At 62.5% G+C, this 230,686-nt stretch carries 191 protein-coding genes and 8 pseudogenes (2 of these 199 cut by a window edge); 106 read left to right on the top strand and 93 right to left on the bottom strand.

Annotated elements, in window-relative coordinates:
* Positions 1-93 carry the 3' portion of an IS66 family transposase gene (locus tag J3B00_RS13995; protein WP_209868072.1) on the top strand. The gene continues 1,443 nt to the left of window position 1, outside the view, so only the last 93 of its 1,536 coding nucleotides appear in the window; its start codon lies beyond the left edge, outside the window; it ends in the stop codon at positions 91-93.
* Positions 94-120: 27 nt separating this feature from the next.
* On the opposite strand, the gene J3B00_RS13990 is transcribed toward J3B00_RS13995, so the two are convergent.
* The 3 genes and pseudogenes from J3B00_RS13990 to J3B00_RS26885 form a co-directional block, all read right to left on the bottom strand.
* The gene (locus tag J3B00_RS13990; RefSeq protein ID WP_209868071.1) at positions 121-306 is read right to left on the bottom strand and encodes a DUF2188 domain-containing protein; all 186 of its coding nucleotides are present in this window, start codon (positions 304-306) and stop codon (positions 121-123) included.
* 16 nt (positions 307-322) lie between these two features.
* Positions 323-481, bottom strand: coding sequence for a hypothetical protein (locus J3B00_RS13985; RefSeq protein WP_209868070.1), 159 nt, complete (start codon positions 479-481; stop codon positions 323-325).
* A 36-nt stretch (positions 482-517) separates the two neighbouring features.
* Positions 518-691: pseudogene (locus tag J3B00_RS26885) on the bottom strand (DUF6555 family protein); the annotation flags it as partial.
* Positions 692-851: 160 nt separating this feature from the next.
* Here J3B00_RS26885 and J3B00_RS13980 point away from each other — a divergent pair.
* From J3B00_RS13980 to J3B00_RS13965, 5 genes and pseudogenes are all read left to right on the top strand, one after another.
* Positions 852-1,169 carry a type II toxin-antitoxin system PrlF family antitoxin gene (locus J3B00_RS13980; protein WP_209868069.1) on the top strand — a complete coding sequence of 106 codons (318 nt, stop codon included), beginning with the start codon at positions 852-854 and terminating at the stop codon, positions 1,167-1,169.
* Positions 1,169-1,630, top strand: coding sequence for a type II toxin-antitoxin system YhaV family toxin (locus tag J3B00_RS13975; protein ID WP_209868068.1), 462 nt, complete (start codon positions 1,169-1,171; stop codon positions 1,628-1,630). Before J3B00_RS13980 ends, J3B00_RS13975 begins: the two co-directional genes overlap by 1 nt.
* A 192-nt stretch (positions 1,631-1,822) precedes the next feature.
* Positions 1,823-2,019, top strand: a pseudogene (locus J3B00_RS26605) (integrase); the annotation flags it as partial.
* A gap of 329 nt (positions 2,020-2,348) precedes the next feature.
* Complete coding sequence (locus J3B00_RS13970; RefSeq protein WP_209868067.1) at positions 2,349-3,698, top strand: aromatic acid/H+ symport family MFS transporter; 1,350 nt, start codon at positions 2,349-2,351, stop codon at positions 3,696-3,698.
* A gap of 21 nt (positions 3,699-3,719) precedes the next feature.
* The gene (locus J3B00_RS13965) at positions 3,720-4,982 is read left to right on the top strand and encodes a gallate dioxygenase (RefSeq protein WP_209868066.1); all 1,263 of its coding nucleotides are present in this window, start codon (positions 3,720-3,722) and stop codon (positions 4,980-4,982) included.
* A gap of 42 nt (positions 4,983-5,024) precedes the next feature.
* Here the strand turns inward: J3B00_RS13965 and J3B00_RS13960 are convergent, their stop codons facing one another.
* Positions 5,025-6,218 carry a LysR family transcriptional regulator gene (locus J3B00_RS13960; protein WP_209868065.1) on the bottom strand — a complete coding sequence of 398 codons (1,194 nt, stop codon included), beginning with the start codon at positions 6,216-6,218 and terminating at the stop codon, positions 5,025-5,027.
* A gap of 119 nt (positions 6,219-6,337) precedes the next feature.
* Here J3B00_RS13960 and galB point away from each other — a divergent pair, with 119 nt between their 5' ends.
* The 3 genes from galB to J3B00_RS13945 are packed head-to-tail and all read left to right on the top strand — an operon-like array spanning position 6,338 to position 8,912.
* Positions 6,338-7,114, top strand: a complete 777-nt coding sequence (galB, locus tag J3B00_RS13955) for a 4-oxalmesaconate hydratase (protein WP_209868064.1) — start codon at positions 6,338-6,340, stop codon at positions 7,112-7,114.
* Complete coding sequence (locus tag J3B00_RS13950) at positions 7,111-7,827, top strand: 4-carboxy-4-hydroxy-2-oxoadipate aldolase/oxaloacetate decarboxylase (RefSeq protein ID WP_209868063.1); 717 nt, start codon at positions 7,111-7,113, stop codon at positions 7,825-7,827. The genes galB and J3B00_RS13950 overlap by 4 nt, the downstream gene beginning before the upstream one ends.
* A gap of 2 nt (positions 7,828-7,829) precedes the next feature.
* Complete coding sequence (locus J3B00_RS13945) at positions 7,830-8,912, top strand: 4-oxalomesaconate tautomerase (RefSeq protein ID WP_209868062.1); 1,083 nt, start codon at positions 7,830-7,832, stop codon at positions 8,910-8,912.
* 225 nt (positions 8,913-9,137) lie between these two features.
* Here J3B00_RS13945 and J3B00_RS13940 read toward each other — a convergent pair whose 3' ends face one another.
* Positions 9,138-10,388, bottom strand: a complete 1,251-nt coding sequence (locus J3B00_RS13940) for an MFS transporter (protein ID WP_209868061.1) — start codon at positions 10,386-10,388, stop codon at positions 9,138-9,140.
* Between the two features lie 102 nt (positions 10,389-10,490).
* Here J3B00_RS13940 and J3B00_RS13935 point away from each other — a divergent pair, with 102 nt between their 5' ends.
* Complete coding sequence (locus tag J3B00_RS13935) at positions 10,491-11,459, top strand: AraC family transcriptional regulator (protein ID WP_209868060.1); 969 nt, start codon at positions 10,491-10,493, stop codon at positions 11,457-11,459.
* A 191-nt stretch (positions 11,460-11,650) separates the two neighbouring features.
* Here the strand turns inward: J3B00_RS13935 and J3B00_RS13930 are convergent, their stop codons facing one another.
* From J3B00_RS13930 to J3B00_RS13920, 3 genes are all read right to left on the bottom strand, one after another.
* Positions 11,651-16,438, bottom strand: coding sequence for an ATP-dependent helicase (locus tag J3B00_RS13930; RefSeq protein ID WP_209868059.1), 4,788 nt, complete (start codon positions 16,436-16,438; stop codon positions 11,651-11,653).
* Positions 16,439-16,606: 168 nt separating this feature from the next.
* Positions 16,607-17,677 (bottom strand): aldo/keto reductase, encoded by a 1,071-nt coding sequence (locus tag J3B00_RS13925; RefSeq protein ID WP_209868058.1) that lies wholly within the window; start codon positions 17,675-17,677, stop codon positions 16,607-16,609.
* A 239-nt stretch (positions 17,678-17,916) separates the two neighbouring features.
* Positions 17,917-18,633 (bottom strand): hypothetical protein, encoded by a 717-nt coding sequence (locus J3B00_RS13920; RefSeq protein ID WP_209868057.1) that lies wholly within the window; start codon positions 18,631-18,633, stop codon positions 17,917-17,919.
* A 313-nt stretch (positions 18,634-18,946) separates the two neighbouring features.
* Here J3B00_RS13920 and J3B00_RS13915 point away from each other — a divergent pair, with 313 nt between their 5' ends.
* On the top strand, positions 18,947-20,461 hold the full coding sequence (locus tag J3B00_RS13915) for a Fic family protein (protein WP_209874866.1): 1,515 nt from the start codon (positions 18,947-18,949) through the stop codon (positions 20,459-20,461).
* Here J3B00_RS13915 and J3B00_RS13910 read toward each other — a convergent pair.
* The 5 genes from J3B00_RS13910 to J3B00_RS13890 all read right to left on the bottom strand — a co-directional run bounded on the left by J3B00_RS13910 (position 20,454) and on the right by J3B00_RS13890 (position 26,574).
* A complete protein-coding gene (locus J3B00_RS13910) occupies positions 20,454-21,464 on the bottom strand; it encodes an XdhC family protein (RefSeq protein ID WP_209868056.1) in 1,011 nt (336 codons plus the stop codon). The genes J3B00_RS13915 and J3B00_RS13910 overlap by 8 nt on opposite strands.
* 11 nt (positions 21,465-21,475) lie before the next feature.
* Entirely contained in the window at positions 21,476-22,828 is a 1,353-nt protein-coding gene (locus tag J3B00_RS13905) for a cytochrome c (RefSeq protein WP_209868055.1), read from the bottom strand.
* 17 nt (positions 22,829-22,845) lie between these two features.
* A complete protein-coding gene (locus J3B00_RS13900; RefSeq protein ID WP_209868054.1) occupies positions 22,846-25,095 on the bottom strand; it encodes a molybdopterin cofactor-binding domain-containing protein in 2,250 nt (749 codons plus the stop codon).
* A complete protein-coding gene (locus J3B00_RS13895) occupies positions 25,095-25,553 on the bottom strand; it encodes a (2Fe-2S)-binding protein (RefSeq protein WP_209868053.1) in 459 nt (152 codons plus the stop codon). Before J3B00_RS13895 ends, J3B00_RS13900 begins: the two co-directional genes overlap by 1 nt.
* 88 nt (positions 25,554-25,641) lie before the next feature.
* On the bottom strand, positions 25,642-26,574 hold the full coding sequence (locus tag J3B00_RS13890) for an AraC family transcriptional regulator (RefSeq protein ID WP_209868052.1): 933 nt from the start codon (positions 26,572-26,574) through the stop codon (positions 25,642-25,644).
* A 159-nt stretch (positions 26,575-26,733) separates the two neighbouring features.
* Between J3B00_RS13890 and J3B00_RS13885 the strand changes: the two genes are divergently transcribed.
* Complete coding sequence (locus tag J3B00_RS13885) at positions 26,734-27,783, top strand: NAD(P)-dependent alcohol dehydrogenase (protein ID WP_209868051.1); 1,050 nt, start codon at positions 26,734-26,736, stop codon at positions 27,781-27,783.
* Positions 27,784-27,914: 131 nt separating this feature from the next.
* A complete protein-coding gene (locus tag J3B00_RS13880; RefSeq protein WP_209868050.1) occupies positions 27,915-29,111 on the top strand; it encodes an MFS transporter in 1,197 nt (398 codons plus the stop codon).
* A gap of 540 nt (positions 29,112-29,651) precedes the next feature.
* Here the strand turns inward: J3B00_RS13880 and J3B00_RS13875 are convergent.
* Genes J3B00_RS13875 through J3B00_RS13865 form a run of 3 tightly spaced genes read right to left on the bottom strand, consistent with a single transcriptional unit; the run spans position 29,652 to position 33,011 of the window.
* A complete protein-coding gene (locus J3B00_RS13875) occupies positions 29,652-30,584 on the bottom strand; it encodes a DMT family transporter (protein ID WP_348635949.1) in 933 nt (310 codons plus the stop codon).
* A 48-nt stretch (positions 30,585-30,632) separates the two neighbouring features.
* Positions 30,633-31,610: a dipeptidase gene (locus J3B00_RS13870; protein ID WP_209868049.1), complete on the bottom strand. Its 978-nt coding sequence runs from the start codon at positions 31,608-31,610 to the stop codon at positions 30,633-30,635.
* Positions 31,611-31,667: 57 nt separating this feature from the next.
* Positions 31,668-33,011, bottom strand: coding sequence for an MFS transporter (locus J3B00_RS13865; protein WP_209868048.1), 1,344 nt, complete (start codon positions 33,009-33,011; stop codon positions 31,668-31,670).
* 238 nt (positions 33,012-33,249) lie between these two features.
* On the opposite strand from J3B00_RS13865, the gene J3B00_RS13860 reads away from it, so the two are divergent.
* Positions 33,250-33,813: a helix-turn-helix transcriptional regulator gene (locus J3B00_RS13860; protein WP_209868047.1), complete on the top strand. Its 564-nt coding sequence runs from the start codon at positions 33,250-33,252 to the stop codon at positions 33,811-33,813.
* 67 nt (positions 33,814-33,880) lie between these two features.
* Here the strand turns inward: J3B00_RS13860 and J3B00_RS13855 are convergent, their stop codons facing one another.
* Positions 33,881-34,819: a LysR substrate-binding domain-containing protein gene (locus tag J3B00_RS13855; RefSeq protein ID WP_209868046.1), complete on the bottom strand. Its 939-nt coding sequence runs from the start codon at positions 34,817-34,819 to the stop codon at positions 33,881-33,883.
* Between the two features lie 248 nt (positions 34,820-35,067).
* Here J3B00_RS13855 and J3B00_RS13850 point away from each other — a divergent pair, with 248 nt between their 5' ends.
* The 11 genes from J3B00_RS13850 to ltrA all read left to right on the top strand — a co-directional run bounded on the left by J3B00_RS13850 (position 35,068) and on the right by ltrA (position 49,198).
* Complete coding sequence (locus tag J3B00_RS13850; RefSeq protein WP_209874859.1) at positions 35,068-36,033, top strand: LysR family transcriptional regulator; 966 nt, start codon at positions 35,068-35,070, stop codon at positions 36,031-36,033.
* Between the two features lie 242 nt (positions 36,034-36,275).
* Complete coding sequence (locus J3B00_RS13845) at positions 36,276-37,511, top strand: aromatic ring-hydroxylating dioxygenase subunit alpha (protein WP_209868045.1); 1,236 nt, start codon at positions 36,276-36,278, stop codon at positions 37,509-37,511.
* A gap of 157 nt (positions 37,512-37,668) precedes the next feature.
* Positions 37,669-39,012 carry a dimethylsulfonioproprionate lyase DddP gene (gene dddP, locus J3B00_RS13840; protein WP_209868044.1) on the top strand — a complete coding sequence of 448 codons (1,344 nt, stop codon included), beginning with the start codon at positions 37,669-37,671 and terminating at the stop codon, positions 39,010-39,012.
* A gap of 224 nt (positions 39,013-39,236) precedes the next feature.
* Positions 39,237-40,250, top strand: a complete 1,014-nt coding sequence (locus tag J3B00_RS13835) for a GlxA family transcriptional regulator (protein ID WP_209868043.1) — start codon at positions 39,237-39,239, stop codon at positions 40,248-40,250.
* A gap of 190 nt (positions 40,251-40,440) precedes the next feature.
* Complete coding sequence (locus J3B00_RS13830) at positions 40,441-41,760, top strand: FAD-binding oxidoreductase (protein ID WP_209868042.1); 1,320 nt, start codon at positions 40,441-40,443, stop codon at positions 41,758-41,760.
* Between the two features lie 153 nt (positions 41,761-41,913).
* Positions 41,914-43,242: an MFS transporter gene (locus J3B00_RS13825; RefSeq protein ID WP_209868041.1), complete on the top strand. Its 1,329-nt coding sequence runs from the start codon at positions 41,914-41,916 to the stop codon at positions 43,240-43,242.
* A 71-nt stretch (positions 43,243-43,313) separates the two neighbouring features.
* Positions 43,314-44,216: a dihydrodipicolinate synthase family protein gene (locus tag J3B00_RS13820; RefSeq protein ID WP_209868040.1), complete on the top strand. Its 903-nt coding sequence runs from the start codon at positions 43,314-43,316 to the stop codon at positions 44,214-44,216.
* A 1-nt stretch (position 44,217) separates the two neighbouring features.
* Entirely contained in the window at positions 44,218-45,708 is a 1,491-nt protein-coding gene (locus J3B00_RS13815) for an aldehyde dehydrogenase (RefSeq protein WP_209868039.1), read from the top strand.
* Positions 45,709-45,985: 277 nt separating this feature from the next.
* On the top strand, positions 45,986-46,681 hold the full coding sequence (locus J3B00_RS13810) for a 3-oxoacid CoA-transferase subunit A (protein WP_209868038.1): 696 nt from the start codon (positions 45,986-45,988) through the stop codon (positions 46,679-46,681).
* Between the two features lie 8 nt (positions 46,682-46,689).
* Entirely contained in the window at positions 46,690-47,331 is a 642-nt protein-coding gene (locus J3B00_RS13805; RefSeq protein ID WP_209868037.1) for a 3-oxoacid CoA-transferase subunit B, read from the top strand.
* Between the two features lie 499 nt (positions 47,332-47,830).
* Positions 47,831-49,198 carry a group II intron reverse transcriptase/maturase gene (gene ltrA / locus J3B00_RS13800; RefSeq protein WP_209864306.1) on the top strand — a complete coding sequence of 456 codons (1,368 nt, stop codon included), beginning with the start codon at positions 47,831-47,833 and terminating at the stop codon, positions 49,196-49,198.
* A gap of 507 nt (positions 49,199-49,705) precedes the next feature.
* Here ltrA and J3B00_RS13795 read toward each other — a convergent pair.
* Positions 49,706-50,911, bottom strand: coding sequence for a GAF domain-containing sensor histidine kinase (locus J3B00_RS13795; protein WP_245362548.1), 1,206 nt, complete (start codon positions 50,909-50,911; stop codon positions 49,706-49,708).
* Positions 50,912-51,024: 113 nt separating this feature from the next.
* Positions 51,025-51,912 carry a MerR family transcriptional regulator gene (locus J3B00_RS13790; RefSeq protein WP_209868036.1) on the bottom strand — a complete coding sequence of 296 codons (888 nt, stop codon included), beginning with the start codon at positions 51,910-51,912 and terminating at the stop codon, positions 51,025-51,027.
* A 156-nt stretch (positions 51,913-52,068) separates the two neighbouring features.
* On the opposite strand from J3B00_RS13790, the gene J3B00_RS13785 reads away from it, so the two are divergent.
* Entirely contained in the window at positions 52,069-52,524 is a 456-nt protein-coding gene (locus tag J3B00_RS13785) for a PAS domain-containing protein (RefSeq protein WP_209868035.1), read from the top strand.
* Between the two features lie 126 nt (positions 52,525-52,650).
* Here the strand turns inward: J3B00_RS13785 and J3B00_RS13780 are convergent, their stop codons facing one another.
* Positions 52,651-53,760 carry an NADH:flavin oxidoreductase gene (locus J3B00_RS13780; protein WP_209868034.1) on the bottom strand — a complete coding sequence of 370 codons (1,110 nt, stop codon included), beginning with the start codon at positions 53,758-53,760 and terminating at the stop codon, positions 52,651-52,653.
* A gap of 122 nt (positions 53,761-53,882) precedes the next feature.
* Between J3B00_RS13780 and J3B00_RS13775 the strand changes: the two genes are divergently transcribed.
* From J3B00_RS13775 to J3B00_RS13745, 7 genes are all read left to right on the top strand, one after another.
* Positions 53,883-54,764, top strand: a complete 882-nt coding sequence (locus J3B00_RS13775; RefSeq protein WP_209868033.1) for a LysR family transcriptional regulator — start codon at positions 53,883-53,885, stop codon at positions 54,762-54,764.
* Positions 54,765-55,044: 280 nt separating this feature from the next.
* The gene (locus tag J3B00_RS13770) at positions 55,045-55,467 is read left to right on the top strand and encodes a nuclear transport factor 2 family protein (protein ID WP_209868032.1); all 423 of its coding nucleotides are present in this window, start codon (positions 55,045-55,047) and stop codon (positions 55,465-55,467) included.
* Positions 55,464-56,216 (top strand): SDR family NAD(P)-dependent oxidoreductase, encoded by a 753-nt coding sequence (locus J3B00_RS13765; protein ID WP_209868031.1) that lies wholly within the window; start codon positions 55,464-55,466, stop codon positions 56,214-56,216. Before J3B00_RS13770 ends, J3B00_RS13765 begins: the two co-directional genes overlap by 4 nt.
* 5 nt (positions 56,217-56,221) lie before the next feature.
* Positions 56,222-57,469 carry an FAD-dependent oxidoreductase gene (locus J3B00_RS13760; protein ID WP_209868030.1) on the top strand — a complete coding sequence of 416 codons (1,248 nt, stop codon included), beginning with the start codon at positions 56,222-56,224 and terminating at the stop codon, positions 57,467-57,469.
* Positions 57,466-58,275 carry a DUF1365 domain-containing protein gene (locus J3B00_RS13755; RefSeq protein ID WP_209868029.1) on the top strand — a complete coding sequence of 270 codons (810 nt, stop codon included), beginning with the start codon at positions 57,466-57,468 and terminating at the stop codon, positions 58,273-58,275. Before J3B00_RS13760 ends, J3B00_RS13755 begins: the two co-directional genes overlap by 4 nt.
* Positions 58,250-59,509 (top strand): cyclopropane-fatty-acyl-phospholipid synthase family protein, encoded by a 1,260-nt coding sequence (locus J3B00_RS13750; RefSeq protein ID WP_209868028.1) that lies wholly within the window; start codon positions 58,250-58,252, stop codon positions 59,507-59,509. Before J3B00_RS13755 ends, J3B00_RS13750 begins: the two co-directional genes overlap by 26 nt.
* 6 nt (positions 59,510-59,515) lie before the next feature.
* Entirely contained in the window at positions 59,516-60,004 is a 489-nt protein-coding gene (locus J3B00_RS13745; protein WP_209868027.1) for a DUF2878 domain-containing protein, read from the top strand.
* A gap of 13 nt (positions 60,005-60,017) precedes the next feature.
* Here the strand turns inward: J3B00_RS13745 and J3B00_RS13740 are convergent, their stop codons facing one another.
* From J3B00_RS13740 to J3B00_RS13730, 3 genes are read right to left on the bottom strand one after another with little or no spacing between them, the layout of a single operon-like run.
* The gene (locus J3B00_RS13740) at positions 60,018-60,323 is read right to left on the bottom strand and encodes a DUF6482 family protein (protein ID WP_209868026.1); all 306 of its coding nucleotides are present in this window, start codon (positions 60,321-60,323) and stop codon (positions 60,018-60,020) included.
* A complete protein-coding gene (locus J3B00_RS13735) occupies positions 60,320-60,856 on the bottom strand; it encodes a DUF3833 domain-containing protein (RefSeq protein WP_209868025.1) in 537 nt (178 codons plus the stop codon). The genes J3B00_RS13740 and J3B00_RS13735 overlap by 4 nt, the downstream gene beginning before the upstream one ends.
* Positions 60,857-60,867: 11 nt before the next feature.
* Positions 60,868-61,398, bottom strand: a complete 531-nt coding sequence (locus tag J3B00_RS13730) for a chalcone isomerase family protein (protein WP_209874852.1) — start codon at positions 61,396-61,398, stop codon at positions 60,868-60,870.
* A gap of 435 nt (positions 61,399-61,833) precedes the next feature.
* On the opposite strand from J3B00_RS13730, the gene J3B00_RS13725 reads away from it, so the two are divergent.
* From J3B00_RS13725 to J3B00_RS13710, 4 genes are all read left to right on the top strand, one after another.
* Positions 61,834-63,243, top strand: a complete 1,410-nt coding sequence (locus J3B00_RS13725) for a circularly permuted type 2 ATP-grasp protein (RefSeq protein ID WP_209868024.1) — start codon at positions 61,834-61,836, stop codon at positions 63,241-63,243.
* Positions 63,244-63,245: 2 nt separating this feature from the next.
* Complete coding sequence (locus tag J3B00_RS13720) at positions 63,246-64,196, top strand: alpha-E domain-containing protein (RefSeq protein ID WP_209868023.1); 951 nt, start codon at positions 63,246-63,248, stop codon at positions 64,194-64,196.
* Entirely contained in the window at positions 64,193-64,972 is a 780-nt protein-coding gene (locus J3B00_RS13715) for a transglutaminase family protein (protein WP_209868022.1), read from the top strand. Before J3B00_RS13720 ends, J3B00_RS13715 begins: the two co-directional genes overlap by 4 nt.
* Positions 64,973-65,050: 78 nt before the next feature.
* The gene (locus J3B00_RS13710; protein ID WP_209868021.1) at positions 65,051-65,785 is read left to right on the top strand and encodes a peptidase; all 735 of its coding nucleotides are present in this window, start codon (positions 65,051-65,053) and stop codon (positions 65,783-65,785) included.
* Positions 65,786-65,796: 11 nt separating this feature from the next.
* Here J3B00_RS13710 and J3B00_RS13705 read toward each other — a convergent pair whose 3' ends face one another.
* Entirely contained in the window at positions 65,797-66,567 is a 771-nt protein-coding gene (locus J3B00_RS13705; protein WP_209868020.1) for an SDR family oxidoreductase, read from the bottom strand.
* A gap of 72 nt (positions 66,568-66,639) precedes the next feature.
* Positions 66,640-67,473: a transporter substrate-binding domain-containing protein gene (locus J3B00_RS13700; protein WP_209868019.1), complete on the bottom strand. Its 834-nt coding sequence runs from the start codon at positions 67,471-67,473 to the stop codon at positions 66,640-66,642.
* A gap of 319 nt (positions 67,474-67,792) precedes the next feature.
* Between J3B00_RS13700 and J3B00_RS13695 the strand changes: the two genes are divergently transcribed.
* From J3B00_RS13695 to J3B00_RS13650, 10 genes are all read left to right on the top strand, one after another.
* Complete coding sequence (locus J3B00_RS13695) at positions 67,793-68,140, top strand: hypothetical protein (RefSeq protein WP_209868018.1); 348 nt, start codon at positions 67,793-67,795, stop codon at positions 68,138-68,140.
* A 53-nt stretch (positions 68,141-68,193) separates the two neighbouring features.
* Positions 68,194-69,015: an amino acid ABC transporter ATP-binding protein gene (locus J3B00_RS13690; RefSeq protein WP_209868017.1), complete on the top strand. Its 822-nt coding sequence runs from the start codon at positions 68,194-68,196 to the stop codon at positions 69,013-69,015.
* Between the two features lie 10 nt (positions 69,016-69,025).
* Positions 69,026-69,697 (top strand): amino acid ABC transporter permease, encoded by a 672-nt coding sequence (locus J3B00_RS13685; RefSeq protein WP_209868016.1) that lies wholly within the window; start codon positions 69,026-69,028, stop codon positions 69,695-69,697.
* Positions 69,698-69,707: 10 nt separating this feature from the next.
* A complete protein-coding gene (locus J3B00_RS13680) occupies positions 69,708-70,373 on the top strand; it encodes an amino acid ABC transporter permease (protein WP_209868015.1) in 666 nt (221 codons plus the stop codon).
* Positions 70,374-70,400: 27 nt separating this feature from the next.
* The gene (locus J3B00_RS13675) at positions 70,401-71,276 is read left to right on the top strand and encodes a dihydrodipicolinate synthase family protein (protein WP_209868014.1); all 876 of its coding nucleotides are present in this window, start codon (positions 70,401-70,403) and stop codon (positions 71,274-71,276) included.
* A 97-nt stretch (positions 71,277-71,373) separates the two neighbouring features.
* Entirely contained in the window at positions 71,374-72,654 is a 1,281-nt protein-coding gene (locus J3B00_RS13670; RefSeq protein WP_209868013.1) for an FAD-dependent oxidoreductase, read from the top strand.
* Positions 72,651-74,132, top strand: a complete 1,482-nt coding sequence (locus J3B00_RS13665; RefSeq protein ID WP_209868012.1) for an aldehyde dehydrogenase family protein — start codon at positions 72,651-72,653, stop codon at positions 74,130-74,132. Before J3B00_RS13670 ends, J3B00_RS13665 begins: the two co-directional genes overlap by 4 nt.
* 9 nt (positions 74,133-74,141) lie before the next feature.
* Positions 74,142-75,167, top strand: a complete 1,026-nt coding sequence (locus tag J3B00_RS13660; protein ID WP_209868011.1) for a proline racemase family protein — start codon at positions 74,142-74,144, stop codon at positions 75,165-75,167.
* Between the two features lie 75 nt (positions 75,168-75,242).
* Positions 75,243-75,950 (top strand): GntR family transcriptional regulator, encoded by a 708-nt coding sequence (locus J3B00_RS13655; protein WP_209868010.1) that lies wholly within the window; start codon positions 75,243-75,245, stop codon positions 75,948-75,950.
* Positions 75,951-76,107: 157 nt separating this feature from the next.
* A complete protein-coding gene (locus J3B00_RS13650) occupies positions 76,108-76,863 on the top strand; it encodes an SDR family NAD(P)-dependent oxidoreductase (RefSeq protein WP_209868009.1) in 756 nt (251 codons plus the stop codon).
* A gap of 100 nt (positions 76,864-76,963) precedes the next feature.
* Here J3B00_RS13650 and J3B00_RS13645 read toward each other — a convergent pair whose 3' ends face one another.
* The gene (locus J3B00_RS13645) at positions 76,964-77,350 is read right to left on the bottom strand and encodes an NUDIX domain-containing protein (protein ID WP_209868008.1); all 387 of its coding nucleotides are present in this window, start codon (positions 77,348-77,350) and stop codon (positions 76,964-76,966) included.
* Complete coding sequence (locus J3B00_RS13640; protein ID WP_209874849.1) at positions 77,343-77,615, bottom strand: hypothetical protein; 273 nt, start codon at positions 77,613-77,615, stop codon at positions 77,343-77,345. The genes J3B00_RS13645 and J3B00_RS13640 overlap by 8 nt, the downstream gene beginning before the upstream one ends.
* Before the next feature lie 99 nt (positions 77,616-77,714).
* Between J3B00_RS13640 and J3B00_RS13635 the strand changes: the two are divergent.
* The 5 genes and pseudogenes from J3B00_RS13635 to J3B00_RS13615 all read left to right on the top strand — a co-directional run.
* Positions 77,715-77,999 (top strand): annotated as a pseudogene (locus tag J3B00_RS13635) (peptidoglycan-binding protein); the annotation flags it as partial.
* 187 nt (positions 78,000-78,186) lie between these two features.
* A complete protein-coding gene (locus J3B00_RS13630; RefSeq protein WP_209868006.1) occupies positions 78,187-78,651 on the top strand; it encodes a helix-turn-helix domain-containing protein in 465 nt (154 codons plus the stop codon).
* Positions 78,651-79,226 (top strand): PIN domain-containing protein, encoded by a 576-nt coding sequence (locus J3B00_RS13625; protein ID WP_209868005.1) that lies wholly within the window; start codon positions 78,651-78,653, stop codon positions 79,224-79,226. The genes J3B00_RS13630 and J3B00_RS13625 overlap by 1 nt, the downstream gene beginning before the upstream one ends.
* A 377-nt stretch (positions 79,227-79,603) precedes the next feature.
* Positions 79,604-79,846 carry a hypothetical protein gene (locus J3B00_RS13620; protein WP_209868004.1) on the top strand — a complete coding sequence of 81 codons (243 nt, stop codon included), beginning with the start codon at positions 79,604-79,606 and terminating at the stop codon, positions 79,844-79,846.
* A 129-nt stretch (positions 79,847-79,975) separates the two neighbouring features.
* A complete protein-coding gene (locus J3B00_RS13615) occupies positions 79,976-80,245 on the top strand; it encodes a DUF3077 domain-containing protein (RefSeq protein WP_209868003.1) in 270 nt (89 codons plus the stop codon).
* Between the two features lie 155 nt (positions 80,246-80,400).
* On the opposite strand, the gene J3B00_RS13610 is transcribed toward J3B00_RS13615, so the two are convergent.
* The 8 genes from J3B00_RS13610 to J3B00_RS13575 form a co-directional block, all read right to left on the bottom strand.
* Positions 80,401-81,384 carry a D-glycerate dehydrogenase gene (locus J3B00_RS13610; RefSeq protein WP_209868002.1) on the bottom strand — a complete coding sequence of 328 codons (984 nt, stop codon included), beginning with the start codon at positions 81,382-81,384 and terminating at the stop codon, positions 80,401-80,403.
* Between the two features lie 11 nt (positions 81,385-81,395).
* Positions 81,396-82,688, bottom strand: a complete 1,293-nt coding sequence (locus J3B00_RS13605; protein ID WP_209868001.1) for an MFS transporter — start codon at positions 82,686-82,688, stop codon at positions 81,396-81,398.
* Between the two features lie 63 nt (positions 82,689-82,751).
* Positions 82,752-83,702, bottom strand: coding sequence for a sugar kinase (locus J3B00_RS13600; protein WP_209868000.1), 951 nt, complete (start codon positions 83,700-83,702; stop codon positions 82,752-82,754).
* On the bottom strand, positions 83,689-84,474 hold the full coding sequence (locus tag J3B00_RS13595; RefSeq protein WP_209867999.1) for an AP endonuclease: 786 nt from the start codon (positions 84,472-84,474) through the stop codon (positions 83,689-83,691). The genes J3B00_RS13600 and J3B00_RS13595 overlap by 14 nt, the downstream gene beginning before the upstream one ends.
* Positions 84,475-84,541: 67 nt before the next feature.
* Positions 84,542-85,564, bottom strand: coding sequence for a LacI family DNA-binding transcriptional regulator (locus tag J3B00_RS13590; protein ID WP_209867998.1), 1,023 nt, complete (start codon positions 85,562-85,564; stop codon positions 84,542-84,544).
* 140 nt (positions 85,565-85,704) lie between these two features.
* Positions 85,705-86,952: a cytochrome c gene (locus J3B00_RS13585; protein WP_209867997.1), complete on the bottom strand. Its 1,248-nt coding sequence runs from the start codon at positions 86,950-86,952 to the stop codon at positions 85,705-85,707.
* Positions 86,953-86,964: 12 nt separating this feature from the next.
* Complete coding sequence (locus tag J3B00_RS13580; RefSeq protein ID WP_209867996.1) at positions 86,965-88,749, bottom strand: GMC family oxidoreductase; 1,785 nt, start codon at positions 88,747-88,749, stop codon at positions 86,965-86,967.
* Between the two features lie 3 nt (positions 88,750-88,752).
* Positions 88,753-89,493, bottom strand: a complete 741-nt coding sequence (locus J3B00_RS13575; protein WP_209867995.1) for a gluconate 2-dehydrogenase subunit 3 family protein — start codon at positions 89,491-89,493, stop codon at positions 88,753-88,755.
* A 278-nt stretch (positions 89,494-89,771) separates the two neighbouring features.
* On the opposite strand from J3B00_RS13575, the gene J3B00_RS13570 reads away from it, so the two are divergent.
* The 4 genes and pseudogenes from J3B00_RS13570 to J3B00_RS13555 all read left to right on the top strand — a co-directional run.
* On the top strand, positions 89,772-90,263 hold the full coding sequence (locus tag J3B00_RS13570; protein ID WP_209867994.1) for a DUF1543 domain-containing protein: 492 nt from the start codon (positions 89,772-89,774) through the stop codon (positions 90,261-90,263).
* Between the two features lie 115 nt (positions 90,264-90,378).
* Positions 90,379-91,194: an alpha/beta hydrolase gene (locus J3B00_RS13565; protein ID WP_209867993.1), complete on the top strand. Its 816-nt coding sequence runs from the start codon at positions 90,379-90,381 to the stop codon at positions 91,192-91,194.
* Positions 91,184-92,365, top strand: coding sequence for a PAS domain-containing sensor histidine kinase (locus J3B00_RS13560; protein ID WP_209867992.1), 1,182 nt, complete (start codon positions 91,184-91,186; stop codon positions 92,363-92,365). The genes J3B00_RS13565 and J3B00_RS13560 overlap by 11 nt, the downstream gene beginning before the upstream one ends.
* A gap of 405 nt (positions 92,366-92,770) precedes the next feature.
* Positions 92,771-94,870 (top strand): annotated as a pseudogene (locus J3B00_RS13555) (HAD-IA family hydrolase); the annotation flags it as partial.
* A 195-nt stretch (positions 94,871-95,065) separates the two neighbouring features.
* Here the strand turns inward: J3B00_RS13555 and J3B00_RS13550 are convergent.
* From J3B00_RS13550 to J3B00_RS13535, 4 genes are all read right to left on the bottom strand, one after another.
* The gene (locus J3B00_RS13550) at positions 95,066-95,290 is read right to left on the bottom strand and encodes a hypothetical protein (RefSeq protein WP_209867990.1); all 225 of its coding nucleotides are present in this window, start codon (positions 95,288-95,290) and stop codon (positions 95,066-95,068) included.
* Between the two features lie 70 nt (positions 95,291-95,360).
* Positions 95,361-96,077, bottom strand: a complete 717-nt coding sequence (locus J3B00_RS13545) for a DUF72 domain-containing protein (protein WP_209867989.1) — start codon at positions 96,075-96,077, stop codon at positions 95,361-95,363.
* 16 nt (positions 96,078-96,093) lie between these two features.
* Positions 96,094-96,678 (bottom strand): hypothetical protein, encoded by a 585-nt coding sequence (locus J3B00_RS13540; protein WP_209867988.1) that lies wholly within the window; start codon positions 96,676-96,678, stop codon positions 96,094-96,096.
* Positions 96,679-96,792: 114 nt separating this feature from the next.
* Positions 96,793-96,960 (bottom strand): hypothetical protein, encoded by a 168-nt coding sequence (locus J3B00_RS13535; RefSeq protein ID WP_209875181.1) that lies wholly within the window; start codon positions 96,958-96,960, stop codon positions 96,793-96,795.
* On the opposite strand from J3B00_RS13535, the pseudogene J3B00_RS13530 reads away from it, so the two are divergent.
* Positions 96,915-97,226, top strand: a pseudogene (locus tag J3B00_RS13530) (LysR substrate-binding domain-containing protein); the annotation flags it as partial. The gene J3B00_RS13535 and the pseudogene J3B00_RS13530 overlap by 46 nt on opposite strands.
* A 39-nt stretch (positions 97,227-97,265) precedes the next feature.
* Here the strand turns inward: J3B00_RS13530 and J3B00_RS13525 are convergent.
* From J3B00_RS13525 to J3B00_RS13515, 3 genes are read right to left on the bottom strand one after another with little or no spacing between them, the layout of a single operon-like run.
* A complete protein-coding gene (locus tag J3B00_RS13525) occupies positions 97,266-98,072 on the bottom strand; it encodes a DUF3618 domain-containing protein (RefSeq protein ID WP_209867987.1) in 807 nt (268 codons plus the stop codon).
* Positions 98,069-98,497 (bottom strand): phage holin family protein, encoded by a 429-nt coding sequence (locus J3B00_RS13520; RefSeq protein ID WP_209867986.1) that lies wholly within the window; start codon positions 98,495-98,497, stop codon positions 98,069-98,071. Before J3B00_RS13520 ends, J3B00_RS13525 begins: the two co-directional genes overlap by 4 nt.
* Positions 98,497-99,102, bottom strand: a complete 606-nt coding sequence (locus J3B00_RS13515) for a hypothetical protein (RefSeq protein WP_209867985.1) — start codon at positions 99,100-99,102, stop codon at positions 98,497-98,499. Before J3B00_RS13515 ends, J3B00_RS13520 begins: the two co-directional genes overlap by 1 nt.
* 1,774 nt (positions 99,103-100,876) lie before the next feature.
* Between J3B00_RS13515 and J3B00_RS13510 the strand changes: the two genes are divergently transcribed.
* Together J3B00_RS13510 and J3B00_RS13505 are read left to right on the top strand one after the other, a co-directional pair.
* Positions 100,877-101,380: a CinA family protein gene (locus tag J3B00_RS13510; protein ID WP_209867984.1), complete on the top strand. Its 504-nt coding sequence runs from the start codon at positions 100,877-100,879 to the stop codon at positions 101,378-101,380.
* A gap of 181 nt (positions 101,381-101,561) precedes the next feature.
* Positions 101,562-103,349: a thiamine pyrophosphate-requiring protein gene (locus tag J3B00_RS13505; protein WP_209867983.1), complete on the top strand. Its 1,788-nt coding sequence runs from the start codon at positions 101,562-101,564 to the stop codon at positions 103,347-103,349.
* Positions 103,350-103,360: 11 nt separating this feature from the next.
* Here the strand turns inward: J3B00_RS13505 and J3B00_RS13500 are convergent, their stop codons facing one another.
* The 9 genes from J3B00_RS13500 to J3B00_RS13460 form a co-directional block, all read right to left on the bottom strand.
* Positions 103,361-104,212: a metal ABC transporter permease gene (locus tag J3B00_RS13500; RefSeq protein WP_209867982.1), complete on the bottom strand. Its 852-nt coding sequence runs from the start codon at positions 104,210-104,212 to the stop codon at positions 103,361-103,363.
* Positions 104,209-105,069 carry a metal ABC transporter permease gene (locus tag J3B00_RS13495; RefSeq protein WP_209867981.1) on the bottom strand — a complete coding sequence of 287 codons (861 nt, stop codon included), beginning with the start codon at positions 105,067-105,069 and terminating at the stop codon, positions 104,209-104,211. Before J3B00_RS13495 ends, J3B00_RS13500 begins: the two co-directional genes overlap by 4 nt.
* A complete protein-coding gene (locus tag J3B00_RS13490; RefSeq protein WP_209867980.1) occupies positions 105,069-105,974 on the bottom strand; it encodes a manganese/iron ABC transporter ATP-binding protein in 906 nt (301 codons plus the stop codon). The genes J3B00_RS13495 and J3B00_RS13490 overlap by 1 nt, the downstream gene beginning before the upstream one ends.
* Entirely contained in the window at positions 105,971-106,894 is a 924-nt protein-coding gene (locus J3B00_RS13485) for a metal ABC transporter substrate-binding protein (RefSeq protein WP_209867979.1), read from the bottom strand. Before J3B00_RS13485 ends, J3B00_RS13490 begins: the two co-directional genes overlap by 4 nt.
* 179 nt (positions 106,895-107,073) lie before the next feature.
* Positions 107,074-108,453 carry an APC family permease gene (locus tag J3B00_RS13480; protein WP_209867978.1) on the bottom strand — a complete coding sequence of 460 codons (1,380 nt, stop codon included), beginning with the start codon at positions 108,451-108,453 and terminating at the stop codon, positions 107,074-107,076.
* Between the two features lie 120 nt (positions 108,454-108,573).
* Complete coding sequence (locus J3B00_RS13475; protein WP_209867977.1) at positions 108,574-109,956, bottom strand: aspartate aminotransferase family protein; 1,383 nt, start codon at positions 109,954-109,956, stop codon at positions 108,574-108,576.
* A gap of 348 nt (positions 109,957-110,304) precedes the next feature.
* A complete protein-coding gene (locus tag J3B00_RS13470; RefSeq protein WP_209867976.1) occupies positions 110,305-111,795 on the bottom strand; it encodes an aldehyde dehydrogenase in 1,491 nt (496 codons plus the stop codon).
* 141 nt (positions 111,796-111,936) lie between these two features.
* Positions 111,937-112,275, bottom strand: a complete 339-nt coding sequence (locus J3B00_RS13465; protein ID WP_245362546.1) for a hypothetical protein — start codon at positions 112,273-112,275, stop codon at positions 111,937-111,939.
* Positions 112,276-112,344: 69 nt separating this feature from the next.
* Complete coding sequence (locus tag J3B00_RS13460) at positions 112,345-113,928, bottom strand: methyl-accepting chemotaxis protein (protein ID WP_209867975.1); 1,584 nt, start codon at positions 113,926-113,928, stop codon at positions 112,345-112,347.
* A gap of 527 nt (positions 113,929-114,455) precedes the next feature.
* Between J3B00_RS13460 and mrdA the strand changes: the two genes are divergently transcribed.
* From mrdA to sfnR, 3 genes are all read left to right on the top strand, one after another.
* The gene (gene mrdA / locus J3B00_RS13455; RefSeq protein WP_209867974.1) at positions 114,456-116,342 is read left to right on the top strand and encodes a penicillin-binding protein 2; all 1,887 of its coding nucleotides are present in this window, start codon (positions 114,456-114,458) and stop codon (positions 116,340-116,342) included.
* Positions 116,343-116,708: 366 nt separating this feature from the next.
* Positions 116,709-117,896 (top strand): acyl-CoA dehydrogenase family protein, encoded by a 1,188-nt coding sequence (locus J3B00_RS13450; RefSeq protein ID WP_209867973.1) that lies wholly within the window; start codon positions 116,709-116,711, stop codon positions 117,894-117,896.
* Positions 117,897-117,907: 11 nt separating this feature from the next.
* Complete coding sequence (sfnR, locus tag J3B00_RS13445; protein ID WP_209867972.1) at positions 117,908-119,011, top strand: sigma54-dependent transcriptional activator SfnR; 1,104 nt, start codon at positions 117,908-117,910, stop codon at positions 119,009-119,011.
* Positions 119,012-119,066: 55 nt separating this feature from the next.
* Here the strand turns inward: sfnR and J3B00_RS13440 are convergent, their stop codons facing one another.
* The 7 genes and pseudogenes from J3B00_RS13440 to J3B00_RS13410 all read right to left on the bottom strand — a co-directional run bounded on the left by J3B00_RS13440 (position 119,067) and on the right by J3B00_RS13410 (position 129,316).
* On the bottom strand, positions 119,067-120,449 hold the full coding sequence (locus J3B00_RS13440) for an MFS transporter (RefSeq protein ID WP_209867971.1): 1,383 nt from the start codon (positions 120,447-120,449) through the stop codon (positions 119,067-119,069).
* A complete protein-coding gene (locus tag J3B00_RS13435) occupies positions 120,446-121,657 on the bottom strand; it encodes an acyl-CoA dehydrogenase family protein (RefSeq protein WP_209867970.1) in 1,212 nt (403 codons plus the stop codon). The genes J3B00_RS13440 and J3B00_RS13435 overlap by 4 nt, the downstream gene beginning before the upstream one ends.
* Before the next feature lie 9 nt (positions 121,658-121,666).
* Positions 121,667-123,379 (bottom strand): annotated as a pseudogene (locus J3B00_RS13430) (ABC transporter ATP-binding protein).
* Positions 123,376-124,239 (bottom strand): ABC transporter permease, encoded by an 864-nt coding sequence (locus J3B00_RS13425; RefSeq protein ID WP_209867969.1) that lies wholly within the window; start codon positions 124,237-124,239, stop codon positions 123,376-123,378. The pseudogene J3B00_RS13430 and the gene J3B00_RS13425 overlap by 4 nt, the downstream one beginning before the upstream one ends.
* Positions 124,236-125,225 carry an ABC transporter permease gene (locus J3B00_RS13420; RefSeq protein WP_209867968.1) on the bottom strand — a complete coding sequence of 330 codons (990 nt, stop codon included), beginning with the start codon at positions 125,223-125,225 and terminating at the stop codon, positions 124,236-124,238. Before J3B00_RS13420 ends, J3B00_RS13425 begins: the two co-directional genes overlap by 4 nt.
* Positions 125,222-126,814: an ABC transporter substrate-binding protein gene (locus J3B00_RS13415; protein WP_245362805.1), complete on the bottom strand. Its 1,593-nt coding sequence runs from the start codon at positions 126,812-126,814 to the stop codon at positions 125,222-125,224. The genes J3B00_RS13420 and J3B00_RS13415 overlap by 4 nt, the downstream gene beginning before the upstream one ends.
* A 336-nt stretch (positions 126,815-127,150) precedes the next feature.
* On the bottom strand, positions 127,151-129,316 hold the full coding sequence (locus J3B00_RS13410; RefSeq protein ID WP_209867966.1) for a TonB-dependent siderophore receptor: 2,166 nt from the start codon (positions 129,314-129,316) through the stop codon (positions 127,151-127,153).
* A gap of 260 nt (positions 129,317-129,576) precedes the next feature.
* Here J3B00_RS13410 and J3B00_RS13405 point away from each other — a divergent pair, with 260 nt between their 5' ends.
* The gene (locus tag J3B00_RS13405; RefSeq protein WP_209867965.1) at positions 129,577-130,431 is read left to right on the top strand and encodes a CAP domain-containing protein; all 855 of its coding nucleotides are present in this window, start codon (positions 129,577-129,579) and stop codon (positions 130,429-130,431) included.
* A gap of 30 nt (positions 130,432-130,461) precedes the next feature.
* Here J3B00_RS13405 and J3B00_RS13400 read toward each other — a convergent pair whose 3' ends face one another.
* The 9 genes from J3B00_RS13400 to J3B00_RS13360 all read right to left on the bottom strand — a co-directional run bounded on the left by J3B00_RS13400 (position 130,462) and on the right by J3B00_RS13360 (position 141,763).
* Positions 130,462-131,661: an MFS transporter gene (locus J3B00_RS13400; RefSeq protein WP_209867964.1), complete on the bottom strand. Its 1,200-nt coding sequence runs from the start codon at positions 131,659-131,661 to the stop codon at positions 130,462-130,464.
* Between the two features lie 112 nt (positions 131,662-131,773).
* Positions 131,774-132,673 carry a LysR family transcriptional regulator gene (locus J3B00_RS13395; protein ID WP_209867963.1) on the bottom strand — a complete coding sequence of 300 codons (900 nt, stop codon included), beginning with the start codon at positions 132,671-132,673 and terminating at the stop codon, positions 131,774-131,776.
* 90 nt (positions 132,674-132,763) lie between these two features.
* Positions 132,764-134,416 carry an ABC transporter ATP-binding protein gene (locus J3B00_RS13390; protein ID WP_209867962.1) on the bottom strand — a complete coding sequence of 551 codons (1,653 nt, stop codon included), beginning with the start codon at positions 134,414-134,416 and terminating at the stop codon, positions 132,764-132,766.
* The gene (locus tag J3B00_RS13385; protein WP_209867961.1) at positions 134,413-135,270 is read right to left on the bottom strand and encodes an ABC transporter permease; all 858 of its coding nucleotides are present in this window, start codon (positions 135,268-135,270) and stop codon (positions 134,413-134,415) included. Before J3B00_RS13385 ends, J3B00_RS13390 begins: the two co-directional genes overlap by 4 nt.
* Positions 135,271-135,377: 107 nt before the next feature.
* On the bottom strand, positions 135,378-136,433 hold the full coding sequence (locus J3B00_RS13380; RefSeq protein ID WP_209867960.1) for an NADP(H)-dependent aldo-keto reductase: 1,056 nt from the start codon (positions 136,431-136,433) through the stop codon (positions 135,378-135,380).
* A 172-nt stretch (positions 136,434-136,605) separates the two neighbouring features.
* Positions 136,606-137,958, bottom strand: coding sequence for an LLM class flavin-dependent oxidoreductase (locus J3B00_RS13375; protein WP_209867959.1), 1,353 nt, complete (start codon positions 137,956-137,958; stop codon positions 136,606-136,608).
* Positions 137,959-137,972: 14 nt separating this feature from the next.
* Positions 137,973-139,229, bottom strand: a complete 1,257-nt coding sequence (locus J3B00_RS13370) for an acyl-CoA dehydrogenase (protein ID WP_209867958.1) — start codon at positions 139,227-139,229, stop codon at positions 137,973-137,975.
* A 21-nt stretch (positions 139,230-139,250) separates the two neighbouring features.
* The gene (locus J3B00_RS13365; RefSeq protein ID WP_209867957.1) at positions 139,251-140,183 is read right to left on the bottom strand and encodes an ABC transporter permease; all 933 of its coding nucleotides are present in this window, start codon (positions 140,181-140,183) and stop codon (positions 139,251-139,253) included.
* Positions 140,180-141,763, bottom strand: a complete 1,584-nt coding sequence (locus tag J3B00_RS13360; protein ID WP_245362804.1) for an ABC transporter substrate-binding protein — start codon at positions 141,761-141,763, stop codon at positions 140,180-140,182. Before J3B00_RS13360 ends, J3B00_RS13365 begins: the two co-directional genes overlap by 4 nt.
* A gap of 626 nt (positions 141,764-142,389) precedes the next feature.
* Between J3B00_RS13360 and J3B00_RS13355 the strand changes: the two genes are divergently transcribed.
* Positions 142,390-144,504 carry a TonB-dependent receptor gene (locus J3B00_RS13355; protein WP_209867956.1) on the top strand — a complete coding sequence of 705 codons (2,115 nt, stop codon included), beginning with the start codon at positions 142,390-142,392 and terminating at the stop codon, positions 144,502-144,504.
* A gap of 50 nt (positions 144,505-144,554) precedes the next feature.
* Here the strand turns inward: J3B00_RS13355 and J3B00_RS13350 are convergent, their stop codons facing one another.
* A complete protein-coding gene (locus J3B00_RS13350) occupies positions 144,555-145,193 on the bottom strand; it encodes a glutathione S-transferase (RefSeq protein WP_209867955.1) in 639 nt (212 codons plus the stop codon).
* Positions 145,194-145,320: 127 nt separating this feature from the next.
* Between J3B00_RS13350 and J3B00_RS13345 the strand changes: the two genes are divergently transcribed.
* The 4 genes from J3B00_RS13345 (at position 145,321) to J3B00_RS13330 (ending at position 149,024) form a co-directional block, all read left to right on the top strand.
* Positions 145,321-145,854 (top strand): GNAT family N-acetyltransferase, encoded by a 534-nt coding sequence (locus J3B00_RS13345; RefSeq protein ID WP_209867954.1) that lies wholly within the window; start codon positions 145,321-145,323, stop codon positions 145,852-145,854.
* Between the two features lie 180 nt (positions 145,855-146,034).
* A complete protein-coding gene (locus J3B00_RS13340) occupies positions 146,035-147,420 on the top strand; it encodes an MFS transporter (protein ID WP_209867953.1) in 1,386 nt (461 codons plus the stop codon).
* A 113-nt stretch (positions 147,421-147,533) separates the two neighbouring features.
* Entirely contained in the window at positions 147,534-147,851 is a 318-nt protein-coding gene (locus J3B00_RS13335) for a DUF2388 domain-containing protein (protein WP_209867952.1), read from the top strand.
* Between the two features lie 162 nt (positions 147,852-148,013).
* Positions 148,014-149,024: a zinc-binding alcohol dehydrogenase family protein gene (locus tag J3B00_RS13330; RefSeq protein WP_209867951.1), complete on the top strand. Its 1,011-nt coding sequence runs from the start codon at positions 148,014-148,016 to the stop codon at positions 149,022-149,024.
* A gap of 255 nt (positions 149,025-149,279) precedes the next feature.
* On the opposite strand, the gene J3B00_RS13325 is transcribed toward J3B00_RS13330, so the two are convergent.
* The gene (locus J3B00_RS13325) at positions 149,280-150,182 is read right to left on the bottom strand and encodes a LysR family transcriptional regulator (RefSeq protein ID WP_245362803.1); all 903 of its coding nucleotides are present in this window, start codon (positions 150,180-150,182) and stop codon (positions 149,280-149,282) included.
* A gap of 172 nt (positions 150,183-150,354) precedes the next feature.
* Here J3B00_RS13325 and J3B00_RS13320 point away from each other — a divergent pair, with 172 nt between their 5' ends.
* The 4 genes from J3B00_RS13320 to J3B00_RS13305 all read left to right on the top strand — a co-directional run bounded on the left by J3B00_RS13320 (position 150,355) and on the right by J3B00_RS13305 (position 153,647).
* Positions 150,355-151,587 (top strand): M20/M25/M40 family metallo-hydrolase, encoded by a 1,233-nt coding sequence (locus J3B00_RS13320; protein ID WP_209867949.1) that lies wholly within the window; start codon positions 150,355-150,357, stop codon positions 151,585-151,587.
* A 138-nt stretch (positions 151,588-151,725) separates the two neighbouring features.
* Positions 151,726-152,268, top strand: a complete 543-nt coding sequence (locus J3B00_RS13315; RefSeq protein WP_209867948.1) for a DUF3455 domain-containing protein — start codon at positions 151,726-151,728, stop codon at positions 152,266-152,268.
* 108 nt (positions 152,269-152,376) lie between these two features.
* The gene (locus J3B00_RS13310) at positions 152,377-152,937 is read left to right on the top strand and encodes a sigma-70 family RNA polymerase sigma factor (protein ID WP_209867947.1); all 561 of its coding nucleotides are present in this window, start codon (positions 152,377-152,379) and stop codon (positions 152,935-152,937) included.
* Positions 152,934-153,647, top strand: a complete 714-nt coding sequence (locus tag J3B00_RS13305) for an anti-sigma factor (RefSeq protein ID WP_209867946.1) — start codon at positions 152,934-152,936, stop codon at positions 153,645-153,647. The genes J3B00_RS13310 and J3B00_RS13305 overlap by 4 nt, the downstream gene beginning before the upstream one ends.
* A gap of 34 nt (positions 153,648-153,681) precedes the next feature.
* On the opposite strand, the gene J3B00_RS13300 is transcribed toward J3B00_RS13305, so the two are convergent.
* Entirely contained in the window at positions 153,682-154,584 is a 903-nt protein-coding gene (locus tag J3B00_RS13300) for a LysR substrate-binding domain-containing protein (RefSeq protein ID WP_209867945.1), read from the bottom strand.
* Between the two features lie 129 nt (positions 154,585-154,713).
* On the opposite strand from J3B00_RS13300, the gene J3B00_RS13295 reads away from it, so the two are divergent.
* On the top strand, positions 154,714-155,784 hold the full coding sequence (locus J3B00_RS13295) for an AbrB family transcriptional regulator (RefSeq protein WP_209867944.1): 1,071 nt from the start codon (positions 154,714-154,716) through the stop codon (positions 155,782-155,784).
* 4 nt (positions 155,785-155,788) lie between these two features.
* On the opposite strand, the pseudogene J3B00_RS13290 reads toward J3B00_RS13295, so the two are convergent.
* The 3 genes and pseudogenes from J3B00_RS13290 to J3B00_RS13280 form a co-directional block, all read right to left on the bottom strand.
* Positions 155,789-157,035 (bottom strand): annotated as a pseudogene (locus J3B00_RS13290) (OprD family porin).
* A 68-nt stretch (positions 157,036-157,103) separates the two neighbouring features.
* Positions 157,104-158,408, bottom strand: a complete 1,305-nt coding sequence (locus J3B00_RS13285; RefSeq protein WP_209867943.1) for a citrate:proton symporter — start codon at positions 158,406-158,408, stop codon at positions 157,104-157,106.
* A 128-nt stretch (positions 158,409-158,536) separates the two neighbouring features.
* Positions 158,537-159,616, bottom strand: coding sequence for a 4-oxalomesaconate tautomerase (locus J3B00_RS13280; protein ID WP_209867942.1), 1,080 nt, complete (start codon positions 159,614-159,616; stop codon positions 158,537-158,539).
* A 147-nt stretch (positions 159,617-159,763) separates the two neighbouring features.
* On the opposite strand from J3B00_RS13280, the gene J3B00_RS13275 reads away from it, so the two are divergent.
* The 3 genes and pseudogenes from J3B00_RS13275 (at position 159,764) to J3B00_RS13265 (ending at position 162,329) form a co-directional block, all read left to right on the top strand.
* Positions 159,764-160,657 (top strand): LysR family transcriptional regulator, encoded by an 894-nt coding sequence (locus J3B00_RS13275; RefSeq protein ID WP_209867941.1) that lies wholly within the window; start codon positions 159,764-159,766, stop codon positions 160,655-160,657.
* 76 nt (positions 160,658-160,733) lie between these two features.
* Entirely contained in the window at positions 160,734-161,288 is a 555-nt protein-coding gene (locus tag J3B00_RS13270; protein WP_209867940.1) for a lipocalin family protein, read from the top strand.
* Positions 161,289-161,358: 70 nt separating this feature from the next.
* Positions 161,359-162,329: pseudogene (locus tag J3B00_RS13265) on the top strand (MBL fold metallo-hydrolase).
* 113 nt (positions 162,330-162,442) lie between these two features.
* On the opposite strand, the gene J3B00_RS13260 reads toward J3B00_RS13265, so the two are convergent.
* From J3B00_RS13260 to J3B00_RS13250, 3 genes are read right to left on the bottom strand one after another with little or no spacing between them, the layout of a single operon-like run.
* A complete protein-coding gene (locus tag J3B00_RS13260; protein ID WP_209867939.1) occupies positions 162,443-163,507 on the bottom strand; it encodes a lipocalin-like domain-containing protein in 1,065 nt (354 codons plus the stop codon).
* Positions 163,497-165,959, bottom strand: a complete 2,463-nt coding sequence (locus J3B00_RS13255) for an ABC transporter permease (RefSeq protein ID WP_209867938.1) — start codon at positions 165,957-165,959, stop codon at positions 163,497-163,499. The genes J3B00_RS13260 and J3B00_RS13255 overlap by 11 nt, the downstream gene beginning before the upstream one ends.
* The gene (locus tag J3B00_RS13250; RefSeq protein ID WP_209867937.1) at positions 165,959-166,624 is read right to left on the bottom strand and encodes an ABC transporter ATP-binding protein; all 666 of its coding nucleotides are present in this window, start codon (positions 166,622-166,624) and stop codon (positions 165,959-165,961) included. Before J3B00_RS13250 ends, J3B00_RS13255 begins: the two co-directional genes overlap by 1 nt.
* A 167-nt stretch (positions 166,625-166,791) precedes the next feature.
* On the opposite strand from J3B00_RS13250, the gene J3B00_RS13245 reads away from it, so the two are divergent.
* The 4 genes from J3B00_RS13245 (at position 166,792) to J3B00_RS13230 (ending at position 178,641) form a co-directional block, all read left to right on the top strand.
* Positions 166,792-167,073 carry a hypothetical protein gene (locus tag J3B00_RS13245; RefSeq protein WP_209867936.1) on the top strand — a complete coding sequence of 94 codons (282 nt, stop codon included), beginning with the start codon at positions 166,792-166,794 and terminating at the stop codon, positions 167,071-167,073.
* Positions 167,074-167,191: 118 nt separating this feature from the next.
* Positions 167,192-175,822: a glycoside hydrolase family 94 protein gene (locus J3B00_RS13240; RefSeq protein WP_209867935.1), complete on the top strand. Its 8,631-nt coding sequence runs from the start codon at positions 167,192-167,194 to the stop codon at positions 175,820-175,822.
* Between the two features lie 147 nt (positions 175,823-175,969).
* Positions 175,970-177,097, top strand: coding sequence for a DDE-type integrase/transposase/recombinase (locus J3B00_RS13235; protein ID WP_245362473.1), 1,128 nt, complete (start codon positions 175,970-175,972; stop codon positions 177,095-177,097).
* A gap of 806 nt (positions 177,098-177,903) precedes the next feature.
* On the top strand, positions 177,904-178,641 hold the full coding sequence (locus J3B00_RS13230) for a Crp/Fnr family transcriptional regulator (protein WP_209867934.1): 738 nt from the start codon (positions 177,904-177,906) through the stop codon (positions 178,639-178,641).
* Between the two features lie 182 nt (positions 178,642-178,823).
* Here J3B00_RS13230 and J3B00_RS13225 read toward each other — a convergent pair whose 3' ends face one another.
* From J3B00_RS13225 to J3B00_RS13205, 5 genes are all read right to left on the bottom strand, one after another.
* A complete protein-coding gene (locus tag J3B00_RS13225) occupies positions 178,824-179,183 on the bottom strand; it encodes a glucose starvation-inducible protein B (RefSeq protein WP_209867933.1) in 360 nt (119 codons plus the stop codon).
* A gap of 168 nt (positions 179,184-179,351) precedes the next feature.
* Positions 179,352-180,245: a PA4780 family RIO1-like protein kinase gene (locus J3B00_RS13220; RefSeq protein ID WP_209867932.1), complete on the bottom strand. Its 894-nt coding sequence runs from the start codon at positions 180,243-180,245 to the stop codon at positions 179,352-179,354.
* 86 nt (positions 180,246-180,331) lie between these two features.
* On the bottom strand, positions 180,332-181,834 hold the full coding sequence (proP, locus tag J3B00_RS13215; RefSeq protein WP_209867931.1) for a glycine betaine/L-proline transporter ProP: 1,503 nt from the start codon (positions 181,832-181,834) through the stop codon (positions 180,332-180,334).
* Between the two features lie 179 nt (positions 181,835-182,013).
* The gene (locus tag J3B00_RS13210) at positions 182,014-183,306 is read right to left on the bottom strand and encodes a sorbosone dehydrogenase family protein (RefSeq protein WP_209867930.1); all 1,293 of its coding nucleotides are present in this window, start codon (positions 183,304-183,306) and stop codon (positions 182,014-182,016) included.
* Positions 183,303-183,731, bottom strand: a complete 429-nt coding sequence (locus J3B00_RS13205) for a DUF2231 domain-containing protein (protein ID WP_209867929.1) — start codon at positions 183,729-183,731, stop codon at positions 183,303-183,305. Before J3B00_RS13205 ends, J3B00_RS13210 begins: the two co-directional genes overlap by 4 nt.
* A 374-nt stretch (positions 183,732-184,105) precedes the next feature.
* On the opposite strand from J3B00_RS13205, the gene J3B00_RS13200 reads away from it, so the two are divergent.
* The 5 genes from J3B00_RS13200 to J3B00_RS13180 all read left to right on the top strand — a co-directional run bounded on the left by J3B00_RS13200 (position 184,106) and on the right by J3B00_RS13180 (position 189,231).
* Positions 184,106-184,621 (top strand): sigma-70 family RNA polymerase sigma factor, encoded by a 516-nt coding sequence (locus tag J3B00_RS13200; RefSeq protein ID WP_209874836.1) that lies wholly within the window; start codon positions 184,106-184,108, stop codon positions 184,619-184,621.
* Positions 184,618-185,559, top strand: coding sequence for a FecR domain-containing protein (locus J3B00_RS13195; RefSeq protein ID WP_348635948.1), 942 nt, complete (start codon positions 184,618-184,620; stop codon positions 185,557-185,559). Before J3B00_RS13200 ends, J3B00_RS13195 begins: the two co-directional genes overlap by 4 nt.
* A gap of 101 nt (positions 185,560-185,660) precedes the next feature.
* Positions 185,661-188,027, top strand: coding sequence for a TonB-dependent siderophore receptor (locus J3B00_RS13190; protein WP_209867928.1), 2,367 nt, complete (start codon positions 185,661-185,663; stop codon positions 188,025-188,027).
* Between the two features lie 246 nt (positions 188,028-188,273).
* Positions 188,274-188,996, top strand: coding sequence for a TorF family putative porin (locus J3B00_RS13185; protein ID WP_209867927.1), 723 nt, complete (start codon positions 188,274-188,276; stop codon positions 188,994-188,996).
* A 55-nt stretch (positions 188,997-189,051) separates the two neighbouring features.
* Entirely contained in the window at positions 189,052-189,231 is a 180-nt protein-coding gene (locus tag J3B00_RS13180; protein ID WP_209867926.1) for a DUF1289 domain-containing protein, read from the top strand.
* A gap of 235 nt (positions 189,232-189,466) precedes the next feature.
* Here J3B00_RS13180 and J3B00_RS13175 read toward each other — a convergent pair whose 3' ends face one another.
* Positions 189,467-191,662 (bottom strand): OsmC domain/YcaO domain-containing protein, encoded by a 2,196-nt coding sequence (locus tag J3B00_RS13175; protein WP_209867925.1) that lies wholly within the window; start codon positions 191,660-191,662, stop codon positions 189,467-189,469.
* A 204-nt stretch (positions 191,663-191,866) separates the two neighbouring features.
* Between J3B00_RS13175 and J3B00_RS13170 the strand changes: the two genes are divergently transcribed.
* The 3 genes from J3B00_RS13170 to J3B00_RS13160 all read left to right on the top strand — a co-directional run bounded on the left by J3B00_RS13170 (position 191,867) and on the right by J3B00_RS13160 (position 195,942).
* Complete coding sequence (locus J3B00_RS13170) at positions 191,867-192,397, top strand: sigma-70 family RNA polymerase sigma factor (RefSeq protein WP_209867924.1); 531 nt, start codon at positions 191,867-191,869, stop codon at positions 192,395-192,397.
* A complete protein-coding gene (locus J3B00_RS13165) occupies positions 192,394-193,353 on the top strand; it encodes a FecR domain-containing protein (protein ID WP_209867923.1) in 960 nt (319 codons plus the stop codon). The genes J3B00_RS13170 and J3B00_RS13165 overlap by 4 nt, the downstream gene beginning before the upstream one ends.
* Before the next feature lie 246 nt (positions 193,354-193,599).
* Positions 193,600-195,942 (top strand): TonB-dependent siderophore receptor, encoded by a 2,343-nt coding sequence (locus J3B00_RS13160; RefSeq protein ID WP_245362800.1) that lies wholly within the window; start codon positions 193,600-193,602, stop codon positions 195,940-195,942.
* A 260-nt stretch (positions 195,943-196,202) separates the two neighbouring features.
* On the opposite strand, the gene J3B00_RS13155 is transcribed toward J3B00_RS13160, so the two are convergent.
* Both J3B00_RS13155 and J3B00_RS13150 read right to left on the bottom strand, forming a co-directional pair.
* Entirely contained in the window at positions 196,203-197,918 is a 1,716-nt protein-coding gene (locus J3B00_RS13155; protein WP_209867921.1) for an FAD-dependent oxidoreductase, read from the bottom strand.
* Complete coding sequence (locus J3B00_RS13150) at positions 197,915-198,769, bottom strand: IclR family transcriptional regulator (RefSeq protein ID WP_209867920.1); 855 nt, start codon at positions 198,767-198,769, stop codon at positions 197,915-197,917. The genes J3B00_RS13155 and J3B00_RS13150 overlap by 4 nt, the downstream gene beginning before the upstream one ends.
* A 316-nt stretch (positions 198,770-199,085) precedes the next feature.
* On the opposite strand from J3B00_RS13150, the gene J3B00_RS13145 reads away from it, so the two are divergent.
* A complete protein-coding gene (locus J3B00_RS13145) occupies positions 199,086-199,910 on the top strand; it encodes a sugar phosphate isomerase/epimerase (RefSeq protein ID WP_209867919.1) in 825 nt (274 codons plus the stop codon).
* Between the two features lie 56 nt (positions 199,911-199,966).
* Positions 199,967-201,013, top strand: coding sequence for a Gfo/Idh/MocA family oxidoreductase (locus tag J3B00_RS13140; RefSeq protein ID WP_209867918.1), 1,047 nt, complete (start codon positions 199,967-199,969; stop codon positions 201,011-201,013).
* A 33-nt stretch (positions 201,014-201,046) separates the two neighbouring features.
* Here the strand turns inward: J3B00_RS13140 and J3B00_RS13135 are convergent, their stop codons facing one another.
* Positions 201,047-203,854, bottom strand: a complete 2,808-nt coding sequence (locus tag J3B00_RS13135) for an amino acid adenylation domain-containing protein (protein WP_209867917.1) — start codon at positions 203,852-203,854, stop codon at positions 201,047-201,049.
* 319 nt (positions 203,855-204,173) lie between these two features.
* On the opposite strand from J3B00_RS13135, the gene J3B00_RS13130 reads away from it, so the two are divergent.
* On the top strand, positions 204,174-205,097 hold the full coding sequence (locus tag J3B00_RS13130; protein WP_209867916.1) for a sensor domain-containing diguanylate cyclase: 924 nt from the start codon (positions 204,174-204,176) through the stop codon (positions 205,095-205,097).
* Between the two features lie 22 nt (positions 205,098-205,119).
* Here the strand turns inward: J3B00_RS13130 and J3B00_RS13125 are convergent, their stop codons facing one another.
* Complete coding sequence (locus J3B00_RS13125) at positions 205,120-205,761, bottom strand: DUF1109 domain-containing protein (RefSeq protein WP_209867915.1); 642 nt, start codon at positions 205,759-205,761, stop codon at positions 205,120-205,122.
* The gene (locus J3B00_RS13120; protein WP_209867914.1) at positions 205,748-206,335 is read right to left on the bottom strand and encodes a sigma-70 family RNA polymerase sigma factor; all 588 of its coding nucleotides are present in this window, start codon (positions 206,333-206,335) and stop codon (positions 205,748-205,750) included. The genes J3B00_RS13125 and J3B00_RS13120 overlap by 14 nt, the downstream gene beginning before the upstream one ends.
* Before the next feature lie 192 nt (positions 206,336-206,527).
* On the opposite strand from J3B00_RS13120, the gene J3B00_RS13115 reads away from it, so the two are divergent.
* From J3B00_RS13115 to J3B00_RS13085, 7 genes are all read left to right on the top strand, one after another.
* Positions 206,528-206,815: a DUF2282 domain-containing protein gene (locus J3B00_RS13115; RefSeq protein WP_209867913.1), complete on the top strand. Its 288-nt coding sequence runs from the start codon at positions 206,528-206,530 to the stop codon at positions 206,813-206,815.
* A gap of 34 nt (positions 206,816-206,849) precedes the next feature.
* Positions 206,850-207,665, top strand: coding sequence for a DUF692 domain-containing protein (locus J3B00_RS13110; RefSeq protein ID WP_209874833.1), 816 nt, complete (start codon positions 206,850-206,852; stop codon positions 207,663-207,665).
* Positions 207,662-208,420: a DNA-binding domain-containing protein gene (locus J3B00_RS13105; RefSeq protein ID WP_209867912.1), complete on the top strand. Its 759-nt coding sequence runs from the start codon at positions 207,662-207,664 to the stop codon at positions 208,418-208,420. The genes J3B00_RS13110 and J3B00_RS13105 overlap by 4 nt, the downstream gene beginning before the upstream one ends.
* Positions 208,421-208,428: 8 nt before the next feature.
* Positions 208,429-208,896: a DoxX family protein gene (locus J3B00_RS13100; protein WP_209867911.1), complete on the top strand. Its 468-nt coding sequence runs from the start codon at positions 208,429-208,431 to the stop codon at positions 208,894-208,896.
* A gap of 95 nt (positions 208,897-208,991) precedes the next feature.
* Positions 208,992-209,510 carry a sigma-70 family RNA polymerase sigma factor gene (locus J3B00_RS13095; protein ID WP_209867910.1) on the top strand — a complete coding sequence of 173 codons (519 nt, stop codon included), beginning with the start codon at positions 208,992-208,994 and terminating at the stop codon, positions 209,508-209,510.
* Positions 209,507-210,460, top strand: coding sequence for a FecR domain-containing protein (locus tag J3B00_RS13090; protein ID WP_348635947.1), 954 nt, complete (start codon positions 209,507-209,509; stop codon positions 210,458-210,460). The genes J3B00_RS13095 and J3B00_RS13090 overlap by 4 nt, the downstream gene beginning before the upstream one ends.
* Positions 210,461-210,568: 108 nt before the next feature.
* A complete protein-coding gene (locus tag J3B00_RS13085; RefSeq protein ID WP_209867908.1) occupies positions 210,569-213,019 on the top strand; it encodes a TonB-dependent receptor in 2,451 nt (816 codons plus the stop codon).
* A 378-nt stretch (positions 213,020-213,397) separates the two neighbouring features.
* On the opposite strand, the gene J3B00_RS13080 is transcribed toward J3B00_RS13085, so the two are convergent.
* The gene (locus tag J3B00_RS13080) at positions 213,398-214,192 is read right to left on the bottom strand and encodes a transporter substrate-binding domain-containing protein (protein ID WP_245362797.1); all 795 of its coding nucleotides are present in this window, start codon (positions 214,190-214,192) and stop codon (positions 213,398-213,400) included.
* A gap of 209 nt (positions 214,193-214,401) precedes the next feature.
* On the opposite strand from J3B00_RS13080, the gene J3B00_RS13075 reads away from it, so the two are divergent.
* Complete coding sequence (locus tag J3B00_RS13075; RefSeq protein ID WP_209867907.1) at positions 214,402-215,721, top strand: FAD-binding oxidoreductase; 1,320 nt, start codon at positions 214,402-214,404, stop codon at positions 215,719-215,721.
* A gap of 9 nt (positions 215,722-215,730) precedes the next feature.
* On the top strand, positions 215,731-216,504 hold the full coding sequence (locus J3B00_RS13070) for an NAD(P)-binding domain-containing protein (RefSeq protein ID WP_209867906.1): 774 nt from the start codon (positions 215,731-215,733) through the stop codon (positions 216,502-216,504).
* A 1,945-nt stretch (positions 216,505-218,449) separates the two neighbouring features.
* Here J3B00_RS13070 and J3B00_RS13065 read toward each other — a convergent pair.
* Entirely contained in the window at positions 218,450-219,475 is a 1,026-nt protein-coding gene (locus J3B00_RS13065) for a helix-turn-helix domain-containing protein (protein ID WP_245362545.1), read from the bottom strand.
* A 219-nt stretch (positions 219,476-219,694) separates the two neighbouring features.
* Here J3B00_RS13065 and J3B00_RS13060 point away from each other — a divergent pair, with 219 nt between their 5' ends.
* The 5 genes from J3B00_RS13060 (at position 219,695) to J3B00_RS13040 (ending at position 226,368) form a co-directional block, all read left to right on the top strand.
* On the top strand, positions 219,695-221,146 hold the full coding sequence (locus J3B00_RS13060) for an aldehyde dehydrogenase family protein (protein WP_209867905.1): 1,452 nt from the start codon (positions 219,695-219,697) through the stop codon (positions 221,144-221,146).
* Between the two features lie 75 nt (positions 221,147-221,221).
* On the top strand, positions 221,222-222,166 hold the full coding sequence (locus tag J3B00_RS13055; RefSeq protein ID WP_209867904.1) for a LysR substrate-binding domain-containing protein: 945 nt from the start codon (positions 221,222-221,224) through the stop codon (positions 222,164-222,166).
* A gap of 125 nt (positions 222,167-222,291) precedes the next feature.
* Positions 222,292-223,548 (top strand): aromatic ring-hydroxylating dioxygenase subunit alpha, encoded by a 1,257-nt coding sequence (locus tag J3B00_RS13050; RefSeq protein WP_209867903.1) that lies wholly within the window; start codon positions 222,292-222,294, stop codon positions 223,546-223,548.
* 5 nt (positions 223,549-223,553) lie between these two features.
* Positions 223,554-224,681: a hybrid-cluster NAD(P)-dependent oxidoreductase gene (locus tag J3B00_RS13045; protein WP_209867902.1), complete on the top strand. Its 1,128-nt coding sequence runs from the start codon at positions 223,554-223,556 to the stop codon at positions 224,679-224,681.
* A 67-nt stretch (positions 224,682-224,748) separates the two neighbouring features.
* Positions 224,749-226,368, top strand: coding sequence for a BCCT family transporter (locus tag J3B00_RS13040; protein ID WP_209867901.1), 1,620 nt, complete (start codon positions 224,749-224,751; stop codon positions 226,366-226,368).
* A gap of 160 nt (positions 226,369-226,528) precedes the next feature.
* Here the strand turns inward: J3B00_RS13040 and J3B00_RS13035 are convergent, their stop codons facing one another.
* From J3B00_RS13035 to J3B00_RS13020, 4 genes are all read right to left on the bottom strand, one after another.
* On the bottom strand, positions 226,529-227,059 hold the full coding sequence (locus J3B00_RS13035; protein WP_209867900.1) for a glyoxalase superfamily protein: 531 nt from the start codon (positions 227,057-227,059) through the stop codon (positions 226,529-226,531).
* A 257-nt stretch (positions 227,060-227,316) separates the two neighbouring features.
* Positions 227,317-228,345 (bottom strand): glycine betaine/L-proline ABC transporter substrate-binding protein ProX, encoded by a 1,029-nt coding sequence (proX, locus tag J3B00_RS13030; protein WP_209867899.1) that lies wholly within the window; start codon positions 228,343-228,345, stop codon positions 227,317-227,319.
* A 56-nt stretch (positions 228,346-228,401) separates the two neighbouring features.
* Positions 228,402-229,355: a glycine betaine/L-proline ABC transporter permease ProW gene (gene proW / locus J3B00_RS13025; protein WP_209867898.1), complete on the bottom strand. Its 954-nt coding sequence runs from the start codon at positions 229,353-229,355 to the stop codon at positions 228,402-228,404.
* Between the two features lie 28 nt (positions 229,356-229,383).
* The gene (locus J3B00_RS13020) at positions 229,384-230,301 is read right to left on the bottom strand and encodes a glycine betaine/L-proline ABC transporter ATP-binding protein (protein WP_209867897.1); all 918 of its coding nucleotides are present in this window, start codon (positions 230,299-230,301) and stop codon (positions 229,384-229,386) included.
* 221 nt (positions 230,302-230,522) lie between these two features.
* Here J3B00_RS13020 and J3B00_RS13015 point away from each other — a divergent pair, with 221 nt between their 5' ends.
* Positions 230,523-230,686, top strand: the 5' end (the start) of a protein-coding gene (locus J3B00_RS13015) for a cupin domain-containing protein (protein WP_209867896.1). Its footprint extends 187 nt past the window's final position; the window shows 164 of its 351 coding nt (coding positions 1-164); it begins with the start codon at positions 230,523-230,525; its stop codon lies beyond the right edge, outside the window.

Genomic DNA, 230,686 nt, shown 5'->3' with positions numbered 1-230,686 from the left:
TATGCCTATCTCAAAGATGTACTGACGCGGTTGCCGACGCAACGGGCCAGTGAGATCGGGCAACTGTTACCGCATCAGTGGGTGTCTGCCTAACTTACGCAAGGTGAGTTGGGCGGACGCTTACCGTTCCTCTTCGATAGTGCCATCCGCTTTGTGGATCTTCACCGACGCTGTCTTGCCATCAAAGAAATCCGCAAGGGCGTTGACCAGCTCATGCTTCGTCGCCGCTCGTTTGGAAGCGCGTTCAGCACCGGCTTTCTTCAATTCCCATCCTTCTGATGTCGGGCTGAGGTGGTAATTGTCCATCGTGTGTTCCTCTTGGCTAACTGGATTCGCCGTCATCCTGAATGTCTTCCTCTGCCTCGGCTGCCTCCGTGGCATCAGCGTCATTCAAAGGTGGCGACGTAGGCTTTTCCGGATCGTTGATGAAAGGCACGTTACTAGGCCCCTTTTCTTCGGAGCCTTCAGTTTTCGGCTGCATAGCCACACCTCCAGGCAAGTGGAACGAATAGGGGCTTCAGCCACCTGTTTCGGCGCTCGCGAACTTCCCAGCATCGAAAGCTTGCGGAACGAACTCGGGGCCATCGCCAGCGAGACGCCACTTCACCATAGCGATGCCGTAGCGTTCGGCCATCGGTCGACTGACCAGCTTGATTTTCTGCTGACTAAATCTTGGAATATGCCCTCGTCCTACCCGACCTTCTGCATACCCATGTCCCTGGAAGTGGTGTCACACATCCCTGCGGCGCTATTGAGCATCCTCCCCGCCTATGCTTGATCAGCAGAAAACTAAGATTGACCATGTAAGGATTATTCCTTACCATTCAATATGTACATCCGGGAGAAAGCTCATGCCTGCCATCCACGAAATCGCGACGCTAACCTCGAAGGGGCAGGTCACACTGCCCAAATCCGTTCGCCAGCTTTTGGGCATAGACACTGGTGGCAAGATCGCATTCGACGTACGCGGGGGCGAAATCGTGGTCAGCCGCGTAGAAACCACCCACGAAGACCCTGCCATCGGTGCGTTCCTGGGTTTGCTGGAGGCTGATATCCGAAGCGGACGCAACTTCACCACCCTACCGGAAGACTTGGCGCAAACCATGCTCGCCAACGCAAACCACTCCGTAAACCTGGACGAAGATATCGATGGTGAGGTCGCGATCTGATGCTGCGACATGGCTGGACACTGTTGTTCCATGAAGGTGTGACTTTACAGCTACGCAAATTGCAAGAAGCCGCCGCCCGGGCCGAGCAGAACGATCCGCAAGGTTTTGAGAGCAACGCCAACGTCAAGCTGTTTCGGGCACTGAGCCATCTGATCATGGAGGCTGTGCCTGCCGATCCGGGCCGTGATGAGTTCCGCCAAGGCAATACGCTGGGCACCGCCTACCGACATTGGCGCCGTGCAAAAATCGGCAGGCGCTTTCGGCTGTTCTTTCGCTATGACTCAAGGTCCAGGGTCATCGTCTATGCATGGGTCAACGACGAAAACACTCTACGCTCCGCAGGCAGCAAATCCGATCCCTACGCCGTATTCGAGAAGATGCTGGGCCGCGGCAACCCTCCTGATGACTGGGATGCGCTGACGGCTGCGACGCGTAGCGATTGGGACGAGCCCAGAGCATAAATTGCGCAAGTGGGTGAGGGATTGCACGTTTGAAACCGATCCCTCCTCGTTGCGTCCACTGGAATCCACTCGTAACTGCTGTTGAAAGGGGTACATCTGCGGGTACAAATCCAATTTCTCATTCATAACCATTTGATTTATATGAATGTCCAAATGTTCTTTGGGGATCCTGACAGCCTGTAATGAGCCTCTGGTTTCGCTGAGGGTCCTGGTTGGGTGGAACGCAACGTGGCGCTGAGCAACACCGATAAGCTCAAGTTTCGCCATGTGATCACCAGTAGCCCGGCGATCAAGCGGCCGGCCGATTTGGGTGAGTTTCTGCTACGCCTGAGCAGAGCCCCAGCAGCATAAGCATCGCGATGCGCCTGTTAGTGATACTGCCGGGGCGGCAGGCGCTCAACCATTGTCTTCTCCTGAACCGCCATCAACTCACAAGAAACTCCCAGCTAACCCGTGCCGGCAGCACCTGACGCCCTCCGCAAGGCAACAGCTTGCTGCCTAGCGGCACAGCGTGAGACGACCTCGACACCAAGAGGTGCTCGATAAAAAAAATAGATATCTCATTAAAGAAATCCCGCAGGCGCTGCCTGGACCATGGGATTAGAGTCGCCATCACGCCGTAGTCCGGCGGGGTGATTTCTGCTGGGCGGTAGCGCTTTCGAAGCCTCACTGAAACCAGACGGATGTCACACCAATACAAGAACAAAGGTGACCACGCATGCTCAAGCCTCATGTCGATGCCCCTATCGATGTAAAAGACTGGATCGATAACCGCCCCATTACTGCCTACCAGTGGCTGATCCTGTCGCTGTGTTTCCTGATCGTGCTATTCGACGGCTTCGATGTCGCCGTCATGGGCTTTATCGCCCCTTCGCTGATGCAGGACTGGGGGCTGTCGCGCGCCGCCTTTGGCCCTGTGATGAGTGCCGGCATGGTCGGCCTGGCCATCGGTGCATTGACCGCCGGCCCGTACGCCGACCGGATGGGCCGCAAGAAAGTGCTGCTGATCGCGGTCAGCGGCTTTAGCCTGCTGAGCCTGGCCTGCGCCTTCGCCCGCAACCCCTATGAGCTGGCCGTATTACGGCTGCTGACCGGCATTGCCCTGGGTGCGGCTATGCCCAACTGCACCACCCTGCTCGCCGAATACCTGCCCACACGCAACCGCTCGCTGATGATCACCATCATGTTTACCGGTTTCAACATGGGCTCGGGGCTGGGCGGCTTTCTGTCCGCCTGGTTGATCCCTCATCACGGCTGGAAATCGGTACTGCTGGCCGGCGGCCTGCTGCCACTGGCCTTGCTGCCCTTGCTGTGGTGGCTGCTGCCAGAGTCCGCTCGCTTCCTTGCCGCACGCCAGGCGCCGGCCAGCCAGATTGCGTCAGCCTTGGCCAAGCTTGGCGGCCGCTTCGCTGCCGGCACCCGTTTTACCGTCAGTGAGCCGACCACACAGCACAAGGCACCGGCCCGGCAGCTGTTCAGCGAGCGCTACCGGTTTGGCACCCTGGCCCTGTGGCTGACGTATTTCATGGGCCTGCTGGTGATCTACCTGACCATGGGCTGGTTGCCGACCCTGCTGCGCGATGGCGGGCTGTCCATCGAGCGCGCCGCCACCATCACCGGGCTGTTCCAGATCGGCGGCGCAGTAGGCGCAATCGTGGTCGGCTGGATCATGGACCGGCGCAACCCCAACCGGGTCATCGCCATCGCCTACGCCCTGGGCGGCCTGTGCATCGTCTCGCTGGGCGCCCTGGGCCTGGAGTCGAGCCTGCTGGTGATGGGCGTGGCTGCGGCCGGGTTCTGCATGAGCGGCGCGCAGACCGGCCTCAACGCCTTCGCCCCTGGCTACTACCCGACAGAGTTCCGCGCCACCGGCGTAAGCTGGATGCTCGGTATCGGGCGCTTCGGAGCCATTTTCGGCTCCCTTATCGGTGGTGCCGTGCTCAGCCTGGGGCTGGGCCTGCCGCTGCTGTTCACCCTCCTCGGCCTGCCGGCATTCGCCGCTGCCCTGGCGATCCTGGCCAACGGCCACGCCCGGCTGCGCACGACCCCCGCAGTAACCGCGCCGTAACCTGTAACAGAGGACTTTCGCATGGCTCGTATCATTGGTGGCCTGGCCGTCTCCCACACCCCTACCATCGGCTTCGCAGTCGACCACGACAAACAGGAAGAAGCGGCCTGGGCGCCGATCTTCGAAAGCTTCGAGCCGATCCGCACGTGGCTGCAGCAGCGCCAGCCGGACGTACTGTTCTACATCTTCAACGACCATGTCACCTCGTTCTTCTTTGATCATTACAGTGCGTTCACCCTGGGCGTGGACGAGCAATACGGCGTGGCCGATGAAGGCGGTAACCCACGGGACCTGCCGCCAGTAGGCGGCCACGCGGCGCTGTCGCGACACATCGGCCAGAGCCTGATGGCCGATGAGTTCGACATGAGCTTTTTCCGCGACAAACCGCTGGACCACGGCTTCTTCTCGCCCATGTCGGCCCTGCTGCCCTGCGATGAAAGCTGGCCAGTACAGATCGTGCCGCTGCAGGTCGGCGTGCTGCAACTGCCGATCCCCACGGCGCGACGCTGCTACAAGCTGGGCCAGGCGTTGCGCCGCGCCATCGAAAGCTACCCCGAGGACCTCAAGGTGGCGATCGTCGCCACCGGCGGGGTGTCACACCAGGTGCATGGCGAGCGTTGCGGCTTCAACAACCCTGAGTGGGACGCGCAGTTCCTCGAGCTGCTGGTGAACGACCCGCAGCGCCTTACCGAGATGACGCTGGCCGAGTACGCCACGCTCGGCGGCATGGAAGGCGCCGAGGTGATCACCTGGCTGATCATGCGTGGCGCGTTGTCTGCCAATGTCGAGCGCAAGCACCAGAGCTATTACCTGCCGTCGATGACCGGCATCGCCACCCTGCTGCTGGAGAACCGCGACCAGGCGCTACCGGCGCCGGTCAACGAACGTCACCGTCAGCATATGCAGCATCAGCTGGCGGGAGCGGAACAGCTCGAAGGCACCTACCCCTACACCCTGGAACGCAGTGCCAAAGGCTACCGCCTGAACAAGTTCCTGCATCGCATGATCGAGCCGCAGTGGCGCCAGCGCTTCCTGAGCGAGCCCGAAGCGCTGTACCGCGAGGGGGGCCTGAGCGAAGAGGAAAGCGACCTGCTGCGCCGCCGCGACTGGCGCGGGCTGATCCATTACGGGGTGATCTTCTTCGTGCTGGAGAAGCTGGGCGCCGTGCTGGGTGTGTCCAACCTGGACATCTACGCCGCCATGCGTGGGCAGAGCATCGAAGACTTCATGAAGACCCGTAATCAGCAGGTTCGCTACTCGGTGGCTGGCAAAGCGTCCAGCTGACCGACACAGCCCGTTGAGCCCTCTCTAAGGCCCCAGTCCGGCTCAGGCATGCTCGATGATCACCTGACGGATACAGGCCATCAGCGCGGCCGCCGCCGGTGACTGCAGGCAGCCACTGCGCTGTATGAGGCCGATGGCGCGGGCAGTACCGGGCAGTGCCAGCGGCAGGCGTTGCAGCTCGCCGCTGGCAATCTCGTAAGCCAACTGGTGCGCGGACACCGCCGCCAGCATGTCTGAACGCACCAGCAGGCCCCGGATAACCGCCAGATCGGCGCTTTCCACCACCGGCCACGGCGCTGCCAGGCCCGCGGCGGCGAAGCAGTTATCAAGCAGCCCGCGCGCCGGCGAGCCGGCCCGCGGCAACACCCAGCGCGCCTGGTGCACACCCTTGAGCGTCAGGTGTGTGTGCAACAGCGGGTGCCCCCGGCGGGCCAGCAGCACCATTTCCTCGTTGATGAGCGGCTCGCCCACCAGGTCGCTGGCATAGTCGTGTGGCCGCAAGGCGCCCAGCACAAAATCCACATCGCCTACCCGCAGCTCGGTTGCCAGCAGGTCGAACGGGCTTTCGTTGGTCACCACCCGGACCAGTGGATGCTGGGCGGTAAAATGCAAAATGGCCTCCGGCAGAATGCGCGAGCGGCCCAAGGGCAACGCGCCGACATGCACCACCCCGCGCAAGGTGCCTTGCATCGCGCTCAGGTCACTGTCCATGTGGCGCAACTCGTTCAGCGCCCGGCGGATGGGGAAGAGGATGTCCCGGCTGGCCACAGTGGGCTGCAGGCCGCGCGACGTGCGCACGAACAAGGGCTGCCCGCACCCGCCTTCGAGCACCTTCAAAGCAGCACTGACGGCCGGCTGGCTAAGGCCGAAGTGCCGCGCCACGGTTTGCATGTGCCGTGTTTCACAGAGCTTCACGTACACCTGCAGGCGCCGCGCCTGAAACAGGTAGAGGGGCTCGCCTTGCGCGGTGCCCAGCACCCCCGGCACGCCGTCCAGTTCCGCCAGCACGCGCTGTGCACGCGGCAGCAGGCACTCGCCATAGTCGGTCAGGCGCATGCCATTGGCATGGCGCTCGAACAGCGGGACAGCGAACCGCGCCTCCAGCTCGGCGATGGCGCGGGTGACCACGGATTGAGCACGGAACAACACCTCCGTCGCCCGCGAAACGCTGCCCAACTCGGCTACCCGGATGAACGCGCGTACTTGCATCAGGTTAGGCAATTCGACGTCGTTCATAAGGCTTCCCCCGGCGCTCGGCATGTGACTGCGGCGACTATGCCTCTACCCCGCTTGCCAGGCAATAAATAAAACGCATAGCCGCTGCAAGTGAACGCATTAGTGCCTCGCCCAGGCCGATGACATCCTGCGTTAACCCCCACTGCAGGAGCCTACCAATAATGAATACCCCACAAAAAGCCGCCCTGGTGGTCAGCGCACATTCCGCCGACTTTGTCTGGCGTGCCGGTGGCGCCATTGCGCTACACGCTGAGCAAGGCTATGCCATGCACGTGGTTTGCCTGTCGTTCGGTGAGCGTGGCGAGTCTGCCAAGCTATGGCGCAAGGGTGAAATGACCGAAGCCAAGGTCAAGGATGCACGCCGTGAGGAAGCCATGGCGGCGGCCGAAATCCTCGGTGCCAGCGTGGAATTCTTCGACATAGGCGACTACCCGATGCGCGCCGACAAGGACACCCTGTTCCGCTTGGCCGATGTGTATCGCCGGGTACAACCGGAGTTCGTGCTCAGCCATTCGTTGAAAGACCCGTACAACTACGACCACCCACTGGCCATGCACCTGGCCCAGGAAGCCCGCATCATCGCCCAGGCCGAAGGCTACAAGCCTGGCGAGAAGATCGTTGGCGCACCACCGGTGTACGCCTTTGAACCGCACCAGCCCGAGCAGTGCGAATGGCGCCCGGATACCTTCCTGGACATCACCCCGGTGTGGGACAAAAAGTATGCCGCCATCCAGTGCATGGCCGGCCAGGAACACCTCTGGGAGTACTACACCCGCGTCGCCCTGCAGCGCGGCGTGCAGGCCAAGCGTAACGTGGGCATCACCAGCGCACGCAACATCGTCTACGCCGAAGGCCTGCAGAGCGTGTTCCCACGTGTGACGGAGAACCTGGCATGAGCGGGCTGATCGGCAAGACCGGCATCGTGGTGCGTAATATCCCGCGTGTTGAGCAGGAACTGATCGATGCCTTGGGCCGGCTGGGCGTGGCCACGGTGCATGAGGCCCAAGGTCGCAAGGGGCTGCTCAATACCGCCGTGCGCCCCATCCAGCAAAGCGTGGCAGTGGCTGGCAGCGCGGTAACCGTGCTGGTGGCCCCTGGCGACAACTGGATGTTCCATGTTGCCGTGGAGCAGTGCCGCCCGGGCGACGTACTGGTGGTGGCGCCCAGCTCACCCTGCAGCGATGGCTATTTCGGCGACCTGCTGGCGACCTCGCTACAGGCCCGCGGCGTGCGCGGCCTGGTGATCGACGCGGGCGTGCGCGACAGCCAGACACTGCGCGACATGGGCTTTGCCGTGTGGTCGCGCGCCATCAACGCTCAAGGCACGGTGAAGGAAGTGCTGGGTTCGGTGAACCTGCCGCTGCTGTGTGCCGGTCAGCTGATCAATGCCGGTGACATCGTGGTTGCCGATGACGACGGCGTCGTGGTGGTGCGCCATTGCGAAGCCCAGGCGGTACTCGAAGCCGCCACCCAGCGCGCCGACCTGGAAGAACGCAAACGCCTGCGCCTGGCCGCCGGCGAGCTTGGCCTGGACATTTACGAGATGCGTCCGCGCCTGTCGGCGAAGGGCCTGCGTTATGTCGAGCACCTCACTGACCTGGAAGGCTGAACATGGGCCAGACCCGCATACCCTGTCTGCTGATGCGTGGCGGCACCTCAAAGGGTGCCTATTTTCTGCATGACGACCTGCCCGCCCCTGGCCCGCTGCGTGACCGCGTGCTGCTGGCGGTGATGGGTTCGCCCGATGCCCGGCAGATTGATGGCATCGGCGGCGCCGACTCGCTCACCAGCAAAGTCGCCATCATCCGCGCCTCGCAGCGCGAGGACGCCGACGTCGACTACCTGTTCGCGCAGGTGGTGGTGGACGAAGCGCGGGTGGACTATGGGCAGAACTGCGGCAACATTCTGGCCGGCGTAGGGCCGTTCGCCATCGAGCGCGGCCTGGTGGCCGCCAGCCTCTCGAGCACACCGGTGCGCATCTTCATGGAAAACACCGGGCAGCTCGCCGTGGCCCAGGTGCCGACCATCGATGGCCAGGTGGAGTATGCCGGCGATACCCGTATTGATGGCGTGCCGGGCCGTGCGGCGGCGCTGGTGGTGACGTTTGCCGACGTGGCCGGCGCCAGCTGCGGAGCCCTGCTGCCCACCGGCAACAGCCGCGACCGGGTCGATGGGGTGGAAGTGACCTGCATCGACAACGGCATGCCGGTGGTGCTGCTGCGCGCCGAAGACCTTGGCGTGACCGGCTACGAGCCGTGCGAAACGCTGGAGGCCGACAGTGCCCTGAAAACGCGCCTGGAAGCCATCCGCCTGCAACTGGGCCCACGCATGAAACTGGGTGATGTCAGCCAGCGCAATGTGCCAAAGATGTGCCTGCTGTCGGCACCGCGCAACGGCGGCACGGTCAATACACGCTCGTTCATCCCGCACCGCTGCCATGCGTCGATTGGGGTGTTTGGCGCGGTGAGTGTCGCCACGGCCTGTTTGATTGAAGGGTCGCTCGCACAGGCCATTGCCAGCACGTCCGGCGGCGATCGTCAGCGTTTGGCGGTGGAGCACCCGAGTGGTGAATTTACGGTGGAAATCAACTTGAAACGCGGCGTGATCAAGGGGTGCGGGTTGGTGAGGACGGCGCGTTTGCTGTTTGATGGTTTCGTGTGCATTGAGCGCAATATCTGGTGTGGACGGGGCTGATTACCTCGCCCTGGCAGCAGCGTTCAGCGCCAGGCAATCTTGACAACAGCGTGAAAAATACCTGTCTGACCGGCTACTCTGTTCTCTGCACCTCAGCGGCAATACCTCAGGGAGCCGGCATTCTGTTCAAGCGTAGAACCTACATGATGGACATTACCGGCCAAATTCCTGTCAGGGCCTCAGGGGAGTAGTCGATATTTACCGTCACGCTGATCAACGCGCTAGTCAAACATGTAACGCAGGTTTTGGCTGGCGAATGCCATGGGCAGAAGGCACGCGGACACGCAGCGCTATCAGCAACGCGGCCAGCAGCATCAGCACGGCCGCTGCGGCGAATACGCCTGCGCTGCCACCGAGGCTGAACATCGCACCGCCAGCGGCGGCGCCTGTTGCGATGGCGGATTGCACAGATGCCACCACCATGCCGCCGGCGCTTTCCGCCTGGTCAGGTACCGCACTGGCAACCCAGTTCGACCACGCCACCGGCACACCGCCAAAGGCCAAGCCCCAGATCGCCAGGAGTACCGCCTGCCCCGGCAACGAGGCTGGCAACAGCACCAACGCCAGTGATGCAACACCGACCAGTGCGGGCATCAACACCAGGGTGGCCAGCGGGTGGCGCTCCAGCAGCTTCCCGGCCAACAGCGTGCCGGCGAAGTTCGCCACACCGAACCCCAGCAACATCAGTGACAGCCCTTGCGAGCCAATGCCGGTAGTCCCCTCAAGGAATGGCCGAACATAGGTGAACATCGCGAAGTGCCCGCTGTGCACCAGCACACAACCGAACATCCCCACGGCGATGCCTGGGCGCTGCAACACCTCCAAAACAGTGCGCAGCCTTGCCGGCCGGCGCGGCGCGAGGGGCGGCAGAGTGAACAACTGAAAAGCCAGGGTCACCATGCCTACCGCCGCTGCTGCGAAGAACGCGCTGCGCCAGCCATACAGCCCGCCCAGATAGCTGCCCAGCGGCACTGCAACGACCGTCCCGATGGCAATGCCGCTGAAAATGATCGATAGCGCCCGGGGCAATAGCGCACTCGGCACCAAGCGCATCGCTACCGCCGCCGCCATGCTCCAGAACCCGCCAAGGGCAATACCCAGCAAGATACGCATCAACAAAAGCACTGCGAAGCTGGAGGAAACGGCGACCAACAGATTGGAAGCGACCATCAACGTGGAAAACCCCAGCAATACCCAACGTCGGTCGATGCCACGGGTCAGGCCCGGCACCAACAATCCGGCGAACAGCGCTACCACTGCTGTCACCGTTACCGCCTGGCCGGCCAGCGCTTCGGACACTCCCAGGTCAGTAGCCATCAGCGTCAACAAACTGGCCGGAAGGTATTCAGCGGTCAGTAAGCCGAACACCCCCATTGCCAACGAGAAAACGGCCATCCACGCGGGGGTCGCAGGCTCAACATCCGAGCCGACGCCGGGATGGCGGTCGGGTACGGTCTTACATACACAGTCGGTCATTGCACAGATCTCCCAATCTTCATTGCGAGCCGAAGTCTAGGCGGCGAAACCCGGATGATCTATGATCGGAAATCTCCACTTTTTGACCAAAACACCTGAACTATGTCTGCTGACCCGTTTGCTCTCTCCTCCGACCTCATCAACGAGTTGTTGCGCGGCATGCGCCTACGTGGCGTCAACTACCGGCGTATCCAGGCCGGCCCGACCTTTGGTTTGGGTTTCGCGGAAAAACCTGGGCACGCCTGGTTCCACTTCATGGCCGTCGGCACTGCGGTGCTGCAAATGCAGGACGGCACCACCTACGCACTGTCTGCCGGCAACGCCGTGTTCATCTCCCATGGCGCGGCCCATCAACTGTTTTCCCACCCTGGCGTGCCTGTTCAGGACATCGACCGTCTGGACGGCGCCCCCCTCGGTGATACCGTCAGCGCGGTGGATACCGGAACCGATGCCGGCCCCACGCCGAGCACCATTTTGTTCAGTGGTTGTATGGAATTTGAACTGGGCAGTATCCATGGCCTTGGCCAACTGATGCCGGGCCTGATGCTGATTGATGCGGGCGGCCAGCGTTACCCAGGGCTGATGCCGATCCTGACGACCATGGAGCGCGAGGTAAGCGCCGCACGGGTCGGTTTCGCCGGTATCCTCGCGCGTTTGGCCGACGTGGTGGCTGCCATGGTCGTTCGCGGCTGGGTGGAGTGCGCCTGCGGGAATGCTTCTGGCTTGGTCGCCGCCTTGCGCGATCCACGCTTGGCCGGTGCACTGCTTGCACTCCATCAGCAACCGGGCCGCGACTGGACCGTTGCGCAGTTGGCAGAGCACTGCAATACCTCGCGCTCGGTCTTCGCGGACCGCTTCCAGATGACGATTGGCATGGCCCCGCTGCGCTATGTCACCGAACTGCGAATGCGGCTTGCAAGCCAGTGGCTGACACTCGAAAGGCTACCGATTGAAGAGGTAGCGCAGCGTTTGGGCTATACATCACAGGCCGCTTTCAGTCGTGCATTCAAGCGCATTACGGGTAGGACGCCTGGATTGAGTCGCAAGGTGAGGCAGACCGCTGTTACTTGAAACCGAGCGCAAGTAGTCGTCATCTACCCCCCATTTCGCCAGTCGACTCAAGCTTTGGACCGCAGCCGGCCCATTACCAAAAAACACCGTCGATCACACTCGAGCACAGTTCCAAGAGTCGTTATCACCTTCCAACTGTACGCCTCCTCAACCTAGCAACCATGAGCAAACTGTTGCCACCGCGTATCCTCTCAGGCATACCAGGTAAGCCCCTTGGGCGCGCTGGAAAAGCCGACCGCCCTTAGCGCGCTGCCAAGAGGGCTCCTGGAAGCGCTCTGTTCGTCCACCAGTTCCAACACGAACGATGCATGCCTTTCACGCTTCAGTGCCACGGCAAGCGCCGTCAAGCCTGCAGCAATCGGCTGGGCCATCCCCTCGGTATCTGGATCGCCATAGCAAAGCAGCCGACGGCCGCCTTGCACGAGGTAGAACATCAGACGCCCGTCAACCAGCACGACGATTGACCCGGCCCGGCGCGATGGACGCAGGCTTGATGGATGGGCTGGCCAGGCCAGGAAGGTGCCGAAGGGATTGGCGGGGTCTGCAGCCGATAGCGCCACCGCCATCGGCTCCACCGCCGACAGACTGGCAAGTTGCCGAAGCCGATCAATGCTCGCACGCTCGCCAAACTGCGCCGCCCCCAGTCCTTCAATGAAACGGCCGCGCAGCACCTTGCCAGCGTCCTCCATGCTACGAAACACCACGCTCAAGGCGGGGAAGCCGCCCGGTATGTTCTCGGTGACAGCCGCGCTGCGGGTTACCACGCCATACCGATCGACCAGCGCTTCGACCAGAGCAAACGCGCGCGCGGTGTCATTCAGGGGCTCGTGGTGCAGCATCGACCAGCGGCCAGCGAGCGTCGGATCGTTCAATGTCGAGACAGCTCCCAGCGCAGCCACAGCCAAGGACATGGACTCATCAGATCGCAAGCCGCTAAACCCCCTACGTCGCCGAGAGACCGCAACGGACCGGGGCCGGCGCGCCGGGCGTCCGCCGCAGTAGGCGCGCAGTGGCGACCACGTGTCGGTGGTGACATAACCCTGCCAGACGAGATCCCACAGCGCGGCATGGATATCCGCGGGTGCGTGCGCCTGTGCTGCACCTTGCTGCCCAGATGCTGTCAGCGCAGCGAACTGCCGCGCGAAGTAGGCCCCGCCACCGACCAGGCTGTCGAGGATTGCCTGTTGCAGCGGGGACAGCTTTGCCAGCGCCTCGGTGCCTGGCGACGGCAACAGTGTCTCGCCAGCGAACTCCTGCAGGTGCAGTGCCACCAGCCCGTCATCCTCGCCGAGCCGGCCATGCCCGGACCAGACTACCGTGCCCGAAGCAATCAGTTCATCGAGCATGCCCGGCGTGTAGTCCTGGACGCGTGCAGCAAGGATCTGGCTTTCCCACAGGGATGCCGGCAGTGGCAGGCCCGCCAGTTGCTCGATGACGCGAGTCACGCCGTCGATCCCTTTCAAACTGCCTCCGGCCGTTTGCGGGCAAGCAGCGGCTTTCCCGGTGGCCTCGGGCACCAGGTATTGGCGCTCCAGCAGCAAGCGCACATAGGCTTGCTGCGGGACCGCCAGGGTCGCCTCGCGCGCCGCCTCGAGCGAGCGTAGCCGCAGGCGTTTGAACACGTCCTCGCTGACCCACTCGTGTCGCGTCAACGCAGCGTCGACGGCGTTGAGCGGCTGCACTTCGATGCGGCGGTCTCCACCAAAGTTGCCCTTGAGCAGTTTGCCCTGCTCGCGCATGCGTTCTAACGCGTCAGCCGCAACGGCAACGCCAAGGCCAAATCGGCTTGCCACTTGTTCAGCGCTGAAAGGGACATGGCTACGCGCATACCGCGCGATCAAATCGCTCAGGGGTGTTGCCGTTCTCTCGAGAAAGACTCTGGGCAGATCGGCCGGCAGCGTGACGCCGAGTGCATCGCGCAGCCGGGCTGCATCTTCGACGGCGGCCCACTGCTCGCTTGCGGCGATCGTCACCCTGATCGCCCGCCCTTCCCGCTCCAGACCGGCGAGGTATGCCGCGGCCTGCTCGCCGTCGCCGAGACGCCTGGCGACGCCCTCTGCCGTCAGTGGCCCGAGCTGGCGCAGGAGGTCCGCCGCCCCCTCCAGGCCCTTGGCCTGATGGCTAGGTGTGAGCCGTTGCAGTTCACGCCCGACGCGATCGACGATGGCCGGATCGAGCAGTTCGCCCATATCGACCTGGCCGATCAAATCGCCAAGCAGTCCACTGTCCAGGGATAGAACCGATGTGCGCCGTTCGGCCAGCGGCGCATCCATTTCGTACATGAACTCCGCCACGTACCCAAACAGCAGGCTTGCTGCGAACGGCGACGGCACCTCTGTTGTGACCTGCGCGATCTGCACGTTGCCGTCTTGCAATCGCTGCATCAGCGCATCCAGTGCCGGGAGGTCATAGACATCTTGCAGGCATTCCCGCGCCGTTTCGATAAGGATGGGAAAGTCCGGGTGGCCTTGGGCGATCTGCAGCAGCTGGCCTGCGCGCAAGCGTTGCTGCCACAGCGGGGAGCGGCGTCCTGGCATCCGTCGCGGCAGCAACAGCGCACGTGCAGCGCACTCGCGAAATCTTGCAGCGAACAGCGCCGAACCGGCCACGGCATCGGTGACGATCTTGCGCAAGGCCTGCGGCTCGAAGATGAACAGTTCTACGCCCGGTACCCGCCCGGAAATATCGGGAATGCGGGCGATGATGCCGTCGTCGCTGGCGACAACCGAAGGATCGACCTTCCAGCGCTGGCGGATCCGTTCGGCAATGGCCAGCGCCCAGGGATCATGGACCCGCCGCCCATAAGGCGAATGCAGGATAACGCGCCAGTCCCCCGTTTCATCTCGGCAGCACTCGACGACCAAGGTGCGGTCCGTGGGCAGCACACCGGTCGCCTCACGTTGTTCGCCGACCAGGCTGAGCAGGTTGTTGATTGCGTTGCGGTCGAGGCCGGCCGCGTCAAGCCGCGACGCCAGCTCAGTGCCGAGGTGCTGGCCGTCATCGCCCTCGATGCTGCGCTCGAGCAAGGACAAAAACGCACCGATGGCGTGTCCCAGTTCGGCCGGGCGCCCCAGTCCATCGCCGCGCCAGAATGGAAGCCGGGCCGAACGCCCCGGGGCCGGTGTTACCACCACCTGATCGTTGGTGATCTGCAGGATGCGCCAGGCAGATGTGCCCAAGGTGATGACGTCGTTCACCCGTGATTCATAGACCATCTCCTCGTCGAGCTCGCCGACCCGCCGTGAGCCGGCACTTTCCTCGCCCTCCGGCAGGATGACGCTGAACATGCCCCGGTCCGCGATGGTGCCGCCACTGGTGACAGCCAGTTGCTTGGAGCCCGGGCGCGCGGTCAAAAGCCCTGTCTCGCGGTTCCATACCAGCCGCGGGCGGAACTCGGCGAAATCGTCGGAGGGATAGCGCCCGGCGAGCATGTCGACCACCGCGTCGAATGCGCCTCTGGGCAAGCTATGAAAGGGTGCCGCTCTGCGCACGGTGGCATACCAGTCATCAACCTGGACAGCCTCCATGGCCACCGCAGCCACCGTCTGTTGCGCTAGTACATCAAGTGGATTGCGTGGCGGCTCAATGGCTTCGATACGCCCGGCCAGCATGCTGTCGATTGTGACGGCGGCGTCGACCAAGTCGCGGCGGGTGCGCGGGTAGATCAACCCGGCGGAGGTCCCCCCAACTTGGTGCCCTGCACGGCCGACGCGCTGCAAGGCACTGGCCACCGAAGGCGGCGCGGCGACTTGGATTACCAGATCGACCAGGCCCATATCGATGCCCAGTTCCAGGCTGGAGGTTGCGACCACGCAACGCAGGTCGCCGGCCTTCAACGCCTGTTCGATCTCGCCGCGCTGTTCTTTGGAGACGGAGCCATGGTGAGATCGGGCGATGTAGGCCGCAGCCCCTGCAGAGCGTCCATCGGTGCCGCCAGCGGATGACGCATAGCTAGTAGTAGCTGAATTATCCGACGTTGCCCCCAGGATGGCGTCGTCAGCTAAACCCACGCGTTCTGCATATAACTCATTGAGACGCGCGGTCAGCTTCTCGGCGAGGCCTCGCGAATTGGTGAAAACGATGGTCGAACGCCGGCGCAGCACCTGTTCGAGGATGCTGGCTTCAACGTGGGGCCAGATGGATCCCTCCCGGTCTTGGCGATCACCACCCGCTGCAGCACCATTGCGAGCCGAGATATCGGTCATGTCCTCGACTGGCACGACGATTTGCAGGTCGAACTGACGGCTGCTCGATGGATTCACCACAGTGACCGGCTGCGACCCCGCCAAGAACTGTGCGACCCCTTGCACCGGACGCACAGTCGCCGACAGGCCGACACGCTGCGCCGGGGCCGGCAGCAATGCATCGAGACGCTCCAGACTCAGCGCCAGATGGGAGCCTCGCTTGCCCCCCGCGACCGCATGCACCTCGTCCACGATGACCGTGCGAACGCCACGCAGCGTCTCCCGCGCCTTGGATGTGAGCATCAGGTAGAGCGACTCGGGCGTCGTGATGAGAATGTCGGGCGGACGGCGCAGCAGGCTCGCGCGCTCTTTGGCCGGTGTGTCACCGGTGCGCATGCCGACGGTGAGTTCAACGAGCGGATCGTCACGCCGTTTGCGCTGGGCAGAGATGCCCTCGAGTGGGAGGCGCAGGTTGCGCTGCACGTCTGCGCCCAGTGCCTTGATTGGCGATATGTAGAGGATACGCGTCGCGTGTTTGGGCGATGCTGCCGCGCTTTCAATTGGCGTTTCGCGTTCCCGGATGAGCTGATCGATGGCTTGCATGAACGCGGCCAGCGTCTTGCCCGAACCGGTCGGGGCAATCACCAGTGCATGCTCACCAGCGCCGATAGCTGCCCAGGCAGCCGCCTGCACCGCCGTGGGCGCGGGGAACGTCTCGCTGAACCAGGCGCGCGTTGCTGGCGCAAAATGTTCAAGTGAATCGGCCTTGGCCGCTTCGGGTAGCACCACCGCCATCGATCAATTCCTTGCGTTGTTGAGCGCATGTTCCTCGTCTTCGCTCAGGTAACGCAAGGCATGCGAAACTGCGCCATAACCGTTGCCCCTGAGGCGAGCTGGCCTAGATAGCTTGGACCACCCTTGCTCATTGAGTACGCCTAGCAGCCAGCGGCCCACCCTACGAGGCTATTTCTGCTGTTTCATCGTTGCACGATGCATCTCGATAAACGGCGCCTCAGCCGAGTCGATCCGGTCCATACCCGCCGCAATCCGGTGCCAGTAGGGATACTGCGGTGCGATCCGGGTTACCTGTTCAATCTGTTCATGGTCTTGCGCCGTCAACCTCAGCTCCACAGCCTGCAAGTTGTCGTGCAACTGCTCGGCCGTGCGCCCCGCCGTGATGACACTGGTGATTCCAGGCCGGTCCTTGAGCCAAGCCAGGCACACCCGCGCCGGTGAACAGCCATGCCGCCGCCCTACTTCGATCAACGCCTCGATGATGTCGTACGCCCGCTCCCTGTCGTGCACATAGGGTTCGGGCCAGTCATTGCCTTGGCGCGTGCCGGCAGGCGTCTGCTGCCCCCGGCGCACCTTGCCGGTCAATAACCCCTCCCCCAGCGGCCCCCACACCAGCGTGGCGATGCCCTGATCAAGCGCCATCGGCAGCAGCTCATACTCCGCTTCACGGGCCTCAGGGGTGTAATAGATCTGCTGGGAAACTGGCTGTTGCCAGCCGTTGAGCTGGGCGCTGCCGAGGGTTTTCATCATCTGCCAGGCGGTGTAGTTGGAAGTGCCGAAATAACGCACCTTGCCGCTTTGCACCAGGTGCTCCAGCGCCGACAGCGTCTCCTCCACGGGCGTGATGCCGTCCCAGTTGTGAATCTGGTAAAGGTCGATATGGTCGGTGCCCAAGCGCTTGAGGCTGGCCTCGCAGGCGCGAATCAGGTGATAGCGTGAGGCGCCGCTGTCGTTGGGGTTATCGCCCATCGGGCTGCGCGCCTTGGTGGCGAGGATGATCGACTGGCGCCGCTCCCCCAGCGCTTGGCCGACGATTTCTTCGGCCAGGCCGTGCGAGTAGAGGTCGGCCGTGTCGACCAGGTTCACCCCGGCATCGAAGGCCATATCGAACATGCGCCGGGCCAGCGCCACATCCACGCTGCCGGTTTTCTCGAATGCGCCACGCCCGCCGAACGGGACCGTGCCGACCACCAGTTCCGAAACCAGCAGGCCAGTGTTGCCGAGTGCGCGGTACTTCATGGGTAGTGCCTCCAAATGCGAACGACTTGGAAATACCGACGGCAAGGGTTGCTGAAACGTTCAATCGGATTGGGTTTTACGCCCAGCCCTTTCCGAACGGTCCGGCAAGGCCGCCCCCTAAGCCTTGCACAAGACCCGTGAGAGCAACTGTCTAGCCCTAAACCTCAAGCCGGCGCGGTCCGCGCATGCCTAGAGACTTGCGCTGTGTTGGGAGCGGCCTTGCCGGCGCGCTGGGTAGTTCACGGCCGCATCAAAGGCTCGATACCGATCCATTTCTTCACTGGCTGATAGCAGAGCTTGATAGGTGGAATGGGCAGTTTCTGGCCCTGGACCTCCAGCGCGCCGAGGTGGATGGTCCACTTGGCATTTGCGTTGAACCTGTCCGTCTGGAAAATCACATAGGCGGAGCCGTAGCGCTTGTTGTTGGTGATCTTGGGGATGTTGCGGTGCACTTCATCGCTGTTGATGTCGTAAGGCGACGGCCGCGCTGAGGATGGGTACACGAGCGGAAAATCGTAGCTTTTGTCGATGCCCAGATACACCGCGGGGCGCGCCTGCAAGCGTGAGCCGTCCTCGAAGGTGATGTAGGCCTGGCGGCTGTCGAAGACGATCGGGATTGCTGGCTCGCCACCCTTGGCGCTGGTCGAGGGCAGTTGACGGTTTTTGTTGTAGGCGATGAGCTGTACATAGAACTCATGCTGCGCGTGTCCCTCGCCGGGGTAGTCAACGTACAGGCTTTGGGCGAATGGCCGGTCGCTCCACTGCGCGGCATGGTCGTAGAGGTATGCTTCCAGGTAGACGGTTTTCTCGCCTTGCGGACCGGGGACTTGGAACTGGAACTCGGATTGGCACAGGTCCGCATAAGCCGGGCGTTCCCGTTTCCAGGGCACGCAAGCAGCCAGTGTGGCTGCTGCTAGCAATAGCGTGAACGATCTGGCGCACTTCAAATTCGACATGACCTTCCTTGGTTGAGCTATCTGGACGTGAGGACTCAGGATCAGCGGCGCGAAGTTACGGCACTTCATATCTCAAGAAAAAAAATGCTTTGGTTGAAAATCTGAAGATTTTCGCATCCTCGTCGAGGAAATTTCGCAATAGTGAGGGGAACTGAAGAAAATATCCCAAGCATAAACGTAGCAAGTTGAGAGTCTGACCCCCTGTGCCGATATGGAAAATGAAGAAAAAATCGGCATAATCGCTGAATCTGAAGATTTTGTGAGCTCACTCAAAGAAAACACAACGCTCGCGACCAAACTGAAGGAAAGGTACATGCGGGAAGCGGGATATGCGCTATTACTCAATAGGCTTCAAATAGCTGCGGTTACACTCAACCGCCCTGCGATCGTACAACCGGTCACACGGATTGAGAAAATCGGCAACACGCTTGCCGTGCCCCAGCGGATGGCGCCCTCAGAGGATGACCTTCTTGGGAATGTGCTTTTTGCGCTGAAGCATGAGGGTATCAACCTCTCAATTCTCGCCCAGGCTCTGCCACAGATCCCCGCAGATCATTTTTCTCAAGCGCTGAAAGCATTGCCCAATGGCGTCTATATCCGTAAGGCGTGCTACCTCAGGGAAGCCTTCACTGGTGAAGAAATCGATCAGCCTTCACCTGTACGCGGCGCCTTCGTCCAGCTGTTCGATCCTGAGCAGTATATTACTCGCCCGGGTGACCGGAACTCGAAGTGGCGGCTGGAATTCAACGGGCTCGGAGATCTGACTTACTGCGCGACTGTGGAGCGCACCCCGGAGCTTACAGCGCTTCTTGAGCATGACATTCTCGGCAAGGCCAAGCATTTCATCGATTCGCTCCCACCGTTGATGATGGACCGAGCTATCAACTGGGCGTACTTGCACGAGACCCAGGACTCATTTGCAATAGAGAAAGAAGCCCCAACCGAAGACAAATCCCGCCGTTTCATCAAACTTCTGCGCCAAGCCCATGAGCGATACCCGCTGACCGAGGATTACTTGGTTACCTTGCAAAACGCCACTGTGGCAAACCCTCTGGATCTTGCAGTGGCATTTCGACATGAGCAGAACCACCTAAGCAATGGCATGCAGGGAGCAGCTGGGGTGACCTACGTCCCCCCGCCCCCGGACCTGTGCCGTGAATTGATGGAAAGTCTGATGCGCTTCGCCAATGAAGGCCCTACTCAAATCGACCCGCTTGTAGCCGCAAGCATCATTTCATTTGGGTTCGTGTTCCTCCACCCGTTCATGGACGGAAATGGACGCTTGTCACGCTTCTTGATCCACCAGGCTCTCTGCCATTCAGGCGCGCTTGAAAACGGCCTCCTGCTTCCTGTTTCAGTTGCCATGAAGCAGGAGGAGCGCCTGTACCTGGAGACGCTCCAGGGATTCTCCAGACCAGTACGAGAGTCCTGGCGAGTGCACTGGATCGATCACGAGCAGTTTACCTTCGAGTTCACGGGAGCGGACGCGATCTACCGATTCTGGGATGCGACGGCCTGCGTAGTATTCACCTGCTTGATGGCAAAGCGGGCGCTAGAAGTCGAATTACGCGATGAGACTGCCTTTCTGGAGAACTATGACGCCGTGTACAGGGCCGTGGATGAGCGATTCGATGTACGCGGCAGCGATCTCGCAAACTTGGTCATGATGTGCCTGAGCAATGGTGGAACCGTGTCCAACAATCGGCGTAAGCAATATCTGTACAGGGTACCCGAGGTGGTGTTCGACTTCATCGAGCTGACGGCGCAGCAGGTGCTTACCGCCCAGCGAGCAGCCCAGCGCACCCAAGCCGGCCCCGATTTCAAATGATCTCTTCTTGCGCCTTGGAACTGGCAATGGAGTATTCACTCGGCAGCCTGGCCCCATTCTTCGCGGCAAGGATCTCGGCCATGACGCTGACGGCGATCTCCGCCGGCGTCTTGCTGCCGATGTAGATGCCGATCGGCCCGTGCAAACGTTCGAGCGATGCTTGGGTTTCACCAAAATGCTCGATCAGGCGCTCGCGGCGCAGCTGGCTATTGCGCCGCGAGCCGATGGCGCCGATGTAAAACGCCGGGCTATGCAGGGCTTCGAGCAGGGCCAGATCGTCGAGCTTGGGATCATGGCTCAAGGCGACGACGCAGGTGCGCAGATCGACCGCGAAGGCTCGGACCACATCATCGGGCATACCCACGATGCGCTCCACGCCGTCTACCGCCCACGTCTCGATGTACTCCGGACGTGGATCGCAAACCGCAACCTTGAAGCCATTGAACAACGCCATGGTGGCCAGATACTCGGCCAGCGCGCCGGCACCGATCATCAGCATTCGGTACCCAGGCCCAAGGGTATTGAGCATTTGCTCGCCGTCGAAGCTGAATTGCTCCGGTGTCGCGGTGGGTTCGAGTGAGACCTGATTGGCGTGCAGAACCAGACGACGACGCACCAACTGGCCTGTGTCCAGCTGCGCCAGCAGTTCATCGAGCGACTGCCAAGAAGGACTGAACTCCAGAATCAGCTCAAGCGTACCGCCACATGGCAAGCCGAAGCGGTGGGCTTCGTCGGCGCTGACACCATAACGCACCACTTGCGGAGCGCTGTCTTTCAGCCCGCTGCCGCCATGGGCGGTGGTGTAGCGATGGATCAGGTCATCTTCGATGCAGCCTCCGGACACGCTGCCCACCACCCGACCGTCGTTACGCAAGGCCATCATCGACCCCACCGGACGCGGTGAAGAACCCCAGGTGCGCGCCACGGTGGCGAGCAGCACACGCTCTCCGGCGGCGAGCCAGTCCCGCGCGGTGCGCAGGACCAGCAAGTCGATACTCTCCATCAGCCTCTCCTCTAACGCATGTGCAGGATGATCGGGCTGCTGCTGGCCGGATCAGTGTGCTCACGCAGCTTGCTGACCGCCTGCGCCTGGACGGCACTGCCGTGATTACCCCAAGAGTCGCGCACGAATGTCAGCACCTCGGCGATCTGCTGATCGGACAACTGCTCACGGAAGGCGGGCATCCGGTAGGCGTCCGGCACACCGGCGGCGACGATCCGCTGCGAGCCGTTGAGGGTGATATTGATTGCCGAGGCGCTCTCGCTGGCCAATGCGGAAGTGGCACCTGCCAGCGGCGGCATCCAGTCGGGTTGGCCCTTGCCGTCCAGGCCGTGGCACGAGGCGCAGTGGGCCACGTAGGTGTGCGCCCCCGGCGTGTCCAGGCGGGTCGCAGCCGAAGCCTGTTGATACTGCCATGGCTCGCCATCGCGCTGGCGGTCGCCAGGCAACGACTTGAGATAACGGGCAATCGCTGCCAGATCATCATCGCTCATGAACTGCGTGGAGTTGTTGAATGCCTCGGTCATCGAGCCGTAGACCACTGCGTGGCTGTTACGGCCAGTCTTGAGGAACTGCACGATCTGCGGCTCGCTCCATCGGCCCAGCCCGGTGTTGTGATCATCACGCAGGCTCGGCGCGTACCAGCCATCGAGCAAGGCGCCGGCGAGAAACGGCTTGGCGGATTCATCCAGGGCCTTCTCGTTGAAGGCCAGGCCGCGCGGCGTGTGGCAACTGCCACAGTGACCGGGGCCCTGAACAAGATAAGCGCCGCGGTTCCACAGCTGGTCCTGGCTGGCCTTGGCCGCATAGGGACCTGCGTCGACAAATACGCCATTCCACAGTGCAATCGGCCAGCGCAGGTTCAGTGGCCAGGGAATTGAACTTTGGATATTGGCCTGTTTGACCGGCGCTACGCCTTTCATGAAGAACGCATACAGCGCGCGCACGTCGTCATCACTGAGCTTGGTGTACGAGGGATAGGGCATGGCCGGGTAGAGACGGCGACTGTCGGGTGCCACACCGTGGCGCACCGCGCGGTCGAAATCCGCCAGGCTGTAACGGCCAATACCGGTTTCAGGGTCAGGCGTGATGTTGGTGGCATGAATCGCCCCCAGCGGCGTGGCCATTTCCAGGCCGCCAGCAAACGGCGCACCGCCCGGCACGCTGTGACAGGCTACGCAGTCGCTGAGCCTGGCGACATATTCGCCACGGCCAACCAGCGCCGGGTCAATGTCGGCCACGCTGACCTGATCGTTTTCAAGACGCGAGACAGGCTCGCGAGTGACATACCAGGCCAGCAGGCCCGCCGCGACCAGGCACGGCACGGCCAGCCAGCCAGCGGCTCTTGCGAATCGGCTGTTGTTCATTGGCGCTCCGGTGCTGATCAATTGAAGGTATGTCGGCTCATGGGCAGGCTGCGAACCCGCTGACCGGTCAACGCTGCCACCGCATTGGCTACCGCAGGCGCAACCGCAGGCAGCGGCGGTTCGCCGATGCCACCCATTTTTTCCCCACTCTCAATGACCCGCACATGTACCCGCGCCATCCGCGCCGGCGGCAGAATCGGGTACAAGTCGTAGTTGCGCGCGCGCGGTTTACCCTCCAGCCACACCGCCTCCTCCACCAGGGTCTGCGACAGCCCCAGCGCCACTGCGCCGTTGACCTGAGCGTCGACGATCGCCGGGTTGACGATGCTGCCGGGATCGATTGCCTGCCAGATGTCGTGGACCTTGACCTGCCCGTTCTCGATCGATACCTCGGCGATCACGGCTGTTTCGGTCCCGAACGGCGAAGCCATCGCAACCCCACGCGCACGTTTTGTACCGTCTTCAGCGGTAAATGGTCCGCGTTTCCAGCCTCCCGACAAGTCACCCACCGCCTGCAGCAATGTGGTCAGGCGCTTGTTGTCACGCAGCATATGCAGGCGCAGCTCGAACGGATCCTTGCCGCCCTTGTCGGCCAGCTCATCCAGGAACGATTCGTAGAAGAAATCGTTGAGCGAATTGCCCACCGACCGCCAGTAACCCAGCATGGCCGGGCCTTTGACGTAGATCTGAGCGATCCGTTTGTGAGGGATGGCGTAGGACTTGCCGGTTAACCCTTCAAGCGCTGTGGGGTCGAGCTTTTCACCCTGCTTGCCGGCAATGGCCTCAGTAGGGCCTTCGGTGGCACTGATCGCCTCGATTGCCAGCGGCCAGCCGTCATTATCCAGCGCGCCGCGGAAATTGACCGCAGCGACAGGGCGCAGCACATCACGCAAAAACTCCTCTTCGCGACTCCAGATCAACTTGACCGGGCGTCCGACCGCCTTGGCCAAGGCGATCGCCTGCGGGTAGGGACTGGCCGAGTCGTAGAGGAAATGCCGCCCGAAGAACCCACCGAGCAGCGGCGAGTGCAGCATGATTTGCGAAAGCTCAAGCCCAGTACGTTTGGCAATATCGGCGCGAAACATGTCCGGTGCCTGATTGGGCAGCCAGACCTCAAGCGAGCCGTCCGGGTTGAAGCGCGCCAGCGCTGACGGCGGCTCAAGTTGAGCGTGGTTCAGGTACTGGTTGTGGTAGGTGGCGTCGACCCGGGTCTTGGCGTTGGCCAGGCTGGCGGCAACGTCGCCCTCATGTTCATCGTCACGGGCGGGGCCTTTTTCGGCTGCCAGTCGGGTGAAGTGCGCATCGCTGGAGAAGTCTGCGGGCATTGGCCGCACTTCGCTGTCGAGCGCAGGCTCGCGCCAGTCGACCTGAATCGCCTCTACCGCACGTTTCGCGTGCCACCAGCGCTCCGCGACCACTGCCACGGCGCCCGGCAGACGATGCACCGAGTGCACCCCTTTCATGGCCTTGACCTGGTCTTCGTTGCGCAGGTTACCTACCGTCATACCCAAGCGAGGGGCATGCTGAACGGCCGCGTGGAGCATGCCGTCGACCTTCAGATCAATGCAGTAGAGCGCCTTGCCGGTGGACTTGTCATAGGCATCGACGCGCTTTACCGGCTTGCCGATCCAGCGGAACTGGCTCGGATCACGCAGTTGCACGGTGGCCGGATCGGGCACCGGCAGGTCCAGCGCAAGTTCAGCCAGTTCACCGTAGGCCAATGAGCGGCCCGAGGCAGCATGCACCACCTTGCCAGGTTCGGTGGTCAATTCGCTCACCGCCACCCCCAGCCTCTCTGCGCCCGCCTGCAGCAGCATGGCACGGGCCAGTGCACCGAGGCGGCGCATGACCGGGTAGCTCATGCGCACCGACATGCTGCCACCGGTGATGCGCATGCCGTTGTCCATGACCACATAGGCCTCGCCAGGCGGCGCGGCTTCGACCACGAAGGTCGCCGGGTCGGCGTCCAGTTCTTCACCGACGATCTGCGCCATCGCGGTAAACGTGCCCTGCCCGCCTTCCATGAACGGGCACAACAGCCGGACGCTGTTGTCTGGACGGATTTCCAGAAACGCCGGAACCTGCGTGCCGCGTTCGGCAGTCGTTGCCGCCGCGGCCTGCACACGGGTCGCCCCCAGCGGCAGACCGAAACCGAGCACCAGTGCACCGACGGCGGTACCGGTGAGAAAACGGCGACGAGACAGGTTCACCGGGTCAGTCAACGCAAGCGATAAGGGCTGCAAGGCTGGATCGATACGTACGTTCATCAAGCTTCCCCTTTGCCGGCAGCAAGCTCATGCACGGCAGCGTGAATGGCGTTGTAAGTGCCGCAGCGACACAGGTTGACCATCGCGGCCTCGATCTGCGCATCACTCGGTTTGGGGTTGTGTTTGAGCAGCGCCGTGGCGGCCATGACCTGACCAGACTGGCAGTAGCCGCACTGGGCAACCTGCAGATCGACCCAGGCTGCGACCACCCGTTTGCCCACATCATCAGTCTCGATGGCTTCGATGGTGGTGATTTCCCTGCCGACCACACCGGCGACCGGGGTGACGCATGCGCGCACCACATTGCCGTCTACCAGCACCGAGCAGGCACCGCACTGCGCCAGTCCACAGCCGTACTTGGTGCCGGTCATGCCCAGATCATCGCGGATCACCCACAGCAAGGGCGTATCGGCATCGGCATCGACCTGATAGGTCTTCTGGTTGATTCGTAGTTCCATGGCTCACCCGCTAGATCATCGGTTGATGTGCATTGTTATGAACAGTGATACGCAGCGAGGGGCATCACCGGTAAAGCGTGTGTTCTGCTCAATTCAGAGCGTTGGCCAAGCCTTCGGCCTCGACTGGCTGGCCCCGCAGCAGGGCAATGTCCCGACGCGGCGCGGTACCGAACAGGCGGCCGTACTCGCGGCTGAACTGCGAGGGGCTTTCATAGCCGACCGCAAACGCTGCTCGCGAGACATCCAGGCGCTCGATCAACATTAGCCGACGGGCCTCGTTCAATCGAAGCCACTTCTGGTATTGCAGCGGGCTCATGCCGGTGAGCTGGCGAAAATGATGGTGAAAAGTCGGCGCGCTCATCTGCACCCGTGCCGCCAGTTCGTCGATACGCAGCGCAACCGTGTAGTTGACCTTGAGCCAGTCAATGGCTTTGGCGATCCGATAACCCTGGCCGTCTACCGCAGTGATCTGCCGCAGCCGGGCGCCTTGATCGGTATGGAGCAGCCGATAATGGACTTCGCGCAGCATCAGCGGTGCCAGCACCGGGATCGCCTCAGGTTCATCGAGCAATGCCAGCAGGCGATCGACCGCGCTTTCCAGGGCGGACGACAGCGTGCCAATACCAACACCGGTACCGGCCGCTTGATGACGCTTGGCAGGCAAGCCACTCTGGTTGATGAGCTCGGCGAGCATGCTCACATCCAGCTTCAGCACCAGCCCGACACAGGGCTGTTCGGGGCTGGCGAGCATTACTTCGGAGTTGGCTGGCAGATCCAGCGAGGTGAGCAGAAACCGCGACGGGTCATAGCTGTAGCCCTCGCCCCCCACCCACAAGCGTTTTTCACCACGCCCAACCAGAATCAGGCTCGGCTCGATCATGCATACGGCAGGGGGCGCCGGCTGGTCGCGACGGAACAACGACAGGCCGGGGATGGCGGTCGCGAAGTCCCCCGTCACGTGCACGCGCGGGTCGATGTTCAACGCCAAAGGCGAGTCATGGCGCAAGGGGGCATGGATCATGTCGGGTCGCTCCTGTTGACCGAACTCTAATCCGCTGGTGAAGCATTTCCTATCCACCCTCCTCCAACTTCATAGGATTAGGCAAGTATTCAAGCGGAATGCACTAGGGCTACGGCGAACTGACCGGGAGAATGTGTCGAACTGTTACAGGAGAGTGCTATGCAAATCTACGCTTATGGCGCCCATGCGGGCGATAAACCGTTAGAACCCCTGCGCATTTCTCGTCGTGATCCCGGCCAGGAAGATGTGCTGATCGACATTGCCTATTGCGGGATCTGCCACTCGGATCTGCACCAGGTGCGCGGCGAATGGGAGGGTACGCAATTTCCGTGTGTGCCCGGCCACGAGATTGTCGGCCGTGTCGCCGCTGTAGGCGCGAAGGTCACCGGCTTCGCGCCGGGTGACCTGGTCGGCGTGGGCTGCATCGTCGACAGCTGCAAGCACTGCGAAGAATGTGCTGAAGGCCTTGAGAACTACTGCGATGGCATGATCGGCACCTACAACTTCCCGACGCCGGATGCCCCCGGCTGGACCCTCGGTGGCTACTCGCAAGCAATCGTTGTGCATCAACGCTACGCCCTGCGTATTCGCCACCCTGAGGCACAGTTGGCTGCCGTTGCGCCCCTGCTGTGCGCGGGCATCACTACCTGGTCGCCGCTGCGTCACTGGAACGCGGGCCCTGGCAAGAAAGTCGGCGTGGTGGGCATCGGTGGCCTGGGTCACATGGGCATCAAACTGGCCCATGCGCTGGGCGCACATGTGGTGGCGTTCACCACTTCCGAATCCAAGCGTGAGGCCGCCAAAAGCCTTGGTGCTGATGAGGTAGTGGTCTCAACCGATCCGCAGCAAATGGCTGCGCACCTGAAAAGCTTCGACTTGATCCTCAACACTGTCGCCGCTCCCCATGATCTGGATGCCTTGTTGGTTCTGCTCAAGCGCGATGGCGCGATGACGCTGGTGGGCGCACCGGCCTCGCCGCATCCCTCGCCCAACGTGTTCAATCTGATCATGAAGCGACGCACCCTGGCCGGTTCGATGATCGGCGGCATCCCGCAGACCCAGGAGATGCTCGACTTCTGTGCCGAGCACGGCATCGTTTCGGACATCGAACTGATCCGTGCGGAACACATCAACCAAGCCTACGAGCGGATGCTCAAAGGTGACGTCAAGTACCGTTTCGTAATCGACAACGCCACGTTGGCAGAGTGAACCATGACACGTCCGGGCAAGCGCCCGGACGTGCACCGATGTCGGCGCCTCGCAGAAACCGAAACGATCGGCGCATGCCAGGTTTGTCGGCACGCAGCACCCCTACGCTTCTCGCCCCACAGGTAGTTCCAATGACTTCTCGCTCTACAGAAAAAAGCGGCTGGAGCGCCGTGCTGGCCATGTCGTTGGCCGCATTCGCTCTGGTCGCTTCAGAATTCATGCCCGTCAGTCTGCTGACCCCCATTGCGGCAGAACTGCACATCACTGAAGGCCAGGCAGGCCAGGGCATTTCCGTGTCCGGTGCATTCGCACTGCTCACCAGCCTGGTCATTGCGGCGATTGCATCCCGCGTTGAGCGCAAGAAACTGCTGCTGTGCCTGACCTTGCTGATGATCGTCTCGGGTACCGTTGTCGCCCTCGCGCCGGGTTACCCCTCGTTCATGATTGGACGTGCCTTGATTGGTATCGCTATTGGCGGTTTCTGGTCATTGTCGGCGGCAACCGCAATGCGTCTGGTGGCGCATGATCAGGTTCCGCGGGCGCTGGCCATCGTCAATGGCGGTAACGCGCTGGCGACGGTCATCGCCGCGCCAGCCGGCAGCTTCCTGGGCTCGCTGATAGGCTGGCGCGGCGCATTTTTCTGTGTCGTTCCTGTTGCAGCGATCGCGGCTGTGTGGCTGCTGATAAGCCTTCCGTCGTTCAAGGGCGAGCGCCAGGCAGGAAACGCTAGCCCCCTGCGGCTGATGAAGCAGTGGCCGGTAGCCTTGGGCATGGTAGCCGTCAGCGTATTTTTCATGGGGCAGTTCATGCTGTTCACCTACCTGCGGCCATTTCTTGAGGGCGTCACCGGCGTCAGCGTTTCAACATTGTCCTTGATGCTCCTGGGCCTGGGGCTTGCCGGTTTTCTCGGGACCTTTCTGATCGAGAAATTCATTGGCCAGGGCCTCTACCGCACGCTGACGGTCATCCCGCTGATCATGGCGGTCATTGCGCTGGCGCTAGTGAGCTTCGGCGCCTCGCCGTTGTTGACCGCAGTGCTGCTCGGTCTGTGGGGGCTTGTTGCTACTGCTGCTCCCGTTGGCTGGTGGACCTGGATGGCGCGAACGCTTCCCGATGATGCTGAAGCCGGTGGAGGCTTGCTCGTGGCCATCGTGCAACTGGCGATCGCCAGTGGGGCCATCATTGGCGGCCTGGCATTTGATCTGAGCGGTTACAAAGCCACATTCGAGTTAAGCGCAACGGTATTGGTCGCGGCGTCTGTACTCGCGTGGCTGGCCGGCCGCAGTGCGACTGAAGTTCACCTGCCCGAGTCGAACGCGACCGCCTGACCAGATCAACGAGCGCGGCCCCCTGTAGGAGCGGGCTTGCCCCGCGAACACCGGCAAAGCCGGTGCCCTACACCGCGGTGGCTGAGCCGGCCTCTTCGCGGGGCAAGCCCGCTCCTACAGGATTGGAGGCGTGCTCGTAGCCATCGTGCCACTGACAATCATTGGCGGCCTGGCATTTGATCTGAGCGGTTACAAAGCCACCTTCGAGCCTGACCAGATCAACAAGCGCGGCCCCCTGTAGGAGCGGGCTTGCCCCGCGAACACCGGCAAAGCCGGTGCCCTACACCACGGTGGCTGAGCCGGCCTCTTCGCGGGGTTCAAGCCCGCTCCTACAGGTTTGGAGGCCTGCTCGTGGCCATCGTGCCACTGACAATCATTGGCGGCCTGGCATTTGATCTGAGCGGTTACAAAGCCACCTTCGAGCCTGACCAGATCAACAAGCGCAGCCCCCTGTAGGAGCGGGTTTGCCCCGCGAACACCGGCAAAGCCGGTGCCCTACACCACGGTGGCTGAGCCGGCCTCTTCGCGGGGCAAGCCCGCTCATACAGGGGTGGTGGTGTGCTCGTGGTCATCGTGCAACTGGCGACCGCTGCTCCTGAACGAAAGCATCCCCCCGACCACCACCAATGCCGCACCCGCCACCAGTCCGACACTCAACGTTTCACCAAACACCATGACGCCGATAGCCGCAGCAAATACCAGCAAGGTGTAGTTGAAAGGCTGCAGCGTGACCGCAGGCGCAAATTTCAGCGCTTGGAGAAACAGAAGCTGGGCGCTGATCCCGGTAACACACAACACTGCGATCATTCCCCACTGGGCAGGCGAAGGCGTAATCCATTGCGACACGCCAATTACCGTTGAAGCAATCGCCCCCCACAAGCCCATAAACAGTGTGTTGGTCGCAAACGAGTCTTCCTGGCTGATCTTGCGAGTGATAATGCTGAACAAAGCGAACATCAACGCGCAGCCTAGCGGTATCAGCCCTGCAAGGCTGAAAACCCCTGCCCCTGGTCGCAAGATCAATAATGTTCCGATGAACCCTACCAGTGCCGCTAACGACTGTCTCAAGGTCAGGCGTTCTCGCAAGAACAGCCACGCCAGGCCAAGCGTCAGCAGTGGGAATATGGCGTAGATCGCATGGGTCTCCGCAAGCCCCAGGTATTTCAGCGCGTACCCGAACAACACGATCTCCAGCACAGCAAGCACTGAACGCCAACCTTGCAGCCAGGGATGGGCGCAGCGCAATGTGTTACGCAAGCCTCCGTTGCACGCGCAGTAGCACAAGGCGAAGAGCAGAAAGAACCAATAACGGATCATCACCAATTGCCCGACAGGTATGTCTTTCACTAACGTCTTCGTAATGCCGTCCTGAGCGGCAAAGATGAACATGGACAGTAGGCACAGGCCTATGCCGACCTGAACAGTATTGCGCGAACAACGATTGACGCGAAGATTTTGCTCCACACTACTCACAAGGTATCTCCACAGACACTGTAGGCTGGGGTGAGCCGCACTGGGCGCTCACTCACCCCAGACCTCTTTGAACACCCGCACCCAGTTTTCACCCATGACCTTGCGCACCACCCGCTCCGGGTGCCCGCGCTTGAGCAGCGTCTCGGTGAGGTTGGGGAACTCGCCTACCGTCCGAATACCCAGCGGGTTGATGATCTTGCCAAAGCGTGTGAGGCGTCGTGCATAGCCCTTGTCATGGGTCAGATACTCGAAAAAGCTCTGGTCATGACCTTGAGTGAAATCAGTACCGATGCCTATGGCATCTTCACCGACGATGTTCATGATGTATTCGATAGCTTCGGCAAAATCGTCGATGGTTGCGTCTATCCCCTTGGCCAAGAAGGGCGTAAACATGGTGACACCGACAAAACCGCCATGGTCAGCGATGAACTTCAGCTCCTGATCGGTCTTGTTGCGTGGATGCTCCTTTAGACCCATCGGCAGGCAATGCGAGTAAGTAACGGGCTTGCTTGATGTCAGGATCACCTCTTCACTGGTGCGCGACCCCACATGAGACAGATCGCACATCATGCCAACCCGGTTCATCTCGGCGACGACCTCGCGGCCGAACCCTGATAATCCGCCATCACGCTCATAGCTGCCGGTTCCGACCAGGTTCTGCGTGTTGTAGCAGAGCTGAACGATACCTACGCCCAGTTGCTTGAACAGCTCCACGTAGCCGATCTGGTCCTCGAAGGCGTGAGCGTTCTGGAAGCCAAGCAAGATACCGGTTTTGCCCAACGCCTTGGCCTTGTGAATATCCGCCGTGGTACGTACCTGCATGACCAGGTCACTGTTGTCGCGGATCAGCTTCTGGCTCGCGGCGATGGTGTCCATGGTCTTTTGAAAGCCTTCCCACACCGAGACCGTGCAATTGGCTGTGGTCAGGCCACCCTTGCGCATATCTTCGAACAGTTCACGGTTCCATTTGGCGATAATCAAGCCGTCGATAACGATACTGTCGTCGTGTACTTCACGCGCATTCATCTAGCAGCTCCTATCTGGAAAACGTGCGTGGAACCTTCCACGCACAGTTTGCTTACGTCAGACCGACTGCCTGACCCGTTTCAGACCTTGCGCAGGCTCAACTTCTGGTTCGCCATGCAGCGAAATCCGTGAGGTTTCCGGCAGCGCCAAGCCGCCCGCCAGGGCCAGCAGAGCAATGACGACCAAGTAGAAGGCAGGTGCCAGGCTGCTGCCGCTCTGGTTGATCAGCCAGGTGGCGACCAAAGGCGCGGTACCGCCGAACAAGGTGTAGGCAACGTTGTAGGTAATCGCCGAGGCGGTGTAACGGTTGCGTGTGGGGAACACCTCAGAGAGCAGCGCCGCCGTCACGACCCCGGACAGGACCGCGCCTACAGCGAGCAGGACAACACCCAGAATCGCCGCCGGCATTTGCCCGGAACTCGCCAGCCAGTATGCGGGGAATACCGTCAGAATCACCCAGAGGCAGGTCGTTGCGACAGTCTTGCGCCGACCAAATCGATCCGAGAAAGCCCCTGCGGCCGGGCAGGCCCCCGCCGCGAACAGCAACGCTATCGTCGACACTATCAACGACTGAGACCGGCTCAGGTGCCCGACCACCTGAAGGTATGTCGCAAAGTAGGTGGAGAACATGTAGAAGGACAGCGCGGTGAGCGAGATGAACGCGCCGAGCCGCAGGATCATGCCTTTCTGCTGCTGCAGGGTTTCGCGCAGGGGTGAGTGAGCATGCTGTTTGTCTTCGGCCATGGCCTGACGAAAGGCTGGAGTCTCCTCCATCTTCCAGCGCAGATACAAACCTACCAAGCCCAATGGCGCTGCGGCGAGAAAGGGTACCCGCCAGCCCCAGCTAGCCATGGCTTCGGCCGACAGGCTGGCCTCAAGCAGGTAGGCCATGACCGCAGCGCAGGCAAAGGCCGAAAAGGTCGATACCGGAATGAAACTGCCATACCAGGCACGCTTGTGATTCGGAGCGTGCTCCATCAGATAGGCGCATGCACCCGCATATTCTCCCCCCGCAGAAAAGCCCTGAACACAGCGGGTGAGTGTCAACAGCACCGGCGCCATCAGGCCAATGCTTGCGTAAGTAGGAAGCAAGCCGATCACCGTTGTGGCGCCCGCCATCATCAGTACGGTTGCCGAGAGAACACGTTTACGTCCAAGGCGATCGCCGAGCGCGCCGAAAAAAATGCCGCCCAGCGGCCGCAGGGCGAACGCCACCGCGAACACTGCGAAGGTTTGTAACAAGGCCGCGTTAGGGTCGGCGCTCGAGAAGAATTGCTTGGCAATGACCGTAGCGAGAAATCCATATACCGCAAAATCGAACCATTCAACAAAGTTACCTACTGCCGCAGCAGCGATAACCTTACGCAGTGTAGCCGGAGATACATTTATTGTTTCGCTCATCGTGTGTGCTCTCCTCGGTTATTGTAATTAAACAGGATGGGCAGCATAAATTTTGGACAAGTAATTATTTGAATTCGCTTATTGGAGCACGGCTGGACCAAGCCCTTCCGGCCTCTTCATTGGGCACTTGCGGTGGAAATCGGCTTGGTGTCATGATAGGTACACCGCGCCGCAGGCACCAGACTTCCTGATTACCTAGGTAATTGACGCCAGGCACTCATCAAGTAGCGGAGCATGCATGTTTGAACAAGACCGTTTGAATCCGGACTCTCTATTCAGCCACCTACCTGTCGCAGTGATCATCGCGCGCCATCGGGTAATTCTTAATTGCAATATTCGCGCGCTGAAGATGTTCCGCGCAGACGAAGCGCAGATAATCGGCGCCTCATTTGCAGTGCTGTACCCCGAGCAGAAAGACTTTGAAACCGCGGCGGAGCATTTCGGCCCCCTGCTCTCCAGGCATGCCGACTTCGAAGATGACCGCCTCATGCGCCGCCTTGACGGGACGCATTTCTGGGTCACGGTGCGCGGCTACGGATTCATTGAAGATAACCCATACGAGCTGGCGGCTTGGGTATTCACAGAGGCTGCCAACAAAGAGCAGGCGGTGTTCAGGGACAGGGTCAGCCTCACTGCCCGTGAACGAGACGTGGCCGCCCTGCTGGTTGATGGCCTGACGAGCAAGGAAGCTGCGAGAAACCTAGGTATCAGCCCCAGGACGGTCGACATTCACCGCGCAAGCCTGCTACGCAAATATTCAGTCAGTTCCACCCAGGAACTTATTCGGCGCATCGTCAACTAGGCATCCCCGGCGCAACCCGCTCTACCCGGAGGGGCCAGCCCCCGGGTGAGACGAACATCAGACGCACTCAGCGTGGATCATCCCGCCTGAGGTACTCAGTCTGTGCCAACAGCCACTCGCGCATGCACAGCATCTGCGGCTCCATTGCCGGGTCGCGGTTGTACACGAAGTAGTGCTTTCTATCGTGCGCGAGCAAACGGTCGGGAAGCGGCCGTACCAAAGCCCCGGTGTCGAGCTGGTGCTGTACCAGGTGGCGCCAGGCCAAGCCGACGCCTTGGCCTTGAAGGACCGCGTCGAGAAGCACTGAAAAATGACTGAAGCTCATCGACTGACGATTGACAGAGGCGACTACCCCCAACTGCTTGAACCAATAGCCCCAGTCCATAGGCGCCCATAAACGGGCGCCCCAGTGCTGTGCGTTGAGGTCAAGCAGAGGAACTTCGCTCAGCTCGCCAAGGCCATTTATGCCTGGATGCCGAGCGAGGAAGTCTGGCGTGCATACCGGGAAAATCTCTTCGGAGAACAGATAAGTCGCCGCATATTGGGGGTGTTCTTCCAACCCAAGCGTGATGGCAGCCTGGAAGCGCTCCCGGTAATCAGGGTTGGTCTCACTGCTGATCATATTCAGTTTCAGCTCAGGACAAGCCTGGCGCAGCGAGCTCAAACGCGGCATCAACCACAGCTGGGCAAATCCTCCGGTGGTGGACAACGACAGGTAATCCGTAGCGGTATTGTTGAGCAGTGCATAGGACGCCGTGCTGAGGCTCAAGAACGCAGACGATGCCGCGTCGTACAGCGCGCGGCCTTCAGGGGTCAATGCCACCTGGCGGTTCAGGCGTGCAAACAGCTTCAGTCCGTAGAACTCTTCAAGCACCTGGATCTGCCGGCTCACCGCCGCCTGGGTCACGAACAGCTCCTCAGCCGCTCGCTTGAAACTGTGGTGGCGCGCAGCGGCTTCGAACGTTTTCAATGCGTTCAGCGGTGGCAGATGCCTGGCGAAGTTCATGATGACTCACGGCGGGTGATGATCAGCTAGCTTACGCGCAGGCCATAGCCCGTCCTAGACCCAGCATGGCGAAAAAGCGAGAATCCATAACTATAAGTTAAGTGAATGAGGTGCAAATCTCGTTTGTCAGCCCAGCACCGCGCCCTGAGAATCACACACACGCTGCAAAGACGGGTGCGCCATGGAAAAGCAGTCCCCTGAAGCGATCTCGGTCGCATCAAGGCATGTTTGCAAGGGAGTTAATCATGTTGAACCGTCACGTTGACCCTGACACCCTGCTGCTGCGAATGCCGTCTTTGCGGGCGGTGAAGGCGTTTGTCGGGGCGGCCAAATACGGGAGTTTCACGCGTGCAGCCGAGGCCCTGTGTGTTACCCAGGCAGCGATCAGTCGGCAGATTCGTGAATTGGAGGAGTGCCTCGGGGCGCAACTGTTCGTGCGCAGTGGACGGACTGTCGAGCTGACGCCTGCGGGCGCGGTGTTTTTTGAAGCCGCTCAGCTGTCGTTCGTCAACATCGCCCAAGCGGCAGACCGGGTGCGCAATGCGCCAATGCAAAAGCATATTCTCACCATATGCTGCTCGCCGGCCTTCTCGGCCTTCTGGCTTTCGCAGCACCTGCCGGAGTTTCGCGTCAACCATCCTGATATCGAGCTCAACCTCATCACCACCCAGAACTTTGTCAACATGGAACCTGGGGTGGAACCGGACATCATCATTTCGAAACTTTCGTCACCCGGTGTCGGCTACAAAAGTTACCCGCTGTGCCATGACGTCATCTACCCGATCTGTTCGCCTGCTTATCTGCAACAGCACCCGGAAGTGGCAACGCTTGAAGGGTTGCGCAATGCTGATCTGCTCGACTTGAGCCCCTTTGGAAGATCGGGGGTAGCCGAACATGTTGATTGGGGCGTGTGGCTGGCGCTGCATAACGTAGATATTGACGAGCGACCTGCTGACAGTCCGCCGCTGTTTCATGCCAATGACTACAACCTGATCATCAACATGGTGCTCACCCATCAAGGCGTCGCGTTAGGCTGGAATCAACTGGTCAGTGCCATGGTAGATAAAGGCATGCTGGTGCGCCCAGTGGCCGAACAGACAACGCTGCGCAATAGCCTGCATTACCTCGCCTGCCGCGAAAGCACTGCCAGCGACGACGCGTGCGTAAGGGTGCGCGACTGGGTTTTGTCCAAGTTTGCGCGCTGGTGCATTTGACTGCGCTCACCGACTGTCAGTGCCAAGGGTTACCGTTTGATTCATAACGCCAAATCATCGAAGAGCGTTTAAAAAAGTCGTTTGCTGCACTGCCGGAGCTGGCGTAACTTTTAAATCACATAAGGTTATGCCATTTAACATACCCCGCGCGACCGGCATTGTGTACTTCGCCGGCCTAGCCCAAGAATACTAGCACCGCATATTCGTCGTGGGTCTAACAGACGGATGATGGGAGGATAATAATGAATAGCAAAGAATCCGTGATTGGCCTCATTCAAAAAAGAAAAGCGCGGCATTCGCTCCCGCGCGAACTCTATATAAATCCTGAAGTATATCGCCATGATCTGGAGCAGATCTGGCACAAGGATTGGGTATTCGCCGGGCACACCTTTGAGATCGAGAAACCTGGGCAGTACTTCACCTTGCAAATTGGTGACTACCCGGTTGCGGTGGTGATGGGCAAGGATGGTCAGGTTCGGGCTTTCCACAACGCCTGTCGACACCGTGGCGCCAAGGTGTGTGAGCATGCAAAGGGCAAGGTCGCCAAAATGGTCTGCCCTTACCATAAGTGGACCTTCGAGCTGGATGGCAACCTGCTGTTCGCCGGTAACATGGGCGCTGATTTTGACAAGTCGCAGTACAGCCTGAAGACGGTGCACTGTGAAATCGTCCATACCTATATTTATGTGTGCGTCGCAGAGGTTGCACCCGACTTCGAGGCTTTCCGTGCATCGGTCAGCCCCTTCATTGCCCCGCATTTCCTTGAAAACTGCAAAGTTGCGTTCGAGTCGAACCTTGTCGAGAAAGGCAACTGGAAGCTTGTTTTCGAAAACAACCGTGAGTGTTTCCACTGCGACGGTACCCACCCGGAATTGATGAACTCCTTCGTCGAAAACCTCTCCGTGGCCGGGGTGGGAGGCGACGATGATCCAGAGCTGACCGCCCACTGGAGCCGCTGCGAAAGCGCCGGCATGCCAAGCCGCCTGCTGATGGACCCCAATGGCCGCTTCCGCATGACGCGTATTCCGCTGTCGGCAGGTGCTGTCAGCTACACCATGGATGGCAAGCCTGCCGTGGCAGGACGACTCGACCAAAGCGGTGAAGAAGACATTGGCGCGTTGTTGTATTTCAATTACCCGTCAACCTGGAATCACTTTCTCGGCGACCACGCCTTGAGTTTCCGCGTGCTGCCAATCGGGCCAGGCGAAACCTTGGTAACCACCAAGTGGCTGGTGCCAAAGACAGCGGAGGAAGGCGTCGATTACGACCTCGACCGCCTCACCAAGGTATGGCTGGCCACCAATGATCAGGATCGCCAATTGGTGGAGGGAACGCACGCTGGCGTCAGCTCGCCATCCTATGAGCCCGGCCCCTTCTCTGAAAATGCCGAAAACGGCGTCTGCCAGTTTGACGACTGGTACTGCGAGACACTGCTGAACCGGCTGCAAGGGCCGATCCCTCTGCGCTCAGTTGGCTGAGGCAAGCAGGTCTTTCAAATCTAGTCTCGCTTGACTACACCGGGGCTGCTCTGCAGCCCTGACGCGCTCGCATTCACGCCCCTCGTAGCGCGTGCTGCATCAAAGGCGTGACGCGCGATCGCTGATCAGAACAATAACAAGATCACCGGAGCCGCTAATGACCTCACCGTTTTCCATCGCACCTGACAATCGCCGCATCGACCCGGCCAGGCGTTTCGCCGCCGCCCTGAAAGCCGATGGTTCACCTGATGACAATGACCGCGCGGAGATTGGCCCGACCCCGCTCGCATTCGCGGAATGGGCGGCGCTGGCGCTGCCACCACCCCATTTGCCGACCCTGCGTGAATATCGCCTGAAACGGATCCAGCAACAGCTGGTGGCGCGCGACCTGGCCGGCATTCTGCTATTCGATCCGTTGAACATTCGCTACGCCACCGACACCACCAACATGCAGCTGTGGACCACCCACAACCCCGCCCGTGCCTGCTTCGTCGCAGCCAGCGGACATGTCGTGCTGTGGGACTTTCATGGCTGCGACCACCTCAGTGCGCACCTGCCACTGGTGACTGAACTGCGCAGTGGCGCATCCTTTTTCTATTTCGAGACCGGTGACCGCACTGATGAACATGCGCGTCGCTTCGCGCTGCAGGTGGACGAGCTGCTGCGCCAGCATGGCGGCACAAACCGTCGATTGGCGGTGGACCGTATCGAGTTGTCAGGCGTGCGCGCGCTCGATGCACTTGGCGTGCAACTGCACAATGGCCAGGAAGTAACCGAGTTCGCGCGGGCGATCAAAGGCCCCGACGAAATCAAGGCCATGCGCTGCGCCGTTGCTTCCTGCGAGGCAGCGATAGGCGAAATGCATCAGGCAATGCGCGCAGGCGTGACGGAAAATGATGTCTGGGCTGCACTGCACGCAGGCAACATCCGCCGAGGCGGTGAGTGGATCGAAACACGCATCCTCAGCTCTGGCCCGCGCACCAACCCCTGGTTCCAGGAGTCTGGACCGCGGGTGCTGAGCGATGGTGATCTGCTGTCCTTCGACACCGACCTGATTGGTGTCTATGGCATGTGTGTCGACATGTCGCGCAGCTGGATCTGTGGCGGGCTTGAACCGACGGCCGAGCAGAAACGGCTGTACCGAATTGCCCACGAGCACATCAGCCATAACATAGCGTTGGTCAAACCCGGCGTAAGCTTCAGCGAGTTGACCGCCCTCGCCCACCGCCTTCCCGAGTCGTGCCGCGCTCAACGCTATGGCGTGCTGTTCCATGGCGTCGGGTTGTGCGATGAGTATCCGTGCATACGTTATCCGGAAGATCTTGAATCCTATGGATATGAAGGCGTGCTGGAGCCTGGCATGGCCCTCTGCGTCGAGGCCTACATCGGGGAAGTCGGCGGCCGCGATGGCATCAAGCTGGAGAACCAGCTACTGGTGACCGAGACCGGTTACGAGCTGCTGACCCATTACCCGTTTGATGAGAGTTTCTTGCGCGACTGAGCGCTTGCGGCTGCCGACAGCGCGTTGTCTTGGCCGGCGACGCGGCTGCTTGAATAACCATGGGTTATCAATCGTGCCGTGGAAATGTTGTTGGACGCTGCCGGCCATCAATAATAGATTTGACATCAAGCTTTTGAAACATCCCGTGCAGCACAACAATAATTATTGGGCAAAGATTCTGTATCAGGATCTTCAGCCGAGCCTTTTACGGCAGCGTGACGACTATGAAAAGTTTAGTGAAGGATTTCAGCCTCAAATTTGCTGACAGAAATTTGCGGTATACCACCTCGAACAATACGACCCGCAAGCCTTCAAAAATCGGCTTTCTACTGCTCGAGAATTTTTCACTTCCTTGCTTTACCCAGTCGTTGGATGTTCTGGTTACGGCTAATGTTATCCAGCCCGGTTCGGTCAGGGTGCATACCTTCAGCCAGAACAACGCTGAAGTCATGAGTGACCTGGCCATCCCGATCAGGCCCGATACCCCTTTGACAGATGTACGTCTGGCCGACCTTGACCTGATGATCATCTGCGGCGGGCTGCGTACCCCGCGCGCCGTGCCGCCTTGGCTGGTGACCTTGCTGCAGAAACTGGCGAGCCTGCCCATGACCCTCGGGGGTCTTTGGAATGGTGCCTGGTATCTGGGCAAAGCCGGCCTGCTGGATGGTTACCGCTGCGCGATACATCCCGAGCAACGCACCGCGCTTGCCGAGCGCTCACCCCATGCAAATGTTTCGTTGGACACGCTGGTGTTCGATCGCGATCGGTTGACGGCGGCGACACCGGCCGGTGCTTTTCAGATGATGCTCACATGGCTGACCAAGTGCGCCGGGAGCAACCTGGCCGATGCAGTGCTCGACATGCTCGACTATGACCAGTCACGTTATCGCAGCAGCGCCAATTCAAGCCGACAGCGCCTGACCTCGCCCCTGCGCGAGATCATCACGCTGATGGAATCGAACCTGGAAGAGCCGATTGAGCCGGAGCAACTTTCACAGTATGTAGGGCTGTCCCAGCGGCAGATTCAACGGCTGTTTCGTGACCAACTGGCAACAACGCCGCAAAAGTATTACCTGCAGTTCAGGATTACCGAGGCCCGTCGTTTGATACAGAACTCGAGCGCCTCGATCGTCGATGTCGGCCTTGCCTGCGGTTTTGTTTCCAGCAGCCATTTCAGCAAATGCTACAGCGCTTTATTTGGCTATCCGCCCTCTCGCGAGGCGCGTTACGAGCTGTAGTGCTGACGCGCTGTCAGCACGTCTGATCAACCGCTGATTATTGAGTATTCAGAACCAGGCTCTGTGCGAGCCGGCTGGGCTTGCTCGCCCGCCGACAGGCGAACTGATCGCTGCGGGTAAACAGATATTTCCCGAACTCTTCGCTACAGGCCTCATCAGGGCTGGACCGACTGCCACAGGACCTTGAGACATGACAAAAATATCCTCACTGCCTGCCGACGATACAACCTGTGGGTGGTATCACCTCAGCAAAGGTCGGCCAGTCAGCCCAGCGCATCGGGGTAATACCAGCGCCCGCTGGGTAATCGTCGGTGCCGGTTTCACCGGCTTGGCGACTGCGCGGCAGTTGGCTGAGCACTTCCCTGACGAGCAGATCGTGCTGATCGAAGCGCAGGAAGTGGGTTTCGGTACTTCCGGGCGTAACGCAGGTTTTGTTATCGACCTGCCGCATGACATCGGTGCGCCGGACTATATAGGCGATATCAATATCGCGAAAACCACGATGAAGCTGAACCTGACCGGTAAAAACTACTTGAAGGCGCTGGTCGAGCAGTTTGATATCGATTGCCAGCTGAAACACTGTGGCAAGTATCAGGCTGCCGTCGAGAACCGCGGTATCGCCGTCCTCGATGCCTACCGCAGCGGCCTCGACAAGCTCGACCAGCCCTACCAGATGATCGAAGGCAGTGAACTACCGGATCATATCGGTACGCACTTTTACCGTAAGGCGCTGTTCACCCCCGGGACGTCCCTTGTCCAGCCCTCGGCGTTGGTCAAGGGCTTGGCTGACACCCTGCCTAAGAATGTGACGCTGTATGAAAATACGCCCATTACCGAGGTGGAATACGGCCAAAAGACGCTGCTCAAGCATGCCCACGGTTCAATCATTGCCGACAAGCTGATCCTGGCCAACAACGCCTTCGGCATGAGCTTTGGTTTCCTCAAGGGGCGCATGCTGCCTGTCTTCACCTACGCCAGCCTGACCCACCCCATGAGCCAGGATGAACAGGCTCGTTTGGGCGGCAAAGCGTATTGGGGGGTCATCCCAGCGGACCCGTTCGGCACAACGGTGCGCCGCACACCGGATAACCGCTTGCTGATTCGCAACAGTTTCAGCTTCAACCCTGATGGACGAAGCAATCCCAAATACCTGGAGCGGTTCGTCAAACGCCACCGTGCCTCGTTCGAACGTCGTTTCCCGATGTTGCCGGGCCTGCAGTTCGCTTACACCTGGGGCGGCGCGCTGGCATTGTCGCGCAATCACGAAGGCTATTTTGGCGAGTTGCGCGCAAACGTCTATGGCGCCCTGGGCTGCAACGGGCTGGGGGTTACCCGCGGTACGGCCACCGGCAAGCTGATGGCCGATTGGCTGGCCGGCGAGCGCTCGGAGCTGATCGATTTTGTTCTGGGCGCCGCCGGCCCCTGCGCAAACCCACCGGCGCCGCTGGTCAACGTCGGCGTCAACCTCAACCTCAAATGGGGACAGTTCAGAGCCGGACAGGAAGGTTGAGTGTGCTCGCACGCTCGCCCGTAACACCCACATAACAATAACGACCACCGCCATCGCTCACTGAGTTTTTGAGTCGGCCTCTCGACCCCGGACGCTTGCACGTCATGTGGATTCGCTCTGCCCAAACCCAAAAAGGCAATATCAGGTACAAGAATGACAAGCCCTTATATTTCAGTTGAAGATGAACCGCTCAATCCGTTCCACAAGCTATTGACCCTGCGCTCCGGCGGGGGCTCTTTCGTCGATGGGTATGTACTGAGCATTATCGGCGTTGCCCTGGCGCACATTTCCGCCTCGCTGGCGCTCACCAGCTTCTGGGAGGGCCTGATCGCCTCATCGGCGTTGATCGGGATCTTTTTTGGCGGCTTTCTCGGCGGTTGGCTGACCGACCGCCTCGGCCGCAGGCGTCTGTTCTTTGTCGGCCCGGTGCTGTTTGTGGTCGCCTCTGTGGCTCAATTCTGGGCTGAAAGTGCGATTGCAATCTTTGTATTGCGGTTGATCATCGGGGTTGCCGTGGGTATCGAATACCCGGTTGCGACCTCGCTGCTGGTCGAGTTCATGCCCAAGAAGTATCGCGGACCTCGCCTGGCCATGCTGACGATTCTCTGGTTCGCCGGCGCAGCGAGCGCCTACATAGCGGGCGAAGTGATCCTGCGGGTTGGCGGCGACGAAGCCTGGCGTTGGGTGCTGGCCAGTTCGGCCATTATTGGCGCCGCGCTGCTGGTGATCCGTCTGGGCACGCCGGAGTCGCCTCGGTGGCTGCTGAGCAAGGGCCGAGCGGCCGAAGCCGAGGCCGTCATCAAGCAAGTCTACGGGCCGGAATTTTCGCTGAAAAACCTGCCAGAGCAGGACACCAAGTTCAAGGTCACCATCTGGAATCTGCTGTATTCGGGATACGGCAAGCGGATGCTGTTCGTCATTGTGTTCTGGACGTGCTGCATTATTCCCCTGTTCGCCGTCTATGCCTTCGCCCCGAAGGTATTGGCCGCACTGAACGTCAAGGGCGACAGCGCGTCGATCGGCTCAGTGCTGATCACGCTGTTCTTCGTTGTCGGCTGCATCATCGCCACGCGCATCATCAATCGCATCGGCCGGCGCAGCATGTTGATCTACAGCTTCCTGTTCTCGGGGCTGGCGTTGATGTGCCTGGGTGCGTTCCATGCCAGCGCCGGCATCTTCATTCTGCTCTTCTTCGCCGTTTACGCCTTGTTCATTGGCGGTGCGCAAGTGCTCACCCTGGTCTATCCGAATGAACTGTTCCCCACCGAAATCAGGGCGTTTGCAGTTGGGGTCGGCACCTCTTTCTCGCGTATCGGCGCTGCCATCGGCACTTACCTGGTCCCTATTTCGCTCGATGTGCTGGGCATTGCGCAAACCATGTATGCAGCGGCCGGGATCACATTGGTCGGGCTGGTGTTGTCGTGGGCTCTGGCTCCCGAAACACGCTCTCTCAATCTCCAGCAAGCAGCGTCCTTAGGCTGATATCACCTCAATGCGCCAAGCCAGGCTCGGCGCGGTTTCACTGGTAGTGACACTCATCAGGAGCGGTAAACATGAAATTCGAAGGCATTTATACCCCGGCAATCACCCCGCTGGCCGCAGACGGCTCCATCGACAAGGCGGCGTTCGCCGAGGTTCTGGAATACCTGGTTGAAGCGAAGATCCATGGCGTGATCATCGGCGGCTCCACCGGTGAATACTATGCCCACACCGCCCAGGAGCGCTTCGAGCTGGCCGCGCAGGCCAAAGACGTGCTCAACGGCCGCCTGCCGCTGATCGTCGGCACCGGTGGCATCCGCACTGAAGATGCAGTGGCGTTCGCCAAGCACGCCAAGGAAATCAAGGCTGAAGCGTTGCTGGTCGGCACCCCGCCCTACGCGCTGCCGACTCAGCAGGAAATCGCCATCCACGTCAAAGCCGTGGACCAGGCCGCCGGCCTGCCGATCATGCTCTATAACTACCCAGGCCGGATGAGCGTGAGCATGGGCGAGGAATTCTTCGACGCGGTCGCTGACGTCAAGAACATCGTCGCCATCAAGGAAAGCTCCGGTGACATGGCCCAGCTGCACCGTCTGGCCATTCACCGGCCAAACATCGCCGTGTCGTGCGGTTGGGACGACCAGGCCCTGGAATTCTTCGCCTGGGGCGCGCAAAGCTGGGTCTGTGCCGGCTCCAACTTCATCCCGCGTGAGCACGTAGCACTGTACGAGGCCTGTGTGATCGAAAAGGACTTTGCCAAAGGCCGGCGCATCATGGCTGAGCTGATGCCGCTGATGGACTTCCTCGAAGGGGGCAAGTTCGTCCAATCGATCAAGTACGGCAGCGAGCTGCAAGGCCTGCGCAGCGGCGGCGTACGCGCCCCGTTGCAAGGCTTGGACGACAGCGAGAAAGCAGCACTGAAAGACGTTGTCACCACCCTCAAGCGCAACATCGCCCAGATCACCGGAGGTGCCTGAAATGGCCGAATTGCTGAGCAAAGAACAGTACGCAGAGATCGCGGCCAAGCTGGAGCTGCGCACCCAGGCGTTCATCGATGGTGAGTTCCGCGATGCCCTCTCGGGCCGCACCTTCGTCACCACCAACCCGGCCACCGGCAAGCAACTGGCAGAGGTCGCTGCATGTGACGTGCAAGACGTCGACGTGGCCGTGGCCGCGGCCAAGCGCGTATTCGAAGACGGCGCCTGGTCCAAGCTGCAACCGGGCGAGCGCAAGCACATCCTGCTGAAGTTCGCCCAGTTGCTCGAAGACCATTCGCACGAGCTGGCCGTGCTGGAAGCGCTGGACAGCGGCAAGCCGGTCAGCGAGTGCCAGAACGTCGATGTACCGGAAACCATCCATACCATTCGCTGGCATGCCGAGCTGATCGACAAGATCTACGACAACACCGCCCCCACCGGCAATGCAGCGGTGACCATGGTCGTGCGCGAAGCGATCGGCGTGGTTGGCCTGGTGCTGCCGTGGAACTTCCCGCTGCTGATGCTGGCCTGGAAGATTGCGCCATCGCTGGCCGCTGGTTGCTCGATCGTGGTCAAGCCGGCCAAGGAAACCACCCTGAGCGCCCTGCGTGTAGTCGAACTGGCGCATCAGGCCGGGGTTCCAGCCGGGGTGTTCAACCTGGTACCTGGCGGTGGCCGTGAAGTGGGCGAGGCCATTGGCCGGCACATGGACATCCCGATGGTCAGCTTCACCGGTTCGACCGATACCGGCCGGCTGTTCCTCAAGTACGCCGCCGAGTCCAACCTCAAGCGCATCGTGCTCGAGCTGGGTGGCAAGAACCCGGCCGTGGTCATGAACGACTGCGAAGACCTCGACGAAGTGGCCCAGTTCGTTACCGCAGGTGCGTTCTGGAACATGGGCGAAAACTGCTCGGCGTCCTCCCGCCTGATCGTTCACAAGGACGTCAAGGACGAGCTGCTGAGCCTGATCGCCAAGCACCTCAAGGACTGGAAACTGGGTGACCCGCTCGACCCGGACAACCGCCTGGGTGCGCTGGTCAGCAAGTCGCATTTCGAGAAGGTCCGTGAGTACCTGGAGTATGCCGCTGAGCAAAAGCTCAACGTGGTGCAGGGCGGCGAGACCGAACAGGGCGCGTACGTGCAGCCGACCATTGTCGATGGGGTTAAGCCAGGCAGCCGTCTGTTTGTCGAAGAGATCTTCGGCCCAGTGCTGGCCGTGACCAGCTTCTCGACCATCGATGAAGCGATCGAATTGGCCAATGACACGGTCTATGGCCTGGCGGCCTCGGCCTATACCGGCAGCCTGCGCAATGCGCTGCGCCTGTCGCGTGAGATTCGTGCAGGGGTGGTGACGGTCAACTGCTTCGGCGAGGGTGATGCGTCGACGCCGTTTGGTGGTTACAAGGAGTCTGGCTTTGGTGGGCGTGACAAGTCGATCTGGGCCCATGACCAGTACACGGAGATCAAGACCATCTGGATCAACGCTTCGTGAGCTGAACGAGCAAGACCTGCGCTGTTCTGACGGAGTTCAGCGCAACCCGGCCCCCACCTCCACGCAGGTGGGGGCTTTTTTGCGTCTGGTACCGCTACGCATCGCACATAAGTTCGATAATCGCACAACATCCGCTTAGCTCTCTCTACTTGTGCCCGATATTGCGGCACGCTATTGCCCAGTCAGTAAACATTTCCCAGGCGCTGACTGGCCCTATCGCTTCGAAGCGCGCCGGCCAGGTCGACCATCCATACTCCAGGAAAACCAGGAGCTCGCTTTGATCAATAAAACGTTTGAGTCCATCGCCAGCGCGGTGGAAGGAATCACCGACGGTTCGACCATCATGGTCGGTGGCTTCGGTACTGCCGGCATGCCGTCCGAGCTGATCGATGCGCTGATCGCGACCGGTACCCGCGACCTGACCATCATCAGCAACAACGCCGGTAACGGTGACCTCGGTCTGGCCGCTCTGCTCAAGGCTGGCAGCGTGCGCAAGGTGGTCTGCTCCTTCCCGCGCCAGTCCGACTCCTACGTCTTTGACGAACTGTACCGGGCCGGCAAGATCGAGCTGGAAGTGGTACCGCAAGGCAACCTGGCCGAGCGTATCCGCGCTGCGGGTTCGGGCATTGGTGCCTTCTTCTCGCCGACCGGCTACGGCACCCTGCTGGCCGAAGGCAAGGAAACCCGTGTGATCGACGGCCGCCATTACGTTCTGGAAATGCCGCTGCACGCCGACTTCGCGCTGATCAAGGCCTACAAGGGTGACCGTTGGGGCAACCTGATCTACCGCAAGGCCGCGCGCAACTTCGGCCCGATCATGGCCATGGCCGCCAAGACCGCCATCGCCCAGGTTGATCAGATCGTCGAACTCGGTGAACTGGACCCGGAACACATCATCACCCCGGGTATCTTCGTGCAGCGCGTAGTCGCCGTTACCGGTGCTGCTGCTTCTTCGAACGCCAACGCTGTCTGAGGCCTGCCATGACTATCACCAAAAAGCTCTCCCGCACCGAAATGGCCCAGCGCGTCGCCGCAGATATCCAGGAAGGCGCATACGTAAACCTGGGCATCGGCGCACCGACCCTGGTGGCCAACTACCTGGGCGACAAGGAAGTATTCCTGCACAGCGAGAACGGCCTGCTGGGCATGGGCCCAAGCCCGGCTCCGGGTGAGGAAGACGACGACCTGATCAACGCGGGCAAGCAGCACGTGACCCTGCTCACCGGTGGTGCCTTCTTCCACCATGCCGACTCCTTCTCGATGATGCGTGGCGGCCACCTGGACATCGCTGTACTGGGCGCCTTCCAAGTGTCGGTCAAGGGCGACCTGGCCAACTGGCACACCGGCGCCGAAGGTTCGATCCCAGCCGTCGGCGGCGCGATGGACCTCGCCACGGGCGCCCGCCAGGTGTTCGTGATGATGGACCACCTGACCAAGACCGGCGAAAGCAAGATCGTGCCCGAGTGCACATACCCGCTGACCGGCATCGGTTGCGTCAGCCGCATCTACACCGACTTGGCCGTGCTGGAAGTGACCTCTGATGGGCTGAAGGTGCTGGAGATCTGCGCTGATATCGACTTCGACGAGCTGCAGAAGCTCAGTGGCGTGCCGCTGTTCCAGTAATCGGCTTTCTTCACGGATTGTCGGGGATTAGGCTGGTTCAGATTCTGGGGCTTGGGGTTGGGGGCTTATCCATTTGGTGGGGTGGAGCTGCTGGCCCCTTCCGCCCTTACGGCGGGTCACTTGTGCGCCCGGCATGGGCGCCATCCTGGAGGTGCAAGTCCTCCCGCGAGCTGGCCACAGCGAGCGAAGCGAAGCGCAACTGCAGAAGGGCGACCGACTGTGGGGAGGAAGCGTGGAGCATAAACCTTGAGCCGAGGTACACGAATCGCATCTGAGGCGTATTCGGTCAGGGCGAGCAGCCAAGTGCCTGCGAAGCTCTTGTGGCCTAAAGGCCGGATACGTAAATGCGGCGGTTGTGAGGTGAAGGATGGCGTTCTTACCCGGGGAGATCTCGCCTTGTGTCCGAAAGGACGACGGTGTGAGCCGGAGCGAGAAGTCAGCAGAGGTCGTAGTAGCTGTTTAACAGCGAAGGGCCGAACGAGAAGGAAAGTGGTTTGACATGAAGATACAGCCGGCCGTGCAACAGATGCCTGGTAACTCGGGGCGGGAGTCGACGAAGAGGGGTGAATCCCTGGCGCGCGGCTCCAGCGTTGAAGCTGGCTGTCCGCGACATGATCCAAACCCCACAGATGGAGGGCTGCTGCAAGCAGCCCTGACCAGAGAAAATCTATTGCTTGCACTCAAGCGGGTGCGTTCGAACAAAGGTGTTGCAGGTGTAGACGGTCTCACGATCGACGAAACCGTAGAGCACCTGAAAACGGCGTGGCCGCTGATCCGTCGGCAACTGCTGGCGGGTGAATACCGGCCAGCGCCGGTGCGTAGGGTATTGATCCCAAAGCCGGGCGGTGGCGAGCGTAAGCTCGGTATACCGACGGTCACGGACAGGGTCATCCAGCAGGCGCTGCTGCAGGTCCTCCAGCCTTTGCTGGATCCTGGTTTCAGTGAGCACAGCTATGGTTTTCGCCCCGGTCGCAACGCGCACCAAGCTGTTTTGGCCGCGCAGCAACACATCCATTCGGGGTGTGGAATCGTGGTGGACGTGGACCTTGAGCAGTTTTTCGACTGCGTCCAGCATGACTTGCTGATCGCCCGGCTGAGCAGGACGGTGACTGATCGTGGCGTACTGCGCCTGATCCGTGCCTACCTGAACTGCGGGACGCTGATCGGCCAGGACATAGTGGTGGACCGACAGGGGACGCCGCAAGGCGGTCCGCTTTCACCCCTGTTGGCGAACGTGGTGCTGGATGAGGTGGACAAGGAGCTGGAGCGACGGGGTCATCGCTTCGTCAGGTATGCGGATGATGCCAACGTTTACGTTCGAAGCCCCAAAGCCGGCTTGCGGGTGATGGCACTGCTCCGACGCCTTTACGGTCGTCTTGGGCTGCGGGTGAACGAAGGCAAAAGCGCGGTTGGCAGTGCGTTTGGTCGAAAGTTTCTGGGGTACGGCTTCTGGCTGTCAGCGCAAGGCAAGATCAGACGCTGGGCAACAACCAAGGCGTTACAGACCTTCAAACAACGGATCCGGGGGTTGACCAAACGTAATGGTGGTCGAAGTCTGGAGCAGGTGATTGAGGGGTTGAGACCTTACCTACTGGGCTGGAAAGCGTACTTCGGCTTGTCGCAAACCACCGCGATGTGGAGGCGTTTGGACGGGTGGATACGACGAAGGCTCAGGGCGATCCAGCTCAAGCAATGGAGAACCGGCAGAACGATCTATCGTGAAGTGCGCAAGATGGGCGCCAGCCCCAAGTTGGCTGCACAGACTGCGGCGCAGAGCCATAGGGTATGGCATAACAGTGCCGGCCTGATTCATGGCGTACTGACGGTTGCCTGGTTTGACCGGATGGGGTTACCCCGCCTGATCTGATCTGGAGTTCTCGAACCGCCCGGTGCGGACCCGCATGCCGGGTGGTGTGGCAGGGGCGCGGCTAGAGGGCTGCCCCCTATGCCGATTTTTTCTTGGAAAAAAGTAACCAAAAACCGCTTGCTCCTGCATCCGGCCCCTCCGCTGCGCTGCGGGGTCCCCTCGCTCCGGTCTCCTGAAGTCGCTGGTAGATCAAGAGCCAGATCAAGATCAACAGCCAGGGCAACGGCTGGCGAATCGCTGCGCTCTCGCTATGTCTATTTACCAGCGGATTTGTGGGGTGGCTGGCAGGGCTGCGCCCTGCGATTTGCATTGGCAGTACCGGCCTCTTCGCGGGGCAAGCCCGCTCCTACAGGATGGGCGCAGATTTTGGATTCGGCACTGTACCTGTAGGAGCGGGCTTGTCCCGCGAAGAGGCCCGAATATCCACCACCTATGCCACTGTCGAAGACAACGCCAGCCCAGACGCCGCCCGTAAGCCCACCTCCACACAGGCGAGGGCTCTTGCGCTTAGTTACCTTGCGTCCACTCGAGAATCCCCGGAAACCGCGCAACAAAGCAGGTACCTGCCTCAGACGTGGAGGTCACGGAGAGCGTCCCGTTGTGTCCCCCGACGATCTGGGACGCGATGTATAAGCCAAGCCCCAACCCCTCCCCTCGCCCGCGTTGCGACGAACGCGTGAACGGCTGGAAAAGCAGCGGCAACAGCGCGTCAGGGATGATTGGGCCCTGATTCACCACTGACAGCACAATTTGGCTGTCCTGCATGCTCGCGATCACTTCTATCGGGTGTTCACGCGAGCCATGGGTCACGGCATTGCCTAGAAGATTGGACAGCAACTGTTCCATTCGCCCGGCATCACAAAAAACCCCAGGTGCTATGACGACTTCATGATTGATTGTGACCTGGGGATGGCTCGCGGTGACTTCATTGATGACGGCAATGAAGATCTCACCCAGGTCGTCCAGCAAGGCGCGTTTGACTGGAATACCTCCGCCTAGCTTTGCGCGAGAAAAATCCAGCACATCCTCAATCAGGTTGCTCATTCGCTGCGAACTTTTTCGGATCGCGATGGCAAGCTTCTGTTCTTGACCAACGGGAAGCTTGGCCTCCAGCAGGTCGGCGCTCATGCGGATCGCGCTCAGTGGCGAACGCAGGTCATGGCCCAGAACAGCGATAAACTGATCCCGCAGGCTGCCCGCTTCTGTGGCACTCACCAGCGCGACGGCCTTGCTTTCCAGGTCTTCCTGGATGTCCAGCTGAGCTGCAATTAGCTGAGCAAACAAGGTCAAGGTTTTTGAAACCGCCTCTTCATCAAACTGTGCGGGTGCCGGGTCAATAGCACACAGCGTTCCGAAAAAGTCGCCGTTCGACCTGAGGATAGGAATGGAGACGTAGCTTTCCAGCCCATAGAGAGCAGGCGTGTGGTGAGCCGCGTATAGCGGATGCGCACTGGCATGCTTGAAGATGACCGGCTGACGGTGCTGGCGGATTTCGTGGCAAATGGTCGTTTCCAGCACCAGCTCACCACCGGCTACGAGACCGAAATCAATGGCGTCATCGACAGCGCAGGCCACCCATTTGGTGTCGGTGACGCGCGCCACGGCCGCAAAACGCATGCCGGTGACATGCTTCACCATATTGAGAATGAGTGGCACGGCATCAATTTTGGCGACCGTGCTGATGTCGTGGGAAAAGTCAGACGGGTAAGCCATCAAGATCGCCGATTGGAAGGTGGTAAAGGGTAATTAGAGCTCAAACCCATACTTGTTACCAATAAAAACGGATGTTCCGCTCGACAGCGTCTTTGCGTTGGCAGCTGCGCACGTTAAAAGTCCAAAGCGCCTCTGAGCAAGGCGTTGAGCATCTGCGCAACGTCAGCGCCCTGCGAATCCAGCAGACACAGCGCACTGCCCTGCAACGCTGTCTGTAAGTCGGCGAGGCCCTCACCGATCAGGGCCAGCGGACACGCAATGTCCATCTGCAATGATCGCAAGCGCTTGACCAGCGCGGTGCTGACGGGCGCCTGCACTGCAATCACCAACGCCGCAGGTTGGGTGGCGGCGCACAGCAGGGCGAGCTCTTCCAGTGGCTGGCCACAGCCGAGCACCTCGATGCGCTGCTGCTCACTGGTCAACAGCAGGCCGGTGCATAGCAGTTGCAATTCTGCGTGCCCCTCGGTGCCGGCCAGCAGCACGCGCGGCGCCTCAGCCTGGTTCATCTGCAGGCGCAGCAGCAGGCGGGTGCGCAGGAAAGTATCGAGAAATAGCCATTGGCTGCGCTCACCGAATGCACTGCCCACAGCCAGCTCGCGCCAAACGGGCATCAGCGCTTCACGCATGACCGTCGCTTTGGGAAAGAGTGTGAACAGCTGGCCATGAATGCCTTCCAACGCCTGCCCATCAAACGCCTTGGTGGCACGCAACACCGCCGCTCGCCAATCGTGAAAGGCATCGTCCTGCGCCGCGGGCACTTCGCGCTGGCCTGCGAGCATTTCTCCGACCTTGCTGATTGGCAAGCCATTGCCGGTCCAGCGCAGGATGTCGCGTATCCGCTGAACATCCTCGGTGGTGTACAGGCGATGACCACCGTCGGTGCGCTGCGGGCGGATCAGGCCATGGCGACGCTCCCAGGCACGCAAGGTCACCGGGTTTATGCCGGTCAGGCTGACCACATCACGCATGGGCAGGAGGTCGGGTGATGGGGCTTCGATCATTGCAGGGTTTCGTTGAGAGGGAATGATGCATTCTAAACCGATACACATCTTTTGCGGCGAGCATCCGTAGGTCATCATGTAGCGAACCGCGTCGGCGCTTGCTCCACAGCGTCTGCGCTACGCACACGGCATACGAGATTTCTGCGGGTGAGCTACATGATCAATGCAAAACTTCTGCAACTGATGGTCGAAAACTCCAACGATGGCATCGTCGTCGCCGAGCAGGAAGACACCGACAGCATCCTCATCTATGCCAACCCCGCGTTCGAGCGCCTGACCGGCTACAGCGCAGACGACATACTCTATCAGGACTGCCGCTTTCTCCAGGGGCAGGACCATGACCAACCGGGCGTTGCAGCCATCCGCGAGGCGATCCGCGAAGGCCGCCCCTGCTGCCAGGTACTGCGCAACTATCGCAAGGATGGCAGCCTGTTCTGGAACGAATTGTCCATCACGCCTGTGCGCAACGAAGCTGACCAGCTCACGTATTACATCGGCATCCAGCGCGACGTCACGGCACAAGTGTCCGCCGAGGAGAAGGTTCGCGAGCTGGAGGCGGAAATCGCCGAGTTGCGCCGCCAACTGGCAGCAGTCAACGCCTCTGGTTCTTGAGACTTGAACTGCCGCAGCCAGAAACGAAGGGGCTTTGACGCACACTCAAGCGTACCGGCAGCTAATGAGCCGCCGGATCGTACAATCATTGAGGTAGGGTGAAGAGGCAAATCCGACTGAGCGCGTTCAGTAGCCGAGAGCAAGCTCGCAGTCTTTGATGTTGGCAATCGGATTCAGGATGGACCCATCGAAGTCTGCCAGGGGTGTTTGGCTTTTCAGGCGGTTGGGCAGATCTGGATTGGCGAGGGCAGACTTGCCGATGGAAATGATATCCGCGCCACTGCGAACCACCTCAGCAGCATGCTCGGAAACATGCAGACCACCATTGGCAATGATCGTCGCGTTGGGAGCATATCGGTTAGCCAGTTCGACGAGCGTTTCACTGCATCCTTCGAACGCCGGCTTCCACGCTTCGTATTCAGTGACATGAATGAAGTCTATTCCGGCTTGATCGAGGCTGCCGAAAATAACTTCAGCAGCACCCTCACGCTCTGGCCACTTGTGCTCGAAGTCATTCACCTTGCCTTGGGAGATTCGCACACCAACAGGTGCTTTGCCTCCCACCGCAGCCTTGACGGCCTTGATCACCTCTAGCGTTAACCCTATTCGCGCACTTACATCTCCGCCCCATTTGTCCGTACGCTGATTTGAGTAGTCGGTCAGGAACTGGTCCAGCAAGTAGCCGTTGGCACCATGGATTTCCAGGCCATCGAACCCTGCCACGTTCAGCGCAAGCTCAGAAGCGCTAACGAAGCCGTTGATCGCATCAGCAATGCTTTCGTCAGACATCACTTGTGGGACCCGATACGGGCCGTGCCCGTAGTAGAACTTCATTTGACTACCTTTAGGACGAACATCCGAGGGTGCCAGTGCGGTGTCTACGAAGCGGTTGCCTTGACTAAGCGCTCCGGCATGCATGACCTGCGCAAAGATGACGCTGCGCTGTGCATGAATGCGCTCGATCACTGGACGCCAAGCTCCAGCCTGACGGACCTCACTAATGCCAGGTTGGAAGGGGTAACCCTGTGAATGTTTTTGGTCGGTATACAAACCCTCGGAGAAGATCAGGCCGAAGCCTCCCTTGGCGAAGCGCTCGTAGTACTGGGCCATCTCCGATGTAGCAAGGCCATCCACCGTTGCACTGACGCGCGTCATCGGGGCCACCGCGAGGCGGTTTTTGAGTTTCAGGTGTTTAATATCATAAGGAGTTAAAATCTGGTCTTGGTAGCTGGGCATTCCGTGAGTCCTCATCCAACACATTTTGCCGTTATGGCTTATTTGATTGACGATAGGTACTACGGCGCGCTTTTGGAACCCAGCTGGAATGATAAGGCTGCTTAACGAATGTGGTTACACTGATGTACATACCGGACGTCGAAGTATTCATCGCGATCGCTGAGGGGGGTAGCCTATCTGCGGTGGCGCGGCGCCTTGGGTTAACCCCTATGGCAGTCTCGAGACGCCTCGCATCCTTGGAGCGAGAGCTGGATGTGCGCTTGGTCCATCGAACAACACGCTCCGTTGCATTGACGCCTGAGGGTGAGGCATTTTTGCCCTATGCCTCCACACTGCTAGAGGCGAGCGAGTCGGCCAGAGTTACGCTGAAAAGCCGTGCAGGAACTGCCAGCGGGGTTCTCAAGGTCACTGCACCGACCGTGTTCGGTCAATCCGTGATCATGCCTTTGGTTCCCAGTCTGCTTGATGAGCATCCGGCCCTGAAGGTCGATATAACCCTCTCTGACAGTATCGTGGACATCGCGGGGCTCGGCATCGATGTCGCAATTCGCATTGCCACCCTGCGTGACTCTGCTCTTGTAGCAAGGTCGCTAGCGCCCAATCCGCGAGTACTGTGTGCAAGCTCTATTTATCTGCAAGAGAACGGACTGCCAGAGACGCTGAACGATCTTTCCAGACATCGCTGCATTGCCTTGCACAGCATGCCCTACTGGCCCTTTCTGCGGGGAGGTGAGCCTATTACCGTCCGCGCTGAAGGTAGCTTCTCCGCCAACAGTGTTGAGGCAGTGCGCTCGGCGAGTAAACAGGGCTTGGGGTTGTCAATGCTCACTTACTGGGACGTGCGCGATGACCTGGCTTCGGGTGATCTTCAATTGATAGAACTCAAAGACGCCTGCCCCGAGGAGCTTTACATCACTGCGCTGCTGCCCAGCAGACAGCATGTTCCTCATCGGGTGCGAATCTTCCTTGATCGCCTGGAAGCCTTCCTCAAACTTCATGCATAGCCACGATTGTTTCGTGCGTGATGATGGGGCTTTGCCAGGTTGCGGAGGTTTCGTGACGTATGAGCACAACGTTCTGGTGCATGCGACTCACGCCGAGTTGATCTCCACCTGTACAGCGTGGATCTGTGGGCCGCAGTTGAGCGTGACGCTGGAGACATCCTCGAGACCACCCTGCTCAAATAAATCTGTACAAGATCGTTGACTTGTACAGATATAGCCGTAGGCTTCAGCTATACCTATACAACAAATCACTGTTGTACAGGGTTGCCTGGAGCCGCGCATGTCAGCCTACCTGCAGCAATTCGCCGAGCGCTTTGCCAGCCTCGATGCAGCCAGTCTCGATACATTGGAAAAGCTGTACAGCGAAGATGTGAGCTTTCGCGATCCACTGCATCAGATTCAAGGGCTGCCTGCCCTGCAGGCCTACTTTGCCCAGTTGTACGCCAACGCCCACGATATTCAGTATGCCTTCACCGGTGCCGACGAGGTGCGCCCAGGCGAGGGCTACCTGCGCTGGACCCTGCATTTTCGCCATCCGCGCATGGCCCGCGGCCAACCGATCACTGTGCAAGGATGCAGCCACTTGCAGTGGCGCGAACGGGTCTATTTTCACCAGGACTATTTCGACGCGGGCGCGCTGCTGTATGAGCACATGCCGATCATGGGCAGCGCGATTCGCTGGCTCAAAGGCAGACTGGCATGAGCCGCTACTGGCTGACTGGCGCCAGTAGCGGTATCGGCGCGGCGCTCGCCCAATGTCTGCTGGAACAAGGCCATCAGGTCGCCTTGGGCGGTCGCCAAAGCGAGCGCCTTGTCCCCTTGGCCGAGCGGTTTCCAGAGCAGACGTTACTGGTGATTGGCAATGTCGATAACCCGGAGCAGGTCGCCAGGATGGCAGCGCAGATCCAGCTCGCCTGGGGTGCGCTCGACACGGTGATCCTTAACGCAGGCACCTGCGAGTACCTTGAGCCAGGGCAGTTCGATCCAGCCTTGGTCGAGCGTGTGTTGCGCACCAATGTGCTAGGGGTCAGCTATTGCCTGGCCGCAGCCTTACCGCTGCTTCGAGAGGGCCAGCGACCGCACTTGGTGGTTGTGGGCAGCTCGGTGAGCTGGTTGGCCTTGCCGCGTGCAGGTGCCTATGGCGCGTCCAAGGCCGCCGTGCGTTACCTGGTCGAATCGCAACGAATCGACCTGGTCAAGGAAGGCATTGATGTCACCTTGGTCAGCCCTGGTTTCGTCGATACGCCCTTGACCCGTCGCAACGACTTCCCCATGCCACAGCTGTGGACCGCGCAGCGCGCAGCCATGCATATCGCCAGCCGCCTGCCCCGCCGCCCCCTGGAAATCAACTTCCCCGGCCCGTTCATCCTGGTATTGCGACTGCTCGGGCTATTGCCAGCACGCGTGCGCCTGGCACTGGGTCGGCGACTGCAACGCAAAGAAAAGGAATGAGCTTCATGCGCATAGCGATCATCGGCAGTGGTATCGCAGGCTTGACCTGCGCCCACTTGCTGTCACGCAAACACGAGATCACGGTGTTCGAGGCCGCGGATTGGATCGGCGGCCACACGCATACCGTCGATATCGACTGGCGCGGCGAACGCCATGCGATAGACACCGGGTTCATCGTTTTCAACGACTGGACCTACCCGCACTTCATCCGTTTGCTTGACCAGCTCAAGGTTGCCTCACGGCCGACGCAGATGAGCTTCTCGGTGCATGACCCGCTCAGTGGCCTGGAATACAACGGGCACACCCTGAACACCCTGTTTGCGCAACGCAGCAACCTATTGTCAGCGGGGTTCTGGAACATGCTGCGGGAGATCCTGCGTTTCAACCGCCAGGCGCCTGCCGACCTGGACAACCAGCGTATCGATGCAGCCACCACCCTCGGCGCCTACCTGCAAGCGCAGGGTTATGGGCAGCGCTTCATCGAGCACTACATCGTCCCGATGGGCTCGGCGATCTGGTCGATGTCCCGCGCCGACATGCTCGGTTTTCCCCTGCAGTTCTTTGTGCGTTTTTGCCGCAACCACGGGTTGCTGTCGGTAAACCACCGTCCGCAATGGCGGGTCATCCAAGGTGGCTCGCGCAGCTATATAGAGCCGCTGTGCCGGCCGTTTGCCGAACGCATCCGGCTGAACTGCAAGGTGCACCGGGTCAGCCGCGACGAGGGCGGCGTATCGCTGGTCAGCACTGCCGGCAGCGAACGCTTCGACACGGTGGTGTTTGCCTGCCATAGCGACCAGGCCTTGGCCCTGCTGGAAGCCCCCAGCGTGCAGGAACGGTCCGTGTTAAGCGCCATTACCTACGCCAACAATGACGTGGTGCTGCACACCGACAGCCGCTTGCTGCCACGCCGCCGAAAGGCCTGGGCCAGCTGGAACTACCGCCTCGGTGGCGCCGAACAGGCCCCGGCGGCGCTGACCTACAACATGAACATCCTGCAAGGTATCGAGTCGTCGGCGACCTTCTGTGTCAGCCTCAACCAGACCCCGCTGGTGGACCCGGCGCAGATCCTCGCCCGCTTCCAGTACGCCCATCCGCAATACAGCCTTGCTGCAACCGCTGCCCAGGCGCGTCAGGCTGAGCTGCAGGGGCAACAGCACAGTTACTTCTGTGGCGCCTATTGGGGCAATGGTTTTCACGAAGATGGGGTGGTCAGTGCGCTGCAGGTGGCGCAGCACTTTGGCGAGCAACTGTGAACAGCAGCCTGTGCCTGGGCTGGATCAGCCACCGGCGCCTGACGCCGCGGCTGCATGCTTTCCGTTACCGGATCGGCATGTTCTACCTGGATCTGGACGAACAACCTTGGCTACTGCGTCTGTCGCGCTGGCTGCGGCGCGCGCGCCTGGCACCGCTGAGCTGGCGCGAAACCGACTACCTGCCGGCGCTGACCGGCAACGGCGAGACGCTGGCCCAAGCCGCGCGCTTGCTGGTTGGCCAGGCCACGGGGCACGTGCCCGAGGGCCCAGTGCACCTGCTCACGCAACTGCGCTGCTGGGGGCTGTCGTTCAACCCGGTGAGTTTCTATTTCTGCCATGACCGCGACGGCGAGCTGACGGCGATTCTGCTCGAGGTCCGCAACACGCCATGGCGTGAGCGTTTTCACTATGTACTGCCGGTGCAGGGCAGCCTGGCAGCACCGTTCGCCGTGGCCAAGGCCTTCCATGTGTCGCCGTTCATGCCACTGGACATGGAGTACCGCTTGCGATTCTGCCTGGACGCAAAGCAGATACACATCCACATGCAGAACTGGCAAGGCACGCACAAGGTATTTGAGGCCGACCTCGCGCTGCACCGCCAGCCGCTGGATAGAGCCGCGCTGCATCGCTACATCCTGGCCTTCCCCTGGATGAGCCTGCGAACGGTCTCGGCCATCTATTGGCAAGCCCTGCGCCTGCTGTTCAAGCGCACCCCCATCCATAACCACACTGTCAGCCAGGGCGACCTGGCGCTCGGCCAACCCAGCAAGGATCCTGATCATGTCCAATCCCACCCTGAGCGTTAGCAAATCGGCAGGCCTGGCGCCTCTGCTCGGCGGGTTGGCACGCAGCGCCGTGCTTGCCCAACTGGGCAAGCTGCGCCACGGCCATCTGCGGCTGCTGAGCAAGGGCCAGCAGTGGAGTTTCGGCGATAGCAGCAGCCCGTTGCAGGCCGAAGTGGCCATCCTCGATGACGCAACCTGGGGCCTGATCGCCGGCAGCGGCTCGATCGGCGCGGGTGAAGCGTATATCCATGGCTACTGGCACAGCCCGGATCTGGCCGCAGTGACTCGCCTGTTCGTCGCCAACCTCGATGTACTCGATGCCCTTGAGGGCGGCCTGGCGCGTCTGGCCCGCCCAGCATTGAAGCTGCTGCACCGGTTTAACCAGAACAGCAAAGACGGCGCTCGACGCAATATCCTCGCCCACTATGACCTGGGCAATGCGCTGTTCGAGCGGCTGCTCGACCCGACCATGATGTATTCGGCCGCGCAGTTCGAACACGCCGAGCAAACCCTGGAGCAGGCCCAGTTGAACAAGCTGGAGCGCATTTGCCAGAAGCTCGAACTGAGCCCTGCTGATCACCTGCTGGAGATTGGCTGCGGCTGGGGCAGCCTGGCCATCCACGCCGCCACGCGCCATGGTTGCCGGGTGACCACCACCACGCTGTCCGAAGCACAGTACACCCATACCCTGCAGCGCGTGCGCAGCTTGGGGCTGGAGCAGCGCGTGACAGTACTGCGCGAGGACTACCGCGACCTCAAGGGCACATTCGACAAGCTGGTGTCGATCGAGATGATCGAGGCGGTCGGCCACCGCTACCTGCCGGTGTACTTCCGCCAGTGTGCCTCACTGCTCAAACCCGATGGGCTCATGCTGATACAGGCGATTACCATCCGCGACCAGCGCTACAGCTACGCGCGGCGCTCGGTAGACTTCATCCAGCGTTACATCTTCCCAGGCGGCGCCCTGCCCTCGTTGAGCGTGCTGCTCGACACCGCCAGCCGCCAGACCCCGCTCAACCTCGTGCACCTGGAAGACTTCGGCCAGGACTACGCTCGCACCCTGCGCCATTGGCGCGACAATCTGCGCCAGGCACGCAGCGCACTGACGACGCTGGGCTACGACGATACCTTCCAACGCTTATGGGAGTTCTACCTGTGCTATTGCCAGGGCGGCTTCGAGGAACGGGCTATCGGCGTAGCACAACTGCTATTGGCAGCGCCCCAGGCACGGCGTGCGCCGTTGCCCGGGCAGTGAACCAACATGGGTCGCCGCTGGCTGATCGCCAATGCCCTCTGGTTACAGGCTGGCTGGTGGGTGTGCGTGCTAGGGGCACAAACACCCTGGCTGTTACTGTTGGTGCCGCCAGGCCTGGCGCTGCACCTGCGGCTATGCCCGGATGCCAGGAATGAAGCCATGGCGCTGCTGCGCGCTGCGCTGGCCGGTTGCGTGCTGGATAGCCTGCTGGGGATGCTCGGCGTGTTCAATTTCGCCACGTGGCCGCTGCCGCTGTGGCTGGCATTGCTGTGGCTGGTACTGGCCAGCGGTCTGCGTCACAGCCTGGCCTGGACCGGCAGCCCCATGTGGCGCGGCGCGTTGCTAGGGCCAATTGGCGGCCCATTGGCTTACCTGGGCGGTGCCAGGCTGGCAGATGTCAGCTTGCCTCTAGGGGACATGCAAACAGCGCTGCTATTGATGCCAGTCTGGGCGTTAGCCTTGCCCCTGCTCGTACGTCTGGCGGCGTGGCGCTAACCGCCTGCCCCAGCTACCACTGGACGGCCAGCGTCAGCGGTACCCGCAGTGGCGCAACAGGGCCGTCGCGCTGGCCGCACATCTCATCATGTACCACTTGCTGCACCAGCATGCACGGCAAAGGTGGCATATCAGCCAGCAGATCACGCAGCTCGGTTGTAGAGCGCAAACGAACGGCCTGGTTGTGATCATCGCTGAGGGTGACCGGCCCGGCAGCGGTGAGTGCCCGCAGGACGTAAAAGCCACCCTCAAGCGACAGCAGTTCAAGCTCTTTGACTTCGCCGGCCGCAGCCAGTTTGGTGAGGTTGTGCAGGTTCATGGTGTGACCTCCGGCAGGCGGCGAAAGAACAGGGTGATCTGACCGATCTCCACGCCCAGTTTGCGCATGCTCGTGCGGTTGATGAGAGTGTCTTCATCCATCAGGTACATCCAGTCGTCCATCTCCACCTGCCAATGGCGACCATCCACCGGCAGATCAAGCGTGTAACGCCAGTGCAAGGCGTTACCCGCCACTTGCCCCTGCGCTTCACCGATCACGTCCCCGGCGGTCCCTCGCCAGCGGCCAGGGCCGGCCGGGACGAGGGTCCAGGTACGTTGCTGAAGGGTGCCGTCGCTGTAGACAAAATGCTCGTTGAGAATCAGCCGCTCACCGTCTCGATGGCTGTCGATGCGAACATGGAAGCGCTTGACCACCTCACCTGAACGCTTCTGAAACATGCCCCAGGCCTCGACTGGCCGCGAAAAGAACGCCGCCAGGTCAAGATTTGGCTTTTCGCCGGCGTAGTGCTCGACGCCGACATTGCCACAACTGCCGAGTAACAGGCAGCAAACCAGCAATAGCGCTTTGTACATGTTCCAGCTCCTCAGTCATTGCCCGCCAGGCCGAGCAGGCGCTGGCGCAGTTGCGGGTCCCTGGCGTGCGGATCGAGCCAGATCGCGAAGAACATCCGGGCGAAGTCCGGGTCAGCAATTTCTCGCCTGAGTGTGCCGTCGACATAGAAACGGCTGCCCTGACCTGGCAGGTACAGCGCAGCGATGCGCGTCCCGGGGCGAACATCAACGAAGGCCTCGGCCATCGCCTCAGTCCATTCAGCAAGGCGCTGCGCGCTTACCGTGCCTGCGCTCAGACGACGCATCTCCTCGAGACTGGCCTGCACCAGGGTGTCCCGAGACAATTTTCGATGGTAGAGAAGCTCCAGGGCGAATGGCTGGTTCCAGTCCTGAGCCGGACCGGCAGTCCACAGCCTCGCGGTGTACAGGCGCATGCCGAGCCAGGTGAAGTCACCATCCCCTAGACGCTGTGCAGTGGGTAACGCCGCACGCCAATCGGCAGCGACTGCAGGCAGTACTGTCAGTAGTAGCAAGAGGCAAGTCCAACGAGCACAGTGCGCCATGACAAACCCAGGCAATGAACAAATCTTATACAAGATTAGTTTCTTGTACAGATAAATTCAAATAATGTATAGGTTTTAGTCTCATCAGAAGATTAGAAGACTTGTACGCCCAGTTTGAGCCTTGTGTCGCGAAAGGGGCTGCAGAACAGTACACGCCCACCATCGCCCCGCCCTTATTTGGTTCAACATCGATCGCCCCTGCGATCATGCACCGGTTTGAAGCACCGTGGCGCCTGGCCAGGAGGAGCCCGCCGCGCCTGACTTGAACGAATCAGTATCGAATCGCTTTAAATCACCCGCTTTTTGCTGCCAAAGCGCTTTTTAATTGCCATTTTTCATTGTCCCTGGCCTGCCCTGCCCGTTCCGGCATTGTCATTGCAACACGCCCTTCACGTGTGCAACAGAACTGCCGTCGAGTCGTGGCAAGGAGTGGGTATGTCCCGGGCTTTTTTCAATGAAATGTATGAGGCAAACGGAAGTTGCCGCCCCCACTATCAGGAATTCGCCCGCTGGCTGGCGAACACTCCACTGGAACTGTTGGAGCAACGTCGGCACGAAGCCGACCTGCTGTTTCACCGTGCCGGCATTACCTTCACCTTGTACGGTGACCAGCAAGACACCGAGCGGCTGATCCCCTTCGACATCATCCCGCGCAGTATCCGCGCCAGTGAATGGCGTATGGTCGAGCGCGGTTGTATCCAGCGCGTCCAGGCATTGAACCTGTTCCTGCAGGACATCTACCACGACCAGCGCATTCTCAAGGCCGGCATCATTCCGCCAGAACAGGTGCTGGCCAACGAGGGTTACCAGGTCGCGATGCAGGGCCTGCACCTGCACCGGGGGCTGTATGCCCACATCGCCGGGGTCGACCTGGTGCGTGACAGCGACGGCACCTACTACGTGCTGGAAGATAATTTGCGCACGCCCAGTGGCGTCAGCTACATGCTTGAAGACCGCAAGATGATGATGCGGTTGTTCCCCGAGCTGTTCGCCGCCCAACGCATCGCACCTATCGACCACTACCCCAACCTGCTGCTGGACACGCTCAAGAGCGCCAGCCCAATGGACAACCCCACCGCCGTGGTCCTTACCCCGGGCCGGTTCAACAGCGCCTACTTCGAGCATGCCTTCCTGGCGCGGGAGATGGGCATCGAACTGGTCGAAGGCGCAGACCTGTTCGTGCGTGATGACCACCTGTACATGCGCACCACCGCCGGCCCGCAGCAGGTCGATGTGATCTACCGCCGCCTGGACGACGAGTACCTCGACCCGCTGTCGTTCAGCCCTGACTCGATGCTGGGCGTGCCGGGGCTGATCTCCGTGTACCGCGCCGGCAACGTGGTCCTGGCCAATGCGGTGGGCACCGGCGTTGCCGACGACAAGTCGATCTACCCCTACGTTGACGAGATGATCCGTTTCTACCTGAGCGAGGAGCCAATCCTGAAGAACGTGCCCACCTGGCAATGCCGCAAGCCGCAGGACCTGTCTCACGTCCTGGCGCACCTGCCCGAGCTGGTGGTCAAGGAAACTCAGGGCTCCGGTGGCTATGGCATGCTGGTCGGGCCTGCCGCCACAGCCGCGCAAATCGAGGATTTTCGCGCCCGCATCAAGGCCCGTCCACACGCCTACATCGCCCAGCCCACGCTGTGCCTGTCCACTTGCCCGACCTTTGTCGACAGCGGCATCGCCCCGCGTCACATCGACCTGCGGCCATTCGTGTTGTCAGGCAGTGAAACCCGCCTGGTGCCCGGTGGCCTGACTCGCGTTGCGCTGCAGGAAGGCTCATTGGTGGTCAACTCGTCGCAAGGCGGCGGTACCAAGGACACCTGGGTGGTGGAGGACTGAACATGCTTTCGAGAACCGCTTCCGATCTGTACTGGATGTCGCGCTACCTGGAGCGTGCCGAAAACCTCGCACGCATGCTCGAGGTCAGCTACTCGCTGTCGCTGATGCCCCAGGCCGGGCGCTCGGATGGGCACGCCGAGCTGGCAATGTCGCTGCTGGCATCCGGGACGCTGGACAGCTACATCGACCGCCACACCGAGTTGGATACCGAGCGCATGCTGCACTTCTTCGCCCTCGATGCGACCAACCCGAGCAGTATCTACTGTTGCCTGCAGGCGGCCCGCACCAACGCCCACGCAGTGCGCGGACGGATCACCGCCGACATGTGGGAAAACATCAACGCCACCTGGATCGAGATGCGCAAAATCGCCAGTAACGGCCTTGGCCGCTATGGCATCAGCCAGTTCTGCGACTGGGTCAAGGAACGCTCGCACCTGTTCCGCGGCGCGACCTCCGGCACCATCATGCGCAACGACGCCTACAGTTTCATTCGCCTGGGAACCTTTCTCGAGCGGGCGGACAACACCCTGCGTCTGCTCGATGCCCGCTATGAAATGTTCGGCGAAACCTCCGAGGAGGTCAGCGACGATTCTGCCCGCGGCTATTACCAGTGGAGCGCCCTGTTGCGCGCGCTGACCTCTTACGAAGCGTTCAACGAGATCTACCGCAACGCCCCCAGCGCGCGCCCGGTGTCCGAGCTGTTGTTGCTGCGGGTCGACGTGCCGCGCTCGTTGCATGCCTGCATTGACGAGCTCGACCAGATCCTTGCCGGCCTGCCCGGCACTACCGGGCGCGCCGCGCAACGGATGGCCGCCGAGCTCAACGCGCGACTGCGCTACACCGCCATCGACGAGATTCTCGAAGCCGGGCTGCACCTGTGGCTGACCGACTTCATCGGCCGTATCCACCAACTGGGCCAGACCGTCCATAACTCCTATCTGGAGGTCGTATGAAACTGTCCATCCGCCACGACACCACCTACAGCTATGCCAGTGATGTCTGCAACAGCATCCAGTTACTGCGATTGACACCGCGCAGCAGCGAGCGCCAACGCATCCTCGAATGGCAACTGGACCTGCCCTGCCGAGTGAAGAGCCAGATCGACCCGTACGGCAACATCCTCCATGTCCTGACCCTGGACAAACCCCATGGCCACCTGGCCCTTACCGCCAGTGGCCAGGTGGAGATCGACCCGGATTGCGAACACGAAGCCGGCAGCAAGTCACCCCTGCCGTTTCTGCGCAGCAGCCATCTCACCCAGGCCAGCGACGCGCTCAAGGCCTTTGCCCTCCAGCACTGTGGCGAACACCGCGACCGCGACGCGCTCACCGCATTGATGCAAGGCCTAGCCGACCATATGCCGTACAGCCCTGGGGCGACCTCGGTGGGCACAACCGCCATCGAGGCGTTTGTCGGCGCTGCCGGTGTCTGTCAGGACCATACTCACGCGTTCCTGGCCTGCGCGCGCAGCCTGGGGATCCCCGCGCGCTACGTCTCCGGCTACCTGTGCACCGAAGACGAAAATCACCTGGCCAGTCACGCCTGGGCCGAAGCATGGATCGATGATGCCTGGTACAGCTTCGACGTCACCAACCGCCTCACCCGGCCCGAGCGGCACTTGAAACTGGCGGTCGGCCTGGACTACCTCGATGCCTGCCCGGTCAGGGGCGTACGCCGCGGGGGTGGGGTCGAATCCATGCAGGCAAGCGTCCACGTGCAGCGTCAGTAATTCACCGGGGCACCCGCCAAGCGGGCTTGCCGTGTCGTGCGCGGCGGGTCCATCCATTCAGAAAACAAGGTAGGCAGCATGACGTACTGCGTCGCTATGCATTTGGCGGACGGGCTGGTGTTCATCAGTGACTCACGCACCAATGCAGGCATCGACCAGATCTCCATCTTTCGCAAGATGTTCGTTTTCCGCGTGCCGGGCGATCGGCTGATCGTTCTGCAGACTGCCGGCAACCTCGCCACCTCGCAATCGGTGGTCAACCTGCTCGAGCAACGTACGCGGGGCCCTGGTACTCATCTGCTGAACGTCGGCACGCTGTACGATGCAACGGCACTGGTGGCTGAAACCCTGCGCGAAGTCATCACCCGCGACCGCAGCAGGCTGACCGCCCAGATCGACCTGAGCTGCTCGTTGATGGTGGGCGGGCAGATCGCGGGCGGGCCCATGGGTATCTACAACGTCTACGCACAGGGCAACTTCTTTCAGGCCACGCCAGACACGCCCTTTCTGCAACTGGGCGAAAGCAAGTACGGCAGGCCGATACTCGACCGTAATCTCACCTACCATACTGCCTTGGACGAGGCCCTGCGCTGCGGGCTGATCTCGTTCGACTCGACCATTCGCAGCAATCTTTCGGTGGGCATGCCGTTGGATCTGCTGGTGTATGGCAAAGACCGCTTGAACGCCAGGGCGCCGGTTCGTATTCATCATGACGACCCCTATTACAGCGAGATTCGCAGGCAGTGGGGTGATGGTTTGAAGAACCTCCTGAGTGAACTGACCCCGCCACCCAAGGACTTCATGGCGGGTTGAGTGCTCAACAACTACCGGATATAGCTACCGCCATTCACGTCCAGCGTCGCCCCGTTAAGCGAAGCTTGCGACGGCCGCAGCGTGAACGCCACCAACTCGGCGATCTCTGCCGCGCTTGCCATCCGCCCTAACGGAATGTCGGACACCGCCGCTGCCTCGCCGTGCTCGGCGATGAATTGCTCGGCCATATCGGTACGCACCCAACCCGGGGCAATGGCCACGGCAACAACACCCTCGCCCGCCACGCTACGTGCAAGCGATTTGGTCAGGTTGATCAAGGCGGCCTTGCTCGCCCCATAAGGCAAGGCATCAACCGCGTAGCCCCGTTGCGCCGCGCGGCTGGCCATGTTGATGATCCGCCCGCCACCGTAGGAGCGAAAATGCGCGACAGCTTCCCGGCACAGATCCGCCGCAGCGAAAAAATTAACCTGGAACTCTCTGCGCCATGCTGCACGCCATTCGGCAGACGGCACGTCCAGCGGGATCTCGCTACGGATGCCGGCATTGTTGATCAAGCCATGGATACGACCGCCGCTCAGTTCCAGTGCCGCTCGCCACAGCTGTTCGGGTCCGCTGTCCTCACACAGGTCGGCCTGCACGATCCAGCCGTTACCGCCGATGCGCTGCAGCACCTGCTGCGCTCCCTGCGCATCGCGACTGTAGTGAATCAGCGGACGGGCGCCTTCGGCCGCCAGCTGCTGCACGATCGCGGCGCCGATTCCACCAGAGCCGCCCGTTACCAGAACAGTCTGCCCATCCAGAGGGCGTTTCGAGTCATTCATCTGCGATCACCTTGGTTTCACATGGAGGGGATGCCGCCTGCCGACCCGCGGCGTGCGGCGGAGTTGCACGGGTTACTTGGCGGTGTTGGCCGCAAGCGACGCCTTGTCGACCAGTTGCTGGATCTCACCGGTGTCGCGACGCTGGCGCAGGTAGATATTCAGCACTTCCAGATCGGCTGCAGAAATGTCCCGGCGCACACCGAACGCCACGCCCTGTTTGGCCAAGGCCGGCTTGGGCAGGATCTCGCGGGTCCAGTCTGGGTTGGCCAAGGCGAACAGGTGATTGGTATCGCTGGCATCGACAAGGACATCAGCGCGCTTGGACATCACCGCCAGACGCGCCTCATCCATGCCTGGCAGGCGCATGATCTTGCCCTTGCGCACCACCGACGAAATAGCCTTGTCCTGGGCCGTGCCAGACATGACGGCGAAGGTCACCTCGGGCTTGTCGAGGGCGGCAATGTCGTCACTCACGTCGGCCATTTTCGGGTTGTTTCTGTTAACCAACAGCGACACCTGATAGTCGGTCGCAGGGACCGTGAATGCCACCGCCAATGCACGCTCCGGCGTCTGGTTGAGGGCCATGGCCAGGTCCCACTTGCTGCTCTGCAAGCCGGCCACCAGGTTGTCCCAGTTGGTATCGACGAACGACACCTTGACCTTCAGAACCTTCTCGCCGAAGTCGCGGCACAGGTCGACGAAATAGCCACTGTAATCGCCGGTCCTGGCATCACGCATCACGTACGGCGCTGCTACGGCTGCGCCGCAGCGCAGCTCTCCCGCCTGCTGCACCTCCTGCCATATCGAAGTCTCGGCTGCCTGAGCGGTGCAATGAGCAAACAGCGCGCCACACAGGCTTGCGCTGACAAAGAAACTTTTAAGGGAAAACGAGCACGGACGGGACATGGTTGACCTCACTGATAATCATTGTTTTTTGGCAGGAAGGTAAGCGGAAAATCTGCATGCTATCTTGTGTGCAATGCTGCACTCACAATAGAAATTAGCGCTGGGACTGTCAACAGGCTCAGTGGTGAAGTTGAGCGTACTGGCCTCTTCGCGGGGTAAGCCCGCTCCTACACGATCGGTTAAGGCTTCAGGTATTCCTGCAGGGGCGTGCGTGCCCCGCGAAGAGCCCGGCAACCCCACCACAGCAACTCTGCCCATTCCATGCCCGTTTAAAAAAATCCGCTGAGCGTGTTGACACTCTCCACAAATTAGCAATAACTTGAATGCATTGCTGCATACATCTCAGCATGCACAAAAATACCTAGATCTTTTTTGCGACCTCTTCTGCCTACAAGAACAATCACCGGAGAGATTCAAAATGGCACGGTTCCTGTCCCGCACCATCACTGGCGGCGTAGCTTGTCTCACCAACGCATTAGCGCTTCTGCTGCACCCCACGGCTCATGCCGAAACGCAAACCTGGCAAAGCGTGCAACAGGCTGGCGTACTACGTTGCGGTCAGGCCGTCGCGGCCCCCTCTTTGATCCACTTGCCCGGCTCGGACGAAAGCCGCATGGCCTTGATGTCTCGGCGCGCCGACGCGCTCGCTGACGCCAACGCCCAGTAACTCCTGCTGACTTGCCGAGGGCCCGGCCAGGGCCGCTCACGGAGACGACCGTCATGAACACTCCTCGTTTGGTGGCTGCCCAGCCACAGGATTCGCTCATCCCAGATTCAGGCCAAGGCGGCACCTTCATCCAGCTGCGCGGCGTGCGCAAAGCCTATTCCGAAGCGCTGGTGGTAATGGACGGGATGAACCTGTCGATGCGTGCCGATGATCGCCTGGTCATCATTGGCCCATCCGGCAGCGGCAAGAGTTCGCTGCTAAGGGTGCTGATGGGCCTGGAGGCTATCCAGGGCGGTAGCATCCAGTTTCAGGGCAAGCCGTACATTGACGGCGCGCGTAAACAGGGCAAGCCACTCGATGAAACGCTGCACAAACAGATTGGCATGGTCTTCCAGCACTACACGCTGTTCCCGCACTTGTCGGTGCTCGGCAACCTGATCCTGGCGCCGGTCAAGGTGCACGGCCTGAGCAAGGCCGAGGCCACCGAAAAAGCCCGCGCCTATCTCGCTCGCCTGGGCCTGGAGAGCAAGCTGCACGCTTACCCAAGCCAGCTGTCCGGCGGCCAGAAGCAACGCGTGGCGATCGCTCGCGCTCTGATGCTCGAGCCGCGCCTGATGCTGTTCGATGAGGTCACCTCGGCACTCGACCCTGAAATGGTCATCGAGGTGCAGAACGTAATGATGCAGTTGGCCGAGCAGAAGATGGCGATGATCATCGTCACCCACGACATGCATTTCGCCTGCCACATCGCCACTCGCGTGGTGTTCTGCGCTGAAGGCAAGGTCGTCGAGCAAGGCCACCCCGATCAGATCTTCACCCAGCCGCGAGAAACTCGCACCCGCGAGTTCCTGGAAAAGGTCGTGCACTTCGATTGAGGGCAGCAGCATGAACTACCAATTCGATTTCCATTTTCTCAGCGGCAGCCTGCCGGCACTGCTCGATGGCTTGAAAGTGACCCTCGAGCTTGCGCTGGTGGCCAACCTGATCGGCCTGACTTGTGGTTTCCTGCTGTGCCTGATGACCCTGAGCCGCTGGTTCTTCATCCGCTGGCCGGCGCAGTTGTTCATCGAGTTTTTCCGCTGCACCCCGGCACTGCTGCAGATCGTCTGGTTCTTCTATTGCGTGCCGATGCTGTTCGACGTATTCGTCGACCCGATCACCATGGGCTTCCTGGCCCTGGGCCTGAACCTCACGGCGTTCAACGCCGAGGCCTACCGGGCCGGGGTCCAGGCCGTCCCGCGCGAGCACCTCGATGCCTGCGTCGCGCTGGGCCTGCGCGCATGGCAGCGCACCGTCTATGTGATCTTGCCGCAGTCGCTGCGCAGCGCCCTGCCGGTGCTGATCACCAACGGCATCGGCACGCTGCAGCAGAGCGCCCTGGTGGCAATCGTTGCCGTCGCTGACCTGATGTACGTGGGCAAGAGCCTGGCCACCGAGACGTACCGCCCGTTGGAAACCTACACCCTGATCGCCCTCATCTACTTCGCCATGTCGCTGCCTGTAGGGCAGTTGGTGCAGTGGTTTGAACGGCGCCAGGAACTGGCCGCGCAGCGCTGAGGACAACAACATGCCACTCGACTTTTCCGTAGTCCTCGCCTATTGGCCGGTGCTGCTCAAGGGCTTGGCCCTGACGCTGGCCTTCACCGCCGCGTGCGCTTTGCTGGGTAGCCTGCTCGGCTTTGTGGTCAGCCTGCTGCGCCAGGTCAAGCTCAGGCTGGTGCGCCTGCCGCTGATGCTCTACGTGGAGTTTTTCCGCGGCACGCCGCTGCTGATCCAGCTGTTCTGGGTATTCTTCTGCTTCCCGGTGGTGTTCGGCCTGGACATCCCGCCGTACCTCTCGGTGCTGATCGCACTGACCTTGTACATGGGCGCGATCACCAGCGAGACCTTCCGCGGCGCGCTGAAGTCGATCGCCAGCGAGCAGCACGACGCCTGCACCGCGCTGGGCCTGACCTCGCGGATCAAAGTGCTGTACGTAGTGTTCCCCCAGGCCCTGCTGCGCGCTGTACCACCGTTGCTGTCGAACGTGGTCAGCCTGTTCAAGGAGAGCGCGCTGATCTCCTCGGTGGGGGTCGCCGACCTGATGTTCGTCGGCCAGAACATCTCCAACAGCACCGCTCGGCCGGTCGAGTTCCTCTCGGCGGTGGCGGTCATCTATTTCCTCGTGGCCTTCCCGCTGACCCGCCTGGTCGGCGTGGTCGAAGGCCGCTTGCTGCGCCGCTATGCCTACTGAATGTCACCTACCCTAGGAGAGAACAACATGAAACTGAATGGCATCCTGCCCGCCCTGGTTACACCGTTCAACGCCGCCGGCAACGTCGATCATGACACCCTGGCCTCGATCCTCGAGCATCAGCTAAAAGCGGGCGTCAGCGGCTTCGTGCCGTTGGGTTCGACCGGTGAGTACTACGCCCTGGCCAACGGTGAGCGCAGGCAGATCCTGGCAACCGTCAAGGAAGTGGTCGGCGACCGTGGCACCCTGATCGCCGGTGCCAACGGCTCGTGCACCCGTGAAGTGCTGGAGCAGATCAAGCAGACCGTAGACGCCGGTTACGGCAACCTGCTGATCGCCCCGCCTTACTACGCGCTGCCCTCGCAAGAGGAACTGCTGGCTCACTACACCACCATTCTCGAGACCTTCCCGGAGATCAACGTGGTGCTGTACAACTACCCGGTGCGTACCAACGTCGAAGTCGGCATGGGCGTCGTCGCGGCGCTCAACGACCACCCGCGTGTCATTGGCATCAAGGAAAGCAGCGGCAACCTGCTGCGTGCCATCGAGATCGGTGAACAGCACAAAGGCATCCAGCTATCGTGCGGCTCCGACGACCAGGCCCTGGACTTTTACCTGTGGGGCGCCGACAGCTGGATCTGCGGCCCCGCGAACATCTTCCCAGAGAAGGTCGTGGCCTTCCACAACGCCTTTACCGCTGGCGATATCCGCGGCGCGCAGGCCATCATGCGCAGCCTGTTCCCGGCCATGGCGAACCTGGAAAGCGGCAAGTTCGTGCAGAAGGTCAAGTACGGCGCCGAGTTGGCCGGTTTCAAGGTCGGCAATGCACGGGCCCCGCTGCTGCCGCTGACCGATGACGAAAAGGCCGAGTTCCGCAAGGTCTACGACGCTTCGCAGCGGTAATTGCAGCGAGCAAAGCCCGAACAGGCGACGCATGCCTTGTGGGAGCGGGTTTACCGCACCCACAAGGTCCTCCGGTCCGATGATAAGAGCCACACTCATGAACAACCCGCACCCCTCATCGCAACAGGCCGTGGTCATCGGCGGCGGCATCGTCGGCGTCTGCTGCGCGCTGTACCTGCAACGCGACGGCCATCGGGTAACCCTCATCGACCCTGCCGCGCCCGGCGACAGTACCGCCAAATGGAGTTGCGGGCAGATGGCGGTCAGCGAAGTGATCCCACTGTCCAAGCCCGGCATCCTGATGAAGATCCCCGGCTGGCTACTGGATCAGAAAGGCCCTCTTGCCCTGCGCCCCAGTGCGCTGCCGGGCATTCTGCCTTGGTTCATGCGTTTTCTGGCCTGTGCGCGGCCCGCCAAAATCAACGAGATTGCCCAGGATATGGCGCGCCTGACCCAGCATGTCTATGAAGACTATGCACCCCTGCTTGACGCCTGCCCGGACAAGACCCTGCTCGGCGACAGGCCGATCCTCGAGGTATTCGACTCCCCGGCCGGCCTGGCCCACGAGCGGCCCCACCTGGCACTACGCAAGCAACTGGGGTTCCGCTCAGAGGAGTTGGATGGCAGCGAAATAGGTGATCTGGAGCCGGCTCTGGCCGGCAAGTTCCAGCACGGTTTGCTGTTTCCGGACTGGCGCGCAGTAAACGACACCGAAGGCTTTATCGCGGCCTTGACCGAAAGTTTCATTGCCCAGGGCGGCACCCGTGTACGTCAGCGCGTGGTGAAGATCGACGATAATCAAGACCTGGCCACCGGCGTGACTCTGGAAGACGGCAGCCAGGTTCCTGCCAGCCTGCTGGTGGTTGCCGCCGGCACCGGCGCGCGGGCGTTTTTCGACACGCTCGGGGTGCACATCCCGCTCGCCGGCATTGCCGGCTACCAGGCAGTCCTGCCACATCCGGGCGTAGAGATCCGCCACTCGGTGATCTATGCCGACGGCGGTTTCTGTTTCGCGCCGATGACCCGCGGCCTGCAGATCGGAGGCACCATCGAATTCGCTGCGCCCAATGCCCAGCCCAACTTCAAACGTGCCGAAATCATCATGGAAAAGGCCCGCCGCGTACTCCCGCAACTGAACACTCAAGGCATGGAGTTCGGTGTCGGCTATCGCCCATTCCTGCCAGATACCAAACCGGTCATCGACCGCTCGCCACGGCTGAAAAACGCCATTCTGGCGTTCGGCCACGGCCAACTCGGGCTCACTCTTGGCGCCACCACCGGCCGTCTGGTGAGTGACCTCGCAGCACAGCGCACACCTGCCCAGAATCTCTCTGCTTTCAGCGCCCGGCGCTTTGCCGTCCTCGGAGGAAACGCATGAACCGCTACGACCAGTTCTACATCAATGGCCAATGGGTCAGCCCTGTCAAAGGTGGTAGTTTCGAGTCCTTCGACCCAAGTGACGAGAGCCTGATCGCCCGCGTGGCATCGGGTACCGCCGAAGACGTCGACATCGCCGTCAAGGCCGCCCGCGCCGCCTTCGACCAAGGCCCATGGCCGCGCCTTAGTGGTGCCGAGCGTGGCGCTTACCTGCGCAAGATCGCCGAGGGCATCCGTGCTCGCCAAGAACAACTGGCCACGATCGAAGTCCGCGACAACGGCAAGCCGTTCCCGGAAGCCATGTGGGACATCGGCGACACCGCCGGCTGCTTCGACTTCTACGCCACCCTGGCCGAAGAGCTGGATGCCAAGCGCGAACAATCCGTCACGCTGTCCGACGAACGCTTCAGCTCTGTGGCGCGCAAGGAGCCGATTGGCGTAGCCGGTGCCATCGTGCCGTGGAACTTCCCGATGCTGATGGCTTCGTGGAAGATCGCCCCCGCCCTGGCGGCCGGCTGCTGCATCATCCTCAAGCCTGCCGAGCAAACCTCGCTGACCGCACTCGAACTGGCGAGCATCGCCGACGAGGCTGGCGTGCCAGCCGGGGTCCTGAACATTGTCACTGGGCCTGGAACCACCGTCGGCGCCGCGCTTACCGCGCACCCGGGCGTGGACAAACTGGCTTTCACCGGCAGCGTCCCGGTCGGCAGCCGCATCATGCAAGCGGCCGCCCAGGACATCAAGAACGTCACCCTCGAGCTGGGCGGCAAGTCGCCGTTCGTGATTTTCGCCGACAGCGATATCGACCAGGCTGTCGAGTGGATCATGTTTGGTATCTTCTGGAACAAGGGCGAAGTCTGCTCCGCCACCTCGCGGGTTCTGGTCGAGCGTTCAGCGTACGAGCCGCTGCTGGCGCGCCTCGCCGAGGAAGCGCGCAAGATCAAGATCGGCAACGGCATGGAAGACGGCGTGCTGCTCGGCCCCCTGGTCAACCGCAGTCAGTACGACGGCACCCTGCGGGCGATCTCTCGAGGCCTGGAGGAAGGCGCCCGGCTGGTCACAGGTGGCGAGCGGCCGGCGCATCTGGACAAAGGCTTCTACCTGCAACCGACGGTGTTCGCCGACGTTCCGGAAGACAGCTGGATCTGGAACGAAGAGATTTTCGGCCCGGTGGTGTGCATCCGCCCGTTTGACAGCGAAGAAGAAGCGGTAAGATCTGCCAACAATTCACGCTTCGGCCTGGGTGCAGCAGTCATGTCGCAGGACCTCGCGCGCTGCGAGCGCGTGGCGCGTCAGTTCCGCGCCGGTATCGTCTGGATCAACTGCTCCCAGCCGACCTTCACTGAAGCCCCGTGGGGCGGTTACAAGCAGAGCGGAATTGGCCGCGAGCTGGGTGAATGGGGCCTGAACAACTACCTCGAGACCAAGCAGATCACCCGCTACGACAGCCAACAGCCTTGGGGCTGGTACATCAAGTGAGGTCACACCATGCGTTGGAAACAGACCCTTCAGCTCGCTGAAGTGCACTGCGAAGGCGAAATCGGCAAGGTCATCACCGGCGGCGTACTGGGCATACCCGGCGCGACCATGCTCGACAAGATGAACTACATCAACGAGGTCGACGATAGCCTGCGTCGCCTGGTGACGCTGGAGCCGCGTGGCTGCCTGCAGATGTCGGTCAACCTGCTGCTGCCGCCGACCCGCCCTGAGGCACACGCGGGCTTCATCGTGCTGCAGGCCGACAAGGCCCACCCGATGTCGGGCAGCAACTGCATCTGCGTAGTCACGGCACTACTGGAGCTGGGCATGGTACCGATGCAGGAACCGCAGACCACGGTGGTGCTCGACACACCGGCGGGCCTGGTTACCGCCCGCGCCCAGTGCGCTGACGGGCGTTGCCTGAGCGTCTCGCTGGACATGGTGCCGTCTTTCGTCGAGCACCTGGATCTGCTCGTTGAGACCGAAGCGTTCGGTACGCTCAAGATCGACGTAGCGTTTGGCGGTGTGTACTACGCACTGATCGATGTCGAGCAGACCGGTTTGTCGATTGCGCCGGAGCATGCCCGTGCGCTGGCCGATGCCGGTGTTGCCTTGAAGGAGGTGATCAATCGTCAGCTGAGTATTCAGCACCCGCTGTTGCCCACGGTCAACGAGGTGGCGTATGTGATGTTCCGCAATCGCCTCGACGATCGCACCTACCAGACGTGCACCACGTTGCCCCCCGGCCGTGTCGATCGTTCGCCGTGCGGTACCGGCAGCTCTGCCAACCTGGCCACCCTGGCGGCACGCGGTTTGGTCCAGGCCGGCGATCAACTGGTGTCGCGCTCGACCATTGGCGGGCAGTTTCAGGTGACCCTGCTGGGCCACACCGAGGTTGCCGGTCGCTCGGCGGTGCTGCCAAGGGTAACCGGGCGGGCCTGGCTCTATGGCCTGCAGCAGCTGGGCGTCGACCCGGACGATCCGCTGGCAGCGGGTTTCATGCTCAGCGATACCTGGGGTTCAGGCCAGGCGTGAGAGCTGTCCTTGCTGGCAGCGACTGATATAACAAAGGCTGGCCTGTATAGTAAGGGCCTGACCAACCGAGACCTGATGATGGCAAAAGACAAGGAAACCGAGGGCGGCCCACGTCGTCACAGCGGTCGTTATATTTATGAAGAGCTGCGCAAGCAGATTCTGACACTCAAGTTGAAACCGGGTGTTCAACTGGATGAAGTGTCGCTCGCCGCCCAATTCGGCTTGTCACGCTCGCCCGTTCGCGATGCATTGGCGCGGCTGATTACCGAAGGCCTGGTGGTTATTCTGCCTAACCGCACTACGTTGGTAACGCCGTTCGAGATTGAAGAGTTCCCCAACTACGTCTCCGCCCTCGACCTGATGCAACGCGCCGTGACCCGTCTGGCGGCGACGCAACACCGCGAAGAAGACCTCAACGCCATTCGCCAGGCTGACGCTGCTTATCTACAGGCTGTCACCCAAGGTGATTTCCAGGCCATGTCCGAGTTGAACAAGGCCTTCCACATGGCTATCGCCCACGCAGGGCGAAACCCCTATTTCATCAACTATTACGAGCGCTTGCTCGGCGAAGGGCAGCGTTTATTGCACCTGCACTTCGACCATATTCTCAGCTCGGCCAGTAGCCAACGCCTGGGCCGCGACCACGATGAGATCATCAATGCCATCGCCGCGCGCGATGCGGATGCGGCCGAAGCGGCTGCACATGAACATACCATGCTGTTCCAGCGGCGTTTTCTCGATTACATGCAACAGAATCTCACGGCGCGCATGTCCATTAACTAGTTGGGCTTTGGCCTAACGCGCCCTGCCCTTACCCATCCTGCCCATTCGCTGTCTGGCTCACCCCAGAGCGTTTGGCTGTGCGTGTCATTTGATCCATGCAGCAACTTTTACACGCAACTAAACAACGTGCGGCATTCACTGGAACCAGGAGTCGACGATGAACAGGTTTGAAAACAAGGTAGCGATCGTAACAGGTGCAGCGGGTGGGATTGGTTCTGCTGTCGCCGCCCGGCTCGCAAGCGAAGGGGCAACCGTGGTGGTCAGCGACGTCAATCAAGAGGCCGCACAAGCCGTGGCCGCAAGCATCTGCGCCAACGGCGATAAAGGCCTGGCCGTGGCTGCCGACATTGCCTCTGGCGATGACTGCAGAGGTCTGGTGCAGACCGTTGTGAACCAACTCGGCCGCATCGACATCCTGGTCAATAACGCCGGGATCAACCGGCGTGGCGCGCTGTTGGACCTGAGCGAGGACGATTGGCACAGCAGTTTTGCGGTCAATCTTGACTCGATGTATTACCTCTGCCGTGCGGTTCTGCCGATCATGATCGAGACTGGTGCCGGAGCAATCGTCAACACTGCCTCGCAGTGGGGCCTGTACCCGGCGCCAGGGCATATCGCCTACAACGTGACCAAGGCAGCGGTGGCCTCGTTCACACAGAACCTGGCCCGGGACTATGCACCGCAGAATATTCGGGTGAACGCCGTTTGCCCAGGCGAGATCCATACGCCCATGCTTGAAGCCGGTGTACTGCGCTCAGGCCGAACCATTGCCGATCTCGACCGCAAGGTGCCGCTGGGGCGTATTGGCAAGCCGGAGGAAGTCGCCGCACTGGTGGCGTTCCTGGCATCTGATGAGGCGGCCTTCATGTGCGGGTCGCTGGTGGAAATCACCGGGGCGCAGGCCGTCGCTTGACGACCGAGCATCGGGCGCTGTCCAACTGAGCCGCGCCTGAAGGTTTTTTAGGAGACCCGGCCAGTCGTGATCGCTCGACTGGCCGGCATCCTCCTCGCGCTCAAGCGCACAACGCTGGAAGTTCGCGCGCCAGCAGGGCTGCCGCCGCTGGTTTCAAGTCGGAATGAGCCAGTTTCCCGCGCATGATCCATTTGCACGCAACGATCTCGTTTTGCGGAACAGGCCGGTCGTGATCATCTATTTGCAGGGTAAAAATGTGATGAAGGATGCCTTCCACGTAGAGCGTACAGAGAGGCAGCAGGCGCTCACGACAGATGCCCGTTTCTTCTTCAAGTTCTCGGGTAGCCGCGTGGATAGGCAATTCATCGGGTTTGACGCCGCCACCGGGGAAGTTCCACTTTTGAGACTTTCTACGCACCAACAGCAGCTTGCCGTTGCGAAAACAAAGGACTGTCGCCCTTGATCTGAGCATGCCCTGATCAGCCATCTGCACCTCCTTTGATTCCAGCATAATCCGCCCCGGCAATGGCGCTCAGGTAACGTTGGTCTGCTTCGATGCGCAGGTCACGCCACTCTTGCCAGCTCACTATCCCCACCCGATCCATTTCGTCGGCCAGCCTGAGCAGTTGATCGTGGTATTCGTTTGGGCAGTCCATGCGCAACTGGCGGTTATCAAGCAGTTGAGACCAACGGGCGAGCGCGTTGAGCCGGGACTCGTCATGATGTGTAAGTGAAGCAGAGAAGACCTTCATTTGACTGACCTGCCCCAACGATTGGTCAACTGTGGAGTCGATGGGCATGGCAGAGGTTCAACCTGCCGGGTAGAGACCCGGCCTGCGGTGTAAAACATGGCACCCAGCTCATCGAGCGGCAATTCCTTGTACCAGTCACCGGGCCCAGCAACCGGGACAGCCGGTACCTCACGCCCCCGCCCCAGCAATGAGCAAAAAAGCAACCTTGTCGTACGTGTGCAGACCGCATTGACAGTGCGCAAATATTACCAAGGCGCCATTGACGGGCTGATGGGTAAAGCCACCCGTGGGGGGCTGATGGCGTTTCAAATGGACAGCGCGCTGACGGTGAATGGTCGGATGGATACGGCAACATTGAACGCGCTGGGGATTCGAATTCCTTGATTTGACTGCGCCGCTATGTGGACGTGCACCTCAATCGTGCTTTTTGGAGTCCGTCTGAGCGTGGCCGGCCGGAAGGCTACACGAGATCGTTTCGATTATTGCGATTTTCGTTTATTTCGGTTAATAATGCTGAGGGCCACCAAACGGCCTTTCGATCCCTGGTCGGTCAAATTTTTTGGAGACACCTATGACTACCGCCGATCTCGCTCGTACGTTCCTTCCAGATGAGAGGGCGATCGCTGCGGCTATCGAGTCAAGCCGGCAGATAGCCGCTTTCGTTTCGACGAAACAGGTGATTCAGCGTATTGAGCTGGTTGATGCTGCCGAACAGCGCCAGGTCGTTGAGCTGCCTACATTCGCGCTGCGTCTGTTGGGTGACATTCTGAGCGAGCTTGCCATTGGCAATACTGTAAAAGTCGTCCCTATACATGCAGAACTGACCACTCAGGAAGGCGCAGATATGCTTAATGTCTCCCGCCCCCATCTGGTCAAGCTGCTAGAGGAAGGACGTATTCCCCACACTAAGACCGGCAGCCATCGGCGCATCAAGTTCACTGACCTGATGGCTTACAAGACTCAGCGGGACCGTGAAAGTCTTGCGGCAATGGAAGATCTGGCTGCTCAGGCACAAGAACTCAATATGGGGTACTGATGCGGCATTCGTCTTTCACTGTCATTTACGACGCTTGCGTTCTCTACCCTGCCCCACTGCGGGATCTACTCATGCACCTCGCGCTGACTGGCGCATATCGCGCGCGCTGGTCCGATCAAATCCATGACGAGTGGACGCGCAACGTGCTACTTAACCGCCCCGATTTAACGTCTGAACAGCTGGCGCACACAGTCCGGTCCATGAATGACGCGATACCGGACTGCTTGGTGACAGACTATGAGCCTCTGATTGGCGGGCTGGATCTGCCAGACATTGATGATAGGCACGTGCTGGCTGCGGCGATTAAATGCAGCGCATCAGTAATTGTGACGTATAACTTGAAAGACTTTCCCAAGCACATTCTGTCCCGCTTCGAGGTCGAGGCGCTGCATCCTGATGTATTCCTTTCCGACATCTGGGACCTGGACCAAGCCGCTGTGCTTGAGGCCGTGCAGAAACAGCGGGCCCTGCTGAGGAATCCCGCCTACTCCCCCCGTCAGCTGCTTGACACGCTTCTACAGCAGAAGCTGCCAGAAACAGTGAAACACCTTTCGGGGTTTGAGCTTTTTATCTAGTACATCGAACACCCTTGAGTCAGTGAAAAGCTCTTCACTCGACAACGCTCGCGATTCGGATAGGCACGTAACGCAGCTGAATAATCAGATTTAACCCCTTTCTTGTAGTCCATTTCCCAAACATACTTCTACCGCCTTTTTTCCGTTGCGGTCATTTTGGTACCGCTCTAGTCTCGCTGTGTCGCTGAATCTCAGCGATCGGCTTTGACAGGCCGCGACGCGATACATTGGATTGCTATGCCATCTATGGTGGCTGTGCATGGGGCACGCTTGCGTGCGCCGGTTCTTGTATCCGCCGGTCTGTCAACCTATGCACAGCTGCCACCTATCTGTTTGACAGCAGGTCAGTAGCGGCCCGAAAAATGGATACTACGAGCATGCTAAAAATCGTCCCTGATCCACCCCACAATCGCCATTCCCTGGAAGACACCCTCATTCAAGCCACCGAGTACGCCCTGTGCGCACAGACTGTGGCGCATCAGGCCATTCTGCTGCAGCCCAAATCACCCGTCTCGATTCTGTTGATGACCTCGATGCATGAGCTCGAGGCGCTGCGCGTGCTGCTTGAATCGGCATTGATCCAGGCGCAGATGCCGGCGGATCGGCCCACGCTGCACTGATTGATGTCGGCAGTGCCGGCCTCTTCGCGGGGCAAGCCCGCTCCTACAGGATCTCCACCGTCCCTGTAGGAGCGGGCTTGCCCCGCGAAGAGGCCCGAACAGCCCCCGATGATTCCAGGGAGACACACCATGAGCACAGACGAAACCAAACCCAACACCACCGTCGGCAAAACCCGCTTCTACCAGGGTGAAGGCATGACCCAGCCGCTGTTCTGCATCGAACCCGGCATTCCATGCCAGCATGCCCGCGAACAGGCCTCGGAACTGATGGGGTGCGTCAGCGAACTGACCATTACCGGTGTGTTGGAGGACAACCCGCAACTGATCTGGGCATCGCACTACCTCAGCGCACTGGCCAAGGCGCTTTTGGATGATGCCGAGCTGGGTATGCTGCACTGAGGTTCGCAGCAAGCGATAGGTTGGAGAGTGAGTACGGCACCGGCTTTGCCGGTGTTCGCGGGTAAACCCACTCCCACAGAGACCGCGCCAGCTTGAGGTTTAGTGCAAGACAGAACCTCCCACCGGATCGCACTGGATACGCCTACCCAGCTCGATCACAGCTGTTTACTCAACACCCCCTCGTTGACCAGATTCGCCGGACGCTCCCCCGCCAACGCACTCAGCAGGTTCTCCACCGCACAACGCGCCATGGCGTTTCGCGTTTCATGGGTAGCCGAGCCGATATGCGGCGTGGCCACCACATTGTCCATCTGCAACAAGGGCGAGTCAGTTGCCAGCGGTTCCTGAGCAAACACATCCAGCCCTGCCCCGCGAATACGCTTGGCGTGCAAGGCGTCAATCAGCGCCAGTTCATCGACCACCCTCCCCCGCGCGATGTTCACAAGGATCCCTTCCGGCTTCATCAACGCCAACTCCCGACGGCCGATCAGACCTTCAGTGCTGGCATTCAACGGCACCGTCAAACAGACGAAATCAGCCTGCGCCAGCAAATCGTCAAGGCTGCGGTAGTGAGCACCATAGCGCGCCTCAACATCAGGCTTTGGCCGCGAGCTGTGATACAGCACACGCATGCCGAACCCAGCTGCGCCGCGCCTGGCCAAGGCTTCGCCGATACGCCCCATGCCAACGATGCCCAGGGTCTTGCCATGCACATCGCTACCAAAGTGCGCCGGCCCCAGGTTGGCCTGCCACTGACCGGCTCGCACCCACGTTGCCAGTTCGACTACGCGCCGAGCGCTGGCCAGAATCAGCGCGAATCCGGTGTCGGCAGTCGTCTCGGTCAATACATCCGGGGTATTGGTGAGCATTACTCCGCGCCGGGTGAGCTCAGCAATGTCGTAATTGTCCACCCCGACCGAGACGCTGGAGATCACCTCCAGCTGCGGGGCAAGGTCCAACAGCCCGCTGTCCAACCGCAGGCTCGCCCCCAGCAGCCCATGTGCACCCGGCAAGGCGCTGCGCAAGCGGGCCATGCCATCGGGCTGGGCGGTGTCCACCCAAGTCACCTCGACCTGCGCTTGCAGACGGCTCATCAGGTCGGCGGGCAGGCGTTTGTAAAGCACGATTCGTTTTTTCATGGTGAGATTTCCTATTGGCTCGCAGCCATGGAAGGCGCAGGGCCCTGGCTTCGAACAGGTGTCGGCGATGGCTTGAGAGCGACGGTGAGCGCAACCGCAACCAGCAGCGCACCGCTCATGAACAGGTAGGAGGCACTGGGGCTGCCAGTGGCGCCGTTGAGATAGCCCACCAGCCAGGAGCCGCCGAACGAGCCCAACGCGCCCATGCTGTTGATCAGCGCCATTGCCCCACCGGCAACGTTGCTGGGCAGTATTTCCGGCACGATGGCGAAGAACGGTCCATAAGGTGCGTACATGCAAGCACCGGCGATGACCAGCAACCCATACGACAGCCAGAAGTGCTCGGTGCCCAGCGCATAGGAGCCGTAGAAGGCCAGTGCCGCGATCAGCAAAGGCGGCCAGACGAAGCGTTTACGCTTCTGCAGCCGGTCGGATGCCCATGACACGCCGATCATGCCCAGCACCGCCGCCAGGTAGGGCACCGAAGACAGCCAGCCGGCCTGGACGATATCCATGTTGCCCGCCTGCTTGAGAATCGAGGGCAGCCAGAGGACGAAGCCGTACACGCCGATGCTCCAGCAGAAGTATTGCAGCGACAGCACGATCACCTGCGGCGAACGGAACGCTTCGCGGTAGTTTTTTACCGGTTTGATCCCCTGCTGCTCGGCGGCCAGCGCTTGTTCGAGCTGCGACTTTTCCTGCGCACTGAGCCATTTCACCTGCGCCGGCCGATCATCTACCAGACGCCACCAGATAAACGCCCAGAGCACGGCGGGCAAGCCTTCGATGATGAACATCCAGCGCCAGTCGAACTCGCGGATGAGGTAGCCGGAAGCCACCGACATCCACAGGATGGTCACCGGGTTGCCGAGGATCAGGAAGGTGTTGGCGCGCGAGCGCTCGGCGCGGGTGAACCAGTGGCACAGGTACACCAGCATCGCCGGCATCACCGCTGCCTCGACCACGCCGAGCAGAAAGCGGATGGCGATCAACAGGTAGACATTGCTGATCATCCCGGTGAGGGTCGCCAAGCCGCCCCAGAGGATCAGGCTGACGAAGATCAGTTTCTTGACGCTGCGTTTTTCTGCGTAGATCGCTCCGGGTACCTGAAAGAAGAAGTAACCCAGAAAGAACAGCGCGCCCAGCAGCGACGACAACGCCGGGGTGATTTTCAGGTCATCGGCCATGCCTGAGGCGGCGGCGAAACCGTAGTTGGCGCGGTCCAGGTACGCCAGGCTGTAGGTGATGAAAACAATCGGGATGATGTACCACCAACGACGTGGGGCGAGGCGAGTCGATTGCATGAATGCTTCTCCTGAGCTTGTTATTGTTGTCGCAACAGGTGCCAGCGCACTGGCGTAAAGGGTTCAGGCGCTTCTGCGCAGGGTGTGCTGCTCGAGTGCGTGACGCCGCGGCAAGCCTTCCATGTCGCCGCGCGATTGCACGGCGAGGCTGCCGCACCAGTTACCGCGCGCGACCGCTTCTGCCAGGTCCAGGCCTTCGAGCAACGCGCTGACCACGCCCACCGCAAAGGCATCACCGGCGCCAACCGTGTCGACCACCTGGGCGACGGGTACGGGGGCGACGCGCCCTTCGCCAGCGGCACTGCGGTAGTACGCTCCTTCGGCGCCGAGCTTGATCGCCACCTGCTCGACACCTCGGTCCAGGTAGTACGCCGCGATGTCCTCGGGCGCCTGCAGCCCGGTCAACACCTGGCCTTCTTCCAGGCCCGGCAGCAGCCAGTGGGCCTTGACCGCAAGTGCGTTGATTTCTCGGATCATGCTGGCGCGATCAGGCCACAGTGACGGGCGCAGGTTAGGGTCGAAGGAAATGCTCCGACCGGCCGCTCGCATTTGCTCGACCAATTCATGCGACAGCGCGCGGCAGCCAGGCGACAGCGCCAGGGGAATACCGGTGGCGTGCAGGTGGCGGGCATTGACCAGGTTTGCACTGATCAGCGCGGACGACATATGGCTCGCCGCAGAGTTGGCGCGAAAGTACTCCACCACCGGATCGCTGCCATCGTCGCAACGGGCCTTGAGCTGGAACCCTGTGGGGTGCTCGTTATCGGTTTCGACGCCGCTGCAATCGAGCCCTTCCTGGCGCAAGCTCTCCAGCACAAAGCGGCCCAACGAATCGTTGCCCACCCGGCTCAACCAGCGCACATTGAAGCCCAAGCGTGCCAGGCCGATGGCGACGTTGCTGTCGGCGCCGGCGATACGCTTGGCAAACTGGCCGACAGTCGCCAGGTCGCCGGTTTGCTCGGCGACGAACATGGTCATGGTCTCGCCGAAACACAGCACGTCATGCGTGGGCATGGCGCACCTCCTCACCCAGGCCCAGCCGGGCCAGGTTGTGCACTTGGGCACGGGTCACTGCCAGCAGGTCGTCGCCAGCCAGCGGATATTCCACGGCACGCACAACACCCGGCATGAACTCGCCGAGCAAGGCCTCCCATGCCATCAGATCGGCGGCCTGCGGCGGCACCGCCACCAGCCGACCGCTCGCCTCGCGCTGCACGGCCTTGCAGTGCACATAGCGCACCCAACGGCCCAACTGCTGCGCAGCCTGCGCCGCGGATTGCGCCTGCCATTGCCAATTACCGATGTCGAAGGTCATGCCCAGCGGCAGTGCCAGATCCTCGACCCGCTGGAAAAAGCTCAGCAGAGGTTCGATTCGACCGCCCTGTAGGGTCTGGTCGTTCTCCACCAGCAGCACAGGGTCGCCCACTCGCAACATGGCCTGCAAGGCCTGCAGGTCGCACTGCGCATTGAAATACCCCAGGGAAACCTTCAGCGCTACAGCGCCCAATGCACGCGCCAAGGCCAGCTTGGCAGGCAGGCGAGGATCGGGCAGGCCGTCAGCTGTCCACAGTTCAAGGGGTGAGGAATACAGGCATTCCAGCTGCAATGCGGCGATCGCTGCAGACAGCTGGGCGGCATCGGGCGCAGCGTCGAACAGCTCTTCACGCAGTTCGACACGGGCCACGCCCGCCGCAGCCAGGAGTTCGAGGAAGCTCTCCTGGCCACGCCGGCGGATCACACTGGCGCCGTAGCTGGAAAGGCTGATGGAAACGGGGTTCGAGTGCATTGTTATTGTCCCTATGAAACCGGTTTCATTTTTTGGCAGTGCAACAGACAACGTTGCGTCGTGCCGCTTATTCGCGGGGTTGAGTGGAACCTCGGATGATCATGTCAGCTTTGAAGTTGATGCGCCGTGCAGCCCCGCTCTCGCCGCGCAGGCGGTCGAGCAGGCAGTCAAAGGCTGCTGCGCCAATACGTTCGGTCGGCTGGGCCAGGGCAGTGATGCCAGTACCGACCAGGGGGTACCAGTCCAGCTCGTCGAGGGCGATCAGGCCAACGTCCTGGAACAGATTGCAACCACTGTCGTGGAGCACACGGGTGACCGCCAGCGTGGCCACACCGTTGAAGGTGAAAATGGCCTGGGGGCCGTGTCCCTTGCTGTCGATAAAGCTAGCGAGACGGTCCTGCAAGCCAGCGTCGGTTTCCACCAGTTGCTGACGCATGCCGTTGCGGCGGCTGATCGAGGTGGTGAAGGCATCCACCCGCTCCTGTCGAGAGCTGGTGCCATCGAGCGGCTCGGTAACCGCCAGAATGTCGCGATAGCCCCGCGCTTGCAGGTGGTCCAGGGCTTGCTCGATGGCATCGGGGTTGTCCAGCCCCACCAGATCGACGTTCAGTTCAGGCAGTTGCCGATCGACCAGAACCATGGGCAGTTCGCGCTGCAGATTGAGCAGTTCACCGGGATGATGGCCGAGGGTGTTCACGATCAACCCCTCAACGTTGTACGACTGTAACGCCTCCAGGTGATGGCGCTCCTGCTCGTCGTCGCGGTTGGTGTTACACACCACCAGGCTGTAGCCGTGCTGACGGCAGGCCGTTTCCACGGCATGCATCACCGCAACGGAATAGGGGTTGAGAATGTCTGCCACCAACATGCCGATCAACCGCGTCTGCCCGCGCTTGAGGCCACGTGCCATTTGATTGGGCCGATAGCCCAGGCGCTCGATCACCTCTTGCAGGCGGTCGGCGGTGGCCTTGGCCAGCAACTGACGGTCACCACCGATGTAGCGCGAAACGGTGGCCTTGGAGACGCCGGCCACTCTCGCGACTTCACTGATGGTCACACGTTCACGGGAACGTGCAGGCAAGTCGGTCATCTTCAGTCTCTTCTGATTATTGTCGGTGACGGTGAATGAAACCGGTTTCAATACATCAAAACCGGCGGATTTAGTCATCTACCGTTCGTCGGATCATAATCAGCAAGCGCGCTAATGGGGGCGCCAGGCGCCCCTGTTGTTCAGCGCAACGCTTTCACATCTCCCGCAGTTACCGCGCTGCCTTGGTTACCCCAGCTGGTCCGAATGAAGTTCACCACCTCTGCAACCTCCTGATCACTCAATCGCCAGCCGAAGCCAGGCATGGTCAGGTTCGACGGAGCCGTATGGGTGGCCGGTACGGTAGCGCCGGCCAGCACCACGTGGATCAACGACGTGGCGTCTTGGGTCTGCACCACCGGATTGCCAGCAAGGGCCGGGAACACCCGGGTATAACCCTGGCCATCGGTACGGTGACACGCCGCGCAGTTGTCGATGTACACCGACGCGCCTGGCTTGCTGTCATCGCCGTTCCACAGCGCGTCCGTTACCTGCTTGTCATAGACATGCGGGGTGTCGTCCGGGTTGCTCGGCGGCAAGGTCTTGAGGTAGCGCGCAATGGCCGTCAGGTCAGCGTCGGTCATGTGCTGCATGCTGTGCTCGACCACATCGCTCATGCCGCCGAACACCGCGCTGCGGTCACTGCGACCGGTCTTGAGAAACTGCACCAGTTGCGCTTCGCTCCAACTGCCCAGGCCATCTTTGTGATCGCCGCGCAGGCTCTTCGCGATCCAGCCTTCGAGCGGCGCACTGCCGGCCAGGAACTGCGCTCCGTCAGCCGGGCTGAGGGCTTTCTCCTGCATGGTCAGCGCGCGTGGCGTATGACAAGCGCCGCAGTGGCCCAAGCCCTCGACCAGATACGCCCCGCGGCTTACCACCGGGTCTTGCGCGGCGGGCGCTTGCGTAGCATGGACCTCAGGCGCGAACAGACCTCGCCAGATCGCCAGCGGCCAACGCATGCTCAATGGCCACGGGATGTCGGTGGCCTTGTTCGGCTGCTGAACCGGCGCCACTCCCTTCATGAAGTAGGCATACAAGGCGCGCATGTCATCGTCGTTGACCCGCGCATAGGACGGGTACGGCATGGCCGGATACAGCGTGCTGCCGTCCTTGCCGATACCCTTGCGCACCGCCAGGTCAAAGTCCTCGAAGCTGTAGTGGCCGATGCCGCTGCCGTCGGGTGTGATGTTGGTGGAGTACACGGTGCCGATGGGGGTTTCCATCGGCAGCCCGCCGGCAAACGGCTTGCCGTCCTTGGCCGTATGGCAGGCGACGCAATCGCCGGCACGGGCCAGGTACTCGCCTTTGCGCACCAGCGCATCGTTGGCTTCATCAGCCTGGGCTGCCAGGCTTGCGCCAGCCAGCAGTGTCGCGATCAACAGTGTCTTCATGTTCATCGCTCCTCAAGCCTGGACCAGCGGGCCGGGATTTTTCAGGTACTGCTCGCGGATCGCCCGGGCAGACCAGTAGGTCAGTGCAGCAACCAGACCGGTCGGGTTGTAGCCCAGCCCTTGTGGGAACGCCGAAGCGCCCGGGACAAACACGTTGTGCACATCCCAGCTCTGCAAGTAACGGTTGAGAGCGCTGGTCTTGGGGTCGGTACCCATGATCGCGCCGCCGTTGAGGTGAGTGGTCTGGTAATTGGCCGTATTGAAGTGCTCCTTGACCTTCTTGCCGAGCACGGCAATGGCCTTGGGGTTCATCGCCTGGGCGATCTTGCTCAGCTTGTCGACCATGAACTGGTTCATCTTGATGTCGTTTTCCTGCCAGTCGAAGGTCATGCGCAGCAAGGGCTGGCCGTAGGCATCCCGGTAGGTCGGGTCGAGGTCGAGGTAGTTGGCCCGGTACGATTGGTGTGCACCGTGGGCGTCCATCGACAGCTGGTGGGTGTAGTAGTCGGCCGTGGCCTTCTTCCAGGCGCTGCCCCAGGCGGGCGTGCCTGGCGGGTTGGCGACGCCGGCAATCGGCCGGCTGCCGGCCTGGTTCACCCACATCGGTGAACCGCCGACGAAGCCATGCGGGCCGTGGTCGAAGTTGTCCGCGTTGAAATCGTCGATGGCGATACCGTTGCCGCCGGCGCCGATGAAGTTGTTGGTGTAGGTGTTCTTGTCGAAGAACGCTTTCACCGTGCCCATGTTCTGGTAGGCGAAGTTGCGCCCGACCACACCTTCGTTGGTGATCGGGTCATACGGTTTGCCGATGCCGGACAGCAGCATCAGGCGCACATTGTTGAACTGGAAAGCGGCAAGAATGACGATGTCGGCCGGTTGCTCGACTTCACGCCCCTGGGCATCGATATAGGTCACACCGGTGGCCTTGCGCTTGCTGTCATCGAGGTTTACCCGCAGCACATGGGCGTTGGGCCGCAGCTCGAAGTTCGGCACCTGGCGCAGCGCCGGCAGGATGTTCACGTTAGGCGACGCCTTGGAGTACATGTAGCACACGTAGCCACTGCAGAAACCGCAGAAGTTGCACGGCCCCATCTGCGCGCCGTAAGGGTTGGTGTAAGGCCCGGAAGTGTTCGCCGAAGGCAGGTTGTACGGCTTGTAACCGAGACTGCGGGTGGCCTGCTCGAACAGTTTTGCCGACACCACGTTTTTCTGTGAAACCAGCGGGAACGGGTTTGAACGATCAGGCGCATACGGGTTGCCGCCCTTCCCTTCGCCCACCACCTGGCCGTTGACTGTCCACGCCTGGCCCGAGGTGCCAAAGACTTTTTCGGCGAAGTCGAAATGCGGTTCGAGCTCTTCGTAGCTGACGCCGAAGTCCTGGATGGTCATGCCTTCAGGGATGAAGCCCTTGCCATAGCGTTCTTCGTAGTGGCTGCGCATGCGCAGTTCGATCGGGTCGACCCGAAAGTGCACGCCAGACCAGTGCAGGCCCGCACCACCGACGCCCTTGCCAGGCAGGAAGGCGCCTAGCTGACGGTTGGGCAAGGCCACGTCGTTGACGTTGTGGCGAATGGTGACGGTCTCTTTCGAGACGTCGACGAAGAGCTTCTTGCGCACGCTGTAGGTCAGCTCATCGATCACTTGCGGGTAGCTGCCCTCAGGGTAGGTATCCTGCATCGGCCCGCGTTCCAGGGCGACCACCTGCAGCCCGGCCTCGGTGAGTTCCTTGGCCATGATCGCGCCCGCCCAGCCGAAACCGACGATCACTGCGTCGACCTTCTTCATTGCATTGGCCATGCCTTACGCCCTCTCGCCGCGAATCGATACTGCCGGGAACGGGTAAGGCTCGTTGCGCTCGACCCAGTCCATGAAATCTGCCCGGGCACCGGGGAAGCCGATCTGTGTCCAGCCGACCATGCCCTTGTTGCCACCGTGGATCGGGTCACAGAAGAACCCCTCCCGGGTGTTTTGCACCAACAGGCTGAAAAACACCTTGCCGGGCAATGCGTCGAAAACGATCTCTGCAGATTCGATCTTGCCAAGAACCTGGTCCCGGGTAGCGCTATCTTGCTCAGCAAAAGGTTTACCCAACTGAGCTTTGCACCAGGCGTCCGCAGCTTCGATGCCCAGGCGATAGATCTGCTGAGGGCTGAGCTGAAGTTGGTAGCCGAGTTCGGGGGCAGCATCGGCCTTGAACGGGCCTTGCATGTACCACTGGGCGCCGGTCGCGTAGGGGGTGTTCATCTGGCGATCGATAAACTCTGCGGCACCGGCCTCCAGCGCACCCGGGCCGAGCGCGTCGGCAGGGATGATCCGCGCCACCGCCGCTTGCACAAAGGCCCATTCTTCCTTGGTGAAGAAGGTCGGCTGGTAATCGCCAGCAGGTGGCGTGGCCGGGACCCGCGGTTCGTGCACCGGCTGCGCGAGCAGTTGGCTGCTGCCCAGGCCCAAGCCTGTGCTGGCCACGGTTACTACAGGTATCAAGGTCAAGGTCTTGCGCAGGAAGTCCCTGCGCGGGTTGTCTGGGGCTTGCTCAGGCATGTCGAATTCTCATCAGGGTCAGGGCGGCCTTGGCGTTGCGCCGTCTGGTTGTTTAATCGGGTGGTGCGCTCCAACAGCGAAGTGATGGAGGCCAGCCGACTAATTTAGCTGCTCCAGCAACATTTTGAAACCGGTTACATCTCTATTGGCCGGTGCAAATCAGCCTTGAGAGCTGGCGCATTCTCTCTGTGGGAGTGGCCTTGTGTCGCGAAATGATGAATGACACGAAGCCCTAGAAAGAGCTGATACTAAGCCTCTCTCAAACCCAAGGAACCACCATGCTTTACGTTGTCATGCTCGGCGGACGCCACCCTCGCGCCAGCATCGAGGTCCACGACGTGGTTTTCGCCCAAGCCGACTCTCTGGAGCAGGCCTATCCCCAATTGCGCAACGCCTGGTTCGGTAGCGCAAAGGGCCTGCACATCGACTCCTGGCTGGAAGTTCATGGCGTAGAGGGCTATCGCGTCGAGTTCAGCCAGGCGGCGCCACAGCCCGGTGCCATGCGCCTGTTCTTCCTCAACCTGGGTGGCTACGAGCGCCAGGTGTTTGGCGAGGCGCACCGCTATCTGCTGGTGGCTGCCACCGACAAGGCCACCGCCAAGCGGTTGGGCAAGCAGCGCATGGCGACAGGTTGGTTGCAGCCCCACACCGACGCGGTACTCGATGTCGACGACTGTCTGCCAATCGACCTGATTGCAGGGCGCTATGTGCAACTGGTCGAGGGCCCCCATCAAGGCATGCTGCAGCACAGCGACTACGTCCTGATCTGAGTGGCAGCCAGCAAATAAAAGGGGTCGCATACCATGGCATATTGCCCTTGCTCTGATTGCGCTGCACTATTCTGATTTTGGCCAACGCACGTTGGGCTGAGTGGAGTAGCGATGCATGGAAATACAGCGCCGGAATAATGTGAGAGTTCTTGGCCAAGGCCGTGCAACCTTGGTGTTCTCGCATGGTTTCGGCTGCGACCAGACCATGTGGCACTACTTGTTCCCGCACTTTACCAGCCGCTTTCGTGTGGTCCTGTATGACCTGCTTGGCGCAGGACGCTCGGCGTTGGCGGCCTATGACAGCAACCGGCACGGTGCCCTGTCAGGCTATGCCCAAGACCTGCTCGAAGTCATTGACCACTGCGCCGCGGGGCCGGTGATCACTGTGGGCCACTCGGTGAGCGCAATGGTCGGCGTGCTGGCCGATCGCCTGGCTCCCGGCAGGATTGCAGCACACGTAATGGTCAGCCCTTCTCCTTGCTACATCGATTGCGAGGGGTATGCAGGGGGCTTCACGCAGGCCGACATCCACTCGCTGCTGGACACCCTCGACGGCAATTATCTTGGCTGGTCGAGTGCGATGGCGCCGACCATCATGGGCGCGCCTGGCCAACCCCAACTGGGCGAAGAGCTCACCAACAGCTTCTGTTGCACAGAGCCAGAAATCGCCAAGCAATTTGCCCGGGTAACCTTCTTGTCCGACAACCGTGAAGACATCAAGGGCTTGCCTACGCCGACCCTCATCCTGCAATGCTCGGATGATCTGATTGCCCCCCAGCAAGTGGGGGAGTACATGCATGCACACCTGCCCAACAGCGTTCTTGAACTGATCACAAATATTGGTCATTGCCCACACATGAGTGCTCCGCAAGCGTGCGCTGCGGCAATGGACCGTTTTCTCCTGCCTTGGCAAGGTGAACATGGCGACTGATCAACCCCTGCTGCCCGACTCAGAGGCCCTGTTCGAAGGTGCTCCCTGTGGCCTCGTGGTGACCAGGGAAGACGGCACGATCCTGCGCAGCAATCAGCTTTTCAGCAGCTGGCTCGGTCTCAGTCAGTCCGCGCTGATCCAACGCCGTTTCCAGGACCTGCTCAGCATCGGCGGGCGAATCTTTCACCAAACCCACTGGGCGCCACTGATGCAGATGCAAGGCGCGGTAGGCGAGGTAAAACTCGACCTGACGACGGCCCACGGCCAGACCATCACCCTGCTGCTCAATGGCGTGAGGCGCGAGCATAGCGGCGGCGCGCTCCACGAGCTGGCGCTGTTCGCCACCACTGACCGGGACCGCTACGAACGCGAACTGCTTCAGGCCCGTCGCCGCGCAGAGGAACTGCTGCGGGAAAAAACCAGCGCAGAAGCGGCTCTGCGCCAGGCCAAGCTCGAGCTGGATGCTGCCTATGAAGTGGCCCAACGACGGGCGCATTTCGCCGAGCAAATGGTGGCCATTGCCAGCCATGACCTGAAGAACCCCCTGACCGCTATCAAAATGGCGACCGAACTGCTGGGCCGAGGCGAGCGCACCGCCAAGGAAAACCAGCTATTGGGTCACATCAGCCAGTCGTCTGAGCGTGCTCAGCGCATGATCGCCGACCTCCTGGATCTTGCCTTGGCCAGGGTGGGCCACGGCATCGGCATTTCATGCAAGCGCACTGACCTGCACGACCTCGCCGAGCGCAGCGTGAACGAGTTGCGCGTCACTTTTCCGCAGGCTGTGCTGGTGCATGAACACGCTGGCGTGGGCAGTGCCGAGCTGGACGCAGACAGGGTCCAGCAGGTCATCGGCAATCTGGTTGCGAACAGTGTGGCTTACGGCGACCTCGCCAGGCCGATAACCATCACCTCCACCGTTACCGCCAGCGTGGCAATGTTGACCGTGCACAACGACGGTGAGGCTATCCCTGAGGCTTCGCTCAGCAAGCTGTTCGAACCCATGACACGGCTCAGTCAGCTCGATGCCGACGTGAGAAGCGTAGGGCTTGGCCTGTTCATCGTCAGAGAGATCAGCCGGGCGCATGGCGGCGATGTGACAGTGAGTTCCACGGCTGAACAGGGCACGATGTTCTGCGTCAGCTTCCCGGTTAGCCAAAGCGCCAACTGAACACCCGTCCCACTTGCGCCGCTCTGGATTGCCGCTTGCGGGTTGCATCTCACGGCGGATACGTGCAAGGCTTAAAAAGGACTATCAATTACGACGAAGGAAGCACAGCACCTTATGCTCGGAATCACACGTATCCATCGCTTTTTCCGCTCACTGTCTGCAGATCACACTGCAGCCAGTGGGCGTGAAGTTAACCGCAAAGCTGGCAGCCGCGGTGCCGCAAAGCTTGCCAGCCTCCTCTGCACTCCCCGCTCCGTCCCGCCTTACCTCTGCGTCGCGCCTGCGCGCAACCCGCTAGATCGCTTGCCCCCGACCTGACTCCTTAGCGTTGCAGTGCATTCGCAGTTTTCGCTCGTCCAGGTTTTGGCAGCGAAAGAATCCGCAAGACTACAGGGGCATCACTTTATGATTTTTTTTCAGGGCAAACGAATTTTCAGCGCTATCTTCGACATGGACGGCACCATGTTCGATACCGAGCGCTTGCGCTTCAAGACATTGAAACAAGCTTCGATGGAAATTTTCGGCAAGGCATTGAGCGAAGAGACGTTGATCGGTTCGCTGGGCCTTAGCGCGAAAAGAGCCGAAGCCCTCGCCAAGGCTCACAACGGTGAAGACTTCCCCTACGCACAAATTCGCCAGCGCGCCGATGAGCTTGAGCTGGAATATGTGCGCAATCATGGCGTACCGATCAAGGCCGGTTTGCTGGAAGTTCTGGAACGGCTACGCAAGTCCGGCTTGACCATGGCGGTCGCCACCTCCAGTCGCCGTGCCATCGCCGAGGAGTACTTGATCAACGCCAATGTGCTCAAGTACTTCGACATCACCGTGTGCGGCGACGAAGTCAGCCAGGGCAAACCCCACCCGGAAATATTCCTCCGCGCCGCCAGCGCGCTCAATTGCGAGCCGAGCAACTGCTTCATGCTCGAAGACTCGGAAAACGGTCTGCTTTCGGCCATCCGCGCCGAAGGGCAAGCGATTCTGATCGAAGACATCAAGCCGCCAGCAGCCGAGGTCAAGGCCGGTGCGCTCAAGGCATACCGCAGCATGAACGCGTTTCTGGCCGACCTGAGTGAGTGCGTGCCCGACCTGGGCATGCCCGAGCTGGGTGAGCCGTTTCCTTCATCGCTGAACCAGTTTCGCGTAGGCATCCATGGTTTCGGCGCTATCGGCGGCGGCTATCTGACCCAGGTGTTCTCTCACTGGGACGGTTACACCCGGCCTTGTGAAATCATCGCCGCGACCCGCTCGCGCATGCTCAGGGAAACCGTCAGCGCCTTCGGCCGTTACAGCGTGCGCTACGGGGCCACCTCGTTCGACCAGACCATCGAAAACGTGCGCATGATCGACATGGACAATGACGATGCGGTCATCGACATGTACAACAGCGCCGAGATCATCGGCCTGAGCCTGCCCGAGCAAGCGATCCGCAAACAGGCCAAGGTCATTGCGCAAGGCTTGCTCCGACGTTTCGAGCGCCGTGGTCGCGAGCTGACCCTGTTGATCGTGCTGAACAAGATTGGCGGCGCCGCCTTCGTGCGTCTGCATGTCCAGGCGGAGCTGGAATTGCTGTGCTCGCCAGAGATCAGCAAGCAGGTCCTGCAAAAGACCCACTTCGCTGAAACGGTGGTCAGCCGCATCGTCTCCAAGATCAGCAATGACGCGCTGGTGCGACAACTGCGGATCAAGTCGCAGATGTTCCAGAACAGCCTGGACGACGAGCCCGCGGTGACCCGCAAGCCTTCCGCCCCGGTGCCTGAGTACGAACGCCTGATCGGCCGCTTCAGGCCCTTCGTGCAGTCGAGCAGCGCACTGAGCCAGTTGCATCTGATTCTGTTCAACAGCGAGCCGGACATGCCGCTGTATGTCGAGCGCGGCAGCGACCTGCTCGAACGCTTGCGCCAGGTGAAAACGGTCAGCGACATCGCCCAGATCCAGGTCATCAAGAACCGTTTGTGGAATGGCCCGCACGCCATCATCGCCTGGTACGCGAGCCTGCTGGGCTATTCGTGGGTAGGCCAAGGCATGGGCGATGCCCGCGTCAGTGCGCTGGCCGAACGCTTGATCAGGCAGGAAGTCGGGCCTGCGCTGATGGCTGAAAACCCGGAAATGTCAGACGCCGTCAGCGGTTTTGCAAAAACCTTTCTGGAGCGCTGCAAGACCTCGTTCAAAGACCCTTGCGCCCGTGTTGGCCGCGATCCCTTACGCAAGCTTCAGCGTCACGAGCGCATCCTCAGCAGTATCGAGCTGGCACGCAAGCACGGCATCGACACGCCGGGTTTGGCCTTCGGCGCAGCCCTCGCCGTGCACTATGCGCTGCGCTGCAACGATGGCAAGGACCTAGAAGCACAGAAGATCCAGCAACTGTACAAGGCCAACGATGGCAGTGTTGAAGCGGTGCTTAGCCATGACGGCGAGTACAACGGCAAACCTTATCCGGGGTTGGATCCGATCAAAGACGAGGAGCTGATCGACCTTATTGCAGATAACTTTCGGCACCTGCAGCGGCAGAATTCGAGCGACTGGGTAATGCCCTTCATGCTCGAGGACGGCTCCCCGCTTGATCTGCAAATGAACATGGAGCCCGCGGCGTCAGCGCAATCAGTCACTTTTGAACCGGCGCAAACCCTATAGGAGCGGCGGTGCGGCGCTCCTACAGGGTTTTTCCTGAATCAATGAGTTAGCGTTACGAGACGCCCACGGTCAACGCCTGGCCTTGTTTTCTACATCCGCCAGGCGCCGTTCAATTTGTCGCGCCTGCTCTTCCTGCTCCTTGATCGAAGTCGGTGTAATCACCTTGTCCACTGCCTCGGTATTGGGGTCTGGACGCTCGAGCACCGGATCGGGCGATGACTCACCTTGTTGCGCCTGCTCCGAAGAAATCGGCCGGGGGACCTTGTCTTGCTGTTTGCGGTCGCTGTGTTCCATGAAGCGCTCCTGAAATGAGTGTGTGTTTTCAGAAGAACCTGACGGCCCGTAAAAGTTTGATTCGGTTGCATCAGCCGTTGATGAGGGCCTGGATGGCCAGTGCATTGGCCAACGCTGCGCCCGACGCGGTGTTGTCAAAGATGCACCAGGTCTGCACTTTTGCAGCTTCACTGACATGGAGACGTTGTGCCAGGCGCTGCAGGTAGTCGTCCGAATACTCACTGTGGTAGAGCCGCGGCTGCCCATGTAGCCGCCAATACACCAACCCTGGCCATCCTCCAGGTAGCGCATCGCTGTCAAAACGCGGCGGGCTCGCGGCAACCTGGGCAATTTGCAGTGCTACCAGCATCGGCCGGGCGACCTGCCACGAAACGTGGCGCGGTTCGACAGCCACCCCACCGGCGTACCGCTCTCGCAAACGCTCGAAGAAGCGCTGGGCGGTATCAGCGTCATAGTCCAAAGAAGGCGGCAGTTGCACCAGGAGGCAACCGAGGCGATCGCCAAGCTGGCTGCACTGCTCGATAAATCCATCAAGCAATGTTTCACACGATTGCAGGCGCTGCACGTGGGTTATCGTCTTGGGTACCTTGACTGAAAAACGAAACTGTTCGGGCACCGAAGACGCCCACCGCGCATAGGTTGCGGGGCGATGCGGGCGGTAGAACGAGCTATTGATCTCTACCGCGTTCAACCGGGCGGCGTAGCGCTGCAAGTGACTACCGTCTCCCTTGAAGTGCCCAGCGTAGGGCCGTGACAGGCTCCAACCGGCGCAGCCAAGATGGATCATTGCAGCGCTCCTGTTGTCAAATCGGCGGCGAGAACGGCTTGTAGTTCGGATCTTTGTAACGGTCGTCGCCGTAGTAGGTCTTGCCGACAGCACTACCGTCCGGGTATGTGACATCGGGGTTGGGCTTCAGGTGCCAGCCACTGCCATTTTCATCACGCTCGACCAGCGTCGGCGACATCCTGCAGGTGCCGCTTGCACCCGACGACATCAGAAACTGATAGTACTGACCGGCCTTGGGGATGAACGTGGCCGAGACGAAACAGTGACGAGTCTCGCTGCCTTCCCAGAACATGTCCACATGGGTTTCAAGACCAGGCCGCAGGGGCGACTCGTAGAAGTCGAACGTCAGGTCCTGGCCCGCCTTGGGCATGCCTTTGTCCTGGGTGTTGACCAACGGCAGCGGCCCGCTCCGCACCGCCCCACCTGAGCGAACGCCGCCCTCGTACTGATAGATCTCGGCGTGCTGGGTGAAGTTGACGATGCGGATCCAGGCCGGGTTCGGCTCGTTTTCCGGCGGGGTGAAGTAATAGCTGCGCGGCAGATATTGGCAGCCGGCCAGCACCGACAGGCTAAGCAGGCAAAACAGACGGGGAATGCGCATGGTCGGTTCCTTGACAGAGATGCCAGAACTGACCGCGCAAACGCTGATGGATTCCGTACGCCCCTTACCCGGGCATGCCGTGTCTGCTGCGCCATGACCGGGGCACTGTACCGATTATTTTTGCGCCAGCAGGGCCTTGCGCATGGCCTTCTCGTGCTTCATCGCCGCGATTTCACGCTCGCACGCCTCGACATCGAACGCGTTGTCCCACTTGGCAATGGCAATGGTGCCAATGCTACCTCGCTTACACCCATGAGTCTGGACTGGGCCGGATCGTTGCACACCGACTGCGCGGCAAAGAAGACTACCTCCACCTCAAGCCGCTGTTCAGCAGCCACCTTGCTGCGGTCCTCATGTCCATGGCCCTGGAGAGCAAAGGCGTGGCATGGTTGCCCAAGAGCCTCACCGAGCAGGAAACCCTCGACGGACGCCTGGTCAGAGCACTCGACGAAAGCTGGGATATACCGCTCGAAATTCACCTCACTCGCCCAAAGGCACTTCTCAGCCAATCTGCCGAAGCGTTCTGGGCGAGTGTCGGCGGCAATTGATCAGGGTTTCCCCACCCCCGCCAAATGACTTGGCCGCTATCAGGACGGGAAGCCCAGACCTGACGAAAGATCCGTCTCGCTTGCTCGGTGAGTACCGCTAGGCGCGTCCTTTGCTGTGGTTTGCCTCACGGTCTCCGTTACCGCTTGCTTGGCTTGCTCGCCCTTGGCCTTCAAGGTGTCAGTCAAGCGATCACTGCTGGCACCCATCAGCTCATCTTCCTTGCGCGTACTTGGTAGCGCGGCGCCCAGCGCGGCCCCTAGCGCGATACCTAACGCGGCGAGCACCAATGGCTGCTCCTTGAGCAGGTGATCGAACTGGCCCTTCAGCGCTGTCGCCTGATCGCCGATCTGCTGCGCGGTGCCTCGCAGGCTATCAGCGGAGCCTGCCACCGACTCCCGCGCGCCCTGCCCTAACGCTCCGGCCCGGTCACCCAGGTCGTGGGCCTTGGTCCGCATGGTGTGGCTGGCATCGTGCAGCGCCTCGCCAGCATGGCTGAAGGCGCCCTTGACGCTGTCGACCGCCTCGCCCAGTTTTTCTCCCAGGCCCGGCCCGCTATGCGCGGGGCCGGGGTTGAACGGTCGGTTCTGATTGAGGCCCAGCCAGGCCAGGCCAAGTACCGTGAGGGTGGTCGGCACGGGATTGTTCTTCAAGGTTGTGCCCAGGTTATGGAAAAACTCGCCACCGTTGCCTTTGCCGTAGGCCAATACCTGGTCCATCAGTTGTCCCGGGCTCAGGCGCTGCTCCAAGGCATCGACCAGGTCGCTGATGTGCTCACGTTTGGCGTTGATTTCCTGCTCAAGCAAGTCAGGGTCTTTTTCGGTGTCATGTTCAAAGGAGGTTGTCATGGCAGTTTCCTCTTCAACGCGTCCTTGTCCTGCTGCATGGCATGCAGGGTGCGGTCCGGAGTGAGCTGTGATGGGTCGAACTGCTTCTTGCCCGCCTGCAGCATGATGAAGCCAATGATCACCGTCACCGCGCCGACGACCAGTGCAGCCATCCAGGGCTCGACCAGCGTGGCCAGGGCATAGACGGCGGCCAGCAGCAGGATGATGAAGCCGGCCAGGATCACGATCGCACCGGCCGCCACGGCGGCGGTGCCGGCTTTCAAGGTGTTGAGGTTGTGTTGCAGTTCCGCCTTGGCCAGGGCCAGCTCCTTGCTGAACAGGTCGGGCACCTCGCGCATCAATTGCCTGAGCAAGCCGCCGACACCGAGCGTATCTTCAGCCGGCGTATGCATTGCGGGCGTAGTCTGGAGAGGGTCGTTGTTCATCATTCACCTCCTTTGAGCGGATCACGCTCCAGTGGCCCGCCGCCAACCGGCGTGGCGCCGCCCATGCCGACGGGGTCGACCGGGGTATAGGGCTTGTGGGTGGAAACATCGCTGGAACGGTCCGGGGTGGGTGCAGAGCTGTGGTAAGGCTCGCGGGTGCCGTCGGCTGTCGGCGCCGTGGACGTGGACGTGGCGCCGGTATGGCTTGCGCTGGCACGCAGGAAGCGTGACAAGGCGAATCCGATCGCCACGCTGCCGGCGAGGAACATCGCAGGGTTGTCCCGCGCCAGCCGAGTGCCACGGTGCAACAGGTCTTCGGCACTTTCGTGACGGATTTGCTCGGCAAAGCTACCGATGCATTCGGCCGCCTGCCCCAGGTACTGGGAAAGCCCCAGGCTATCGTTGCCCTGCAGGGCAGAAGCGGCCGAGCGGGCGCCTTGTTGCAACGATTCGAGCTGGTCGGCGGCGGTATCGCGGTAGTGCTCGAACTGCTCGGCGCCTTGCGTCTTGGCCTCATTGAGCAGAGCGCCCGCTTCGTCGGTGATGGCATGCAGGTGGTCCTGGGTGCTGCCAGGCGACGATGCCTGGCCTTGATCGCGTTCCATGGATATCTCCCTCGCAAATGAAGCTCCGGCAGGTGCGCCGGAGCGTGTGTCTTCATGCGGGAGATACGGGCCCTGAGGACGGAGTTCAGTCAGAGTGATCGGTAACCACTACCCCCAGCGTCAAAGACTTGCGCGGGGCTAACTGGGGGGCAAAACACATGGGCGGCAGCGGACTGTCCAGAGCTTGGTTGGTTGGTTTAGAATTTGTGGGCTTATCCATTTGATGTGATGGCGGCACTGGCCCCTTCCGCCCTTACGGCGGGTCACTTTTTTTCTTGGAGAAAAGTAACCAAAAACCGCTTGCTCGTGCATCCGGCCCTTCGCTGCGCTACGGGTCCCCTCGCTCCGGTCTCCTGACGTCGCGAAGTTACGGGTGGCGTCTGGGCTGGCGTTGTTTTTGATAGTGGCATGGGTGGTGGATATTCGGGCCTCTTCGCGGGGCAAGTCGGATCGCCGCACCGCCGCCCCTGCAGGGTTGGCGCAGATTTTGAGTTCGACGCAATACCTGTAGGAGCGGGCTTGTCCCGCGAAGAGGCCGGTGCTGCCAATGCAAATCGCAGGGCGCAGCCCTGCCAGCCGCACAACAAATCCGCTGGTAAATAAACAAAGCGAGAGCGCAGCGATTCGCCTGCCGTTGCCCTGGCTGTTGATCTTGCTCTTGGTCTACCAGCGACTTCAGGAGCAACACCGGAGCGAGAGAACCCCGCAGCGAGGCGTAGGACCGCATGTAGGAGAAATGGCTTTTGGTTACTTTCTGTCGGCTTGGCTGGCTGGCCTAGGAACTGTGTGTTTATCCATTTGATGGGGTGGCGCCACCGGCCCCTTCCGCCCTTACGGCGGGTCACTTTTTTTCTTGGAAAAGAGTAACCAAAAACCGCTTGCTCCTGCATCCGGCCCTCCGCTGCGCTGCGGGTTCCCTCGCTCCGGTCTTGCTCCTGAAGTCGCTGTAGATCAAGAGCAAGATCAAGATCAACAGCCAAGGCAACGGCTGGCGAATCGCTGCGCTCTCGCTTTGTTTGTTTACGAGCGGATTTGTGGGGTGGCTGGCAGGGCTGCGCCCTGCGATTTGCATTGGCAGTACCGGCCTCTTCGCGGGACAAGCCCGCTCCTACAGGGATTGAGCAAATTTTGAATTCGGCGCCAACCCTGTAGGGGCGGCGGTGCGGCGATCCGACTTGCCCCGCGAAGAGGCCCGAATAACCACCACCCATGCCACTATCAAAAACAACGCCAGCCCAGACGCCGCCCCTAACTTCGCGACGTCAGGAGCAAGATCGGAGCGAGGGAACCCGCAGCGCAGCGGAGGGCCGTATGATGGAGCAAGCGGTTTTTGGTTACTTTTTTCCAAGAAAAAAAGTGACCCCCCGTAAGGGCGGAAGGGGCCCGAAAAGCCACCATATCAAATAGATAAGCCCCCACAACCTACAAGCCCCAGCCCCATCACGACAACCCTATTTTTTACCCGTACCCTCATCCCTGGCCGTTTTCTGCGCAGTAGAATCATGCGCCGTCCCAGACGACCCATCAGGCCGACGCGCATCATTGTCCCTCTCCGCTTCACCACCCACCGGTTGCTTGGGCTCAACCGGATGATCACTGTCTTTGCTCATGACGCCTCCCGACTCGTTGACCTGCCTCTACCTTTTTGGGAAGCCACCTGCCAAGGCAAAGTTCAGGCCCACCCTGCCAGTACGGACAAGCGGTACGCCCAAAGCCCGTGAACCAAACACCAGCTCCCACCGTCAACCGCGTATCTACAGAAGAGGCCTCGAAGATGTCCACAGATGCCGTCTTGGCCACCCTCGACTATCTCAAGCAACACGGGCTACTGCTAACCACCGCCGAGTCGTGTACGGCGGGTTTCATGGCCGCGCTGCTTGCCGAGGCTCCGGGCACCGGTGAAGTGCTCGAGAGCGGCTATGTGGTGTATTCACCCAGTGCCAAACAACGCCTGCTCGGCGTCAGCCCGCTGACCATCGAGCGCTATGGCCTGACCAGCGAAGCAGTCGCCTGGGAGATGGCGCTGGGTGCATTGAAAGACAGCAGCGCCACTGTCGCCATCGCAACCACCGGCGTAGCCGGACCCGGTCCCGAGGCAGGCATAGCACCGGGAACGTTCTGTTACGCCTGGGCATTCGCAGGCGAGCCGTTCACCGTGTTCACTCGCAGCCAACGCTTTACAGGTGAACGCGCCGATGTGATGCATCAAGGCGCAGTGTATGGACTGACACGCATTGCCCACTATCACCAACGCTGGTTGCGTGGTGAGCGATCTTGAGGGCACGCCAACGCAAAGCCCCTTGCTGGCATGAAGTCGCCTCCTGATTCTCCGGTCGATAACCAGATGATACAGACGCTGTTTGCCCGGTTCCTGTCAGTCGACCAATGCGCACACCGTTGAAACTTTCCCCAAAGGTACCCAGTCCAGACCCCTATCGACGACTGGCAAGGAAATGGAAATGACAGCGACAGTAGGAGATTTTCTGGTCGAGCGCTTGTATCAATGGGGCGTGCGACGCATCTATGGCTACCCGGGCGATGGTATCAATGGCGTGTTCGGCGCGCTGAGCCGGGCCAAGGGCAAGATCGAGTTCATCCAGGCCCGCCATGAAGAAATGGCGGCATTCATGGCCAGCGCTCACGCCAAATTCACCGGCGAACTGGGCGTGTGCATCGCAACCTCGGGCCCAGGCGCTTCACACCTCCTGACCGGCCTCTACGATGCCCGCATGGACCACATGCCGGTGCTGGCCATTGTCGGCCAGCAGGCCCGCGGCGCACTCGGCGGCCACTATCAACAAGAGCTGGACCTGCTATCGATGTTCAAGGATGTGGCCGGGGCGTTCGTCCAGCAAGCATCCACCCCCTCGCAAGTGCGCCATCTGCTCGATCGCGCAGTGCGTACGGCGGTCGGCGAACGAAAAGTGACCGCGCTGATTCTGCCCAACGACCTGCAAGACCTGCCGTACAGCGAGCCCGAGCGGGCTCACGGTACGGTGCATTCCGGGATCGGCTACAGCAAACCGAAAGTGGTCCCCTACAACGACGACTTGCAGCGCGCTGCCGAGGTGCTGAACGCCGGCCACAAAGTGGCCATCCTGGTAGGAGCAGGCGCGCTGCAAGCCTCGCAAGAGGTGATTGCGATCGCCGATAAACTGGGTGCAGGCGTGGCCAAGGCATTGCTGGGCAAGGCGGTAGTCCCCGACGACCTTATGTGGGTCACCGGCGCCATCGGCTTGCTCGGCACTGAACCCAGTTACCAGATGATGGAAGAGTGCGACACCCTGCTGATGATCGGCTCGGGCTTTCCTTATGCCGAGTTCCTGCCGAAGGAGGGTCAGGCCCGTGGTGTGCAGATCGACCTGCAACCGGACATGCTCAGTTTGCGCTATCCCATGGAGGTCAACCTGCAGGGCGACGCCGCCGAGACCCTGCGCGCACTGCTGCCACTACTCGAGCAGAAGAGCGATCACTGGCGCAACAAGGTCGAAAGCTGGCGGGCACGCTGGGACAAGACGCTGGAGAAGCGCGCATTGGCCAAAGCCGACCCAATCAATCCGCAGCGGGTGGTGTACGAGCTCTCCCCTCGCCTGCCTGATAATGCCCTGGTGACCAGCGATTCCGGCTCCTGCGCCAACTGGTACGCACGTGACCTGATGATTCGCCAAGGCATGCAATGTTCACTTTCCGGCGGCCTGGCCTGCATGGGCGCTGCCGTACCGTATGCGATCGCTGCCAAGTTCGCCCATCCGCAGCGCACGGTGGTCGCCCTGGTAGGGGATGGCGCCATGCAGATGAACAACATGGCCGAATTGATCACCGTGGCCAAGTACTGGCGGCAGTGGGACAACCCGAAATGGATCTGTGCAGTTTTCAATAACGAGGACCTCAATCAGGTCACCTGGGAACAGCGCGTCATGGAAGGCGATCCCAAGTTTGAAGCCTCGCAGTCGATTCCGGATGTGCCTTACCACCTGTTCGCCATCTCAATCGGCCTCAAGGGTATCTTCGTTGACCGTGAAGAAGACGTCGCCAGCGCATGGGAACAGGCGCTAGCCGCCGATTGCCCGGTGCTGATCGAGTTCAAGACAGACGCCAACGTACCGCCGTTACCGCCCCATATCACGCTCGAGCAGGCCAAGAAGTTTGCCGGCACCTTGCTGAAGGGCGACCCGGATGAGGCCGGGATTATCGTGCAAGCGGCCAAGCAGGTACTCAGTGCCGTGCTGCCGGGCCGCAAGGACTGACCGGTCGGCCGTTAGCTCGAGGTCGTGCTGACGGCCCTATCAGCTCCAGGCACTGCCGCGTGGTAGCCCAAGGCAAGCATGAACACGATGGCAAACACCACGACGATGGTCGGCGCCGGCGCACTGTCGAGAAAGAACGACAGATACACGCCCAGAAAGGCGCAGACCATCGCAACGAGCAACGCCACCCACAGCATGTACTTGAGCTGGCGCGTGAGCAGCGCGGCAATGGCGCCGGGAGCGATCAGCAGCGCAATGGCGAGGATCACCCCCGACGCCTTGAGCGCGCCCACCACCGCCAGTGAAATCAGGCACAGCAAACCATAGTGCAGCCACTTGCTGCGCAAGCCGACCGCGTGAGCCTGGACGGCGTCGAAGGTGTGCAACATGAAGTCCTTCCACTTGGTCGCAATGACCACGCAGGTCAACAAGGCAATACCGCCGCACATCCACAGGTCCTGGTTGTTGGCACCGAGGATGTCGCCGAACAGGATATGGTCCAGGTGCACATCCGACTCGATCTTCAGGTACAACACCAGGCCAAGGCCAAACATCCCCGAATAGACGATCCCCATCACCGTGTCTTGCTTGATGCGGCTGTTGTCCTTCAGAAAACCCGTGGCGATGGCGCAGAACATGCCGGCAACAAACGCGCCTATGGCGTAAGGAATGTGCAAGATGTAGGCAATCACCACCCCGGGAAACACCGCGTGGGCAATGGCATCGCCAAGCAGGGCCCAGCCCTTGAGCACCAGAAAACACGACAGCAGGGCCATGGGGATGGCAATGAGCAGGGCAATCGCCATGGCGCTGACCATGAAATCGAAGCCAAACGGCTCCAGCAGCACACCGAGCCAACTCATGGTTGCACCTGCAACGCTTGCCGCCGGCGCCGCCGTGCGGCGAGCAGGCCATGTTTGCGGGCGAACACGAACACCAGCAGGAAGATCACCGTTTGCAGGACAACAATGACCCCGCCGGTCGCGCCATCGAGGTAATAGCTCAGGTAGGTGCCAGCCAGGCTGGTAAAGGCGCCGATACCCACGGCAATTACCAGCAAGCGGGGAAAGCGGTCACTCAGCAGATAGGCCGTGGCACCGGGAGTGATGACCATGCAGATCACCAGGAATGCCCCCACCGTCTGCAGCGCCGCCACGGTCGAGGCCGACAGCAAGGCGAAAAACAACAGCTTCAGCCGGGTAGGATTGATACCGGTCGCACGGGCCTGGTTTTCATCGAAGAAGGTCAGCATCAGGTCGCGCCACTTGGCCAGCAGCACCACGAGCGACACCACACCGATAATCGCCAGTTGCAAGGTGTCGCTGGGCGTGATCGCGAGCATATTGCCGAGCACGATGGTCTGGATATTCACCGAGGTCGGCGACAGCGAGACCATGAACAGGCCCAGGCCAAAGAACGAGGTAAAGATCATGCCGATCACCACATCTTCCTTGAGCCGGGTGCGCCGCTGCAGAAACAGCAATGCGGCGGAGGCCAGCCCGCCGGCAAAGAAGGCGCCAAGCGAGAACGGCAAGCCGAGCATGTACGCGCCAGCCACGCCTGGCACAATCGAGTGCGACAGTGCATCGCCAATCAGCGACCAGCCCTTGAGCATCAGGTAGCAGGACAGAAACGCACACACCCCGCCCACCAGCGTGGACACCCACATGGCGTTGCGCATATAGCCATAGGCGAACGGTTCGAGCAGCAGTTCGATCATCAATCGGCCTCGCTGTCGCTGCCGCGCTCACGCCGCGCCGGCAAGCCATTGCGCAGAATCAACGGCCGTTCATCGTCACTGAAGACGCTCACCGGTGGTTGCAGCTGTTGATCGCCCTGGATGAGTGCGAAGTGGCGCAAGACGCCGCCAAAGGCACGCTCCAGGTTGTCTCGGGTATAGACCTCGTCGGTCGGCCCGTGGGCCAGCACCGTGCGCTTGATCAGTACCACACGGTCGCAGAATTCAGGCACCGAGCCCAGGTTGTGGGTCGACACCAGCATGATCCGGCCTTCGCCGCGCAGCTCACGCAGCAACTGGATGATCTGGTCTTCGGTCTTGACATCGACGCCGGTGAACGGCTCGTCGAGCAGGATGATCTTGCTGTCCTGCGCCAACGCCCGGGCAAGAAACACGCGTTTGCGCTGGCCGCCAGACAACTCGCCGATCTGCCGCTTGCGCAAGGCGCTCATGTCAACGCGCTCCAGCGCCGCGTCCACTGCCTGATAATCGGCGCGACGGGCGATACGCAGCGGGCCCATGTGGCCATAGCGGCCCATCATCACCACGTCCTCGACCAGCACCGGGAAGTCCCAGTCGACCTCCTCGGCTTGCGGCACGTAGGCGGTGAATTTCTGCCGCAGTGCGCGTTCGGCGGGCAAGCCGAGTACGCTGATCTGCCCCGAGGCCAGCCGCACCAGGCCCATGATCGCCTTGAACAGGGTCGACTTGCCCGAGCCGTTGATCCCCACCAGGGCAGTGATGGTGCCCATTGGCAGCGTGAAGCTGGCATCGTGCAGCGCGGTGTGGCCATTACGGTAGGTCACGGTCGCGCCCTGGACGACAATGCCCGCTTCGAGTGCTAAGGGGTCAGGAGCGACCGCTGGCGGCTGGCGAAAATGATTCATTGCCGTGGTACCTCGCTCAGCCCTTGGCTGATGGTGTCCGTGGTCACCCGCAGCAGATCGAGATAGGTCGGCACCGGCCCATCAAGGGTACTCAGCGAGTCGACATACAACACACCGCCATAACGCGCGCCGGTCTCGCGGGCGACCTGACGCGCGGGCTTATCGGAGACGGTGCTTTCACTGAAGACCGCGGCAATGGCATTTGCTCTCACGGCGTCGATGACTTTTTTCACCTGGTTGGGCGTGCCCTGCTGGTCGGCGTTGATCGGCCAGAGGTACAGCTCTTTCAGGTCGAAGTCGCGTGCCAGGTAGGAGAACGCCCCTTCGCTGCTGACCAACCAGCGCTTGGCCGGCGGGATCTGTGCGATACGCGCACGAAGCGGCGCGATCTGGGCTTCGATCCGCGCCTTGTACGCTTCGGCATTGCGCGTGTAGGCCTCGGCGTTGGCCGGGTCATGACGGACCAGCGCATCGCGGATATTGTCGACATAGATCAACGCATTGCGGGGCGACATCCATGCATGCGGGTTGGGTTTACCCGTGTAGGGGCCAGCGACGATGCCCAGCGGCTCGATGCCATCGGAGACGACCACCCCGGGCACCTGCTGCAGACGCTGGAAGAATTTCTCGAACCACAACTCAAGGTTCAGGCCGTTCCACAGGATCAGTTGCGCACCCTGGGCCCGGCGCAGGTCCCCTGGCGTTGGCGAGTAGTTGTGGATTTCGGCGCCGGGCTTGGTGATCGACTCCACCACGGCGGCGTCACCGGCGACGTTTCGGGCCATGTCGGCAATGATGGTGAAGGTGGTGACCACCTTGAATTTTTCCGCAGCGCCCGCCGGCCAGGCGAGCAAGAAGACACCGAGCAGCACGCCACCCAGGCGCGCTAACAGGGAACAGGGCTTGGCTGTATCGAACATCCGTCACTTCCACTTCACGTCAGAGGAAACGGCTAGGTTCACGGTGGGGCTGCCAACTTTTTCTGCAATTGGCTTGATGGCTTCGAGTATGGAGCGGTGCCGGGCAGATGGCAACGCCGGCCTCTTCGCGAGGCAAGACGGATCGCGAAGAGGCCGGCACTGGCAATGCCGATCCCGATTCACTCGGCCATCTGCAGCTCTGGCAGCTTCACCCGAAACGCCCGGGTCAGCCCGAGCAGGCACAGCAAACCTGCCCCCATCCAGCCCAGCCCGATCATGAACGACAGGCTCGACAGGCTGGTCCACAGCCAGATCGTGCTGAGAAAGCCCAACGCCGGAATACCGCCGTACAGCAGGTAATTGCGGGTGCCACGCAGCTTCTCGCCGACCAGGTAGTGCTTGACCACCGCCAGGTTCACCGCCGAGAAGGCAAACAGCGCGCCAAAACTGATCATGTGGGCGACGGTATCCAGGCTGATCACCAACGCAATCAACGACAGCACGCTGACCAGCATGATAGCGCTGGCCGGCACGCGCTTTTTCGACACCAACCGGCCAAACACGCGTGGCAGTGCGCCGTCCCGGCCCATGGCGAACAAGACCCGCGAAACGCTGGCCTGGGAGACCATCGCCGAGGCGAAACAACCGGCCACGTAGGTAGCGGTAAACGCTGTCACCAACAGCTCGCCGCCGACCCGTCGCATGACGTCGACCGACGCCGAGTCCGGGTCGGCAAAGGTGCTCCACTCCGGAAAGACCAACTGGGCGAAATACGACACCAGCAGAAACAGCAGACCGCCGACCAGTGACACCACCATGATCGCCAACGGGATCCGCGACTTCGGATCGGTGGTCTCCTCGGCCAGGGTCGAGACGGCGTCAAAACCCAGGAATGACAGGCACAGCACCGCTGCCCCAGCCATCACCAGCGGCACGCTGAAACCTTCATGATGGAACGGCTTGAACAGCGAGACCGGCTCCGCCTGGGCGTCCAGGTTGTGTATCGACAAGGCGACAAAAACGACGATGAACACCAACTGGACCACCACCAGGATCCAGTTGACCCGCGTCACCGACTCGATGCCGATCAGGTTGAGGAAGGTCACCAGGCCAATCGAGCCGAGCACCCACACCCAGGCAGGGATCGCCGGAAAGTATTCAGACATGTAGATGCCGATCAGCAGGTAACTGAGCAGCGGCAGGAAGATATAGTCGAGTAGCAGAGTCCAGCCCGCGATAAACCCGAAGTAGCTGCCAAAGGCCTTGCGGGTGTAGGAATACACGGACCCCGAATACGGGTGGGCCTGGACCATGCGCCCGTAGCTGTAAGCGGTCAGCAGCATGGCGGCGAGGGTCAGCAGGTAGGCGGTGGGCAAGTGTCCCCTGGTCATCTGGGTCACTAGGCCATAGGTGGTGAACACCGCCAGCGGCACCATGTAGGCCAGCCCGAACAGCACCAGCGCGGTGAGCCCCATGGACTTTCGAAAGCGGCCCGAACAGGCTGTTTGCGACGGCGAATGATGGGAGGGCGTATCGACTGTGGTTATTGTTGTGTGCATTGCCAACTCCTGAGAATTTGATACAGGACGCCTGCAGTGTCGAGCGAACTCGACACTGTTGAAGAACGCTTCACTGGGAAGGCTGGCGACACCCCGGGGCCGGGGAAGTCGCCGTTGACGTCAGCGCTTGCCGATCAGCCGTGCCGTGCGGTCGACGGCAATGCGGGTCTTCTCGACCAGTTCGTCGAGCTCGGCGCGTGTGGCCACCAGAGCGGGTGCCATGATCATGCGGCCGAGGGTCGAGCGGATGATCACGCCCTCTTCGAAGCCGAAGGTGCGGCATTGCCAGGCCAGGTCGTTTTCGTTGACGAAGCGCTTGCGTGTGGCCTTGTCTTCGGCAAACTGCAACGCGGCAACCAGGCCGGTGCCCTGGATTTCACCGATCAGCGGATGATCGCCGAACGCTTCATGCAGCAGTTGCTGCAAGTAAGGGCCGGTGTCGTCTTTCACCTGGCGCACAATGCCTTCATCGCGCAATGCCGTGAGGTTGGCCAAGGCGACCGCTGCGGCAACCGGGTGGCCGGAGTAGGTCAGGCCGTGGGCGAACACCCCGCCCCGCTCCACCAACGCATCGGCGATGCGCTTGCCCAGCACCAGGCCACCCATGGGCACGTAACCCGACGTCAGCCCCTTGGCGATAGACAGGGTGTCCGGCTCGAAACCGAAATGCTCGTGGGCAAACCACTCGCCGGTGCGGCCGAAACCACCAATCACTTCATCGGCGCACAGCAGTACATCGTACTGGCGGCAGATCCGCTGAATTTCCGGCCAGTAGCTCTCAGGCGGGAAGATCATGCCGCCCGCCCCCTGGAACGGCTCGGCAATGAACCCGGCGACGTTGTCGGCACCCAGTTCGAGGATCTTCTGTTCCAGTTGCAGGGCGCAGCGACGCCCGAACTCGGCCGGGGTCAACTCGCCGCCTTCGGCGTACCAGTAAGGTTCATCGATGTGGGCGACATCCGGGATCATCCCGCCCATCTCGTGCATGAACTTCATGCCGCCGAGCGCCGTGGCCGCCAGGGTCGAACCGTGGTACCCGTTCCAGCGGCCGATCATGATCTTCTTCTGCGGCTTGCCGACCACTTGCCAGTAGCGACGCACGGTGCGAATCAGTACTTCGTTGGCTTCGGAACCGGAGTTGGTGTAGATGACATGGCTGTAGTGGCCCGGCAGCAGGCTGAACAGCAGTTCGGAGAGTTCGATCACCGCCGGGTGGGTGGTGTGGAAAAACAGGTTGTAGTACGCCAGTTGATCCATCTGCGCGGCAGCCGCGGCAGTCAGGTCCTTGCGCCCGTAACCCAGCTGGGTGCACCACAGGCCGGACATGCCGTCGAGGTAGCGGTTGCCGTCGTTGTCCCACAGGTGCAGGCGCTCGCCACGGACCATCACCCGCGGGCCTTCGGCGTTGAGCGCCTTCTGGTCGAGGAAGGCATGGATATGGTGAGCGGCGTCGGCCTTCTGGTAGTCCTGGGTCTGGCGTTGCGGGGCGAAAGGAGCGTTCATGGTGGTGTTCTCTTTGTTGTGGGTCTTGCGCCGAAAGCAAGGTTCCAGGGAATGCTCCCACGCCGGCAGACGCCCCGAAATCACCCGTTGGGGTGAGTTGACCAGAGGCCTGTGGCGGGGGATTTACAGGCACGCAAAGCACCGCCGGAAGCGGCCTCCAGGCGGCAAGGGGACTGTCACGTTGCGGGCTGCTGCGCAGCCCTTTCGCGACACAAGGCCGCTCCCACAGAGCTACCGTGCAAGGCTTCAGAACGACGGCGACTGTTGTGGGAGCGGCCTTGTGTCGCGAAAGGGCCGCACTGCGGCCCCGGCAGGCGCAAGCCAAACGAAAACCAGAGCGCCGCTCGGCTAGCGCAACTGGAACCAGGTGGTTTTCAACTGGGTGTACTTGTCGAACGAGTGCAATGACAAATCCCGCCCAAACCCGGACTGCTTGCCGCCACCAAACGGCACGGCAACATCCAGCGCATCCACGCTATTCACCGAAACCGTCCCCACATTCAGCGCCTTTGCCACACGATGCGCACGGTTCAGATCATCACTCCACACCGAAGCGGCCAAACCATAGATGCTGTCATTGGCCTGCTGCACAGCCTCCTCTTCCGTATCAAACGCGCTGACCGCCAAGACAGGGCCAAATACCTCGTCGCGCGCCAGGCTATGCGCACTGTCAACGTCGCCAAAGATCGTCGGTTGAATGAAGTTCGACGAGCCATTGATCGTCATCTGCTCGCCCCCGCACAGCAGCTTCGCGCCCTGATTCCCGGCGTGCTCGATGGCGCGCATGATGCGCGCGGTCTGCTCACTGTCGACGATCGCACCGGCCGTGCTGGCTGGATTGAGCGGATCACCCGGCATCCACGCGCGCGCTTTGGCCAGCAATCGCTCGACAAACTCGTCATGAATCGAGCGCTGCACGTACAGCCGCGAGTTGGCCGAACACACTTCACCCTGATTGAAGAAGATCCCGAAAGCGGCCTTCTCTGCAGCCAGGTCCAGGTCCTGGCAGTCGGCAAACACCAGGTTCGGGCTCTTGCCGCCGCACTCCAGCCAGACCTGCTTGAGGTTGGACTGCGCGGCGTACTGCATGAAGTACTTGCCGACCTGGGTCGAGCCAGTGAACACCAGGCAATCGACATCCGGATGCAACCCCAGCGCCCTGCCGGCACTTTCGCCCAGGCCCGGCACAACGTTGAGCACACCCTCCGGGATACCGGCCTCCAGCGCGAGCTGGCCCAGCCGCAAAGCGGAGAACGGCGACTGCTCGGCAGGTTTCAACACCACACTGTTGCCCGCGGCCAGGGCCGGGGCCAGCTTCCAGGCGGCCATGTCCAAGGGGAAGTTCCACGGCACAACGGCAGCCACCACACCCAAGGCTTGCCGGGTGATGGTCGCCAGCGCATTGGCAGCGGTGGGCGCAACCTGGTCATACACCTTATCGAGCGCCTCGCCATACCAGGCGAACACGTGCGCAGCGCCAGGTACGTCGATGTTGTAGGCATCCATGACCGGCTTGCCCATGTTCAGCGAGTCGAGCAGGGCCAGCTCTTCGCGATGGGCCAGCAGCAGTTCGGCGAGCTTGAGCAGGATCTTCTTGCGCTCAGCCGGCGCCATGCGCTTCCAAGGGCCGTCAGTGAACGCCCGGCGAGCGCTGCGCACCGCCAGATCGACCTCGGCTTCGCCGCACGCCGCTACACGCGCAAGCAGCTGGTTGGTGGCTGGGTTGATTGCATCGAAGGTGGCCCCGGATGCGCTGTCTAACTGCTGGCCGCCAATCAGGGCCTTGTCGATGAACGTTTGCCGGGCAGCCCGCTGCTGCCAGTGGTTGAGGTCGAACACGCTGTACTCCCACATCGACCGTGAGCCGGTCAGTTGTTATTGATGTGGGAGATGGTGCGCCACTCTCGGCGGGAGGAAAACGAGTAAAAATATGCTCCAGACCTAACAAAAAACTGTCTAGCGGTCTGCGCCAGAGCGTCCTCAGTCCAGGCGGCTGCGGATCACCCAGCTGAGCATCCACCCAGCGAATACGTAGAACGCATCGAGGGCGAAAAGCCCGTAGTAGTTTGGCAACGATCCGCCTTGCACAAGCAGTTCAGGCATGTCGGGTGTCGGCGTAAACAGCAGGTAGACACCGTTGGGGATGATCGCCAAGGCCAGCAACGCCGCATACGTCGCGATGCGCAACAGACTTTCGCGATTGCCCGACTGTTCAGCCATCCTCAACCCGACAAAGGCAATGACGCCGGCAACCAGCAAGACCCAGACATGGGAAGGCAGGCTGAAAAAAATCTCGGCCTCCAGGCTACGTGTTTGCATGCGGCGTTACTCCTGTGAAAAAGCCGAGATTATTGCCAGCGTGGGCGACAAATGCAAAAAGTCGCGTGCTCAGAGCTTGAACTTGCCGACCAGGCTCTGCAGGTGTTGCCCGAGACGTGCCAGTTCGACACTCGAAGCGGCCGTCTGCTCGCTCGCCGCCGCCGTGTGCTCAGACACTTCGCGCACACTGAGGACGCTGCGATTGATCTCTTCGGCAACCGCACTCTGCTGCTCCGAGGCCGTGGCAATCTGCACGTTCATCGACTCGATCGTGGCTACCGAACGGCTGATACTCATCAGCGAAGTGCCCGCACGGCGGGTCAGTTCAACACTGTTGGTGGTCAGCTCGCGGCTTTTCTCCAGGCTGTCGGCCACCTCTTGCGTGCCGCGATGCAAGCCGCCGATCAGCGCCTCGATTTCTTCGGTAGAAACCTGCGTGCGCTGCGCCAGGCTGCGCACCTCATCGGCGACCACGGCAAAGCCACGACCGGCCTCACCGGCCCGCGCCGCCTCGATCGCCGCGTTCAAGGCGAGCAGGTTGGTCTGCTGGGCCACCGACTTGATCACATCCAGCACCGTACCGATCTTGTCGCTCTCACGCTTGAGCTCGGCCATCGCAGTGGTCGAGTGACCCACTTCAACATCAAGGTGGCTGATCTGGGCAATGGCCTGGGTGACCACGTTGTCGCTTTCACGCGCTTGCTGGGCAGCATCGACTGCTGCGTTGGAGGCCTGCTCGGCGTTGCGTGCAACGTCCTGGACGGTCGTTACCATCTCGTTCATGGCCGTGGCCACTTGATCGGTCTCAACTTTCTGGCTGTTGACCCCGGCACTGGTCTGCTCGGTTACTGCAGACAACTGCTCTGCGGCGCTGGCGATCTGGACCACACCGTCACGCAGCCCACCCATCAACTCGCGCAGGTTCAAGGTCATGCGCTGCATGCTCGACTGGAGCATCCCCAGCTCATCCCGGCGGGTGACCTGCAGGTCATGGCTAAGGTCGCCATCGGCAACCCGTTCAGCGCTTTCCAGCGCCTGCTTCAACGGCAGCACGATCAGCCGGGTAATCACCCAGGCAGCGCCGATACCGAGCAGCAGCGCCAGCAGCGTGGCAACGATCAGCCGCTCAACTGAGCCGGCGACTTCATGGTCTCGTTTGCGCGACTGGCTATCGGATAACTCCCCGCACATGGCAAACAGGCTTTTGATATCGACATCGAGTGCCGCCTGAGCCTGTTTCACTGCGGCTTCGTTGTTCGCTTGCACGGCGCGGATAAAATCCTGGAAATGCACAGCATAATTTTCCACGGCGGTATTGGCCTGGCTGATCGCACGCAGATCGCTGGGGGCGGTGAAGTCTTTAGCGAGCTTGTCGATGGTCCGCTTGATCTCATCCATCACCTTCACCACCGACTGTGCATGAACAGGATCCGGCGTCAGGGTGTAGCTCAGGCGGGCAATGCGCATGTCCCGCGCGAGCTCATTGATGGTGGCAATCGCACTGAGCTTGGCACTGCGCTCCCCCAGCGACCTGAGGGCATTCCAGCCGATCCCGGCAATCACCACCGTGAGCAATAGAACCAGCATGAAGCCCAAGGTCAGTTTGGCCCTGACACTCATGTCAGCCAACGCCTTAGCAATCGCATCGAACATTTGCACAATCCTTAGTGTGAACGTCTATTAACAGATACTGATCGAACAAACCCGCCCGCTGGGCATGTGGGCATGCACGCTATTGGCCCCTTCAACGCGGCAGACAAGGCATGGTTTGTAGGTTATCGATGAAGAATGAATACGCGTGCGCGTGCCCAGAGCCTGAATAGAACGCAGCACCCAGGTCCAGGCTCGAACAACGAAAGTGGGGATAACAACGACAAGTGGCACTAAGCCATCATTCGGCGCGCAATATACAGAGGGCCGACCACTTCTACAACGATGCGCAGAGGCTGGCCCTGCCGCGCTCGCTGCTCCAACCGCAGCCGCGTGAAGCGCAACGGCGAGCGACATGAACGAATCTTCATATTGGCCGTGAGCGCAGTGCTAGCGGGGCTGTCCTGCCGCTTGCCCGACAGCGCCGGGGTCACCTGCCTTGAGCGCTCAGGAGTGGTTGCGTAGCATCGCCGCCCCGGTTAACGCGCGCCCGCTCCCACGGGGAGTGGCGCTCCCCCTGAAGAGCCCGCATGCCCCAGCCCATCCCCCTCAAGGACCACGAAAAGGAAAAGCACCTGGTCAACCGCCGCCTGGCGGTGTGTGCCGCCCTGACTATCGGCCTGGTGGCAGTGCTGGTCGGTCGGCTGTATGTGTTGCAGGTAGTCCAGCACGACCAGCAGACCGCAGTGTCGGAAAACAACCGTGTGCACATACTGCCGATCGCACCCGAGCGCGGCCTGATCTACGACCGCAATGGCGTGGTGCTGGCCGACAACAAGCCCAGCTTCAACCTGACCATGACCCGCGAGCGGGCCGGCGACTCGGCCAAGGTGCTCGACAGCCTGGCGCAGATCCTCGGCCTGGCCGAGGACGACCGCCACCAGTTCGACAAGGACCTGCGCCGCGGCCGCAAGCCGTTCGAACCCGTCACGCTGATGGTCGGCCTGACGGAGGAGCAGATCGCCCTGATTGCGGTCAACCAGTTCCGCCTGCCCGGGCTCGACGTCGAAGCGCAGTTCATCCGCGAATACCCGCTGAACGAACACTTCGCCCACTCGGTCGGCTATGTCGGGCGCATCAACGAAAAAGAAGCCAAGAGCCTCGACAGCACCGAGTACCGTGGCACCCAGTCGATCGGCAAGACCGGCGTCGAGCGCTTCTACGAAAACCAGCTGCACGGCCACGTCGGCTACGAAGAGGTCGAGACCAACGCCCAAGGCCGGGTCATGCGCGTGCTGCGCCACCAGGACCCGACCCCCGGTCAGAACATCGTCCTGAGCCTGGATGCGCACCTGCAGCAGGCCGCGGAAAAGGCCCTGGGCGACCGCCGCGGCTCGGTGGTGGCGCTGGACCCGGCCACCGGCGACGTCTTGGCGATGGTCAGCAAGCCCAGCTTCGACCCCAATCTGTTCGTCAAAGGCATCAGCTTCAAGCAATACGCCGCGCTGCGGGACTCGATCGACCGGCCACTGTTCAACCGCGTGCTGCGCGGGCTGTACGCTCCGGGCTCGACGGTCAAGCCGGAGGTGGCCATTGCCGGCCTCGACAGCGGCGTCATCACCCCTGCCAGCCGGGTGTTCGATCCGGGCTACTACGAGTTGCCCAACTACGCGCACAAGTACCGCAACTGGAACCGCAGCGGCGATGGCTGGGTGGACATGTACAGCGCGATCATGCGCTCCAACGACACCTACTTCTATGACCTCGCGCACAAGCTCGGCATCGACCGCCTGCATGACTACATGGCTGAGTTCGGCCTCGGCCAGAAGGTTTCGCTGGACATGTTCGAGGAAGCCGCCGGGTTGATGCCGTCGGCGCAATGGAAGCGCGCCACCCGCCGCCAGGCCTGGTTCCCGGGCGAGACGTTGATCCTCGGCATTGGCCAGGGCTACATGCAGGTCACCCCCTTGCAACTGGCCCAGGCCACCAGCCTGCTGGCGAGCAAGGGCGTCTGGCACCGTCCGCACCTGGCCATGACCGTCGACGGCGAGCAGCCGGTCGACCCCAACCCGATGCCCGACATCGTCTTGCACGACAAGCGCGCCTGGGACCAGGTCAGCCAGGGCATGCAAATGGTCATGCACGACCCGCGCGGCATCGCCCGTGCTTCAGCGGCCGGGGCGCAGTACCGGATTGCCGGCAAGAGTGGTACGGCGCAGGTGGTGGCGATTCGACAGGGCGAGCGTTACAACCGCAACAAGACCCTCGAGCGGCACCGTGACAACGCCTTGTTCGTCGGCTTTGCGCCGGCCGATCATCCCTCGATCGTGGTCGCGGTAATGATCGAGAACGGTGAGGCCGGAGGCCGCGTGGCGGGGCCCGTGGTGCGTGAGGTGATGGATGCCTGGCTGCTGGATGAGCACGGTCATTTGAAGGCGCAGTATGCCGGTGGCGAGCATTCGTCTCCGCACAGCTGAGGTCCGCCCTGAGCACGCAAATATCGAATAACAATAGAATTTCTTATTCCTTTTTATCCTGTAACAAATCCTCTATAACTCCCCTTACTGCACAGCCGCCAACACCCGGCCAACTGTCTGCAACGCAACACCGGATCAACAACCCGGCCCACAAGGCAACACCGGCTAACCTTGCGCACTCGACGTGATCCGTTGATCAAAAGGGTAACTGCAAACCGGCACGACGATTGCTCAAGCAAAGTCCCCGCTCAAACTGAACTGGAGACTCACCATGAGCACCCCGCTGAACGTCGTCGCCCTGTCCGGTGGCACTGGCCGCTGTCCGCGGCTCACCACGCGTTGCGCAAAAGCGCCTGAGGCGCGGCCATGAATGCACCTGTGAAACCGGCCCAGCGCCCTGCCCTGACCATCGCCCGCGAACTGGCCAGCGAGTTCGCCCTGAGCGCCGTCGAGCGAGACGAACGCGGCGGCACGCCAAAGGCCGAACGCGATGCTCTGCGCAGCAGCGGTTTGTTGTCACTGGTCATCCCCACCGCCCACGGCGGCCAGGGCGCCAGCTGGCGCGACACCTTCGAGGTGGTGCGCGAGTTTGCCCGGGTCGACAGCTCGATGGCCCACGTGTTCGGCTTTCATCACCTGATGCTGGCGACCGTGCGGCTGTTCTCGCGCCCCGAGCAATGGCAGCCGTGGTTCGAGCAGACCGCACGCAAGCACTGGTTCTGGGGCAATGCCCTGAACCCGCTGGACACCCGTACGCAGGTCAAGCACTTCGACGGCTGGTGTGAGTTCTCCGGGCAAAAGAGTTTCTGTTCCGGTGCCAGCGATTCGGAGATGCTGATTGCTTCGGCGGTCGATGAACGCGCCGGCGGCAAGCTGCTGATCGCCGCGATCCCTAGCGGCCGCACCGGCATCACCTTGCACAACGACTGGAACAACATCGGCCAACGGCAGACCGACAGCGGCAGCGCCACCTTCGAGCGGGTCCGGGTCGAACATGATGAACTGCTGCTCGACCCAGGCCCGCTGAGCACGCCGTTTGCCGCCCTGCGCCCACTGATCGCCCAACTGCACTTTTCCAACCTGTTCCTTGGTATCGCCGAGGGCGCCTTCGCCGAGGCGCGCCAGTACAGCCTCAAGGAGAGCCGGCCGTGGTTCCGTTCAAGCGCCGCGCAGGTCAGCGAAGACCCCTACGTGCTGCGTCACTACGGCGAATTCTGGGTTGGCCTGGAAAGCGTGCGCCTGCTCATCGAGCGCGCCGCCGAGCAACTCGACGCGGCCTGGGCCAAGGAGCATGCACTGACCGCCGAGGAGCGCGGTGACCTGGCCCTGGCGATCGGCACGGCCAAAGTCGCCGCCACTCGCCACGGCCTGGATATCTGCAACCGGCTGTTTGAAGTCACCGGTGCCCGCGCGACCCATGCCTCGCTTCGCTTTGATCGCCACTGGCGCAACCTGAGGACGCAAACCCTGCACGACCCCGTGGACTATCGCATCCACGAGCTCGGCGAATGGGCCCTCAATGGCACGCGTCCCGTCCCGTCGTTCTATTCCTAAAAGGCACGCTCATGCAACTGCTGACCCTCCCCCCGTCTCCGTCATTGGCTACCTCGATCAGGGCGACCGCGCAGGTCTTCGAAGACCCCAGATCACAGGCGCTGCTCGCCCACCTGCAACAGGTCGCCCCCAGCGAGGCCAGCGTCCTGATCATTGGCGAGACGGGCACGGGCAAGGAGCTGGTCGCACGCCACATCCACAACCTCAGTGGCCGGCGCAACGGGCCGTTCGTGGCGGTCAACTGCGGGGCGTTTTCCGAGTCGCTGGTCGAGGCCGAACTGTTCGGCCATGAGAAAGGCGCCTTCACCGGCGCGCTTGCCGCCAAGGCCGGATGGTTCGAGGAGGCCAACGGCGGCACGCTGTTTCTCGACGAGATCGGTGACCTGCCGTTGCCCATCCAGGTCAAGCTGCTGCGCGTACTGCAAGAACGTGAGGTGGTCAGGCTCGGTTCGCGCAAGAGTATCCCGATCAATGTGCGGGTGCTGGCGGCGACCAATGTGCAATTGGAAAAAGCCATCAATGCCGGGCACTTCCGCGAAGACCTGTATTACCGGCTCAACGTCGTCACCTTGTCGCTGCACCCCTTGCGCGACCGTCCTGGCGATATCCTGCCGCTGGCCCGGCACTTCATCCGTACCTACAGCGAGCGCCTGAGTTACGGCCCGGTCGAGTTGAGCCTGCGCGCGCAGGCAAAGCTGGTCGAGTACAGCTGGCCGGGGAACATTCGCGAGCTGGAGAACGTCATCCATCACAGCCTGCTGACCTGTGGCGATGGCGAGATCCAGGCGCAGGATCTGCGCATGTCCAACCTGCGCCTGGAGCGCCAGGAAGAGGGCCCGGCGGGGGCCGGTGGCAGCGTGGAGGACTTGCTGCAGCAGGCGTTCAGCCGGCTTTATGAAGAGCAGCCGGGCGAGCTCTACGAGAAGGTCGAGAATGCCTTGTTGCGCTCGGCGTATCGCTTTTGCCATTACAACCAGGTGCACACGGCGCAGTTGCTCGGGCTGTCACGCAACGTCACCCGAACCCGGCTGATTGCGATTGGCGAGCTGGTGGTGAACAAGCGCCGTAGCCAGGAGCAGCCGCTGGATAACCGCGTGGTGCGGTTGTCGATCTAGGGATGTATCAGGGCCGGCCTCTTCGCGGGGCAAGCCCTGACACGACACCGACCGTTCAGTTGGCCAACCGCCGAAACACCCACCCCGACATCACGCACAGCAGTGCACATACCAGCATCACCGTGGCAATGTCCGCCACCGAGGTCTCGACCCGCCCGTCGCTCCCGGCCAACAGCCCGAGCATCACCCCCGCCAGGCTCACCGACATGGCCATGCTCAACTGCACCGACATCGCCGACAGCGAACTGGCCGCCGCCGAGCGCTCGCCTGGCACATCCTGGTAACTGGCCGCGCCCAAGGTGGAGAATTGCAACGAGCGCACTAGCCCCGCCGCAAACAGCACCACGGCCATCAGCCACACCGCCGTGTCGCGGTCGAACGTCGCGCATAGGGCGATGCCCAGCCCGCTCGCCACCGCGTTGCAACTGAGCACCCGCCGGTAGCCATAGCGGCGCACCAGCGGCACCGCCAGCAACTTCATCAACAAGGCCCCTACGCCGCCACTGACCACCAGCCAGCCGGCCGCCAGCGGGCTCATGCCCAGGCAATTCTGCAACAGCAGGATCAACAGAAACGGCTGCGCCGCCGACCCCAGGCGAAACAAACCACCGCCCGCCTGGGCCACGCCAAAACTGCGCAAGCGCAACAGCGACAGGTCGACCAGCGGGCTGGCATGCCGCCGCGCGTGCAGCAGGTAGCCCAGCGCACACACCACGCCGCCGCCAATCAAGCCCAGCGCCCAAGCCTGCGGCAGCTGGCCCAGCCCCAGAGACTCCAGGCCAAACACCAGCATGGCCAGCGCGCCCCCGCTCAACAGCAAGCCGCGGTAGTCCAGTGGCGGTACCTTGCGCGGGGCAAAGTCCGGCACGTGCCTGAGAATCAGCACGCAACCGACCAGGCAGATCGGCAGGTTGACCAGAAAGATCCAGTGCCACGACAACACCGTCACTAGAAAACCACCGAGCAACGGCCCCAGCAACGGCCCGACCAAGGCCGGCAAGGCCAGCCACGACATCGACTGCAGCAGTTGCTCGCGGCTCGACCAGCGCAAGATGATCACCTGCCCCACGGGGGTCATCAAAGCCCCCGCCGCGCCCTGCAGCATGCGCCCCAGGCACAGCTGCCAGAGCGACTCGGCAAAGGCACAGGCCAGTGAAGCGGCGGTGAACAGGCCCATCGCCAGCAACATCACCTGGCGCGGGCGAAACCGCTCGGCAGCCCAGCCACTGAGCGGCACGCACAGGGCCAGCGCGAGCATGTACACCGATACCACCAGGTTCATGCGCAGCCCCGGTTCGCCGAAGTCGGCAGCCATGCTCGGCAGCGCGGTCATCACCGCCGTGCTGTCGAGCAGCTCCATGAACAGCGCGGCACCGATGATCACCGGCACCTTGGGGCTTTGCAGATGGCCGACCAGCGGGGCCGGCTGGGCCGTCAAAACAGCCCCGAAACGGGCGGCCGGGTGCCTTTGAGGTACCACGCGCCGACCACCGCCGCCTTCCATTGGCGCGGGTTGTGGTTGGCCACGGTGCGCGCGTTGCGCCAGTGCCGGTCGAGGTTGTGTTGACGCCCGGTAGTGGACGCGCCGCCCACCTCGAACACGGTCTCGGCCGCCTTCAGCGCCAGCTCCGCCACCAGGTACTGCGCCTGGGCCACCTCAAGTGCGGCCTGTTCTACTGCGGCCTCATCCAACTGCGCGGCCCAGGCCCGGTCAATTCCCGCAGCGGCTTTGAGCACCAGCGCCTCGGCGCCAAACGCCCGCGCGGCGATATCGCCCACCGACAGCTCCACGTACGGGTCATCTACCGAACGCTGGGCACTGCTGTGCTTGATCGGCCGGGCATGCTCCCGAGCGAACTGGCTGGCATCGTTCAAGGCATTGCGGGCGATGCCCGCCAGCACCGTGCCGAGAAACAACTGCAAAAACGGCGTGACGATGGTGCGCTTGCCCTCTTCCACCGTGCGCGTGCGAATATCGCTGGGCTCGACCCGCACGTTGTGCAGGCGGGTGGTGCCACTGGCGGTCAGGCGCTGGCCCATGGCATCGAAGTCGTCCACCAGTTCCAGGCCCTCGCGATCACGCGGCAGGATGAACGACACCGGCTGCTCGTCCTCGTCCAGCGCCACTGCGCTGACGTAGTCGGCAAACAGTGCGCCGGTGCTGTAGAACTTGCTGCCGTTGGCGCGAAAGTGCTCGTCCTCGCGCACCAGGCGCGCGGCGATCGCGCCATTGGCGCCGCCCAACTCCCAGCCGGCATTGCCGATAACGGCACCTTGCAGGTAGCGCGCAAACCAACGTTGGCGCTCTTCTTCGGCGCCCTCGGCCGAGGCTGCCAGCAGGCCCTCGACGAAGGCAAAACCCGGGCGCAAGGCTTGCGCAACATTGGAATCAGCCGCCGCCACCTGCAACAGCAGCGCGATCACATCACTGACGCTGCCGCCGGGGCCACCGTATTGCTGGGGGATACGCACGGTATAGAGCCCGGCAGCGGCCAGTTCGGCAATCGCTGCAAACGGCAGGCTGCGCTCCCGTTCGCGCTGAGCGGCACCGGCGGCGATCGCCGGCAGCAGGGCAACAATGCGCGCCTTGAGCGCCTCGACGGTGGTGGCTGGCGCTTGTGCGGGGAAACGTTGAAAGGTGGTCATGGGCAGTCCTTAGATGGCAATTTTCCAGAGTCGTGATTCGTCGAACAGGTCGAAGGCTTCGTGTTCCAGGTCCAGCGGCGGCACCACCAGTTCGGCACCGCTGCCGGGCAAGCGCGGCACCGAACCCAACAGGCGCCGGGTGTATTCATGAGCCGGGCGCTCGAACAACTGCTCGACCGGCGCCTGCTCCACTACCTGACCGTGACGCATCACCAGCACGTCGTCGCTGACATGGCGGATCACCCCCAGGTCATGCGAAATGAACAGGTAGGCCAGGCCCAGTTCGTCCTGCAGGTCCGCGAGCAAGTCGAGCACCTGCGCCTGCACCGAGACGTCCAGCGCCGACACCGGCTCATCACAGATGATCAGCCGTGGCTCGCTGGCAATCGCCCGGGCAATCGCCACCCGTTGCCGTTGGCCACCGGACAACTGCAACGGACGGCGCACGGCCAGCCCGGCGGGCAGGCGCACCTGATTGAGCAGTACCGCGATCCGCGCCGGGCGCGCCGCCGCTTCGATACCGGTTACCTGCAAGGCGTCGTCGAGAATCTGCGCGACCGTCCAGCGCGGGTCGAAGGAGCCGAGCGGGTCTTGGTAGATCACGCTGATCTCGCGCCGCAGCGGCCGGCGGCGGGCTTCGACGATGGCCTCGCCTGGCAGGTTCCACGGCTGGCCGCGGTACAGCACCTAGCCGTCATCCGGGGCCAGCAGGCCGAGGGCGATACGCGCCAGGGTGGTCTTGCCCGAGCCGGATTCGCCGACGATGCCCAGCGTACGCCCGGCGCGCAGGCTGAAGTCGACACCGTGCAACACCTCGCGCACCCGCCCATCCGGGCCGGCGTAGCGCTTGCCCAGGCCACGCCCTTCGAGCAGTACATCGCCGTGGGCGCGGACTGCGATCGGTCGGGCCTGGCCTGCGCGCTGCGGCGACAAGCGCGTACCCCGCGGGTGCTCGGCGGGCACCGCCGCCAGCAAGGCCTGGGTATAAGCATGCTGGGGCTGGCGCAGCACCTGCTGCATCGGCCCCTGCTCGACCACCTCGCCATGGCGCAGCACCACCACCTCATCGGCCAATTGCGCAACCACCGCCAGGTCGTGGCTGATGATCAACAGCGCGGCGCCGCGGGCCTTGATCTGCTGGAACACCTCGAGAATCTGCGCCTGCACCGTGGCGTCCAGCGCAGTGGTCGGCTCGTCGGCGATGACCAGCGCCGGATCCAGCGCCAGCGCGCTGGCGATCAAGGCGCGCTGGCGCAAGCCGCCGGACAACTGCCCCGGACGCTGGCGCGCGCGCAGGGCGACGTCCGGCACCCCGACCCGCTCAAGCAGCTCGAGCACCCGTGCCGCACGTTGCTGACGGTCGCCGTAACGGTGGGTTTGCAGCACTTCGAGAATTTCCTTGCCGACCGGGCGCAACGGGTCCAACGAGACCAGCGCATCCTGCAGCACGAAGCCGATCTGCTTGCCGCGCACCGCACGCCACTGCCGCTCGCTCTGGTCAAGCAGATCATGCCCGCCGAAGCTGAGCTGGCGCGCCGCCACGTCAGCGCGCGCTCCAGCCAGGCCGACCAGGCTGCGGGCACTGACACTCTTGCCCGAGCCCGACTCACCCACCAGCGCCACGCAGCGCCCCGGCGCCAGGGTGAAGCTGAGGTCACGGACGACGCTGGTGCCGGCGAAAGATACCGTAAGGCCATCGACGATCAGGGTGTTATCGCTCATGGCAGACGGCCCTCCAGGCGCTGTTGCAGGTAGCGGCCAGTCACCGTCGTGGCCAAGGTGGTCAGTACGATGAACAGGCCCGGAAAGAACGTCAGCCACCAGGCATTGGCGATGAAGTCACGGCCCATCGACAACATGGTGCCCCACTCAGGCGCCGGTGGCCGGGCGCCAAGGCCAAGGAAACTCAGGGCCGAAGCCCAGACGATGGCCTGGCCAACGCCCATGGTCAGGGTTACCAACAACGGTCGCATGGCGTTGGGCAGCAACTGGCGCAGGACGATCCGCGAGGTGGGATGGCCGAGCGCCCGCGCCGCTTCGATATAGCCTGAGTTGCGCACTGCCAGCACCTGGCCACGGACCATGCGCGCATAGCCGGGCGCACCGCCCAGGCCGGTGGCGATGATCAACGGCCCGATGCCGCTGCCAAACACGGCAACGAACAGCAGCGCCAGGACCAGGCTGGGAAAGGCGAACAGCACCTCCAGCAGCCAGCCCACGCTGCGGTCGATCCGCGCACCGCCGAGGCCGCCGAGCAGGCCCAGGCTGATCGCGATGGTCATCGACAAGGCCGTGGCCGCAACACCGATCAACAGGCTCTGGCGGGCGCCATGAATGATCCGCGCAAAGATGTCGCGGCCAGACTGGTCAGTGCCCAACCAATGCGCCCAACTGGGCGCCTGGAATGCTTCCCGCGGGACGATCGCCAGCGGGTCGATGCGGGTGAACAGCTGGGGCAGCAGCGCCGCCAGCAACAGGGCAAAGAGAAACCCCAGTGCCAGGCTGGCGCCCAGCGGCGGCAGGCACAGCCGCCGTTGACGACGCAGCGGGGCCTGCGCCCGCTCAATAATCAGTTCGCTCATGGCGTGGCCTCCTGTTGGCGTGGGTCGATCCATTGGTAGAGCAGGTCCACCAGAATGTTGGCCAGCACATAGCCGGCCGCTACCACCAGGCTGATACCGATCACCAGTGGCAGGTCCTGGGCCTGCACCGCCTGGAACAGCTGGCGGCCGACGCCCTTGCGGGAAAAGATCACCTCGCACACCACCGCGCCGCTGATCAACGCGCCAATCGCCCAGCCCGACAGCGACACGCCAGGCAGCAAGGCGTGACGCAGGGCATGCCGGAAACGCACCGCAAGGTCACTCAGGCCACGGGTGCGGGCGGTCAAGATAAAGGGTTGCTCAAGAGTCAGCTCGAGCGATTCGCGGGTCACCTGGGCAATGAACCCGGCCAAGGGAATGGCCAGGGAAAACGCCGGCAGGACCAGGCTGGCCAGACTGTCGCTGCCAGCCGGCGGAAACCAGCGCAAGCCGAAGGCGAACACCGCCAGCAAGACTACGCCGAGCCAGAAGTGAGGCAGCGAAGCACTGACGGTTTCCAGCAGCGAGGCCAGCCCGCCGACCAGCCGCCCGCGACCAGCGCTGACCACCGTCAACAGCAGGACCAGCACCCAGGCCAGCAGCAAGGCGGCCAACGTCAGCTCCAGGGTCGCCCCGCCCTGCTCTGCCAGCACCCGCGTCACAGGCTGATGCTGCGAGTAGGAAACGCCCAGATCACCTTGGACCAGCCGGCCCAGGTAAACCAGGTACTGCACCGCCAAGGGTTTATCCAGGCCGTACTCAACACGGGTGGCCTCGATTGTCTCCGGGGTCGGGTTGCCACTGGGCCCGCCAAGGATCGCCAACACCGGGTCGCCCGGCATCAGCCGCAGGGCGAAGAAGGTCAGGGTTGCCACCGCCCACAACACCAGCACGCCGCCCGCCAGGCGGATGAGCGCCCGCCGGCCAAGTGCGACCAGCCGTTCGCGGCGCGGATCGGTTACTGCCAAAGGGCTTGCACTGCTCATTTGGTCACCCATGCGTCATACAGGTAGGTCACCGCCAAGGACGGCTCCAGGCGCACGCCGTGGGCGGTCTTGTAGATGCCCAGGCGCGTGCTTTGCGGGTAGGTGGTGAGTTGCAGGTATTGCCCGGCGGCCTGCTGCTGCGCCTGGAGATAGAGGGCGCGGCGCTGGTCGGCGTCCTGAGTGGCCAGGGCGCGATCGAGCAAGGCATCGAAGCCTGGGTCGGCGTAGCCCGAGGAGTTCTGGTGGTAACCGCCGACCCCGGCCGGCTGGACGAACGCCGAACTGAAGATGATGCGCAGTACGTCCGGGGTGTTGGTGTTCCAGTAACCGGTGCGGATGTCGTAATCCCAGGCGGCCTGGCGAGCGGTGACCTGGACGTCGCTCATCTGCTCGAGGATCAGCTCCAGGCCGGCCTGGCGGGTGGTGGCCTGGACCTGCTCCCACAGGGTCAGCTCCGAGGGCGGCGTACGCGCCCCGATCAGCACGGTGGCGCGCAGGCGCTGGCCGTCCTTGGTGCGATAGCCTTGGGCGTCACGGCCAGTCCAGCCGGCTTCGTCGAGCAGCGTCGCGGCGCGGGCGGGCTGGTAGTCCTGGCTGTGCTCGAAGTCGCCGCTGTAAAACGGCGTGGCCACGCTGAGCGGGCCGCCGGCTCTTGGAAACTCGCCGAAGTACACGCTCTTCAGCGCGCCGTCGATGTCGGCGCTGCGCACGAACGCCTCACGTACGCGGATATCGTCGAACGGCGCCCGACGCAGGTTGAACGTGCCATTGGTAGGGTTGCCCGGACGCTGGGCGACGATCAGTTCGACCTCCGGATTGCGCCGCGCCGCTTCGTGCGATTCAGGCGGCAGCGTTTCGATCACGTCGACTTCGCCGGCCTGCAGCGAGGCAAAGCGTACCGAGGGCTCCTGGATGAACTTCCAGACAATCCGCTCGAGGTAGGCCGGGCCTTGGTGCTGGGCGGTTGGCGGGGCCCAGTTGTAGTCAGGGTTGCGCACCAGTTCAACCTGATTCTGGCGGTCCCAGCGCACCACCTTGAACGGCCCGCTACCGACCGGGCTCTCGCAGTTTTCGTCACGGCTGCGCTTGAGCGCGGTGGGCGACTGGATGCCGAGAAAGCCCTGCGCCAGGACCTCGAGAAACGCCGCATAAGGTGTGGCCAGGTGCACCACCGCGGTGTACTCGTCGAGCACATCGGTACCGCGGTACTGGCGGATATAGCCGCCGGCGGTGCTCGACTGGGTCTTGGGGTTGCTCATGTGGTCGAGGTTGGCCTTGACCGCCTCGGCATTGAACGGCGTGCCATCGGTGAAGCGCACGTCGCGGCGCAGGTGGAAGGTGTAGCTCAGGCCGTCGACGGCCACCTCCCAGCGCGTCGCCAGCCACGGCCCGATGTGGCCGGCGCTGTCCATCGAGACCAGCGAGTCGAGGTACTGCTGGGCGACGAACACCTGCGGCATGTCGCCCGCCACGTGCGGGTCGAGGCAGGTGGGTTCACGGTCGGTGGCATAGACCAGGGTACCGCCATGCACCGGCTGGTCGCTGTGCAGCGCCGCCTGCTCGGCACGCTCGCAACCGATCAGGGCCAGCGCGGCGCATAGCGGGATCAGGGGAAGGATGGGAAGGTTCAAGGTCGCTCCTGCGCGGGCCCATGGATGGTAAAGGGGCTATTGCAGGAGTTGTGCCGGGTTTCAAAGGCCTGACTTTATTGGGGTTTGCGGGGTAGCCAGTGAATGGCGGGAGGCAAAGTGTAGGGTTGCTGTTGTGCTGGCAACAGTTGCCTGCACAATCCCTGTAAGCGCGGCGGTGCGGCGATCCGACTTGCCCCGCGAAGAGGCCGGTCCAGGCACCGTGGTGTATGGCACCGGCTGCGCCGGTTTCGCGGGTCAAGCCCGCTCCTACAGGGATTGGCGGCGCCCCGAGGCTCAGAAATCAATCGACCCGGAAAACTTCACCAACCGCGGATCGCCCTGGGTCAGGTAGCCGCCATTGGCCGACGCCCAGTAATTCTTGTCAGTCAGGTTCTCGACATTGACCCGCAAGGTGATGTCCTTCTGCTGAACCGAGAAGCGGTACCGCGCGCCCACGTCAAAGCGGTTCCAGGTCGGCAGGCTGAGGTTGTTGGCCGGGTCGGCATACTGCCCGCCGGTGCGCAGCATGCGCGCATTCAGCGCCAGCCCTTGCAACCCTGGCACATCCCAGTCGACGCTGGCATTGAGCTGGAAGGTCGGCACACCCACTGCATGGTTGCCATCGTTGCTGCCGTTCAAGGTGTTGTTCAGCTCGGTGTCCATCCGCGTGCCACCGGCCATCAAACGCAGGCCGGCAAGCGGTTCGCCGAACACACTCAACTCGATGCCCTTGTTGACCTGCTCGCCATCTTGAACAAATACGTTGCCCTGAACAAAACCATCCGTGGGCCGCTCGATGCGGAACACCGCCAGGTTGGCGCCGAAGGTCTGGTAGTCCAGCTTGAGCCCCGCTTCGACCTGCTTGGTCTCGGCCGGCGGAAACACCTGGCCGGCATTGATCACCTGCCCCGACGCCGTAGCGCCCTGGGCCAGGCCTTCGATGCGGTTGGCATACAGCGAGATCGACGGGTTGAGCTTGTAGACGATGCCATACACCGGCGTTGTCACCGACTCGTCGTAGAACGCATTGCGCCCAGCGTCCGGCCCCTCGCCGTCATAGGCATAGCCTTCGACGCGCAATTGCTGGCGGCGTACGCCAGCCGTGAGCAACAGGCTGTCGTCGAACAGGCCGACGGTATCGGACACGGCAATACTGCGGTTGCGCGTCTTGCCGGTCACACCCGGGTCATCCAGCTTGCCACCGACAAAGGTCGGCGTGGTCGGCTTGGGCAGCGGGTCGGTGGTGTAGATGTTGGTCGCCTGCGAGTTGTAGAAGACGAAGGCATTCTCCTGCTGAGTCCAGATCGTTGCCGCGCCGATGTTCAGCTGATGACTGACCGGGCCGGTCTGAAAGCGCCCATTGATGCCGCCCATGAAGGTGGTGTTGTCTTCGTTGTGGGGGATCTTCGAGCCGCCGATGGTCGCCGCGCCGCTGCTGTCGGTGAGAATCGGCGTGCCATAGAAACCGTTCTCGTGGGTGTGCTTGGCCCCCCCCGCCAGGTACGCGCTCCAGTTGTCGTTGAAGTCGTAGTCGCCGCGCACCATACCGAAAGTGTCCTCGGTCTCGGTCCAGGCCCAGTCCTGGCCATAGTTATGGTCGGCGTCCGGCGCCCGCGGGATGTCAGTCACGCCGGCCCCCAGGCGTACCGAGTTGCGCAGGTGGTTGACGCGCTGCTTCTGGTAGCCGAAGTCGCTGGAAACGCGCAGCTTGTCGCCGCGGTAGTCCAGGCCGACCACAAACAGCTTGCTGCGCTGGTCCTGGTCGTCGATGCCAGTCTCACCCTCGCGTTGCGACAGGTTCAGGCGCACGCCAAAACGGTTGTCCTCACCAAAGCGCTGGCCGAGGTCGAGGTGCTCGCCGAGGCGACCGTCGCTGCTGATGTCCTGGGTATAGCGCCGGGTCGGCGTGTCACCAGCGCGCTTGGGTTGCAGGTTGACGTTGCCGCCCAGGCCGCTACCGGTCGGGCTCGCGCCGTTGAGAAAGGCGTTGGGCCCCTTGAACACCTCGACCCGCTCGACGGCATCGGGCGCGATCATCTGCCGTGGCAGTATGCCGTACAGGCCATTGAAGGCCACGTCGTCGCCATTGAGCGGCAAGCCGCGAATGACAAAGACCTGCGCCTGGTTGCCGAAGCCGAACGACTGGCGTACCGACGGATCATTGAGCAGCACATCACCGATGTCTTCGGCTTGCTGGTCCTGGATCAGCTGCGAGGTGTAGCTGGTCATGGTGAAGGGCACATCCATCATGTCCTGATTGCCGAGGATGCCCATCTGCCCACCGCGAGCGACCTGGCCACCGGCATACGGCTCCGGCACCTGGCTGGGCGACGGCTTGGCAGCCTCGGCATTGATGGCGGTGGCATCCAGCTCGACAGCACCGTCCGCCGCCTGGGCATTGACGGCAAGGGAACAGCAGAGGGCCAGCAGGGTCGGACGAAAAGGACTGGGTCGTGCCATGGAATGCTCCTGGTACAGCATAGGTTGAAGCCTTCCTGGCAGATGAGAAATGAATAGCGACTGAGTATTGTTTCTAGCCGAGGTTAGGAATTATTACCAAATCGTCGCACTTTCTCCCCGACCAGCGGTCTACTGCCTCTTTTGCCGCTTATGTGTCTTTTTCGGCCGTTTTCATGAACTGCATGACCAAGGGCCAAAAGCCCCGTGCTTGTGTAGGATGAGCAGCGCAAACCACGACGCTGCCAGATAGGGAGATATACATGCGCGTCCTGTCATCCGTTGCCTGCTTCGCCCTGCTGTCCCTGGGCGTTTGCGCCGGGGCCCAGGCCTTTACCGGCGAAGAGGGGCAACTGATCGAATCGATCAACGCTTACCGCAGCCAGGCCCAGCGTTGCGGCGATCAAGGCTCGCTGGAGCTGCCGCCGTTGAGCAGTGATACCCGCCTGGCACTGTCGCCAGAGGGCACCCGCGACCTGCAGCAGGCGATGACGCGCGCGGCGTATCCGATGGTCAATGTTCAGGCGATCAGCCTGTCTGGGCCGCGTGATGCGAAATCGGCGATGAACGCCATCGCCGAGAGCTTCTGCCAAGTGGTGCTCGATCCGCAGTTCGTCGACATCGGCGTCAGCCAGGAGGGCCGCGACTGGCGTATCGTGCTGGCGCGGCCGTTGCTCAGTGGGCGCCTGGGCGACTGGCAGGCCGAGGGGCAAAAGCTGTTGCAGGAGATCAACGCCGCGCGCAAGGTAGCGCGCCAGTGCGGCGGCCAGCCCTTCGCGGCGGCGTCGGCGCTGGGCTGGAACACCACCCTGGCCGGGGTTGCCGCGAACCATACGCGGGCCATGGCCAACCATAACTACTTCGACCATATCGACCGCGACGGGCGCACCCCGGGCGACCGTGCCGAGCTGGCGGGGTACCAGTACCGGCTGATTGGCGAAAACATTGCGGCTGGGCGCGATACACCGCGCAAGGTCGTTGACGGCTGGCTGGCCAGCCCGGGGCACTGTGCGACCTTGATGAACCCGGACTTCAGCGAATTGGGCGCGGCGTATGCGGTGGACCCGAAGAGCGATGCCGGCATCTACTGGACCGGCCTGTTCGGCGCGCCGCAGTAATCAGGGGCTGCCTGGCAGACCCTGGCCAACTCAGCCCCTGCGCAAGACCATCAAGAACATCCCCAGCGCCACCACCGGCAACCCAGCCCCTACCAGCGCCACACCGTGCCAGCCAAACTGGGTATACAGCGGGCTGGCCACCGCCGAGCCGAGCGCCCCACCGAGAAAGATGCTGGTCATGTACAGCGCATTGAGCCGGCCGCGGCTGGCCGGGTCCAGCGCGTACACCTCACGCTGACCGATGACCATGTTCATCTGCACGGCAAAATCCAGCAGCACCCCGGTCAAGCCCAGACCGATCACCGTATACCCCGGCGCACTGAGCCCCAGCAGCAATGCCAGTGGCGCCAGCACCAGCGCCAACAGCGACCCGCGCCGCGCATGCCCGGCATCGGCCAGGCGCCCCGCCAGTGGCGCGGCAACCGCACCCACCGCGCCCACCAGGGCGAACAGCGCGATCTGGCTCTGCGACAGCCCATGCTCGCCGGCCAAGGCCATCGGCACTGCCGTCCAGTACAAGCTGAAGGCGCCGAACATCAAGGCCTGGTACAGCGAGCGTTGGCGCAGCAGCGGATAAGCTTTGAGCAGGCTCACCAGCGACGCCATCAGCTGCGCATAGCTGGCCTTGTGCTCAGGCACCCGCCGCGGCAAGGTCAGGGCCAGCAGGACGATGATCGCCAGCATGACCCCGGCCGCGCCGATGAACACCGTGCGCCAGCCGAAGTGGTCGGCCACCAGGCTCGACAACGGCCGTGCCAGCAGGATGCCCAGCAGCAGGCCGCCCATGATGTTGCCGACCACCCGGCCCCGTTGCTGCTCGGGCGCCAGGTGCGCCGCCAGCGGTATCAGCATCTGCACCGAGACCGAGCTGAAGCCGATCAGCAACGCATAACCGAGAAACAGCGTGCCCTGGCCAGGGCCGCTGGTACCGGCCAACACCAGGCTGACGCAGGCCATGATGGCGGTCGCGATCATCAGCCGGCGGTTTTCCACCAGATCGGCCAAGGGCACCAGCAACAACAAGCCCACCGCGTAACCGAGCTGGGTCAGCGAGACGATCAGGCTGGCGTGCTCGCTGGAGAGGCCCAGGTCGGGCGCGATCAGGCCGACGATAGGCTGGGCGTAGTAAATATTGGCGACGATGGCGCCGCAGCAGAATGCCAGCAAGGTCACCAGGGCCCGGCTCAGGCCTGCGGTTGACGGCTGGGTGACAGCGATGGAAGGGTTCATTGCAGGTGCCTCGGCAATTGATGGGACATGCCGGGCACCTTACCGAGGCACCGCGACCGAGAGAATCCGCTGCGCGCGCAACGTGCCTTTGCGCCTGACGCAACGCTCGCGTTCAGTGTTGCAGTAGCGCTTCGCAAAAGCCGACAAAGGCCTGTACCCGGCGCGAGCCACGGTGGTTGGGCAGGTACAGGGCATTGATGCTGCAACTGGCCGTGCCGGGGCTGACCTGCCAGTCGGCAAACAAGCGTTGCAAGCGCCCCGCCTCGACATCTTCGCGCACCAGCCAGTCGGCCAACAGGGCGATGCCGCTGCCGGCCAATGCCGCCTCGCGCAACAGGTCGGCATTGGCGCTGCGCAGCGGGCCGCTGACCTCCAGCTGCAGCGCTTCATCGCCGCAGTGCAGTTGCCAGGCCCGGCCTGATTGACCATAGCGAAAACGCAGGCAGGCCAGCTCGAGCAATTGCTGCGGATGTGCCAGCGGTTGCCGGCCTGCCAGATACGCCGGGCTGGCGACCAACCAGCGCTCGAAGTGGCCCAGCCGTCGGCAGACCAACTCATCACTCGGCGCTGGCTCGCCGAGGCGAACGGTCAGGTCATAGCGCCCTTCAAGCAGGTCATCGAAGCGGTCACTGAGGTCGATGTCCAGCTCCAGCCCCGGGTGCGCGGCGAGAAACCGCCCCAGGTGCGGGGCAATCACTCGCCGGCCGAACTCCACCGGCAGGCATAGCCGCAGCACACCCACCGGCTCTCGGCCACGGTCGGCGACGCTTGCATCGGCTTCGGCGAGCGCTTCGACGATGTCCCGCGAACGTGCGTAGTACTGAGTGCCAGCCTCGGTCAGGCTGATCTGACGGGTCGAGCGATTGAGCAGGGTTGCGCCGAGTTCGGCTTCCAGCGCATCGACCAGGCGCGTCACCGACGAGGTGGCCACACCCAGTGTACGCGCCGCAGCAGAAAACCCACGGGCCTCGACAGTGGCCATGAAGGCCTTGATCGCCAGCAGCTTGTCCATTGGCTTTGTTCTGTCTGCTAAAAACTGGAACCTTCCTACAATGGGACTGCGCAAGCAACTGTCGGTGTCCTTTGGCGCCCGCCAACAGCGCTAGACTGCCAAACGTCGCACCCACATCGGCTGCGCCGGTGGCAAGCCGGGCACCGCGTCCAGCAGCGCGCGGGTATACGGATGGCGTGGCTGCCCCAATACCTGCCCTGCCGCGCCCTGTTCCACCACGCGCCCACCGTGCATCACCAGCACCTGGTCACTGACCTGCTCAACCACACCCAGATCATGCGAGATGAACAAGCAGGCCAGGTTCAGATCAGCCTTGAGCTCGGCCAGCAAGGCCAGGATTCGCGCCTGAACCGAGACATCCAGCGCCGACACCGGCTCGTCGCACACCAGTACCCGCGGTTTCATCGCCAACGCCCGGGCGATCGCGATGCGCTGGCGCTGGCCGCCGGACAACTCCAGCGGACGCCGGTCCAGCACCGTCACCGGTAGTTGCACCCGGTCGAGCAAAGCCGCCGCTTCAGTACGCTGCAGCGACCGCGGCACGCCTGCCTGGGCCAGCGCTTCGGCGAGTACGCGCAAGACGCTGTAGCGCGGGTCGAACGAGCCCAGCGGGTCTTGGAACACCACCTGGATGCCCTGCCGGGCTTGGCGTCGCTGCACAGCCGACAACGCTAGCCAATCCTCCCCGCAAAACTGCACCTGGCCCTGATCGGGTTGTTCCAGGCCCAGCAGGATCCTGCCCAAGGTGCTCTTGCCCGAACCGGACTCCCCCACCACGCCCAGGGTCTGCCCCGCACGCAACTGCAGTGACACATCACTCAACACCTGGCGGGGCTGGCCGTCCGGGCCGACAAAGGCCTTGCCCAGGTCACGCGCTTCCAGGAGTACAGGCTGTTCGACGGGGGTCATGGCAGGCTCCACCAGGCTCAGCGCCGGCTGGGCCGGGCGCTGGAAATGCACCGCCCGCGCCGCCGCCAGCAGGCGTTGGGTGTAGGGATCTTGAGGGTCCTGAAGGATCTGTTCGGCACTGCCCTGCTCCACCACATGGCCTTGGCGCATGACAACCACCCAGTCCGCCAGGCGCGCCACCACGGCCAAGTCATGGCTGACCATCAGCAGGCTGTTGTCCTCGCCGCGCAACTGCTCAAGCAGCGTCAGGATCTGCGCTTGCACCGTGGCGTCGAGGGCAGTAGTCGGCTCATCGGCGATCAACAGCCGCGGCCGGCAGGCGATCGCCGAGGCAATCAGCGCGCGTTGGCGCAGCCCCCCGGACAACTGCCAGGGATACTGCCGGGCACGCACCTGCGGCTCCGGCACGCCGACCTCGCCGAGCAGCTCCAGCACCCGCAGACGGCGCGCCTCGGAGCCAAGGCCGGTATGCAGGCGCAGGGCTTCCTCGATTGCACTGCCAACCCGCCGCAACGGGTCGAGCGAGCCCAGCGCATCCTGCATGACAAAGCCGATCTGGCCGCCGCGCAGGCGCTGAAAACCGGCCTCGTCCAGCCCGCGCAAATCGCGCCCGGCAAAGGCCAGGCGCTGCGCCTGGACCTCGGCGCCCGGGCCACTGAGGCCAACCAGCGTGCGCGCGGTGACACTCTTGCCCGAGCCAGACTCGCCGACCAGCGCCACGCACTGCCCTGCACGCACCTGCAGATCGACTCCGTGTACTGCCGGTACGCCGTTGAAACTCACCCGCAAGCCACGGATGTCCACCAGCGCTGAAGCGTTGTTCAAATCGTTCATAGCTGCTTGCCCTCGCTGCGCCGCAGCCAGTCACGGCCAATGGCGCTAATGGAAACTACAGTCATGCTGATCGCCAACGCCGGCCAGGCCATCAGCCACGGCGCATTGGCCATGAAGTTGCGGGCCACGGCCATGGTCGCGCCCCACTCCGGCGCCGGGGGTGGCGCGCCGAAGCCAAGAAAGCTCAAGGCCGCCGCCGCGGTGATCGCCCCGCCGAGGCCGATCAAGGCCAGGATCAGCACCGGCTGCACGGCATTGGGCAAGACATGCCCGAGCACCACCGCCGACGGCCGTCGGCCAAGGGTCAGCGCCGCCTCGACGAAACCGGCGTGGCGGATGCTCAGGGTCTGCGCGCGCACCAGGCGGGCGTAGCGCGGCACCGCTGCGATGCCCACGGCGAGGATCAGGTTGGTCGTGCCCTGACCGAACAGGGTGATGATCACCAGAGCCAGGAGCAGGTCAGGAAACGCCAGCAGCACATCCACACCGCGCATCAGCAGGTTGTCCAGCCAGGCCGGCGCCAGGCCCGCGAGCAGCCCGAGCAAGGTGCCCAGGCCGAGCCCGACCAGGGTCGCGGCGAGGCCGATGAGCAACGACGGCCGCGTGCCATGGATCAACCGGCTGAGCACGTCGCGGCCATTTTCATCAGTGCCCAGCCAGAAGTGAGTGCTCGGCGGCTGGTAAGCCAGCCGGGCGTCGGCCCACAACGGGTCGGCCGGCGCCAGCCAGCCGGGCAGCAGAACCGCCAGCAGCAACAGGGCGAGGATCGTCCAGGCCAGGCACAGGCCCGGACGCGCCAGCCGCTTGCTGCGGGGGCGGGATAAGGGCCTGAGCGGTGCAGTGATCGCAGTCATGTCTGTCCTTGTTGTGTCGACGGGGGCGGCCTCTTCGCGGGGCAAGCCCGCTCCTACAGGGGCGGCGGCGAGCACAGCACCTAGGGCAGCGGGTGTGCCAGCGAATGTCAGGGGGCCGGGTTGAAGATGCGCCGGTGCACGGCCTGGATCTCGTTCAGCAGCGCGTCGTCGAGCTGCACCTCGAGCGCGCCGAGGTTTTCCTGCAACTGCGCCAGGCTGGTCTGGCCGGTGATGGCGCTGGCCACGAACGGCTGGCGGATGACGAAAGCCAGCGCCAGCTGCGCCGGGCTCAGGTTGCGACTGCGGGCCAGCTCGACGTAGCTGGCAATCGCTGATTGGGCCTCGCTACTGCCGTAGCGGTTGAAGGTGCGGTACACCGACGACAGCCGCGCGCCGGCTGGCTGGGCGCCATTGAGGTATTTGCCGGTGAGGGTGCCGAACGCCAGCGGCGAGTACGCCAGCAGGCTCACGCCTTCGCGGTGGCTGAACTCCGACAGGCCGTTCTCATAAAGGCGATTGAGCAGGCTGTAGGGGTTCTGGATGCTGGCGATGCGCGGCAGCTGCTGGTCTTCGCTATGGCGCAGGAATTGCGCGACGCCCCACGGGGTTTCGTTGGACACGCCGATATGGCGGATCTTGCCGGCCTTGACCTGTTCGTCGAGCACCACCAGGGTTTGCTGGATCGCGGCGCTGTCCGGGTGGTCATCGAGATAGGGGTATTCGCGGGCACCGAAGATGTTGGTGGTGCGGTCGGGCCAGTGCAGTTGGTAGAGGTCGAGGTAATCGGTCTGCAGGCGCTTGAGGCTACCGTCGAGGGCCGCGACGATGTTGCGCCGGTCGTGATGCGACAGGCCATCGCGGATATGCGTCTGCCCGGCCGGATCACGCGAGGGGCCGGCGATCTTGCTGGCGAGGATGATCTTGTCGCGGTTGCCGCGGGCCGCCAGCCAGGTACCGATGAAGCGTTCGGTGGTGGTCCAGGTGTCGGCGTGGGTCGGGGTTGGGTACATCTCGGCGGTGTCGACGAAGTTGATCCCGGCGGCGAGCGCGGCGTCCAGTTGCTGGTGGGCATCGTGCTCGCTGTTCTGGTGGCCCCAGGTCATGCTGCCGAGGCTGAGCAGGCTGATGTTGAGGTCGGTGTGGCCTAGGCGGCGGTAGAGCATTGAGGTGATCCTTGAGTTATGGCGTTCGGTAATACAATCGTGGGGCTGCTGCGCAACCCTCTCGCGACACAAGGCCGCTCCCACAGGTACCGCGCAAGTTTCGAGAACGCCGCCGTACCTGTGGGAGCGGCCTCGTGTCGCGAAAGGGCTGCGCAGCAGCCCCCAGCGTTCATCAGGCAGACACCGCACGGCTGAGCGCCGCAGGGCCATACTGATTGACGGCCTTGGGCAGCCCGAGGTGATCGCGCAAGGTCCGCCCCTGATACTCCCGACGGAACAACCCACGCTTCTGCAACAGCGGCACCACCTCTTCGACAAACACCTGCGCGCCCGACGGAAACATGTCCGGCATGATGTTGAAGCCATCCCCCGCCCCGGCCAGAAACCACTCGGCCAAGGTCTCGGCGACCTGCTCCGGAGTCCCCACGGCCAACCGGTGCCCAACCAGAATCCGCCGCGACAACTGGCGAATGGTCAGGTTCTCGCGCCGTGCCAGATTCAGCTGCGCCTCAAGAAACCCATGCGAGCCACGTTCGAAGTCGGCCACCGCGCCGATCCGCGCCCACGGCAATGGCGCATCCGGGTCCAGCTCGCTGGCATCGATACCGATGCGCCCCGCGACCTGCTGCAGCAGCCCGTGCTCGCCGTGCCAGGCATTGAGCTGGTCGAAGCGCGCATGCGCCTCGGCCTCGGTACTGCCGATCACCGTCGACAAGCCCGGCATGATCTTCAGGTGCTGCGGATCACGCCCCCAGGCCTTGGCCCGCTGCTTCATCTCGCGGTAGAAGGCCAGACCGTCGGGCAAGGTGGTCTGGGTGGTGAAGATCGCATCGGCGTAACGTGAGCCGAGCGCCTTGCCGCCCTCCGACGAGCCCGCCTGGACCAGCACCGGCCGCCCCTGCGGCGAACGCGGCAGGTTGAGCGGGCCTTTGACCTGGAAGTGCTTGCCGTGAAAGTCCACGGTATGCACCTTGCCCGGGTCGGCGAAACGGCCGTTGGCGCGGTCGCCGACAATCGCGCCCTCCTCCCAGCTGTCCCACAGCTTGAGGGTGACGTCGACAAACTCCTCGGCGCGGCCATAACGGTCGCCATGCAGCGGCGCGCCGGCATAGCCGAAGTTCTGCGCCGCCGCGTCGCCGGCGTTGGTGACCACGTTCCAGGCCGCCCGGCCAGCGCTGACATGGTCCAGCGAGGCAATCCGCCGAGCGAGGTTGAACGGTTCGTTGTAGGTGCTGGAGCAGGTGGCGATGACGCCGATGCGTTCAGTCGCCGCTGCCACGGCGGTGAGCAGGATGGTCGGCTCCAGGCGGCCGCCCGGCTGGCTGGCGACATCCGGTGGCAGCGCCGGGCCGTCGGCGAGAAAGATCGCGTCGAGGCAACCGCGCTCGGAGATGCGCGCGATGTTGCGGTAGTAGTCGACGTCGATGTAGGCGTCGAGCGCGGCCTCACCCTGGCGCCAGGCGCCAGCGTGGGAGCCGAAGCCGAGGATGTTCATGCCTAGGCTCATCTGCTTTTGTTGGGTCATGCTCGTTCTCCTGTTCAGACGGCGCTGGCTTCGTCGCGAGCGCTTTGCCCATCGCTGGCCGCTGCCTGCCTGGCGCGCCAGGCGGCGGCCGGGCTGACACCATTGAGGTAGTAGTCGCCCAACGCCTGCTCGCGATAGATCGCCGGGTTGTGCGAGGCCAAGGTGCGCGCGTTGCGCCAGTGCCGATCAAGGCGTCGACTGTTGCTGGTGGCCGAAGCACCGCCCACCTCGAACAGCAAGGTGGTGGCTTCGAGCACTTGCGCGAGGACGATCTGTTGGGCCTGGAAGGTGACGATCTCGCTGTCGGTATACAGCTGCTCCGGGACGGCGCCGGCCTGGCCGGCATCGACCACCGCCTGCAAGCTCTGGCCGACCGCGCTGACCTGCGCCTGCGCGGCAAACGCCAGGCTGGACAAGCGCCCGACCACCCGCTGCACCAACGGGTCGGCACCCGGGTTGGACTGCCCCGGCACGCCGAAGGCCCGCGTACGACCCTGGACAAAGGCCACGGCATCGGCCAATGCGGCGCGGGCGATACCCGCCAGGGTGGCCAGGTGCACCGCCTGGTAGAACGCCGTCAAGTAGGACTCGGCGCGCAACTCGGTCTTGGCGAAGCGGCGCAAGATGTGCGCGGCGGGCACCGCCACCTGGCGAAAGCGCGTGGTGCCACTGCCGGTCAGGCGCTGGCCGAAACCGTCCCAGTCATCCACCACCTCTACTCCGGGGGCAGCGGTCGGCACCGCCAGGCTGACGAAGTCGTCACCGTGGTTGGCCACCGCCGCGACCCAGTCGGCATAGACGGTGCCAGTGCAGTAGTACTTCTCGCCATCGAGGCGGTACTCGCCCGCGGCGTCCTCGCTCAGTTGCACGGAGTTGCCGGTACTGTCAGTGCGTTCGGCCATGGCCGCGCCCCACAGCTCACCAGCCACCACGCGGGCAAACCAGTAGTCTTGCGAGGCGGCATCGGCAGACGCCAGCCGGCCCTCAACAAAGCCGAAGTGCGCCCGCAGGATTTGCGGCAGGTTGGCGTCGGCCTCGCCCAGGTACACCAGTTGCCGCAGCAGTTGCGCCAGGCTCGCCCCCAGGCCGCCGTGCTCGCGCGGCACGCGCAATGCGCCAAAGCCGGCTTGGCGCAGCCAGGCGACCGGCTCATGGGCCAGCGTACGCTGCTGCTCACGGGCCACGGCGCCGGCGGCAATACGGTTGAAGATCGGTGCAAAGCGCGCATCCAGCTCGGCGTCGCTAATCGCGGTTGAGGACTGTTGACTCATGTCGGTTCCTTTCACGGGGATTCAGTTATGCGCGGTGCGCGGGTCAATGGCCTGGGTGAGCAGGTCCACCAACAGGTTGACCAGGACGTAGAGGGTCGCGGCCAGCAGCGTTACCCCGAGCACCAGCGGCACGTCCTTGTTGGCGGTGGCATCGAGCATCAGCCGGCCGATGCCTTGACGGCCAAACAGCAATTCAAGAATCACCGCGCCGCCGAGCAGGCTGGCGAACACGTAGCCGGCCAGCGTCACCAACGGCACCAGGGCGTGGCGCAGGGCATGGCGCAGGCGCACGCCGGTATCGGACATGCCGCGGGCACGCGCCTGGGTGATGAAGGGTTGTTCCAGCACCTGTTCCAGAGCCTGGCGCAGCACCTGGGCAAGCACCGCTGCCAGCGGTAAACCGAGCGCCAGGCTCGGCAACAGCAGCGACTGCCAACCCTGTGAGCCGGACGGTGGCAACAGGTGGAAGTAGAAGGCGAACACCAGCAGCAACACAGTGCCGATGACAAAGTTGGGCACCGCCGACAGCACCAGTTCGATGCCCGACACCAGCGCCCGCAAGCGCCGCCCGCGATTGGCCGTGAGCAACGCCGAGGCCAGTGCCAGCAGCACCGCCAGCAGCGCCGCGCTGCTGGCCAGGGCCAGGGTCGCGCCGAGCTGTTCGGCAATCGCCTGGCCAACCGGGATGCGCAAGCGGTACGACTCGCCCAGATCGCCCTGGGCCAGGCGTGCCAGATACTTGCCGTACTGCACCCACAGCGGTTGGTCGAGGCCGTACTCGACGCGCACTTGCTCGAGCATCGCCGGGGTCGGCATGGCGTCCGGCCCGCCGAGGATCGCCAGGGCGGTGTCACCACCGCTGTGCTGCATGCCGAAAAAGGTCAGGCTGGCGGCGGCCCACAGCACGACCAGCCCGTCGCGCAGGCGCCGCAGCACGGTTGGCAGAAGTCTCATGGTTGCTCCTTGGCCAGCCACACGCTGGTGAACAGGGGAACGTTGTGCGAGCCATCGAACAGCACGCCGCCGACCGCCTTGCGGTAGGCCAGGAGCATCTGGCTCTCTACCGAAGGCACTGCCGGCACGGTTTCGCCCAGGCGCTGCTGGGCCTTGCGGTAGAGGCTGCGGCGCAGGTCCGGGTCGGTGCTGCGGCGGGCCTCGCCGAGGTACTGGTCGAGTGTGGCGTCACGAAAGTGGCCGACGTTCTGGCCGATCATCTTCGCGCTGGGGATGGCCTGGCTGTGGTAGAGGATGAACAGGCCATCGGCCGTGTTGGTGTGCCAGTAACCGCCGCCGATGGCATCGAAGCTGCCGGCGTAGCGCAGTTGCATGACCCGCGTCAGCGGCAGCACCTCGATGGCCATGTCGAAGCCGATCTTGCGCAGGTCGGCCTGCACCGCCACCGACACGTTGGCCGGGAACGCCGGGTTGTCGTAGGTCAGCAAGGTCGCCTGCAGGCGCTGGCCGGCGCGGGTACGAAAGCCTGCCGCGTCGCGCCCGGTCCAACCGGCGGCATCGAGCAGACGGTTGGCCTCGGCCGGGTCGAACGCCAGCGCATCGCGGGCCACCGGGTCGTAGCCTGGGGTGTTCACCGCGAGGAAGTCGCCCTTGGCGAGAAACTCGCCGAAACCGGAAATCCACGCCAGGCCGTCACGGTCGATGGCCTTGGCCAATGCCTGGCGCACGCGCACGTCGTCGAACGGTGCGCGCTCCACGTTGAAGGTGATGCTGCGCGCCGGATTGCCCTTGCGGATCCGGCTGCGCAGGGTTAGCTGCGGGTTGGCGCGGATTGCCGCGGCGTTCTGCGGCGGCGCGTCCAGGGCCATGTCGCTGTCGCCGGCGTCGAGCGAGGTGTAGCGGATCATTGCCTCGGGCACGTAGCTCAGTTCGATGCGCTGCAGGTAGGCCGCGCCGCGGTGATTGATCGCTGGCGGCGCCCAGTCATAGCCGTCACGGCGGGCGAAGCTGGCGCCCTGGTCGCGCACATAGTTGTCGAGCACGAACGGCCCGCTACCGATCGGTCGGGTGGCGATGGTGCGCGGCGCTTCGCGGATCTGCCGCGGCGAGATCATGCCCAGCCAGGCTTGCGACAGCACATCGAGAAATGGCGCGTAGGGCTCGCGCAAGGTTGCCTCGAAGGTAAACGCATCGACTACCCGGCCCTTGAAAAACGGCGCGATATATGCAGCCGCCAGCGGCGACTTGGTGGCCGGGTCACGCATGTGTTCAAGGTTGAGCCGCACCGCCTCGGCGTTGAACACCTCGCCATCGCTGAAGGTGACGTCGTCGCGCAGGTGAAAGGTGTAGGTCAGGCCGTCGGCGCTGATTTCCCAGCTTTTCGCCAGCCAAGGTGTGAGGGTGCCGTCTTCGGCCTGGTACACCAGGCAGTCGAAGAGCATGCGCCCAAGCCACTGCATGTTGCCGTGCGACAGCGCATGGATATCGAAGCTGCCCGCATCGGACGCGGCCGACACCCGCAACGTGCCGCCGCGCACGCCTTCGCCTTGCTCGACAAAGTCGCTGGCGGGGTACCGCATGATGCCGTTCACTTCATTCACCGCCTCGCCCCTGAGGGCGCTTGCGGTCTGGGGTGGCGTGGGCGGCGAACACGCGCCAAGTATCAACGCACAACCCAGCAGGCAGGGGCGGATGATTACCGAGATTGCACTGCCCACGCGGGGGTGGCTCACGCCAACTTTCGCACGCACCGTTGAAACTCTCCTTATATAAGACCGATACGTTCGGCCTTTTAACGCGTCTCTCGAGCGTTACAGGAAAGTTATTGCAGATGTCATGCCAGCCTTTTAACCGCTGTTTAATGGACTTTTCCGCGCCTGCTCAGTTGCTGCACAGTACAAACTGTCTGCGGGGTGTTCAAAACCCAACACTTAGCGATCAAACCCTCTCTACGACGGGCTGCAAGTTGTAACTCCAGGCGATTTCACAAAAAGTAATCAGCCTATAATCAACACTGTTCACTGCCCAACAGCTGACCAACAAAAGTTGCTGTATTCATTCAGCACATGTTCTCCATTCTTACAGCAAGGCGGCAACTTTCAAGGCCTCAAGAGCTGGCACAGAACGTGCTCTTTCAATTTCGACTGGCCTGACTATGCCCATAGAAGCCGAGGTAACTAATCGATGACTTTCAAGGAACATACCGATGCAAGTGATGCCCCCCAATCGACTGCGCCTGGCCGTGCGCCACGCCACGCTGGCCACGGCCCTTAGCTCCGCCCTGCTCGCTCCCGCCATGGCCGCTGAGGCCGACAAGACCTTGGGCACCGTCACGGTCCAGGGTGCCCGGCAAAGCGCCGCCCAGGCCGCGCGCAGCCAGCTGGCAGAAGTCCCCGGCGGCACCAGCGTGGTCGACAGCGAAGAAGTCGCAAAAGGCCGCACTGCCAACCTGCAAGACACCCTCGGTTACCAGCCCGGGGTATTCGTGCAGTCCACCGGCGGCAACGATGCGGCGAAGATCTCTATCCGTGGCTCGGGTGCCAATACCTCGCCGGGTTACTTTCGCGAAGGCATCAAGTTTCTCTTCGACGGCCTGCCGCTGACCGGCGCCGGCGGTACGCCCTATGAATTCCTCAACGCCTCCGGGGTGAACTACACCGAGATCCTGCGCGGCGCCAACGCCTTCCAGTACGGCGCGCTGACCCTCGGCGGCGCGGTCAACTTCGTCAACCACAGCGGCTACAGCGCCCCCGGCCTGCGCCTGCGGGCCGAGGCCGGCAGTTATGGGTACCAGAAGCAGAGCCTGAGCTACGGCGGCGTCGAAGGCGACCTCGATTACTACCTGCAAACCGACAACTACCGCAACGACGGTTATCGCGACTACAGCCTGTCACGCAGCTCCGGGATCGTCGCCAACGCCGGCTACCGCTTCAGCCCCAAACTTGAGACGCGGGTATTGCTGCGCTACCGCGACGAGTTCCACAACGACCCTAGCGCCACCACGCTGGATGCCGCCAAGCATCATCCGCGTCGCGCCAGCGCCACCGCCGAGAGCAGCGGCGCCGGTGCACGCCGACCTGGCAGCGTCTGGCTGGGCAGCAAGACCACCTACACCTTCGATGACGATGCGCGACTGACCGTCGGTCTGTCGTACCACGACTACCGCCACACCAACAGCCCGCGCAGCCCGAGCAACCCCAGCTACTGGGACTGGCACGACCTCGGCCTGCTGCTCGGCTATGACCGGGTCGACTCGCTGTTCGGCCACGAGAGCCGCAGCAGCATCGCCTTTACCTCGACCCAGCACCTGCGCGGCGGGGTCAATTCGGCCAATGACGACAAGGTGTCGTTGAAGCAGGTCGACTACAAGGACTCGTTTGACCGGGTGATATCCCTGGGCAACGACCTCAACCTGGTCGACGGCCTGTGGCTGACCAGCGGGGTGTCGTTCGTCAACGTACGGCGCAAGGCCGACATCGATTATGCGGTCAACCCCAACCTGACCAGCTTCCCGCAGCATGTCGACTACGACAACTGGAGCGCGGCGCCGCGGATCGGCCTGCGCTACGAGTTCAGCCCGAACCTGCAAGTGTTCACCAACTTCAGTCGCAGCATCGACCCGCCGGCCTCGTGGGAATACTCCGGCTCCGGCCCGACCCTGCCGTACATTCGTCCGTTGGTGGAGCAGAAAGGCAACACCTTCGAGGTGGGCATCAAAGGCTCGCACGGCATCTTCGATGGCAGCCTGGCGCTGTACCGTTCGTGGATTCACGACGAGTTGCTCAACGTCCAGCTGATCCCGGCCACAGCCGGTTCGGCGGCGGTAACCGGCGCGTTCAATGCGTCGCCGACCATTCACCAAGGGGTCGAAGCCGGGCTCAATACCCGTCTGTGGGAAAACGCCCAGGGCGACCTGCTGCGCTGGCGTCAGGTGTACACCTACAACGACTTCTATTACCGGCATGACGACGCCTTTGGTGACAACCAGTTGCCGGGCGTGCCCAAGCATGTCTACCAAGGTGAGGTGCAGTACCAGCACCACAGTGGCTGGTACACCGGGGTCAACGTGCAGTCCGCCTCGCGTACGGCGGTGGACTATGCCAACAGCCTGTATGCGCCGTCCTACACGATCTGGGGCGCGAACCTTGGCTATGAAGCGCCCAAGGGCAACTGGAAGGTGTCGCTGGACCTGAAGAACCTGGCGAACAAGGCTTATGTGTCGGCAGTAACGCCGGTGTACGACGCGCGTGGACAGGATACGGCGTCGTTCTGGCCGGGTGACGGGGTGGGTGCGTATGTGGGGGTGGAGGTGCGCTACTGATATCAACGTTATGGGGCGCTTTGCGCCCCATTCCGACCGGTACGGCAAGCCTAGCTGCACAGCTCTTGGGAGCCTCTGGGCATCAGGTCATACGGATGCTTCCAACCTGGCAATGCCTTGATCCGCCCCTTCCATGCCTCGATGTGGGGGAAGTCGGTCAGGTGCATCCCGGTATCTTCCGGCATGAATACATAGCCGGCCAAGGACAGGTCGGCGATGGTCAAGCGCCCACCGACCATGAACGGCGTCTTGCTCAAGTGCTGATCGACCACCCGGTACGCCGCCGTCGCCCGCTCGCGGAAAAACGCGGTGACCTCTGTCTCGCCCGTTTTCTTCAAGCCGTAGAGAAACCGCAGCGTCGCGTAATAGCTGGTGAACTTGTGGTTATCGAACAGCATCCAGCGCCAGATATCGCGACGCTCCTGTTCGTCCTGCGGGCCGTACTGGCCGGTTTGCCCAGCGAGGTATTCCAGAATCAACGCCGATTGAGTCAGCGTGGTAGCACCATGCTCCAGCACGGGCACTTCGCCCTGCTCGTTGACGTCACTGCGCCAGGCGTCTCCACGGGTCTGGCCATTGAAGAAATCGACGAACAGCGGCTGCCAGTCCTGCCCGGTCAGTTCGAGCATCAGCGCGACTTTGTAGGCGTTTCCAGATTCGGCAAAGCAGTGCAGCTTGTATTCAGACATGGTTGACCTTCATATTCCGTTGAATGACCTGACCGTATCGCGGCGCGTGGGATCCGCTTTGCCCCGCGAGCGCGTCAGTAAATCACGCCCCAAATCCGCCGCCAACCACCCCGAGCACGGAGGCTCAATGTCTGTATCTACGACCACCGCCGAACTTCCCGAGAGTCTCACCAGCCAACGCCTGCGGCTGTCCCGCCCCAACCCCGCGCTGGCAGTCCCATTGCACGAGGCGCTGTTGAGCAGCTATGACCTGCACCAGCCCTTTCTGCTGTGGGCCAAGCCGGACTGGAGCCTGGATGATATCCGGCAAAGCCTGGACAAAAGCCAGGCTGACTTCCTCTGCTCGTCAGGTGAAAAGCGCTACTTCGTGCTCAGCCCTGAGCATGGGGCAATAGTCGGTTGCATCGGCCTTACGCCGAGGGACGGCGAGTATGAGGTCGGCTATTGGGTGAGCCAGGCCTTCGCCGGACAGGGCTTGATGCGAGAGGCCCTGACCACTTTGCTCGATGCCGTGGCCGCGCCCGTCTGGTTGACTACCGCAGTGAACAATGCGGCCAGCCAGCGGCTGGCCGAACGCGCCGGGTTCCACAAGGCCGGTGAGGTGGTCAGGGCGATTGATCCGTCCACGCCGGGGCTGCTTTACCGACGCCACCGCTGTTGAGCACCTGGCCAGTCGAGGCGGCCCCAGCAGACTTAAGCCAGACCACCAAGAACCAATCCTCGCTCGCGCCATTCGTCCCACGACTCGTCCCAACCGTTATATGGCAGCTCTCCAGGCCGGTGCGATAGTGCCGGCCAGACACGCCCGATGCGTGCGCAATAAAAACAACAGGAGACTGCAATGTCCGTATCCCGACGCTCCGTCGAAGATGCCCCACTCAACGCCTTCCATCGCAAACTGACGGTGTACTCCGCCGGTGGGCCGTTCCTTGACGGCTATGTCCTGAGCATCATCGGTGTGGTGATGGTGCAGATCAGCGGGGCTTTGCAGCTGTCCGCCTTGTGGGAAGGCCTGATCGCCGCCTCGGCCCTGATCGGGGTGTTTCTCGGTGGTTTTCTCGGTGGCTGGTTCACCGACAAGTACGGGCGCAAAGTGCTCTACCTGGTCGACCTGGTGGCAATCATCGGTTTCTCCGTGGCGCAGTTCTGGGTCGAATCGGCCTGGCTGCTGTTTGTCTGGCGCTTGCTGATCGGCATTGCAGTCGGCGCCGACTACCCGATCGCCACCTCGCTGCTGGCTGAATTCCTCCCGCGCAAGCAACGTGGGCCGTTGCTCGCGGCCATGGTACTGATGTGGTTTGCCGGCGCGGCAGTCGCCTATCTGATCGGCGAGATCCTCCTGCGTGTGGCCGGTGATGAAGGCTGGCGCTGGGTGTTGGCCAGTGCAGTGATCCCAGGGGCGCTGTTCCTGATCGCCCGCAGTGGCACGCCAGAGTCACCTCGCTGGTTGCTCAGCAAGGGCCGCACTGCTGAGGCAGACGCCGTGATCAAGAAGGTCTACGGGCCGGACTACTCGATTGCCGACCTGCCCGAGCCGAGCAGCAACCAGCAGGTTTCGGTGTGGTCGCTGTTCCACTCCGGCTACGGCAAGCGCATGGCCTTCGTGACGCTGTTCTGGACCTGCGCGATCGTGCCGTTGTTCGCTATCTATGCCTTCGCCCCAAAAGTGCTGCAAGCACTCAAGCTGACCGGTGACTGGGCCAGCTACGGCTCGATTGCGATCACCTTCCTGTTCACCTTGGGCTGCCTGCTGGCGACCAAGTTGATCAACCGCATGGGCCGGCGCAAGATGCTCATCCACAGCTTCCTCTGGTCGGGCATGGCGCTGATGCTGCTGGGCATGAACCCGGACGCCTCACCGACCACGGTACTGCTGTTGTTCGGCGCTTACGCAGTGTTCATCGGCGGTGCCCAGGTACTCGAATACGTCTACCCGAACGAGCTGTTCCCCACCGAAATCCGCGCTTCGGCGGTCGGCCTGGCCACCTCGCTGTCACGCATCGGGGCTGCAGTAGGTACCTACCTGGTGCCGATTTCGCTGGCATCGTTGGGCACGGCCAACACCATGTTCGCCGCAGCGCTGATCTCGCTGTTCGGCGCGCTGATTTCCTGGTGGCTGGCCCCTGAGACCAGCCAGCTCGACTTGCAGCAGGCGGCCTCGCTGGGTAATGCGCCTGGGCCGGCTGAGCGGGCCCCGACACCTGCAGGGTCTGCGCGTAAAGCCTGAAGCAGGCACTGTGTGGCCAACGGCTTGAGCGGTAATTGAACTACCATGGCGCTGCAGCACTCTTATCTTCATGCAGACTTTCCCCTGGGCTTCACCCTCTTGGAGGTTTCGCCATGCGTCGTTTGCTGATCGTGTCTTCGCTGTTGGTCCTGATACCTGCCGGCTCCGCTCTCGCCCGCGTCGATGCGGGTGATGTCGCCACCTCGGCCGGTGTCTCGGCATCGCTGTACTCCACCTTCAAGGATGACAAACGGATCATCCCGGCCCGTGATGAGCTGTCGGCGTTTGTTGCCAGCGGCGGCGCCATACGCGGGGCGTATGCCGAGTCGGCGCTGGAACAGGCGCGCAAGAACAATCCTGGCTTGCAGGTGAGTGACGAAGAGTTGGCCCGGGCCATCCTCTCGCAGGATGACCCGCTGACGGACAACTGATCGACCTCCATCGCCTCCTCGCGGGCAACCCGCGACGAGGCGATGGCAGCCGTAGCTGCATTTTCAACAAAACCACGAAAGTCTTCCCGCATTTCTCCCATTTCTCCTTCAACCGGCACAGGCTACCGTTGTCGCATTCCACTGCACTCTGGAGCGACACCCATGAAAGCCATCGTCTTCACCCAACACGGCCTGCCCATCAACGACCCCGCCGCGCTGTTCGACAGCGAACTGCCCCGCCCCGTGCCCGGCGTTCGCGACCTGCTGGTGGAGGTTCAGGCGATTTCGGTCAACCCGGTGGATACCAAGATCCGCGCCGGCTCTGGCAGTGCCGCGCAGCCTCGCGTGCTTGGCTGGGACGCCGTCGGCGTGGTGCGCGAAGTGGGTAGCGAGGTCAGCCTGTTCCAACCGGGTGACGAGGTGTACTACGCCGGCGCCATCGATCGTCCCGGCAGCTATAGCCAGCTGCATCTGGTCGATGAGCGCATTGTCGGGCACAAACCGCGCAGCCTCGACGCCGCCAGCGCTGCCGCGCTGCCGCTGACGTCGATTACCGCCTGGGAATTGCTGTTCGACCGCCTGGGGGTGGCGGAAGGTGGCGGTGAGGGGCAAAGCCTGCTGATCATTGGGGCTGGCGGCGGGGTTGGCTCGATCCTCACGCAACTGGCGCGCAAGCTCACCCGCCTGACCGTGATCGGCAGCGCCTCGCGCCCTGAAACCCAGCAATGGGTGGGCGAGCTTGGCGCCCATCATGTGATCGACCACAGCCAACCGTTGGCCGCCCAGTTGCAGGGGATTGGCGATGGGCAGGTCGACCTGGTGATCAGCCTGACCCACACCGACCAGCACTTCCTGCAGCTGGTCGAGGTCCTGCGGCCCCAGGGGCGCCTGGCCTTGATCGACGATCCGGCGTCGCTCGATGCTTTGCCGCTCAAGCGCAAGTCGCTGTCGCTGCACTGGGAGTTGATGTTTACCCGTTCGCTGTACCAGACCGCCGACATGATCAAGCAGCATGAACTGCTTGAGCGCGTCGCGGCGCTGATCGACGAGGGCGTGCTGCGCACTACCCTGGGTGAACATTTTGGCGCGATCAACGCTCAGAACCTGCGCCGAGCGCATGCGCTGATCGAGAGTGGCAAGGCCAAGGGCAAGATCGTGCTTGAGGGGTTTTGAGGCTTTGAATGGGTAGTGCCGCGGGGCAAGCTCTAATGCCAGTCAGTTACGACTTGGTTGCCTGGGTTGGGGCTGCTTTGCAGCCCTTTCGCGACACAAGGCCGCTCCCACAAAGTCCGCGCATGCCATGTAAATGGCGGCATCCACGATCCCTGTGGGAGCGGCCTTGTGTCGCGAAAGGGCCGTAAAGCGGCCCCAGCTTCTTAACTGACTGGCATTAGAGTTTGCCCCGCGAAGAGGCCCGCCCTGCCCTGCTCAATCAGCCAGCATTTGCTCAAACCGCGGCAGCAGGAACGCCCGCAATTGCTGCACCACCGGCGTCAACGACTGCCGGTGCGCGCACACCAGTTGCAACGGCGTCGGCTGCCCCCAGGCCCTGGGGAACAGCTCCACCAGCCTGCCCGTACGCAAATCCTCGTGCACATCCAGCTGCGACTTGTACACCACGCCCAACCCGGCCACGCCCCAGCGGCGAACGACGTCGGCATCGTCACTGGTTCGATCGCCCGCCACCAGCACCGACTTCACCCCTTGTGGGGTATGGAAGCTCCAGCGTTCATGGGTCAGTTCGCCCATCACATAACGCAGGCAGTTGTGCCGCACCAGTTCTTCCGGGGTACTCGGCGCGCCATGGCGGGCGATGTAGGCCGGCGCGGCGCAGAGGATGCGCCGATTGGCCGGCGCCAACGGCAGCGACACCAGACTGGAATCGGCCAGTTGCCCATAGCGGATGCCAGCATCCAGCCGACCGCTGAAAAAGTCCGCGATCTGGTCGCTGAGCCGCAGCTGCAGCTCGATGCGCGGATGCGCGGCCTGAAACTCGACCAGCCACGGCAGCAGCAGATTGCGGCCCAGGTCCGAAGGCATCGACAGGCACAACGGCCCGGCGATCTCTTCGCGCCCCTGCGCCAAGGCCATTTCACCTTCACCCAAGGCATCCAGCACCTGGCGCGCATGCGGCAGGTAACGCTGGCCGTCGTCCGACAGACGCAGCTTGCGCGTCGAACGCACGAACAGGCGGATGGCCAGGCTGCGCTCCAGGCGCTGGACCGCACCACTGGCCAAGGCCGGGGAAATATCCAGTTGCCGCGCCGCGGCAGAAAAACTGCCGGCCTCGACCGTAGCGACGAACACCTGCAGGTCGTCCATGCGCACCAGCTTTTTCATCAAACATTCTTCCTCGCGTTTTCCCGCGCCACTAGAGCATGGCGTGCCGGTGAATGTCGACCTGTGCCTGCCCCGTGCAGAGCTCGGCATATTCAACCAAAGCTTGCCGCAGAGCTCCCAGCGTCTAGGCTCTACCCTTCATGACAACAAGGAAGAGGCCCCAATGCCGATGCTACGTCCCCCTTTCGCCATGGCCCTGGCGCTGTGCTTCAGCTGCACCGCGGCAGTTGCCGCCGAACCCTCCGCACAAGACCTGCTCAAGCAAGCCCAAGCCGAACAACCGCACTATCTGGAAACCCTCAAGCAACTGGTCTCGGTCGACACCGGCACCGGCACCGAAGCCGGCCTGACCCAGGTCAGCGCCGAGCTGGTCAAGCGCCTCGAGGCGCTCGGCGCCAAGGTCGAAACCCACCCGGCCAAACCTTCGGTGGGCGACAACATCGTCGGCACCTTTACCGGCACTGGCAGTAAGGATTTCCTGCTGATGGTCCATTACGACACGGTGTTCGGCCCAGGTACCGTGGCCAAGCGGCCATTCCGGGTCGAGGGTGAGCGCGCCTATGGGCCGGGCGTGGCCGATGCCAAAGGTGGCGTGGCGATGATCCTGCATGCACTCAAGCTGCTCCAGGATCAACAGTACAAGGGCTACCGGACGCTCACCGTGCTGTTCAACCCGGATGAAGAAATGGGCTCGACCGGCTCCCGACAGATCATCGCCGAGCTGGCCCGCAAACATGATTACGTCTTCTCCTACGAGCCGCCGGACAAGGACGCTGTGACGGTCGCCACCAACGGCATCAACCGCCTGAAACTGGAGGTCAAGGGCCGCTCTTCGCACGCCGGTTCCGCCCCTGAAGAAGGCCGCAATGCCCTGACCGAACTGGCGCACCAGATCTTCCAGCTCAAGGACCTCGGCGACACCAGCAAAGGCACCACGGTCAACTGGACCCTGGCCAAGGCCGGTGAAAAAGCCAACATCATTCCTGCCCTGGCCACGGCCGAGGCCGACATGCGCTATTCGGACCTGAGCGAGAGTGACCGCGTGGCAGCCGATGCCAAGCGCATCGTGCAAAAGCAGTTGATCACCGACACCCAAACCACGGTTACCCTGGAAAAAGGCCGGCCGCCGCTGGCGCGTAACGATGCCTCGCGCCAGCTGGCAGAAACCGCCAGCCAGTTGTACAGCCAGATCGACCGCAAGATCGAGCCGATCGCCATGCGTTTTGGCACCGACGCCGGATATGCCTATGTGCCCGGTAGCGCCAAACCGGCGGTGCTGGAGACCATGGGCGTGGTTGGCGCAGGGCTGCATGCCGAGGACGAGTACATCGAGCTCACCAGCGTAGCGCCCAGGCTGTACCTGACGGTGGCGATGATCAGGAAACTGGCGCAGTAGCGTGACTGTCCCGCCGATGCGGGCCGCATGAGGCCCGCTGAACTTTTTTTTCAGATTGCTGCATCCAAAGCAGATCCTGGCGGGTAGTACCTACAGCAGCCACTCGCTGCCTAAGCGCTACTCACCAGGAGATCCACCATGAATGGTAAACGCCCCCTCAGCCTGATCACCGCTACCCTGGCCATCGGCAGCCTCGCGCTGGCCCTGCAGACCGCCCATGCGCAATCGGCACTGCCCGACGCCGTCAAGGTCCCGGAAGGCCACAAGGTCATGATGGAAACCGTAGGCGTTGGCGAGGTCACCTATGAATGCCGCGACAAGGTCGATGCTGCTGGCCAGACCGAATGGACCTTCGTCGGCCCCAAGGCAGTCCTCAATGACCGCAAGGGTACCCAGGTCGGCAGCTACTTCGGCCCACCTGCCACCTGGCAGGCCAAGGACGGCTCCAAGGTCACCGGCACGCAACTGGCTGTCGCACCGGCAAACAAAGGCGACCTGCCCTATCAGCTGGTCAAGGCCAACCCTGCCGATGGCAAGGGCGCCATGCAAGGCGTCAGCTACATCCAGCGGGTCGCCACCAAAGGCGGTGTAGCCCCTGCCAGCACGTGCGCCGCAGCCAACAAAGGGGAAAAAGAAATCGTCAAGTACCAGGCCGACTACATCTTCTGGTCCGCCAAATAACCCGGCGTTCAGCCCGGTGACGGCTGGCAAAGTCGTCTACGCTGTTCGACAAACCCCAGCCCGCCGGCTGGGGCCGGATCCTTGCCGACAGTTGAGCCGACTTTGTCATTGCCCGAATCCACCTTTGATTACCAACGCTGCCTGGAGGCCTGCGCCCAAGGCGATCAGCAAGCCTTGCGCGACCTCTACACGCAGGAGAGCGCCCGCCTGCTTGGCGTCGCCTGGCGCATCGTGCGCGAGCGCGCCGTGGCCGAAGATATCGTTCATGACGCCTTTGTGCGGATCTGGACGCGCGCCGGCAGTTTCGCTCCAGAGAGAGGCTCGGCGCGGGGCTGGATCTACAGCATCACCCGTAACCTGGCCCTGAATTTCGTCCGCGATGGCGCGCGACAGGTTGCGATCGACCCACAGGACCCGTCGCACTTGCAGGACACGGACCCGGCCCACGACCCGGAGCACGCCATGCACAGCTTTGAGCTGCATGCCCATTCAGCCAAGGTCTACCGCTGCCTCGAACAGCTCGAGCCGGCCCGCCGCGATTGCATCCTGCACGCCTATGTCGACGGCTGCACCCACGCGCAAATCGCACAACGGCTGGGCACGCCCTTGGGTACCGTCAAGGCCTGGATCAAGCGTGGCCTGGCAGCGCTGCGGGAGTGCATGGGATGACTAGCGGCGACAACGATGATGATCTGCAAAGCGTGGCCAGCGAATACGTGCTGGGTACCCTGCCAGCCGAGCAACGCGCCGCCGTCGAGCAGCGCCTGGTGCATGACGCCGCACTGCGTGCAGCCGTCGATGGTTGGGAGCAGCGGCTGCTGGAATTGACTGCGCTGGCCGAACCGCAACAACCCTCCACGCACCTGTGGCAACGCATCCAACGTAGTGTACGCAACCTCGAGACGCCGACGCCGACGCGCGCGCCTTCGCGCTCATGGTGGGACCTACTGCCGTTGTGGCGTGGCCTGGCCGGCTTCGGCCTGGCCGCCAGCCTGGTGCTGGGCGTGGCCCTGCTGACCGGCCCGGCGACCCCGACCCAAACCCATTACCTGGTGGTGCTGGTGGCGCCGCAAGACCGCGCACCTGGCTGGGTGATCCAGGCCAGCAATTCAAGGGAGGTCGAGCTGATACCGCTAGGCCAGTCGAGCGTGCCCGATGACAAGACGCTGCAGTTCTGGACCAAGGCCGATGACTGGCAAGGGCCGGTCTCGCTCGGGCTGGTCGAGCCGGGGCAGAAAATTTCCGTGCCGTTGGACAAGCTACCGCCGCTGCAACCCAACCAGTTGTTTGAGCTGACCCTGGAAAACCCAGGCGGATCGCCTACCGGCAAACCTACGGGGCCCATCCAGTTCATTGGCCGGGCGGTCAAAGTCATCTGAGTACTTTTCAGCAGTGCCGGCGTAGCGCCGGCCCTCAGTCTTCGCGCAAGAAACTGCGGCCCTTCTCCTTCAGCAGTTCGACCATGGCGACGGCTGCGGGCGGCAGGTACCCTTCGGCGCGAATGGAGACCGCCACGGTTCGGCTCATGGTGGTCTCCGCCAGCGGTACCTCGCGCAAACGCGCCATGCCATGACCGTGCTCGAGCGTCTCGCGTGCAACAAAGCTCAACAGCCCGCTACGGGCAATCAAGCGCGGCAGCATCGAGATGGTATTGGTCTCGATCTGCACCTGCGGGGCCGGCAGGTGGCGCGCGAGGAACACGTTGTCGAGCCAGCGCCTGGAGGTCACCGTGGTCGCCGGCAGGACCCAGCGGTACTGGCAAAGGTCCTTCAAGGTCAGCGTTGCGGCAAACAACGGATGGTCGGCACTGGCGACCACGACCGCCTCATCCTCAAGAATCGGGTAGCTGCGAAAGCGCGGGTCATCGACGATCAAGGGGCAGATGATCGCGTCGAGGCGGCCTGAGCGCAGCGACTCTCTGAGCACGTCGTCCTGCGCAATCGACAGCTGCAAGGTCAACTGCGGCGCGCGCGCCAGCAGCGCTTCGGTGAGTTGCGGCAACAGGTATTCGGCCATGCTTGCGGCGCAGCCCAGGCGGATGTTGCCGATCAGGCCGCCAGCGAAATCGCGCACTTCGCGTTCGGTCTCGGCAATGCTCATCTGCAACTGCCTGCCGCGCTCAAGCAGCAATTCACCAACGTCAGTCAGCTTGATGCGCCGGCCATCACGCTGGAACAGCCGCGTGCCCAGCGACTCTTCGAGGCGCTGAATGCTTTTGCTCAGTGCCGGCTGGCTGCGGTTGAGCTTCTCGGCAGCGCGGCCGAGGTGGCCAAGCTGGGCGATGGTTTCAAAATAGGTCAGGTCACGCAGATCCATAATTCATGAATTTCAGTTATAGATTCATCGAAAGTAGAAAATAGACTTGATCGATTGCGGCGTCGATAATTTTCTCCGTTGAACCACCTTGTTGCTCTGCGGTGGTCAGGTATCAGGAGATCTATCCCGTTGCAGCCCCTCGAATCAGGCCCTACCTCACCCTCCCCCCTCGGCCGCTGGCTGGCACTGATAGCCTGCGCTGGCGGCGCCGGCCAACTGCTGCATGCGCTGGCGATACCGGCCGGGCTGTTCCTCGGCCCGATGCTGGTAGCGATTGCCTTTGGCGTGACCGGCGCGGGGTTGCAATTGCCCAAGCAGGTGTTTCGCTTCGGCCAGGGCTGCGTCGGCTTGATGGTTGCCCATTCGGTGACCTGGAGCGTCCTCGCCTCGCTGGCGCAGTCCTGGCACGTGATGCTCCTGGCAACGTTGCTCACCGTTGTGCTGAGCGCAGTTGTCGGCCTGGCCACGGTGCGCTTTGGCGGTATCTCAGCGACCACTGCCGCTTGGGGCACGTCACCTGGCGCGGCGTCGGCGATGGTGTCGATGGCTGAAGAGAACGGCGCCGATCCGCGGGTGGTGGCTACGATGCAGTACGTGCGGGTGGTCTGCGTGGTGATGATCGGTGCACTGGTCAGCCACCTGCTGGGGGCGAACACTGCCGGTGGCGAGGCAGTGAGTGCCGCGATCAGTCTGCACGGCGTGCAGCCGATGCAGTTGCTGGCAAGCCTGGCGGTCATCCTGGTTGGGGTGGTCGCCGGCAGCAGGATCCCGGCCGGTGCCCTGCTGCTGCCGCTGATACTCGGCACGGTCCTGCAATTGGCTGGCGTATTGGTGATCAGCCTGCCCGGCTGGCTGCTGGCGTTTGCCTATGGCGCGATTGGCTGCTACATCGGGCTGCGTTTCGACCGGCAAACCGTGGATTATGTCTGGCGCCGACTGCCGACCATGATCATCGGCGCCGTGGTGCTGATCATGCTGTGCGCAGGGTGTGCCTGGCTGCTGGCGCGGGCCACCGGCAGCGACTTTCTCTCGATGTACCTGGCGACCAGCCCGGGTGGGCTGGATACCATGGCGATCATTGCGGTAGAGACCCATGCCGATGTCGGGCTGGTGCTGGCCATGCAGACCTTGCGCCTGTTCGGGGTGATCCTGACCGGGGCTTACTGTGCACGGCAGATCATCCGCTTGACCACGCCCTGATTCGTTACCACAAGGCAATATCATAGGTCAGGTAGAGGCGGTTGCTGTCCCGGCCACGGGCGAAGTCTGAGCGATAGACGTAATTGCGCGCCTTCACCCCGAGCCCCTTGAAGGTCCCGGACTGAACCACGTAGGCCAGCTCGACGTCACGCTCCCATTCGCTCAAGCCGGCATCGCCAGAGCGACCGTTGTCACCGCTCAGGTAACGCACCATGAAGGTCAGGCCCGGCACCCCGGCTGCGGCAAAGTTGTAGGCATAGCTGGCCATCCAGGTCTTTTCGTCTTCTTCGATGAACTTGCCAATGCCGACGTTGCTGAACGAATAAACGGTCGCCCCACTGATATAGGGCAAGCCCGCATCGCCATTGAGCACCTGGTAGCCCGCACCCACGGTGTGCCCGCTGTGCGCATACGCCAGCTGGCCACTGAGCATGTCATTGTCGATCCGCCCCGCATACGCCGAACCGCTGTCGCGGCTGTTGAAATAACGAAGGTCAGCCGTCAGCACCCCGCCCGCCAGCGGCAGGTCGTGCTGAATCCCGCCGAAGTCCTGCCGGTAGAAGTTCTCCAGCTCGCCATGAAAGTAGCTCAGGCGCAGCTGCTTGCTGACGGCATACTCGGCGCCCGCATAGGTGAAGTCTCCCGATTCACTGCCGCCATAGCCATCCAGGTACAGGCCGGTGCTGTCAGAGGAGTCGCGCTGCTTGAACCGCTCGAGGTACCCAAGGTCAAGCCAGCGATATCGCTGCTGACCAGCTGGGTACCTTGATAGGTCTGCGGCAGCAGCCGGGCATCGTTGTGAACCAGCACCGGGGTCTTGGGCAGCAAGCTGCCATGCTTGACCACGGTCTTGCCCAGACGCGCCTTGGCGGTCACGCCGGCGCTGGCGAATTCGTCGGCCGCACGTCCATCGTCGTGTACCGGCAGCAAGCCCGTGCCGCTGCGCCCGCGGCCAGAGTCGAGGCGGATGCCGAGCAGGCCCAGAGCATCGACGCCAAAGCCCAGCGTGCCTTGGGTAAAGCCTGACTGGTAATCGAGCAAAAAGCCCTGCGCCCACTCGACCCGTTCACTCTTGGCCGTGGCCGCAGCACGGGCACTCATGCCCTGCTCGTCGCGAAAGTTCTCGTTGAAATAGACATTGCGCAGTTGCAGCTTGAGCGTGCTGTCGTCGATGAAACCGGCTGCGCCAGCCACGGGCAAGCAGCCACACAGAAGGCCGCACGCGGCCCCACGCAGAATAACTGGAGGCATGATCAAGGACTCTTTTATTGTTGTTGGAAGTACAGGGCGGGCCGCCGAGTGGGGCCCGCCGGTCACGCTCAGTTGAAGAACGACAGTGCCCCGGTCAGCAGCGCCAATGCCGTGATCACCAGTGAGGTGAGCACCGCCCATTTCACCGTGGCCTTCTGGAAGTCGCCGATATCGCGGTCGACCATCCCCACCAGCAGCAGCGTCGAGGCGACCAAGGGGCTCATCAGGTGCACCGGTTGTCCGAGCACGGAGGCGCGGGCGATTTCCACCGGATCAATGCCATAGGCGGCAGCGGCGTTGGCCAGGATCGGCACCACGCCGAAGTAGTAGGCATCATTGGACAAGACAAACGTCAGCGGCATGCTGGTGACCGCCACCACCAGCGGGAACCAGTGGCCCCACGCTTCAGGAATCCAGTCGACCAGGGTCTGCGCCAGTGCATCGACCATCTTCGTACCCGAGAAGATCCCGGCGAAAATCCCCGCGGCAAATACCAGCAGGACCACGGTCATGGCGTTGCCGGAGTGCGCCAGGATGCGTTCTTTCTGCACGTCCAGTTGCGGGTAGTTGATCATCAGCGCAGCGACGAAGCCGATCATGAACAGGATCGCCGCATGCATCACACCCAACACCAGCGCGACCATCACCGCAATCACCAGCAGCAGGTTGATGTAGGCCATGCGTGGCCGCTTGTGCGGCGTATCTTCGAGAATCGCCTTGATATAGCAGTTGCCGCCGCCAGACTCGAGCTTGATGTTGCCGATCCGCTTGCGCTCGCCACGCCCCAACCAAAATGCCGTGAACACCACCCAGGCCGCACCGCCAATCATCGTCGGCAACATCGGAATGAAGTACTCGCTGGCGTCCAGACCGAGGGCAGCAATGGCCCGGGTGGCAGGTCCGCCCCAAGGGCTGAGGCCACTCATGATGCTCAGCGACAGCATCGACACCGTCGCCAGGATCATCGGGTTCATGCCGATGCGCTTGTACAGCGGCAACATCGCCGCGCAGGTGATCATGTAGGTGGTGGTGCCATCGCCATCGAGGGCTACCAGCAGCGACAGTAGCGCAGTGCCGATGGCGATCTTGACCGGGTCGCCGTTGACCCGCTTGAGGATCTTGCGGATCAGCGGGTCGAACAGCCCGGCATCGATCATCAGGCCAAAGAAAAGGATGGCAAACAGCAGCAAGGCGGCAGACGGGGCGACCATTTTCAGGCCGTCGAGCATCATCTTGCCGAGGTCGGGAGCAAAGCCGCCGATGATCGCGAACACAATCGGTACGCCGGTCAGGGCAACGATCGGCGACAGGCGTTTACTCATGATCAGGTAGGTGAACGTCACCACCATGATCAGGCCCAGGAGTGCGAGCATGGTCTGGTTCTCTTGTTTTTATTGTGTGTATGGAGGCCCGTCAGGCAGGCTTCCCCGACCCACTGCGCGACAGACGACGCTGAGTGGGATTGTATGTCAGCAGTGGCTCACATCACGATGTTGCGGGTTCAGCTGGCGATTCGACGCAGCGTGGGCGCATAGACAAAACCGGAAAACAGTCGGCGGGCAGTGCGCACCACCGAAGCCTGGATCGTCTTGCCATCCGCGCCGCTGCGCGACAGCGCCACCTCGATGCCGCCGCTAGGATGCTCCAGGCGCACTTCGCTAAGCGCCTCGGCGCTCTCGCCGAGCATGTCCATCACCACCGTACCGGGGCTGACACAAGCGGTGGCCAGGCCAATCGCACCGGTAATCGCCAGCGCCCGGTGACAGTTGTGCGGCATGAAGTAGCGCACCTGCAGGGTGCCGTCGTAACGCGCCGGTGAGATCAACACGGGCTTGGGGATGACCATACCGCTGACATCGCCCAGCCCCATCGCCAGCCCGGCCTTGATCCGCAGCGCTTCCAGGCGCTTGAGCAAGCGGCTGTCGGCATCCAGCTCAGCCGGGCTTTCGCCGCCACTGACGCCCAACTGGCTGGCCTCGACGATCATCATCGGCATGGCCATGTCGATGCAGGTCAGCTCGACGCCATCGATCACATCGCGCGCCTGGCCTGTGGGGAACAGCTTGCCGGTCTTGCTGCCCACGGCGTCGAGAAAGGTCAATTGCACCGGTGCCGCGGTACCCGGCACGCCATCGATGGCGGTGCGTCCCTCGTAGCGGACGATGCCACCGGGGGTCTCCACCAGCGAATTGACGAAGGTGTTGGTGTTGAGGTTGCGGATGCGCACCAGGGTCTGGCCATCGTTGGCCTTGACCAAGCCCTGCTCGATGGCGAACGGCCCCACGGCGCAAAGCATATTGCCGCAGTTAGGCGCCGTATCGACACGCCGCTGTGCGACCATGACCTGGACGAACAGGTAGTCGACGTCGGCCTCGGCATCCAGCGAGGGGCTGATGATCGCCACTTTGCTAGTCTGCGGGCTGCCGCCACCGATGCCGTCGATCTCCAGCTCATGGCCAGAGCCCATCAGGTTGATCAGCATTTCATCGCGTTCAACCACATTCGAAGGCAGGTCCCATGCATGGAAGAAGGGGCCTTTGGAGGTACCGCCGCGCATCAGCACACAAGGAATTCGTTGCATGACTACTGACTCTTGTTGATCAATTGGGGTAATTGATGTGTTGAAAACAAGAGTGACAGGGATGGATAAATCATTCCAATGCAAATATCGTAGCTATTATTGCGCCAAGCACATGAATAAACCACTGCCGGTCGAGCGAGAATCTTCATGGAATATGAGCTCCAAGACATACGATCTTTCGTGAAAATCGCCGAACTCGGCAGCTTTCATGAAGCAGCTGATGCCCTGCACTTGTCTCAGCCAGCCTTGAGCAGGCGGATCAAGAAGCTTGAAGAAGGCCTCGGTACGCCCTTGCTCGAGCGCACCACTCGGCGGGTCAGCCTGACCAGCGTCGGCCGCGATTTTCTGCCCAAGGCGCGGCGCCTGCTGGATGACTTCCAGGACTCGATCCTGAGCATCCGTGAACTGGCTGAGCGCCAGACCGGCCAGGTCACCTTGGCCTGCATTCCCACCGCGGCGTTCTATTTTTTGCCGTCGGTGATTCGCCTGTACAACGAGCAGTACCCGAAGATCCGCATTCGCCTGCTCGACCTCAGTGCCAACGACGGCCTCGAGGCCGTGCTACGTGGCGAAGCCGATTTTGGCATCAACATGATGAGTGGCCAGCACCCGGACATCGAGTTCGTGCCCTTGGTCGAAGAGAAGTTCGTCCTGGCCTGCCGCCGCGATCACGAACTGGCCAGCCGTGCCTCGGTGACTTGGACCGAGCTTGCCGATTACCGGCTGATCGGCGTCGGCCGGCTGAGCGGTAACCGCATGCTGCTCGACCATGCGTTGTCTGGGCTCAGCTGGCGGCCCAAGTGGTTCTATGAAGTGCAACACCTGTCGACCTCGCTGGGCATGGTTGAAGCGGGCCTGGGCGTGTCGGCCATGCCAAGCCTGGCCATGCCGGCCGCGGATCACCCGACGCTGGTCAGTGTGCCGTTGAGTGAGCCGGAGGTAACTCGCACGCTGGGGCTGGTATATCGGCGTGGCGCGTCGTTGTCACCGGCGGCGGAGAAATTTGTTTCGATTCTGCTCGAGAAGTGGCCGAATACCTGAGCCATACAACTTTTTCATTGCACCTGCATCGAATGTGCAGGAGCGTCTTCGATGCTCCCTTTCCAGGAGGTTTCACATGGCACTGCGTACGACCTTGCTGCTTTCCTGCTTGACCTTGGCGCTGGCTGGCTGCGCCAGTTCCACTGATGACCAGAAACCGCCAACGACCATGCAGGTCGACTTGCAGCGTTATCAGGGGACCTGGTACGAGCTGGCGCGGCTGCCGATGTTCTTCCAGCGCAACTGCGTGGAGTCCGAGGCGCGTTATTCGCTGCGTGAAGATGGCCGAATCGATGTCGCCAACAGTTGCCGGGAGAAGAACGGCGACGTCAACCAGGCCCAGGGCATCGCCGAGGCGCAGCAGCCAGGCAAGACCGACAAGTTGTGGGTACGCTTCGACAACTGGTTCAGCCGCTTGGCCCCCGAGATGACCAAGGGCGAATACTGGGTGCTGTACCACGACCAGGATTACAAGGTGGCGCTGGTCGGGCATCCAAACCGGGAGTACCTGTGGCTGCTGTCGCGCACGCCGGACGTCAGTGCCCAGACGCGCGAGCAACTGTTGAGCAAAGCCCGTGAGCAGGGTTATGACACCCGTGAACTGGTCTGGCGCGGGGCAGACAAGCCGTGACACCTCAATGAGGGTCGGCGCTGGCTGATTGTGCGGTTAAAATGCCGTTTTCAGCGTAGAGGATCCTGCAATGGACCTGCAGTTTCTGGGCACCTCCTCCGGGGTGCCCACCAAGGCCCGCAATGTCAGCGCCACCGCGGTGATCGAGGCGTCCGGCAAACGCTGGTACCTCGTCGATTGCGGTGAAGGCACCCAGCATCAATTGCTGCACACGCCACTGTCGATGCGCGATCTGCGCGCGGTGTTCATCACCCACGTGCATGGCGACCACTGTTATGGCCTGCCTGGCCTGCTGGCCAGCGCGGGCATGTCCGGGCGGACCGAACCGCTCGAGCTGATCATGCCCGTGGCTTTGCACGAGTGGATCCGCCAGAGCCTCGCCGTCAGCCAGACCTTCCTGCCTTTCGAGCTGCGCCTGCTGGCGCTGGAAACGCTTGAGTGCTGGAGCAGTGATCAGCTCGAGGTGAGCACGCGTGAACTGTCGCACCGGGTGCCCAGCTATGCCTTCGTCTTTACCGAGATCAATCCCGAACCGCGGCTGGCATCGCCAAGCTGCAGGCCGATGGCATTCCTCGTGGGCCGTTGTGGGGCGAGCTGGCCCATGGGCGAGCGGTGCAGCACGCTGGTGGCTGGATCGACGCGCAGGCGTATCTGCAACCCTCGCGGCCAGCGCGGCGGATCATCGTTTGTGGCGACAACGACTCACCGCAGCTACTTGCCGAGGTAGCCGCGGGGGCTGATGTATTGGTGCATGAGGCGACGTTTACCGAGCCGGTGCTGGCGCGCAGCCAGTCGAATTTCGGTCATAGCACGGCGGCAGCGGTGGCGCGCTTTGCCGAGGCGGCCGGGGTGCCGAACCTGGTGCTGACGCATTTCAGTGCGCGCTATCAAGACAACCCGCAGCGCAGTCCTTCGATTGCCGATGTGCGTGACGAAGCCATGGCCCATTACAGCGGGCAGTTGCTGCTGGCGCGAGATCTGCAGCGTTATCGCCTGGACCGGGAGGGGCGGCTGGTAGCGGTCGACAGTCATTCTTCATAGCCAGTTGCGGCCTCTTCGCGGGGCAAGCCCGCTCCTACAGGGACAGCGTCTAACCCTGTAGGAGCGGGCTTGCCCCGCGAAGAGGCCCGCCCAGCCACCCCAACTGCCCAGCCCTAGTACCCCGTCATCTCCAGATACCCCCGCCCGCCCACACTCCCACTAACCCGCACCGGCCCTTCCCAGTAAGGAAAGCGCGTGTTCATCCAAGCCCCACGCTCCACCGCATCAACCTGCACATCCACCCCCTGCCCCGGCAAGCGCACACGCCAGCGCGTCGGCAGCTCCTTGCCATTTGCCTGCCGGCTGGACGCCACCACTTCAAGCTCGATCTGCGCCCCTTGCAGCGTCTGCGTCTGGCCTTGGGCACTGATCCAGGTGCCTGCCCGATACGGCATCCCTTGCGCCTCACGCACCTGAAACAGCATCACCTTCGCCCCGCCTTCCAGGTGCAAGGAAAACCAGTCCCAGCCCGACTGCCCAGCCGCCAGCGGCTGGCTGCTCCACTCCCGATCCAGCCACGCCTGGCCGGTAACCGCAACCCGCTGGCCGTCGCGCTCGACCTCACCGCTGACCCAATAGAACGGCTGGCTGTAGTAGTACGAGGCCTGGCCCTTGCCCGACTTCTCGCTATAGCCCTGGGCACCCTGCAGCACCAGCGGGCCATCGCTGACCAGCTTCAGCGCATAACCAAAACCCTTGCCCTTGGCCTGCATGTGCAACTGGCTGATACCGTTGGTGCCGCGCAGCGACCAATCATCGATCCAGGCGCGAAACGGCTCAGCCTGCACGCCCGCTTGGCCAACGCCGCCGCGGGCCAGGGTCTCACTCACCTGGTGGCCGCCAGGGCCGGTCAGCGCCGCATGGCCCATCCACAGGTTTGGGCTGTCCCAGCCTGCCGTCTCCGGGCCAGGCCGGAGCGCCGATCGAAACAGCGTCCACTGCGCGCCCCAGTCACGCCCTTGGGCATCGCTGAGGTTGGCCGTGATGTACCACCACTCGATCCGATAGCCATCGTGCGGGCCATGATCTTGCGGAAAGCGCAGCACTGGGTTGGGCCTGACCTGCTTGAATGCCGCCGCACTGTCGCCCAGCCCGGCAAAGCTCTTGGGCTCCGGTGCAGGCCCGTCACAACCGGACAGGAGCAGGCAGCCCAGTACGATCCAATACTCAAGTTTCATCGGCAAACTGCCTCAACAACTCGCTTGGCTGGCGGCGCGCCAGCTGCCACAACGGCCAGGCACTGGCCAGAAAACTGGTCAGTACACCGAGCGCAGCCAACTGCAGCAACTGGCCAGGGAATACATACAGGGGCAAACGCCAGCCGAACGCCTGCACGTTCACCACCGCCACCAGACACCATGCCAGCAGCAGTCCCAAGGGGATCGCCAGCAATACGGTAAAACTGCACAGCAGCAAGGTCTGCCCCAGCGATAGCCAGATCAGTTGGCGGCGCGCTACGCCCAGTGCCCACAGCGGCGCCAACTGGCCCAAACGACTCTGGCCCAAGGTCAGCAGGCTGATGAACAGCGCCACCCCCGCTACGCCCAAGGTCAGGCTGTTGAGTGCGGCGGTGGCAGCAAAGGTGCGACTGAACACCTCGCTCGACCAGGCCTTCAAGGTGGCTTGCTCGACTGCCCGGCTGTCATCCAGCGCGAAGCGTTGCAGCAGGGCCTGCCTGAGCGGTGCCACGCGCTCCGCGGCCACCTGCAGGCCAAGACTGGACAAGGTCGCCTGCGGCCAGTGCCGGCGCAGCCAATCAGCATTGACCAGGACATGCCCTTTGGGGTTGCCATAGTCAGCGTAGACCCCGACCACCTTCATCCGCCCTGCCGACGGTTCGGGCAGCTGCAGGGTATCGCCAAGCGACAGCCGCAACCGCCTGGCCAGTTGCTCGCTGAGCATGAGCGCATTGCCGCTGGCCAACTGCGCCCAGGCATCCGGGCTGCGCTCGAGCAGCGGCCAATGCGCGCGGTAAAAAGCATCGTCGCTGACCCCTTGCACTTGCGCAGGCCATTGCTGCAGGCGCCATTCCACCCGCCAGCTGGGCAACACCGCGCTGACCCCGGCCTGCTGCGCCGCCCAGTCACTGATCTGCAACGCCTGCGCGGTATCAGTCGGGGTGAGGTAGAGGTCGGCCGAGAGGCGCTGGTCGAGCCAGCCGGTAAACGTTCGCCGAAAGCCCTCGGTCATGCTCCCGACCCCGACGCTCGCGGCCAGGGCGAGCAACAAGGCCATGAGGGCCAGGCTCAACGCCGGCAATTGCTGGCGACTGTCGGCGATAAACCACTGCACCAGCGGCCTGCGGCCCAGCCGCGCCAAGCCGGCCAGCGCCACCTCCAGCAACGCTGGCAAGAGCAAGGCGGCCGCCAGCAGCAGTGCCGCGAGCAGGGCAAATGCGCTGACCAGGCTGTCGCCCCACTGCCAGCAGCCCAGCGCGACCACCGCCAACACCCCACCCGCCAGACCCTGACGACGCAACCAGGGCCCCTGGGCCATGCGCCAGGCCTGCGCTTGGGCCAGCGCCAGCAACGGCAGGCGTGCGGCGCGCAGCACACTGCTCACGCCCGCCAGCATTGCACCGAGCACACTCACGCCAATCCCCGCCAGCCACCATTGCGGAGCCAGGCTCAAGTGCCCGGCAACCTGCGCGCCGTACAAACCGCGCACACTCGCCGCAAAGTCCGGCAACAGCAGGCTGGCCAGCAGGTAGCCACTGGCAACGCCGGCCACGCCACCGACCAGGGCGAACACGCCAAGCTCGATCGCCAGCCCGCTGAGCACCACCTTCAAACTGATACCGCAGGCACGCAGGGTACGGATCAGGCCCCGGCGCTGTTCCAGGGCGAGGCCAATGGCCGCATGGGCAATAAACAGCCCGACGACAAACGCCAACAGGCCCAGCGCCGTCAGGTTGAGGTGAAAGCTTTCGGTAAGGCGTTGCAGGTCACCGTCGTCACTGGCGGGTTGCAACCTGAGTGCGCCGGCAATCGCTTCGGGCAGCGGCCCATTGGCATCGCTCAAGAGCAGCCGCGACAGTTGCCCCGGTGCCTGCAACAGGCGTTGCGCCTGGCTGATATCGACCACCACAACAGCCGGCGCCAGCCCCGGCTTGAGGACCAAGGCTGGCAGTGGCTGGCCGTCACTGCTGGAGACTTGTGCGCCCGGTGGCAACCGCAGTTGGCGCAACGTGTCCGGTCCGACCCAGGCCTGCCCTGCCGGGCCGATGAACGCGCCGAGGTCGAAGGCCTCTGCCGCGACGCCGGCGACCATCATTGCCGGGGGCAGGCTCAAGGGATCGATGCCGATCAAGCGGACCGTCAGCGCGGGATCCCCGGCAAGCCGCAGGCGCCCCTCCAGCACCGGCGTGACCTGCCAGCCAAGCCGCCTCAGCTGCACGTACAGCGACTGCTCGAAGCGCTCCCCGCTGCGCGCCACCAGTTGCGTCTGCACAGGGCCGGCGAGCACTGCACTGGCGCGGGCGTAATCGCTACGCGCCTGACTGTTCAGCGCCTGCACGCCGGTCCACAGCGCGGTCGCCAGCCACAAGCCGGTAAACACGCTGAAGCACTGCAAGCGATGCCGGCGCCAGTGACTGAGCAGCGCCTGCAAGGCGATCGAGAGCGTGCCCATCAGCCCCGCTCGCCCTGCACGCGACCACCCTGAAGGAAACACCGCTGCTCCAGGCGCTCGGCCAAACGCCGGCTATGGGTCACCATCAGCAGGCTACTGCCCGCATCCGCGACCAGTTGCAGCATCAGCCGCAACACTTCATCACTGCTGGCTTCATCGAGGCTACCGGTCGGTTCGTCGGCCAGGACCAAGGCGGGCCGCCCCGCCAGGGCGCGGCCGATGGCAACCCGTTGCTGCTGGCCGCCGGACAGCTGCTCGGGGAAGCGCTGCAGCACTGCGGTCAGGCCCAAGCGCTGCACGAGGTGAGCCACCCAGGTCGGCTCGTGACGACCGGCCAAGCGCGCCTGGAAGGCCAGGTTGCTGGCGACGTCGAGGCTGCTGATGAGGTTGTACTGCTGGAACACCAGGCCGATGCCCTCGCGCCGCCAGCGCGCCAGTGCCGCCTCCGAGCGGCCGTCGAGAGCATTGCCGTCGATCAGGATGTGGCCGCTGTCGGCGCTGTCGAGACCGGCGACCAAGTGCAGCAAGGTGCTTTTGCCGCTGCCAGACTCGCCCATCAGCGCCAGGCTACTGCCGCGCGCCAGGCTCAGGTCGACGCCCTGCAGGACAGGCAGCGTGCCTTGGGCAGTGGTGAACGATTTGTGTAGGTGCTCGATGACCAGCATCCAGGGCGGTTTCCTCAATAGCAGGCGATGGTTTGCCGGCCTCATCGCGGGCTTGCGTGGGAGCGGGCTTGCCCCGCGATGAGGCCGGCCCTGACACTACGCAACAGGCCAGGCGGTCTAGACTGAATTACGTGAACCATGTCACACACGAGACAGGGACTATCAGCATGACCCGCACCACATGGCTCCTCCCGTCCCTCCTCGCTATCAGCCTGGCCTTGACAGCAGGCTGCGCAGGCAAAGCCTCCAGCACGCGTGCCTCAGCCGCAATCACCGGCTCGAACTGCTTCGCCAAGGCAGTCCCCAGCAGTGGCGAAGGCGGCCTGGCCTGGGGCAACACCCTGAGCATAGCCCGCAAGAAGTCCATGGAGGGCTGCATGCGCTACGCCGGTCGCTCGGGCGGCACACCGGCCAGCTGCCAGGTGGTGATGGCCAAGTGCAAGAACTGATCAGCGCGCACTCCCCCTTGTAAATACCGGCAGCTCTGTTCGCTACCGAACAGACCTGGCTGACGCGCAGCGCCAGAATGAGCGCTGAGCGACTGAACCTGTATCGGCAAGGATTCCCATGGAAAACCCCTGGCTGGGCGTAACCCGTTTGTTCCACCGCTTGCCAACTGCCATCCGCCGCTGGGGCATGACGCCACGCGCGTTCACCTATGAAAGCCTGTTGCGCTCGGAGCTGTTCAGCACCGAGCAGATGGCCGAACACGGCACGGTCCTCGCGACCCGTCACCGCTTGAGCAAACTGCCCGCCGACGATGCCTTGCTGGCGCGTCTGACCGACAACGAACAGACCCTCTCAAGCAGTTGCGCCGCGCTCGCCAGCACCCTGCCCTCGTCGCGCCGGGACATGCCCGCGGCACAGTGGTTGCTGGACAACTTCTACCTGGTCGAAGCGCACATCCGTATTGCCAAGAGCCACTTGCCCCGCGGTTACAGCCGCCAGCTGCCGCGGCTGGACAACGGCCCCTCGAGCGGCCTGCCGCGGGTCTATGACATCGCCCTGGAAACCATCTCCCACGGTGATGGCCGGGTCGACAGCGACAGCTTGAGCGGTTTTGTCGAGGCCTATCAGGGCGTGGCACCGCTGACGCTGGGCGAGCTGTGGGCGATCCCGATCATGCTGCGCCTGGCGCTGATCGAAAACCTGCGGCGGGTCGCTGCGCGGGTCATGGCCAACTGGGCCGATCGCGACCTGGCCAACAGCTGGGCCGATCGCCTCAGCGAGATGGCCGAGCGCGATACCAAGAGCGTGGTGCTGGTGGTGGCAGACATGGTCCGCTCAGCGCCGCCCCTCAGTGCTGCCTTCGTCGCTGAACTGGCGCGTCGGCTGCACGGCCAGAGCGCCACCCTGACCCAGCCGCTGGCCTGGATCGAGCAGATGCTCAGCGAATCCGGATTGAGCATCGACCGGCATGTGCAACTCGACGCTCAGCAACAGGCCATCGACCAGGTGTCGATCAGCAACAGCATTGGCAGCCTGCGCCTGCTGTCGACCACCGACTGGCGTGAGTTCGTCGAGCACCTCAGCCACGTCGAACGGATTCTCAGCGAAGACCCGGACGGGATCTACGCGGCGATGGACTTCACCAGCCGAGACCATTACCGGCATGTCATCGAGCGCATGGCACGGCACAGTTCGGCCAGCGAAGACGCGGTTGCGCGCATGGCCATCGAGCTGGCCCGTGAGCCTGCGACGGCGGCGGATGACCCCACCGGGCATGTCGGCTTCTATCTGTTGGGCCCAGGCCAGGTAGTGCTCGAGCAGCGGCTGGCGGCGCGAATTGCACTTGGCGAACGCTGGCAACGGCTGCTGCACCGTGCGCCGCTGGCGTTCTACCTGCTGCCGGCGGCGCTGCTGACCGGGCTGTTGGCGTGGATCTTCCTGCACGCGATTAGCCAGGATGGCTGGCCAGCCTGGGTGGAGGCCGTGCTCGCCGTGCCCATTCTGCTGATGACCAGCCGCCTGGCCATCGGCCTGATCAACTGGCTGGTGACGCTGACCGTCAAACCCTGCTTCCTGCCACGGCTCGACTACAAGGACGGCATCCCGGCCGATGCCCGCACGCTGGTGGTGGTGCCGAGCCTGCTGGCCACTGCCGGCGATGTCGAAGAGCTGGTCGAAGGGCTGGAAGTGCGCTTTTTGGCCAATCGCGATGAACACTTGCATTTCGCGCTGCTGACCGACTTTCTCGATGCGCAGCAAGCGATCGTCCCTGAGGACGAGGCCCTGCTGGCGCTGGCCAGTGACGCCATACACGCGTTGAACCACAAGTACCCGACGGCGGGCGGCGAGCGTTTCTTCCTGCTGCACCGGCCCCGCTCGTGGAATGCCAACGACCAGCTGTGGATGGGCTATGAGCGCAAGCGTGGCAAGCTGATGGAGCTCAATGCGCTGCTGCGCGGGCATGGCCGCGAGCGATTTCTGCTGGTCGTAGGCGACATTGCCCAGCTCCAGGCCGTGCGCTACGTGATTACCCTGGACAGCGACACCCAGCTGCCGCGCAACGCTGCCAGCCAGTTCATCGGTGCCATGCAGCATCCGCTCAACCAAGCGCGCTTCGAGGCCGACAGCGGGCGCATCCGCGCCGGCTACGCCATCCTGCAACCGCGCGTCGGCATCAGCCTGCCCAGTGCCGCACGCTCGGCCTACGCCCGGCTGTTTGGCAGCGACGCCGGCGTCGACCCGTATACCCAGGCGGTGTCTGACGTGTATCAGGACCTGTTCCTGAACGGCTCGTTCATCGGCAAAGGGATCTACGCCGTGGACGCCTTCGAGCGCGCCCTGGACGGCTGCTTCGCCGACAACCGGGTACTAAGCCACGACTTGATCGAAGGCTGCTATGCCCATTCCGGGCTGCTCAGCGACGTCCAGCTGTACGAAGAGTACCCGCGCCACTACAGCACCGACGTCAAGCGGCGTCACCGCTGGATCCGCGGCGACTGGCAGTTGCTGCCCTGGCTGCTGCCGTGGACCCGCACCGCTGCCAACACACCCAAGCGTGCCGCCCTCAGCGCGCTGTCACGTTGGAAGATCGCCGACAATCTGCGCCGCAGCCTCGAACCTGCGGCGTTTCTCGTTGCCTTGCTGTGGGGCTGGCTGGCGTCCTCGGCGCCGGCACTGTGGACCTTGGCGATACTGGTCCTGCTGTTTACCCGGCCGCTGCTCGACACCCTGCTCGAGCTGCTGCGCAAGACCCCCGACGTTCCCCTCGGACAACACTTGTGGGCTGCCCTGCGGACCTCGCTGGGACATTTTGAGCGCTGCGGCCTGGGCTTGGCCTGGCTGCCCTTCGAGGCCTTCTACAGCCTCGATGCGATCACCCGCACGCTGTGGCGCCTGCTGGTCAGCCGGCGGCGCTTGCTGCAGTGGAACCCGTCGCGCGAAGACGCCCGGGTCAGCGTCAACAGCCTGATCGGCCTCTATCGGCAGCAGTGGATCAGCCCCCTCGTGTGCGCCTTGGTGATAGCCGGAGCGCTGCTGCAAGCGCAGGGGCTGCTGGTTGCCGCGCCGATTCTTGCACTGTGGCTGCTGGGCCCGGCGCTGGCCTGGTGGCTCAGCCGCGAACGAAGCCGCGCGGTGTTCATCCCCTCGCTCGAGGAGACTGCGTTCTTGCGCCGCCTGGCCCGCGCCAACTGGGCCTTCTTCGACCACCATGTCGACGCCCACAACAACTGGTTGCCACCCGACAACATCCAGGAGCCGCCCTACGCCAGCATCGCCCACCGCACCTCGCCGACCAACATCGGCATGGCGCTGCTCGCGCACCTGGCGGCCCATGACTTCGGCTACCTGAGCAGCGCCCGCCTGCTCGAGCGCCTGACGCTGATGCTCGACAGCCTCAGTCGGCTGGAGCGCTACAAAGGCCACTTCTACAACTGGTACGACACGCAGACCTGCACGCCGCTGGCACCGCTGTACGTGTCGACGGTCGACAGCGGCAACCTGGCCGGCTTGCTGCTGACCCTGCGCCCTGGGCTATTGGAGGTGGCCAACGCGCCCCTGCTGGATCAGCGCATCTGCAACGGCCTGCTGGACACCCTTGATGTGCTGCTCAGCGCGTTCGCCAGTGCAGGGCGAAACACCGGCGAACTGCGCGCCTTGCGCGAGCGGACCGAAGCGCTTGCGCGGCAGACCCAGCCCGAACAGTTGCCTGAATGGCTGGAGCAACTGGCCGACTACAGCCGCACGCAGCATCACAGCGAAGACACCAGCGACTGTGCGTTCTGGCTGGCGGCGTTACAGGCGCAGTGCCTGGACATGGCCGCCGAGCTGCGCCGTTTCGCCATGCCGGCAGGCCATGATCAGACCCTGCCGACGCCGTACAGTTGGCACCAACTGGTCGCGCTCGAACCCGCGCACTGGTCGCCCGCCGCGCAGCCTGCCGTGGCCGCCCTGCAGGCGCTGAGCGGCCAGCGTATCGCCAGCGCGACGCGCCTGGCACGGCAGATTGCCGGCCTGGCGAGCATGGACTTCAGCTTCCTCTATGACACCCAGCGCGACCTGTTCACGATTGGCTACAACGCCACCGAGCATCGCCCGGACAGCGCCTTTTACGACCTGCTCGCCTCAGAGATGCGCCTGACCAATTTTGTCGCCATCGCCCAAGGCCAGGTCCCGCAAGCGAGCTGGTTGGCCCTGGGTCGACTGCTGACCAGCAATGCCGGGGTACCGGTGCTGCTGTCGTGGTCGGGCTCGATGTTCGAGTACCTCATGCCGATGCTGCTGATGCCCAGCTACGAAGGCACCCTGCTTGACCAGACCTGCCAGGCCGCAGTCACCCGGCAGATCGAGCATGGCAAGCATGCCGGCCTGCCGTGGGGTGTCTCGGAGTCGGCCTACAACGCGCTGGACAGCCACTTCAATTATCAGTATCGAGCGTTCGGCGTACCCGGCCTGGGCCTTAAGCGCGGCCTCGGCGAAGAACGTGTGGTCGCCCCCTATGCCAGCGCCTTGGCCCTGATGGTCGCCCCGGGCGCTGCCTGCCGTAACCTGCAGCGTCTGGCCCAGGCCGGGCTGGCCGGTCGTTTCGGCCTGTACGAGGCGGTCGACTACACCGAAGCGCGCCTGCCGCCAGGCCAGGACGCGGTGGTGATCCGTTCGTTCATGGCCCATCACCAGGGCATGAGCTTCCTGGCCCTGACCTCACTGCTGCTGGACAAGCCGATGCAGCGCCGCTTTGCCTCCGATCCCAACTGCCAGGCCAGCATGCTGCTCCTGCAGGAGCGCGTACCGAAAACCGCTGCGCAGTACCTGCACACCTCGCAGGCGCCGGCCCTGGACGATACCGGCAGCGCCAGTGAATCGCGCCTGCGCGTGTTCAGCGATCCGAACCGGCGCTACCCTGCCGTGCAACTGCTGTCCAACGGCCGTTACCACGTCATGGTCAACAGCGCGGGGAGCGGCTACAGCCGCTGCAACGATCTCGCCGTCACCCGCTGGCACGAGGACATCAGCAACGACAGCCTGGGCAGTTACTGCTACCTGCGCGACGTCGACAGCGGCCACTACTGGTCAACCAGCTATCAACCCACCTTGCATACCCCGCAGAGCCAGGAGGCCATCTTCAGCGATGGCCGGGCCGAGTTTCGCGTGCGCGAGCTGGACTTCGACTGCCACAGCGAAATTGCTGTCTCCCCCGAAGACGACATCGAGCTACGGCGCCTGCACCTGACCAATCACGCCCAGCAACGGCGTAGCCTGGAGCTGACCAGCTATGCCGAAGTGGTGTTGGCACCAGCCATCAGCGATGCGCTGCACCCGGCCTTCAGCAAGCTGTTTGTGCAGACCGAACTGATCCGCCCGCTGCAGGCCATCGTCTGCACGCGCCGGCCGCGCTCGCAACAGGAAGTCGCGCCGTGGCTGTGCCATGTCCTGGCGGTGCACGGCGCCGACATCGAAGAGATTTCCTTCGAGACCGACCGCGCCCGCTTCATGGGTCGCGGCCGCAGCCTGCGGGCACCGGCGGCGTTGCAGGCAGACGCGCGCCAGCTTTGCGACAGCGCCGGTGCCGTCCTCGACCCGATCGTCTCGATCCGTTGTCGAATCAGCCTCGACCCCGGCCAGAGCGTCACCATCGACCTGGCCACAGGCGTGGCCGCCAGCCGCGAAGCCTGCGTGCAGCTGATCACCAAATACCGCGACCGCCACCTGGCCGACCGCGCCTTCGACCTGGCCTGGCCGCACAGCCAGGTGCTGCTGCGTCAGCTCAACGGCTCGCTGGCCGATGCCCGCCTGTTCGAGCAGATGGCCGCGTCGGTGATCTACGCCCACGCAACCCTGCGCGCCAACAGTGCGCTGCTGGCGAGCAACCGGCGCAACCAGTCCGGGCTCTGGGGCCAGGGCATCTCCGGCGACCTGCCTATCGTGCTGGTGCAGATCGCTGACCCGGCCAACATCCAGCTGGTCAAGCAGATGGTTCACGCCCACGCCTACTGGCGACAGAAAGGGCTGGCCCTGGACCTGGTGATCTGGAACGAGGACCAGGCCGGTTACCGCCAACAACTGCAAGAGCTGATCATGGGGGTGGTTGCCTCCGGCAGTGAAGCCGCCCTGCTCGATCGCGCCGGCGGCATCTTCGTGCGGCCGGCACAGCAACTCAGCGATGAAGACCGGGTGCTGCTGCTCTCGGTGGCCCGGCTGGTGCTCAGCGACAGCCATGGCAGCCTCGCCGAACAACTGCACCGACGCCGCGGGCCACCTGCCCCGGCCCGTTTCGTCGCCACCCCAGCGTTGCCTGCCAGCCCGCACACCCGCCCTGCGCCGCCGCGCCAGACAGCACTGCTGCTGGAAAATCCCTACGGCGGTTTCAGCGCCGATGGCTGCGAGTACATCATCCCGGTGCTGCCCGGCCGCGCGACCCCGGCGCCGTGGGTCAACATCCTCGCCAATGCCCAGTTCGGCAGCGTCATATCGCAGGCAGGGAGCGCCTACACCTGGCGCGACAACGCCCATGAATATCGCCTGACACCCTGGCACAACGACCCGGTCAGCGATCCCAGTGGCGAGGCGCTGTACTTGCGCGACGAAGACAGCGGTGAAGTCTGGTCGGCCACCGCGCAGCCGTGCCCCGGCCCGGGCAACTACCGCACCCGTCATGGTTTTGGTTACAGCGTGTTCGAGTACGCCGAAGAGGGCCTGAGCAGCGAACTGTGGGTGTATGTCGCGCTGGAGGCGCCGGTAAAGTTCTCCCGGCTCATGCTGCACAACAGTTCCGACCGGCCGCGGCGGCTGAGCGCCACCGCGTTCGTCGAGTGGGTGCTGGGTGACCTGCGCAGCAAAGCGGCGATGCATGTGGTCAGCGAAACCGACCCGGTCAGTGGCGCACTGTTTGCCCGCAACGCATTTTCGATCGAGTTTTCCGGCCATGTGGCCTACCTCGATTGCGACCTGCCGTCCCTCAGCATCACCTGCGACCGCAGTGAGTTTCTTGGCCGCAACGGCCACCTGCAGGCGCCTGCCGGCTTGCGCCAGGCGCGCTTGTCGGGCCGCACCGGGGGTGGCCTGGACCCCTGCGCAGCAATCCAGGTAAGCGTACTGCTGGCGCCTGGCGAACGTCGTGAAGTGGTCTTTCGCCTGGGCGCCGAAGCGGATGCCGCGGCGGCGACCCAGCGGGTCTTGCAGTTGCGCGGCGTGCGTGCGGCGCTGGCCGAACTGGACAAGGTACAGACCTACTGGCGCCAGACCCTGGGCCGCGTGCGCATCGAAACACCGGAGCCCGCGCTGGATGTACTGGTCAACGGCTGGCTGATGTACCAGGTGATCGCCTGCCGCTTCTGGGCGCGCAGCGGCTTCTACCAATCGGGTGGCGCCATCGGTTTTCGCGACCAGCTGCAAGACAGCATGGCCATGGTCCACGCTGCCCCGGCGGCGGCGCGTCAGCACCTGTTGACCTGCGCCGCGCACCAGTACCTGCAAGGCGATGTGCAGCACTGGTGGCATCCACCGCTGCAACGCGGCGTGCGCACACGCTGCTCGGACGACCTGCTGTGGTTGCCGCTGGCGACCTGCCGCTACGTCGAGGTCAGCGGCGACAGCGCTGTGCTGGACGAACCGGTGGGCTATATCGAAGGACGCCCGCTGAATGCCGGTGAGGAGTCTTACTACGACCTGCCGGCTCGCTCAGGGGTGGTCGAGAGCCTGTATCAGCATTGTCAGCGGGCCCTTGGCCAGGCGCTCGGGTGCGGTGTCCATGGCCTGCCACTGATGGGCAGCGGCGACTGGAACGACGGCATGAACCGCGTCGGCGAGCACGGCCTGGGTGAGAGTGTCTGGCTGGGCTTCTTCGGCCATCAGGTGCTGCACGCCTTCAGCCGCCTGGCCCAGCGCCGGGGTGACAGTGCCTTCGCCGAACAATGTAGTGCGCGCGCCACGGCGCTTGCAGCCAACCTTGAGGCGCACGCCTGGGATGGTGGCTGGTACCGCCGCGCCTGGTTCGACGATGGCCAGGTGTTGGGCTCGGCGAGCAATCAGGAATGCCGCATCGACTCGCTCTCGCAGAGCTGGGCGGTGCTCTCCGGCATCGCCCCGGCGGAGCGCGCCCGCATGGCAATGAACGCCGTCGACCGGCTGCTGGTGCGCCGCGATATCGGCATCGTGCAACTGCTCGATCCCGCCTTTGACCAAGGCAGCCTCGACCCGGGCTACATCAAAGGCTATCTGCCCGGTGTGCGCGAGAACGGCGGCCAGTACACCCATGCCGCGATCTGGACGAGCATGGCCTTCGCCCAGCTTGGCGACCGGGCCAAAGCCTGGGAGCTGCTGCGCATGATCAACCCGGTGCGCCAGGGCTGCAGCGCCTTGATCGACACCTACAAGGTCGAACCCTACGTGATGGCCGCCGATGTCTACGCGGTGGCGCCGCACGCTGGCCGCGGCGGCTGGAGCTGGTACACGGGTTCGGCGGGCTGGATGTACCGCCTGATCGTCGAGAGCCTGCTAGGCCTGCGGCGTACTGGCGAGACTTTGCGCATCCAGCCGCTGCTCCCCGCCGATTGGCCGGGCTATACCCTGCACTACCGCTTTGGTAGCAGTGATTACCGGATCGAAGTACGCAGCGACGGTCAGGCCGGCGAGCTGAGCCTGAGCCTGGACGGCCAGCCGCTGGCCGGCAGCAGCCTGCAGCTGGTGGATGATGGCGGCGTGCATCAGGTGATTGCCCAGCGCCAGCCGTTACCCCTGCCGATGGCGCCGTAGCGTAGCTATGCACGACCCCTGTAGGAGCGGGCTTGTCCCGGGTACAAACCGGAGACATCGTTTACATTTCAAACCGGGGACATGGTTTACAGGCTAATACGCATGATCAGGAGGTATTTGATCATGCCCTGGAACCAAGAGTCCCCCATGGATCAACGAGTCAGATTGATTGGCGAATGGCTTTCCGGTGATTACACCAAGAGTCAGCTTGCTCGCCGGTACAACGTCAGCCGCCCCACGATCGACAAATGGATATCGCGATATTCTGCGGGCGGCGTTGAAGCGCTGTCCGATGCCTCACGGCGTCCCGACAACAGTCCTAACAAGACAAGTGATGAGCTGTTGGCCCGCATTGTTGCGATGAAAGAAGCGCACGACAAATGGGGCCCCAAGAAGCTCATTGAGCTGTTGCGCCTTGAAGATCCATCCGTTGACTGGCCGTCCCCGAGCACCGCAGGGCAGTGGCTAGACCGACTGGGCATGGTTCACAAACGTGGGCCAAAGCGGCGATACGGGAAAAGCCCCACAAAGATGAGAGAGGCCAACGAGCCGAACAAGACCTGGTGCATCGACTACAAGGGCCAGTTCAAAATGCTCAACGGCCAGTGGTGCTACCCGCTAACAGTCACGGACCACGCCTCGCGCCTCCTCTTGGCCTGCAAAGCCCACAAGAACATCATGACGCAGCCGGTCATACAGACGCTTGAGTGGCTTTTTCAGGAGCATGGAATGCCAGAGGTAATCCGCTCTGACAACGGCAGCCCATTTGCTTCAGTCGGGCTGGCAAGGATGTCCACTATCGCTGTTTGGTTGATCCGCCTCGGGATTTTTCCCGAACGGACCGCTCCCGCGCGCCCAGATCAGAATGGTCGTCACGAGCGGATGCATCGCAGCATGAAGCTTGAACTGCCTCTGGGTCACAATCTGATCCATCAACAATTGTTGCTTGAGCATTTCCGCCACGAATTCAACTATGTCCGTCCCCACGAAGCACTGGGGATGAAGCGTCCATTTGAGCTGTATGTACCATCCAATCGGCCTTACCCCGGATGTCTGCCTGTCGTGGAGTATCCCGCCGAAATGGCTGTCCGCAGTGTCAGGCAAAATGGCTCGATCAAGTGGAAAGGCAAGCTGCTGTTCATCAGCGAGGCCTTGTCTGGCGAGAGGATTGGCCTGAAAGAGGTGGAGGATGATATTTGGGATGTGTTTCTGTGTGACCATCTCCTGGGGAGGCTGGAACGGGGTGAAAACCGCGTTCAAGCCTCAAATGTGTAAACCATGTCCCCGGTTTAAGATGTAAAGGATGTCTCCGGTCGTACACCCGCGAAACCGGCGAAGCCGGTGCCATCCACCACGGTGGCTGGACTGGCCTCTTCGCGGGACAAGCCCGCTCCTACAGGGTTTCGCTAAACCAACAAGTTAGCGTCAGTTCTATGAGGGCGGCCTCGCCGGGGCGCCGGACCGCTCAAGCCAGCTGAAGCCGCTGGCCGGCAGCAGCCTGCAGCTAGCGCAGCAGTGGCCCCTGCCCTGTACATCGAGGTATGCACCATCCCTGTAGGAGCGGGCTTGTCCCGCGAAACCGGCGAAGCCGGTGCCATCCACCACGGTGGCTGGACTAGCCTCTTCGCGGGACAAGCCCGCTCCTACAGGTTTCGCTAAATCAACAAGTTAGCGTCAGTTCTATGAGAGCGGCCTCGCCGGGGCGCCGGACCGGTCGGAAAGGGCTGCGCAGCAGCCCCGGCGCACTCAAGCCAGCTGAAGCCGCTGGCCGGCAGCAGCCTGCAGCTAGCGCAGCCGTGGCCCCTGCCCTGTACATCGAGGTATGCACCATCCCTGTAGGAGCGGGCTTGTCCCGCGAAACCGGCGAAGCCGGTGCCATCCACCACGGTGGCTGGACTGGCCTCTTCGCGGGACAAGCCCGCTCCTACAGGGTTCTGCTAAATCAACAAGTTAGCGTTAGTTCTATGAGGGCGGCGCATGCAAGCCAGCTACCTATTGAAAAGACTCGAAGCGGCTCGGCTGGAGGCCAACTGTGTGAACTAGGCTTGTACAACCACGCCAAGCTGAAGGTTGATGCACCCATGCAGCCCACCCCGCGCCACAATCATCTGCTGGCTGCCCTGCCCGCGCAGGCGTTCGATCGCCTGCAAGGCGACCTTGAGCTGGTCACCCTGCCGTTGGGCAAAGCCCTGTATGAATCCGGCGATACGCTGCGCCACGTCTACTTCCCGACCGACTCGATCATTTCCTTGCTGTACGTGATGGAAAACGGCGCATCAGCGGAGATCTCTGTGGTAGGCAACGAAGGCCTGGTCGGCATTGCCGTATTCATGGGCGGTGAAAGCACGCCTAGCCGGGCCATCGTGCAAAGCGCCGGGCACGCCTATCGGCTGCCGGGGCAGCGCCTGAAGGACGAATTCAATCGCCACGGTGAACTGTTGCTGTTGATGCTGCGCTACACCCAGGCACTGATCACGCAGATGGCCCAGACCGCCGTGTGCAACCGTCACCACTCGATCGACCAGCAGCTGTGCCGCTGGCTGCTGCTGTCGCTGGATCGGCTGCAAAGCGATCAGCTGCGCATGACCCAGGAATTGATCGCCAACATGCTCGGCGTACGCCGCGAAGGGGTCACCGATGCGGCTGGCAAGCTGCAACGGCTGGGCGTCATCGAATACAGCCGCGGGCATATCAAGGTGCTCGACAGGGCACGACTGGAGGCACTCAGCTGCGAATGCTACGAGGTGGTGAGGAAGGAAACCGAGCGGTTGCTGCCGTACTTGCCAGTGCGCCGAGTAACAGGGAATCGCGAAGATTAGGAGATTAACTGCAAGCAGAAACGCAAAAGCCTCTTCGCAGGATAGACCGCCCCTACGTGATGCATGCCGAACACAGTGACTGGATCCGGCACGCATCCCGCAGGGACGAGCTAGCCTGCGAAGAGGCTTCAGCTCGTGGTTGCAACCGGAGCGCGAGGCGCCCCGGTTGAGCTGCAGACGAATCAGTGTTTCTCGTCTTTGTGCATGTTACGGTCAGCACTACCATGCTGACCTGCATCGCGGTCGCGTTGTGTGGTCTGGGCGGGATCGTCAGCCATTCCGCCGCCTGCCCCTTGCCCACCCTGGCGACCGGTCTGGCCGGCTTTGTCACTATCCTTGGTCCACTCGCCACCGGACTTCTGTCCGCCTTGCTTGCCCATGTCGGACTGACGCTGCGGATCATTGCCCATGCCACCTTCAGACATCTGGCCACCTTGACGTCCTGCCTGGCCAGCCTTGTCCTGGTCGTGGGCCTGATCGCCTTGATTGCCTTGGGCGCCTTTGCCCATGTCGCCACCTTTATTGCCTTGATTACCAGCCATGATGGTCTACCTCGTTGAGTGACACAGATGAATCTGTGTGTACATCTGAGAGTCACCAACGATCGAGCTAATCCTATTTATATTCGCCCGTGCAGACCAAAGGCCGTAAATGCCAGCGCGCATGGACGCTTGCGCGCGAAATATTCACTTGATAATCAACCTCTAGAACTACTGCATCCAAGGCGGCGGTGGCTCCTCACCTTTGACCGGCCCACGCTCGACATCCTCCCGCGCCGCTCGGCGACGCTCGTCGTCGATCCGCGCCGCTTCGATCTCGCGCAGCACGCCGCCAACATCGGCGTCGTGGTCGTCGTCCTGGAACTCCCCGGTCAACGGGGTATCCGGCAGCAGCTCACCGGCCTCGAACAGCGACCACATCTCGCGCGCGTAGCGGGTGTCCCTGAGCTCCGGGGCAAACCGGCCGAAATAGCCGCTCATGTTCGCCACGTCACGGTCGAGCATGCTGAACGCATGGTTGTTGGCCGCCGCGTCCACCGCCTGAGGCAGGTCGATGATCACCGGGCCATCCGGGCCGAGCAACACGTTGAACTCGGACAGGTCGCCGTGCACCAGACCGGCGCACAGCATCAGCACGATCTGGCGAATCACGAAGGCGTGGTATTCACGCGCCTGCTCAGGCTCCAGATGCACATCGTTCAGGCGTGGCGCAGCGTTACCGTGCTCGTCGACCACCAGTTCCATCAACAACACGCCATCCTGGAAGTCGAACGGCTTGGGTACCCGCACACCCGCGCTGGCCAGGCGGAACAGCGCCGCCACTTCGGCGTTCTGCCAGGCATCCTCGGCTTCCTTGCGACCGTACTTGGAACCCTTGGCCATGGCCCGGGCCTGGCGGCTGTTACGCACCTTGCGCCCTTCCTGGTACTCGGCGGCCTGGCGGAAGCTGCGCTTGTTGGCCTCTTTATAGACCTTGGCGCAACGCACCTGGGTACCGCAGCGCACGACGTAGACCGCCGCTTCCTTCCCGCTCATCAAGGGCCTGAGCACTTCATCGACCAGCCCGTCTTCAATCAGCGGTTCTATCCGTTTTGGAGTCTTCATCAGGTTTAATTCTGGGTCCTGTTCTGCCAGACACATGGTTTGTCGGCCATCCTCTCACAGCCTGAACAGACTTGCTCGCCCACGCGCTAATCGATACGCGGATGTTGCTGTACCAAATGCTGCCGCTTGGCTTCCAGTTCGGCGATCTGTTGGTCGATATCCTCGATTTTATGCTCGATATTGTCGTGGTGCTCCTGCAGCAACTCGCGCGCTTCCTCAAGGTCGGAAGCGGCCGGAGCGGCGCCACGCAGGGGCTGGTTGGCGGTTTCTTTCATGGTCACGCCAGTCACCAGGCCGATCAGCGCGACCACCATCAGGTAGTAGGCCGGCATGTACAAGTCGTTGGTGGTTTCCACCAGCCAGGCGGCGATGGTCGGCGTCAGGCCGGCGATCAGTACCGAGATGTTGAATGCACTGGCCAATGCGCTGTAGCGGATATGCGTGGGGAACATCGCCGGCAAGGTCGAGGCCATCACGCCGATGAAGAAGTTGAGCAGGATCGCCAGGACCAGCAGGCCGGCAAAGATGATCCCGAGCACGCCACTGTTGATCATCATGAAGGCCGGAATAGCCATGATCAGCAGGCCGATACTGCCGCAGAGGATGAACGGGCGGCGGCCGAACTTGTCGCTCAAGAAACCGATGACCGGTTGCACAAAGAGCATGCCCACCATGATGGCGATGATGATCAGGACGCCGCGGCTTTCGCTGTAGTGCAGGTTATGCGAGAGGTAGCTTGGCATGTAGGTGAGCAGCATGTAGTAGGTGACGTTGGTCGCGATCACCACGCCGATGCAGGTCAGCAGGCTGCGCCAGTGCTGGGTGGCGACTTCCTTGAACGACACCTTGGGGCCCGACGCCAGGCCCTCGCGATCGCCCTGCTCGAGCTTTTCGACATGCTGCTGGAAGGCCGGGGTCTCTTCCAGGGCGTGACGCAGGTACAGGCCGATGATGCCCAGGGGCAAGGCCAGCAGGAACGGCAGGCGCCAGCCCCACTCGAGGAATTTCTCTTCACCGACGGTGGCCGAGATGCATACCACCAGGCCTGCACCAAAGACGAAGCCTGCGATCGAGCCGAAGTCCAGCCAGCTGCCAAGGAAGCCGCGCTTGCGGTCAGGCGCATATTCGGCAACGAAGATCGAGGCACCGGTGTATTCGCCACCCACCGAGAAGCCTTGGGCCATCTTGCACAGCAGCAGCAAGATCGGCGCCCAGATGCCAATCGAGGCGTAGGACGGGATCAGGCCGATGGCAAAGGTGCTCAGCGACATGATCACGATGGTCGCCGCCAGGACCTTCTGGCGCCCGTAGCGGTCGCCCAGGGCACCGAAGAACAGGCCGCCCAGCGGGCGGATCAGGAACGGCACCGAGAACGTCCCGAGGGCCGCAATCATCTGCACACTGGGGTCGGCGCCAGGGAAGAAGACTTTGCCCAGCACATAGGCGACAAAGCCATAGACACCGAAGTCGAACCATTCCATGGCGTTGCCCAGTGCCGCAGCAGTGATCGCCTTGCGCATCTTGGCATCGTCGACAATGGTGATGTCCTTGAGGCCGATCGGCTTGACGCTTTTCTTGCGTGATTTCATATCCGTCACTCTGTTTCTGACTTGTCCTACCCGGCTGCCATCGTTTTGGTGGCCAGGGCTCTAACGCATCAGATACAAAGTGATACTAAATAATTCACCGCTAAATAAATTTTTCAGTGATCCGGGCGGCCTCTTCGCGGGGCAAGCCCGCGAAGAGGCCGGTCGGGCTCACGCCACGGTCACTGCTTGCGCGTCACCCGCCACACGGTATTGGCCAGGTCATCAGCAATGATCAGCGCCCCGCGCGGGTCGACCGTCACTCCCACCGGCCGGCCGCGGGTCTTGCCCTCTTCGCTGCGGAAGCCCGTGGCGAAATCGATCGGATCGCCCGCCGGCCGGCCATTGCTGAACGGCACGAAGATCACCTTGTAGCCCACCGGGTTGGGCCGGTTCCAACTGCCGTGCTCACCCACGAAAACCCCGTCGGCGAACTGCTCGCCCATGGCCGCGCTGGAGAAATCGACGCCCAACGCCGCGACGTGCGAGCCGAGGCTGTAGTCGGGTTTGATCGCCGCGGCGACTTTTTCCGGGTTCTGCGGCTGCGCGCGCGGATCGACGTTCTGCCCCCAGTAGCTGTACGGCCAACCGTAGAACCCGCCCTCCTTCACTGAGGTCAGGTAATCGGGCACCAGGTCCGGCCCGAGCTCATCGCGTTCGTTGACCACCGTCCACAACTGCCCGCTGCCAGGCTGGATGGCCAACGCCGTGGGGTTGCGCAGGCCGGTCGCGTACGGCTTGTGCGCCCCGCTCTGAGCGTCGATCTGCCAGACCATCGCCCGATCGATCTCGACCTCCATGCCACGCTCGGTGACATTGCTGTTGGAGCCAATGCCGACATACAGGTAGCGGCCATCCGGGCTGATCGTCAGGGCCTTGGTCCAGTGGTGGTTGATCGCCGACGGCAAGTCGGTGACTTTGACCGGTGCCCCGCTGGCCTTGGTCTGGCCGTCGGCATAGTCGAAGCGCACCAGCGCATCCTGGTTGGCCACATACAACTTGCCGTCGGCGAAGGCCAGCCCGTAAGGCGCGTTGAGGTTCTCGGCAAACACCGTTTTCAGCTCGTAGTTGCCATCGCCATCAGCGTCGCGCAGCAAGGTCAGGCGATTGCCGCCCTTGACCTGGGTGTTGCCCTTGGCCTTGATCGAGCTGGCGATGACATCCTTGGGCTTGAGCTTGGCCGCGTTGCCGCCGCGGCCTTCGGCCACGATGATGTCGCCGTTGGGCAGGACCAGCGTCTGGCGCGGGATCTGCAGCCCGGTGGCAATCGCCGTGACCGCGTAACCCTGGGGCACGGTCGGCTTCTGTTCGCCCCAGGCGGTTGGCTCGGCAATCTTCATGCTCGGGAGCAAGCCACGTTGCGGATCGGGCAGTTTCGGGTCGGCGCCGTAGGCTTGCTTGGCATCGCCCTCGCCACCGCAGGCGCTGAGCAACAGCGCCATGCTCAAGACGGTCAGTGCAGGCACCTGGCTCATTGTGCACCTCCGGATCGCAGGTTAGTCAGGCCGGTCCAGGTCGCGATGCAGGCCAGCACGGCCACGATCACCGACAGTACCAGGCCCGTCGGCATCACTGCCCAGGCGTCCTTGGCGTGTTCGAAGGCGTTCACCAGGCCCAGCCCGAACGTTACCAGCAGCAGCACGAAGTACAGCAGCGGGCGCCCGGCCTTGCGTTCGGCGCGAACCAGGTTGACCAGCGCGAACAGCAACGCCAGCCCACAGAACAGCAGCCCGCCGGCGATCAGCCAGGCGGCGAAGTTGCTCCACTGGATCTGGTACGTCTGGAAGTAGGCGATGTCACTGAGCAAACCGCCAAGAAACAGCGGCACGGTACCGGCCAGCAAGGTCGCGTGCAGCGGCCCTGGTGTACAGCGGTAGAGGGTTGGGTGGTTAACGGTCACGGCGGCTCCTTGCGGGTTGTCTGGGCGCACAGTGCGCAACAACAAGGAGCCTGTGCCAAGCCGGTTAGTTCACTCTGGTTCGCGGGCCATGCCTCTGCCAGTCAGTTAAGAAGCTGGGGCTGCTTTGCAGCCCTTTCGCGACACAAGGCCGCTCCCACACTGTCCGCGCTTGCCCAGTAAATAGCGACATACACAATCTGTGGGAGCGGCCTTGAGTCGCGAAAGGGCCGCAAAGCGGCCCCGGCTTCTTAACTGACTGGCATTGGGGCCAGCTCGCTCCAAGAGGGCTGACGCCAGCCCGCGCCTTGCAATCGTCAGGCAACATTGCCACCATTGAGAATAAGTGTCATTCACCAAGGCAGCCGCGCGTCGTGATGGTCAGTCAGTCCCCCAACTCCGAATCCCGTCGTCAGGTCTTGCACCGCCTGTTCGGTGACCATCACGGCTGGCTGCTCGAACGCTTGCGCCTGCGCCTGAACTGCCGCGATGACGCCGCTGACCTGGCGGCCGAAACCTTTGCCCAGGTCGTGGCCATGCCCGACCCGCAGAGCATTCGCGAGCCCCGCGCATTGTTGAGCACCATCGGCAAGCGGCTGATCTTCGCCCGCTGGCGACGCAGCGATATCGAACGCGCCTACCTCGAAGCACTGGCCGCCGAACCCCACAGCAGCGCACCGTCGCCGCAGGAGCACTGGCTGGCGATGGAAGCGCTGATGGAAATCGATCGCCTGCTCGACGGTCTCTCCTCCAAGGCCCGCGCTGCGTTTCTGTACAGCCAGCTCGACGGCCTGACCTACGCGCGAATCGCCGAAGAGCTCGGGGTGTCGGTCACCCGCGTCCATCAGTATGTGGTGCAAGGGCTGACCGCCTGCTATCGGGCGGCATCGTGAGCGGCTTGCCAGCAGCAGTCGCCCAAGCCATCGAATGGCATGCACGACGCGCCTCCGGGACCTTCGATGACGCCGCGCAGCAACAGTTGCAAGCCTGGCTCGACGCCGATGCCAGCCACCGCGATGCCTGGTTGTCGTTGCAACAGCAACTGAACCGCACCTTTGCCCCGCTCGCCTGCAAACAGGCAACGAGGCACGCCTTGCGCAGTGTCGACCATAGCCGCCGATGGCTGCTGCGCGGCGCCCTCGGCCTGGGCGCCATGGCCGTCGGCGGCCACCTGCTGACCCTGCCTGGCGGGCCGCTGCACACCCGCTGGGGCGCCGACCTGCGCACCAGCACCGCCCAACGCCGGTCGTTCCGCCTGGAAGACGGCTCGTCCCTGCTGCTGAATGCCGAGAGCTCGATCGACATGCAATTCCAGCCCCAGCAGCGCCGTATCACACTCCTGCGTGGGGCGGTGTTGGCCGAGGTACAGAGCGACCCGCAGCGACCCTTCGTGCTGGCCTGCCCGTGGGGCGAAGCCTGGCTCGATGGCGGCAGCTGCCTGTTGTCTCGCGACGGCCACCAGGCCCAGCTCTGGGCCATGAGCGGTGTGCTGGAGTTACGCGCACCGCAGCATCGACAAACCCTCGTCGCCGGCCAGGGGCTAGCCTTCGACGGCTACAGTTGGCAACCCATTGCTGCCCGCCACACCAACGAACGGAGCTGGACCAACGGCCTGCTCGAAGTGCATGACCAGCCACTGGGCACCGTTATCGACCACCTCAGGCCGTATCACCATGGGCTGTTGCGGGTCTCGCCACGCGCAGCAGCCTTGCGCATTTCCGGGATCTTCACCCTGGATGACAGCCTGGGAGCACTGGCAGCGCTCAACGACGTCCTGCCTTTGCGAATCGAGCACTACCTGGGCCTGTGGACACGCATCGACCACAGCTGATTATTTTTTCGGTTACCCCTGAAAAAACCTCGAGCTCGCGTCACATACCAAGCAGAACCGCGCACCCAGCGCGTCCCGCCGAGCATCTTGTCGAGTTCACCATGCATTCAAACACCTTGTTCCCTCTGCTGATCAGCGCCTGCCTGGCCAGTGTGCCGGCCCTCGCGGCCGAGTCCGTACACGACTACAACCTGGCCGCAGGCCCGCTGGCCAACAGCCTGATTGCCATCGGCCAGGTGAGCGGCCGCCAAGTGCTGTTCGTTCCGGCCGACGTCGAAGGCCTCTATGCGTCTGCCGTGCGAGGCCGCTTGAGTGTGCGCGAGGCCCTTCGCCAGAGCCTGCAGGGGACTGGCCTGAACATGCTGGTGACCGCCAGCGGTGCACTCAGTGTGCAGGCGGCGGCCAGCGGCGATGGCCTGACCCTGGATGCCACCAGCATCGACGCCAACCGCCAGGCCCTGCAGGGTGATCAGCAAGATGGCTACCTGGCCCGCAGCACCACCGCCGGGACCAAGACCCGTACCGAACTGGTGAAAATCCCCCAGTCGGTATCGGTCGTCACCCGTGACGAGCTCGACGACCGCAAGAGCGACAACCTGTCCGACGCCCTCAAGTACACCCCCGGTTTCACCAGCCAGCCGAACAGTTTCAGCCGCGTCGCCGACGACTATACCTTGCGCGGCTTCAACGTCGGTGCGGGCACCGGCGGTATTCTGCGCGATGGCATGAAACTGCAGTCCAACCCCTATGACGGCAGCGTCGAAGCCTACGGCCTGGAGCGTGTCGAGGTGCTCAAGGGCGCATCCTCGGTACTGTATGGGCAGCTCTCGCCGGGCGGCATGATCAATACTGTGAGCAAGCGGCCGACCACCACGCCGCTGCATGAAATCGGCCTGGAAGTGGGCAATTATGATCGCCGCCAGTACACCGTCGACTTCGGCGGCCCGCTCGACGACCAGGGCCAGTTCAGCTATCGCCTGACCGGTCTGTGGCGCGACAGCAACACCCAGGTCGACCATGTCGGTGATGACCGTCGCTATATCGCCCCGGCGTTCACTTGGCGTCCCGACGACGACACCGTGCTGACGCTGTTGGCCAGCCATCAGGAAACCTTTACCGGTTTCTCCCCGCCGATGAGCTATCAACTGAGCAGCTATGGCAATGGCGCTGGCTACAAGATCGGCCGTAACCAGTTTGTCGGCGAGCCTGGCTACGACCACTTCAACAACCGCATGGATACCCTCGGCTACCTGTTCGAGCACCGCTTCAATGAGCACCTGAGCCTGAACAACAGCCTGCGCTACTTCCAGGCCAATACCGACTGGAACTACCTGATCCCGCTCTCGGTGAGCGGCAGCCAACTGCTGCGCCGCTACAGTGCTCGCGAAGAACGCTCGACCGGCTGGACCAGCGACACCAACCTGAACATCACCTTCGACCAGGGCCGCGTGCAGCACGACCTGCTGCTCGGCGTCGACTACTACCACAAGACCTACGACTCGCACCGTTTCATCAGTGCCAGCTTGGCCCAGCTCGCGCCCTCGCTCGACCTGGCCAACCCGCAACACACCGGCGTCGGGCCCAATACTGCCGCCGACAGTGGATCAGACCTGCACAGCCGGCAGATGGGGGTCTACCTGCAAGACCAGATCACCTTCGACGACCACTGGGTACTGCTGCTCGGTGCCCGTCAGGATTGGGCAGATAGCGTCACCACTACCTTCGCCAACGATAGCCGGGCAAGCCGCAGCGACAAGAAGGCCACGGGCCGTGTCGGCCTGGTGTACCTGGCCGACAACGGCCTGGCGCCGTACGTCAGCTACAGCCAGTCGTTCCAGCCGGCCAGCGTCAGCAACCCGGCCTTTGGCAATGCCTTTGCACCTTTGGAAGGCGAGCAGTATGAAATCGGCCTGCGCTACCAGCCGCCGGGTACCGAGGCGATGTTCAGTGCGGCGGTCTACCAACTGGACCAGGACAATTCGCTGAGCCTGGACACCCTCACCAACACCTACGTGCAATACGGCAAGACCCGCTCCAAGGGGCTGGAACTGGAGGCCAAGGGCAACCTGACCGACGCGCTTGAAGTGAGCCTGGGCTACGCCTACACCGATACCCATGTGCTGCAGGACCAGACAGCCAGCAACGTCGGCAAGCGCATTGAAGGCGTGCCGTATCATAGCGCCAGTCTCTGGGCCAGCTACCGGCTGACCTCGCTGGGCCTGGACAAGCTGCGCCTTGGCGCAGGCGCACGTTACACCGGTACCACGCGCACGACGCCTGGCGTGTATGAGGGCAAGATCCCCGCCTACACCCTGGTCGATGCGCTGATCAGCTACGACGTGGATGCCCATTGGCAGCTGCAGGCCAAGGCGCAGAACCTGTTCGACAAGAAGTACCTGTTCTGCAACACCACCTGCCGCTATGGCGATGAACGCAGTGTGATTGGCTCGGTGACCTACCGCTGGTAGAGGGTCTGTGCAGACCAACTGCCAGCACCGATAATCGAGCCCTGTAGGAACGAGCTTACCCCGCGAAACCGGCAGGGCCGGTGCCATACACCACGATGGCTGCCCGGCCTCTTCGCGGGGCAAGCCCGCTCCTGCAGGTAGGCGGCGCGCTCGCCAGCTTGATTAACCCTGACCAACGGTCTCCCCTCCTGCAACTGCGGCAGGTATCCTCTGCCCCTCTAGAGCGGGCTTTCCAGGACGGTGACCATGATCAGGCCGCTTTTGCTGCTCAGTGCAGCCACCTTCGTGTTCAGCCCGGCGCTGCACGCGCAACAGATTCAGCGCCAGTTGGGCGACTTCGACTTCAAGCTAGGCACCACGCCTTCACGCACGATGGCTCAGGGCTTGATCTCGCCGAGTGCCGTCGGCTCGTTCCACGGTGGCCTCGACCTCAGCCATGCCAGCGGCTGGTACGTCGGCCAGTACGCGCCGAGCATGGGGTTGTCGCCCGACTCCACCCTGCGCCTGGACAACTACCTCGGCTACAAGCACCACTTCGATACCAGTCTGGGCTACGAAGTGGGCATGATCCACTACAGCTACCCGAACCTCTCCGGCAACGACAGCTACGCCGTGTATGGCGGCCTCTCGCTGCTCGGCAGTCGCTTGGGCGGCGCACTCAACGACAACCCCGACAACCGCACCGGAACGCTGTTCGCCAACCTCGGCCAACTGCCGCTGCTGGAGGTCGACCTGACCGTCAAGTTCGCCCACCACCGCCTGGGTACGCCCTTCACCATCGGCGATGGCAGCCAGGTCGATACCTTCAACGACTGGTCGCTGGAGCTGTCACGCCCCTGGCGCGGCATGGACCTCAACCTGATCTACAGCAACTCTGACTTGAGCGGCGGCGGCTGCGATGCCTACGGCGGGATCAACACCTATTGCGAAAGCATGCTCACGCTCAAAGCGCAGCGCAGCTTCTTCTGACACCGAACCGGCCCGGCGCGCAGCGGTCACACTGACATGAGCGAGGACGACACGTGTGGCCAAAGACGCTGACAACCCCTGCACCTCCAACTGCAAGATCCGCGACGAAATCTGCGTGGGTTGTGGGCGCAGCAAAGACGACATCCGCAAATGGAAACGGATGAAGAAGAGCGAACGCATCGAGGTGGTGCACAAGGCCAAGGCGCGCCTGAAGGCCTTGAAGAAGCGCAAGTGAACGGCCCGTGATGCTGACTAAACGCTGGGATTTCTGATCGCCCTGGCGTGGGATCGTGGGCTTGAGGCATGCCCGCTCCCTGTAGGAGCGGGCTTGTCCCGCGAAACCGGCGAAGCCGGTGCCATCCCCCACGGTGGCTGGACTGGCCTCTTCGCGGGACCAGCCCGCTCCTACAGGGTTTCGCTAAATCAACGCGTTAGCGTTAGCTCTATGAGAACGGCCCCGCAGTCGCACCTCAGCCGGCGAACTTCGCCCGCGCTGCGTGCAGCTTCTTGTAGCTGTCGACCAGCCGCTGGTGCCGGTCGAGGCCTTCCAGCTTCATGCTGGTCGGGGTCAGGCCATGGAAACGCACACTCCCCGCCACCGAGCCAAGCACCGCGTCCATCCGCGGGTCACCGAACATGCGGCGGAAGTTGACCTCGAAGTCTTCCATTTCCAGCTCATCATCCAACACCACTTCCAGCACCACGTTCAACGCCTGGTAGAACAAGCCGCGCTCGACCGTGTTGTCGTTGAACTGCAAGAACGCCTCGACCAGCTCCTTGGCCTCCTCAAAGCGCTTCAAGGCAAGCTTGATCAGCAACTTGAGTTCAAGGATGGTCAGCTGGCCCCAAGCCGTGTTGTCGTCGAACTCGACGCCGATCAACGTGGTGATGCTGGTGTATTCGTCGACCTCGCAGTTGTCCAGACGCTTGACCAGCGCCTTCAGGCTACGGTCGTCCAGGCGATGCAGGTTGAGGATGTCTTCGCGGAACAGCAAGGCCTTGTTGGTGTTGTCCCAGATCAGGTCTTCGACCGGATAGATCTCGGAGTAATCCGGCACCAGGATACGGCAGGCGTTGGCACCCAATTGGTCGTACACCGCCATGTACACTTCCTTGCCCAGCCCCTCGAGGATGCCGAACAGGGTCGCGGCCTCGGCTTCGTTGGAATCTTCGCCGTCGCTGGTGAAGTCCCACTCGACGAACTCGAAGTCGGCCTTGGCACTGAAGAAGCGCCACGAGACCACACCGCTGGAATCGATGAAGTGCTCGACAAAGTTGTTCGGCTCGGTCACCGCGTGGCTTTCGAAGGTCGGCTGCGGCAAATCGTTGAGGCCTTCGAAGCTGCGCCCCTGCAGCAGTTCGGTGAGGCTGCGCTCCAGCGCCACTTCAAAGCTTGGGTGCGCACCAAACGAGGCGAACACGCCGCCGGTGCGGGGGTTCATCAAGGTCACGCACATTACCGGGAACTCACCACCCAGCGAGGCATCCTTGACCAGCACCGGGAAGCCCTGCGCTTGCAGGCCCTCGATCCCGGCGAGGATCGCCGGGTACTTGGCCAACACCGCTGGCGGCACATCCGGCAAGGCCAGCTCGCCTTCGAGAATCTCCCGTTTGACCGCCCGCTCGAAGATCTCCGACAGGCACTGCACCTGGGCTTCGGCCAAGGTGTTGCCGGCACTCATGCCGTTGCTCAGGTACAGGTTCTCGATCAGGTTGGACGGGAAGTACACCACCTCGCCATCCGACTGGCGCACGAACGGCAGCGCGCAGATGCCGCGTTTGACGTTGCCCGAGTTGGTGTCGTACAGGTGCGAACCGCGCAGCTCGCCGTCGGGGTTGTAGATCTCCAGGCAGTACTCATCGAGGATTTCGGCCGGCAGTGCATCCTTGGCGCCCGGTTTGAACCAGCGCTCGTTCGGGTAGTGCACGAACGCGGCGTTGGCGATGTCCTCGCCCCAGAACTGATCGTTGTAGAAGAAGTTGCAGTTGAGCCGTTCGATGAACTCGCCCAGCGCCGACGCCAGGGCGCCTTCCTTGGTCGCACCCTTGCCGTTGGTGAAGCACATCGGCGAATGCGCATCGCGCACATGCAGCGACCACACGTTGGGCACGATATTGCGCCACGAGGCAATTTCGATCTTCATGCCCAGGCCAGCGAGGATCCCGGACATGTTGGCGATGGTCTGCTCCAGCGGCAGGTCCTTGCCGGCGATGTAGGTGCTCGCCTGTGTATCGCTGTCGAGCATCAGCAAGGCCTGGGCATCAGCGTCGAGGTTGTCCACCTCTTCGATGACGAACTCCGGGCCCGTCTGCACGACTTTCTTCACCGTGCAGCGATCGATGGAGCGCAAGATGCCCTGACGGTCCTTGGCAGAAATGTCCGCAGGCAGTTCGACCTGGATCTTGAAGATCTGGTTGTAGCGGTTTTCCGGATCGACAATGTTGTTTTGCGACAGGCGAATATTGTCGGTAGGGATATTGCGCGTTTCGCAGTACAACTTTACGAAGTAAGCCGCGCACAGCGCCGACGAGGCCAGGAAATAATCGAACGGACCCGGCGCAGAACCATCGCCCTTGTAGCGGATGGGTTGATCGGCCACCACCGTGAAATCATCGAACTTGGCTTCAAGCCGAAGGTTGTCGAGAAAATTAACCTTGATTTCCATGCGGGATTACCATGCCAAGTAGCAAAACGAAATGGCCGCCATTATCCGGATTTTTCCCCCGGAAGTCTTCGCCGATCAGTACCGACCAGCAGTTGCCAGCGGTCAGCTCTGGGCGAGTGGTGTGTATAAGGAAGAAAGGTTGCACAACAAACACCACGCCTCATAAACTGATAATGAATCCCAATTGCATTTTTGAGCCGTGTCATGTCGAGCCCCAGCCCACTGAACCGAGAGGTGCACACCCTCTATCAGCAAAACCACCGCTGGTTGCTGGGTTGGCTGCGCCCGCGTGTCGACTGCCGGGAGCTGGCCGCCGACCTGGTGCAGGATGTCTTTATCCGCGTGTTGAGTGCCAAGGACGCGCAGGCCCAACTGCAGGCGGTGCGCGAGCCCAAGGGCTATCTGGCAACCATTGCCCGGCGCTTGATGATCGACCACTTCCGTCGCGCCCGGCTCGAGCGCGCCTGGTTGCAGGCCCTGGCCGAGCAGCCCGAAGCGGTCGCCATCAGTGAGGAAACCCGGGCAATCCTGCTCGAAAGCCTGTGTGAACTGGACGCCATGCTTGCAGGCCTGGGGCCCAACGTGCGACGCGCGTTTCTCCTCTCGCAACTGGACGGCATGACCTACAAGGCGATTGCCGAGCAACTGCAGGTCTCGGTGGTCAGCGTGACCCGCTACATTGCCAAGGCCACCCAGCACTGCGTGCTGTTCAGCCTCGGGGCGCTGGACGGATGACCACCCTGCACGCCCAGCAACGCGCCGCCCTGGAACAGGCTGCAGGCTGGTTCAGCACACTGCAATGCGAGGATGTCTCGCCCGCCGACCAGGCCGGCTGGCAGACCTGGCTGGCCAGCGATGCGCACAACCGCTGGGCCTGGGCGCAGATCCAGCAGTTGCAACAGCGCTTGCACGGCATGCCCGCGGCCTTGACCGGGCGCGCACTGACCCTCGCCGATCAGACCGCAGGCAGCGGCCGGCGCACGGTGCTCAAGGGCCTTGCCCTGGCCATGGGCAGTGGCATGCTCGGCTATGCCAGTTATCAGCAAGGGCAAAGCGCGGGCTGGCTGGCTGCCTATCGGACGCGCACAGGCGAGCAACACAACGTGGTGCTCGCCGATGGCTCACAGTTGCAGCTGAATACGGCCACTGCTGTGGACGTCGCGTACAGCCGACGTGAACGGCGAGTGATCCTCCGTCAAGGCGAGCTGATGCTGACCAGCGCCGCCGATCCTGCGCGCCGGCCGCTGTTGGTGCAGACCGAGCAAGGCAGCGTGCAGGCGCTGGGCACGCGTTTCTCGGTGTTGACTGACGGTGCCATTACGCGGGTGGCCGTTTTCGAGCATCAGGTGCGCATCTCTCCACTGGGGGCAGCTGCGGTGATTATCGAGGCGGGGAGCCAATGCAGTTTTGCCAGCCAGCACATTCGCGCGCCGCAGCCGGTCTCGCCGGGGCAGGATGGCTGGAGCCAAGGGGTGCTGGTGGCCAATGACCAGCGACTGGACACGTTTCTCCTTGAGCTGGGCCGCTACCGCGCTGGCTGGCTGCGTTGCGATCCGGCCATTGCCGGCCTGCGCATCAGTGGCGCGTTCAATGTGCATGACACCGAGCAGGCCCTGCAGGCCTTGAGCACCACCTTGCCGGTGCGGGTGGTCAGGGCCACGCGATATTGGGTGAATGTCGTGCCGGGGTGACGCTGGGTCGCTCCTCCGACTTGCCCCGCGAAGAGGCCGGCGCCTGCAACCTCCAATTTAATTTCTACCCAACTGATAGTTTTTCTCGTTCCCGTTCGACTTACTCAGCGAAGGGCAGATAAGCCCACTTGCCAACACCGACGACGAGACCATCACTCCATGAGACCCCCTTTCCAGGCCGGCCGCATCGCAGCCAGTCTTCGCAGCGCCCTGCTCTACTCTGCCTTGCTGGGCCTCACTGCCGCCATGCCGGCACACGCCGATGACGGTAATGTGCGTCAGTACCACATCGGTGCCGGCGACCTGGGAGCTGCCCTGACCCGCTTTGCCAGTGAAAGCGGCGTGGTGCTGTCGTTCGACCCAACGCTGACCCGCGGGCAGGCCACCACCGGCCTGGATGGCGCCTACGCGGTCGACACCGGCCTGCAGGTGCTGCTGGCCAACTCTGGCCTGCAAGCGGTACGTGAAGACGACGGCCGCTACTCGCTGCGCCCGCGCCTGAGCGATGCCTCGGTGCTGGAACTGGGCACCACCGAAATCGTCTCGAACCAGCTGGGCACGATCAGTGAGGGCACCGGCTCCTACACCCCAGGTTCGATCGCCACCGCCACACGCCTGGTGCTGACACCACGCGAAACACCGCAGTCGATCACCGTCGTCACCCGCCAGCACATGAACGACTTTGGCCTGAACAGCGTCGACGATGTCATGCGCCACACCCCAGGCATCACCGTGTCGGCCTTCGACACCGAGCGCAGCAACTATTACGCGCGCGGCTTTTCGATCAACAACTTCCAGTACGACGGGATCCCATCGACGGCGCGCAACGTCGGCTATTCGGCCGGCAACACCCTCAGCGACATGGCCATCTATGACCGGGTCGAGGTCCTCAAGGGCGCCACCGGCCTGCTCACTGGCGCCGGCTCGCTGGGCGCGACCATCAACCTGGTACGCAAGAAGCCCACCGCGCAGTTCCAGGGCCACGCCAGCCTCGGTGTCGGTTCCTGGGACAACTACCGCAGCGAGCTCGACCTCAGCGGCCCGCTGACGGAGTCGGGTAATGTCCGTGGCCGGGCCGTGGCGGCCTACCAGGACAAGCAGTCGTTCATGGACCGCTACTCACGCAAGACCCCGGTGTACTACGGCATCCTCGAGTTCGACCTGTCGCCGGACACCCTGCTCACCGTCGGCGGCGACTACCAGGACAGCCTGCCCAAGGCCTCGTCCTGGTCAGGCAGCTTCCCGCTGATCAACGCCAACGGCGACCGCAACCACGTCTCGCGCTCGTTCAACAACGCCGCCAACTGGAGCAGCTGGGAGCAGTACACGCGAACCGTGTTCGCCATCCTCGAGCACAACTTCAGCAACGGCTGGGTCAGCAAGCTGCAGCTCGATCACAAGATCAACGGCTACCACGCGGCCATGGGCTCGATCCAGGGCAGCACGCCGAATGCCGATGGCACCTCGTCGATCACCGCCGGCAAGTACACCGGCGAAACCGTCAGCGATTCCGCCGACCTGTATGTCTCAGGTCCGTTCAGCCTGTTCGGCCGCGAACATGAGTTGGTGCTCGGCGGCTCCATCGCTACGTCCAACTGGAAGGGCAAAGGCTACTGGGACTACACCACCCGCGGCCCGAACGTGGTCGATTTCAACAACTGGCACGGCAACCTGGCCGAGCCCGATTGGGGCCCGCAGACCCAACGTATCGACGACACGGTGCGCCAGACCGGCACCTACGTCACCACCCGGCTGAACGTCAGCGACGACTTGAAGGTGTTGCTCGGCGGCCGCGTGGTCAATTACCAACTCACCGGTATCACCCCGTCCTACAAGGAAAGCGGCCGCTTCGTGCCTTACGTGGGCGCCGTGTACGACCTCAACGACACTTACTCGGTGTACGCCAGCTACACCGACATCTTCATGCCGCAGGAAAACTACAACCGCGATCGCGACGACAAGCTGCTCGAGCCGGACGAAGGCCAGAACTACGAGATCGGCCTCAAGGCCGAGTTTCTCGATGGCCGTTTGAATGCCAGCGCGGCCTACTTCGAGATTCATGAAGACAACCGCTCGGTGTCTGACGATGACTACAACAACCGTCAGCCAACCCCAAACAACTATGCCTTCAAGGGGACCCAGGCGGTCACCAAGGGCTACGAGATCGAGGCGTCCGGCGAGCTGATGCCAGGCTGGCAGGTGCAAGCCGGCTACACCCACAAAGTGGTGCGCGACGATAAAGACGTGAAGATCTCCACCTTCGAGCCGGAAGACCAGGTCACGCTGTACACCACCTACAAGCTGACCGGCGCCCTCGACCGGCTGACCCTGGGTGGCGGCGCGCGCTGGCAGAGCATGGGCTGGCAGGACATCTACAATTCGCCGCGCGGGCGCTACGAGGAGTTCTCGCAAAAGGCGTACTGGCTGGTCGATGCCATGGCGCGTTACCAGTTCAGCCAGCACCTGTCGGCCACGCTGAACGCCAACAACGTGTTCGACAAGTCCTACTACACCAACATCGGCTTCTATAACTCCGCAGCCTATGGCGAACCGCGCAACTTCATGCTGACCACGCGCTGGGACTTCTGATCCACGCGAAGGGGCCAATCCAGCCCCTGCGCTGAATGGCACCGGCTTTGCCGGTGTTCGCGGGGCAAGCCCGCTCCTACAGGGATGGCGTCGCTGTGAAGATCACTTTAAGCCTGTAGGAGCGGGCTTGCCCCGCGAACACCGGCAAAGCCGGTGCCATTCACCCTTATGGCTGGACCAGCCGCCTCGCGGGGCAATTCGGATCGCCGCACCGCCGCTCCTCCAGGGTACGCGGCGCGCTGGCAGGTTTGATGCTTGATTTAGACCGCTGCCCCCGCCGCATGCAGCCCGGCAACATAGCCAAAGGTCATGGCCGGGCCGAGGTTGATCCCACCCGAGGGATAAAACCCGCCCATGACGCTGGCCATGTCCGTGCCCACCGCATACAGCCCGGCAATCACCGCGCCGCGCGCATCCAGCACCTGCGCGTGGCCATTGGTTTTCAGCCCGGCGAAGGTGCCAAAGCTGCCCGGGCGCACCTTGACCGCGTAGAACGGGCCATGCTCGATCGGTGCCACGCAGGGGTTGCCCACGGTCACCAACGGATCGCCCTGCTTGCGGTTGTAGGGGGTCGAGCCGCGACCGAACTCAGGGTCCTCCCCCCGCCGCGCATGCGCATTGAAGGTGCGCACGGTTTCCACCAGCCCAGCGGGATCGATGCCACACGCCTTGGCCAGCGCCTCGATCGAGTCGCCACGCTGCAGATAACCACTGCGCACCGCCGGCCCCACCGGCAGCGGAAATGGGCGCGAGTAACCCAGCCCGAACCGTCGCTGGAAGCGGTGATCGCAGATCAGCCATGAGGCCACCTCTTCGCCTTCAGGGGCTGCGGCGACCATGGCGGCGGTGTAGTCGTAGTAGCCGTCGGCTTCGTTGACGAAGCGCTTGCCGGTAGACAGCACCCCGATCAGGCCAGGCTTGGCCCGGTCGATGATGTGCGGGAAATGCCCGCTGCTGCCGTCGGCATGGCGCACCAGTGAGACCGGCGCCCATGCCACAGGCGATGCAACGTCCACCTCCAGCACGCCGCCGGCCGATTCGCCAAGCGAGATACCGTCGCCCGAGCACTCCACCGGCGGCAACGCAAGGTGGTCGTTATCGCAAGGCGTACGCGGGAACAGCGCCTTGCGTCTGGCCTTGTCGTTGGGAAAGCCGCCCGCAGCCAACACTACGCCCTTGCTGGCATGAATCTCGATTGGCCCATCGGGTGTGTCGACCCATGCCCCCAGCACCCTGCCCTGTTCAGTGATCAGTTTGCGCGCCGGTGCCGACTCGATCAGCGTTACTCCAAGGTCGACCGCCGACTTGGCCAGCCGCGCCACCAGCGCCACGCCATTGACCAGGTGCATGGCGCGGCCATGCAGGAGCAGATCGCGCAAGTGACGCAAGACGCGTTTGCTCACATGCAGGAAGGATTTCAGCGAGCGGGTCATGCTCAGGAACGCGCCCAGGTCAGCGCCGGCCATGATCGGCATGCCGAGGAACGAAGTCTCTTTCATGGTCTTGCGCATGCGCCGGATCAGCGGCCCCATTTCGCGAGCGTCATACGGTGCGGCGATCACCTGGTGGCCTTGGCTCGCCGCGCCTGGGACAGTGCCGTGGATATCAGGAATGCCGTTGCCGTCCAACCACTGCACGGCGGTGTTCTGCTCAAAGAACGCCACCATGCGCGGCGCATTGTGTAAAAAAGCCTCGACCCGTTCCGCGTCGTAGCGATCACCCAGCTCATGTTTGAGGTAGGTGCGCGGCTGTTGAGGATCTTCATGGATGCCTGCACGTTTGGCCAACGGGTTGCCGGGTACCCATAGCCAGCCTCCCGACCAAGCCGTGGCACCGCCAAAGGTCGCGTGTTTTTCCACCACGATGACCTTCAAACCCTGCGAAGCGGCGGTGACCGCCGCAGCCAGGCCGGAAGCGCCCGAGCCGATCACCAGCAGGTCACAGTCAAGGCGCGTTGTTGGGGATGGATGCTTCACGCCTGGTCACCGACACGTGCGTTGCGTGCACTCAGTTGCGGGCTCATGAGGGCAGGAGAACCAGCAATCAGGTGCTGGATCTGCGCAGCCGCCGCGATCAGTGCAGGGGCAAGTTCATGCAGGCGCGCTTCGGACAACCTGAAGACCGGCCCGGCTATGCTGACCACGCCAAGCACCTTGCCGCTGGCCGGATGAAACACTGGCACGGCGATGGCCGACATCCAGTCGGCGAAGGTCTGGATCGCCAGGGCATACCCCAGGGTGCGCGCAGTCTCGATTCTGGGCAGCAGGGTTTGCGGGCTCTGTGGAGCATGCGGGCCGTACTCCTGAACGGCGCCAAAGCCCTGCTGCGCGACCAGTGCCAAGGCAGCAGCGTTGTCCATGGTCGCCAGCCAGGCATAGCCGCTCGCCGAGCACGACAGTTTGGCTTCCATGCCCATGTCCGGGTCATAGCGCAGGCCGCCGCGGGCACCTTGGGCACGTGCTACCCAGGTCAGACGGTCCTCATCGACCACCGACAGTCGCACCAGCTCGCCAACCTCGGCTGCCAGCCGGTTGAGCACCGGCTGGACAGCGTCAATAGTGCCGTCGGCACCCAAATGGGTAAACGCCAGCACCTGCAATTTGGAGGTCAGCAGGTAGGTGCCCCGCTCCTGCTCCTGACGTACGTAGCCGTTGTCACAGAGGGTGTTCAACAAGCGGTGGGTGGCACTGCGCGGGATGCGCAGCGCGTCGGAAATCTCGGTAAGCGGCACGCCTTCAACGCTGCTGGCGAGCATTTCCAGAATGGCCAGACCCCGCTCCAGCAATCCTGCGTAGGTGGTTTCGGTGGTGCTCACAGCGCTTGGCATAAGGCTCTCCTGCGTGGCGCTGATGGCGCCCTCGCCTGTCGATTCATGAATGACTGGAAAACTATTCCAGTTTCACTGTCAGTGTCAAACCGCTCGCTTTTGCAGAGTGAAAAACGCCTTGAGTCAATCGCCACAGCCCGGCTTCAGTGCGGTTATCGCCCACTGAAAACGCTGAAAATCGGATTGATCCAAGCAGGCCTGTTTTCGCTTGATTTCAAACTGGAACTCAGTTCTAACTAAAAAGACATCGGCAGCAGGTGCGCTGGACGGGCACTGAGCCAGCCGGTTTTTTTCCAATGGCGAACAAGAGTCGAGCATGAGCGATCAACTATTTTCCCTGGCTGCCCTGACCGTTCTGGAGCTTTCGCCTCCCGACATGATCGAGGTTGCAGCGCGTGCCGGTTACAGCCACGTCGGCTTGCGCTTGGAGCCAGCGACGCCCGAGGAACACCACTTTGCCCTGGTGGCGGACGCCGATCTGCGTCGCCAGACCCGCCAGCGCCTGAGCGACACGGGGATCAAGGTGCTCGACATCGAAATCCTGCGTCTGAAGCCGCATACCCGGGTCATGGACTTTGAGCAGATCCTCGAGGTCGGCGCCGAGTTTGCTGCGAGCGAGCTGTTGGTCGCGGGCAACGACCCTGATGAAGGCCGCCTGAGCGATAACTTTGCCGCCCTGTGTGACCTGGCCGCGCCCTACGCTATCCATCCCCACCTGGAGTTCATGCCCTGGACCGATGCCCGCGACCTGACCCAGGCCTTGCGCATCGTCGAGCAGGCCGGGCGCAGCAACGCCAGTGTCTTGATCGACGCGTTCCACTTCAATCGCTCCGGCTCGTCGCTGGCCGAACTGGCCGCAGCCACTGCCAACGCGCCGCAACGCTTTCGCTATGCGCAGCTGTGCGACGTGGCCGGCCCACGTCCGGATGACATGGCCGAAATCCTCCGACAGGCACGCAACGAACGACGCTTCCCAGGTGATGGCGATTGCGACCTGCACGGCCTGCTGAAGGCCCTGCCCGCGCAGATCCCGTTGAGCCTGGAAATCCCCACGCGACAGCTGATGGAGCAAGGCGTCAGTGCCTTCGAGCGGGCGCAAATGGCCCTCGACAAGGCCCGCCTGGTCTTGCAAAGCCGCTGAGCGACAGCGTTGTTGTCCGCACCGTAGAAGAACAATCAAAGCGAGGAAGCGTAGCCATGACCCGAGTGAAAATAGCGGTAGCTGGCGTCGGCGCGATTGGCCGCCGCCACATCGAGCTGATCCAGGCCAGCGCCGCCTGTGATTTGGTCGCAGTGGTCGACCCGGTAGCAGCAGACCCGGCTTACCTGGCCAGTCTGGGCGTCGCCCAGTTTTCCAGCCTGGGCGAACTCTTCGCCCAGCAGTTACCGGACGGCGTGATTCTCGCCACACCCAACGCGCTGCACGTGCAGCAGGCCATCGAGTGCATCGAGGCGAAAGTCGCGGCGCTGGTGGAAAAACCGCTGGCGCACAGTGTCGCAGAGGGCCGCCGGTTGGCTGAACTGGCCACACAGGCCCAGGCGCGCATTCTGGTTGGGCACCATCGCGCGCACAGCCCAACGCTTGCGCGTGCCCGGCAAATTATCGGTGACGGTCTCCTGGGTGATCTGGTCGCGGTGCAAGGCAGCGCCCTGTTCTACAAGCCAGATACGTATTTCGATGCGGCGCCGTGGCGGCGGCAATTGGGCGGCGGCCCGATCCTGATCAACCTGATCCACGAAATCGGCAACCTGCGCTCGTTGTGCGGCGAAGTGGTTGCGGTGCAAGCCCTGCAGTCCAACGCCGCACGTGGATTTCCGGTCGAGGATACGGTGGCGATCAGCCTGCGCTTTGCCAATGGCATGCTCGGCAGCTTCATGCTGTCAGACAGCGCCGCGTGTGCGCGCAGTTGGGAGCAGACGTCGCAAGAAAATACCGATTATGCGTTTTACGACGATGAAGACTGTTATGTCATCAGTGGCAAGCAGGGGTCGCTGTCGGTGCCGACCTTGCGCCTGAAGACCTATCCAGGCACAGAAGACCGTTCGTGGTTCACGCCATTTGAGTGCAGCACCGCAGCCGTGCAGCCGGGTGATCCGTTGGCGTTGCAGCTCGAGCATTTTTGCGCGGTGATCCGCGGCGAGGTGGCGCCATTGGTGACGGTCGATGATGGCTTGCGCAACCTGATCGTGGTCGAGGCGATTGCCGAGGCAGCGCGCACCGGTGCGCTGATCACGATCGAATGACCGCAGCTTGGCGTTGTTAGCCCGCAGGGCTGCTCAGGCCACTCGCTCGGCCCTCTTCTCCTGGCGCTTGTTGCGTGCCCGCTTCCAGCCCAGCGCAACGGTGCGCGCCAGCGTATTCCAGCAATAGCCAACGGCAATCCCGCCGACGATGGCAAGCAATAGCCCAAACAGGGGCTCATCGATGATTCGCTTGGCAATCGACTGGAACTGGAAATGGGTCAGGTAGATGAACAGGGTCGACGAGGCGATCACTGCCCCCGCCCGGGCGACAGCGCCCGGCACTGCAACTGACTTCAGCCAGATCAACGCGAGGACCGCCGGCAAGGCGATATCGATATGGCCAATTTCTCCCAGCTCCGGCCAGCCCATGGAGGCCAGGGCGACAAGGTCAAGCTCGACAATCAACAGCAGAGCCACGGCACTGGCGCCCCACTTCTGCCGGGTCGAGTCGGCGAAGTGCACCGCCATGCCGAGCACCATAATTGCCAGGTAGTGCTGGGGCACCCGGTAATACAGGGGCGATGCATCGAACACGAACAGGTTGAGGATGATATCCGCCGCCAGCAATGCACAGGAGGCGGCTAACAGCCGACGAAACGGATTGACCTTGATCGTGCTGCGCACGCGCTTGAACGACAGCGCAAGGCCGATGATCACGATCATCTGCACCAGCACTTCGATATACCAATAATGGAAATGGCCGACAGTTTGCGGCGTAAACCAGTTGGAAATCATCAACAGCGATTGCCAGTGGACCTTGTCGAATACCAGTTGGGTCAGCACGGTATAGAGGATGGTCGGTACCGCGATGCTGGCAACTGACACGGCCAGCAGGCGAGCGTCGCCGCGTTCTTCGATGGCCCTGAACTGAAACCTTGCCAAGCTGATGCCGGAGATCAGAAACAGCACCGTCGTCTCGCCACTGATGGTCCACGTCGAAAACATGTGCAGATGGCCAACCACGATCAGGATGATCGCGATCATGCGCATCAGCACTGGCAGCTCCATCGCCCGCAGTGCGGGGCTTGGCGCCTTTTGCGTGTTGGCCAGTCGGGCGAGTTCGCGTACCGGGGTAACTTCCCAGCGATCCGGCAAGTGGCCGAGCAGTTGGTCGAGCACCATCGACGCCTGGACGAAGGACAGTGAGTCGCCCCCCAGCTCAACGAAGGTCAGGTTGGCATCGATCTCCGGTACCTGGAGGATCCGCGCCCAGGCCGCACTCAGTTCCTGCGCCTGCGCGGACAACGGCTGATGACCAATGACGGTGTTGGCCACCGCCGGCAACGCGCGCGTGTCGATCTTGCCATTGGGCGTCAGTGGAATGGCGTCGATGAACACGAACGATGCCGGCAGCATGTAGTCTGGCAGTTGCCCGGCGAGCGCCTCGCGTAACTCCGCCGCCGACACCGACTGCTCGGCCACACAGTAGGCGACCAGGCGAGGCATCGAACTGTCGTGGTTGGCCACGACTACGCACTGTTTGACCCGTGGGTGGCGGACGATGGCGCTTTCGATCTCGGCCAGTTCGATCCGATGGCCACGTATCTTCACTTGGCTGTCTGCGCGCCCGAGAAAGCTGACACTGCCATCGGCCAGATAGCTACCAAGGTCACCGGTCCGGTAACAGAGGTCGCCTGGGGTACCGGTAAACGGATTGACCACGAACTTTTCCCCGGTCAGCGCCGTGTCTCGCCAATAACCCAGCGACAGATAGGGGCTACGAATCAGGATCTCGCCGACCTCACCTTCGCCGGTCTGTTGATTGGCGTCGTTGACGACCAGCAATTGCGCGCCGTCGATGCCTTTGCCCAGAGGGATGCGGGTATTGTCGGCGTGCGCATCCAGTGGATGGAAGGCCATGGCCTGCGGGGTTTCCGTCGTTCCGTAGAAATTCACGCTGACAGCGCCTGGCGCTATCGCGCGCATCTGTTCGAACAACGCAGGGCTCAGCGCATCCCCACCCCAGAACAGATAGCGCAAACACTCCAGCCGCAGTGATTTGAGCCTGGCACCGGTCTCGATCAGCCGGCCCAGCGCAGGCGTGAGGTGGATCACCGATACCTCGTGGCGGTGAATCCAGGCAGCCAGGGCCGTCGGGTCGATGAGGGTCGACTGAGTCGGGCAGATGATCTTCGCGCCAATCGACAGCGGCGTGAACACATCCCGGTACACCGGGTCATGGCCCAGCCCCGACAGCAGCGAGAAACAGTCGGCGGCGGTGAAACCATGCCGGCGCACGTGCCATTCAATGAAATGCACCAGGGGTGCGTGATGGGTGACGACACCCTTGGGTTCGCCGCTGCTGCCAGAGGTAAAGGTGATATAGGCCGGGTGATCGGGGTGGATTACGGGCAAGGCCATAGCCTGATCCCGGGCAAAAAATTGCTGCAGGGCCCCAGCGGGCGCCTCCGCCACGCGCACGACCCGTGGCACGCGATGGTGGTCAGCGGCATCGAATTCGAGGTTGGCATCGCCACACAGCAGCACAAAAGCTGGCTCGAGCGTGCGTACGATCTGTTGAACACGGGCCGTGGGGTACGCGACATCAGCAATGGTGAAGGTCTTGCCGGCCCGCAGGGCGCCGAGCATGGCATAGACCAGGCTGGCACAGCGACTGGCGACAATCACGACCCGGTCGGATGCGTCTACGCCGTGTTCAAGCAGGTATGCTGCGATGCCCTGGCTGATCTGCGCGAGCTGTCGATAGCTACAGGTTGCCCGCTCAGTGATGATGGCGGTGGCATCAGGCGAGCGCAGCGCCTGCTGCAAGAAACCCTCGAATATCGGCGCTGGGGCACGGTATTCCAGGACCAGCGTAGGGTCTGGGCGCAGATCAGGCATGATGGCTGGTTGCTCCGCACGGGTCAGTACGAGTATTGCTGCAGGCTAGAAACTGAACGCTAGTGCAGGCTGGTGACCAGCGCCAATGCTGGCAGTCGGACAACCATGAAGTGCTTTGATCCGCCAGGAGCACGGTGATGTGATCAAGTTCAAAAGCGGGCAATAACACATCGGGGAAATCTGCGCTCGCCAGACTGCCTCGTTTAGCGATGACCTGCATCCGGGCGAGGTAGTTGCGTACGCACGATCCTGTGTATGCTGTTTCGCCGCTGCGTTGTGCGACAAAACACATGATCGAGCTTCTAATCCCGGACGTCGTATGCCCGTTGACCTGCAAGCGCTTTACCCGAAGCTGATCCATTTGATGCTGGACACCGTGTTCGTCGTCGACAAAGACAACACGATCGTGTTCGTCAGCAATGCCTGCGAGGCACTGCTGGGCTACCGACCCGACGAGCTCACCGGCACCGCCATCACCCGCTACATGCATCCCGACGACCTCGAGGCAACCCGCGCCTCGATCACCCGGGTGATGAACGGCCAACCTCATTTTGACTTTCGCAACCGCTATATCCGCAAGGATGGCGGCACCGTGCACATCTTGTGGGCGGCGTTCTGGTCTGACGAAGTCGGCGCGCGGATTGGTGTCGCACGCAATGTGACCGCGCTCACCCAGGTCGAGGACGAGTTGCGCTTCCTCGCTCACCATGACCCACTGACAAAACTGCACAACCGTTCAATGTTCAACGACCGCCTGGCATTGGCCCTGAGCGCAGCGCAACGTGAGCCACGCCGGCTGGCCCTGCTGTTTCTCGACATCAATGATTTCAAGGGCATCAATGACGTCCATGGCCATGCGGCGGGCGATCAGGTGTTGTGCATGATTGCGCGGCGACTGGAGCGCTGTGTGAGCGAGGCGGATACGGTCGCACGGATGGGCGGTGACGAATTTATCGTGCTACTGACCGATGTCCAGTCAGAAGTGCAGGTCATGGCAAGCGTCGCGCAGATTGCCAAGGTCATGGATGAACCCCTTCCGCCTGAATTCGGCGCTATAAACATGCCTTCCTGCAGTATCGGTGTAGCCTGCTATCCCGCAGACGGGAAGGATGCCGATACGCTACTGAGCCACGCCGATGGCGACATGTACCGGCGTAAACGACAGCGTGCGTCTGGCCGTCAGCTACCCGACAACAGCGTTGGTACGCACTGGCCGGATAACTCGCTCGTCAATGCTGACTGAGCTGACAGCTCATGGGCTCTGTTCACCAACGCAGCACGCGTGGCCCAACAATCGCCCCCAGCGCTGTCGGTAGCAACATCCCCAGCAAATACCACACCCCCCAGAATGGCACCGCCATTTCAGGGCAGTGCAGGCAATAGACAACCGTTGCGCTAGCGCCGGCCAGCAGCCCACCCGCGGCGCCGGCCTGGCGCAGACGCGTCGGCGCCAGGCCCCTCAGGGCCCAGAACACCGCTACCAAGGTGGGCAGTGAGAGCACCGCGATGTTCAACGCGCAGGTGCGCCAGGTACGACCGAAAATCAGCTCGGCGCGGGCTTCGACTGGAGCGCCGATCAGGCTCAGCCCCGCCCCCAGCCAAACCAGCAGCAGCGGCAGACCAAGCCATTGCCACAACGCGCCCCCGCGAACGCCCGGCCTGGCCAGGCGCTGGGTCAGCCCCAGTCCAAGCAGTGCCAGACTGGCGGGCAACGCTACCTTGGCCCAGAACAAAGGGGTGCGTGCCACCTCGGCGAGGTCGGCGCGCACACCGTAGATAGCCACGAGTAACAACAGCGCAGCCAGTACGCCAGTGAGCAGTGCCAGTGCCAACCGGCGCGCCAAGGCATGTGGCTGCACTGCCCCCTCACCCGTGGCCAACAACGTAATCAGCTCATCGGTCTTCATTGTCATTCCTACCTCGGATCAGCCTGGCCAAGGCCTTCAAGCCCCGGTGTATGCCCACTTTGACCGCCGAACTGGAGAGCCCGGTGACCTGCGCCGCCTGCTCAACCGACAAGCCCTCGAGCTTGACGTGGACGATTGGCAAGCGCTGCCGCTCCGGCAAGTACTCAAGCAGTTTGAGCAAGTCGCGACTGGCCTGAGACTGCTCTTCGTCGTTGCTGGCAAACAGATCGCTATCGTCCTCAAGCAGCTCGTGCCGCGCATCGCGACGGGCGTAGGCGCGCCGGTAATCGGCCAGTTTGTAGCGAGCAATCGCTTGTACCCAAGCAGTCAGCGGCTGCTGCGCCCGATACGTGTGGCGGGCATTGTGCACCGCCAGCAGTACCTCTTGCAGCAGGTCCTCGACCTCGGCCGGGTGCTGCGGCAGGCGCCGCCGCAGAAAACCGCGCATGTGCACCGCAAGTGCCGAGAGGAACTCGCGATATGCCCCCGCATCACCTGCCAGCCCCTTCAGTAGCAGGGCCTGCAACTGCAACTCGCGGGCATGAAGCAGGTCCTGTGGGTTAGTTCGTTGCATGGGCCGCCAAGGTTACACCTTCAGTAGATTTATTCATCGCCCAGATAACCTAGCACCTACTTCCTTACGGTAGGCGCTCAGCAAGATTGCGAAAAATATTTTCGTGGGGCTGTAACCCGATCGGCGCATGCCACGAATTACTCCCTGAGCCGCCGGTACTCGACCGCGGCCCCATCCTTTGGAGACACCCCTATGAAAACCCTCGCCCTCGCCACCGCCGCCCTTGCCCTCGCTTCGCTGGCAGGCGTTGCCATGGCCGCTGAAACCACTAGCCAGCCGAGCAGTGGCGCGACCATGGAGAAATGCTACGGCGTCGCCATGGCCGGCAAGAATGACTGCAAAGCCGGCGCCGGCACCAGCTGCGCAGGCAGCGCGAAAAAAGACTACGACGGCATGCACTGGAAAAACGTACCAATGGGCACCTGCACCTCGATCAAGACGCCCAATGGCATGGGCTCCCTCACCCCGATGAAGTCCTGAGCACAGGCCAACGACCATGAGCCGAGTTACGCCAATGGGCGCCGGGCTTTCACTCAAGGCCGAACACTATGCCCAGGCCATGGCGTGCTGCGCGCAGGGGTTGTGGTTTGAAGTCCACCCGGAAAACTACATGGTCGGTGGCCCACGCCTGGCCTGGCTGAGAACAATCGCCGAGCGCCATCCACTGTCGTTGCACGGCGTTGCGCTGTCCCTGGCGGCCGACGCCGAACCGGATGCACTGCACTTGCAGCGCTTGCGCAGCTTGATCGATCAGGTTCAGCCGGTACTGGTGTCGGAGCACCTGGCCTGGTCGACCTGGCAGGGCCAGTACCATCCCGACCTGCTGCCCTTTCCCCGCAGCGACGAGGCGCTGGTGCGCATTGCGGCCAACATCCAGCGTACCCAGGATGCGCTGGGGCGCTGTATCTCCATCGAAAATCCTAGTCATTACCTCCATCTGCACGGGCACGACTGGGATGAAATCGGCTTTCTCGACGAGCTGGTCCGACGCACCGGCTGTGGCCTGCTGCTGGATATCAACAATGTCCATGTCAGTGCCCACAACCTCGGCACCAGCGCGAGCGATTACCTCGCACGCTTTCCGGTTGAGGCTGTTACTGAAGTGCACTTGGCCGGCCACAGCACGGATGCACAGGGCACACTGCTGATCGACTCGCATGACGCCAGCATCGCCGCGCCGGTCTGGGCGTTGTACCGGCAATTGATCCAGCGCATCGGTCCGCGTCCGACGCTGATCGAACGTGACGGCAATATTCCTGCGTTCACCGAGCTGCTCAGTGAGCGCGACCTGGCCCAAGCGGCCCTCGATCAGGCGGGAGGCTGGGCATGAATCTCACCCTTGGCCAGTTTCAGCAAACGTTTGTCGAGGCGCTGTATCTGCGCAGCGCACCGCAATTAGCAGGGTTGACCGAACAAGCGGCGTTCGCGGTGTACCGCAACACCGTGCTGGCGGGCTGTGTCGACGCCCTGTGCGCCAACTTCCCCAGTGTCCAGACCTTGGTAGGAAACGACTGGATGCGCAGCGTTGCCACCGCCTACGCCGAGCGAACGCCTCCCAGCGACCCGCGCCTGATCTACTACGGCGCGACCTTCCCGGCCTTTCTCGATGAGGAACTGCAAGGCCAGCACGGTCTGGTCTACCTGAGCGACGTCGCTCGCCTGGATGTCTTGTGGGGCGAAGCGTTTGCCGCTGCCAACGATCCGCACCTTGAGCTGACCGGGCTGGCCGGCATGACCGCCAGTGACCTGGCACGTAGTCAGCTCAGCCCACGCAACAGTGTGCGCTGGCGCTGGTTCCCACAGCATCCGATCTACAGCCTTTGGCGCCACAGTCGAGAAGGCCTGACTTGGCCAACTGCTCAACCCTGGGTCGGGGAAGGCGCACTGCTAAGTGGTGATGAGCAAGGTGTGGCCTATCAACCGCTGGAGATTGGCGGCTGTGTCTTTCTCGATGCCTGCGCTGCGGGCCTCTCACTGGAAGACGCGTCTCTGCTTGCCGAGCAAGCCCAACCTGACCTGGATTTTACCGACCTGCTCGGTCGGTTGTTGCATGCCCAGGTTTTCCGTCCGCTCTCATTCGAGTAAACATCAGCATGGATACCCACCACTCTCCCGCCACGCATAACGCCCTGCATCAGCACTGGAACCGCACCGCCGAGCACCTGCAGCTGATCTTGAGCGACACGGTGCTGTGCCTGGTCGCACGATTGGGCATCGCCTCGGTGTTCTTTCTCTCAGGTCGCACCAAGGTCGAAGGCTGGCTGAGCATCACGCCTGGCACTTATGAATTGTTCCAAAGCGAATATGCCTTGCCGCTCGTCTCGCCCTGGCTTGCAGCGCACCTCGCGACCTACGCCGAGCATCTGTTCCCATTACTGCTGGTGCTGGGTCTGTTTACCCGATTTTCCGCAGCGGCCTTGCTTGCCATGACCGCGGTGATCCAGGTCTTTGTCTACCCGGATGCCTGGCCCACTCACCTGTGCTGGGCCGGCCTGCTCCTGCTACTGCTCGCTCGCGGCGCCGGCGCAATGTCTCTGGACCGGCTGTTACACCTGCGCTGAGCCCTGACCTGAACGCCTAGCATCCACCAAGAAGACTTGCGAGCGCGGTAAAACATCAATAATAATGCGATCAATTACCATTTGAGACGCAGGCCATGTCGGCTGACTCCCCCGCCTTGCATGGCGCCGTCACCAAACTCTACGTTGAACACAACACCTGGCTGCGCGGCTGGCTGCACAGGCGTGTGGGCAGCGCCTGCGACGCGGCCGATCTGGTCCAGGACACGTTCGTCAAAGTGCTCAAGGCACGTAACGCTGTCGAGATACGTGAGCCGCGCCAATTCCTCTCGACGGTGGCCAAGGGGCTGATGATCGACTTGTTTCGGCGCCGCTCGCTGGAACAAGCCTACTTAGAGAGCTTGAGCCTGCTGCCGGCCCACGACGTACCGGATGTCGAAACCCAGGCGATTCTGTTCGAGGCCTTGGTCGAGGTCGACCAGATGCTCGCCGGCCTTGGCGCGCGGGTGCGCCAAGTGTTCATTCTGTCGCAGCTAGATGGCTGTACCTATGCGCAGATTGCCGCGCAGCTCGGCATCTCGCTGCGCACCGTGAATAACCATATGGCCAAGGCCATGGAGCATTGTTGCCTGTTGCAATGGCAGCAGAACCTGTGAACCAGCCACCTACCCCCGCGCAGAAAGAGGCGGTGCGCGAAGCTGCGCGCTGGTTCGCGCGTCTGTCATCCGGAAGTGCCACGCCTAGCGATCACGGGCGCTGGCAACGCTGGTACCAGGCCAGTGAACTGAACCGCGAAGTCTGGCAGCGCATGCAGGCGGTAACCCATAACATCGACGGCCTGCCTGCCCGGCTCGCATCGGCAACATTGCTGGGCGCTGGCCATGCCCGCCGGCAAGTGCTGCTGGGCATGGCTACGGTGTTCGGCGGGGCAACCCTCGGCGCGTTTGCCTGGCGTAGCGACGGGCCGCGCGCGTGGAGCGCGGACTGTCGCAGCGGCATCGGTGAGCGGCGCGAGGTGAAGTTGGCGGATGGCAGCCAGCTATTGCTCGACACCGACAGCGCAGTCGATGTGCGATTCGACGGGCAGCGGCGCCTGCTGGTGTTGCGCCGCGGTCGGGTGCTGATCACTACTGCGCGGGATGCCGCCGCAAGACCGTTCATGATCGATACCCGCGATGGCCGGGTATTGGCGCTGGGAACCCGCTTCAGTGTGTCCCAGGATGAGCACGGCAGCGAGGTGGCAGTACTGGAAAAGGCCGTGCAACTGACCGTCGACGCCAAGCCAGCGTTGCGCCTTGAGGCCGGTCAACGCGCCTCGTTCGGGCCAGCCGGCATAGGCGCAGTGCACGACAATGATGCCTCGGTTGCATCCTGGGAACAGGGCAGCCTGATTGCCATCGACCGGCCCTTGGGCCAGTTGATCGATGAGTTATCGCGCTATCGGCCCGGGGTCTTGAGGTGCGCGCCCGAAGTGGCCGGGCTGAAGGTCTCGGGGACCTTCCCCATTACCGACACCGATCTGGCCCTGACTGCGCTGGAGAGCACATTCGCCGTCGACATCGTCCGCCGTACCCGCTGGTGGGTCACGGTCAAAGCCCGCGCCTGACATTCCTGAAAATAAATCTGCGTGACGTTGCACTTTTCTCCGCGCCCGTCCGGCCCTTGTGCACATCCGATATCAATCGTGGATTTTCCAAAGGGAACCCAGACAGCCATGCAACGACCGCACGCCGCTTTGGCACTCGCAATTCAACTGGCCTCGGTAGCAGGCATTGGCTGGTCGACGACCTCCATCGCCGCCGAGGCCAGCGTTGGTCAGACTCGCGCCTACAACGTGGCGCCAGGCACCCTGGCCGAGGCCCTGAGCCGATTTGCCAGTGTCTCGGGCCTGGCACTGTCGTTCGATGCCGCGCGGGTAAAGGGGCTGAACTCGCCGGGTCTGCAGGGACAGTACAGCGTCGACAGCGGCTTTGCCGCATTGCTCGCGGGCAGCGGGCTGCAGGTGGTACGCCAGGCCAATGGCGTCTATGTACTGGTCGGCGGGACGGACGAAAGCGGCGCGCTGGAGCTGGGCGCAACCAACGTCGATGCCCTTGGGCTGGGCCAGACCACCGAAGGCAGCGGGTCCTACACCACCGGCATCACTTCCAGCGCCACCAAGCTGCCGCTGACCCTGCGCCAGACGCCGCAATCGGTCACCGTCGTGACCCGCCAGCAAATGGACGACCAGGGCTCGCAAGACATCGGCGATGTGCTGCGCAATACCCCCGGGATCAGCCAGCAGGCCTATGACAGCGAGCGCATGGAGTACTCCACGCGCGGCTTTGCCATCACCAACTATCAGTACGATGGCATCAACACCGTCTATGACGGCGTGTACGACGAAGGCACCACCCATGTCGACATGGCTACTTTCGACCGCGTCGAAGTGATCAAGGGCGCCACCGGCCTGATGACCGGCTCCGGTGACCCCTCGGCCACCGTCAATCTGGTGCGCAAAAAACCCACCAACACCTTCAAGGGCTCGCTCAGTGCCAGCGCAGGCTCATGGGACGACTACCGCACCCAGGCCGATCTTTCTGGCCCGATCAACGACAGCGGCAGTGTCCGCGGACGCGTGGTAGGGGCCTACCAGGACCGCAAGTCGTATCAGGACCACTACAAGCAGAAGAAGGACGTCTTCTACGGCATCCTCGAAGCCGACGTCACCCCGGATACCCTGCTCACCTTCGGGATCGACAAGCAGAGCGTGACCCCGCGCGGCTCGACCTGGACCGGCAACCCGGTGTACTTCGCCGACGGCAGCCGCACCGACTTCTCCCGCAGCTTCAACCCCGGTGCCGACTGGAGCCGTCGCGACTTCGACTCCACTACCTACTTCGCGGGCCTTGAGCAAGCGCTGGCCAACGACTGGAAGCTCAAGCTCAGCCTCGACCAGAAAACCACCGACCACGACACCCGGCTGGCCTCGGCCAGTGGCGGCAACCCGGACCCGGTCAGCGGCGAAGGCATGTTCCTGTATTGGGGCCGCTGGGAAGGCCACCGTGTGCAGAACACCGCCGATATCAACCTGTCCGGGCCATTCAGCCTGGGCGGTCGGCAGCACGAACTGGTGGCTGGGGTAATGGCCTCGCACTCACGCCAGACCGGCGCCACCTTCGATACCAGCGCGTTCAGCATGGTGCCGGGGAGCATCTTCGAGTGGAACGGCAACCTCCCGGAACAGGCGTTTCCGAAAAACGGCAAGTACGAACGCACGCAGAGCCAGAACGGCGTCTACCTGGCCACGCGCCTGCGCCCGACCGATGACCTTTCGATCATTCTTGGCAGCCGCCTGAGCACCTTCAAGTACAACGAAGACTACCGCTACAACGCCGACAGCGGCACTGACGACACCCACGCCAGCTACCAGCAGCACGGCGTGGTCACGCCCTATGCCGGTATCGTCTACGACCTCGACGAGGTGTACTCGGTCTACGCCAGTTACACCTCGATCTATCAACCGCAGATCTACAAGGACATCAATGGCGCCACCCTTGAGCCGGTCGAGGGCGACGCCTATGAGGCGGGCCTGAAGGCGGCCTATCTGGATGGCCGACTCAATGCCAGCCTGGCCGTGTTTCGCATCGAGCAAGACAACGTGGCCGAGTCCATCGGCACCAACCCGATCACCAACGAGGGCATCTACAAAGCCATCGACGGCGCCACTACCCAGGGTATCGAACTGGAACTGGCAGGTGAGCTGAGCGCGGGCTGGAACCTGTCGGCAGGCTACACCTACGCACGTACCCGCGATCAGGACGAGCAGCGCATCTACGGCTACCCGTTGACCACCACCAAGCCTGAGCACGTGGTCCGGGTGTTTACCACCTACCGCCTGCCGGGCGTGCTCGACCAGGTGACCGTGGGTGGCGGCATCAGCTACCAGAGCAGCTTCTACGGGCAGATCTACAGCAACAACGTCGGCGATTACACGCGCATCAAGCAAGGCGGCTACAGCCTCGTCGACCTGATGACCCGCTACCAGTACAACGAGCACCTGAGCTTTACCGTCAACGCCAACAACGTGACCGACAAGCGCTACCTGAGTGGCCTGGGTAACTTCGACACCACCTACTATGGTGAGCCGCGCAACGTGATGCTCACCACCAGGTGGGAGTTCTGACCGGGCTCTACCGATGCTGATGCCCAGCCCGTTCAACAGGCCTTGAATGGGCTGGCGCTAACCTGCCGTCTGTCGCCTTATCATTAGCCGTCTTGCGGCTCAGCATGTCCGAGGCTAATAGTTAATTGATTAGCCTGGGGAGGCACTTAGCATGCGACCGCGTTTCGTAGTTGTTCCGGCTGTGCCTACGGAAAAGCACAGCCACCAGCGGGGTAGCTTTTTCGATACCAAGGTCGCCGTAACCGGCTTTGACCTGTACGACAATGTCGAAAAACTCAGGCTCACACCCACGTTCAACCGGCGCGCAGACGCCGAAGCGGAGTGTTCGAGAAGGAATCAGGCGGGTATCGGTTAACGGTTAACGGTTAGGTCTGGCGCTCACGGCACCGTCGCGTGGGCCTGCTGGCGGTTCCACAACTCAAGGTTGCGCGCGACCCATTGCGCGGGTAGCTCACTGGCCACCACTTCTTTCATCTTCTCTTCCAGTTGTTCACGCAAGCGGGGCTGATTGCAGGACGAATCCTGCGACAGCGCCAGGTACAAGCCTTCACTGGACACGGGTGGTTGCAGCACGTGCAGGCTCTTTTCCAAGCCCAACGTGCGCGCCAGGGCCATCCCCGGATACTGCTCGAAGATCACGTAATCATTGCGTCTGTGCAGCAGCTTTTGAAACGCCTGGCTGGCACTGGGTACAGCCTCCAGGCTCAGGTTGGCCTTAGCGTAGTCATCGAACGCCTGGCCATGGCTGTTGCTGACCAGCGTACCGCCATTGCGCCCCTTCAAGTCGTCCCAGCCCGCGTAGGCGAAGGCATCCCCCTGGCGGACCCAGACCACGCTGGGCGTGGCAAGAAACGCCGGCTTGATGAAATCCATTGATTGCTGGCGCGCCTGGGTGATGAAGTAGCCCGCGAGCATGTCAATGCGCCCCGTGCGTACCTCCTCCTGGGCGCGCGACCAGGGGCCGCTGTAGAGCACCTCAATCTCCAGATCAAGTTGATGGGCGACATGCTTGAGCAGATCGACATTGGCGCCGATCAGTTGCTGGGGGTTGTGCGGGTCGCGCCACAGGTACGGCGGGTATTCGGGGTTGCCCGTGGCGGTCAGGTGCTGACAGTCGTCCACCGCCAGCGCTAGCGTGGGCGCCAGTACCAGGCTAAGTGAGAGCAGCAACAGGTGCCCGGCACAATTAGAGTTTTGCAGGCGATACCCTCCTTGGAATGGTCCTGTACCGATAACTGAAGCTTCAGACAGTCTGGATCAGATTCGGCAGCTCGCCAGCGGATCCGAGCAGATCCGTGAAATCCTTCCATGAGTTGTCCCGTCCGTTATAGAGCGGGCCCGACTGCCAGTGCGAAAGTATACAAAAACAAGGAACCGGCAGCATGTACAGAAACACTTCAACTCCCGCTGACGACAACGGCTGCGGCTGGTTCCACCTCAGCCCGCCGCGCACACCTCGTCCCGCCCACAGCGGTCGCAGCAAGGCGCGCTGGGTGGTGCTGGGTGGCGGTTTCACCGGCTTGGCCGCTGCACGCCAACTGGCGGCGAAGTACCCGCACGACCAGATCCTGCTGATCGAAGGCCAGCAGGTCGGCTTCGGCGCCTCGGGGCGCAACTCGGGCTTTGCCATCGACCTGCCGCATGACATCGGTGCAGCCGACTACATTGGCGACCTGGCCACCGCGCGGATGAACCTCAAGCTCAACCACTTGGCCCAGGGCCTGATCCGCGGGCTGGTTGCCGAGCACGCTATCGATTGCCAACTGCGCCCAGACGGCAAGTATCAGGCGGCGGTCGAAGACAAAGGCCTGGCGGTGCTGGCAGCCTATCGCAGCGGCCTGGACAAACTCGACCAGCCCTACGAGATGATCGATGCCCGCGACGTGCCTGCGCACCTGGGCGTGTCGTTCTACCGCCAGGCGCTCTACACCCCCGGCACCCTCCTGCTGCAACCGGCGGCACTGGCCCGGGGCCTGGCCGACAGCCTGCCGGCCAACGTCACGCTGTACGAACACACCATCATCACCAGCTTGGAGCAAGGTGAGCAGATCACCTTGCGCCATGCCCACGGCGAGATCGTTGCCGACCAGGTGCTGCTGTGCAACAACGCCTTCGCCTCGCACTTCGGCTTCTTGCCGGGGCGCTTATTGCCGATTTTCACCTACGCCAGCATGACCCGCCCGCTGACCGAGGACGAACAGGCCCGGCTGGGCGGCAAGAGCACCTGGGGGATCATCCCCGCCGACCCGTTCGGCAGCACCTTGCGGCGCACCCCTGATCAGCGCCTGCTGGTACGCAACAGTTTCAGCTTCAACGCCAACGGCCAGGCCCAGCAACGCCATCTCGACCGCGCAGCGCGCCAGCACCGCGAGTCGTTCGAGCGGCGCTTTCCGATGCTTCCCCAGCTCCCCTTCGACTACACCTGGGGCGGCTCGATGTGCCTGTCACGCAATCACCTGTCGTTCTTCGGCAGCCTGGCGCCCCAGGTGCATGCAGCGCTGTGCTGCAATGGCCTGGGGATCACCCGCGGCACGGCCACGGGCACGCTGCTGGCCAATTGGCTGGCGGGCGAACGCGACGAGCTGAGCGACTTCCTGCTCAACTCTGCGGGCCCCAATCGCAACCCGCCGGAGCCATTGCTGAGCCTGGGGGTCAACCTCAACCTGAACTGGGGCCAACGGCGCGCTGGCCTGGAAGCCTAAGGAGGCATGATGCAGAGTCTGGGCATACTTGGCGTTGGCGAACTGACCGAGAAAGTCGTCCGTGGGTTGCGCCGAGGCGGCTTTGACGGGCCGATCCGGTTATCGCCGCGCAACAGCGCACGCGCCCAGGCACTGGCGGCCGAGTGCGCCTGCGAGGTGATGCCGAGCAATCAGGCGGTGGTCGATAATGCCGACATGCTGATGCTGGGTGTGCGCCCAGCGCATGTCGCGCAGTTGGCCGACGAGATCACCTTGCGATGCGGCCAGCGCTTGTTGTCGCTGGTCGCCGGCCTGCACCAGGCGACCCTGCAGGCGACCTTTCCCGGCGCCGAGTGCGTGCGCGTAATGCTGTCGTATGCCGCGCAAGTCAACGCGGCGACCGTTGTCGTCTATCCGTCCGACGAGGTCACCGAGGCACACCTCAGCCCACTGGGCACGCTGGTGGTAGTGGACAGCGAAGCTGCGTTCGAACTGGCTACCGTGGCGGCCTGCATGCACGGCTGGTTCTATTTTCTCCTGCATGACCTGCAGCACTGGTTGATGGACAAAGGCCTGCCGGCTGATCAGGCGCGCACGCTGGTGCAGGGGAACCTGCAGGATTGCCTGGCCAATGCCCGCGCCAATCCCGGGCAAAGCCTGCAAGCGCTCGGCCAGGCGATCGCCACGCCAGGCACCTTCACCGCCGCCGGCCTCGACGTGCTCAACCACCACCCCGGCAGCGCTGCGTGGGGTGCAGCGTGCGAAGTGGTGTTCGATGCGCTGCTTAACCAGGTGCCGCGCTAGGCTCGGCTCACTAACAGCGGGCATGGCTTGAGGCAGGCCTGGCCTCTTCGCGGGACAAGCCCAACAGGGTATGCGGTGGGATTGCCGACGTTGTTCTTCACCGCATCACTAATAGAACTGACGCTAACTCATTGATATAGCGAAATCCTGTAGGAGCGGGCTTGTCCCGCGAAACCGGCAGCGCCGGTGCCATACAGCACGGTGGCAGGCCTGGCCTCTTCGCGGGACAAGCCCGCTCCTACAGGGTATGCGGTGGGGTTGCCGACGTTGTTCTTCGCTGCGTCACTAACAGAACTGACGCTAACTCATTGATATAGCGAAATCCTGTAGGAGCGGGCTTGCCCCGCGAAACCGGCAGCGCCGGTGCCATACAGCACGGTGGCAGGCCCGTCCTCTTCGCGGGACAAGCCCAACAGGGTATGCGGTGGGATTGCCGACGTTGTTCTTCACCGCATCACTAATAGAACTGACGCTAACTCATTGATATAGCGAAATCCTGTAGGAGCGGGCTTGCCCCGCGAAACCGGCAGCGCCGGTGCCATACAGCACGGTGGCAGGCCCGGCCTCTTCGCGGGACAAGCCCGCTCCTACAGGGTATGCGGTGGGATTGCCGACGTTGTTCTTCGCTGCGTCACTAACAGAACTGACGCTAACTCATTGATATAGCGAAATCCTGTAGGAGCGGGCTTGCCCCGCGAAACCGGCAGCGCCGGTGCCATACAGCACGGTGGCAGGCCTGTCCTCTTCACGGGACAAGCCCGCTCCTACAGGGTATGCGGTGGGATTGCCGACGTTGTTCTTCGCCGCATCAATAACAGAACTGACGCTAACTCATTGATATAGCGAAATCCTGTAGGAGCGGGCTTGCCCCGCGAAACCGGCAGCGCCGGTGCCATACAGCACGGTGGCAGGCCCGGCCTCTTCGCGGGACAAGCCCGCTCCTACAGGGTATGCGGCAGGTTTGCCGACGTTGTTCTGCGCGGCATCACTAATAGAACTGGCGCTAACTCATTGATATAGCGAAATCCTGTAGGAGCGGGCTTGCCCCGCGAAACCGGCAGCGCCGGTGCCATACAGCACGGTGGCAGGCCCGGCCTCTTCGCGGGACAAGCCCGCTCCTACAGGGTATGCGGTGGGATTGCCGACGTTGTTCTTCGCTGCATCACTAACAGAACTGACGCTAACTCATTGATATAGCGAAATCCTGTAGGAGCGGGCTTGCCCCGCGAAACCGGCAGCGCCGGTGCCATACAGCACGGTGGCTGGCCTGGCCTCTTCGCGGGACAAGCCCGCTCCTACAGGGTATGCGGTGGGATTGCCGACGTTGTTCTTCGCTGCGTCACTAACAGAACTGACGCTAACTCATTGATATAGCGAAATCCTGTAGGAGCGGGCTTGCCCCGCGAAACCGGCAGCGCCGGTGCCATACAGCACGGTGGCAGGCCTGTCCTCTTCACGGGACAAGCCCGCTCCTACAGGGTATGCGGTGGGGTTGCCGACGTTGTTCTTCGCTGCGTCACTAACAGAACTGACGCTAACTCATTGATATAGCGAAATCCTGTAGGAGCGGGCTTGCCCCGCGAAACCGGCAGCGCCGGTGCCATACAGCACGGTGGCAGGCCTGTCCTCTTCACGGGACAAGCCCGCTCCTACAGGGTATGCGGTGGGATTGCCGACGTTGTTCTTCGCCGCATCACTAACAGAACTGACGCTAACTCATTGATATAGCGAAATCCTGTAGGAGCGGGCTTGCCCCGCGAAACCGGCAGCGCCGGTGCCATGCAGCACGGTGGCAGGCCTGGCCTCTTCGCGGGACAAGCCCGCTACAGGGTATGGCGCACGACGGTCTGGGTGGGAGCCTTGTGTCGCGATAGGGTCGCGTAGCGGCCCCGGCATGGTTAGTTTCAGCGATGAACAACCGGGGTGAACGGGTAGCGGTTGAACCTCACAGCTCCGGATCCATCCCAACCCGTTCCCCCAGACGCTCGCCATTGAAGCGCTCCACCTCATGCCGGCGCTTGCGGAAGCTGTAGGGGGTTTCGCCATACTGCTTGCGAAACCACAGGATGAAGTGCGATGCATCCGAAAATCCGCACGCCAGCGCAATTGTAGTGATGTTCTGGCTGGTATTCACCAGCAGCCGCCGAGCATGGTCCAGGCGCAACTTGCGCCAATAGTTGGCCGGGGGCTCCTGGGTATTGGCGACGAACTCGCGGTGCAACTGGCGCGGGTGCGTGCCGACCGCCTCAGCCACCGCCTTGAGCGACAACGACACATCGAGGTTGTCGCGCATGAAGGCAATGGCCCGCTCCACCCGGTCATTCTGGTAGACCTTGCCGGCCTGTTCCTGTTGGTCGGCACGGTCTTCCACCAGCAGGTATTCCAGACCCTTCTGCGCACGCACCTCGCCGCAATGGCGACGGATCAGGCTGGCGGCAAGGTCGATGGCCGTGCCGCCTGGGCAGGTAATGATGCCGCGATCATCCACGTAGCTCTTGTCGATCACCGCCGTGGCGTTGGGAAACAGCGCCTCGAACTCCTCGCGAATGGTGAAGTGCACCGCGCAGCGCCGGCCATCGAGCAGCCCGGCCTTGCCCAGCACGAACGACGCCGAACACAGCGCGATGATCGGGATATTGGCGGCATGCACATCGCGCAGGGCGTCGAGCAACCATTCGGGCGGGTTGCGCGTCTCGCCCAGCAGACCACCGGCAATCACCAGGTAATCGTACTGCGCCCAGAGGTTCAACGGCCGGGTCGGCGAAATCGGCATGCCACAGCTGGCGAGGACCGCTTCGTCGTTGCAGGTCATCCAATCCCACTGGCAATACACCTGCTCGCTCCGAAACGACTTGTCGGCGGCAAAGCGCAGTGAGTCGACCAGGCCTGCGACCGGCACCAGGGTGAACTGGTTCAGCAGCACGAAACCGACGCGAAGGTCCGGTTTTATCGCAACGGGCTGAGCGTTCAAGGGAGGATCTCCAGAGCAACCGGGGCAGTCCGGCAAACACTATTCTATGCCGCGGCCAGCGTCCGACATATCACATAAAGACGGCTATCTCGTATATTTCGGACAACGCTCACGCAGCCCGGCCACGCCATCCTATCAATTGTCATGGCCGTAATAGCGAACGGGTTGCGCCGCTCAGCATCATGCCCGGTAGACCCTACAACAGAGGATGCCTACCGCATGAACCCCATCACCAAGAGCAGCTACGTCGATGGCGCCTTCGTTTCCAGCGTGGCTGGCAGCGACCTGCTGGACAACCGCAACCCGTCCAATCCCGAAGAGCTGATCGAGCGTTTTGTACGTGCCGACCAGGCCCTCACGGAACAAGCTATCGACGCGGCGCGCCGGGCACAGCCAGGCTGGGCCAGGAGCAACCCACAGCAACGTGCCGATGCGCTGGACTTCATTGGCAGCGAGATCCTCGCCCGCCGCGAAGAACTCGCCGTGCTGCTCGCCCGTGAAGAAGGCAAGGTCGTGCGCGAAGCGCTGGGAGAGGTCGACCGCGCCGGGCGCTCGTTCAAGTTCTATGCCCAGGAAGCGCTGCGCGCAGAAGGCGAAAAGTACCAGTCGGTACGTCAGGATGTCGGTATCGACGTGTTCACCCAGCCCCTGGGGGTCATCGGCATCATCGCACCGTGGAACTTCCCGATCGCCATTCCCGCCTGGAAGATCGCGCCGGCGCTGTGCTTTGCCAACTGTGTAGTGTTCAAGCCGGCGGAGCTGGTGCCCTCCTCCGCCTGGGCGTTGGCCGAGATCATTTCCCGCGCTGGCCTGCCGCCGGGCGTGTTCAACATGCTGATCGGCCCGGGGCGCAGTGTCGGTGACACGCTGATTCGTTCGCCGCAGGTCGACGGCATCAGCTTCACCGGCTCCGAGCACACGGGCCGGCAGATCGCCCGCCTGGCAGCGGAAGGCATGAAGAAGGTGCAGTTGGAGATGGGCGGCAAGAATCCGCTGATCGTGCTGGACGACGCCGACCTCGAGCAAGCGGTCGAGGTGGCGCTCAACGGCTCCTTCTACAGCACCGGGCAGCGCTGCACGGCAAGCTCGCGAGTGATCGTCACCGAAGGCATTCATGACGCCTTCGTGGCCCGCCTTGCCGAACGTACCCGCGCGTTGCAGGTGGGCGATGCCCTGCAGGCAGCGACCGAAATCGGCCCGGTGATCGACGGGCGTCAGCTTGAGCAGAATCTTTCGTATGTGGCCAGCGGCGTCGAGCAAGGGGCGACACTTGTCTGTGGCGGTGAGCACGTCGACAGCCCGAGCGGCGGCTACTACTTCACTCCGGCGCTATTCACTGACGTGAAACCGCACATGCGCATCTACCGCGAGGAAATCTTCGGGCCGGTATTGAGCGTGCTCAAGGTACAGGGTTACCCAGAGGCATTCGCCGCCGCCGAAGACACCGCGTTCGGTTTGTCTGCCGGGATCGTCACGGCCTCGCTGCGTAATGCCGAACACTTCAAGCGCAACAGCTCGGCGGGCATGGTGATGGTCAACCTGCCAACCGCAGGTGTCGATTACCACGTGCCGTTTGGCGGCAATGGAGCGTCAAGCTTGGGCTCCAGGGAGCAAGGGACCCATGCCCGACAATTCTTCACGCGGGTGAAGACGACGTACCAACTGGCGTGATGGCATCGACCCAGGCCGCGCCCAACCTCGGTGCGGCTTGAGTCTGAATGCACTACAAAGCCCGGGAAAACAACAATGCAAACCTTAGAATCCGGCAATAAACACAAAGGCTACCGGCGCATAATCCCGTCGATGACCGCCCTCCTCCAGTTTGAATCCGTTGCCCGCCTGAAAAGTTTTACCCAGGCCGCGAAAGAACTCGGGGTCACCCAGGCCGCCGTGAGCAAACAGGTCAAAGTGCTCGAGGAGAATGTCGGCGCACAGCTGTTCCACCGCCTGCACCGCAGTATCGACCTGACCCACGAAGGCCAGGCGTTGTTTGCGATCATTTCCGAGTCACTGCAGCGAATCGCCACGGTCTTCGACACGATCAACCACGGTGGCGGCCGCAAGGAAATCACGCTCGGCGCCACTGCGTCGTTTTCGCAGTTCCAGATCATGCCCCGGCTGGCAGCCCTGCAAGCACAGATGCCCGAGCTGCAGCTGCGCCTGGCCACGCAGATGTTCACCGGCGACCTGCGCACCCAGGTCACCGACCTGGACGTGCGTTATGGCAACGGCAAATGGGTGGACGGCGAAGCCATTCTGCTGTTTGACGAAGAGATCTTTCCGGTCTGTTCGCCCGCCTGGCTGGCGCGTAATGCCATGCCCACGACCCTGGATGAGCTGGCCCGTGCGAGCCTACTGGAGGCAGACTCGACCTCGGAAGGCTGGATGAACTGGCAAGGCTGGTTCAAGGCGCTGGGGCTGAGCACCCATAAGCTGCACTACGCACTGCGCTGCAACCTGCACGCCAATGCGGTGCATGCGGCATTGCATGGCCACGGCATCGGCCTGGGCTGGGGCCGAGTGGTCGAGCACTTGTTGTGCAGTGGCGAACTGGTGCGCCTGACGCCCTTCTCCGTGCACCCTACCGATGCCTATTACGTGGTCATCCCCCACGGCCATAGCGCAACGGCCGAAGACTGGGCCGTGATCCGCTGGTTGCAGGACCGCGCGCCGTTGTCGGCATTATCCTGAGCACACTCATAACTTGAAGTAATACGACCGGTAAAAATAGGCGCATTGACGGGTTTTTTAGCCACTCTGATAATCCTCATATACACCGCATCAATACTTACAATAAAAGTGCCTGAGGAATAACCATGCGCCTTTCGCCTATTAAAACTCACCGCGAAGTTGTGTCATCACGGCAACCTGGTTTTGGCATGCCCGGTGAAGTTTTCAGTCGTCAGGATATCTTCGAAACTGACCTCGATGTGTTTTTCTCCCAGCACTGGATCGTTGTCGCGGTAACCGCCGACGTCGAAGAACCGGGCGATGTTTTCACCACCGACATCGGCAAGTCCTCGATCATGGTCTTGCGCGATGACGATGAGCAGATTCGCGCCTACCGCAACGTCTGCCGGCACCGCGGCGCCCGCCTCAAGCCAGCCGGCAAGTCCACCGTTGGCATGCTGGTATGCCCCTACCACCAGTGGACCTACGACCTCGACGGTAGCCTCAAACATGCCGCGCACATGGGCAAGGCGTTCGACCCCAAATGCCGCAGCCTGATCCCGGTACACTGCAAAGTTATCGGCACCCATGTATTTGTTTGCCTGAGTGATAACCCACCGGAAGATATCGCCGTTCAGGAAGAGGTCATGGGTGCGCGCTTTGCCCCCTACGACCTGACCAATACCAAGATTGCCTACGAACTCGACTATGTAGAGAACGGCAACTGGAAGTTGGTCATGGAAAATAACCGTGAGTGCTATCACTGCCACGGCACCCACCCTGAACTGTTGGTGTCTTATCAGTCGGAAGACCTGGGCGTCAGTTTTGAAGAAATGACGCCAGAGCAACTCGCCTCGTATGACGCTTATCAGACGCGCAAAGCCGGTATCGAAGCCGATTGGGCCAATGATGGCCATCTTTATGAAACCGTCGAACACCTGGATGACCACGCGCCGACCCAGTTCCGCACCCAACGCATGATCATTGCCGGCAGCGGCGAATCGCAGACCCTCGACACCAAGGTGGCCTGCAGCAAACTGCTCGGCAATATCACCCGCAAGGATCTGGGCGACACCCACCTGTGGGGCAACAATGCCTGGACCCACGTCATGAGCGACCACGCCATGATCAGCTGGATCATCCCGCTGGCGCCGGACCGCACCTTGGTGAGGACCAAGTGGCTGGTGCGCAAAGACGCCGTCGAAGGTGTCGACTATGACCTGCAACGCCTGACCGAAGTCTGGGTCGCCACCACTCGGCAGGATGCCGACCTGGTCGCCATCACCCACAGCGGCACCCAAGACCCAGGCTACATTCCAGGCCCCTACTCCGAGTTCACCGAACCCTACGTCGAGCAGTTCTTGCGCTGGTACAGCAATCGCCTTGCGGCGCATGGGGTTTAACCACGATGACTAAATTCGAAAACATTGCCAGCCTGCGCGCTGACCAGCGCTTCGCCGACACCGACCATTGGGCAGCGCACGGCGCCCAGTGGGAGAGCGGTGCCAGCAAACGCATCGAATGCCTCAGCGTGGTCGACGAAACCCACGACGTGAAGACGTTCACCTTCCACTGCCCGGACTACCACGCACTGGCCTACGAACCGGGACAGTTCCTCACCGTGTCGCCGCGGATCGATGGCCAGAGCGTATCGCGCTGCTACACCCTGTCGTCGAGCCCGACCCGGCCGTTCACCTTCTCGATCACCGTCAAGCGGGTACCCGGCGGCGCCGTTTCCAACTGGCTGCACGACAACCTCAAGGCTGGTGACGCCATGGCCGCCTCCGGCCCTGCGGGTGTCTTCACCCCGGTGGCGGGCCCTGCACGCAAGCTGCTGTACCTTTCGGCAGGCTCGGGGATCACTCCGCTGATGGCGATGACGCGCGCGGCGGCCGACCTGCATGCGGACCTCGACATCGTCTTCGTGCACAGCGCGCGCACCCCTAAAGACATCATCTTCCGCGACGAGCTGGCCCGCCTCGAACACAGCATGCCGCGCTTTCGCACGCTGTTCTTTTGTGAAGGCCTGGGTGATGAGCCTGACTGGACAGGCCCGCTCGGGCGCCTGTCGATCGAGCAACTTCAGCAGCGCATCCCCGATTTCATGGAGCGCTCGGTGTTCACCTGCGGCCCCAAAGGCTACATGGATGCCGCCAAGGCGATGCTGGGCAATGCTGGTTTCGACCTGGCCCGCTACCACCAGGAGAGCTTCGACATCAGTGCCGAAGTGCTGCCCGAACCGCTACCAGGCGCCGACTCCGCGCTGGTCCAGGACACCTTCAGCGTGCGCATGGCGCGCTCGGGCAAGACCTTCACCATGACCGCCCAGCAAACCGTGCTCAGCGCAGCCAAACAAGCCGGTGCGGTGGTCCCTTCTTCTTGCAGCCAGGGTGTCTGTGGCACCTGCAAGACCGCATTGCTCGAAGGCTCTGTGGAAATGAACCACAACGGCGGAATCCGCCAGCGGGAAATCGACAAAGGCCTGCGCCTGCTGTGCTGCAGTCGCCCGACTTCAGATCTGGTGATCGATCTCTGACAAAGCGCCTTCGGGCGCTTTTTTCGATTCCACCTTCCGGCCTTGAAAAATAAAAAGGAAATAGCCGATGCGTGCAAAAACTGGCCTGTTCAAGGGCCTGAGCCCCGTGGTGACCGTCGGGTCGCTGCTCATAGTGATCGCCTTCGTGGTGCTGTGCGCCACCCAGGGCGACCAGGCCACCGGGGTGTTCAAGAACGCCTCCGACGCCATTCTCAACAATCTCAAATGGTTTTACATTGCCCTGGTCAGCGGTGTCCTGAGCCTGCTGATCTATATCGCCTTCAGCCGCCACGGCAGCCTCAAGCTCGGACGCGCGGATGAGAAGCCCGAGTTCAGTTTCGCGGCCTGGATTTCCATGTTGTTCAGTGCCGGTATGGGCGTGGGGCTGATTTTCTGGTCGGTCGCAGAGCCGGTCCTGCACTACGCCGACAACCCGTTCAGCCCTGGCCTGAGCGATGAGGCCGCGTCAATGGCCATGCGCCTCACCCTGTTCCACTGGGGCCTGCACCCGTGGGCCATCTTCACCAGCATCGGCCTGGGTCTGGCCTACTTCGCCTACCGTGAAGGCCTGCCGCTGGCGTTGCGTTCGGTGCTCTACCCGCTGATCGGCAAGCGCATCTACGGCCCGATCGGCCACACCGTCGACATCATCGGCGCCGCGGTGACGGCCTTTGGCGTGTCGCAGTCGTTGGGCATGGGGGTCGAGCAGATCAATACCGGCCTGAACCAGGTATTCGGCGTGCCGGTCAGCCTGTCGTTCAAGCTGGGGATCATTGCCGTGGTGACGGTGATTGCCTCCATTTCGCTGATCGCCGGCGTGTCGCGGGGCATGAAACGCCTGTCGACGGTCAACATGTTCATCTCGCTGGGGCTGATGCTGGTGGTGCTGGTGCTTGGGCCGACCAACTACATCATGAACCTGCTGTTTGAATCGACCGGCGACTACCTGCAGAACATTGTCGGCCTGAGCCTGTGGACCGACACCCAGCATGACAGTGGCTGGCAGAACAGCTGGACCGCGTTCTACCTGCCGTGGTGGATGACCTGGGGGCCGTTCGTGGGCCTGTTCATTGCGCGGATCTCCCGCGGCCGAACCATTCGCGAACTGGTCGTCGGCGCCTTGTTCGTACCTACCCTGGTGACCATCCTGTGGATGGCGGTATTTGGCGGCACAGCACTGAAGGATGAGCAGAACACTCGGCATGCCTACAACAGCCTGCCGGTTGCCGAGCAGACTGCGGCAGGTGCGTTTGCCGGGGGTCCGATTCTCGAAGCGACGCGCAAGGAAACCACCACGGCGATGTTCACCCTGCTCGAGCGGCTGGACGGCAAGACCTTGGGCGGCATTCTGAGCATTGTCGTCTGCCTGCTGCTGGCGGTGCATTTCGTCACCGCGGCCGACGCCGGCACCCAGGTGCTGTGCATGCTCAATGCCGTGGGCAGCATCGACCCACCAAACTGGCTGCGCGTGCTGTGGTGCGTGCTGGAGGGGGCGATTGCGGCGAGCCTGATCATTGCCGGCGGACTATTGGCGATCCAGATGGCGAGCATCGTCGTCGGGCTGCCGATTGCGATCTACATGACGCTGGCGAGCTACAGCCTGTTGCGTGCCCTGCGTACAAACGCTGAGCTGGCACAGGCTCCGGCGGTTGCGCTGGAACCCGCGCGACTGGTCGAACCGAGTTGATCATGGCTTAGGGGGTGATGCCGGTGAGGGCTGCGCCCTCATTTCGCGACACAAGGCCGCTCCCACAGAGACCGCGCATGCCTCAAGCCATTGTGGGAGCACCTTGTGTCGCGAAAGGGCTGCAAAGATGTCTGTCAGTGCCAGGCAAACCCGCTGCCAATCAGCTTTGACAGAAGCGGATCCGGTTGCCGAACGGGTCGTAGACTTCCAGCAGCTTACCCCAGCCCTGTTCGACGATGTCGGGTCGGCCAAAGCCGTAGCGCTTGGTGATCAGTTCGTCGCGCAGGGCTTCGATGTTTTGCATGGGTACGAAGATCGTCGTCCCCGGGCTTGCATCGCCATGGTGTTCCGACAGGTGTATCTGCAGACCACCCCGGCTGAGCCCGAGGTACAGGGGCAGATCGGCTTCGAAACGATGCTCGAATTCGATGCTGAAGCCGAGAAAGTCCAGATAGAACTCTCTGGCCTTGGCTTCATCGAACATTCGCAGAATCGGGATGGCCTTTTCCAGCGTAACGGCAGGGCTGGGAGATTCGCTGGGAAGGAGTGCCGAAGCGGTGTTCCAATCCTTGTGGCCGAGTTGCTGCGCAACCATCTCCAGCGCAGAAGCATGAGAGATTTCGTGGTTGCGAGCCGCTAATGAGCTGCGCAAGCTCTTGGCCATGCGCTTGGCCTGTTCGATTGTCGACATGCTGTCTCCTGGCGTCGAAGCGTGATGGTGCTCGCGTTGCCAAACCTCGACTATCAAGAGCGATGCGAAAGGGTCTGGAGCTTAGAGATGCTTTCACCTTTCCAGTATGGAGCGAGCGGCAGGCAGCATCGGCCGGTGCCAATACTACACAGTCTGTGTAACGGCCGAAAGCGCCTGGCTTGGCGCTCTAGCCGTCTATCTGTGGTGATTGGGATTGATTAGCTAAACCCTGTAGGAGCGGCAGTGCGGTGGTCAGTTCAGTTGCTGGCCTGGACCGCCGCCGCGCGCGCTGCACTCACCCAACCATCGAACTGCTGCTGATGGGCGGCGATCCAGGCCTTGGCATGCCGCTGGATATCCGCAGCGGACTTCTCCCCTTGCTGCATCTTCAGGTTCTGCGCGCTCTCGTCCGCCGCCGGTATCTGCATCAGCGAGAGAAACTTCACAGCCGCCGGGTTCTTCGCAGCAAAGTCACGGTTGACCAGCGCCTGGACCTTGTCCAAGGCAAAACCAAGGTTCTTGCCTTGATAGAGGGTGTCGACCGTGTTGTCGCCGCCCGGCAGGTCGGTCTTGGGCACCTCCAGCCAGACCACGTCACGCCCTTCGACCAGCACCCCGGCAACCCACTGCGGTGCCCAGGTGTAATAAAACACCGGCTTGCCTTCCTTGAAGCGGCTGATGGTGTCGGCCATCAATGCGAAGTACGAACCCTGATTGACGTGAATCGCGTTGGTAAGGTCATAGGCCTTCATCTGATGCTCGATCACCAACTCGCAACCCCAGCCCGGGTTGCAGCCGGTCATGTCGGCCTTGCCGTCACCGTCGGTGTCGAACAGCTTGGCGATCTCTGGCTTTTTCAGGTCGGTGATGTACTTGATGTGGTATTGATCAGCGGTTTTCTTGTCGATCACATAACCCTGCAGCACACCGGGCAAGATGTCGCCGGTCTTGACCATGTTTTCATCGCCGCCGGCCTTCTGGTAGAAGCTGGCGTGCAACTTGTCCCAGGCATTGACGGTGAAGTCGGCATCGCCAAAGCCGACCGCCAGGACCATGGTGGCGTATTCGGTTTCCTTGGCCGTCTGCACCTTGTAACCCAGCTCTCGCAGGCCGGCCAAGGCCACCTCGCCACGGAACCGCTCTTCATCGACGGTAGGGAACGCCGGGGTTATCTTGACCCCCTCGCCCGGCCGGTCCGCCGAGGCGCTGGCGCCCAGGCAGAGCATACTCAAGGCAAGGGCCGAGGCACCTCGCAACACATGACGGGTGAATGTTGACTCGCACATCTTCGCGTACCTTTTGTGGTTATTGTGTGGATTGCGGCAGATTCAAACGGTGAAACTCAGGCGGGCTCGCGCCGCCCGGCAGGTTGCTTGGCCCCGAACAGCCGCAGCAGCACGCCTAGCGGGCCGGTGTGATACCAGCGCAGGCTTGGATCGGCGCTGGTCCTGGCGCCCATCGCCTGGGTCAGCCGATCCAGGAAGATCGCCAGTAGCACCAGGCCGAAACCGCCGACGGTGGCCAGGCCCATGTCCAGGCGACCAATGCCACGCAAGACCATCTGGCCAAGGCCACCTACCGAAATCATCGAGGCGATCACCACCATCGACAGCGACAGCATCAAGGTCTGGTTGAGGCCGGCCATGATGGTCGACGTGGCCAACGGCAGTTGCACGCGGGTGAGCATCTGCCGCGGGGTGCAGCCGAAGGCACGCGCGGCTTCGATCTTGTCCTCAGGCACCTGGCGGATGCCGAGGTTGGTCAGGCGCACCAGCGGTGGCAAGGCGAAGACGATGGTCACCAGCACCCCGGGCACGTTGCCGATGCCGAACAGCATCACCACCGGCACCAGGTAGACGAACGCGGGCAAGGTCTGCATGGCATCGAGCACCGGCCTGATCACCCGCTCCAGGCGGTCGCTGCGCGCGCAGACGATGCCCAGCGGGATACCGATCAGCGCGCAGAAGAACACCGACGTGAGCACCAGCGCCAAGGTGGTCATCGACTCCGACCACACACCGATCAGGCCGAGCAGGGTCAGTGTGACGAAGCACAACAGCGCCATGCGTTTGCCCGCCAACTGCCAACCCAGCAGCGAAGAAAGCAGAATACCGATGCTCGGTGGGATGCTCTGCAGGATCAGCTCAATGCCGTTGAGCACCTGATCGATCGGCCAGCGGATCGCCCGGAACACATCCCGGAAGTTATGCACCATGTAGTTCAGGGTAGCTTCCACCCAGTCACCCAAGGGGATGGTGGCGGACTGGAACGGGTCGAGAAGACTGAATTCGGACATCGTGGCTTACCTCTTCGGGGCGGGGCGCTCAGTGATGGGTGTCGGCGAGTTCCATCTCTCTACGGCAGACCTGGCAGACCGTTGTCGGGTCTTGCACGGCCATGTCACTGGTCTTGAGTACCCGAGACACGTCGAAGCCCTTGAAGAAGGCGCGCACGTATTCATTGGCCGGCTGCTGGATCAGCTCCAGCGGCGTCCCGATCTGCACCACGCGGCCGCCCTCCATGATCGCGATACGATGGCCGATGCGCACGGCCTCTTCGATGTCGTGCGAGATGAAGATGATGGTGCGCTGCTGTTCAGCCTGCAGGCGGATCAGCTCGCCCTGCATCTCGCTGCGAATCAGCGGGTCGAGGGCCGAGAAGGCTTCATCCATGAGCAGGATGGTCGGGTCGTTGGCCAAGGCACGGGCCAGGCCGACACGCTGCTGCATGCCTCCGGACAGCTGGTGCGGGTAGCTGTGTTCGTGACCGGCCAAGCCCACCTGGGCCAGGGCCTGACTGGCCCGGGCATGCCGCTCGCGCTCACTGACGCCAGAGATTTCCAGGCCGAATGCGCTGTTCTCCAGCACGCTCATGTGCGGCATCAAGGCAAAGGACTGGAAAACCATGCCCATGTCCTTGCGGCGCACATCGAGCAGGGCCTTGTCGCTGAGGCCGGTGATTTCCCGGCCGTTGAGGTGGATGCTGCCACTGGTGGGTTCGATGAGCCGATTGAACAGCCGCACCATGGTCGACTTGCCCGACCCGGACAAGCCCATGATGACGAATATCTCACCACGTCTTACCGAAAAACTGGCATCGAACACACCCACCACATGGCCGGTTTTCTTGAAAATCTGATCCTTGTCCGCCCCCTCGTCGAGCATCTTCATGGCCATGTCGGGATTGGGTCCGAAAACCTTGAAAATGTTCTTCACCGAGAGAATTTCATCGGTATGGCTCATACGATCCTCTTCTTATATTTATGACCGAACGCGATTGACTCTATCCCTGCGCCGCCCCGCTGAATTGTATGGGTCGGTCAATTTGTATTATCCCGACGGCAAAACCGGCAGACGGCGGCCACACGTGCAATGACTGGTCCTAACCGTTATATGCACGGCGACCGACGCGGTGCAAAAGTACCGGCCGATGTGCCCAATGCCTCCAGAACAAGGAACTCCGCATGAACCAAGTGCTGACCGTCGTCCGCAACGCCGCCGCCTCTCCCTTGGGCGAAACCGCCCCGGCACGCTTGCCGATCGGTGAACCGATTGCCGTCGCTGCCACCGGCCAGGCCCAGACCGACGACGCCGTGGGCGCCAGTATCGGCGTCTGGGAAAGCAGCCC

The sequence above is a fragment of the Pseudomonas sp. BP8 genome (assembly GCF_017875955.1).
GTDB lineage: Bacteria > Pseudomonadota > Gammaproteobacteria > Pseudomonadales > Pseudomonadaceae > Aquipseudomonas.
This window is presented reverse-complemented; position numbering and strand designations above follow the sequence as displayed.

Bases quoted from the DNA above. Each gene is read 5' to 3' on its own strand.
- J3B00_RS13170 (WP_209867924.1), top strand. From the start codon at position 191,867: ATGTCGAGCCCCAGCCCACTGAACCGAGAGGTGCACACCCTCTATCAG.
- J3B00_RS13285 (WP_209867943.1), bottom strand. From the start codon at position 158,408: ATGCTCGCACTCCTGGGCCTGATCATGGTGGTGACGTTCACCTACCTG.
- J3B00_RS13490 (WP_209867980.1), bottom strand. From the start codon at position 105,974: ATGAATCATTTTCGCCAGCCGCCAGCGGTCGCTCCTGACCCCTTAGCA.
- J3B00_RS13785 (WP_209868035.1), top strand. From the start codon at position 52,069: ATGATCAATGCAAAACTTCTGCAACTGATGGTCGAAAACTCCAACGAT.
- galB (WP_209868064.1), top strand. From the start codon at position 6,338: ATGACATCCTGCGTTAACCCCCACTGCAGGAGCCTACCAATAATGAAT.
- J3B00_RS13675 (WP_209868014.1), top strand. From the start codon at position 70,401: ATGAAACTGAATGGCATCCTGCCCGCCCTGGTTACACCGTTCAACGCC.
- J3B00_RS13670 (WP_209868013.1), top strand. From the start codon at position 71,374: ATGAACAACCCGCACCCCTCATCGCAACAGGCCGTGGTCATCGGCGGC.
- J3B00_RS13375 (WP_209867959.1), bottom strand. From the start codon at position 137,958: ATGACCCAACAAAAGCAGATGAGCCTAGGCATGAACATCCTCGGCTTC.
- J3B00_RS13040 (WP_209867901.1), top strand. From the start codon at position 224,749: ATGCGTGCAAAAACTGGCCTGTTCAAGGGCCTGAGCCCCGTGGTGACC.
- J3B00_RS13120 (WP_209867914.1), bottom strand. From the start codon at position 206,335: ATGCAACGAACTAACCCACAGGACCTGCTTCATGCCCGCGAGTTGCAG.
- J3B00_RS13270 (WP_209867940.1), top strand. From the start codon at position 160,734: ATGGCACTGCGTACGACCTTGCTGCTTTCCTGCTTGACCTTGGCGCTG.
- J3B00_RS13365 (WP_209867957.1), bottom strand. From the start codon at position 140,183: ATGAGACTTCTGCCAACCGTGCTGCGGCGCCTGCGCGACGGGCTGGTC.
- J3B00_RS13880 (WP_209868050.1), top strand. From the start codon at position 27,915: ATGACTTCTCGCTCTACAGAAAAAAGCGGCTGGAGCGCCGTGCTGGCC.
- J3B00_RS13020 (WP_209867897.1), bottom strand. From the start codon at position 230,301: ATGAGCCATACCGATGAAATTCTCTCGGTGAAGAACATTTTCAAGGTT.
- J3B00_RS13095 (WP_209867910.1), top strand. From the start codon at position 208,992: ATGTCGGCTGACTCCCCCGCCTTGCATGGCGCCGTCACCAAACTCTAC.
- J3B00_RS13680 (WP_209868015.1), top strand. From the start codon at position 69,708: ATGCCACTCGACTTTTCCGTAGTCCTCGCCTATTGGCCGGTGCTGCTC.
- J3B00_RS13255 (WP_209867938.1), bottom strand. From the start codon at position 165,959: ATGGGCACGCTCTCGATCGCCTTGCAGGCGCTGCTCAGTCACTGGCGC.
- J3B00_RS13805 (WP_209868037.1), top strand. From the start codon at position 46,690: ATGACTATCACCAAAAAGCTCTCCCGCACCGAAATGGCCCAGCGCGTC.
- J3B00_RS13760 (WP_209868030.1), top strand. From the start codon at position 56,222: ATGCGCATAGCGATCATCGGCAGTGGTATCGCAGGCTTGACCTGCGCC.
- J3B00_RS13210 (WP_209867930.1), bottom strand. From the start codon at position 183,306: ATGAGCCAGGTGCCTGCACTGACCGTCTTGAGCATGGCGCTGTTGCTC.
- J3B00_RS13200 (WP_209874836.1), top strand. From the start codon at position 184,106: ATGGTCAGTCAGTCCCCCAACTCCGAATCCCGTCGTCAGGTCTTGCAC.
- J3B00_RS13280 (WP_209867942.1), bottom strand. From the start codon at position 159,616: ATGCAACGAATTCCTTGTGTGCTGATGCGCGGCGGTACCTCCAAAGGC.
- J3B00_RS13730 (WP_209874852.1), bottom strand. From the start codon at position 61,398: ATGGCGCACTGTGCTCGTTGGACTTGCCTCTTGCTACTACTGACAGTA.
- J3B00_RS13260 (WP_209867939.1), bottom strand. From the start codon at position 163,507: ATGAAACTTGAGTATTGGATCGTACTGGGCTGCCTGCTCCTGTCCGGT.
- J3B00_RS13820 (WP_209868040.1), top strand. From the start codon at position 43,314: ATGAAATTCGAAGGCATTTATACCCCGGCAATCACCCCGCTGGCCGCA.
- J3B00_RS13610 (WP_209868002.1), bottom strand. From the start codon at position 81,384: ATGAAAAAACGAATCGTGCTTTACAAACGCCTGCCCGCCGACCTGATG.
- J3B00_RS13485 (WP_209867979.1), bottom strand. From the start codon at position 106,894: ATGTTCGATACAGCCAAGCCCTGTTCCCTGTTAGCGCGCCTGGGTGGC.
- J3B00_RS13495 (WP_209867981.1), bottom strand. From the start codon at position 105,069: ATGATCGAACTGCTGCTCGAACCGTTCGCCTATGGCTATATGCGCAAC.
- J3B00_RS13665 (WP_209868012.1), top strand. From the start codon at position 72,651: ATGAACCGCTACGACCAGTTCTACATCAATGGCCAATGGGTCAGCCCT.
- J3B00_RS13320 (WP_209867949.1), top strand. From the start codon at position 150,355: ATGCCGATGCTACGTCCCCCTTTCGCCATGGCCCTGGCGCTGTGCTTC.
- J3B00_RS13070 (WP_209867906.1), top strand. From the start codon at position 215,731: ATGCAGAGTCTGGGCATACTTGGCGTTGGCGAACTGACCGAGAAAGTC.
- J3B00_RS13390 (WP_209867962.1), bottom strand. From the start codon at position 134,416: ATGAACGATTTGAACAACGCTTCAGCGCTGGTGGACATCCGTGGCTTG.
- J3B00_RS13795 (WP_245362548.1), bottom strand. From the start codon at position 50,911: ATGGCTTACCCGTCTGACTTTTCCCACGACATCAGCACGGTCGCCAAA.
- J3B00_RS13315 (WP_209867948.1), top strand. From the start codon at position 151,726: ATGAATGGTAAACGCCCCCTCAGCCTGATCACCGCTACCCTGGCCATC.
- J3B00_RS13570 (WP_209867994.1), top strand. From the start codon at position 89,772: ATGCTTTACGTTGTCATGCTCGGCGGACGCCACCCTCGCGCCAGCATC.
- J3B00_RS13225 (WP_209867933.1), bottom strand. From the start codon at position 179,183: ATGGCTGGTAATCAAGGCAATAAAGGTGGCGACATGGGCAAAGGCGCC.
- J3B00_RS13940 (WP_209868061.1), bottom strand. From the start codon at position 10,388: ATGACCGACTGTGTATGTAAGACCGTACCCGACCGCCATCCCGGCGTC.
- J3B00_RS13185 (WP_209867927.1), top strand. From the start codon at position 188,274: ATGATCAGGCCGCTTTTGCTGCTCAGTGCAGCCACCTTCGTGTTCAGC.
- J3B00_RS13420 (WP_209867968.1), bottom strand. From the start codon at position 125,225: ATGAGCAGTGCAAGCCCTTTGGCAGTAACCGATCCGCGCCGCGAACGG.
- mrdA (WP_209867974.1), top strand. From the start codon at position 114,456: ATGCCCCAGCCCATCCCCCTCAAGGACCACGAAAAGGAAAAGCACCTG.
- J3B00_RS13480 (WP_209867978.1), bottom strand. From the start codon at position 108,453: ATGCACACAACAATAACCACAGTCGATACGCCCTCCCATCATTCGCCG.
- J3B00_RS13720 (WP_209868023.1), top strand. From the start codon at position 63,246: ATGCTTTCGAGAACCGCTTCCGATCTGTACTGGATGTCGCGCTACCTG.
- J3B00_RS13700 (WP_209868019.1), bottom strand. From the start codon at position 67,473: ATGTCCCGTCCGTGCTCGTTTTCCCTTAAAAGTTTCTTTGTCAGCGCA.
- J3B00_RS13860 (WP_209868047.1), top strand. From the start codon at position 33,250: ATGTTTGAACAAGACCGTTTGAATCCGGACTCTCTATTCAGCCACCTA.
- J3B00_RS13035 (WP_209867900.1), bottom strand. From the start codon at position 227,059: ATGTCGACAATCGAACAGGCCAAGCGCATGGCCAAGAGCTTGCGCAGC.
- J3B00_RS13990 (WP_209868071.1), bottom strand. From the start codon at position 306: ATGGACAATTACCACCTCAGCCCGACATCAGAAGGATGGGAATTGAAG.
- J3B00_RS13625 (WP_209868005.1), top strand. From the start codon at position 78,651: ATGCGGCATTCGTCTTTCACTGTCATTTACGACGCTTGCGTTCTCTAC.
- J3B00_RS13125 (WP_209867915.1), bottom strand. From the start codon at position 205,761: ATGAAGACCGATGAGCTGATTACGTTGTTGGCCACGGGTGAGGGGGCA.
- J3B00_RS13135 (WP_209867917.1), bottom strand. From the start codon at position 203,854: ATGCCTGATCTGCGCCCAGACCCTACGCTGGTCCTGGAATACCGTGCC.
- J3B00_RS13165 (WP_209867923.1), top strand. From the start codon at position 192,394: ATGACCACCCTGCACGCCCAGCAACGCGCCGCCCTGGAACAGGCTGCA.
- J3B00_RS13745 (WP_209868027.1), top strand. From the start codon at position 59,516: ATGGGTCGCCGCTGGCTGATCGCCAATGCCCTCTGGTTACAGGCTGGC.
- J3B00_RS13240 (WP_209867935.1), top strand. From the start codon at position 167,192: ATGGAAAACCCCTGGCTGGGCGTAACCCGTTTGTTCCACCGCTTGCCA.
- J3B00_RS13425 (WP_209867969.1), bottom strand. From the start codon at position 124,239: ATGAGCGAACTGATTATTGAGCGGGCGCAGGCCCCGCTGCGTCGTCAA.
- J3B00_RS13150 (WP_209867920.1), bottom strand. From the start codon at position 198,769: ATGCCAAGCGCTGTGAGCACCACCGAAACCACCTACGCAGGATTGCTG.
- J3B00_RS13305 (WP_209867946.1), top strand. From the start codon at position 152,934: ATGACTAGCGGCGACAACGATGATGATCTGCAAAGCGTGGCCAGCGAA.
- J3B00_RS13640 (WP_209874849.1), bottom strand. From the start codon at position 77,615: ATGAAGGTCTTCTCTGCTTCACTTACACATCATGACGAGTCCCGGCTC.
- J3B00_RS13895 (WP_209868053.1), bottom strand. From the start codon at position 25,553: ATGGAACTACGAATCAACCAGAAGACCTATCAGGTCGATGCCGATGCC.
- proX (WP_209867899.1), bottom strand. From the start codon at position 228,345: ATGTGCGAGTCAACATTCACCCGTCATGTGTTGCGAGGTGCCTCGGCC.
- J3B00_RS13360 (WP_245362804.1), bottom strand. From the start codon at position 141,763: ATGCGGTACCCCGCCAGCGACTTTGTCGAGCAAGGCGAAGGCGTGCGC.
- J3B00_RS13145 (WP_209867919.1), top strand. From the start codon at position 199,086: ATGAGCGATCAACTATTTTCCCTGGCTGCCCTGACCGTTCTGGAGCTT.
- J3B00_RS13045 (WP_209867902.1), top strand. From the start codon at position 223,554: ATGACTAAATTCGAAAACATTGCCAGCCTGCGCGCTGACCAGCGCTTC.
- J3B00_RS13925 (WP_209868058.1), bottom strand. From the start codon at position 17,677: ATGAAGTACCGCGCACTCGGCAACACTGGCCTGCTGGTTTCGGAACTG.
- J3B00_RS13575 (WP_209867995.1), bottom strand. From the start codon at position 89,493: ATGCCTGAGCAAGCCCCAGACAACCCGCGCAGGGACTTCCTGCGCAAG.
- J3B00_RS13780 (WP_209868034.1), bottom strand. From the start codon at position 53,760: ATGCCCAGCTACCAAGACCAGATTTTAACTCCTTATGATATTAAACAC.
- J3B00_RS13450 (WP_209867973.1), top strand. From the start codon at position 116,709: ATGAATGCACCTGTGAAACCGGCCCAGCGCCCTGCCCTGACCATCGCC.
- J3B00_RS13540 (WP_209867988.1), bottom strand. From the start codon at position 96,678: ATGCGCATTCCCCGTCTGTTTTGCCTGCTTAGCCTGTCGGTGCTGGCC.
- J3B00_RS13975 (WP_209868068.1), top strand. From the start codon at position 1,169: ATGCTGCGACATGGCTGGACACTGTTGTTCCATGAAGGTGTGACTTTA.
- J3B00_RS13435 (WP_209867970.1), bottom strand. From the start codon at position 121,657: ATGACCACCTTTCAACGTTTCCCCGCACAAGCGCCAGCCACCACCGTC.
- J3B00_RS13715 (WP_209868022.1), top strand. From the start codon at position 64,193: ATGAAACTGTCCATCCGCCACGACACCACCTACAGCTATGCCAGTGAT.
- ltrA (WP_209864306.1), top strand. From the start codon at position 47,831: ATGAAGATACAGCCGGCCGTGCAACAGATGCCTGGTAACTCGGGGCGG.
- J3B00_RS13220 (WP_209867932.1), bottom strand. From the start codon at position 180,245: ATGAAGACTCCAAAACGGATAGAACCGCTGATTGAAGACGGGCTGGTC.
- J3B00_RS13685 (WP_209868016.1), top strand. From the start codon at position 69,026: ATGAACTACCAATTCGATTTCCATTTTCTCAGCGGCAGCCTGCCGGCA.
- J3B00_RS13790 (WP_209868036.1), bottom strand. From the start codon at position 51,912: ATGATCGAAGCCCCATCACCCGACCTCCTGCCCATGCGTGATGTGGTC.
- J3B00_RS13510 (WP_209867984.1), top strand. From the start codon at position 100,877: ATGTCCACAGATGCCGTCTTGGCCACCCTCGACTATCTCAAGCAACAC.
- J3B00_RS13970 (WP_209868067.1), top strand. From the start codon at position 2,349: ATGCTCAAGCCTCATGTCGATGCCCCTATCGATGTAAAAGACTGGATC.
- J3B00_RS13660 (WP_209868011.1), top strand. From the start codon at position 74,142: ATGCGTTGGAAACAGACCCTTCAGCTCGCTGAAGTGCACTGCGAAGGC.
- J3B00_RS13910 (WP_209868056.1), bottom strand. From the start codon at position 21,464: ATGGAGAGTATCGACTTGCTGGTCCTGCGCACCGCGCGGGACTGGCTC.
- J3B00_RS13465 (WP_245362546.1), bottom strand. From the start codon at position 112,275: ATGCAAACACGTAGCCTGGAGGCCGAGATTTTTTTCAGCCTGCCTTCC.
- J3B00_RS13175 (WP_209867925.1), bottom strand. From the start codon at position 191,662: ATGGAAATCAAGGTTAATTTTCTCGACAACCTTCGGCTTGAAGCCAAG.
- J3B00_RS13330 (WP_209867951.1), top strand. From the start codon at position 148,014: ATGAAAGCCATCGTCTTCACCCAACACGGCCTGCCCATCAACGACCCC.
- J3B00_RS13900 (WP_209868054.1), bottom strand. From the start codon at position 25,095: ATGAACGTACGTATCGATCCAGCCTTGCAGCCCTTATCGCTTGCGTTG.
- J3B00_RS13580 (WP_209867996.1), bottom strand. From the start codon at position 88,749: ATGGCCAATGCAATGAAGAAGGTCGACGCAGTGATCGTCGGTTTCGGC.
- J3B00_RS13945 (WP_209868062.1), top strand. From the start codon at position 7,830: ATGGGCCAGACCCGCATACCCTGTCTGCTGATGCGTGGCGGCACCTCA.
- J3B00_RS13335 (WP_209867952.1), top strand. From the start codon at position 147,534: ATGCGTCGTTTGCTGATCGTGTCTTCGCTGTTGGTCCTGATACCTGCC.
- J3B00_RS13235 (WP_245362473.1), top strand. From the start codon at position 175,970: ATGGATCAACGAGTCAGATTGATTGGCGAATGGCTTTCCGGTGATTAC.
- J3B00_RS13190 (WP_209867928.1), top strand. From the start codon at position 185,661: ATGCATTCAAACACCTTGTTCCCTCTGCTGATCAGCGCCTGCCTGGCC.
- J3B00_RS13865 (WP_209868048.1), bottom strand. From the start codon at position 33,011: ATGAGCGAAACAATAAATGTATCTCCGGCTACACTGCGTAAGGTTATC.
- J3B00_RS13870 (WP_209868049.1), bottom strand. From the start codon at position 31,610: ATGAATGCGCGTGAAGTACACGACGACAGTATCGTTATCGACGGCTTG.
- J3B00_RS13460 (WP_209867975.1), bottom strand. From the start codon at position 113,928: ATGTTCGATGCGATTGCTAAGGCGTTGGCTGACATGAGTGTCAGGGCC.
- J3B00_RS13250 (WP_209867937.1), bottom strand. From the start codon at position 166,624: ATGCTGGTCATCGAGCACCTACACAAATCGTTCACCACTGCCCAAGGC.
- J3B00_RS13525 (WP_209867987.1), bottom strand. From the start codon at position 98,072: ATGACAACCTCCTTTGAACATGACACCGAAAAAGACCCTGACTTGCTT.
- J3B00_RS13725 (WP_209868024.1), top strand. From the start codon at position 61,834: ATGTCCCGGGCTTTTTTCAATGAAATGTATGAGGCAAACGGAAGTTGC.
- J3B00_RS13560 (WP_209867992.1), top strand. From the start codon at position 91,184: ATGGCGACTGATCAACCCCTGCTGCCCGACTCAGAGGCCCTGTTCGAA.
- J3B00_RS13355 (WP_209867956.1), top strand. From the start codon at position 142,390: ATGCAAGTGATGCCCCCCAATCGACTGCGCCTGGCCGTGCGCCACGCC.
- J3B00_RS13370 (WP_209867958.1), bottom strand. From the start codon at position 139,229: ATGAGTCAACAGTCCTCAACCGCGATTAGCGACGCCGAGCTGGATGCG.
- J3B00_RS13855 (WP_209868046.1), bottom strand. From the start codon at position 34,819: ATGAACTTCGCCAGGCATCTGCCACCGCTGAACGCATTGAAAACGTTC.
- J3B00_RS13890 (WP_209868052.1), bottom strand. From the start codon at position 26,574: ATGATCCATGCCCCCTTGCGCCATGACTCGCCTTTGGCGTTGAACATC.
- J3B00_RS13545 (WP_209867989.1), bottom strand. From the start codon at position 96,077: ATGATCCATCTTGGCTGCGCCGGTTGGAGCCTGTCACGGCCCTACGCT.
- J3B00_RS13100 (WP_209867911.1), top strand. From the start codon at position 208,429: ATGGATACCCACCACTCTCCCGCCACGCATAACGCCCTGCATCAGCAC.
- J3B00_RS13825 (WP_209868041.1), top strand. From the start codon at position 41,914: ATGACAAGCCCTTATATTTCAGTTGAAGATGAACCGCTCAATCCGTTC.
- J3B00_RS13605 (WP_209868001.1), bottom strand. From the start codon at position 82,688: ATGCAATCGACTCGCCTCGCCCCACGTCGTTGGTGGTACATCATCCCG.
- J3B00_RS13245 (WP_209867936.1), top strand. From the start codon at position 166,792: ATGACCCGCACCACATGGCTCCTCCCGTCCCTCCTCGCTATCAGCCTG.
- J3B00_RS13585 (WP_209867997.1), bottom strand. From the start codon at position 86,952: ATGAAGACACTGTTGATCGCGACACTGCTGGCTGGCGCAAGCCTGGCA.
- J3B00_RS13765 (WP_209868031.1), top strand. From the start codon at position 55,464: ATGAGCCGCTACTGGCTGACTGGCGCCAGTAGCGGTATCGGCGCGGCG.
- J3B00_RS13340 (WP_209867953.1), top strand. From the start codon at position 146,035: ATGTCCGTATCCCGACGCTCCGTCGAAGATGCCCCACTCAACGCCTTC.
- proP (WP_209867931.1), bottom strand. From the start codon at position 181,834: ATGAAATCACGCAAGAAAAGCGTCAAGCCGATCGGCCTCAAGGACATC.
- J3B00_RS13930 (WP_209868059.1), bottom strand. From the start codon at position 16,438: ATGGCGGTGGTGCTACCCGAAGCGGCCAAGGCCGATTCACTTGAACAT.
- proW (WP_209867898.1), bottom strand. From the start codon at position 229,355: ATGTCCGAATTCAGTCTTCTCGACCCGTTCCAGTCCGCCACCATCCCC.
- J3B00_RS13950 (WP_209868063.1), top strand. From the start codon at position 7,111: ATGAGCGGGCTGATCGGCAAGACCGGCATCGTGGTGCGTAATATCCCG.
- J3B00_RS13935 (WP_209868060.1), top strand. From the start codon at position 10,491: ATGTCTGCTGACCCGTTTGCTCTCTCCTCCGACCTCATCAACGAGTTG.
- J3B00_RS13845 (WP_209868045.1), top strand. From the start codon at position 36,276: ATGAATAGCAAAGAATCCGTGATTGGCCTCATTCAAAAAAGAAAAGCG.
- J3B00_RS13710 (WP_209868021.1), top strand. From the start codon at position 65,051: ATGACGTACTGCGTCGCTATGCATTTGGCGGACGGGCTGGTGTTCATC.
- J3B00_RS13615 (WP_209868003.1), top strand. From the start codon at position 79,976: ATGAGCACAGACGAAACCAAACCCAACACCACCGTCGGCAAAACCCGC.
- J3B00_RS13085 (WP_209867908.1), top strand. From the start codon at position 210,569: ATGCAACGACCGCACGCCGCTTTGGCACTCGCAATTCAACTGGCCTCG.
- J3B00_RS13705 (WP_209868020.1), bottom strand. From the start codon at position 66,567: ATGAATGACTCGAAACGCCCTCTGGATGGGCAGACTGTTCTGGTAACG.
- J3B00_RS13405 (WP_209867965.1), top strand. From the start codon at position 129,577: ATGCGCGTCCTGTCATCCGTTGCCTGCTTCGCCCTGCTGTCCCTGGGC.
- J3B00_RS13345 (WP_209867954.1), top strand. From the start codon at position 145,321: ATGTCTGTATCTACGACCACCGCCGAACTTCCCGAGAGTCTCACCAGC.
- J3B00_RS13505 (WP_209867983.1), top strand. From the start codon at position 101,562: ATGACAGCGACAGTAGGAGATTTTCTGGTCGAGCGCTTGTATCAATGG.
- J3B00_RS13885 (WP_209868051.1), top strand. From the start codon at position 26,734: ATGCAAATCTACGCTTATGGCGCCCATGCGGGCGATAAACCGTTAGAA.
- J3B00_RS13980 (WP_209868069.1), top strand. From the start codon at position 852: ATGCCTGCCATCCACGAAATCGCGACGCTAACCTCGAAGGGGCAGGTC.
- J3B00_RS13645 (WP_209868008.1), bottom strand. From the start codon at position 77,350: ATGGCTGATCAGGGCATGCTCAGATCAAGGGCGACAGTCCTTTGTTTT.
- J3B00_RS13550 (WP_209867990.1), bottom strand. From the start codon at position 95,290: ATGGAACACAGCGACCGCAAACAGCAAGACAAGGTCCCCCGGCCGATT.
- J3B00_RS13630 (WP_209868006.1), top strand. From the start codon at position 78,187: ATGACTACCGCCGATCTCGCTCGTACGTTCCTTCCAGATGAGAGGGCG.
- J3B00_RS13105 (WP_209867912.1), top strand. From the start codon at position 207,662: ATGAATCTCACCCTTGGCCAGTTTCAGCAAACGTTTGTCGAGGCGCTG.
- J3B00_RS13920 (WP_209868057.1), bottom strand. From the start codon at position 18,633: ATGTCGAATTTGAAGTGCGCCAGATCGTTCACGCTATTGCTAGCAGCA.
- J3B00_RS13770 (WP_209868032.1), top strand. From the start codon at position 55,045: ATGTCAGCCTACCTGCAGCAATTCGCCGAGCGCTTTGCCAGCCTCGAT.
- J3B00_RS13735 (WP_209868025.1), bottom strand. From the start codon at position 60,856: ATGTACAAAGCGCTATTGCTGGTTTGCTGCCTGTTACTCGGCAGTTGT.
- J3B00_RS13500 (WP_209867982.1), bottom strand. From the start codon at position 104,212: ATGAGTTGGCTCGGTGTGCTGCTGGAGCCGTTTGGCTTCGATTTCATG.
- J3B00_RS13915 (WP_209874866.1), top strand. From the start codon at position 18,947: ATGCGGGAAGCGGGATATGCGCTATTACTCAATAGGCTTCAAATAGCT.
- J3B00_RS13690 (WP_209868017.1), top strand. From the start codon at position 68,194: ATGAACACTCCTCGTTTGGTGGCTGCCCAGCCACAGGATTCGCTCATC.
- J3B00_RS13275 (WP_209867941.1), top strand. From the start codon at position 159,764: ATGGAATATGAGCTCCAAGACATACGATCTTTCGTGAAAATCGCCGAA.
- J3B00_RS13160 (WP_245362800.1), top strand. From the start codon at position 193,600: ATGCCGGCACACGCCGATGACGGTAATGTGCGTCAGTACCACATCGGT.
- J3B00_RS13565 (WP_209867993.1), top strand. From the start codon at position 90,379: ATGGAAATACAGCGCCGGAATAATGTGAGAGTTCTTGGCCAAGGCCGT.
- J3B00_RS13110 (WP_209874833.1), top strand. From the start codon at position 206,850: ATGGGCGCCGGGCTTTCACTCAAGGCCGAACACTATGCCCAGGCCATG.
- J3B00_RS13410 (WP_209867966.1), bottom strand. From the start codon at position 129,316: ATGGCACGACCCAGTCCTTTTCGTCCGACCCTGCTGGCCCTCTGCTGT.
- J3B00_RS13115 (WP_209867913.1), top strand. From the start codon at position 206,528: ATGAAAACCCTCGCCCTCGCCACCGCCGCCCTTGCCCTCGCTTCGCTG.
- J3B00_RS13655 (WP_209868010.1), top strand. From the start codon at position 75,243: ATGATGGCAAAAGACAAGGAAACCGAGGGCGGCCCACGTCGTCACAGC.
- J3B00_RS13775 (WP_209868033.1), top strand. From the start codon at position 53,883: ATGTACATACCGGACGTCGAAGTATTCATCGCGATCGCTGAGGGGGGT.
- J3B00_RS13075 (WP_209867907.1), top strand. From the start codon at position 214,402: ATGTACAGAAACACTTCAACTCCCGCTGACGACAACGGCTGCGGCTGG.
- J3B00_RS13380 (WP_209867960.1), bottom strand. From the start codon at position 136,433: ATGCTCTACCGCCGCCTAGGCCACACCGACCTCAACATCAGCCTGCTC.
- J3B00_RS13395 (WP_209867963.1), bottom strand. From the start codon at position 132,673: ATGGACAAGCTGCTGGCGATCAAGGCCTTCATGGCCACTGTCGAGGCC.
- J3B00_RS13385 (WP_209867961.1), bottom strand. From the start codon at position 135,270: ATGACTGCGATCACTGCACCGCTCAGGCCCTTATCCCGCCCCCGCAGC.
- J3B00_RS13740 (WP_209868026.1), bottom strand. From the start codon at position 60,323: ATGAACCTGCACAACCTCACCAAACTGGCTGCGGCCGGCGAAGTCAAA.
- J3B00_RS13475 (WP_209867977.1), bottom strand. From the start codon at position 109,956: ATGAACGCTCCTTTCGCCCCGCAACGCCAGACCCAGGACTACCAGAAG.
- J3B00_RS13055 (WP_209867904.1), top strand. From the start codon at position 221,222: ATGCAAACCTTAGAATCCGGCAATAAACACAAAGGCTACCGGCGCATA.
- J3B00_RS13050 (WP_209867903.1), top strand. From the start codon at position 222,292: ATGCGCCTTTCGCCTATTAAAACTCACCGCGAAGTTGTGTCATCACGG.
- J3B00_RS13300 (WP_209867945.1), bottom strand. From the start codon at position 154,584: ATGGATCTGCGTGACCTGACCTATTTTGAAACCATCGCCCAGCTTGGC.
- J3B00_RS13830 (WP_209868042.1), top strand. From the start codon at position 40,441: ATGACAAAAATATCCTCACTGCCTGCCGACGATACAACCTGTGGGTGG.
- J3B00_RS13965 (WP_209868066.1), top strand. From the start codon at position 3,720: ATGGCTCGTATCATTGGTGGCCTGGCCGTCTCCCACACCCCTACCATC.
- J3B00_RS13130 (WP_209867916.1), top strand. From the start codon at position 204,174: ATGCCCGTTGACCTGCAAGCGCTTTACCCGAAGCTGATCCATTTGATG.
- J3B00_RS13650 (WP_209868009.1), top strand. From the start codon at position 76,108: ATGAACAGGTTTGAAAACAAGGTAGCGATCGTAACAGGTGCAGCGGGT.
- J3B00_RS13140 (WP_209867918.1), top strand. From the start codon at position 199,967: ATGACCCGAGTGAAAATAGCGGTAGCTGGCGTCGGCGCGATTGGCCGC.
- dddP (WP_209868044.1), top strand. From the start codon at position 37,669: ATGACCTCACCGTTTTCCATCGCACCTGACAATCGCCGCATCGACCCG.
- J3B00_RS13590 (WP_209867998.1), bottom strand. From the start codon at position 85,564: ATGACCGACTTGCCTGCACGTTCCCGTGAACGTGTGACCATCAGTGAA.
- sfnR (WP_209867972.1), top strand. From the start codon at position 117,908: ATGCAACTGCTGACCCTCCCCCCGTCTCCGTCATTGGCTACCTCGATC.
- J3B00_RS13815 (WP_209868039.1), top strand. From the start codon at position 44,218: ATGGCCGAATTGCTGAGCAAAGAACAGTACGCAGAGATCGCGGCCAAG.
- J3B00_RS13520 (WP_209867986.1), bottom strand. From the start codon at position 98,497: ATGAACAACGACCCTCTCCAGACTACGCCCGCAATGCATACGCCGGCT.
- J3B00_RS13960 (WP_209868065.1), bottom strand. From the start codon at position 6,218: ATGAACGACGTCGAATTGCCTAACCTGATGCAAGTACGCGCGTTCATC.
- J3B00_RS13750 (WP_209868028.1), top strand. From the start codon at position 58,250: ATGTCCAATCCCACCCTGAGCGTTAGCAAATCGGCAGGCCTGGCGCCT.
- J3B00_RS13620 (WP_209868004.1), top strand. From the start codon at position 79,604: ATGCTAAAAATCGTCCCTGATCCACCCCACAATCGCCATTCCCTGGAA.
- J3B00_RS13905 (WP_209868055.1), bottom strand. From the start codon at position 22,828: ATGAACAACAGCCGATTCGCAAGAGCCGCTGGCTGGCTGGCCGTGCCG.
- J3B00_RS13230 (WP_209867934.1), top strand. From the start codon at position 177,904: ATGCAGCCCACCCCGCGCCACAATCATCTGCTGGCTGCCCTGCCCGCG.
- J3B00_RS13600 (WP_209868000.1), bottom strand. From the start codon at position 83,702: ATGCCCACGCATGACGTGCTGTGTTTCGGCGAGACCATGACCATGTTC.
- J3B00_RS13060 (WP_209867905.1), top strand. From the start codon at position 219,695: ATGAACCCCATCACCAAGAGCAGCTACGTCGATGGCGCCTTCGTTTCC.
- J3B00_RS13835 (WP_209868043.1), top strand. From the start codon at position 39,237: ATGAAAAGTTTAGTGAAGGATTTCAGCCTCAAATTTGCTGACAGAAAT.
- J3B00_RS13595 (WP_209867999.1), bottom strand. From the start codon at position 84,474: ATGCACTCGAACCCCGTTTCCATCAGCCTTTCCAGCTACGGCGCCAGT.
- J3B00_RS13400 (WP_209867964.1), bottom strand. From the start codon at position 131,661: ATGAACCCTTCCATCGCTGTCACCCAGCCGTCAACCGCAGGCCTGAGC.
- J3B00_RS13985 (WP_209868070.1), bottom strand. From the start codon at position 481: ATGCAGCCGAAAACTGAAGGCTCCGAAGAAAAGGGGCCTAGTAACGTG.
- J3B00_RS13515 (WP_209867985.1), bottom strand. From the start codon at position 99,102: ATGGAACGCGATCAAGGCCAGGCATCGTCGCCTGGCAGCACCCAGGAC.
- J3B00_RS13350 (WP_209867955.1), bottom strand. From the start codon at position 145,193: ATGTCTGAATACAAGCTGCACTGCTTTGCCGAATCTGGAAACGCCTAC.